This is a genomic window from Pseudomonas fluorescens, from assembly GCF_900636825.1.
GTDB lineage: Bacteria > Pseudomonadota > Gammaproteobacteria > Pseudomonadales > Pseudomonadaceae > Aquipseudomonas > Aquipseudomonas fluorescens_BG.
Map to the genome: position 1 here is coordinate 3,702,130 of NZ_LR134318.1, position 230,686 is coordinate 3,932,815.

Sequence of the window (230,686 nt, forward strand, 5' to 3'; positions counted from 1 at the left end):
GAAAGCGGCTGAAAAAACAGTGAAACCCGCCATCGACCTCAAGCAGAAAGAGAAAACCCTCATCAGCTGACACTTCAGAACCTTCAGCCAAAAAAAACCGCCCGGCTCATCCATCAGAGCCGGGCGGTTTTTTGTGTAGCTGCATTTTACATGTGCGAAATCAGCGCATCACCGAAGCCCGAAGACGACACCAGCTTCGCGCCATCCATCAGCCGCTCGAAGTCGTAGGTCACGGTCTTGGCCCCGATAGCACCGTTGGTGCCCTTGATGATCAGATCCGCCGCTTCGGTCCAGCCCATGTGGCGCAACATCATTTCTGCAGACAGAATCAGCGAACCCGGGTTGACCTGGTCCTTGCCGGCATATTTCGGCGCGGTGCCGTGGGTCGCTTCGAACATGGCCACGGTATCGGAAAGGTTGGCACCCGGCGCGATGCCGATACCGCCTACTTCCGCCGCCAGCGCGTCAGACAGGTAGTCACCGTTGAGGTTGAGGGTGGCGATCACATCGTATTCGGCCGGGCGCAACAGGATCTGCTGAAGCATGGCGTCAGCGATCGCGTCCTTGACCACAACGTTCTTGCCGGTTTTCGGGTTCTTGAACTGCATCCACGGGCCGCCGTCGAGCAGAGTCGCGCCGAATTCTTCCGCCGCCACTTCGTAGGCCCATTCCTTGAAGGCACCTTCAGTGAACTTCATGATGTTGCCTTTGTGCACGATGGTCAGCGAATCGCGGTCGTTGTCGACCACATATTGCAGAGCCTTGCGCGCCAGACGCTTGGTGCCTTCCAGCGAAACCGGCTTGACGCCGATGCCGCAGTTTTCATCGAAACGGATCTTGGTGACGCCCATTTCTTCTTTGAGGAATTTGATGACTTTGGTGGCTTCCGGCGAACCGGCTTTCCACTCGATGCCCGCATAGATGTCTTCGGAGTTCTCGCGGAAAATGGTCATGTCGACATCGCCAGGCTTCTTCACCGGGCTCGGCACGCCTTCGAACCAGCGCACCGGGCGCAGGCAGACGTACAGGTCGAGTTGCTGACGCAGGGCGACGTTCAGCGAGCGGATGCCGCCACCGACCGGGGTGGTCAGCGGGCCTTTGATGGAGACTACGTAATCCTTGACCGCGTCGAGGGTTTCCTGAGGCAGCCAGGTGTCCTGATCATAAACCTGGGTGGCCTTTTCGCCGGCGTAGACTTCCATCCAGGAAATCTTGCGCTTGCCGCCGTAGGCCTTTTCAACAGCAGCATCGACAACCTTGATCATCACCGGACTGATGTCGACACCAATACCGTCACCTTCGATGAAGGGGATGATCGGGTTATCAGGAACATTGAGAGAATGGTCTGCATTGACAGTGATTTTGTCACCGACGGCTGGAACCTGAATCTTCTTGTAACCCATGCTGAACTCCATTGTTTGGATTGAACATCTGGCTTGCTTCGAGCGTAACCCAGTTAAATCAACACGCAAACCCTATGTTCCGCCGCCGCGCACATCTCGTTTCGTACAAGCCTGAAAGCAAAGGGAAAAGCGCCAAACTCGAGCATTCGTAACGAGTCTTTGCCCATCGCTGCCCTGCGACCTTTAGACCAATGGACGAGAATCGTTGCATATGAACCATCGGCAGATTGCCAGCTACCTATGTATAATGCCGCCCGCTGACCACAGGGTCACGACGGCTGGCCTCTCTAGCACGAGACTTTCCGCCTGATTGGTCGGGTTGTTACCGCAGCCTGACTGCTTGACGCTCTACTGATGCACCCAACATCACCGCGAAGATTCTCGACATTCGGTTCATGGATGACTTTGAACGAACGCGCTTACCCGGCGCCCCTCGAGTTTCTGCGCACGCTTTAGCAAAGAAGAGAGAGTTAATCCGAATATGCCCACCCGCTCGAAGATCATCTATACCTTCACCGACGAAGCTCCTGCCCTCGCCACCTATTCCCTGCTGCCGATCATCGAGGCTTACACCGCCTCGGCCGATATCGCCGTGGAAACCCGCGATATCTCTCTTGCAGCGCGCATTCTGGCAAGCTTCCCCGAGCAACTGGGCGACAAAGCCGTAGCCGACCACCTCGCCGAACTGGGCGACCTGGCCGTTACGCCTGAAGCCAACATCATCAAGCTGCCGAACATCAGCGCTTCGGTGCCACAGCTGCAAGCCGCGATCAAAGAGCTGCAGGCGCAGGGCTACAACCTGCCGGACTACCCGGAAACCGTAACCAGCGATGCCGACAAAGACGCCAAGGCGCGTTACGACAAGGTCAAGGGCAGCGCCGTGAACCCGGTTCTGCGTGAAGGCAACTCTGACCGTCGCGCTCCGCTGTCGGTGAAAAACTACGCGCGCAAGCACCCGCACAAAATGGGCGCCTGGGCCAAAGACTCCAAGTCCCACGTCGCTCACATGAGCACCGGCGATTTCTACGGCAGCGAAAAAGCTGCCCTGATCGACGCCGCTGACGCTGTGAAGATCGAACTGATCGCCAAAGACGGTAGCGCTACCGTTCTGAAAGAAAAAACCACCGTTCAGGCCGGCGAGATCCTCGACTGCGCCGTGATGAGCAAAAACGCCCTGCGTGCGTTCATCGCTGCTGAAATCGAAAGCGCCAAGGCTCAAGGCGTGCTGCTTTCGGTTCACCTGAAAGCGACCATGATGAAGGTTTCCGACCCGATCATGTTCGGCCAGATCGTTGCCGAGTTCTATAAAGATGCGTTGACCAAGCATGCCGACGTACTGAACCAGATTGGCTTCAACCTGAACAACGGCATCGGCGATCTGTATGCGCGCATCAAGGCCCTGCCGGCCGAACAGCAAGCGCAGATCGAAGCGGATATCGCTGCGGTCTACGCCGTTCGTCCATCGCTGGCGATGGTCAACTCCGACAAAGGCATCACCAACCTGCACGTGCCGAGCGACGTCATCGTCGACGCCTCGATGCCAGCGATGATCCGTGACTCCGGCAAAATGTGGGGCACCGACGGTCAATTGCACGACACCAAGGCTGTGATCCCGGATCGTTGCTACGCGACCATCTACCAGGCCGTCATCGAAGACTGCAAAGCCAATGGCGCTTTCGATCCGACCACCATGGGCAGCGTGCCGAACGTTGGCTTGATGGCGAAGAAAGCCGAAGAGTACGGCTCGCACGACAAGACCTTCCAGATCAAGACTGACGGCGTTGTTCGCGTGACCGACAGCAAAGGCAAGCTGCTGATGGAACAGGCTGTTGAAGCCGGCGACATCTTCCGCATGTGCCAGACCAAAGACGCGCCGATCCAGGACTGGGTCAAACTGGCCGTCAACCGCGCTCGCGCCAGCAGCACGCCAGCGATCTTCTGGCTCGACCCGATGCGCGCTCACGATGGCGTGGTGATCGAGAAGGTTCAGGCTTACCTGAAGGATCACGACACCAGCGGTCTGGACATCCAGATCATGGCGCCGGTCGATGCCATGAAGTACACCCTGCAGCGTACTCGCGAAGGCAAGGACACCATTTCGGTGACCGGCAACGTACTGCGCGACTACCTGACCGACCTGTTCCCGATCATGGAACTGGGCACCAGCGCCAAGATGCTGTCGATCGTGCCGCTGATGAACGGCGGTGGCCTGTTCGAAACCGGCGCCGGCGGTTCGGCGCCGAAGCACGTGCAGCAACTGGTTGAAGAAAACTTCCTGCGCTGGGATTCGCTGGGCGAGTTCCTCGCCCTCGCCGCTTCCCTCGAGCATCTGGGCGTGAACTACAACAACCCGAAAGCGCTGGTGCTGTCGAAAACCCTGGATCAGGCCACTGGCCAGTTCCTCGACAACAACAAGTCGCCATCGCGCAAAGTCGGCAACATCGACAACCGCGGCAGCCACTTCTACCTGGCGATGTACTGGGCTCAGGCCCTGGCAGCCCAGACTGAAGACGCTGCACTGCAAGCACAGTTCGCGACTCTGGCAAAAACCCTGACCGAGAACGAGGCAACCATCGTTGCCGAGCTCAACGCCGTTCAGGGCAAGCCAGTCGACATCGGCGGTTACTACCACGCCAATGCCGAGCTGATCAGCAAGGCCATGCGCCCAAGCGCAACCTTCAACGCGGCGATCGCTGCGCTGGTTTAAGGTTGTAACGCGTCAAACAAACCCCGGCCAAGTGCCGGGGTTTGTGTTTCTGATCAAGATTAAAAGATCGCAGCCTTCGGCAGCTCCTACATTGATCCTTGTAGGAGCTGCCGAAGGCTGCGATCTTTTGATCTTCAATGCTCCGAAGACTTAGAGAGGATGATTCATGGAATGGCTCCCCCACATCACCGTCGCCACCATCGTCGAGGACAATGGCCGTTTCCTCATGGTCGAAGAACACAAGGCCGGGCGTAACGTGTTCAACCAACCCGCCGGCCATCTCGATCCGGACGAAACCCTGTTCGACGCGGCGGTGCGCGAAACCCTCGAAGAAACCGGCTGGGACGTCGAGCCCACCGGCGTTATCGGCATTTATCTGTATACCGCCCCGAGCAACGGCGTGACTTATCAGCGCGTTTGCTTCAGCGCAAAAGCCGTCCAGCACCACCCGGACTACCAACTCGATGACGGCATTCTCGGCGCCAAGTGGCTGACCCGGGACGAATTAATGGCTCAACGCGAGAACTGGCGCAGCGAGCTGATCATCCGCTGCATCGACGATTACCTGGCCGGTCATCACTTCAGCCTCGAATTGATCCGCCCTTCTCTTTAGCCTTGAGGCCGTGAGCCTGATAGAATCGCGTCCTTTTTCAAGACACTCATTGAATCCCTATGCGTGATCCAGCCCCTTCTGACACATCCAAGAAGCGCGTCATTGTCGGCATGTCCGGCGGCGTGGACTCTTCCGTTTCCGCACTCCTGCTGATCGAGCAGGGTTATGAAGTGGAAGGCCTGTTCATGAAGAACTGGGAAGAAGACGACGGAACGGAATACTGCACCGCCATGGACGACCTGGCGGATGCCCAGGCTGTCTGCGACAAGATCGGCATCAAGCTGCACACCGCCAACTTCGCCGCCGAGTACTGGGACAACGTGTTCGAGCACTTCCTCGCCGAGTACAAGGCCGGGCGTACGCCGAACCCGGACATCCTGTGCAACCGCGAGATCAAGTTCAAAGCGTTCCTCGACTACGCGATGATGCTTGGAGCCGACCTGATCGCCACCGGCCACTATGTGCGCCGCCGCGACATCGACGGCCGCACCGAACTGCTCAAGGGCCTCGATCCGAACAAGGATCAGAGCTACTTCCTGCACGCCGTCGGTGGCGAACAGATCGCCAAGACCCTGTTCCCGGTCGGTGAGCTGGAAAAGCCGCAAGTGCGCGAAATCGCCGAGAAATACGAACTGGCTACCGCCAAAAAGAAGGATTCCACCGGGATCTGCTTTATTGGCGAGCGGCGTTTCAGCGATTTCCTCAAGCAATACCTGCCAGCCCAGCCCGGCGAGATCAAAACCACCGAAGGCGAAGTCATCGGCCGCCACCACGGCTTGATGTACCACACCATCGGTCAGCGCCAGGGCCTGGGCATCGGCGGTTTGAAAGACGCTGGCGATGAGCCCTGGTATGTGCTGCGCAAGGATCTCGACACCAACGAGCTGATCGTCGGTCAGGGCAACAACCACCCGTGGCTGTTCTCCAGCGCCCTGCTCGCCTCGGAAATCTACTGGGTCAACCCGGTCGACCTGAGCCAGCCGCTGCGCCTGACGGCGAAAGTGCGTTATCGCCAGAGCGATCAAGCCTGCACCCTGGAACAAACCGCCAACGGCTACCGCGCGGTGTTCGACGAACCGCAACGCGCGGTGACGCCGGGCCAGTCCGTGGTGTTCTACGACGGTGAAATCTGCCTTGGCGGCGGCGTGATCGAAGTCGCCGAGCCGTGGAGCGGCCAGGCATGAGTCCGACCCAGGAGCAACTGACGGCCCTCGGCGGGGTGTTTCTCGCCGCCGTGCTGGTCGACCGCATCGCCAAGACCGGCCAGACCAGCGAAGCCGGCCTGAGCTGCATGCTTGGCAGCCTGCTGGTGCGCGACCCAAAGGACACGCTGGACGTCTACGGCGGCGACGACCTCAATTTGCGCGAAGGTTACCGCGCGTTGATCGGCGCTCTTGAACGCGATCCGAGCACCTTGCAGCGCGAGCCGCTGCGCTATGCCCTGTCGATGCTCGGTCTCGAGCGGCAGCTGGCCAAGCGTGACGACATGCTCGACACGATCGGCAAGCGTCTGCCGCAGATCCAATCGCAGGTCGAGCATTTCGGCCCGGCCCACGAGAATGTTGTGGCTGCCTGCGGCGCGCTGTATCAAGACACCTTGAGCACCTTGCGCCAGCGTATTCAGGTGCACGGCGACATGCGCAACCTGCAACAGCCGAGCAACGCCTCGAAGATCCGCGCCCTGCTACTCGCGGGCATCCGTTCGGCGCGCCTGTGGCGTCAGCTCGGTGGTCATCGCTGGCAGCTGGTGATCAGCCGCCGCAAGTTGCTTAAAGAGCTTTATCCGTTGATGCGCAGCGAGTAAACGCCGCGTCATGAAGGCTTTGTAGTCTGTAACGCGTAATACGCCGGTCAGTTGGCGACGGACCGGCGGATTTTTTCATGTATGATACGCGCCCCATTTCGTTGCCCGACTGTCCGAGAACACCCCATGCAGCTCTCTTCGCTCACTGCGGTTTCCCCTGTTGACGGCCGCTACGCCGGCAAAACCCAGGCCCTGCGCCCGATTTTCAGCGAGTACGGCCTGATCCGTGCGCGCGTTCTGGTTGAAGTGCGTTGGCTCCAGCGCCTGGCCGCTCACGCTGGCATCCCTGAAGTGCCGGCCTTCTCTGCCGAGGCCAACGCCGTTCTCAATGAACTGGCTGAAAACTTCTCGCTGGAGCACGCCGAGCGCGTCAAAGAGATCGAGCGCACCACCAACCACGACGTCAAAGCGATCGAATACCTGCTCAAGGAGCAGGCGGCCAAGCTGCCGGAGCTGGCCAAGGTCAGCGAGTTCATCCACTTTGCCTGCACCAGCGAAGACATCAACAACCTGTCCCACGCCCTGATGCTGCGCGAAGGCCGTGACGACGTGATGCTGCCGCTGATGCGTCAGACCGCCAACGCCATCCGCGAACTGGCCATCCGTTTCGCCAACGTGCCGATGCTGTCGCGCACTCACGGTCAGCCGGCGTCGCCGACCACGCTGGGTAAAGAACTGGCGAACGTGGTTTACCGTCTCGAGCGTCAAATCGCTCAGGTCGCCGCCGTGCCACTGCTGGGCAAGATCAACGGCGCCGTCGGCAACTACAACGCGCACCTCTCGGCCTACCCGCAGATCGACTGGGAAGCCAACGCCCGCGCCTTCATCGAAGACGAGCTGGGTCTGGGCTTCAACCCGTACACCACGCAGATCGAACCGCACGACTACATCGCCGAGCTGTTCGACGCGATCGCGCGCTTCAACACCATCCTGATCGACTTCGATCGCGACATCTGGGGCTACATCTCCCTGGGTTATTTCAAGCAGCGCACCATCGCTGGCGAAATCGGTTCGTCGACCATGCCGCACAAGGTCAACCCGATCGACTTCGAAAACTCCGAAGGCAACCTGGGCATCGCCAACGCACTGTTCCAGCACCTGGCGAGCAAATTGCCGATCTCCCGCTGGCAGCGCGACCTGACCGACTCCACCGTACTGCGCAACCTCGGTGTCGGCTTCGCTCACAGCGTGATCGCTTACGAGGCCAGCCTCAAAGGCATCAGCAAACTCGAACTCAACGAGCAGAAGATCGCCGCTGACCTCGACGCTTGCTGGGAAGTGCTGGCCGAGCCGATCCAGACCGTGATGCGCCGCTACAACATCGAAAACCCGTACGAAAAGCTGAAAGAATTGACCCGTGGCAAGGGCATCAGCCCTGAAGCGTTGCAGACTTTCATCGATGGCCTGGACATGCCAGCCGAAGCCAAAGCCGAGCTCAAGCAACTGACTCCGGCCAACTACATCGGCAACGCTGTGGCACAAGCCAAACGCATCTGATCGACCGTTTGCCCCGTTTGAGACGCCCGGCCGCGCCGGGCGTTTTTATTCCCGTCTGAAAAGTGCTTTTTTTCAATAGGTTACATATGAATTCCGATATTCCTCTTCAACTTCTGGGCGGCCTCACAGCACGCGAATTCTTGCGCGACTACTGGCAGAAAAAGCCACTGCTGATCCGTCAGGCGATTCCTGACTTCGAAAGCCCGATCGACGCCGACGAACTGGCCGGCCTGGCCCTGGAAGAAGAAGTCGAATCGCGTCTGGTCATCGAGCATGGCGAGCGCCCTTGGGAATTGCGTCGCGGCCCGTTCGCTGAAGACGAGTTCAGCAAATTGCCGGAAAAAGAGTGGACGTTGCTCGTTCAGGCAGTCGATCAATTCGTGCCGGAAGTCAGCGAGCTGCTGGAAAACTTCCGCTTCCTGCCAAGCTGGCGCGTCGATGACGTGATGATCAGCTTCGCCGCGCCGGGTGGCAGCGTCGGCCCGCATTTCGACAACTACGATGTATTCCTGCTGCAGGGCCACGGCAAGCGCAACTGGAAAATCGGCCAGATGTGCGATTCCGAAAGCCCGCTGCTGCAACACGCGGATCTGCGCATCCTTGCTGAATTCCACGAAACCGAAGAGTGGACGCTGGAACCGGGCGACATGCTCTACCTGCCGCCGCGTCTGGCCCATTGCGGCGTCGCGGTCGACAATTGCATGACTTACTCGGTCGGCTTCCGCGCGCCGAGCGCCGCTGAGGTGCTGACCCACTTCACCGACTTCCTCAGCCAGTTCCTGACTGACGAAGAGCGCTACACCGATGCCGACGCCAAGCCAGCGGCCGACCCGCATCAAATCCAGCACGATGCACTGGATCGTTTGAAGAGCCTGCTCGCCGAACACATGAGTGACGAACGTCTGTTGCTGACGTGGTTTGGCCAATACATGACCGAGCCGCGCTACCCGGAACTGGTGGTCGGCCCGGAAGACGTCGAAGAGGAAGATTTCCTCAGCGCTTTGCAAGATGGCGCCGTGCTGATCCGCAATCCAAGCGCGCGTCTGGCGTGGTCCGAAGTCGATGACGACCTGCTGTTGTTCGCCAGCGGCCAGAGCCGTTACCTGCCGGGCAAACTGCGCGAACTGCTGAAGCTGATCTGCGCCGCCGATGCCCTGCACGCCGACAATCTCGGCGAGTGGCTGAACGACGAAGACGGCCGCGGCCTGCTGTGCGAACTGGTCAAGCAAGGTAGCCTGGGGTTTGCTGATGAATAAAATTCGCGTTCGTGTCGCAGACTGGCAGAAGGATATCGCCGAGATCCGGCGCATTCGTGAAACGGTGTTCATCGCCGAACAATCGGTCCCGCCCGAGCTTGAGTGGGACGCGGATGACGCGACCGCCGTGCATTTTCTGGCGTTCGAAGGCGACTTTCCGATTGGTACTGCGCGATTGTTGCCCGATGGGCACATTGGTCGTGTTTCGGTGCTGAAAGACTGGCGCGGGATGAAGGTTGGTGATGCGCTGATGCAAGCGGTCATTGCCGAAGCCGAAGCGCGCGGCTTGCAGCAACAGATGCTCAGCGCCCAAGTGCAGGCCACGGCGTTCTATGAGCGCCTGGGCTTCAGCCTGGTCAGCGAGGAATTCCTCGAGGCCGGGATCCCGCATGTCGATATGGTTCGGCATTCGGTCTGAACCCCGCCATGATCGTTCCCACGCTCTGCGTGGGAACGATCATGTAAAACGCCCCGCCATCTCACGATGCCGGGGCGTTTTGCTGTCTACGATTCAACTTGCCCCATCCCGAGCCGACAAACTGCAACAACAGCAAACCTGTAGGAGCTGCCGCAGGCTGCGATCTTTTAGGCTTCAACACAATAAACGCGGCGTCGTTTTGATATCGTGGGCTGAGGAGCAAGGGCAAGATCCAGAAATCGCAGCCTTCGGCAGCTCCTACAGAAATCTATTCAGCGGAGATAACGGATATGTCCCTACGCACCCTGCTCACCACCTTGCTGCTCGGCTGCAGTATTTCGGTGATGGCAGCCACAGAAGTTGTCCCTCTGAAATACCACACCAGCGCCGACATGCTGCCGGTGGCGCAGGATTTTCTCGGCCAGGACGGTAAGGTCAGCGCTTACGGCAATCAACTGATCGTTAACGCCGAGCCCGGCAGGATTCAGGAACTCAAGGATCTGCTGACGCAACTCGACACCGCCCCCAAACGCCTGCTGATCACCGTCGACACCAACGAAAACAACGGGCGTGGCGATGAAGGTTATGCGATTAACGGTGGGCAGCCGAATCAGACCCGCATCATCAGCCGCAGCACGACCAGCCGTAACGGCGGCGTTCAACAGATCCAGGCCAGCGAAGGCGCGCCGGCGCTGATCCAGGTCGGGCAAAGCGTGCCGATCACCAACGTCCAGAGCGATTCCTACGGCGGCTACAACAGCGATACCCAATACCGCAACGTCACCCAGGGTTTTTACGTCACTGCCAGCGTCACTGGCGACACCGTTCATCTGGCGATCAGCACCAACCGTGACCGGATGAGCCAGGAACGTTCCGATGTAGTGAACGTGCAAAGTACCGACACAACCGTCACCGGACGCCTTGGCGAGTGGATCACCCTCGCCGGCGTCAACAGCCAGACCCAGGCTGACAAACAGGGCCTGACCCGCAGCTACTCGACTCAAGGTCGGGATGACATGACCTTGCGGGTCAAAGTCGACACCTTGGACTAAAGCACCGAAAACTGACTGATTAGTCGTATTAGACGAAAGATGTAGTGCTTCAAAAAAAGCACTACAAAACGTTTGACGAGGCAAAAAAGCGAAGGCATGATGGCCTCGCTCCCGCTAATCAGGGGCCCTGGCAAGGGCCTTCGAAGCGATGTTCGCACCTACCCCGCGAGCCGCTTCGTGTCTGTACCGCCCACAAGGTGTGTTTGACGAGGTTGCCGACTGGAACGAAGTTGTCCCGAGGGACGGAAGCGTATTTAGGTAACCCGGCTTCACGCTGTTGTTCGTATAAAGGCCCACGACGCCCGAATATGTTCTGCAGTGCGCCACTACCTGCTCACTTCCCCTCGAGCCCATCGTTCATCCCGTCGCCTTCCCCGTCAGACCCGACTTGACCACCTAAGCTTCTGGTCAGCGAGCGCAGGAATTTTCCACCGCAGAACAACTTTTCATAAAAGACGCGACGAGGTTTATCTCCATGGCACTGACACGCGAACAGCAAATTGCAGCCCTCGAAAAAGACTGGGCTGAAAACCCGCGCTGGAAAGGCGTGACACGCACTTACTCCGCTGCTGACGTGGTTCGTCTGCGTGGCTCGGTCCAGCCTGAGCACACCTTTGCGAAGATGGGCGCCGAGAAGCTGTGGAACCTGGTGACCCAGGGCGCCAAGCCGTCCTTCCGTCCTGAGAAAGATTTCGTCAACTGCATGGGCGCCCTGACCGGTGGCCAGGCTGTTCAGCAGGTCAAGGCCGGTATCCAGGCCATTTACCTGTCCGGCTGGCAGGTTGCTGCGGACAACAACTCCGCCGAATCCATGTACCCGGACCAGTCGCTGTACCCGGTGGACTCGGTACCAACCGTGGTCAAGCGCATCAACAACTCGTTCCGTCGCGCCGACCAGATCCAGTGGAAAGCCGGCAAGAACCCGGGCGATGACGGCTACATCGACTACTTCGCGCCAATCGTAGCGGACGCCGAAGCCGGTTTCGGCGGTGTACTCAACGCCTACGAGCTGATGAAAAGCATGATCGAAGCCGGCGCCGCTGGCGTTCACTTCGAAGACCAACTGGCTTCGGTAAAAAAATGCGGTCACATGGGCGGCAAGGTTCTGGTGCCAACCCAGGAAGCCGTACAGAAGCTGACCGCTGCCCGTCTGGCGGCCGACGTTGCCGGTACACCGACCATCATTCTGGCCCGTACCGACGCCAACGCTGCCGACTTGCTGACCTCCGATTGCGACCCGTACGACCAGCCGTTCGTGACTGGCGAGCGTACTCAGGAAGGTTTCTACAAAGTCCGCGCCGGTCTCGACCAAGCGATCGCCCGTGGCCTGGCTTACGCGCCGTACGCCGATCTGATCTGGTGCGAAACCGCCAAACCGGATCTGGAAGAAGCACGTCGCTTCGCTGAAGCGATCAAAAAGGAATACCCGGACCAACTGCTGTCGTACAACTGCTCGCCTTCCTTCAACTGGAAGAAAAACCTGGACGACGCGACCATCGCCAAGTTCCAGCGCGAATTGTCCGCCATGGGTTACAAGCACCAGTTCATTACCCTGGCCGGTATTCACAACATGTGGCACAGCATGTTCAACCTGGCGCACGACTACGCCCGCAACGACATGACTGCTTATGTGAAACTGCAAGAGCAGGAATTCGCTGACGCCGCCAAGGGTTACACCTTCGTTGCGCACCAGCAGGAAGTGGGCACTGGCTACTTCGACGACATGACCACCGTGATCCAGGGCGGCTCGTCCTCGGTGACTGCGCTGACCGGTTCGACCGAAGAAGAACAGTTCCACTGATACTGCTTCACTGAGCAAACGGCCTCTGCGGATCGGATACAAAGCTAACCGCAGAGCCGCAAGACTGACGCCCCGACTGGTTCGGGGCGTTTTTTTTGCCTGCAATTCAACCTCGCCCCCGGCCCTGTAGGAGCTGCCGAAGGCTGCGATCTTTTAAATCCGATTTAGAAAAGAACAAAATCAAAAGATCGCAGCCTTCGGCAGCTCCTACATAGATGGCCAATACCTGTGACGACAGTTCACACCCTCTTTGAACCGTTTGGGGCTAATACCCGATGCTCTGAGCGCTTAGGGTACGGCCATCGCCGTGTCGTTGCGGCGCTACGACAATAATAAAGACGCTCATTCGAGGTACAAGCCGATGCGTGATGACAAAGACAAGGCTAACAACGAGCTAGGGAATGGCTTGAAAGGGCGACAGGTCACGATGATTTCCATCGGCGGCGTCATTGGCGCCGGCCTGTTCGTGGGCTCGAGCAATGCCATCGCCACGGCCGGCCCGGCGGTGTTGATATCGTATGTCTGCGCCGCGATCATCGTGGTACTGGTCATGCAGATGCTCGGCGAGATGGCGACCGCGCGGCCGGACACCGGGTCGTTCTCTTCCTATGCCGATCAGGCGATCGGTCGCTGGGCCGGGTTCTCCATCGGCTGGCTGTACTGGTGGTTCTATGTTCTGGTGATCGCCATCGAAGCGATCGTCGCCGGCAACATTCTCGGCGACTGGTTGGGCATTTCCCACTGGATAGCCGCCTTCGGCGTCACGTTTGCGTTGATTCTGTGCAACAGCCTCAGCGTCGGTTCATTCGGCACACTGGAATATTGGTTGTCGCTGTTCAAAGTCGTGTCGATCGTCGGTTTCATCATTCTCGGCGTGCTGGCGATCTTCGGCATTTTGCCGGGCTCATCGACCAGCGGGATTTCCAATCTCTGGGCGAATGGCGGTTTTGCGCCCAACGGCAATGTAGCGATTGTCGCCGGCCTGCTGACAGCGATGTTCAGTTTCCAGGGCAGCGAAGTGGTAACCATCGCCGCTGCTGAATCCAAAGATCCGAAAGCCAACATCAAGAAAGCCATTCGCGCGGTGGTCTGGCGACTGGGCTTGTTCTACCTCGGTTCGATGTTTGTGGTGGTGTGCCTGATCCCCTGGAACAACCCGGATCTGGCGCAAGGTTCCTATCAGGCGGTGCTGAGCGCAATGAACATTCCGTGGGCGCCGCAGATCATGGGGATTGTCGTGCTGGTGGCAGTCACCAGTTGCCTGAACTCGGCGATCTACACCGCTTCGCGCATGGCGTACTCACTGGCACGGCGCGGCGATGCACCGAATGCAGTGTCACACACCACCCGCAACGGTGTGCCGCTGCTGGCCGTGGCACTGACATCGGTTGCTGCACTGACGGCCCTGACCGCCAACTATCTGCTGCCCAAGCAGGTATTTCAGTTTTTGCTGGCCACCAGCGGCGCGCTGGCGCTCTTGATGTATCTGGTGATCGCCGTCACGCAACTGTGCATGCGTCGCAAACTGGTGGCGCAGGGCAAAAAGCTCGAAGTGCGGATGTGGATGTTCCCCTATCTGACGATCCTCACCATCGGCTTCATCCTCGCTGTATTCGCGATCATGGCGGCCTTCCCCGGCCAGCGTGCGGAACTGCTTTCAACCCTCGGCCTGACCACAGTGCTGGTGATCATCGGCGCGTATTTGCAGAAGTCCCAGCCGGAGCTATCGGCTCGACGCAGCGCGATGTCGCCGGTTGAACCGGTCACGCCGCCAGTGCTGGCCTGAAGTCGCACGCTGCTGTGACCGAGCGTCACAGCGAGTGTGCCGGCAAGCCTCTTTTTCACCGCTGAACGCCAGCCTAATCTGCTTGAAACCCCGGCCTGCAACCGGCCGGGGCTCATCAAAACCTACAAGGAAAGCCTCATGAGTATCGCGCCAAAACCTGACGAACTGGCCATCCCTTATCAACTGCCGCAAGTGCCGTACATGCCGCCCGACATGGTGCACCCCGGCGTACTCGGCAAATGGCTGGAAGACGATCAACTGTGGGTGCCGGTGACCGATTCGGTGTCATTCAAACCGCTGCTGCTGAGTGTTTCCGGCGGCTACTACATCAACCTGCTGCGCGTGCGCAAAAGTGGCGTGCTCTCCCGTCACCGTCACACTGGCGGGGTGCACGCTTTGGTACTCAAGGGTCGCTGGTACTATCTGGAGCATGACTGGGTCGCCGAGGAAGGTTCGTTTGCATTCGAGCCACCGGGCGAGACTCACACCCTGTTCGTGCCGGAAGATGTCGAAGAAATGATTACCTGGTTTCACGTACAGGGCGGCTACACCTACGTTGACCCGCAGGGTGTAGCGGTCGGCTACGAAGACGTTTTCACCAAACTGGAAACGGCCCGCGCGCATTACCAAAAGCTCGGGCTGCCAGACGATTACATCGAACAGTTCATTCGCTGATCCGCACAGTGGCAGGCGTCTGACCGATACGGGAGGCAAGCATTGGATAACTACTCGCAGCTGCTGGCGTTTCTATGGGCCACCGAGCACGGTAATTTTTCCGCGGCCTCTCGCGCCCACGGTCTGACGCCTTCGGCCATCAGCAAGTTGATTTCGCGCCTGGAAGACCGCTTGCAAGTGCGCCTGTTTCAGCGCGGCACGCGCAGCCTGTCGCTGACCGAAGAAGGCGCCGCCTATCTGGTCAGCGCCCGCGCGGTAATCAATGCCATGGCTGAAGCCGATTCATTGGCCGAAGCATTTCCGACGCGGGTCAGCGGCACGCTGCGGATTCACACGATGTCGACCTTTGCCAAACACCAGATCATCCCATGGCTGCCGGAATTTCTCGCGGCCTACCCCGGCCTGACGATCGACATCCAGATCGGCGCGCAATTCTCCGATCAGTTCGATCAAGGCCTGGATCTGGCCATTCACAGCGGCGTGCTGCCGGACTCCACACGCATTGCCCGCAAGATTGGCCAGAGTCGCTGGATCATCTGCGCCTCGCCGCAGTATCTGGCCCGCCACGGAACGCCCGAACGCCCGCAGCAATTGCTTGATCACACCTGTTTCAGTTTTGGCTTCAACAGCGTGTGGAATGACTGGGATTTTCTCGTCGATGGCAGCCCGGCCAGCATCCCGGTGATTCCCAAAGCCACCTTCGCACAGGGCGATCTGCTTCGGGATCTGGCGCTCAGCGGCGCGGGCATTGTGCGCCTGGCCGAGTTTCACATCGGCCAGGATATCCGCGAAGGTCGCTTGATCCCACTGCTGCAAAGCTACAGCCCGGACAGCTTCGAACCGATTTACATGATCTACACCAATCGCAAGCACCTCAGCCCCAGGATCCGCGTGTTCCGCGACTTTCTTGAACAAAAACTCGCGCAGAGTCCGTGGAACACCGAGCGCGGCTGATCGCTCACCCATTAATAAGCACAGAGGCTTCTATGCGTAACCTGATTGGCGATGTTTCCAGCGCCGCGCGCATTCTTCCAGAACTCAATGGCGAAACCCTGTTTATCCGCAACGGCAAAGACGCTTTTGTGTATGACGATCAAGGTCGCCGCTATATCGACACCGCGCTTGGCTTCGGCGCTGTGCTGCTGGGGCACGCCAACAGCGACGTCAACGAACAAGTAGCGGCAGCGTTGGCCGATTCCGCCGCGCCATCATGGGCTCACGTTCGTGAACATGCGGCGGCCACTACGCTGGCGGCGCACACCGGCGCGCTAAGCAAAGTGATTTTCACCAACTCCGGCAGCGAAGCGGTGCATCTGGCCTGCCGCGCCGCCCGCGCCTATACCGGGCGCGGGCGGATCGCGAAAATGGCGGCGGGCTTCGACGGTTGGTTCGATGACGTCAGTTTTGGCAATGTGTCATCGGATGAAGCGAATTTCGCCGACGGCCAGCGCCCCGTCACGCCGCGCACCACGTTGCTGCGCTTCAATGATTTTGATGATGTCGAGCGATTGTTTGCGGAGAATTTGGACATCGCGGCAGTGATTCTCGAACCGATGCTCGCCAATGCCGGCTGCATCATGCCGGCGCCGGGCTATCTGCTGCATGTGCAGGAAGTGGCGCATCGACATGGCGCCCTGGTGATCTGTGACGAAGTGCTGATGGGGTTCCGCTTGTTCGCGGGGCTCGCGGGGTTGCAGGCAGGACTGGATCCGGACATCGCCAGCGTCGGCAAGGCGATCGGTAATGGTGTGCCGGTCTCGGCGATAGTCGGCAAGCCGCACATTCTTGCCGGTTTCGAAGAAGGTCGCGTCCTGCGTGGCGGCACGTTCAGCGGCAACCCGATGGCGTGTGCGGCAGTGACCAGCACCTTGGCGCAACTGGATGATGCGGATTATCAGCGTTTGATTGCGCGGGGTGAGGCGTTGCGTGTTTCCGTGGAGGCCTCGTTCAAGGCGCACGGGATGACAGTGAGCACCAGTGGTTACGGCAATGTTTTCGGGATCTGGCCGTCAGCGCAGGCGCCGACCAGCTATGCCGAGGCGCTGGAGTGTGGTGATGCAGAATTCAGCAAAGCGTTGCATCTGGCGTTGCGGGAACTCGGGGTGCTTGTAATGCCCTCGCCGTACGGGCGCGTTTATCTGTCGTTTGCGCATGATGATGAAGTGGTTGAAGAAATGAAGGCTGCGTTTGAGGCGGCGGCCTCTAAGCTGGCCGGGCGGTTTGGCTGAAAGAATTGGGGGGGTCAGGCCTGGCGTGCAAGGCGTCGGGTCTGGCGGTTAAGATCCACCGCTTTCGCGAGCAGGCTCGCTCCCACCGGGTTCTTTGGTGTCCACAAAATTCCGGACACATCACAAAACACTGTGGGAGCTGGCTTGCCAGCGATAGCGGTGGTTCATTCAAATCTACAGTGACTGACTGGCCGCCATCGCTGGCAAGCCAGCTCCCACAGGGTTCTCGGTTGGAGACAAGACGTCCGGCCCACCACAGCTCGCACCCACAGGGATCCGCGTCGTTCGGTCAAAACACTGATCCAGAGCGTTAGCGGCTTATGAAAATCGTGTAAAACGTCCGCCGTCGCTACATGCAGTAACGTGCAAGTAAGACAACTTCCCAACTGGCTTCCCGTTAAACAGTTACAAAACCGGCTCAAACGATATCAATTATCATTTAGCCGCAACTATGTTCGTTACATTTCAAACAAAACATATTTCGTCCAAACCCGGCTAATGCCCGCAACGCATGGGCCGCAGGGGCTCGGAGCGACGCTATGTCCTTATTCCAATAAATAATTTCGCTATAGGAATTTTACTTGCCGGGTGTTTAGCCATAAAATCAGCCCGATTGATTGCTGCGACATATCGTCACTGCCTTATTTCTTTATCAAGCTCAGAGACCTTTGCTCTCTGTTAAGGATTACCAGCATGCCCGAAGCGACAGGACTCATGGCCCACAACTGGGGCTTTGCCATTTTCCTTCTGGGTGTCGTCGGCCTGTGTGCCTTCATGCTTGGCGTCTCCAGCCTCCTTGGGTCAAAAGCCTGGGGTCGCAGCAAAAACGAACCGTTCGAGTCGGGCATGCTACCTACCGGTGGCGCCCGCTTGCGGCTCTCAGCCAAATTCTATCTGGTCGCGATGCTCTTCGTGATCTTCGATATCGAAGCCCTCTTTCTCTTTGCATGGTCTGTGTCCGTCCGCGAAAGCGGCTGGACCGGATTCGTCGAAGCTCTCGTTTTCATAGCAATTCTGTTGGCAGGTCTTGTCTACCTGTTCCGAGTGGGCGCCCTTGACTGGGCTCCGGAAGCTCGTCGCAAGCGGCAGGCGAAGCTGAAACAATGAGGCTTTGGCAATGCAATACAATCTCACCAGGATCGACCCCGATGCTCCTAACGAGCAGTATCCGATTGGCCAGCGGGAAACCGTTGCCGATCCGTTAGAAGATCAAGTCCACAAAAACATTTTCATGGGCAAGCTGGAAGACGTGCTGAGTGGCGCGGTCAACTGGGGGCGTAAAAACTCCCTGTGGCCGTACAACTTCGGCCTGTCGTGCTGCTACGTGGAAATGACCACCGCCTTCACGGCGCCCCACGACATTGCGCGCTTTGGCGCCGAAGTGATCCGGGCTTCGCCGCGTCAGGCCGACTTCATGGTTATCGCCGGGACCTGCTTCATCAAGATGGCGCCGATCATTCAGCGTCTCTACGAGCAAATGCTCGAGCCGAAATGGGTTATCTCCATGGGTTCGTGCGCCAACTCCGGTGGCATGTACGACATCTACTCCGTGGTTCAAGGGGTGGACAAGTTCTTGCCCGTGGACGTCTACGTACCTGGCTGCCCGCCCCGTCCGGAAGCATTTCTGCAAGGTTTGATGCTGTTGCAGGAATCGATTGGACAGGAGCGTCGTCCGCTTTCCTGGGTCGTTGGTGATCAAGGCGTGTACCGCGCCGACATGCCTTCGCAGAAGGAACAGCGCCGCGAACAGCGAATCGCAGTCACCAATCTGCGCAGCCCTGACGAAGTCTGATCCAGATCTGTTCTTAGTAACGAGAAGCTGGCTTCATTCTTTACGTTGACCGAAAGCGAAAAAATAACCATGACTACAGGCAGTGCTCTGTACATCCCGCCTTACAAGGCAGACGACCAGGATGTGGTCGTCGAACTGAACAACCGTTTTGGCGCCGAAGCGTTCACCGCTCAGGCAACCCGCACCGGCATGCCGGTGCTGTGGGTGGCCCGCGCCAAACTGGTTGAAGTCCTGACTTTCCTGCGCAACCTGCCCAAGCCGTACGTCATGCTCTATGACCTGCACGGCGTGGACGAGCGTCTGCGCACCAAGCGTCAAGGGCTGCCAACCGGCGCCGATTTCACCGTGTTCTATCACCTCATGTCGCTGGAGCGTAATAGTGACGTGATGATCAAGGTTGCCTTGTCCGAGGGCGACCTCAGCATGCCTTCCGTTACCAGCATCTGGCCGAACGCCAACTGGTACGAGCGCGAAGTCTGGGACATGTTCGGCATCGACTTCAAAGGCCACCCGCACCTGTCGCGCATCATGATGCCGCCGACCTGGGAAGGTCACCCGCTGCGCAAGGACTTCCCGGCGCGCGCCACCGAATTCGATCCGTACAGCCTCAACCTCGCCAAGCAGCAACTCGAGGAAGAAGCCGCACGTTTCCGTCCGGAAGACTGGGGCATGAAGCGTTCCGGTGCCAACGAGGACTACATGTTCCTCAACCTCGGCCCGAACCACCCTTCCGCGCACGGTGCGTTCCGCATCATTCTGCAGCTGGACGGTGAAGAGATCGTCGACTGCGTTCCAGACATCGGTTACCACCACCGTGGCGCCGAGAAAATGGGCGAGCGCCAGTCCTGGCACAGCTATATTCCGTACACCGACCGCATCGACTACCTCGGCGGCGTGATGAACAACCTGCCGTACGTGCTCTCGGTCGAGAAGCTGGCCGGCATCAAGGTGCCGCAGAAGGTCGACGTCATCCGCATCATGATGGCCGAGTTCTTCCGTATCACCAGTCACTTGCTCTTCCTGGGTACCTACATCCAGGACGTCGGTGCCATGACCCCGGTGTTCTTCACTTTTACCGACCGCCAGAAGGCGTACACGGTGATCGAAGCCATCACCGGTTTCCGTCTGCACCCGGCGTGGTACCGCATCGGTGGCGTTGCCCACGACCTGCCGCGTGGCTGGGAAAAACTGGTCAAGGATTTCGTCGAGTGGATGCCCAAGCGTCTGGACGAATACACCAAGGCTGCGCTGCAGAACAGCATCCTCAAGGGTCGTACCGTCGGCGTCGCGGCCTACAACACCAAAGAGGCCCTGGAATGGGGCGTCACCGGTGCCGGCCTGCGTTCGACCGGTTGCGATTTCGACCTGCGCAAGGCGCGTCCGTACTCGGGCTACGAGAACTTCGAATTCGAAGTGCCGCTGGCCGTTAACGGCGATGCCTACGACCGCTGCATGGTTCGCGTCGAAGAGATGCGCCAGAGCATCAAGATCATCGACCAGTGCATGCGCAACATGCCGGAAGGCCCGTACAAGGCGGATCACCCGCTGACCACGCCGCCGCCGAAAGAGCGCACGCTGCAGCACATCGAAACCCTGATCACGCACTTCCTGCAGGTTTCGTGGGGCCCGGTCATGCCGGCCAACGAATCCTTCCAGATGATCGAAGCGACCAAGGGCATCAACAGTTATTACCTGACGAGCGACGGCGGCACCATGAGCTACCGTACCCGGATCCGCACCCCGAGCTTCCCGCACTTGCAGCAGATCCCTTCGGTGATCAAAGGCAGCATGGTCGCGGACTTGATTGCGTACCTGGGTAGTATCGACTTCGTTATGGCCGACGTGGACCGCTAAGCATGAACAGCACGCTTATCCAGACAGACCGTTTCACCCTGAGTGAAACCGAGCGCTCGGCCATCGAGCACGAGCTGCATCACTACGAAGACCCGCGCGCGGCGTCGATCGAAGCCCTGAAGATCGTTCAGAAGGAACGCGGCTGGGTGCCGGACGGCGCCCTCTACGCGATCGGCGAGATTCTCGGCATCCCGGCCAGCGACGTTGAAGGCGTGGCGACGTTCTACAGCCAGATCTTCCGTCAGCCGGTCGGCCGCCACATCATTCGCGTCTGCGACAGCATGGTCTGCTACATCGGCGGCCACGAATCGGTGGTCAGCGAAATCCAGAACAATCTGGGCATCGGCCTGGGTCAGACCACCGCCGACGGTCGTTTCACCCTGCTGCCTGTCTGCTGCCTCGGCAACTGCGACAAGGCACCGGCATTGATGATCGACGACGACACTTTTGGCGACGTGCAGCCTGCTGGCGTGGCCAAACTGCTCGAGGGCTACGTATGACCCTGACATCTTTCGGTCCTGCCAACCGCATTCAGCGTTCGGCCGAGACTCACCCGCTGACCTGGCGTCTGCGCGATGACGGCGAAGCCGTGTGGCTCGACGAGTACCAGGCCAAGAACGGTTACGCCGCTGCACGCAAAGCCTTCGCCGACATGGATCAGGACGCCATCGTCCAGACCGTGAAAGACGCGGGCCTCAAAGGCCGCGGCGGTGCAGGCTTCCCCACCGGCGTGAAGTGGGGGCTGATGCCCAAGGACGAATCCATCAACATCCGTTACCTGCTGTGCAACGCGGATGAAATGGAGCCGAACACCTGGAAAGACCGCATGCTGATGGAGCAACTGCCCCATCTGCTGATCGAAGGCATGCTGATCAGTGCGCGCGCGCTGAAAACCTACCGTGGCTACATCTTCCTGCGTGGCGAATACACCACCGCCGCCAAGCACCTCAACCGTGCCGTGGAAGAAGCCAAGGCTGCGGGCCTGCTGGGCAAGAACATTCTGGGCAGCGGTTTTGATTTCGAACTGTTCGTCCACACCGGCGCCGGGCGTTACATCTGCGGTGAAGAAACCGCACTGATCAACTCCCTCGAAGGCCGCCGCGCCAACCCGCGCTCCAAGCCGCCCTTCCCTGCCGCCGTGGGCGTGTGGGGCAAGCCGACCTGCGTGAACAACGTCGAAACCCTGTGCAACGTGCCGGCGATCATTGCCGACGGCGTTGACTGGTACAAATCGTTGGCCCGCGAAGGCAGCGAAGACATGGGCACCAAGCTCATGGGCTTCTCCGGCAAGGTCAAGAATCCGGGCCTGTGGGAACTGCCGTTCGGCGTCACCGGTCGCGAGCTGTTCGAAGACTACGCCGGCGGCATGCGCGACGGCTTCAAGCTCAAGGCCTGGCAGCCAGGTGGCGCCGGTACCGGCTTCCTCCTGCCAGAACACCTCGACGCACAAATGTACGCCGGCGGTATCGCCAAAGTGGGCACCCGTATGGGTACCGGCTTGGCCATGGCGGTGGACGACAGCGTCAACATGGTCTCGCTGCTGCGCAACATGGAGCAGTTCTTCGCCCGTGAATCGTGCGGCTTCTGCACCCCGTGCCGTGATGGCTTGCCATGGAGCGTCAAGCTCTTGATGGCCATCGAACAAGGCCGCGGTCAGCCAGGCGACATCGAGACCCTGCTGGGTCTGGTCAACTTCCTCGGCCCGGGCAAGACCTTCTGTGCTCACGCACCGGGTGCCGTGGAGCCGTTGGGCAGTGCCATCAAATACTTCCGTCCAGAGTTCGAAGCCGGTATCGCGCCCGCAAGCGCTGCCGTCCCGCCTCTGGCAAGGCCGATCGTAGTCGGCGCGTAAACGCTTAAAAAGGTGAAGGGTCCGTGCCCTTCGCCTTTCGTCCGATGACGCCTTTCGGGGCTGACTGGATTCGGACGGATAACAAGATTCCATTAGCCACGCCCGCTGACACCGGGCCAACGAAGACCTTTGAACCATGGCCACTATCCACGTAGACGGCAAAGCGCTCGAAGTCGACGGGGCAGACAACCTGTTACAGGCATGTCTGTCGCTGGGCCTCGACATTCCATATTTCTGCTGGCACCCCGCGCTTGGTAGCGTGGGGGCTTGCCGCCAGTGCGCGGTCAAGCAGTACACCGACGAGAACGACACCCGTGGTCGCATCGTGATGTCCTGCATGACCCCGGCCACCGACAACACCTGGATCTCCATCGACGATGAAGAATCCAAGGCGTTCCGCGCCAGTGTTGTCGAATGGCTGATGACCAACCACCCGCACGACTGCCCGGTGTGCGAGGAAGGCGGTCACTGTCACTTGCAAGACATGACGGTGATGACCGGCCACAACGAGCGCCGTTATCGCTTCAGCAAACGCACGCACCAGAATCAGCAACTCGGCCCGTTCATTTCCCACGAAATGAACCGCTGCATCGCTTGCTACCGTTGCGTGCGTTTCTATAAGGACTACGCCGGCGGCACCGACCTCGGTGTGTTTGGCGCCCATGACAACGTGTATTTCGGTCGCGTTGAAGACGGCACCCTCGAAAGCGAGTTCTCCGGCAACCTCACCGAGGTCTGCCCGACCGGTGTGTTCACCGACAAGACTCACTCCGAGCGCTATAACCGCAAATGGGACATGCAGTTCGCCCCGAGCATCTGCCATAGCTGCTCGAGCGGTTGCAACATCTCCCCGGGCGAGCGCTACGGTGAACTGCGTCGCATCGAAAACCGTTTCAACGGTTCGGTGAACCAGTACTTCCTCTGCGACCGTGGCCGTTTCGGTTATGGCTACGTCAACCGCACCGACCGTCCACGTCAACCGCTGCTGGCCGACGGCACCAAGCTGAGCCTCGACGCTGCGCTGGATAAAGCCGCCGACCTGCTGCGCGGTCGCAACATCGTCGGTATCGGTTCGCCGCGTGCCAGCCTTGAAAGCAACTACGCGTTGCGCGAACTGGTCGGCGCCGAGCACTTCTACTCCGGTATCGAAGCCTCCGAATTGGAGCGCATCCGTCTGGTTCTGCAAGTGCTGAACGACAGCCCGCTGCCAGTGCCGAATATGCGCGACATCGAAGACCACGACGCGATTTTCGTACTCGGTGAAGACCTGACCCAGACCGCCGCCCGTGTCGCGCTGTCGCTGCGTCAATCGGTCAAAGGCAAGGCTGAAGACATGGCCGAAGCCATGCGCGTTCAGCCTTGGCTTGACGCTGCGGTGAAGAACATCGGTCAGCACGCACTGAACCCGCTGTTCATCGCCAGCCTCGCCGAAACCAAGCTCGACGACGTCGCGGAAGAATGTGTACACGCAGCTCCCGATGATCTGGCGCGCATCGGTTTCGCCGTTGCCCATGCACTGGATGCCAGCGCTCCGGCCGTTGAAGGTCTGGACGCTGAAGCACTGGAACTGGCTCAGCGCATCGCCGACGCCCTGCTCGCGGCCAAACGTCCGCTGATCATCGCCGGTACTTCGCTGGGCTCCAAAGCCCTGATCGAAGCCGCGGCGAACATTGCCAAGGCCTTGAAGCTGCGCGAGAAGAACGGTTCGATCAGCCTGATCGTGCCGGAAGCCAACAGCCTCGGTCTGGCAATGCTCGGTGGCGAATCGGTCGACGCCGCGCTGCAAGCGGTGATCGATGGCAAGGCCGACGCGATCGTTGTGCTGGAAAACGATCTGTACACCCGCACCGCCAAAGCCAAGGTCGATGCCGCGCTGAACGCTGCGCAAGTAGTGATCGTCGCCGATCATCAGAAAACCGCCACCACCGACCGCGCGCACCTGGTGCTGCCGGCGGCGAGCTTCGCTGAAGGTGACGGCACGCTGGTCAGCCAGGAAGGTCGCGCTCAGCGCTTCTTCCAGGTTTTCGATCCGCAATATCTGGACGCGAGCATTCTGGTTCACGAAGGCTGGCGCTGGCTGCACGCCCTGCGCGCCACTCTGCTGAACCAGCCGATCGACTGGACGCAACTCGACCACGTCACCGCTGCCGTTGCTTCGAGCACCGCGCAATTGGCACGTATTGTCGATGCTGCACCGTCGGCGGCGTTCCGCATCAAGGGTCTGAAGCTGGCGCGTGAGCCGCTGCGTTATTCCGGTCGCACCGCGATGCGCGCCGACATCAGCGTTCACGAACCACGCACCCCGCAAGACAAAGACACCGCGTTCGCCTTCTCCATGGAAGGTTACTCGGGCTCTGCCGAACCGCGTCAGCAAGTGCCGTTCGCCTGGTCGCCGGGCTGGAACTCGCCACAAGCGTGGAACAAGTTCCAGGACGAAGTCGGTGGTCACCTGCGCGCTGGCGATCCGGGCACCCGCCTGATCGAAAGCAGCGGCGACTCGCTGAACTGGTTCGCTGCCGCGCCGCGCGCGTTCAATCCGGCGCCGGGCACCTGGCAAGCCGTGCCGTTCTTCCACCTGTTCGGCAGCGAAGAAAACTCTTCGAAAGCCGCCCCGGTGCAAGAACGCATTCCGGCTGCTTATGTTGCTCTGGCCAAGTCGGAAGCAGATCGTCTGGGCGTCAACGACGGTGCCCTGCTGAGCCTGAACGTCGCCGGTCAGACCCTGCGTCTGCCGCTGCGCATCAATGAAGAGCTGGGCGCCGGTCTGGTGGCACTGCCTGCGGGCATCGCCGGCATTCCACCGGCATTCGCTGGCGTGTCCGTCGACGGTCTGCAGGAGGCAGCGCAATGACATGGTTCACCCCTGAAGTGATCGATGTGATCCTGACGGTCATCAAAGCCATCGTGATTCTGCTGGCCGTGGTGGTCGCAGGCGCCTTGCTCAGCTTTGTCGAACGTCGTCTGCTGGGCTGGTGGCAGGACCGCTACGGTCCGAACCGCGTCGGTCCGTTTGGTATGTTCCAGATCGCCGCCGACATGCTGAAGATGTTCTTCAAGGAAGACTGGACTCCACCGTTTGCCGACAAGGTGATCTTCACCCTGGCACCGGTGGTGGCCATGTCTGCCCTGCTGATCGCCTTTGCAATCATCCCGATCACCCCGACCTGGGGCGTGGCGGATCTGAACATCGGCCTGCTGTTCTTCTTCGCCATGGCCGGTCTGTCGGTGTACGCAGTGCTGTTCGCTGGCTGGTCGAGTAACAACAAGTTCGCCCTGCTGGGCAGCTTGCGTGCCTCGGCGCAGACCGTCTCCTACGAAGTGTTCATGGGCCTGGCCCTGATGGGCATCGTGGTGCAGGTCGGCTCGTTCAACATGCGCGACATCGTCGAATACCAGGCGCAGAACCTGTGGTTCATCATTCCGCAGTTCTTCGGCTTCTGTACCTTCTTCATTGCTGGCGTCGCCGTGACTCACCGTCACCCGTTCGACCAGCCGGAAGCGGAACAGGAACTGGCCGACGGTTACCACATTGAATACGCCGGTATGAAATGGGGCATGTTCTTCGTCGGTGAATACATCGGCATCATCCTGATCTCGGCGCTGCTGGTCACCCTGTTCTTCGGTGGCTGGCACGGTCCGTTCGGCATTCTGCCGCAACTGTCCTTCGTCTGGTTCGCACTGAAGACCGCGTTCTTCATCATGCTGTTCATCCTGCTGCGCGCTTCCATCCCGCGTCCGCGTTATGACCAGGTGATGGATTTCAGCTGGAAATTCTGCCTGCCACTGACCCTGATCAATTTGCTGGTGACCGCGGCGGTCGTGTTGTGGAACACGCCTGCGGTTGCGGTTCAGTGAGGATTTGACCCATGTTCAAATATATTGGCGACATCGTTAAGGGTACCGGTACCCAGTTGCGCAGCCTGGTCATGGTCTTCGGCCATGGCTTCCGCAAGCGCGACACCCTGCAATACCCGGAAGAACAGGTCTACCTGCCGCCGCGTTACCGTGGCCGCATCGTACTGACCCGCGACCCCGACGGCGAAGAACGCTGCGTAGCCTGCAACCTGTGCGCCGTGGCTTGCCCGGTGGGTTGCATCTCGCTGCAGAAAGCTGAAACCGAAGACGGTCGCTGGTACCCGGACTTCTTCCGTATCAACTTCTCGCGCTGCATTTTCTGCGGTCTCTGCGAGGAAGCCTGTCCGACCACCGCGATCCAGCTGACCCCGGATTTCGAGATGGCCGAGTTCAAACGTCAGGACCTGGTGTACGAGAAAGAAGATCTTTTGATCTCCGGCCCCGGCAAAAACCCTGATTACAACTTCTATCGTGTTGCAGGTATGGCAATCGCTGGCAAGCCGAAAGGCGCTGCGCAGAATGAAGCCGAACCGATCAACGTGAAGAGCTTGCTGCCTTAAGGAAGAACGATGGAATTCGCTTTCTATTTCGCATCGGGTATTGCGGTGGTGTCCACGCTGCGTGTGGTCACCAACACCAACCCTGTGCACGCCCTGCTCTACCTGATCATCTCGTTGATCGCCGTGGCCATGACCTTCTTCGCCCTCGGCGCACCGTTTGCCGGTGTGCTGGAAGTGATCGCCTACGCCGGCGCCATCATGGTGCTGTTCGTGTTCGTGGTGATGATGCTCAACCTGGGTCCCGCCTCGGTGCAGCAGGAACGCACCTGGCTCAAACCCGGCATCTGGGCAGGACCGGTGATTCTCGCCGGGCTGCTGCTGGCCGAACTGCTGTATGTGCTGTTCGCTCACCAGAGCGGCCAGGCCATCGGCCACACCACCGTAGACGCGAAAGCCGTGGGCGTCAGCCTGTTTGGCCCGTACCTGCTGGTGGTCGAACTCGCCTCGATGCTGCTGCTCGCCGCAGCCGTCACGGCGTTCCATTTGGGCCGTAACGAGGCGAAGGAGTAAGACATGCCTGCTATCCCTCTCGAGCATGGACTGGCGGTTGCCGGCATCCTGTTCTGCCTTGGTCTGGTCGGCCTGATGGTCCGCCGCAACATTTTGTTCGTGTTGATGAGTCTGGAAGTGATGATGAACGCCTCTGCCCTGGCCTTCATCGTTGCGGGCGCCCGCTGGGCGCAACCGGATGGACAGATCATGTTCATCCTGGTGATCAGCCTTGCAGCGGCCGAGGCCAGTATTGGCCTGGCGATCCTGCTGCAACTGTATCGCCGCTTCCACACGCTCGATATCGACGCTGCCAGTGAGATGCGCGGATGAACCTACTCTTTCTGACTTTCGTATTCCCTCTGATCGGGTTCCTGTTGCTGTCGTTCTCGCGCGGCCGCTTCTCGGAAAACCTCTCGGCGCTGATCGGTGTCGGTTCGATCGGCCTGTCGGCCATCGTCACCGCTTACGTGATCTGGCAATTCAACGTCGCACCACCGGAGGGTGGCGTTTATACCCAGGTGCTGTGGCGCTGGATGTCGGTGGAAGGTTTCCAGCCGAACTTCGCCCTGTACCTGGATGGCCTGTCGGTGACCATGCTCGGTGTGGTCGTCGGCGTTGGCTTCCTGATCCACCTGTTCGCGTCCTGGTACATGCGTGGCGAAGACGGTTACTCGCGCTTCTTCTCGTACACCAACCTGTTTATCGCCAGCATGCTGTTCCTGATCCTCGGCGATAACCTGTTGTTCATCTACTTCGGTTGGGAAGGCGTGGGCCTGTGCTCGTACCTGTTGATCGGTTTCTACTACAGCAACCGCAACAACGGTAACGCAGCGCTGAAGGCATTTATCGTGACCCGCATCGGCGACGTGTTCATGGCCATCGGCCTGTTCATCCTCTTCCAGCAACTGGGCACGCTGAATGTCCAGGAACTGCTGGTGCGTGCGCCGGAGCACTTCAAGGTCGGCGACTTCTGGATTGTTCTGGCGACCCTGATGCTGCTCGGTGGTGCTGTCGGTAAATCGGCGCAACTGCCGCTGCAAACCTGGCTCGCAGACGCGATGGCCGGCCCTACCCCGGTTTCGGCACTGATCCACGCCGCAACCATGGTGACTGCTGGTGTCTACCTGATCGCCCGTACCCACGGTCTGTTTGCGTTGGCTCCGGACATTCTGCATCTCGTAGGCATCGTCGGTGGCGTGACCCTGGTACTGGCCGGTTTCGCCGCGCTGGTGCAGACCGACATCAAACGTATCCTCGCCTACTCGACCATGAGCCAGATCGGCTACATGTTCCTGGCCCTGGGCGTGGGTGCGTGGGAAGGCGCGATCTTCCACCTGATGACCCACGCCTTCTTCAAGGCTCTGTTGTTCCTTGCTTCCGGTGCGGTGATCGTTGCCTGCCACCACGAGCAGAACATCTTCAAGATGGGCGGTCTGTGGAAGAAATTGCCATTGGCCTACGCCAGCTTCATCGTCGGTGGCGCTGCGCTGGCCGCATTGCCTCTGGTGACTGCGGGCTTCTACTCCAAGGATGAAATCCTCTGGGAAGCGTTCGCCAGCGGCAACCACGGTCTGCTTTACGCAGGTCTGGTCGGTGCGTTCATGACTTCGCTGTACACCTTCCGCCTGATCTTCATCGCGTTCCACGGTGAAGCCAAGACCGAAGCCCACGCTGGCCACGGCATCGCACACTGGCTGCCACTGTCGGTGCTGATCGTGCTGTCGACCTTCGTCGGCGCGATGATCGTGCCACCGCTGCACGGCGTGTTGCCGCAAAGCGTTGGTCATGCCGGTGGCGAAGCCAAGCACAGTCTGGAAATCGCCTCGGGCGCCATCGCCCTGGCCGGTATCCTGCTGGCAGCGCTGCTGTTCCTCGGCAAGCGTCGCTTCGTCACGGCGATCGCCAACAGCGGCATCGGCCGTTTCCTTTCGGCCTGGTGGTTCGCTGCCTGGGGCTTCGACTGGATCTACGACAAACTGTTCGTCAAGCCGTACCTTGCGATCAGCCACGTACTGCGCAAAGACCCGCTCGACCAGACCATCGGTCTGATCCCGCGTATGGCCAAGGGTGGTCACACTGCCCTGAGCCGCACCGAGACCGGTCAACTGCGTTGGTACGCTGCTTCGATGGCTGCGGGTGCCGTGCTGGTTATTGGCGCGATCGTGCTGGTAGCGGTCTGATATGAACCTTGCGAATTTGCGAAAGGAAACGAGCCCGTCATGATTCTGCCTTGGCTAATCCTGATCCCCTTCATCGGCGGCCTGCTGTGCTGGATGGGTGAGCGCTTCGGCGCTACCCTCCCGCGCTGGATTGCGCTGTTGACCATGACCCTGGAACTCGCACTCGGCCTCTGGCTGTGGGCCCACGGTGACTATTCATTTGCTCCGGCGCCTGGCGCCGATCCGACCTGGGCGCTTGAGTTCAAGCATGTCTGGATCCAGCGTTTCGGCATCAACGTGCACCTGGCCCTCGACGGCCTGTCGCTGTTGATGATCCTGCTGACCGGTCTGCTGGGTATCCTCTCGGTACTCTGCTCGTGGAAAGAAATTCAACGTCACGTTGGCTTCTTCCACCTGAACCTGATGTGGATCCTGGGCGGCGTTGTCGGCGTATTCCTCGCCCTCGACCTGTTCATGTTCTTCTTCTTCTGGGAAATGATGCTGGTGCCGATGTACTTCCTCATCGCGCTCTGGGGTCACAGTTCTTCGGACGGCAAGAAAACCCGGATCTACGCAGCGACCAAGTTCTTCATCTTCACTCAGGCGTCCGGCCTGATCATGCTGGTGGCGATCCTCGGTCTGGTGCTGGTCAACTTCAACAACACCGGCGTGATTACTTTCAACTACGCCGACCTGTTGAAAACCAAGATGTCGATGACCACCGAGTACATTCTGATGCTCGGCTTCTTCATCGCCTTCGCGGTCAAGCTGCCAGTGGTTCCGTTCCACTCCTGGCTGCCTGATGCTCACGCCCAGGCACCGACTGCCGGTTCCGTCGACCTCGCCGGTATCCTGCTGAAAACCGCGGCCTACGGTCTGCTGCGTTTCGCCCTGCCGCTGTTCCCGAATGCCTCGGCCGAGTTCGCCCCGATCGCCATGACCCTCGGTCTGATCGGGATCTTCTACGGCGCGTTCCTGGCGTTCGCCCAAACCGACATCAAGCGTCTGATCGCCTTCTCTTCCGTTTCCCACATGGGCTTCGTGTTGATCGGCATCTACTCCGGCAGCCAACTGGCGCTGCAAGGCGCAGTGATCCAGATGCTCGCGCACGGTCTGTCGGCAGCGGCGCTGTTTATCCTCAGCGGTCAGTTGTACGAGCGTCTGCACACGCGTGACATGCGTGAGATGGGCGGTCTGTGGTCGCGTATCGCTTACCTGCCGGCAATCAGCCTGTTCTTCGCCGCCGCGTCGCTGGGCTTGCCGGGCACCGGTAACTTTGTTGGCGAGTTCCTGATCCTGATCGGTTCTTTCGCCAGTGCTCCATGGGTCACCGCGATTGCTACGTCCGGTCTGGTGTTCGGTTCGGTCTACTCGCTGATCATGATCCACCGTGCCTACTTCGGCCCGTCGAAATCCGACGCGGTGCTGCACGGTATGGACGCGCGCGAACTGATCATGGTGCTCGGTCTGGCGGTGCTGCTGATTTACCTCGGCGTCTACCCGCAACCGTTCCTCGACACCTCTGCCGCCACCATGCATGGCGTGCAGCAGTGGCTCGGCACCGCCTTCTCTCAACTCGCTTCGGCCCGGTAAGAGCGCTATGGAATTCACGATTCAACACTTTATTGCGCTTGCGCCACTGTTGATCACCAGCCTCACCATTATCGTGGTGATGCTGGCAATCGCCTGGCGCCGCAACCACTCGCAGACCTTCCTGATTTCGGTGGCGGGTCTGAACCTGGCCCTGCTGTCGATCCTGCCTGCGTTGAAAGTCGCGCCTCTGGCCGTGACCCCGTTGCTGCAAATCGATGCCTTCGCCTGCCTGTACATGGCGATGATCCTGGTCGCCACCCTCGCTTGCGTCACCCTTGCCCACGCTTATCTGGGTGATGGCGGTTCGGGTTACCCGGGCAATCGCGAAGAACTGTACCTGCTGATCCTGATGGCCGCCGCCGGTGGTCTGGTTCTGGTCAGCGCGCAGCACCTGGCCGGTTTGTTCATCGGTCTGGAACTGCTTTCGGTACCGGTCTACGGTCTGGTGGCTTACGCCTTTTTCAACAAGCGTTCGCTGGAAGCCGGCATCAAGTACATGGTGCTGTCGGCCGCCGGTTCCGCGTTCCTGTTGTTCGGTATGGCGCTACTTTACGCAGACGCCGGTTCGCTGAGCTTCGTCGGCATCGGTCAGGCCCTGGCTGCAACCGGCCTGCCAAGCCCGCTGGCGCAACTGGGCCTGGGCATGATGCTGATCGGTCTGGCGTTCAAGCTGTCGCTGGTACCGTTCCACCTGTGGACGCCGGACGTGTACGAAGGTGCTCCGGCACCAGTGGCGGCGTTCCTCGCCACTGCATCGAAGGTCGCAGTGTTCGCGGTGATGGTGCGTCTGTTCCAGCTCTCCCCTGCCGCGAGCAGCGGCGTGCTGAGCGATGTACTGAGCGTCATCGCGGTCGCCTCGATCCTGTTCGGTAACCTTCTGGCCCTGACCCAGAGCAACCTCAAGCGTCTGCTCGGTTACTCGTCCATCGCGCACTTCGGCTACTTGCTGATCGCCCTGGTGGCGAGCAAGGGTCTGGCGGTGGAAGCCATCGGCGTCTACCTGGTGACTTACGTGATCACCAGCCTCGGCGCGTTCGGCGTGATCACCCTGATGTCGTCGCCTTACAACGGCCGTGACGCCGACGCCCTGTACGAATACCGCGGCCTGTTCTGGCGTCGTCCGTACCTGACCGCCGTGCTGACCGTGATGATGCTGTCCCTGGCCGGCATCCCGCTGACCGCCGGCTTCATCGGCAAGTTCTACATCATCGCCAGCGGTGTCGAAACGCGTCAGTGGTGGCTGGTCGGCGCACTGGTTCTGGGCAGCGCCATCGGCGTCTTCTACTACCTGCGCGTGATGGTCACCCTGTACCTGATCGAGCCAAACCTGCGTCGCCACGACGCCCAGCTGCACTGGGAACAGAAGGCAGGCGGCGTGATGCTGCTGGCCATCGCCCTGGTCGCATTCTTCCTGGGTGTGTACCCGCAGCCATTGCTGGTGCTGGTACAACAGGCGGGTCTGGCGGGCTGATTGCTCTGTTAGAACTGGAAACAAAAAAACGGCACCTTCGGGTGCCGTTTTTTTTGCGCGGGTTCTCCGCAGCAAACAGTACGTGGCGAGCGCCGCATCCGGTCCCGCTTACGGAGTCGAGGTCTTTTTCCGACACGCCAGTCGCGACGTCTCCCCTCCACTCTATCTCCTCTTCTCACTCCACATGTAGACGCTTCCTACAGGTATTTTTGCGAGCGGAGTCTAGCGTTGAATAAGCAGCGAAAAGGATGGCTCGGAGGCCTTGACCAATTCGCTTTTCAAGCACAACACTATACGTAGGCAGCGTACAAAACATGGATGCTCTTTTTATCGAACTCCCTGCGTTTCAGAAGCACCGCGACGATTACCTCGACGAAGACCTCTTTCTCAGCTTCCAGCTGGAATTGCTGAAAAACCCCGAAGCAGGCGATCTCATCGAAGAAACAGGAGGGCTACGAAAAATCCGCTTTTGCGATCAACGGCGGGGCAAAGGCAAGCGCAGCGGATTACGCGTCATTTACTACTGGTGGTCAGGCTTCGATCAGTTCTGGCTGTTCACCGTCTACAGCAAAAGCGATCAAAACGACCTGACGCCCGCGCAAAAGAAACTGTTCAGGCAAACGCTGGATCGAGAACTCAACACGAGAACCCACTATGAAACGTGACATTTTTTCCGAACTGATGGATGGCCTCGACGCCCTGGCCGATGAGCGCCAAGGCAAGATCACGCTGCGCACCCACAAGGTCCAGTTGCCCAAACTGGTGCCGATCACCGCCGAAGAAGTGGTCGCCATCCGTCAACAGCTCAACCTCTCCCGATCGGTGTTTGCGATGTACCTGCGCACCAACACCCGCACGCTCGAAAACTGGGAGCAGGGACGAGCCACGCCCAATGCCCAGGCGACGACATTGATTCGTCTGGTCGAGCGTTTTCCGCAGACGATCGAACAGCTGGCGGCACTGAGCTGAAAGTCAGAATCGCTGACCTGAAAAAATTGGGAGCCAGTCTGTTGGCGACTCGGTAAATCAGCCAGAAAAGAAAACGGCACCTTCCGGTGCCGTTCGCTTCCTGCATTTCCAGCTGTTACTTACGCGCATCCGCCCACGATTTAAGCAGTTCGTTGTAGTTGACCGTCTCGCCTTTCGGCTTCTCGTTGGCCAGTTTCGGCTTAGGTGCACCCGGCTGATCGAACCAGTACTGAGCATCGCGTTCCGGGTTCATTTTCGGTGCGCATACCGACTGCGCCTTGGAGCGTTCGAGGCGCGTCATGATCGCGTCCTGATCCTTGGCCAGGCCATCCAGCGCCTGTTGCGGGGTCTTCTCGCCGCTGGCCGCTTCGGCGATGTGGCTCCACCACAGTTGCGCCAGACGCGGATAGTCCGGCACGTTGGTGCCGGTCGGCGACCATTGCACGCGGGCCGGGCTGCGATAGAACTCGACCAGCCCGCCGAGTTTCGGCGCCAGATCGGTCATCGCTTGCGAGTTGATGTCCGATTCACGAATCGGCGTCAGGCCGACAATGGTTTTCTTCAGCGACACGGTTTTCGATGTTACAAACTGCGCGTACAGCCACGCCGCGAGCTTTTGTTTTTCCGGCGTGGACTTCATGAACGTCCACGAACCCACATCCTGATAGCCGAGCTTCATGCCTTCTTCCCAATACGGGCCTTTAGGCGACGGCGCCATGCGCCACTTCGGCGTGCCGTCGGCGTTGACGACTGGCAGGCCCGGTTTGGTCATGTCGGCGGTGAATGCGGTATACCAGAAGATCTGCTGGGCGATGTTGCCCTGCGACGGCACCGGGCCGGACTCGGAGAAGGTCATGCCCGCCGCTTCCGGTGGCGCATATTTCTTCAACCAGTCGACATATTTGGTGGTGGCGAACACCGCCGCCGGACCGTTGGTGTCGCCGCCACGGGTTACGCTGGAGCCGACCGGGTGGCAGTCCTCGACGCGAATCCCCCACTCGTCCACCGGCAAACCGTTGGGCAGGCCCTTGTCGCCGCCACCGGCCATGGAAAACCAGGCATCAGTGAAGCGCCAACCCAGCGACGGGTCTTTCTTGCCGTAATCCATGTGCCCGTAAACGCGTTTGCCGTCGATTTCCTTGACGTCTTCGCTGAAGAATTTGGCGATGTCTTCATAGGCCGACCAGTTCACCGGTACGCCCAACTCGTAACCGTACTTTTCCTTGAACTTGGCTTTCAGATCGGCGCGCTCGAACCAGTCGGCGCGGAACCAGTACAGGTTGGCGAATTGCTGGTCAGGCAATTGATAGATCTTGCCGTCCGGCGCGGTAGTGAAGGAGATGCCGATGAAGTCCTTGATGTCGAGGGTCGGCGAAGTGAAGTTCTTGCCTTCGTTAGCCATCAGGTCGGTGATCGATTCGGTCTTTCCATAGCGAAAGTGCGTGCCGATCAGGTCGGAGTCGTTGACCCAGCCGTCATAGATGTTCTTGTCCGACTGCATCACCGTTTGCATTTTCTCGACCACGTCGCCTTCCTGCAGCAAATCGTGGGTGAGTTTGATGCCGGTGATTTCGCTGAAGGCCTTGGCCAGCACCTTGGACTCGTATTCGTGGGTGGTCAGCGTTTCGGAAACTACCTTGATGTCCATGCCGCGAAACGGCTCGGCGGCTTTGATGAACCACTTCAATTCTTCCAGCTGCTGTTCAGCCGTCAGGGTCGAGGGCTTGAACTCGCTGCCGATCCATTTTTTTGCAGCATCTTCGTAGGCGTCGGCCCAGGCGGATGCGCTCAAACCGCTGAGTGCCAGCATGGCTGCCAATGAAATGCTATGTCGCAGCTTATTGTTTTTATCGAACATAGAGACCTCCTGTTTAAGTTGTGGAGCCGCGTTGCCGAACGATTCGACTAGCCCCAACGCATCACAGCCAACAGCCACACCAGGGACAACGCGGACGCCACCCAGATGCTCCAGTCGGTGGCGCCGATTACCAGCAGATGCAGGTAGGCGCTGCCGAGAAGACCGATAAACAAGCGATCGCCACGGGTGGTGGCAATCGGCAGAAAACCTCGCCGCAAAATGCTCGGCGAACGCAATTCCCACGTCGTCATGCCCAGCAGAATCAGGCCGATTACGATGAAGAATGCCGCTGTCGGGGTGGTCCAACTCATCCATTCCATCATCAGTTCCTCAGACTCGGCCGAGGGCGAAGCCCTTGGCCACGTGGTTGCGCACAAACCAGATCACCAGCATGCCCGGCAGGATGGTCAACACCCCCGCCGCTGCCAGCACGCCCCAATCGATCCCTGATGCCGACACCGTTCGCGTCATCACCGCCGCAATCGGTTTGGCGTTGACCGAAGTCAGCGTGCGCGCCAGCAGCAGTTCAACCCAGGAAAACATGAAGCAGAAAAACGCTGTCACACCGATGCCTGAACCAATCAGCGGGATGAAAATTTTCACGAAGAACTTGGGGAAACTGTAGCCGTCGATGTAGGCCGTTTCGTCGATCTCCTTCGGTACGCCGGACATGAAGCCTTCAAGAATCCACACCGCCAACGGCACGTTGAACAGGCAGTGCGCCAACGCCACGGCAATGTGCGTGTCAAACAGGCCAATCGACGAATACAGCTGGAAGAACGGCAGCAAAAACACCGCTGGCGGCGCCATGCGGTTAGTCAGCAGCCAGAAGAACAAATGCTTGTCGCCGAGAAAACGATAGCGTGAAAACGCATAGGCCGCCGGTAACGCCACGCTCAGCGAAATCACCGTGTTGAGGCTGACGTAGTACAGCGAGTTGAGATAACCGGTGTACCAACTCGGATCAGTGAAGATCACCTTGTAGTTCGCCAGCGTGAACTCCTGTGGGAAAAGGGTCAGGCCGCCGAGGATTTCGGTGTTGCTCTTGAAGGACATGTTCAGCAGCCAGTAAATCGGCACCAGCAGGAACAGGATGTACACCAGCAACGGAATAAGCTTTCTCTTGCTCATGGCCGGGCCTCAGCGGTTGGCGTCGGAGTGCGTCATGGCGGTATAGAACAGCCAGGACACCAACAGGATGATCAGGAAGTACACCAGCGAAAACGCCGCTGCCGGACCCAGGTCGAATTGTCCTACGGCCATCTGCGTCAGCGTCTGACTGAGGAACGTCGTGGCATTGCCCGGACCGCCGCCGGTGAGCACGAACGGCTCGGTGTAGATCATGAAACTGTCCATGAAGCGGAGCATCACTGCGATCAGCAGCACGCTTTTCAGTTTGGGCAACTGGATATGACGGAACACCGCCCACGCCGAGGCCCGATCGATACGCGCGGCTTGATAATAGACGTCGGGAATCGCCCGCAAACCGGAAAAACACAGCAGCGCCACCAGTGACGTCCAGTGCCAGACGTCCATTACCAGCACGGTCACCCAGGCGTCCATGGTATTGGCTGCGTAGTTGTAGCTGATGCCCATCGCGTTAAGGCTGGAACCAAGCAGGCCGATGTCGGCGCGGCCAAAGATCTGCCAGATGGTGCCGACAACGTTCCACGGAATCAGCAACGGAATCGCCAGGATGATCAACACCACAGAAGACCAGCGGCCCTTGGTCGGCATGGTCAGCGCGACGGCGATGCCCAGCGGGATTTCGATCAGCAGCACGCACGCCGAATAAATGAACTGACGCAGCAGCGAATCATGCAAGCGCGGGTCGAGCAGCACTTGCTTGTACCAATCGGCGCCGACGAAATAGCGGCTCGACTGGTCGAAGATGTCCTGCACCGAATAATTGACCACAGTCATCATCGGGATCACCGCACTGAACGCCACCAGCAGAAACACCGGCAACACCAGCCACCAGGCCTTGTTGTTCTGCACCTTGTTCATGGCTGCACCTCATCGTCGGCTTCGAGCAGAAATTCATCGGCATACACCATCAGCCACTGCGCCGGGAAACTGATGTACGCCGTGCCCTGCGGCACCGGTTTGTCCTCGGCCAGTCGCACCTTCAACGGCGCACCGTCAAGGTTGAGGGTCATGATCTTGTAGGTGCCGAGGTCTTCGACGTGTACGACTTTTGCCTGCATCGCGTCGTCAAACGGCTCGTCCCACACGTGAATAAACTCGGGACGGATGCCGACCTTCAGATTTTTCCACTGACCGTGTTCGATATGGCGCTGCATGGCGTCGGACAGCGGCAGGTGCGTCGAGGCGAAACCGACCCCACCGGGCTGCGGCTGCACCTCGATCAGATTCATCCCCGGGCTGCCGATGAAATAGCCGACAAAGGTGTGGCTCGGCCGCTCGAACAATTCCCGTGGCGTGCCGAACTGGACAATCTGGCCGCCGTACATCACCGCGATCTTGTCGGCGAAGGTCGAGGCTTCCAGTTGATCGTGGGTCACGTAAACCATGGTGATGTTGAATTGCTCGTGGATCTGCTTGAGCTTGCGCCGCAGTTTCCATTTCAGGTGCGGGTCGATCACCGTCAGCGGCTCGTCGAAGAGGATCGCCGAGACGTCGTCGCGCACCAGCCCCCGGCCCATGGAAACTTTCTGTTTTTCGTCGGCGGTGAGGTTGCGCGCCTTCTTGCTCAGCAGGTTTTGCAAGTCGAGGACTTCGGCGATTTCCTGCACCTTGCTGTGCACTTTCGCCTCGGCCATACCCTGATTTCGCAGCGGAAAAGCCAAATTATCGAACACCGTCATGGTGTCGTAGACCACCGGAAACTGAAAAACCTGGGCAATGTTGCGCTTCTCCGGGGTCAGGTCGTTGACCGCTTTGCCGTCGAACAACACATGACCCTGCGAAGGGCTGAGCAGGCCGGAAATGATGTTGAGCAAAGTCGACTTGCCGCAACCCGACGGACCGAGCAAGGCGTACGCGCCGCCCTGTTCCCAGACGTGATCCATCTCGCGGATCGCGTAGTCCTCAGCGCCGCTCGGGGTTTTGCTGTAGCTGTGGGCGAGATGTTGCAAACGGATTTCGGCCATCAGGCAACCCTCGCGACGCGCCGGCCCGGTGCTTGCACCAGACGGCCCTGCGCATCGAAAACGAACAGTTTGTGGGTCGGGATGTAAATGCGGATCGGCGCATCGACGTCGTATTCGTGAACCCCGGGCAAGTGCAGCACCAGCAGGAAATGCTCGTTGCGCACGTGCAGGAACGTTTCCGAGCCGCTGATTTCGGCGACCTCGACGGTCACCGCCAACTCCAGATCGTCATCGTTGCTCGGCACCAGCGAAATGTGGCTGGGACGCACGCCGAAACGAAACTCGCCCTCACCCACCGGGCGCAGATCGACGCTCAGCGGAAAGTGCACGAAATTGGCGAAACTGACTTCGTTTCCGGCGATGCGACCGGGCATCAGGTTGATTGGCGGTTCGGAGAACAGTTCGGCGGCGAGCACGGTCTGCGGCTGGTGATAAACCGAGGTCGACGGCTCGCTCTGGATCACTCGGCCTTCGTGGAGAATGGTCGTGGTGCCGCCCAGCGCCAGCGCTTCGTTGGGCTCGGTAGTGGCGTAGATGGCGATGGTATGGCGTGCCTTGAACAACTCACGCATTTCCTGACGCAGCTCTTCGCGCAGCTTGTAGTCGAGGTTGACCAAGGGCTCGTCGAACAGGATCAGTTCGGCATCCTTTACCAGTGCGCGGGCCATGGCCGTGCGTTGCTGCTGACCGCCGGACAATTCCAGCGGATAGCGCTGCAAGAATTTTTCGATACGCAGCATGCGTGCGGTTTCCTGCACCTTGCTGTGAATGATGTCCTTCGCGACACCGGCCTGACGAAGCGGCGAGGCGATGTTCTCGAACACGGTCATGGTCGGGTAATTGATGAACTGCTGATAAACCATCGACACATTGCGCAGACGCACCGGGCGCTGTGTGACGTCGACGCCGTTCATCAGGATGCGACCGCTGTCGGGCTTATCCAGCCCGGCCATCAGACGCATGAGGCTGGTTTTGCCGGAGAGGGTACGGCCGAGCAAAACGTTGAAAGATCCGGGTTCGAATTTCAGGCAGGCATCGTCGATCCAGATCTGGCCCTCGACGGTGCGGCTGACGTGCTCCAGGGTGAGTGACATGGCTCGGCCTTTTTTATTTTTGGAGTCAAGCGACCGGAGCAACAGAGCGACATTCGTGCCAGAAATGGCAAGTGATTGATTTGCCGCGAAAATCGCTGATCACGCGGGTAAGTGACGTTCACAGCTGAACACTTTTGAACAGTCGAGGCGATTGACAATGAACAATAGTGAACAACAATCTATGCACGCTTCGCGATCCCCTGTAGGAGCTGCCGCAGGCTGCGATCTTTTGATCTTGTTTTTTACAATCAAGATCAAAAGATCGCAGCCTGCGGCAGCTCCTACAGGGGATCGCGATTTCATAACAATAATAAAATCGCTGCACTCAGAGGCTCGCCCCCCATGGCCGCACCTGCTTCGCCGCTGTCCCACGATGCGATCGTCCAGACCTCCTGGCAGCGTTGCCGCGCGTTCGGTCTCGACCACCTGAGCGCGCCGGCCTTCGATCAATTGCCCGCCGCCGGCATTGCTCAACTGCTCGACAGCCATCATTCGCTGGTGCAGACCACGCACCAGGAAGTCCTACCCTATTACGAAAATATCCTCAGCAATTCCAACTGCCTGATCATGCTCGCTGACAATCAGGGCCAGGTGCTGACGTCGTGGGGCACGCAGCGGTTTATCGAGCCGAACCTGGCCCGTGGCTTTCAGGCTGGGGCGAGCTGGATGGAGCGCTGCAGCGGCACCAATGCGATCGGCACGGCGCTGGCCTGTGAGCAGGCAGTGCACATTGAGCATGATGAACACTTTCTCAAAGCCAACCGCTTCATGACCGGTTCCGCCGCGCCGATTTTCGACGCCGAGCGCAAGGTCATCGCGGTGCTCGATGTGTCCAGCGACAGCTATCTGCCGCCCTCGCACACCTTGGGCATGGTCAAGATGATGAGCCAGACGGTGGAGAACCGGCTGATCCTCAACTCGTTCCATGGCCAGCATTTTCAACTGACCTTCAACACCGGGTTGAACAACCTCGACAGCCAGTGGGCGGGTTTGTTGATTTTCGATGAGAGTGGGCAGGTACTCTCGGCCAATCGCCGGGCCGACAATTTATTAGGGGTGCGCTTGTCGCGGGTCAGTGTTGAAAGTCTGTTCCAGGTCTCGCTGCTGGAATTGATCAATCAGCCGGACGGCCTGCCGTTTGCGCTGCAGACCTCTGGCCGCAACCGTTTTCAGTGTTTGTTGAAACGGCCGAAACAAGCGCCGGTTCAGGCGCGGGTCTTTAGCGCAGAAGCGAAGCCCGCCGCGGCCAGCGCGATCAGCCTCAACAGCCTGCATTTTGGCGACAGCCGCGTAGAAAAAGCCGTGCGCCAGGCCGAGCGCTTGCTGGAGAAAGACATTCCGCTGCTGATCCACGGCGAGACCGGCGTCGGCAAAGAGGTGTTCGTCAAAGCTCTGCATCAGGCCAGCTCGCGCAATAAACAAGCATTCATCGCGGTGAACTGTGCGGCGATCCCCGCCGAACTCGTCGAGTCGGAACTGTTCGGTTATGAGAAAGGCGCGTTTACCGGAGCCAACCAGAAAGGCAGCATTGGCCTGATTCGCAAGGCGGACAAAGGCACGCTGTTTCTCGATGAGATCGGCGACATGCCGCTGCCGACTCAGGCGCGGTTGTTGCGGGTGTTGCAGGAGCGCTGCGTGCAACCGGTGGGCAGCAGCGAGTTGTTCGCGGTCGCCCTGCGGATTATTTCCGCGACCAACCGCTCGCTGCGTGAACAGGTGCAGTTGGGCCGCTTTCGCGAAGATTTGTATTACCGCATTGGCGGGCTGACCTTGGAACTGCCACCGTTGCGTGAGCGCAGTGATAAACAGGCGTTGTTTAAACGGCTGTGGGAGCAGCATCGCGAGCCGACGCAGTGGGCGGGGTTGAGCGATGAAGTGCTGGAGTTGTTTGAACGGCATCCGTGGCCGGGGAATCTGCGTCAGGTCAGCAGCGTGATGCAGGTGGCGCTGGCAATGGCCGAGGAACAGCCGGTGCGGCTGGAGCATTTGCCGGATGATTTTTTTGTTGATCTGGAAATGGAGCCGGTGGAGACTGCGCCGCCGTTGGGGCTGGATTTGAATGACGTTGAAGCGTTAAACCGCGAGTTGAAGGCGGCCGGAGGGAATATCTCGCACCTGGCGCGGCGGTTGGGGGTGAGTCGGAATACGCTTTACAAGCGGTTGCGGCAGATTGGCGACTGAGTGAAACCCTCGCCCTCACCCCAGCCCTCTCCCGCAGGAGAGGGGGCCGACCGCGGGATATTCGAGAAATACGCCGACCTGAACTTGCTTCACCGAATCCATAATCGACTTGGTCATTCGGGTCGGCGTAGATTTTCAGCATCCCACGGTCAGTCCCCTCTCCTTCGGGAGAGGGCTAGGGTGAGGGGCTTTTGGCTCTTGACTCAGTCAGCCAACCGCCAGGTCGTGCCGCCCTTGCCATCTTCCAGCACCACGCCCATCGCCGTGAGCTGATCACGAATCCGGTCCGACTCGGCCCAATCCTTCCCGGCCCGAGCCGCCAGACGCGCCGCAATCAACGCATCAACCTCAGCCGCATCGACACGCCCTTCAGCGCCCGCCTGCAGGAAGTCATCCGCTTCCAACTGCAAAACACCCAACACGCTGGCCAGTTCTTTCAAGCGTGCGGCCAGACCCGCCGCTGCGTCGAGATCGCTCTCACGCAGACGGTTGATCTCACGCACCATTTCGAACAGCACGGCGCACGCTTCCGGGGTGCCGAAGTCGTCGTTCATCACCGTGGTGAAACGCTCGACGAACGCTTCGCCGCCCGCCGGCGCCACAATCGGCAGGCCTTTCAGTGCATGGTAGAAACGCTCGAGCGCGCCTTTGGCGTCCTTGAGGTTGTCCTCCGAGTAGTTGATCGCGCTGCGGTAGTGGCTCGATACCAGCAGGTAACGCACGACTTCCGGATGGTACTTTTCCAGCACGTCGCGAATGGTGAAGAAGTTGTTCAAGGACTTGGACATCTTCTCGCCATTGATACGGATCATCCCGCAATGCATCCACGCGTTGGCGTAGGTCTTGCCGGTCGCCGCTTCGCTCTGGGCGATTTCGTTTTCGTGGTGCGGAAACTCAAGATCGCTGCCGCCGCCATGAATGTCGAAAGTCTCACCGAGGCAGCAGGTCGACATCACCGAGCACTCGATGTGCCAGCCCGGACGCCCGGCGCCCCATGGCGATTCCCAGCTCGGCTCGCCCGGCTTGGCAGCTTTCCACAGGACGAAGTCGAGCGGGTCCTGTTTCGACTCGTCGACTTCGATGCGCGCGCCGATGCGCAGGTCTTCGATCTTCTTGCGCGACAGCTTGCCATAGCCCATGAATTTGGCGACGCGGTAGTACACGTCACCGTTGCCCGGGGCGTAGGCGTAACCCTTGTCGATCAAGGTCTGGATCATCGCGTGCATGCCAGCGATGTGATCGGTGGCGCGCGGCTCCATGTCCGGCTTCTTGATGTTCAGACGCGCTTCGTCTTCGTGCATCGCGGCGATCATGCGTTCGGTCAACGCTTCGAACGACTCACCGTTCTCTTTGGCGCGATTGATGATCTTGTCGTCGATGTCGGTGATGTTGCGCACGTAGGTCAGGTCATAACCGCTGAAACGCAACCAACGCGTTACCAGGTCGAACGCGACCATGCTGCGGCCGTGGCCGAGGTGGCAGTAGTCGTACACGGTCATGCCGCAGACGTACATGCGCACCTTGTTGCCATCCAGCGGCTTGAAAACTTCTTTGCTCTTGGTGAGCGTGTTGTAGATCGTTAGCACGTTAGTTCCTTGACTCACTCACTGGCCCCACGAATCACGCAGGGTCACGGTACGGTTGAATACCGGCTGACCGGGTTTCGAGTCCTTCAAGTCGGCAACGAAGTAACCTTCGCGCTCGAACTGGAAACGGTCTTCCGGCTGGGCATTGCCGAGCGATGGCTCAGCGCGACAACCGGTCAGCACTTGCAGCGAGTCAGGGTTGATGTTGTCGAGGAAGCTGGCGCTGTCTTCGGCCTTTTCCGGGTTTGGCGAACGGAACAGGCGATCGTACAGACGCACTTCGCACTCGACGCTGGCGGCGGCCGGCACCCAGTGGATCACGCCTTTGACCTTGCGCCCTTCCGGGTTCTTGCCGAGGGTGTCCGGATCGTACGAGCAACGCAGTTCGACGATGTTGCCGTCGGCGTCCTTGATCGCTTCGTCGGCGCGGATCACGTAGCTGCCGCGCAGACGCACTTCACCGGCCGGTTCCAGGCGCTTGTAGCCCTTCGGCGGCTCTTCCATGAAGTCTTCACGGTCGATGTAGATTTCCCGGGCGAACGGCAGCGCGCGCACGCCCATGTCTTCCTTCGGGTGGCGTGGCAGTTCGAGGTTTTCGACCTGGCCTTCCGGGTAGTTGGTGATGACCACTTTCAGCGGACGCAATACGCACATGGCGCGCGGTGCGCTGTGGTCGAGGTCGTCACGGATGCTGAATTCGAGCATGCCGAAATCGACCACACCGTCGGAACGGTTGGTGCCGACCATTTCGCAGAAATTGCGAATCGATTTCGGCGTGTAGCCACGGCGGCGGAAGCCGGACAGCGTGGACATGCGCGGATCGTCCCAGCCGTTGACATGCTTCTCGTCAACCAGTTGCTTGAGCTTGCGCTTGCTGGTGATGGTGTAGTTGAGGTTCAGACGGCTGAACTCGTACTGACGCGGGTGCGCCGGCACTGGCAACGCGTCCAGGAACCACTCGTACAGCGGACGATGGCTTTCGAACTCGAGCGTGCAGATCGAATGGGTGATGCCTTCGATGGCGTCCGACTGACCGTGGGTGAAGTCGTAGTTCGGGTAGATGCACCACTTGTCACCGGTCTGGTGGTGATGCGCGTGGCGAATGCGATACATGATCGGGTCGCGCAGGTTCATGTTCGGCGAGGCCATGTCGATCTTCGCGCGCAGCACACGGGCGCCGTCCGGGAACTCACCGGCGCGCATGCGCGCGAACCAGTCGAGGTTTTCTTCCACGGAGCGGTCGCGGAACGGGCTGTTCTTGCCCGGCTCGGTCAGGCTGCCACGGTATTCCTTGGCCTGCTCGGGGGTCAGGTCGTCGACGTAGGCCTTGCCGGCCTTGATCAGCTCGACGGCCCAATCGTGCAACTGGTCGAAATACTGCGAGGCATAGCGCACTTCGCCGGACCATTCAAAGCCCAGCCACTTGACGTCGGCTTCGATCGCGTCGATGTATTCCTGGTCTTCCTTGGCCGGGTTGGTGTCGTCGAAACGCAGGTGCGTGACGCCGCCGAACTCCTGGGCCAGGCCGAAGTTCACGCAGATCGACTTGGCGTGGCCGATGTGCAGGTAGCCGTTGGGCTCAGGCGGAAAACGCGTGACGATCTGGGTGTGCTTGCCCGAGTCCAGGTCTGCCTGGATGATCGGCCGCAGGAAATTGACCGGCACGGCAGGGCCGGACTTGGCATTCGAGGTAGGGTCGACAGTGGGCTTGCTCATAGGATCCTTGACTTACATGTGCGCGGCCGCAGAGGGGGCCAGACAAAACAAAGCCGCTATCATAGCCGATGCCGTCAAGGGGCTGACAGAGCAGGCTCCATAAAGGCACGCATTTAATCGCGGTGAATTGGAAAAACAGCCTCGAAATTCGCGCCTGTCACGCTAAACTGCGCACCTTGGCCCTGGTGGGCTGAACCGGCTGCGGGGCTGCAGGTCCCACAACCACGAATTCCTATTAAAGAGTAGCGATCATGACTCAAGTCAAACTGACCACCAACCATGGCGACATCGTCATTGAACTGAACGCTGACAAGGCGCCGATCACCGTCGCCAACTTCATCGAGTACGTGAAGGCCGGCCACTACGAAAACACTGTTTTCCACCGCGTCATCGGCAACTTCATGATCCAGGGCGGCGGTTTCGAGCCTGGCATGAAAGAAAAGAAAGACAAGCGTCCAAGCATCCAGAACGAAGCGGACAACGGTCTCTCCAACGACAAATACACCGTCGCCATGGCCCGCACCATGGAGCCGCACTCGGCTTCGGCACAGTTCTTCATCAACGTTGCCGACAACACTTTCCTCAACCACAGCGGCAAGAACACCCAGGGCTGGGGCTACGCGGTTTTCGGCAAAGTGACTGCCGGCACTGACGTTGTCGACAAGATCAAAGGTGTTTCGACCACTTCCAAGTCCGGCCACCAGGACGTACCAGCAGACGACGTGATCATCGAGAAAGCCGAGATCATCGAAGCGTGATATTGCTGATTTCAGACTTGCATCTGGAAGAGGAGCGCCCGGACATAACCCGGGCGTTTCTGGATTTGCTCGCCGGACGCGCCCGCTCGGCGAGTGCGTTGTACATTCTCGGCGACTTCTTTGAAGCGTGGATTGGCGACGACGCCATGACGCCCTTCCAGCGTTCCATCTGCCAGGCCCTGCGCGATTTGAGCGACAGCGGCACGGCGATTTTTCTGATGCACGGCAATCGCGACTTCATGCTCGGCAAGGCCTTTTGCAAACAGGCCGGCTGTACGCTGTTGAAAGACCCGAGTGTCGTGCAGTTTTACGGCGAGCCGGTGCTGTTGATGCACGGCGACAGCCTGTGCACTCGTGACGTCGGCTATATGAAGCTGCGCCGCTATCTGCGCAACCCCATCACCCTGTTCATCCTCCGCAATCTGCCGCTGAGCAGCCGCCATAAATTGGCGCGCAAGCTGCGCAGCGAAAGCAAGGCCCAGACGCGGATGAAGGCCAATGACATTGTGGATGTCACGCCGGAAGAAGTTCCACGGCTGATGCAGGCCTTTGGCGTGAAGACCCTGATCCACGGGCACACCCATCGCCCGGCGATTCACAAACTGCAGCTCGGCGATGAAGCGGCGAAGCGGATTGTGCTGGGGGATTGGGATCGTCAGGGCTGGGCGTTGCAGGTGGATGAGTGCGGCTATGCGCTGGCCCCGTTCGACTTCGCCCCGCCGCCAGCCCTGCCCGCCCCCACGATTTGAAGCGAAGATCAAAAGATCGCAGCCTGCGGCAGCTCCTACATTGGAATGCATTCTCCTGTAGGAGCTGCCGAAGGCTGCGATCTTTTGATCGTTCCCACGCTCTGCCTGGGAACGATCCTGCCTGACTCAGTGACCGCTGGCAGCCGGCCCGGCCTTGGCGGCAAACGGCGGTTTCGCCAGCCATACAATCAAAATCAGCCCCATGAATCCCCACCCAAGCAACGTGAAGTAATCCACGGTCGAGAGCATGTACGCCTGACTGGTCAGCATCTGATCCATCTGCGCGTACGCCGACTGGCTCGCCCCGCCTAACGCATGCAAAGTCTGCCGCGTCGCTGGCTCGAAGGTGCTGATGCTCTCGCTCATGTAGGCATGATGCTGATCAGCCCGGCGAATCCAGATCCACGTGGTCAGCGATGCCGCAAAGCTGCCGCCCAACGTACGCAGAAACGTCGCCAGGCCCGCGCCGTCGGCAATCTGGCTCGGCGGCAGGTCCGACATCAGAATGCTCAGGGTCGGCATGAAGAACAGCGCCACGCCAATACCCATGAACAACTGCACCAGCGCGATGTGCTGGAAATCCACTTCGTTGGTGAATTCGGCACGCATGAAGCAGCTCAGGCCAATCGCCAGAAACGCAATGCCGGCGAGCAGTCGCAAGTCGAATTTGTGCGCGTATTTGCCGACAAACGGCGACAGCAGCACCGGCAGAATGCCGATCGGCGCTACCGCCAGACCTGCCCATGTTGCGGTGTAGCCCATTTGCGTCTGCAACCACTGCGGCAGGATCAGGTTGATGCCGAAGAACCCCGCGTAACCCAACACCAGCACCAATGTGCCGATGCGGAAGTTGCGGTAAGCGAACAGGCGCAGATTCACTACCGGATGCTTGTCGGTCATTTCCCAGATCACGAACACCGCCAACGCCACCGCGGAGATCGCCGCGCCGATGATGATGAAGTTCGACTCGAACCAATCCAGATCATTGCCCTTGTCGAGGATCACCTGCAACGCACCGACACCGATGATCAGCGTGATCAACCCGACGTAATCCATCGGCTGCCGACTGGTTTCCACCGGGCGCTTGGCCAGCTGCGAACGCACCACCATCACGGCAAAAATGCCGATCGGTACGTTGATGAAGAAGATCCACGGCCAGCTATAACTGTCAGTGATCCAGCCGCCGAGAATCGGCCCGGCAATTGGCGCAACCACCGTGACCATCGCCAGTAACGCCAGCGCCATGCCGCGCTTCGCGGGCGGGTAGACCGCGATCAACAGGGTTTGCGTCATCGGGTACAGCGGCCCGGCGACCAGACCTTGCAACACGCGAAAGCCAATCAGCTCCGGCATCGAGGTGGAGATACCGCAGAGAAACGAGGCCAGCACGAACAGGATGGTGGCCCAGAGAAACAGCTTCACCTCGCCGAAACGGCGACTGAGCCAACCGGTCAGCGGCAGCGCAATCGCGTTGCTCACGGCGAACGAAGTGATCACCCACGTGCCCTGCTCCGAACTCACCCCGAGGTTGCCGGAAATCGTCGGCAGCGCCACGTTGGCGATGGTCGTGTCGAGCACTTGCATGAACGTCGCCAGCGACAGACCAATGGTGCTGAGCAACAGGCTGGGCGGCGTGAAAGAAGCGTTATTGCTCATTGTGGATCCTATGAAACTTAAAGGACACCGCACCCCTGTAGGAGTGAGCCTGCTCGCGATAGCGGTGTAACAGTCGACATCATCGGTGACTGACAAACCGCTATCGCGAGCAGGCTCACTCCTACAGGGTCCGTGCGGATCAGCGCTGTGCGGTCTTGCTCGCCGCTGCGCTGTTGTCGTGGATCAGCTGCGCAATCATCGCGTCCGCTTCGGCCAGTTGGCGGTCGTAAACGCTGGTGCTGAACGAAGCCTTTTGCGGCGGTTGCTGGGCCAGCACCGGGCCGCTCTGGTCGTGAAGATTCACTTCGACATTGGTCGACAGACCGACGCGCAATGGATGCTTGGCCAGTTCTTCGGCATTGATGTGGATACGCACCGGCACCCGCTGGACGATCTTGATCCAGTTACCGGTGGCGTTCTGCGCAGGCAATAGAGCAAACGCGCTGCCGGTACCGGCACCGAGGCTGTCGACGGTGCCGCTGTATTTCACGTCGCTGCCGTAAATATCGGCTTCGATATCCACCGGCTGGCCGATGCGCATGTCTCGCAGCTGGGTTTCCTTGAAATTCGCATCGATCCACAACTGATCCAGCGGAATCACCGCCATCAGCGCGGTGCCCGGCTGCACGCGTTGACCGAGTTGCACGGTGCGCTTGGCGACATAACCGGTGACCGGCGCGATCAAGGTGCTGCGGGCATTGGTCAGGTAGGCCTGACGCAGATCGGCGGCCGCCGACATCACGTCCGGGTGCGACGAGACCACAGTGTCGTCGACCAGCGCGCTGGTGGTTTTCAGTTGCTGTTTGGCGTTGGCCAAGGCGTTTTGCGCCGAGGTCAGATCGTCGCGGGCGTGGGACAGTTCTTCCTGGGAAATCGCCCCGCCCTGGGCCAGATTTTTCCGCCGGTTGTAATTGTCCTGCGCTTTCTGCACTTCGGCTTGCTGCGCGTTGACCTGGGCTTTCATGCCGTCGACGTTGCTGTACAGACCGCGTACTTGGCGCACGGTGCGCGCCAGTTTGGCCTTGGCGCTTTGCAGGCCGACTTCGGCATCGTTGGGGTCGAAGTTGATCAAAATCTGGCCTTCATGCACCAGATCACCATCGTCGGCGCCGATGCTGACCACCGTGCCGGTCACCAGCGGGGTGATTTCCACCACGTTGCCGTTGACGTAGGCATCGTCGGTGCTTTCGTTGAAGCGGCCGATGAATTCGTGATACGCCCAGACGCCGGCAATGGCGAGCAGAACGACGACGGCAAGCCCCAGCAGCAGCACTTTGCGTTTGCGCGGGTTGCCGGTGTCTGGTGTGTTGTCTTGAGCTTGTTTGTTTTCGGCAGTGGCCATGACAAATACCTTGAATTAGTTGTGCGACGTGGCTGGGGTGGCGTTGGCTGCGGTCAGGGTTTCGCCCTGAAAGCCGCCGCCCAGCGCTTGCATCAGTTGAATCGACAGGTCGATCTGCTCGGCGTTGAGGCTTGCCAGCTGACGCTGGGCCTGGAGCAATTGCTGCTCGATGCTGAGCACGTCCAGGTAGTTGCCGATGCCGGAACCGTAACGCTGGACGACGGTGTTGTAAGAATCCTGAGCGATGTCGGTGGCGTGTTGCTGTGCGCCGATCTGCCGGCCGATATCACGCAGCTGGTTGATCGTATCGCCGACATCGCCCAGCGCCTTCACCAGGCTCTTGTTGTACTGCGCCACCGCCAGATCGTAATCGGCGTCGCGCGCATCGAGGTTGGCGCGCAGACGCCCGCCGTCGAAGATCGGCAGAGACACGGTCGGAGCAATGTTGAAGAAACGACTGGCCGAACCGAACATCGCATCGCCCAACAGCGACTCGGCGCCGGCCGAGGCCGACAGGTTGAGGTTGGGATAGAAACGGGTTTTCGCCGAGTCGATGTCCTTGCTCGCCGCTTCGACGCGCCAACGGGCGGCGACCAGATCCGGGCGCCGGCCGAGCAGTTCCGCCGGCAACACCGATGGCACCGCGACGGCGCTGGCTTGCAGCACTTTCGGCCGGGCGATTTCGTTGCCACGATCCGGGCCTTTGCCAAGTAATACGGCCAAGGCGATCTTCGCGCTGTTCAGGCGTTTTTCCGCGTCGATCAGACTGGCCTCGGAACTCGCTTCCAGGCTTTGCGTTTGTTGAAACTGGTACTGGCTGTCAATACCCGAACTCAAGCGGCGCTGGCTCAAGTCGAGCATTTGTCTGGTGCGCTTGAGGTCTTCGCTGGCCAGGTCGTAGACGATGTGCGCCTGACCGAGATCGCTGTAGGCGCGAGCGACATCAGCCGCCAACGTCAATTGCGCGGCCTGCCGATCGACTTCAGCGGCACGTGCTTCGCCGAGTGCGGCTTCCCAGGCGTCGCGCTGGCCGCCCCACAAGTCGAAGTTGTAATTGAAGCCGGCGCTGATATTGCGCACCGTCGAGTAAGCACCGCCCTGCCCCAGCGGATCCTGATCGCGGGCCAGACGCGAACGGCTGATGCCGGCGCTGGCGTCGAGGGTCGGATAACGCTCGGCATCGGCGGCATACGCGGCGGCGCTGGCCTGATGGGCACGGGCTGCAGCGATTTGCATGTCGGGGCTGTCGCGCAGGGCTTCGCGGATCAGCCCGTCGAGTTGCGGATCGCCAAGACTGGTCCACCAATCGCTCTTCGGCCACGCCGCTGGCGACAGGCTGACGCCAGTCAAAGACTGCGCTGTCTTGAGGCTCTTCGCATCGAGGCGTTGGCCTTCGGTGTCGAGGCCGCTGTAGTTGGCGCAACCGGCGAGGATCATCGCCGACAGCAGCAGCGTCAGGCTGCTGCGCAAGGTTCTACCGCTCATTGTGTTCACCTAAGCGCTGGACGGTGATCGGGTCACCGGCGGCCAGCAGGATTTTCTTCAGGATATATTCGAGGGTTTTCAGCTCTTCGCGGGAAATGGCGCCGGCCAGTTCATTCATCGCGTCGGCGCCGATGTGTGGCAGGCGATCAGCCAGTTGCTGGCCCTGCTCGGTCAGCTTCAGCTGCACCTGCCGGCGGTCGCCTTCGCTGCGCTGGCGGATCAGGAAACCTTTCTGTTCCAGACGATCGAGCATGCGCGTCATCGAACCGCTGTCCAGCGACAGATGCCGGCACAGCTCGGCCGGCGTGTCGACGCCGAACTGGGCCATGATGATCAACACCTTGAACTGCGCGGCGGTGATGCCGTGAGGTTCCATATGCGTGTCGATGATCCGGTCCTTGAGCAACGCGGCACGGCCAAGCAGCAGCCCGAGATGGCAATGTTTAAATTCGTCGGGGGTGAAATGCTTCATGTGCTCACCTAATAACTGCCTAGGCAGTGAATGTATGTCGAGATGTTACTGCTTAGGCAGCGAATGTCAACGCAATAGTTAGGTTGCTTTGTAATTAGTTGACCAGTGGAGTTGGTTTTACGGTGCCCGCGCGGACGCCATCGCCAGCAGGGCTGGCTCCCACAGGGGATCTGCGGCGAACACAACATGTGTGTAAGTCACAGATCCAAGGTGGGAGCCAGCCCTGCTGGCGATAGCAACGACTCGGTTTAAAGGAGGAAGCGCGCTCTAGAAATCCCGCTTGTAGAAAATATCCAGCGAACTCGCCACGCCACTGGCCGCTTCGACGTAGACCTTCTTGCTCAGCTTGTAGCGCAAGGCGATGGTGCTGGCCGGTTCGAACACGCCGACGCCGTAGCGCAAGCTGAGCTTCTCGGAGATGTTGCCGCTGGCGACGACGCTGGTGTCGTTGCCGCTGCCCTGGGTGTCGAGCTGGAAATCCTCGATCCCCAAATCCTTGGCCAGACCACCCGTCACGCCGGCACTGCCCATCAAGCCCAGACCCAGCGCCGCTTGCGCGAGCATGTTGTTGTCCTCGCCGCTGGTGCTCAACGGACGGCCCAGCACCAGATACGACAGTGCCTGTTCCTGACTCATGGCTGGCTCGGAGAAGATCTGCGTGGTCGGCTGCTCGGCGCTGCCGCTCAGGCGTATACCGGCGATGACGTCGTCGGTCTGGCGGATCGCTTCGATGTCCAGATACGGCTGGTCGATGGGCCCGGCGAACAACAGGCGCGCGCGGCGTACGGTCAGGCGCTGGCCATAGGCGCGATAGCGGCCGTCGTTGAGCCACAGTTCGCCGCGGGTGTCCATGTTGTCGCCGATATGCACCTGCCCCTGCAGATTGGCGGTCAGACCAAACCCGGCAAAACTCAGCTTGTCCTGGCCAACGATCACGTCGATGTCCATTTTCATCGCGATCGGTGGTTTGCCCTCTTCGGTCTGCGCGCCGACGATGATCGTGTCGTCAGAAACTTTCACGGTCGATGGCGGCAACTCCCGGACGGTGATTTCGCCTTTCGGCACCAGCACCTTGCCAGCGATCTTCAATTCATCGCCGGCCATGGAAATTTTCAGATCCGGGGCCATTTCAAGTTTGGCGTAGGGTTCGACACTGACTGGCAATTGCGTGCCCTTAAGCGCCAGATCGACCACCAGCGCCTGCCCCCACGTCACGTTGCCGTTGAGGCTGCCCTGGCCGCTCTTGCCACTTTTCCAGCCGCCGTCCAGACGCACCGACTCACCGGCGATCAGCGCGGTCAGTTGCAGGTTCTGCATTTCCATCGGCAGTTCGGCGCCTGAGACTTCGCCGTCACTCAGCTGCACCGTGCCGTTGACCAGCGGCGCGAGCAAGCCGCCGGAAAGCGTGCCGCTGCCGTTGAGGCGCCCGGTCAGTTTCTCCACCATCGGCACAAACGGCCGCGCCACCGAAAGATCCACCCCGCTAAGCCGAAACGAGCCCGTCAGCGGTTTGTTTTTCGGTAGCGGATTGAGCTGCGCCTGCACCATCAACTCGCCGAGTTTGCCGCCGACGAAGTTGAGTTCAGTGTCGACGCGTTTGGGCGTGAGTTTGCTGGTGAGTTTCAGCGTCTGGTAGGGAAAGTCCAGCCACTGCTGCTTTTCACGAATGCGCAACGTGCCGCCACTGGCATCGATACTGACCACGCCGTTCGGGCCGCTCGCAGGCAGGTCCAGTTGCAGATCGGCGTTGAGCCGGCCCTTCCAGGCGAAGTCCTTGGGTAACCATTGCGCAAGGCTTTCGATGGGGAATTGCGTGAGGTGATAGCGCAGCTTCGGCTCGGGCATCAGGCGCTGGTCTTCACCGCACAGGCTGGCGCTGCCGGACATCCAGCAATGCGCGCCGAAATTGATCTGGCCATCCGCCAGACGCTCAAGCCTGGCCGGATTCTGCAATTTCCAGTCCTGACCACCAGCCTGAATATCGCCGCTGGCCAGGCGCCCGCGCCAGTTGCCCTTGTCCAGATTGCCGTCCAGACCCAGCGCCAGTTTGAGCTGCGGCCCGATCAGGTCGAGGTTGAGTTTCTGGCTTTTGATATCGCCCTGAGCATTGGCCGTCAGGGTGCCCAGCGAGGTATCGCCGGCCTGAATGCCGCTGCCTTTCAGATTGATCCTGGCCCGCTGCGCACTGTCGAGCGTGGCGTCGAGGTTGAGGCTTTGCAGGCGGTTGTCCTGAAAGACCAGTTGCGAGCCTTGCAGATCGAGCTTGCCCTGTGGCGCCTTCAGCGTACCGGCGACATTCACCTGACCGTTGACCTGCCCGCGCAATTGCGGCCAGAGCTGGGCCAGACGCGGCAACTTGATGTCGATCTGTCCGCCGAGTTTGTCCTGCAGGCTGCCCTTGCCGCTGATGCTGTTGTCGCCAAGGCGGATTTGCAGAGCGTTGAGGTTCCACTGCTCGCCGGCGCCGTCAGCCTTGGCCTGCAAAATTGCCGGTTGGCCGCGCAGTTTGCCTTTGAGGTCGAGGTCGGCGCTGAGGCTCAGTCGCTCATCTTTCATCTCGCCTTTGCTCTTCAACGGCCCGGCCAAAGTGCCCGGCAGTTCCGCGACCCAATAAGCCGGGTTGAGCGCCGACAGATCCAGCGCGGTATCCCATGCGATACCGTCGGCGAAGCGCACATTGACGTGCCCTTCGGCTTTGCCCTGCCCGGCTTGCATGACCAGTTGCGGTAAGGCGATCTGTTCCAGACTGCCGCTGAACGGGCTGCTCAGAGTGAACGCCCCGGCCGGGCCATCCAGCGCGGCGGCAAAATTACCGAGGTAATGACCATCGGTGTAGGACACTTCGCCAGTGAACGTGCGCAAGGCGACCTGAGGTTCGTCGATTTCGTTGTACAGCCGGTGCCACGGGAAGTCCTGCCAGTTGACGTTGGCTTCGGCGCTAAGCCCCTTGCTCCAGTCGACACTGCCGGTGAGTTTGAGACTTTGTTTGTCGTTGGCTGCGAGATCGAGTCCGGCGATTTGTGCGCCGTTGGCGTCGACCTTGCCTTTAAGCAGCAACGCGACCGGGCTCTTGTCAGCGGGAAGCAAGGCGTTGCCGTTTAGCTGGTAACCGTTTTTCAGGTCGCCTTCGCCGGTCAGCACCAGCTGATTGAGTTGCAACGTGTCCGGCAGGTCCGCGCTCGGTTTGAATGCCTCGGAGGTAATGCGCACTCTGGCTGGCAGATTCTCCGTCAGCGGTTGCAGTTCGCCAGTCAATTGACCTTGGAGGTAACCCCGGCTATCAGCGTGCAGGTTGAGGGTTTTCAACAGGTCGCCATCGACCTTCAACGCCAGCGTCCACGGCTCGGTGCCCGGCGACGGCAGCGTCAGCTCACCGGCAATATTCAACGGCCAATTGCCGCTCGGTTGCAGCAGTCCGGAGAGATTCAGGCTAAGTTCGTCACGCTGCAACTTCACGCTGTCAATCTGCAGACCCTGGGCAGTCCAGTGCGCCGCCAGTTGCAGGCCCTTGAGCTGTTCACTGCCGTTGAACAACAGGCTACCGACCTCGACATCGCCCAGTTCAATGGCCAGCGGCAATTGCAGATCGGGCAGTTTGATCGGGCCACTGTCAGTGGTTTCTTCGCTCGGCGGAAATTGCAGGATGACCTGATCGGCTTTGAGCTGATCAACGCACAGCGTCATGCGTGTCAGGCACAGCGGCGACCAGGCGAAGATTGCCTTGTCCAGTTCGACCCGGCTCGTGTCCTGCTGCCACACCAGATGGTCGGCGCTCCACTGCCCACCGAGGTGACCGTGGAAATTTTCCACGCTCAAACCTGGTACACGGCCCAGCGCCCAGCGGCTGCCCGCTTGCGTGCCGAGCAGCGCAGCGAGGCTCAAGACAATCAACATCACCAGCGCCAACAGACTCAGCGCCGTAATTTTCAAACCACGCTTCACAGCTCAGGCCCCATGGAAAAGTGCAGCCGGATGCCGCCATCGTCGTCGAGCGCATGGGCCAGATCGAGGCGGATTGGCCCGACCGGCGAGACCCAGCGCACGCCGATGCCAACCCCGGTCTTGAGGTTCGGCAGTTCGAGTTTATCGAACGAGTTGCCCTGGTCGACGAACGTCGCCACGCGCCATTTCTCGGCGATCGAGTATTGATATTCGACGCTGCCGGCGATCATGTAGCGGCCACCGATGCGGTCGCCGTCGGAGTTCTCCGGCGACAGGCTCTGGTAGTCATAACCGCGCACGCTCTGATCGCCACCGGCGAAGAAACGCAGCGACGGCGGAATCGATTTGTAGCCGTTTGTGGCGCTGCCGCCCACTTGCACACGGCCGAGCAGGCGATGCTTGTCGAAGACGGTGGTCAGGCCTTTGACCAATGCAGTGCCATATAAAAGGTTGGCGTCCGAGCCGAGGCCTTCCTTGGCCACTTTGCTTTCGAAACTGAGGCGATAGCCATTGTGCGGGTCGATGCGGTTGTCGCTTTTCAGGTAGGAATAACTGATGCCGGGCATCAGCAAGGTACTCAGGCCAGAGTCGTCGCCGAGTTCGTATTCTTCACGTTGCCACTTCAACGAGATCACCCGTTGCCAGCCGCTCGGTAACTTGCTGTGCCATTCCGGGCCGAAGGTCAGCAGCTTGCTCAGGGTATCGGAGCCGTCGATGTCCTCAAATTGATAGCCACCGGCCCAGCGCAATTTGTCGGTCAGCGGCGGATCGAGCGGAATGTCATAGAACAGCCCGACGTTTTGCCGAGGCGCCGACAGCTCAGCTTCCCAGCCATAGCTGTCGCCCTGCGGATTGACCCAATGGCGCGTCCAGTTGGCCTTGATCCGTGGGCCGACGTCGGTCGAGTAACCGAGACCGAGGCCCATGGTGCGCGGCTTGCGGGTGTCGAGTTTGACGTCCACCGGAATCACGTCGTTTTTCGCCGCGGTCGGAGCGGCATCGACGCGCACGCCTTCGAAGTAGCCGCTCGATTGCAGATCGCGATTGAGCTCGGCGATCAACTCGGAATCGTACGGTTCGCCTGCCTTGAACGGCACCATGCGTTGCAGCAGGTCTTCGTCGAACGGCGTGTCGCCCTCGAACGTGACTTTGCCCAGTGCATAACGCGGGCCGCTGGCGTAGATCAATTCGATGTCGGCCACGCCCGCGCGCGGGTCGACCAGGAGTTTCTGGCTGGTGAAATGGCCGCTGAAGTAACCGAAGCGCGAGGCCTGATTCTGGATTACGCGTTTGGCATCTTCGTAACGTCCATGGTTAAGCACCGCGCCGGACTTGAGCAGGTCGCTTTTCGGCACGCGAAAGGATTTCAGCGAGGCTGCCGGGCCGTCGACGCGCACGGTAACGTTGCGCAGGCGGATCGGCTCGCCGGGATCGATGTTCAACACCAGGCGCGGTTTTTCCCCGCCCTTGACGTCACTGTCGATCTGCGGCTGGTAATAACCCAACGCCTGCGCGGCCTTGCGCGCCTGTTCTTCGGCACCGCGACTGAAGCGCAGCAAGGCTTCTTCGTCGCGATCGCCGAGGCTGCCGATATAGCCTTCTATATTGGCCTTGAGTTCATCGTTGGACGGCTTGATCCGTACATCCAATTCACTTTGCGCCAGCGCCGCGCAGCTGGATAACAGCATCAGCACGCCGCTGGTAAATCTTCGTGGAAACTTCATAGGCGCGGATGCTATCACGGGCTTGGGAGCCTGATAGAACAGGTAATTTGTGAAGAAGTTCGATCATTATCCCGTTGCTGTTTGTAACACCTGCGGGTTGGCATGGAAAAATACGTGTTCGCGCACCGGCCCGACGGCAACCTCGCCGATCTCCTGATAACCCTGCCTTTTATAGAATTCCAGATAGCGCGGGTTGCCGGTGTCGAGGACTACGCCTTGCGAGGTTTCGTCGACCGCGCACCAGTTGTGCACCGCAGTGAGCAACTGTTCGCCGTAGTGCTTGCCCTGAAACTGCGGATGTACCCCGAGCAGCGGCAGCATGTGCACCGGGTCACCGGGTACGCACGCGGCGACGGCATCGTGATATTCGAGGTATCGCCGGGTGCAGCGAAACCCCGTGCTGAGCACCATGCGCAAACGCCACGCCCAACTTTCCGTCACGCCCAGGCGCCGTTGTGGCGGCGCGATCAGGGCGATCCCGATCAAGCGGTCGTTGACCAGCAGGCCGATCGCCGGCAGATCCTGAAGGAAATGCTGTTTGACCAGTTCGCGCACCGTGGCGCGCACGCGTTGTTCGTAGCCGGGGCGTTCGGCTTCGAACAGATAACCGAAGGTTGGCTCGTGACGGTAGGCCTGATACAGCAATGAACGGGCTTCGCGGGAGTAGCCGCGGTCAAGCATGTGGATATCGGCGACGGCGGTCTGGGTTTCAGGCATGACGGTGATTCTCCCCGGGGCGCGCTCGGAGGATGGCGCGCTTGTTGGTACGAACCTTCTGCGGGTGGTGTGGTTCCCCTGACAGGTATAGACCAGCCCTGGATCTTCATCGACTGTGAGGGCCCCTTCGCTGGCAAGCCAGCTCCCACAGTGTCTGTGTTGTACACAACATTCATATGCACCACAGAAACCTGTGGGAGCTGGCTTGCCAGCGATGGGGCCGGGACAGACAACCCAAATCCCACAGACCAAAATGATTTCTCCCACGCTGGCCCATCTCCCCCATGTCAGCTAGCATCGCCCTTTTGCCAGGACTGCCGACCATGAAGATTGTTTCCTTCAACATCAACGGACTGCGCGCGCGTCCGCATCAGCTGGCAGCGCTGATCGATAAGCACCAGCCGGACGTGATCGGCCTGCAGGAAACCAAGGTTCACGACGACCAGTTCCCCCTCGAAGACATCCGCGCCCTCGGCTACCACGTTTATTTCCATGGTCAGAAAGGTCACTACGGCGTCGCCCTGCTCTCGCGCCGGGAACCGATTGCCATCCACAAAGGGTTCAGCACTGACGACGAAGACGCTCAGCGGCGCTTTATCTGGGGCACGTTCGCCGATGCCAATGGCGTGCCGGTGACGATCATGAACGGCTATTTCCCACAGGGCGAAAGCCGCGACCATCCGACCAAATTCCCAGCCAAGCAGCGTTTTTACAGCGATCTGCAAACGCTGCTGGAAAGCCAGTTCCACAACGAACAGCCGCTGGTGGTGATGGGCGATGTGAACATTTCTCCCGAAGACTGTGACATCGGCATCGGCCCGGACAACATGAAGCGCTGGCTGAAAACCGGTAAATGCAGCTTCCTGCCGGAAGAGCGCGAGTGGATGGCGCGCCTGAAAAACTGGGGTCTGACCGACAGCTATCGCCACCTCAACCCGGACGTGACCGACATGTTCAGCTGGTTCGATTACCGCAGCCGTGGCTTCGAAGATGAGCCGAAGCGCGGGCTGCGGATTGACGTGATCCTGGCATCCCACGGCTTGCTGCCACGGGTCAAGGATGCGGGCGTGGACTACGAACTGCGCGGGATGGAAAAACCGTCGGACCATGCGCCGATCTGGCTTGAGTTGAGCTAAAAGCAAAAAGATCGCAGCCTTCGGCAGCTCCTACAGGGTACATATTCCAATGTAGGAGCTGCCGCAGGCTGCGATCTTTTGATCTGTCATCTTTCGGTCATCTGCCTGTCTTAATCTCCCCGGCAATCCCCTTGGCTTGTTTCGGTGCCGGCATGACCCTGCGTGTTTTGTTCGTGTTTCTATTGAGCGCATGGCTGACGGTCAGCGCCGCTGCCCTGCCCCTTGCGCAAACCGGCCCGGTGCTGCGCATCCAGGGCTCCAACACCATCGGCGCCGAACTTGGTCCGGCGTTGGCCGAAGGCCTGTTGCGCGAAGAAGGCCTGCTGAACATCCACCGCGAAACCCCCGATACCGCCAACGAACAGCGCATCGCCGGTCAGACTGCGCAGGGCCAGCGCGTGGTGATCGAAGTCGCGGCCCACGGTTCCAGCACAGGTTTCGCCGCGCTGAAAAACGCCAGTGCCGATCTGGCTGCGTCCTCCCGTGAAATAAAGGACAGCGAGTTGCTCAGCCTGCAAGCACTCGGCGACCTGAAAAGCGCCGCCGCCGAGCAAGTCATCGCCATCGATGGCCTGGCGATCATCCTGCATCCCGACAATCCCTTGCAGCAACTGGACACCGAGCAACTGGCGCGAATCTTCGCCGGCGAGGTGAAAAGCTGGGAGGACATCGGAGGCCGTGGTGGCGCGATACATCTTTATGCGCGCGATGATCAGTCGGGCACGTACGACACTTTCAAGGAATTGGTCCTGAATCGTCGTGGGAAAAATCTGAGCAGTGCCGCAAAACGCTTCGAGTCCAGCGAACAATTGTCCGATGCGGTCAGCGCCGATCCGCACGGCATCGGCTTCATCGGTTTGCCATACGTGCGGCAGGCCAAAGCCGTGGCGATCGCCGATGGTGCATCGCAAGCGATGCCGCCACTCAACAGCCTGATCGCCACTGAGGACTACCCGTTGTCGCGGCGGTTGTTCTTTTATTTGCCGCCCGACAAGGCCAACCCTTGGGCGCAAGCGCTGGCAAGGTTTGCCCAGAGCCCAGAGGGGCAGGCGATCGTTGCGGCCAGCGGTTTTGTCAGTCAGACCGTGCAAGCCATGAGCGTAACGCCGAATGCGCTGATGCCCGAGGGTTATCAGTCCCTCAGCCGGCATGCCCAGCGTCTGACGGTGAATTTCCGTTTTGCCGAGGGCAGCGCCAGCCTCGACAACAAGGCGCGGCAGGATCTGGCGCGAGTGCTCGACTATATAAAGCGCAATGGCAAGACCGAGCGTGCGGTGACGCTGGTGGGGTTTGGCGATCTCAAGGATGACCCGGCGCGAGCCGACCTGCTGTCGAAGCTACGGGCGATGGCGGTGCGTCGCGAGCTGGTGAAGAACGGTGTGGTCATGCGCGAAGTGCGCGGATTCGGCGCGCTGATGCCGGTCGCGACCAACAGCGCGGATGAAGGCCGGATCAAAAATCGGCGGGTTGAGGTTTGGGTGTATTGAGCCTGATGTTGATGTGTTGAACCTGCTTACGTCATCGCTGGCAAGCCAGCTCCCACAGTGTCCGAGTCGTACACCAAATTCATGTACACCCAAAAAACCTGTGGGAGCTGGCTTGCCAGCTATGAACGATAACTCGGTCTAGGATCAGCGCTCGCTACGCAACATTTCTTTCGGCACATACTTGCCGATCTCGAACTTGCCGATCGCCGCGCGGTGCACTTCGTCCGGGCCATCGGCGAGGCGTAAGGTGCGTTGCATGGCGTACATGTAGGCCAGCGGGAAATCGTTCGATACCCCTGCCCCGCCGTGCATCTGGATGGCCCGATCGATCACTCGCAGCGCGACATTTGGTGCAACAACCTTGATCTGCGCAATCTCGCTCTTCGCCACTTTGTTACCGACAGTGTCCATCATGTACGCGGCTTTCAGCGTCAGCAGACGTGCCATGTCGATTTCCATCCGCGAGTCGGCAATCTTGTCGACGTTACCGCCCAGACGCGCCAGTGGTTTGCCGAACGCAGTACGGCTCACCGAACGTTTGCACATTAGTTCCAGCGCACGCTCAGCCATGCCGACCGAACGCATGCAGTGGTGAATCCGGCCCGGGCCAAGGCGACCCTGGGCGATTTCGAAGCCGCGTCCTTCACCGAGCAGGACGTTTTCGTACGGCACGCGCACGTTGTCGAACAGCACTTCGGCATGACCGTGCGGTGCGTCGTCATAGCCGAATACCGGCAACGGACGGACGATTTTCACACCCGGTGTGTCGACCGGTACGAGGATCATCGAGTGCTGAGCGTGGCGCGGTGCATCCGGATTGCTCAGGCCCATGAAGATCAGGATCTTGCAGCGTGGATCGCAGGCGCCGGAGGTCCACCATTTTTTGCCGTTGATCACCCACTGATCGCCATCACGCACGGCGCGGGCCGCCATGTTGGTGGCATCGGAAGACGCCACGTCCGGCTCGGTCATGGCGAACGCCGAACGGATCTCGCCGCGCAGCAGCGGTTCGAGCCAGCGCTGTTTCTGTTCTTCGTTGGCATAGCGCACCAGCACTTCCATGTTGCCGGTGTCTGGCGCCGAGCAGTTGAACGGCTCCGGCCCGAGCAAAGAACGGCCCATGATTTCTGCCAATGGCGCGTATTCGAGATTGGTCAGGCCGGCACCGAGTTCCGATTCAGGCAGAAACAGATTCCACAGGCCTTCGGCCTTGGCCTTGGCCTTGAGCTCTTCCATGATCGCCGTCGGCTGCCAGCGATCGCCCTCGGCGACCTGCCGCTCGAACACGGCTTCGGCCGGGTAAACGTAAGTGTCCATGAACGCGGTCACGCGCTCACGCAGTTCTTGCACCTTGGGCGAATAAGCGAAATCCATGAGCAGCTCCCGATGGTTAAGGCAGTTCTTGGGCAGAGGTTGTTCAAGTCATGCAATCGATGCTAGAACAGCACTGATAATTTACCTAGCCTATTCTCGGCGTGTATAAACATTCATCACCGATATATGATCCGCTGATCATCAGCCCAAAAACACTTGCACTTAATAACAAGAGAAGCCGCGTTATGAATCTGAGCAAGGTCGACCTCAACCTTTTCATCGTCTTCGACGCGATCTACACCGAAGCCAACCTGACCCGCGCCGGGCAGATTGTCGGCATCACCCAGCCGGCGGTGTCCAACGCGCTGGCCCGGTTGCGCGAAACCTTCAACGACCCGCTGTTTGTGCGTACCGCTCAGGGCATGGTGCCGACGCCGATGGCGCAGAACATCATCGGCCCGGTGCGTAACGCCCTATCCCTGCTGCGCGTGTCGGTGCAGGAAAGCCGCATCTTCAACCCGGCGCAGGCGGCCAAGACTTACCGCATCAGCATGACCGACCTGACCGAAGCAGTGATTTTGCCGCCGCTGTTCCAGCGCCTGCGCCGCCTCGCACCGACGGTGATCATCGAAAGCTTTCTGTCCAAGCGCCGGGAAACCACCAAGGAACTGGCGGCCGGGCGGCTGGATTTCGCCGTGGACGCGCCGCTCAACACCGACCCGCAGGTTCGTCACGTCAAGCTGATGGAAGATCGCTACGTCTGTGCGATGCGCAAGGGTCACCCGATGGCGGGCAAGGAAAAACTCTCGCTGGATGACTACCTGTCGCTAACGCACATCCACATCTCCAGCCGCCGCAGCGGTTTGGGCTATGTCGATCTGGCGCTCGGCAAAATGGGCATTCAGCGCAAGATTGCCCTGCGTTCGCAGCACTATTTGATGGCGTCGCAGGTGATGCAGCAGACGGACATGGTCATGACCGTGCCGGAGCGGTTCGCCCGTCGGCATGAATTGCAGGCGTTCAATTTGCCGGTGAACGACGTGCCGCCCGTGGAGACGCATTTGTACTGGCACGAAAGCACCGATCAGGATCCGGCGAATCGCTGGATGCGCGAGCAGATGATCGAGTTGTGCCAGCAGGTGACGGCGCAGGAGAAGAAGCTGGATAAGCAGGTGGTTTGAGGATGAATCAAAAGATCGCAGCCTGCGGCAGCTCCTGCATTTGGAATGCATTCCCTCTGTAGGAGCTGCCGCAGGCTGCGATCTTTTTTCCTTCTTGACGTAAACGTAAACCACCGATTAGCTTAGCGCCATGCCCCTATTCCGAGCGCTTTCATGAGCAGTCAGACTTACAGCATTTCCGATCTCGCCCGCGAGCTGGACATCACCACGCGGGCGATTCGTTTCTATGAAGAGCAAGGCTTGCTCAGCCCCGAGCGCCGCGGACAAGAGCGCATTTATTCCCCGCGCGACAAAGTCACGCTGAAACTGATCCTGCGCGGCAAGCGCATCGGCTTTTCGCTGGCCGAGTGCCGCGAACTGATCGAACTCTACGACCCGTCCAGCGGTAACACCAAACAGCTCAACAGCATGCTGGCGAAAATCAGCGAGCGCCGCGAGCAACTCGAGCAACAGCTGCTGGATATCGAACAGATGAAGCTCGAGCTTGATACCGCCGAAGAACGCTGCGTGCAGGCGCTGGAGCAGACGCTCAAGAGTCAGCAAATAGCCCAGTAGTCAGGCACTACACCTTTCCCTGTGGGAGCGGGCTTGCCCGCGATGGCGTCGGGTCAGTCAACATCATTGCAGGATGTTCCGGCCTCATCGCGGGCGAGCCCGCTCCCACAGGGATCACCACGAATCCACGAAGCAGGTCCGCCCATGTCCCTCCCCTCCCAAGTACGCCTGATCGAAGTCGGCCCGCGCGATGGCCTGCAGAACGAAGCCCAGCCCATCAGCGTTGCCGACAAGGTGCAACTGGTCGACGCCTTGAGCGCCGCCGGCCTTGGCTATATTGAAGTCGGCAGTTTCGTTTCGCCCAAATGGGTGCCGCAAATGGCCGGTTCCGCCGAAGTGTTTGCGCAAATCCAGCGCAAGCCCGGCGTGACCTACGGCGCGCTGGCGCCCAACCTGCGGGGGTTTGAAGATGCCATCGCCGCTGGGGTGAAGGAAGTCGCCGTGTTCGCCGCTGCCTCGGAAGCCTTTTCGCAGCGCAATATCAATTGCTCGATCAGCGAAAGTCTGGCGCGCTTTGCGCCGATCATGAACGCGGCGCAACAACACGGCGTAACCGTGCGCGGTTACGTCTCGTGCGTGCTTGGCTGCCCCTACGAAGGCACGGTCGCGCCGGAGCAAGTGGCGAGTGTCGCCCGCGAGCTGTACGCGATGGGCTGCTACGAAGTGTCGTTGGGCGACACCATCGGCACCGGTACGGCGGGCGCGACCCGGCGTTTGTTCGAGGTGGTGTCGGCTCACGTGCCACGGGAAAAACTGGCCGGGCATTTCCACGATACGTATGGCCAGGCGATGGCCAATATCTACGCCAGCTTGCTCGAAGGCATTTCAGTGTTCGACAGCTCTATCGCGGGACTCGGCGGCTGCCCATACGCCAAAGGTGCGAGCGGTAACGTCGCCACGGAAGACGTCGTGTACCTGCTCAACGGCCTCGGCATCGACAGCGGAATCGACCTGGACGCCTTGATTGCCGCGGGTCAACGGATCAGCGCGGTGCTCGGTCGCCCCAGCGGTTCGCGTGTGGCCAAGGCGCGCAGTGCGCAGTGAGGTGTTACCCCGGTCCAGAATGTGGGCAAAAGCGAGTAACACGGAAACAAATTGTCTGGCTTTGCCGAGATTGAAAATTCTCTGAATTTATAAACTGTTGATTTTAAAGGGTTTTTAAAAGTTGGCACGACACCTGCTTTCTCTATCGCATAACAAGAATAAAAAGCCGCAAACCAATAAAAACAAGACGAAACGACTCTGACATAACAAAAACAACACGGCAGAGACGCAGCTAACAGATTTTTTTGGAGAAGGTGTGCTTTTCAGGGTGCTCTCAGGAGTGACCCGCAACCGGGCAGAGAACAATAAAACTACCCTCAGGTAGCTCCCGAATCGGTTGGATCGCTTGGCGAGAAAGTAGATCAGCGCTCAAAAAAATACGTTTGCTCTTGACCCCGGATGGGGGTCGCCAAAACAGCGGTAAAGGGCCACGGTTGCCAAAAACAACAACAGACCGACCCTCAATAATAAAAAAGAGCACGCAACGACAAAATTAAAGGGGAGCCTCGGCTCCCCTTTGTGCTTTCCAGGATTTGTGTTTTAAAAGATCGCAGCCTGCGGCAGCTCCTACACCGATCCCTGTAGGAGTTGCCGCAGGCTGCGATCTTTTGGGTTTTCAAAGCACTCCTTTCAGCTCCTCAATACTGATCTCACGCATCCGAAACTTCTGAATTTTGCCCGTCACCGTCATCGGAAACGCGTCGACAAACTTGAAGTGCCGCGGCGTCTTGAAGTGGGCGATGCGCTCCTTGCACCAGGTTTGCAGCTCTTGCTCGGTGGCGCTGTGGCCGGGGTGGAATTTGATCCAGGCAACAATCTCCTCACCATAACGCGAGCAAGGAATGCCGATCACCTGCACGTCCGCCACAGCCGGATGGGTGAAGAAAAACTCTTCCAGCTCGCGCGGATAGATGTTTTCGCCACCGCGAATGATCATGTCCTTGTTGCGCCCGGCGATGTTGACGTAGCCCGCCGCGTCCATGCTCGCCAGGTCGCCGGTGTGCATCCAGCCCGCCGCATCGATGGCGTCGGCGGTAGCTTGCGGGTTGTTCCAGTAGCCGAGCATCACGCTGTAACCGCGCGTACAGAGTTCGCCGATGGTGCCACGCGGGACCAGATTGCCGGCATCATCGATGATTTTGCTTTCCAGTTGCGGCTGGGTACGGCCGACGGTCGTTACGCGCAGCTCCAGCTCGTCGTCCGGGCCGGTTTGCAAAGATACCGGGCTGGTTTCGGTCATGCCGTAGGCAATCTGCACTTCGCTCATGTGCATCTCGCTGATAACCCGGCGCATCACTTCAATCGGGCAGGTGGCGCCGGCCATGATTCCGGTGCGCAGGCTCGACAGATCGCATGCGCTGCGCTGCGGCTGGTCGAGCATGGCGATGAACATGGTCGGCACACCGTAGAGTGCGGTGGCTTTTTCTTCGGTGACGGTTTGCAGGGTCAGCCAGGGATCGAACGCGTCGTTGGGGTAAATCATCGTACTGCCGTGGGTGATGCAGCCGAGATTACCCATGACCATGCCGAAGCAATGGTAGAGCGGCACCGGGATCACCAGCCGATCAGCCGGGGTCAGCCCGATGCTTTCGCCGACCATGTAACCGTTGTTGAGAATGTTGTAATGACTGAGGATCGCGCCCTTGGGAAAACCGGTAGTGCCGGAGGTGTACTGGATGTTGACGGGTTGCTCGAAGTGCAGGCTTGCGCCCCGTTCGCTGAGTTGTTGCGGGGGAACGCTGGCGGCCATATCGGTCAGTTGCGACCACGGCAGAAACCCTGATGGCGGTTGTGGGTCGAGGCTGATAACGCCGCGCAAATCCGGCAGACGCTCGCTGCGCAATTGGCCGATGGATTGCTCGGCCAGTTCCGGCACCAACCCTTGCAACATGCTGTGGTAGTTGGAGGACTTGAACGCGCCAGCGCACACCAGCCACTGGCAGCCGGATTGTTTGAGCACGTATTCGAGTTCGGAGCTGCGGTACGCCGGATTGATGTTGACCAGGATCACGCCGATTTTCGCCGTGGCGAACTGGGTGATGCACCACTGCGCGCAATTCGGCGCCCAGATACCGAGGCGGTCGCCGGTCTGCAAACCCAGCGCGAGCAGCGCTCTGGCATGGAGATCCACCGCCGCGGTCAGTTGTCTCCAGGTGTAACGCAGTTGCTGATGACGGACGACAAGCGCTTCACCGTCGGGATATTGCGCGGCAGTTTCATCTAACTTCTGCCCGATGGTCATCGCCAGCAAGGCTTTGTCCTGAGCCCCTTGGCTGTAGCTGCGCTGCGGGTTTGCACTGGGTTGATCCATGACGACCCCTATTGTCTTTATTAGTGGGTTTCCCGGTTTCGATCCCCTTGTGGGAGCGAGCCTGCTCGCGAAGACGCCAGCATATTCAGCATGAATGTTCACTGAACTGACGCTTTCGCGAGCAGGCTCGCTCTCACAGGTTTCATTCGGCATTCAATCCTGATCTGTCCTTACTCTCGCTCAAGTTGACGTTCACGTAAAGCCGATTGACAGCCGAACGCCGGAAGCTTTACGTTAACGTAAAGCTGAACGCCGATTCATCGTGCGCTCCACCCGATAAAAAAGCCAAAAGGTGACCCATGAGCTATCCATCCCTGAACTTCGCCCTCGGTGAAACCATCGACATGCTGCGCGATCAGGTTCAGTCCTTCGTCGCCGATCAGATCGCCCCGCGTGCCGCGCAGATCGACCGCGACAACCTGTTCCCCGCCGACATGTGGCGAAAGTTCGGTGACATGGGCCTGCTCGGCATCACCGTGCCGGAAGAGTACGGCGGCGCCGGGCTGGGTTACCTCGCGCACGTCGTCGCCATGGAAGAAATCAGTCGTGGCTCGGCCTCGGTGGCGTTGTCCTACGGCGCGCATTCGAACCTCTGCGTCAACCAGATCAACCGCAACGGCAATCACGAACAAAAGACCAAGTATCTGCCGAAATTGATCAGCGGCGAGCACGTCGGCGCGCTCGCCATGAGCGAACCGAATGCCGGTTCCGACGTGGTCTCGATGAAGCTGCGCGCCGACAAACGTGGCGACCGCTTCGTGCTCAACGGCAGCAAAACCTGGATCACCAACGGCCCCGACGCCAACACCTACGTGATCTACGCCAAAACCGATCTGGAAAAAGGTCCGCACGGCATCACCGCATTCATCGTCGAGCGCGACTGGAAAGGTTTCAGCCGCAGCAACAAGTTCGACAAGCTCGGCATGCGCGGTTCCAACACTTGCGAGCTGTTTTTCGATGACGTCGAAGTGCCAGAAGAGAACATCCTCGGCGCGCTTAACGGTGGCGTGAAAGTGTTGATGAGTGGCCTCGATTACGAGCGCGTTGTGCTGTCGGGCGGACCGACCGGAATCATGCAGTCGTGCATGGACCTGATCGTGCCGTATATCCACGACCGCAAGCAGTTCGGCCAGAGCATCGGCGAATTCCAGCTGATCCAGGGCAAAGTGGCGGACATGTACACCCAGCTCAACGCCAGCCGCGCTTATCTCTACGCGGTGGCGCAGGCCTGCGAACGCGGCGAGACCACGCGCAAGGACGCGGCCGGGGTGATCCTCTACACCGCGGAGCGCGCCACACAAATGGCCCTCGACGCGATCCAGATTCTTGGCGGCAACGGCTACATCAACGAATTCCCGGCCGGTCGTCTGTTGCGCGACGCCAAGCTGTACGAAATCGGCGCCGGCACCAGCGAGATTCGTCGCATGCTCATCGGTCGCGAACTGTTTAACGAGACGAAATGAATTTCGTCAGCTGCGAGCTACAAGCTACAAGCTGCAAGAGAACAGCTGTCGCTTGCCGCTTGTAGCTTGTAGCTCGAAGCTGCTTACGGAGTAAGCCCCATGATTTTGCACACTCAGCTCAATCCGCGTTCAGCCGAGTTCGCCGCCAACAGCGCGGCGATGCTCAAACAGGTTGATGCGCTGCATACTCTGCTCGCCCAAGTGGCGCAGGGTGGTGGCGCCAAGGCCCAGGAACGGCACACCTCGCGCGGTAAATTGCTGCCGCGCGAGCGGATCAACCGCTTGCTCGATCCGGGTTCACCTTTTCTCGAGATCAGCCAACTCGCCGCCCACGCGGTGTATGGCGAAGACGTGCCAGCTGCCGGGGTGATTGCCGGGATCGGCCGGGTTGAAGGCGTCGAATGCATGATCGTCGCCAATGACGCCACGGTGAAAGGTGGCTCTTATTATCCGCTGACCGTGAAGAAACATCTGCGCGCGCAAACCATCGCTCAGCAGAACCGCCTGCCATGCATCTATCTGGTGGATTCCGGCGGCGCCAACCTGCCGCGTCAGGACGAGGTATTTCCGGATCGCGAACATTTCGGACGGATCTTTTTCAATCAGGCCAACATGAGTGCGATGGGTATTGCACAGATCGCCGTCGTCATGGGCTCATGCACCGCCGGCGGCGCGTATGTGCCGGCGATGGCCGACGAGGCGATCATGGTGCGCGATCAGGCGACGATCTTCCTCGCCGGCCCGCCACTGGTAAAAGCCGCGACCGGTGAAGTGGTCAGCGCCGAAGATCTGGGCGGTGCCGATGTGCACTGCAAGATCTCCGGAGTCGCCGACCATTACGCCGAGAATGACGAACACGCCCTCGCCCTCGCTCGCCGCAGTATTGCGAATCTCAACTGGCGCAAACTCGGTGAAGTGCAGCAGCGCACGCCGATTGCCCCGCTGTACGACAGCGAAGAGCTGTATGGCGTGGTTTCCGCCGATGCCAAGCAACCGTTCGATGTTCGCGAAGTGATTGCGCGTCTGGTCGACGGTTCGGTGTTCGATGAATTCAAAGCCTTGTTCGGCACCACGCTGGTGTGCGGTTTTGCGCACCTGCACGGCTACCCGATCGCGATTCTGGCGAACAACGGCATTCTCTTCGCCGAAGCCGCGCAGAAAGGCGCTCACTTTATTGAACTGGCCTGTCAGCGCGGTATTCCGTTGCTGTTTCTGCAAAACATCACCGGTTTCATGGTCGGGCAGAAATACGAGGCCGGCGGCATCGCCAAACATGGCGCAAAACTGGTGACGGCGGTGGCCTGCGCCAAGGTGCCGAAATTCACCGTGATCATCGGCGGCAGCTTCGGCGCCGGTAACTACGGCATGTGCGGCCGCGCTTATGACCCGCGTTTTCTGTGGATGTGGCCGAACGCGCGCATCGGCGTGATGGGCGCCGAACAGGCCGCCGGCGTACTGGTGCAGGTCAAGCGCGAACAGGCCGAACGCAGCGGACAGCCGTTCAGCGCCGCGCAGGAAGCAGAGATCAAGCAACCGATTCTCGATCAGTACGAAGAACAGGGTCACCCCTACTATTCCAGCGCACGGCTGTGGGACGACGGTGTCATCGACCCGGCGCAGACCCGCGATGTGCTGGCCCTAGCGCTGTCCGCATCGCTGAACGCGCCAATCGAACCGAGCCGCTTCGGCGTGTTCCGGATGTGATTTTTTGTGGGAGCGAGCCTGCTCGCGAAGGCTTCAGCGCGATTCATCTCAATGACCGCGCCATCGTTTTTCGCGAGCCGGCGCACTCCCACAGGAACCGTGGAGACGGAAGAATATGAGCGACTTCAATACCCTCGAACTGCAAAGCGACCCACGGGGTTTCGCGACGCTGTGGCTCAATCGCGCGGAAAAGAATAACGCGTTCAATGCCGAGATGATCCGCGAACTGATCCTCGCCCTCGACAAGGTCGCCAGCGACGCCAGCCTGCGTTTCCTGCTGGTACGCGGACGCGGCAAGCATTTCAGTGCCGGTGCCGATCTGGCCTGGATGCAGCAATCTGCCGAACTCGATTACCACACCAACCTCGACGACGCCCGTGAATTGGCGGAGCTGATGTACAACCTCGCCAAACTGAAAATTCCCACGCTGGCCGTGGTGCAAGGCGCCGCGTTCGGCGGCGCGCTCGGGTTGATCAGCTGTTGCGACATGGCCATCGGCGCCGATGACGCGCAGTTCTGTCTGTCGGAAGTGCGTATCGGACTGGCCCCGGCGGTGATCAGCCCGTTCGTGGTGCAAGCGATTGGCGAGCGTGCGGCACGGCGTTACGCCCTGACCGCGGAGCGGTTTGGTGGTCAGCGCGCGCGGGAAATAGGCTTGTTGGCCGAAAGCTATCCGAGCGCGGAGCTGGAGCAACAGGTCGAGTTGTGGACCGACAACCTGCTGCTCAACAGTCCTGCCGCCATGCGCGCCAGCAAGGACCTGCTGCGCGAAGTCGGCAACGGTGCGCTCACCCCGGCATTACGCCGCTACACCGAAAACGCCATCGCACGCATCCGTGTCAGCCCCGAAGGCCAGGAAGGTCTGCGCGCCTTCCTGCAAAAACGCACGCCCCACTGGCAAGCCGAATCCACCACCAAGGAGCCGCGTTGATGAGCGCACCCGTTCTCACCACCCTGCTGGTGGCCAACCGTGGCGAAATCGCTTGCCGGGTGATGCGCACCGCCAAAGCGCTGGGCCTGACCACCGTCGCCGTACACAGCGCCACCGATCGCGACGCACGGCACAGCCGGGAAGCGGATATCCGCGTCGACCTGGGCGGCAGCAAAGCGGCCGACAGTTATCTGCAAATCGACAAATTGATCGCGGCGGCCAAGGCCAGCGGTGCGCAGGCCATTCACCCCGGTTATGGCTTTTTGTCGGAGAACGCCGGATTTGCCCGCGAGATCGAAGCGGCCGGGCTGATTTTCCTCGGGCCGCCCGCCTCGGCTATCGACGCGATGGGCAGCAAATCCGCCGCCAAAGCGCTGATGGAAACCGCCGGTGTGCCGCTGGTGCCCGGTTATCACGGCGAAGCGCAGGATCTCGATACGTTCCGTGATGCCTGCGAGCGTATCGGCTACCCGGTGCTGCTCAAGGCCACGGCTGGCGGCGGCGGCAAAGGCATGAAAGTGGTCGAGGACGTCAGCCAGCTGGCCGAAGCCCTCGCCTCCGCCCAGCGTGAAGCGCAGTCGTCGTTCGGCGATTCGCGGATGCTGGTGGAGAAGTACCTGCTCAAGCCGCGACACGTGGAAATTCAGGTGTTCGCCGATCAGCATGGCCACTGCCTGTATCTCAATGAGCGTGATTGCTCGATTCAGCGCCGACACCAGAAGGTCGTCGAAGAAGCGCCCGCGCCCGGCCTGACCCCTGAACTTCGCCGGGCGATGGGTGAGGCCGCGGTGCGCTCGGCGCAGGCCATCGGTTATGTCGGCGCCGGCACCGTGGAATTTTTGCTTGATGCCCGTGGTGAATTCTTCTTTATGGAGATGAACACGCGACTGCAAGTCGAGCACCCGGTGACTGAAGCCATTACCGGGCTGGATCTGGTGGCCTGGCAAATCCGCGTGGCCCGTGGCGAAGCGCTGCCGATGACCCAAGAGCAAGTGCCGCTCAACGGTCATGCGATCGAGGTGCGGCTATATGCTGAAGATCCGGCGAATGATTTCCTGCCCGCCACTGGGCGCTTGCAGTTGTACCGTGAATCGGCACAAGGGCCGGGGCGTCGGGTCGATAGCGGCGTCGAAGAGGGAGACGAGATTTCGCCGTTCTATGACCCGATGCTTGGCAAGCTGATTGCCTGGGGCGAGGATCGCGAACAGGCACGGTTGCGCCTGCTGAGCATGCTCGACGAATTCGCGATTGGCGGCTTGCGAACCAACATCAATTTTCTGCGGCGAATCATCGCTCATCCGGCGTTTGCCGCAGCGCAACTGGATACCGGATTTATTCCGCGTTATCAGGACCAATTGCTGCCGGCTCCGGGCGCATTGAGCGACGAGTTCTGGGCGATGGCCGCCCAAGCCTTTGCGCTGAGCATGCCTGTCGCCGTGCGTCAGGATGATCCCGGCTCGCCGTGGGCGCGGCGGAATGGGTTGCGTGCAGGTTTGCCGCAGGAAACCACGCTGCACCTGACCTGCGAGGGACAGGATCGAGCGCTGACGCTGAGTGTTACCGGCAATGCGCAGTGGGCTGAGGATGAACTGGTCATCGATCAACAAGGGGTACGCCGCAGGTTGCGGGCGATACGTCGCGGTGATGCGTTGTATCTGCAATGGGAAGACGAGCTGCGGCGCGTCGAGATGTTCGACCCGATCAGCGCTGTCGAAGCCAGTCACAGTCATCAGGGCGGTCTGACCGCGCCGATGAACGGCAGTATTGTGCGGGTGCTGGTCGAGGCCGGGCAAAGAGTTGAAGCCGGCACGCAACTGGTGGTGCTGGAGGCCATGAAAATGGAGCACAGCATCCGCGCGCCCCACGCTGGAGTGATCAAAGCGCTGTATTGCCGGGAAGGTGAAATGGTCGGCGAAGGCAGCGCTTTGGTGGAACTGGAAGAGGCTTGAAGTGAAGATCGATCCTACAGCTGAGGAGGATCGATCTGACTAAAAACGAGCAATGGCTTGCACCACGACACCGATGATCCGACATTCGTCGGTGAACAGCATCTTCGGCCAGGTCGGGTTGAGCGGCACCAGATAACGTTGGCCGCTCTGCTCGTCGAGCTTTCTGAATACCGCTTCCGCGCTGTCGGGCCACTGGGCAATCACCAGTTTGCCCGGCACCGCTTCGGCCGCGGGGTCGACAAGGATGAGCATGCCTTCGCCAACGCTCTGGCCAGTGGGCGCCGTCATCGAATCACCCACCACCGTCAACCAGAACGCCGCGCCCTGAGCGTGATAATCCGTCAGCTCGTAACGTTGTTTGTCCGACGGCGAGGCATAGGCAGGCTGCCCACTCTCGCGCACCTCGCAGGGCGTTCGCCAGTCACACACCGGGTACCGGAAGTACGGGTTGTACTTCTGCGCCAGCGGCATTTCGTCTTCCGCAACCAACGGCGGTTCGCGGATCACCAGCACCACTTCGAGGAAATCCATCCCGAGTGCCTCCAGCACGCGGTTCATCTCCGTGATACCGGGTTCGCGACGTTTGTTCAGCCAATGACCGATCCCACCCTGGGACATGCCGACGCGCTCTCCGAGCTCTGTTTGAGTGATTTTGAGTTCACTCATCTTGGCCTTGACCAACTCAATCCATTTATCCATGTGCGGCACCTTACTCGGACGCCTTCGGCCGGCAAAACACATATTGTAGTATTTAAATTCTGGTCACAATTACGATACGTATTATGCTGAGGATTATGGATTCCGCATCGCACAAGGAGTGACCCCGCATGATGAATATCACCAGCAAAGATTTGCCCGATCTGCAGATAGACACCACCTTCACCTCGCCTCAAGGCCATGCCGCAGCGCAGCGAGCGCTGGACTACTACTTGAAACCAGCTGTGTCCGAACCGGATACGGAGGAACGTTTTTTCAACGTGAAGCGCCATCTCAGTGGCGAAGAAGCCCTGGTCCATGCCTCGGATCTGCTGCGCTGTGCAGCAGCGACCGCATTCAAATCGGCAGAAAACCTGCAAGGCGCGAGTCGCGACCTGGCGTTTTCGGTGGTGCATATGGTGGACATGGCGCGGGCGATGGTCGATCACTCGATCGATGGCGAGGAGGCTTGAGCGACGGGAGTCGGAACGGATGGGAAAGAATTTTCCCATCGCGCAGATAAAAACATTTGACTTGCAAATGATAATGATTATTATTGCAAGCAGCTGGTCGCAAGATCAGTCGATGGACCAGAGACCTTAGGTCGGTCTTCTGGACTATCTCCTCATCAGGCTAATCACGGTTTTTGACCCGGCTTTTTGCCGGGTCTTTTTTTGCCCGTTTTTCGGGCTTGTGTCTTCAGGCTAATGAAGTCTTTGGGTGCTGCAAATTCGATGGCGCGGATAATATCAAAAGAATATCCATTGGCAAGCGGAGCCCCGCCAGATCAGCACAAACTAATGGCAATCAGCACTTGAGAATCAATCGCATAATCTCTAAGCTGCATCCGCGTCACGGAGGACGCCCCCGCCACAACCCGCATTTGGTCTCGGTTTCAGCCCTTCCTGCGTGTAAAGTAACGGCCATAAAAATCAAATTCAGGAAGCGATTATGACCGTGGCCAAATCTTCGTTCGACATCAGCGCCAATTTCGACAGCGGCAATATCCAAGTCATTGACATCAGCAATCCGCTCAGTCCGGTTCTGGCCATCCGCCCGGACACCCGCAGCGCGCATTTCCAGTGGTTCCACTTCAAAGCCAGCGGTCTGCATGTTCGTCAGGAACACTGGTTTCGCCTGGTCAACGCCAGCCAGTCCTCCTACAACAAAGCCTGGACCGGTTATCAGGCGGTCGCTTCCTACGACCACGTCAACTGGTTCCGCATTCCGACCAGCTTCGAAGGTGACAGCCTGCGGTTCTGCCTCGAAGCCGAGCAGACCCATGCCTGGTTCGCTTACTTCGAACCCTACAGCCGTGGCCGTCATGACTGGCTGATCGAGCAGGCATTGAGCAAGGCTGGCACCGAATTGCTCGCGACTGGCAAAAGCGTCGAGGGCCGCGACATTCAACTGCTGCGCAAAGGTACCGGCGCTGAGGGCCAACGCAAGATCTGGATCATCGCCCAACAACACCCGGGCGAGCACATGGCTGAATGGTTCATGGAAGGCGTTATCGAGCGACTCGAAAGGCATGACGATCCGCTGTTGAACAAACTCCTGGCCAGCGCCGATCTGTACCTGGTTCCGAACATGAACCCGGACGGCGCCTTCCACGGTCACTTGCGGACCAATGCGATGGGCCAGGATTTGAACCGCGCTTGGCAGAACGCCAGTCAGGAAGTCAGTCCGGAGGTATTTTTCGTACAACAGCAAATGGAAAAGTATGGCGTGGATATGTTCCTCGACGTACACGGCGACGAAGAAATTCCTCACGTCTTCACCGCCGGTTGCGAAGGCAACCCAGGCTATACGCCACGTCTGGAAAAGCTCGAAGAGCATTTCCGCACACACCTGAAACACACCACCAAAGATTTCCAGACGCAGTATGGCTACACCCGCGATGAACCGGGCCAAGCCAACATGACGCTGGCCTGCAACAGCGTGGGCCAGAAATACGACTGCCTGTCGCTGACGCTGGAGATGCCGTTCAAGGATCACGACGACGCGCCGAATCCGCAAACCGGATGGTCGGGCAAACGCTCGAAGCAGTTGGGCAAGGACGTGCTGACCACGATCGCCGACATGGTCGATTCCCTGCGCTGATCTCTGCCACCGCACGGCCAAAAATCGCAGCTTGTCTGCGATTTTTTGTGGGCGTAATTCCTCGCTTCGAGCGAACAGGTTGCAAATAGAAACCACAATCCTTACCTTGATCTGGTTTTCATTTGCAACCCAAAAAGGAGCTCGGGTATGAAAGATTCATCGCTAAACGGCGGCGTAGTGCTGTTGTTTGCTGTCGCGTGCGGGCTGGCCGTGGGCAACGTGTATTACGCACAGCCACTGCTGGACGCCATGGCTGCCGCGTTTGCCATGTCAGCGGCGAGCATCGGCATCGTCATGACATTGACGCAGGTCGGTTACGGCATCGGTCTGGTTCTGCTGGTGCCGCTGGGCGATCTGCTCAACCGACGGCGGTTGATCGTCACGCAAACGCTATTGTCTGCCGCAGCCCTGCTGTTGATCGCGTTCGCGTCCGACAGCTTTTGGTTGCTGCTGGGCATGACGTTCACCGGTTTGCTCGCCGTCGTCACCCAAGTGCTGGTGGCCTATGCCGCGACATTGGCGGATCCGGCGCAACGCGGGCGCGTGGTCGGCGTGGTCACAAGCGGAATCGTCGTCGGAATATTGCTCGCGCGCACCGCCGCCGGGGGAATGGCTGATCTGGCAGGATGGCGATCAATTTATCTGCTCTCGGCAGGACTGACGTTGTTGATGGCGCTGCTGCTTTTTCAAGTGTTGCCGTGCAAGGAGCAGCCACGGGCCAAAACCACCTACGCAACGCTGATCGCCTCGGTGTTCACCCTGTTCAAGGAAGAGCCGCTGCTGCGCCATCGGGCCATCCTTGCTCTACTGACGTTCGCCAGCGCGATGGTGCTGTGGACGCCGCTGGTATTGCCGCTCGCCGCCCCGCCGCTGTCGCTTTCCCACAGCCAAATCGGTCTGTTCGGACTGGCCGGCGCCGCCGGTGCATTGGCCGCCGCGCGTGCCGGACATTGGGCCGACCGAGGTTTCGGTCAATGGGTCAGCGGACTGTCGTTATTGCTGATGCTCGCATCCTGGCTACCGCTCGCCCTCACCCAGTCCTCGCTGTGGGCGCTACTGCTGGGCGTGATCACCCTGGACCTGGGCCTGCAAACCGTCCATGTCGCCAGCCAAAGCATGATTTACAGCGTGCGCCCCGAAGCGCAAAGCCGTCTGACTGCCGGTTACATGTTGTTTTATTCGATCGGCAGCGCGCTGGGCTCGATCGTCTCAACAGCCATGTATGCCTGGGCCGGCTGGATCGGCGTTTGCGCGCTCGGCGCCGGCATCAACGGCCTCGCGCTGATTTACTGGTGGCTGACCTTGAAAAGTGGCGCACCGCAACGCTGCGCCACTGCGGCAGGTTAAACGCGATCGCGACCGCGCAGCATGCTGTCGAGCACTTCATCGCGGCGGACCCAGCCATGAAACAGCGCGGCTGCCAGATGCATCAGCACCGTCAGGAACAGCAGATACGCCAGATAGCCATGAGCCTTGCGCAGCAGCGCAAACAACTGCGCATCGGCAGGAACGATCGACGGCAATTGCAGCGCGCTGGCGAGCATCACCGGCTCACCCGAGGCACTGATCATCGCCCAGCCAAGCAGCGGCAAGACCAGCATCAACGCATACAGCAACACATGCGACGCCCTGGCGGCCATGACTTGCCAGCCCGGCAGATCGGCCGGCAACGGCGGCTGGCGCGTGGTCAGACGCACCAGCAAACGCACGATCACCAGCGCGAGAATGGCGATACCCAACGGTTTGTGCAGATGAATCAGCCACTCATGCCGGGATGATACCGAGGTCACCATGCCAGCACCGATGAACAACATGGCGATGATCATCAATGCCATCAGCCAATGCAGCAGGCGCGCCAGCAGCGCGAAATGAGTCGGTTGAGCGCTCATGGACGAGCCTCCTGTTTGGCAGCGGGCAATTGGCTGACTTCGCTGGTGCGACGCAGATAGGAATTGGCGTAACCGGCAGAACGCGCGGCGAGCAAGGGATCGTCGCTGCCCTGAATGCCCGCAGGCAGGACCAGCGGATCGTAGTTGATGTCGCGGCACTCACCGCTCAGCTGCGGTTGGGTTTTCTCCAGCACCAACGTGCCGGCATTCAAGGTTTTACGCCCGGCAGGCCAGATTTTACTCGCATCGTTGACCGGATCGTCGGGGTTGGCCACGGTGATGTTCAACTGAAAGCGCAGTGGCGCAGCGGCCAAGCGACGTACCAGGTCCTGTTCAAGAAAATCGCCGCCCTCAGGTGCCGTGGCACCGGCGGCATCCTGCGCCAATGGCGTCATGCTCCAACGCACTGCCTGCTTCTTGCCGCTGCCATCGACCAAATAGAACGCATTGATGCTGTTATAGGTTTCGGTGGCGTAACTGGCCGAAGGCTTTGCCGTTTTCACCCAGCCGAGAAACGCTGCGGTTTCGGGGTGCGCTGCAAAGAACGCTGGCACTTTGCTTGGATCAGGTTTGCCCGTGGCCGGATCCGGCGACTGCGCCTGCTGCAACTGATAAAACGCCTCGGGGGTACCGACCGGGAACACCGGCATGCTGTTCATCCCGGTGCGCCATTGCTGACCGTTGGCCTGGGTGAAACGCAGCGCCAGGCTGCGGATCGGCACACTGCTGTCGGGCGCATACGGATTACCCGCCGGAAGGGCAAACCGCCCGACCACCGGAGTCTGCGGTTCGTTGAATACTTGCGCGACGGAGAACGCCCGCGCCTCGCCACTGCTCTCGAAATGACCGATCACACAAACGCCTTTGGCGTGGTTGCGACGAAATCCGGCGTGCACGCCGTTGTTCTTTTCCAACACATCAACCAAGGCTTTTGGCGTCAGGCGTTGTGGGTCAAGGTTACCGTGAACGTAGGCAAAAGCCCCGGCCACCGCCGCCACGACCACGGCAATGCCACTCAGCCGCGCGATCAGGCTCGCGGCGCTCAGTGGCGGACGTTGTGGCTTGCCGGGCGGCGCTGCGTTGGGGGGTGAGCGATCTACCATGAAGGGCTCCAGGGCCATCGGCCGCAAGTAGGAAGAATCAGCAAGACGCGCCTCGCGCAGGTTTATTCCATCGTCCGATATATATTTTTCCGAACGTGGAATAACCTGCGACGACGGACGTCTTCCTAGTCCACAGCGTAGTGACTAGTAGCATTTCATGAGCGAATTCGACGAACAGTTGAGAGAAATCATTCCCAGATTGCGCCGCTTTGCCGTGTCGTTGACGCGCAACGGCAGCAGTGCTGACGATCTGGTGCAGGCGAGCCTGGAACGGGCCCTGTCGAGTTGGGGCGAGAAACGCGCCGACGGCGACCTGCGCGCCTGGCTTTTTGCGATTCTGTACCGGCAGTTTCTCGACGCCCATCGCCGCTCGCGACGCTATGCGCGGATGCTCGAATTCTTCACCGGCCGCGAAGATGCCGAATCGTCGGTGGAGCGCACGGTGATCGCGCAATCGACTCTGCAGGCCTTCGACCGTTTGCCCACCGAACAGCGTGCGCTGCTGATGATGGTCTCGGTCGAGGGCCTTTCCTACAAAGAGGTCGCCGAGATCCTCGGCGCCCCAATCGGCACCGTGATGTCGCGCCTGTCCCGCGCCCGCCAAGCCCTGCGGCAGCTCAGCGACGGCGAAATCAGCAGCCCTTCTTTGCGGATACTCAAATGATCAGCCTGCCTCCCAGCGAGCATGATTTGCATGCTTATGTCGACCATCAGCTCAGCGACGCCGACCGGCGTGTCCTGGAAACCTGGCTGGCCAGCCACCCGGAGCAGGCCGCACAGCTGCGCGCCTGGCAACAGGGCGCGCAGCAACTGCGCGCGGCACTCAGCGGCGCCTTGCAGCAACCGGCCAATCCGGCGCTGGATCCCGCGTTGATTCGCCAGCGGCGCCAGCGCCAGTCACGCCGCCGCCTGGCCAGTGCGGCGGTGCTGCTGATCGCCGTCAGCGTTGGCGGTTTCAGCGGTTGGCAGGCCCGCGAGATGACCCTCGTGCGCCCTTCCTCGTTACCGATGACCGACGCCTTGCAGGCCTATCGTCTGATTGCCCAGCAGGGACTTTTGCCAGCCGATTATAAGGTCGACACCGAGGGCAACATGCAGGATTGGCTAGATTGTTACTTCAGCCGGGCCAGTCGTTTGCCAGACCTCACGGCGGCGGGCTTCGAACCGGTCAGCGGGCGCTTGCTGAGCACCGATGAAGGCCCGGCGGCGATGGTGATGTATGAGGATCGCAGCGGGCACAAGGTCAGTTTCTATGTGCGTCCCCCGGGGCCGAAGAACACCCTGCTGCCACCCGGAAGCCGCAGCGATGGCGATTTACAGGCGCAATACTGGTCCGCTGGCGGTTACAACTACGCAATGGTCAGCCCCACGGATTCGCCCGCAGCGCAACAGCTCAAGCAATCGCTGCAATTCTGAACCACTGGACGCACCGGATACTCCTGGGGCAACTAGTCCTGCTAGCGATGGCGGTGAATCAGCCACAGCAGATGTCGCCTGAATTGGCCCCATCGCTTGCAGGGCAAGCTCCCACAGGGGATCTGTGGTGAGCCGCGATGCGGGAAACACCCGAGAAACCTGTGGGAGCTAGCCCTGCTAGCGATAGCAATCTGTCAGTCGCCATCATTGTTGATTGACCCGCAGCAATCGCTTGCAGGGCAAGCTCCCACAGGGAATCTATGGAGAGCCGCGATCCAGGAAACACCCGAGAAACCTGTGGGAGCTAGCCCTGCTAGCGATAGCAATCTGTCAGTCAACTTCATTGTTGATTGACCCGCAGCAATCGCTTGCAGGGCAAGCTCCCACAGGGATCTGTGGTGGGCCGCGATGCAGGAAACACCCGAGAAACCTGTGGGAGCTAGCCCTGCTAGCGATAGCAATCTGTCAGTCAACTTCATTGTTGATTGACCCGCAGCAATCGCTTGCAGGGCAAGCTCCCACAGGGGCTCTGTGGTGAGCCGCCGATGTGGGCAACACCCGAGAAACCTGTGGGAGCTAGCCCTGCTAGCGATAGCAATCTGTCAGTCGCCATCATTGTTGATTGACCCGCAGCAATCGCTTGCAGGGCAAGCTCTCACAGGGGATCTGTGGTGGGCCGCGATGTGGGAAACTCCCGAGAAACCTGTGGGAGCTAGCCCTGCTAGCGATAGCAATCTGTCAGTCAACTTCATTGTTGATTGACCCGCAGCAATCGCTTGCAGGGCAAGCTCCCACAGGGGATCTGTGGTGAGCCGCGATGCGGGAAACACCCGAGAAACCTGTGGGAGCTAGTCCTGCTAGCGATAGCAATCTGTCGGTCGACTTCATTGTTACTGACCCACAGCAATCGCCAGCGGGGTTAGCCCACACAGGGGAATGTGGGTGTATCTGGCGTTTTGCGCAGTGGCAATTTCGTTCAGTGACCGCCCACTCTCGCACCTTCTCGCTAGATCGTGCGCAGGCGCGCTGGTTAAACTGGCACGCCGCGCTCCCGGCAGCCGGTTTTATCCAAAACGGAGAATCTCGAAAGTGCCCGCCCGACCGCCCGCCCGATCTCGCTTGAGCCAACGCTGGTCGGCGCTGCGTCGTGTGTTCGGCAAAGGCATTCCCGCTGGCGCCGGGCATGACGCCAGCGCCCTGTCGATCCGCGAATACTTCCGGCAAAAGGCTCAGCGTCAGGGGTTCACCCTCAGCAACAGCCAGCGCGACGTGATCGACTGTATGGCGCGGCAGGCCAGTCTGCTGTTCGGGGCAACCGCGCAAACGCCACCGAGTCTGTACCTGTACGGTGGCGTCGGGCGCGGCAAGAGTTGGTTGCTCGACGGTTTCTTCGAAGCGCTGCCGACCACGCAGAAACAACGCCTGCATTTCCATGAATTCTTCGCGCGATTGCACCAAGGCATGTTCAGCCATCGCGGCGAGGACGACGCCCTCGCCAGCACCCTCGACGAACTGCTGCAGGATTGCCGGGTGCTGTGTTTCGACGAGTTTCATGTGCATGACATCGGAGATGCGATGCTCATCGGCCGGCTGTTCAAAGCACTGTTTCAGCGCCGGGTTTTGCTGCTGGTGACGTCTAATTACCCGCCGCAAGGCTTATTGCCGAATCCGCTGTATCACGCCCGTTTCAAACCGGTGATCGAGCTGATCAATGCACGCATGCACGTCATGGAAGTCCGCGGCCCGCATGACTACCGCAGTCAGGCGCGCCACCATGAACATCAAATGTTTACCCACGGCCATTACGTCTGCCCGGGCACCCCCGCTCAGCGCCAGGCACTCAACCTGCCAGCGCCTGACGCCCCCGCCGTGCCGCTGACCGTCGGCACGCGTCAGTTCCAGGCGCGACTCTGTGAAGACCGGCGCATCGGTTTCACCTTCAACGACCTGTGCGAACAACCCACGGCAGTCATGGATTATCTGGAGCTATGCCGACGTTTCGATCAGTGGGTGATTGATGATCTGCCGCTGCTGAGCGATTGCTCGATCGCCGCGCAGCAGCGTTTTATCAACCTGATCGACGTGCTTTACGATCAGGACAAGCATTTGACGTTGTTGAGCAAATTGCCGCTGTGTGAAAGTCTGGAGGGCGATGCGATTGATTTGGCGCGTACGCGGAGTCGGTTAGGGCAGTTGGTGGATATTCTAAGCACTAACCAGTAATTTTATTTTCAGGTCTGCACAATGCCATCTGGTCGATACTGGTACCAATTACACGCTCAACTCCTCCACACTTTCACGAAGTAGCGTTCGTATTCTCGCCTGAACTTCATTCATCATCAATAAACTCTTAAGAAGTCAGAGGCAGTCTTAAACATTGGACCGGCCAAACGAAACGATTCTCTACCACTTAAAATTGCCACCATCATCAGATGTCTGCCTCGCGCCAATAATCAACCTATTTAAAAGTCCAAATAATACGAAAAACTTGCCGTCCGAATGAAGCCGACGCAAATTCTGTATTTATAATAATCTAACCTGTTTGTGTATTTTGGACGACCCCCGAAAAATTTCGGAGGCACGTTCATTTTCCTGGCCAGGCGAAATTCATGCGATATTAGACTTCCGCGCCCTGATGATTTGGCACTAAATTTAAGATCACCTGTAGGTGATTTGGCATAAAACCGGCCCTAAACGCCGTCGACCACCGCAGCTTCGATATAAAATCTTACCCATCGTATATCTCTAGTTTGTAATTGCCGATATCATCGGCCCCCACAAAAATACACTCTCGAACATTTTTTCAGAGTCATTAAGCACATACGGACCTAGATACAGAGAATCAACCAATGAACTTTGACTGCTGTAATGAAGGGATTTTTGCATTTTTGCACCCTCCGCATTATATATATGTGACGGAAATCTCGTCATCGATTGAGTACCCAGAAATTTCCGAAATGAAAAAATAATGTAAACAGTTACTCTGCCTTCTGTTGTGGAGTACCTACTCAATCGGCGCTGCTTTCAGCCCGGCCATAGCGGATCCCCGTCCTACACCACCTTTACAAACGCACTAGCATTATTCGCGATCTCTTCGTAGTTCAACCACATCGACTGCCCTGTCTCCGACTCTGTCCACGGCGCAATCCTCAACTAACGCGCTTCAAGCCGAAAACATCCAGCATCGCCCCTCTGTTCGGCAATAAACGACATCGGCCGCCGCAGGTAGACAATTAGGTAAACATATATATCTTTACTTTAGCGCCCTTAGCTGACATAAAAAGGAGCGGAGTACGTACCAAATGTCGGATCAGCCAATCGCAGCTCCGTTGAACCGCCCCCTAGACTATTCCCTTCATACGAAGTCTGCCCAGCGGGAATAAAAACCGGCCCATTTAAGGAATTGAAGTAGTACATAAAAACCTGCCGTTCGAATGGCGCCGAGGGGAAGTAACCTATTACGATTTTCCAACCCCACTGGGTCGGGTGAGGACGAGTTGCTATAAATCTAGGAGGCTCATTCATCGTCCTTGTAAGACGATATTCCTCCGATATTGGATTTCCACTTCCTGAAGATCTGGCTATGAACTTATGATCGCCCGGTGGGATTTTGGTATAGACCGGCCCCCAGGCGCCGCCAACTACCTCCACTATCGACACTAATTCTTCTCCGTCGTATATTTCGATAGATTTATTTACTAGCTCATCCGTTCCTGACAACAATACCCCCTCGAACATAGTCACAGAATCATGGGGCACATCCGGCCCTGGGCTCAAATAATTAACCAAGTGACCTTTGACAACTGTGATGACGGGCTTTTCTGCTCTGGTAGCCTCTGCATTATATGAGCGTGTCGGAAAATTAACCTTTGATTGACTAGCAACGACACCGGTAAAGTTGACACCGAAAACGATACTCAATTTGGACTCGTTTTTCAGTGCACATAGCCACTCCACCTCCGCCGCAATCTCCACCCCGGACGACGACGTCAACGGTTCGCCATCCCAAACAACCTTCTCAACCGGCTTACCATCCTTCCCGACCCCTTCATACCTCAACGAAGCTAACTGCCCCACCTCCTGCCCAATCCACGGCGCAACCGTCAACTTATCCCCCTCCCTCAAAGCCGAAACATCCAGCACCGGCCCCGTCTCCCCGGCAATCACCGGCATCGGCAATCGCGTGTCCCCGTCATCAATCTTCTTCACCTCAAACTCAAGCACCGGTGAGCGGCCAACTTGTTTGCCATCACGATTGAGATTCCAGCGTACCTGCACATCCTTGCGCCCCTGGCGCGCAGTCAAAAACGCAGGCGTCAGCACGGTATTAGTGCGTTTGTTCTCGTTGAATTCCTTTAATTCAAATGCCGGCGCACCGGCCGGGGCTTTGACTTCCACCAGTCGTGCGCGGTCTCCGGCCAATGCGGCAAGGTGTTCGACACGCATGATTACGCCGTTGGGGTGCGCCAGCGAGTCGATCGGGCTGGCGACGGGTTTGACGAAGAATGGGGGCACCAGCTCGATCGTTGCCGCAGTCACGTTCACCAGCCAAGGCGTCGATGCCGTGCCGGACGAGGTTTTCGCCGTGAAGCGATGCTCGCCCTCCGCCAAGTCCAATGCCTGCCAGCGCCACTGACCATTGGCATCGACCGTAGCCTGTCCTAGCCGCGCAGTGCCGTCGTAAATCTCAACGATCTGCCCCGCTGCGCCGCTACCGACCAGTTCGACGGTAGTCTCGCTGGTCGAGCCGCCATTGCTGATATCTGCACCGCTGGGCAATCCCTTCACCGAGGAAATGACCGGCGCCACGTCGGCGACGGCGTTGATCGTGTAGCGCCGCAGGGGGAACACCACCGCATTCGCTTCACTGTTGCTCTTGTCCAGGGAAGCCTTGAACTTGAGAGTCAGCGTGGTGCCGGTGCCGAGCTCCTTCAAATATTTGAGCAGAATCGGTTTAGGCCAAAAACCTTCCGCGACCCAAGTAGCGTTGACCTTATGCGTGCCGCCACTCCAGAACCGCAAATTGTGCGCGCTGCCGTCGGCCTTCGTTCCTTCGAGATCCAGGAATACCTGCTGCCCGGCGTCAATCAACGGCCAGCTCCTGCCATGCAGAGTGGCGTCTTTGCTGCCCAGCGCCGTGATATCTATCACGTTGTTGTCGTTGGCCTCGACGACGATCGGCGCAATCAACACCGCGTCCGGCAGGGTCAGAATATTCAGCTTGAGGATTTGCGAGGGCGATGACTTGCCGTCGCGCTCGATGACATAACTAACGGTTACCGCCTGGCCTAGATTGAAGGCCAGCACCGACCGAGGCACGGCGACTTCCAGGCCGGCGCTGACCAGCCGCTGCGGGCTGGTGTACGAGCCCGCCGCATTGGCCGTCGCACCCTTCCAGACCACGCTGACCTTGTCAGTCGGCATCAACGAGCCCTGCGGCACCAGCACGCGTACTTCCGGCTGGGTCGGACTGAAACTGTCGCCAGTCATGCCCTTGACCGTCGGCGCCGCCAGGTCGAAGCGTCGCACATGGATGTCGAGGCGCTGCACCGCCGATGTGCTGCGGTTGCCCAACTGGTCGATGACCGTATAACTGACGGCCGTTGCCGGGTTATCGCCGGCTTGTAAAAAGGTGTCAGTGAGCAGCGTACGAGTGATCGGCGCGCCGTCGTCCGCTACCGTCCACTCTACCCGCGCAAGCCCGACGTCCAGCCGCACCCGGTCATAAGCTCGACGGTTGTAATAGATGAAACCAACCTCGACACCCTGCGCGGCACGCTCGGCACTGACGCCGTTCTGCAGCACATCCGCGGGTATCACCAGGTCGAGCGTTTCGGCGGGGGCGCGGTGATAAAGCACCGTCAAATCCCGTGAATCATCACTATTGCCGCTGGGCCGCACGACTTTGTAATGCAAGCGGTTCACACCATCGCGCAGCTCACCGTGGGGCACATACAAACGGATGCGCTGCTGTTCCTCGCCAGAAGCAATGGTCTTGACATCAACCGGTATCGTGGAATCATTCACATACAGACTGACCCGGTCATCAACGGCCATGACCTGAATTTCGGCCCAAGGATCGACCAGGCACTCCAGCCCTTTGGGTTCACCATCGTAAAGCTGTCTCGCAATACCGCCATGTGCGGTGCCAGCAGGCAGTACCGGGGTGACCCAGCCAGGGATGATGATCGGGACCAGATCGAACAGCTCGTTCAATTCCACAGACTGGATGTCCATCACACGCTCCGGGCCGCCGTTGGGCGATAGGGTTTGAAGTGGTCTCCATCAAACCGCCGTACGCAACATTTGCCTACTGTCATATCTGACAGGTGCAGACGGTTTTGCGACGAGCGGTCATTCTTCAGGGTCAGCGCCGGTAACGCTGTTTCGCTATATCATGTCGCCCCCTCGCGCCCCTGCCCGGCGCTCTTCGATTGATGGCGAAAGACCTCATGCACACCCTTGCTCAACTATGCGCCGGCGAGTTGTCCGGCATCACACGGCTGGATCTGTCTTGCGGGCTGACCGAGTTTCCGCCGCAGATTTTCGATCTGGCGGACACGCTGGAGGTGCTCAACCTCAGTGGCAACGCCTTGCGCCAATTGCCGGATGACCTGCACCGCTTGACCCGTTTGCGCGTGCTGTTTTGCTCGGACAATCAATTCAGCGAGCTGCCGGCCTGCCTCGGTCAGTGCGCGGCGTTGACGATGGTGGGTTTCAAGGCCAACCGCATTGTCGAGGTGCCCGGCGCCGCGCTGCCGCCGCTGTTGCGCTGGCTGATCCTGACCGACAACCGGATCGAGAGCCTGCCCAGCGAGCTGGGCGAACGACCGCATCTGCAAAAACTCATGCTGGCGGGAAATCGTCTGCAATCGCTGCCTGAATCCATCAGCCAATGTCACCGACTGGAGCTGATCCGCATCGCGGCCAACCAATTGACCGAACTGCCGCAGTGGCTGTTGACCTTGCCGAGCCTGACGTGGCTGGCCTATGCCGGTAATCCGCTGGAAACCGAGGCCGATGCCGCCGCGTTGCAGGGCACGCCGTTGATCAACTGGTCGGCGCTGCGCCTGGAACACCAATTGGGTGAAGGCGCGTCCGGGGTGATTTCCCGGGCGACCTGGCAGCGCGAAGACGGGGCCGTGCAACCGGTGGCGGTGAAATTGTACAAAGGCGAAATGACCAGCGACGGCTCACCGCTGCACGAGATGAATGCCTGCATTACCGCTGGTTTGCACCCGAATCTGATTGGCGTCTTGGGGCGTATTCATGGGCATCCCGACGGGCAGCAAGGGCTGGTGATGCAATTGATCGACCCGAGCTTTTACAACCTCGCCGGTCTGCCCAGCCTCGCCTCCTGTTCGCGGGATGTTTACCCCGAGGACTGCCGGTTCAGCGCGGACGTGGCTTTGAATATCGCCAAAGGCATCGCTTCAGCCGCCGCGCATTTGCACGGGCAAGGGATTACTCATGGCGATCTCTACGGACACAACATTCTGGTGAACGCTCGCGGTGAGTGCTTGTTGGGGGATTTCGGTGCGGCATCGTTTCGCGCCACAACCGACAGTGAGGAAACACGGGCGCTGCAGCGCATTGAAGTGCGCGCGTTCGGGGTTTTGCTGGGGGAATTGCTGGCGCGTGTCGACCCGGGTTTGAGTACGGAGCGGCGTCAGGCGCTGGAGGATCTCGAGCAGCGTTGCTGCCAGCCAGATGTGCTGGCGCGGCCGGGGTTCAGGGAAGTCATTGAGGCACTGAAAAACCTGTGACCGCTACGCGGTCAATCGCTAGCAGGGCTGGCATCCACAGCACAAAATCTGTGGGAGCCAGCCCTGCTGGCGATGGGGCCATCACTGTTGCGGATGTCAGCCAGCCAGGCCGACAAACATATCCTGCACATCATCATGGTTGTCGAGGCCTTCGAGGAAGGCTTCAACTTCAGCCATCTGCTCGTCGGTCAAACCGCTGACCGGGTTTTTCGGCTGGTAACCGAGCTTGGCCGAAAGCACCGTAAAGCCCTGCTCCGGCAGAGCTTTCTGCACGGCGTCGAGGTCGGTCGGGTCGGTCAGGAACAGGGTCGCACCGTCTTCACCCGGTTCAAAATCCTGTGCGCCGGCTTCGATGGCGGCCATTTCCGGATCGGCGTCCGAGGTGTCCGGCGACGCTTCGATCATACCGACGTGGTTGAAGTCCCAAGCCACCGAACCGGAAGCGCCCAGTTGGCCCTTGCGGAACGCCACGCGGATTTCCGCGACGGTGCGGTTGATGTTGTCGGTGACGCACTCGACGATCAGCGGCACCTGATGCGGGGCGAAACCTTCGTAGGTCACGCGATGATATTGCACGGTTTCGCCCAACAGGCCCGCGCCTTTCTTGATCGCGCGATCCAGGGTTTCCTTCGGCATCGAGGCTTTCTTGGCCTGTTCGACCACCAGACGCAGGTGTGCGTTGGTGGCGGTATCGGCACCGTTGCGCGCAGCAATGGTGATTTCCTTCACCAGTTTGCCGAAGATCTTGCCCTTGGCGTTGGCTGCCGCTTCTTTGTGTTTAACCTTCCACTGTGCGCCCATTACTCACTCTCTTGATCTGTGGCGCCGAGACATCTATTGGCCGACGCGTGGCGCCAAGTTTATACGGCCTAAAGTCGCCAATCGACCAAAAAATTCCGAGCAAAATCGACATCTTCGCCGTCGCTTGTAGGGCGATTCTGAAAACACGCTTTGCGGTGACTATTCAGCGCTAGGGTTTCGTACCCTCTGAAGCCCGTATTGCCTGACAGAGCCCGCTCGAATGCTCAATGACAAGGAAAGTCCATTCACCCTGACCCTCACCGACAGCGGGTTGCGCCTGCCAGTGGTGCGCTTTGACGGTGAGGAAGGGCTCAACCGGCCGTTCCGTTTCAACATCGAGTTGATCGGACTGGCGCCAGCAGTAACGCCAGCAACGTGGTTGGGTCAATCGGCCTATCTGCGCCTGAATGACCAGCATGGCATTCACGGCATCATCGACAGCAGCCGTTGCGAGCATCGCGGCACACACCGCATCGGTTATCGCGTGGTGCTGGTGCCATACCTGCAAACATTGGCGCAACCGCTCAAACGCCGCGTTTTCGTCCAACGTAGCGTGCCGCAGATACTGCATCAATTGCTCAACGAAAATGCGCTGGCGCCGGAGCGTTATCGACTTGAAATGACGGTGGGCGTTTATCCGCAACGGCCGTTTTGCATTCAATACGAAGAAAGCGATCTGGCGCTGTTGCAGCGATTATGCGAGGAAGAAGGCATTCACTATCACTTCGAACATCAGCCCGGCGGCCATGTTGTGGTATTCGCCGATGACAGCCTGAGTCTGCCACAAGTGTCGACATCGCTTGCCTTCCAGGGCGACGACCAGACGCCCTCGCCTTCAATCTGCGCGCTATATCAACACCACCATGCAACCCCCATCGCGACGTTACCGGCCATTCGCAATCGCGGCCAGCGAACGTTCAACGAAGCGGCGGCGAATCAGGCGCCGCTGCATCCGGCGACGTCTGCAGTCAGTAGCCTTGATCAACGCCATGCGCAACAGCGCAGCCGCCGCCACCTTGAGCGACAACGCTGCCAGCATCGCTCCATTCAGGGCCGCAGTGACGCGATGGGTTTGTTCAGCGGACGCCTGCTGCAAGTGACCGAGCATCCCATCAGCCAGTTCAACGAACAGTGGCTGATCACCGAAATGCGCCATCACGGCCAGCATCCGTCGATTCTCGATCCGACCCCCGCGCCGCATCGCTACCACAACGACTTCACCGCTCAGCCGTGGTCGACCGACTTCCGCCCGCCGCTCAAACAGCCACGGCCCAGGATCGGCGGTTACCACTTGGCGCAAGTACTTGGACCTCCAGGTCAACCATCGCCACCGGATGAACAGGGGCGCATCGCCGTCCGGCTTTGGCCCGCGGAGCACGTTTCGAGCACCGATGCAGGCGTTGACGCCGAGGCGATCTGGCTGGCAATTGCCATGCCCCGCGCCTCTGCTCGGATCACGCTGGATGAATTGCCCTGTGCCGGCAGCGAAGTGTGGGTGAGTTTCCTCGACAGCGACCCGGACCGCCCGATCCTCTGCCTGAACAACCCACGACGCAGCGAACCCCGAGCAACGCTGCCCACGGGTGACAGCAGTTTGCTGCTCGACTGGCTCGTAAAAGGCGCCGGCGGTTAGCGTCTCAGCCCTTGTCGGCCTTGCCGGCGGCAGCCGCGAATTTCGCTAGACGCACGTCGAGATGCCGTGGTCGATGACCATGATCTTCGGCGCGCTCCTTGCGGCGAATGGCGTTGCGCACCAGCAGCGAGCCCAGGTAACGCACCGGCTCTGGCGGAAAGTAGCCCAGCGGTCCGTTGACCAGCGGCGAACGTGTCCACGGGTTATCCAGGCCTTGCACCAGCGCGGCCAGAATCTGCCCGCCCATGTGACACGGGCCGACCCCGCTGCCCGAATAGCCAAAGCCGTAAAACACATTGCCGCTGTCGCTCATCTGCCCGAAGAACGGCAACCCGGTTACCGAGCGATCCGACGGGCCGTTCCAGGTAGCGTCGATCCTGACGTCGGCGAACGCCGGAAAAAAGTCTTCCAGACCGCGTTTGAGCAGCGCCGCATAAGGCGACGGCTGATCGAACACCGGTGACATGCGCCCGCCGTAGGCGAAGGTGTTACCGCCCTTGCCGAGCATGATCCGACCGTCCGGAGTGTTGTGGTAGTAGTGCACGAAAATTCGCGAGTCGAGCACGGTAACGCCGCTGGTCAAACCGATCTGCTGGAGCAATTCCGGGCGCGGTTCGGTGATCAGCATGTCGCTGGAGACGATTGCCACGCTGCGTTCGAACTGCGGGAAGGCGCGGGCCATCCAGGCGTTCATCGCCAGCACCACCCGATCGGCGATCACCGTGCCATTGGCGGTGTGAATCCGCGCCGGACGCCCCTGTTCCAGACCGGTCATCGCCGTGCTTTCGTGGATCTTCACCCCCAATTGCAATGCGACCCGGCGCAAGCCGCGCACCAGTTTGCCCGGTTGCACGCTCGCCGCTGCCGGTGAAAACCAGCCTTCCAGATGTTTACGCGAACCGGCCATGCGCTGCACATCTGCCAGTGGTCGCTGGGTGAACGAGTTGATGCCGTTGCGTTCCAGCGCGGCGATCACGGCGTCGGTCGAACCGACCTGCGCACGGTTGGTCGCGGTGTACAGCGTGCCGTCGAGCCGGTAATCGGCATCGACGCCAAACTGCTCACAGAATTCGCCGATCGCGTGGATGCTGCGCTCCGACTCCTTGACCAGCCGCACCGCTTCTTCAACGCCGAACAGACGTTCGAGGGTGAAGTATTTGGCCGACCACGACAGCGCGCAGCCGCCGTTGCGACCACTGGCGCCAGCGCCACAAACATCCGCTTCGATCAACAGCACATCGAGTTCAGGGTTTTGCTGTTTAAGCATGATCGCCGTCCACAAACCGGTGTAACCGCCGCCGACGATGCACACATCGGTGCGCACTTCGCCGTGCAACGGCGGGCAGGTCGGGGATGTATCAGCCTGCAGGGCCTGCTCCAGCCAAAACGGTCTCATGGGATTCTCCAGTCAAATGGCCACGACACAGCCTGCCGCGAACGCCGCAGCAGGCCGCGAGGCAAAAGGTGTCAGGAACGCAGGGGTTTGACGGTCAACGGGCGATTGGGGATCGATGCGCGCGGCTCCATCACGCCGACGGGGCGGCTGTTCCAGTGCGGAATCAGCACCAGCGCCGAGAACAGGGCGCAACCGGCGAAGACGATGAACACCGTCACCGTATCGAAGTATCCTGGCAACAAACCGCCAAGCACCGCACCGACCGAGCCGCAGCCGTTGACGAAACCGGCCGCCGTGGCGCCGGCCTTGGCCTTGCCGAAGTCGATGGCGGCCGCGCCGCTGATCATCGAGTCCGGGCCGTACAGAGTCAGGCCCATGACGAACAGCAGTGCTACCACCAACAGCACGCTGCCGGTCTGCAACGCGGCCATGAACAGCGCCAAGGTCACGGTCAACGCCAGCAGGCTCAAAACACAGGCAGGCATGCGGCGGGCACCGAACAACTTGTCCGAGGCCAGGCCGATCATGATTGGCCCGAGCAATCCGGCCAGCTCGAACGCCGTAGGAATGATCGCCGCGCCGACCTTGCCAACGCTGGGCATCTGTTCGAAGACGATCACCGGCCCCCACAATAAAATCGCGTAGCGCGCCGGTTTCAACATGAAATACGCCAGGCCCAACACCAGCACCGTACGGTTGCGCAGTATTTCCTTCAACGGTTCCCAGACGCTGAGCTTGCTGTTGGCTTCCACCTCTTCGGCGCTCAGCAGCGGCTCTGGTTCAACCGCCGGCAAGCCGACGTCTTCCGGTTTGTTGCGCTGGAAAATGAAGAACAGCACGGCGGCTGCCGCGACGACGACGGCGCTGGAGATGAACGCGGCGTGCCAGGTGCCGATCAGCGTGTACGCCCACCAGCCCGCGAACGGCGAAGCCACCAGCCCCCCGAACGCGTAGCAGGAACTCCACAACCCAAGCACGCGTCCGCGCTGTTGTGCGGGAAAGAAACTGCCAAGGTTTTTACACAACCCCGACCATCCGGTTGATTGCGCCAGACCTTGGACCAACATACAGGTGGCGAAAATCGGCAGCGTCGCGAAACTGCCCATGACCAGCGCCGCCGCAGCGGAAATCAGCAAACCGCCGAGCACCACGACGCGCGGGCCAAAGCGGTCGGCGAGCATGCCCCACGTGAATTGACCAATGGCGTACGCCGCCAGATAGATTGCGTCAAGATTGGCCATGGCCATCTTGTCGAGCATGAACTCGGGGTCTTCGGCGATGCCGAGCTTGGCCACCGAAAACGCTTTGCGGGTGAAGTAGAAAGCGGCGTACGCCAACCAGGTAATCGCGAAAATCTGCACGCGCCAACGCGCAATGGTGCCGATGTGCTTGTTCATGGTGGTTCTGACCTCAGGGTGTGAGTGTGCCGGCAGAATCGATAAGAAAAACGCCTGTGTTTTTATTGTTGTGCACTGCGATATCAGCCCTTCCCTACGGCGATACCGGTCAGATGAGTCCTGCTGTTGCACGCACAGGCTCATCGCCATTTCTGCTGCCCGACCGAGCAGTCAGCGATGGCGTGGGCCGATCAAAGCAATTACTGTTTAATAAATAAAATCGATTTATCGTATTTCACACATAAGCTCAGCTTGTTACCGCGCAGCGCTGGTCACCAGGAATCCACCATGTCCGTGTCCCACGCCCAACTCAAAGCCTTCCACGCTGTTGCCGTGCATGGCAGCTTCACTCGCGCCGCCGAGCGCCTGTTTCTGACGCAACCGGCGATTTCCGATCAGGTGCGCAAACTGGAAGAGCGTTTCGGCGTGCTGCTGTTTCACCGCAATAAACGTTCCGTGCGCCTGACCGATCTCGGCGAGCGCCTGCTGGCGGTCACCCAACGGCTGTTCGTGATCGAAGCAGAAGCGCAGGAGTTGCTGCAGGAATCCCAGGCTTTGCAGACCGGCAGCCTGATTCTGGCTGTGGACGCGCCTGTCCATGTGCTGCCGCAGATCGCGCGGTTCTGCGAACGCTATCCGGGCATCAGCGTAAAAATCGAAACCGGCAATACCGACGAGTCATTGTTTCGCCTGTTCAATTACCAGGCCGACCTGGCGTTGTTGGGCCGCGATGTCAATGACGAGCGCTTGCTGTGTGTGGCATTGCGTAACGATCCGATGGTGGCGTTCGTGTCGCGCAATCACCCGTGGGCCGAGCGTGAATCGATCTGCCTGGCGGATCTCGATGACACACCGTTGGTACTGCGTGAACACGGTTCGGTGACGCGGCAGACACTGGAAGAGGAAATGGCCCGCGCCGGGTTTCGCATTCGCCCGGCGATCCAGGTCGAAGGCCGCGAAGCCGCGCGCGAGGCGGTGGTGGTGGGGATCGGCGTGGGGGTGGTTTCAGCGGCGGAATTTGGCGCGGACGCGCGGGTTTGCGCCTTGCCGATCACCGACTGCACCCGCCGCCTGACCGAAACGCTGGTGTGTTTGCGTGAGCAGAGTTCGCGGCGCGTGGTGGCGACGTTCCTCGACATGGTTCGCGAGAGCCTTGTGTAAACAGTGATGGCCCTTTCGCGAGCAGGCTCGCTCCCACAGGGGTTATGCATTCCATGTGGGAGCGAGCTTGCTCGCGAAGGGGGACTCGGTGTATCAGGCTGGCGCCAGGCCAAAGAACGCCTGAATCAAGCGCAACTCCCGCCGCCGCTCCATGCAGCCGATCATGTGCCGATTGAGCAACCCTTCGCCGACAACCGGAATCGCTACAACCCGCGGGTCGTGACTGATCTCTACCGAAGACACGACCCCTACCCCCAGTTCGGCGGCGACGGCCTCGGTCACGGCCTCACGACTGTCCAGTTCGAGCAATACGCGCGGCTGGATCGATGCCTGCGCACAGGCCTGATCGAACGTGCGCCGGGTGATTGAACTCGGCTCGCGCAGCACCATGATCACCTGATCCAGTTCACTGAGTTTCAATTCATCGGTTCGCATCGCCCACGGATGTCCCGCGGGCACCAGCGCGCAGATCCGCGACTCGCTCAACGCCTGCAAATGCAGGCCTTTGCGCGGTTCGACTTCGGTCAGCACCGCGACATCCGCATGCTCGGAGAGCAACGCCGCCAGGGTTTCCTGGGCATTGCCCAACCGCAGATTAACGGTGATCCCCGGATACCGCGCACGCAAGCTGGCGAGCATCGGCATGACCATGTGCGGGCCGTCCGCTGCCACCTCCAGCCGGCCGGTGAGCAATTGCCGGTTTGCCTCGAGCATCGCTTGCGCTTCCTCGGCCAGACCGAACATCGCCCGAGTGATCGCCGCCAGTTTGGTGCCCTCTTCCGTCAGTTCCACTCGTCGGGCGGTGCGTCGCAGCAAGGTGATCTGATAGTGCTCCTCCAGCGCCTTGATGTGTCCGGTGACCGCCGGTTGGCTGATGAACAAACGCGCAGCGGCGCGGGTGAAGCTGCCTTCGCGGGCGACGGCGTCGAAGGCGCGCAGCTGGAACAGATTCATTAATAAGCCTCACTGATGATTGGCATAACAACAAACAATTTGATTGATACAACGGCGAATTGCAACGTAGGCCCCGTAGCTTCATCCCATCGCGCAATCCGAGGACACACGAATGAGTATCGCCGAACCCATCCTGCTTACTCCCGGCCCGTTGACCACTTCGGCCCGCACCCGCCAGGCGATGATGGTCGACTGGGGGTCGTGGGATGACCGCTTCAACCAATTGACCGCCAGCCTTTGCGAGCAACTGCTCGCAATCCTCAACGGCGGTGCCACTCATCATTGCGTGCCGTTGCAGGGCAGCGGCACGTTCGCGGTTGAGGCGGCCATCGGCACGCTGGTGCCGCGTGACGGCAAAATACTGGTGCTGATCAACGGCGCCTACGGCAGACGCCTGGCGAAAATCTGTGAAGTGCTCGGCCGCTCCTTCAGCACGTTCGAAACCGCCGAGGACGAGCCAACCACCGCCGCTGACGTCGATCGTCTGTTGCGCGCCGACCGCGATATCACCCACGTCGCGCTGATTCATTGCGAAACCAGCACCGGGATTCTCAACCCGCTGCAGGAGATCGCCGAGGTGGTCGCGCAACATGGCAAACGCCTGATCATTGATGCCATGAGTTCCTTCGGCGCGCTGCCGGTGGATGCGCAGAAAGTGCCGTTCGATGCGCTGATCGCCGCGTCAGGCAAGTGCCTGGAGGGCGTGCCGGGGATGGGGTTTGTCTTCGCGCGCAAAGAATCGCTGGCCGCTGCCGCCGGCAACTCGCCTTCACTGGCGATGGATTTGTACGACCAGCACGCCTACATGCAAAAGACCGGGCAATGGCGCTTTACCCCGCCGACCCATGTGGTCGCCGCGCTGCACGAAGCCTTGCTGCAATACAACGAAGAAGGTGGCTTGCCGGCGCGGCATGCGCGTTACGCGGCGAACTGCCAGGCGCTGATGGAAGAGATGGCCAGGCTGGGCCTGCGCAGTTTCCTGCCGGCGGCGATTCAGGCGCCGATCATCGCCACGTTCCATGCGCCGAGTGATCCGCGTTACCAGTTCAAGGATTTCTACGAGCGGGTCAAAGCCAAGGGTTACATCCTTTATCCGGGCAAATTGACCCAGGTCGAAACCTTCCGCGTCGGCTGCATCGGCCACGTCACCCCGGACCAAATGCGCCAGGCCGTCGCGGCGGTCGGCGAAGTGTTGCGCGAGATGGAAGTGCTCGACATCTAAACCACCCAACAAATCCCCTGTGGGAGCGAGCCTGCTCGCGAAAGCGGTTGCATGAACAACATAGATGTCGCCTGACACGACGCTATCGCGAGCAGGCTCGCTCCCACATTTGAATTGCATTGCCAAATCAGGAATCCATTGCCATGAACTACACCAATCCAAGCAAGCTGCAAGCCGCGATCCTCGACTGGGCCGGCACTGTGGTCGATTTCGGTTCTTTCGCTCCCACGCAGATCTTCGTCGAAGCGTTTGCCGAGTTCGATGTGCAGGTTTCCATCGAAGAAGCCCGCGGTCCGATGGGCATGGGCAAGTGGGATCACATCCGCACCCTGTGCGATCAACCCGCAGTGGCCGAGCGTTACCGCAAGGTGTTCGGCCGCACGCCGACCGATGACGACGTTACCGCTATCTACAACCGTTTCATGCCGCTGCAGATCGAGAAGATCGCCGAGCACTCCGCGCTGATTCCCGGTGCGCTGGAAACCATTGCCAAGCTGCGCGAGCAAGGCATCAAGATCGGCTCCTGCTCCGGGTATCCGAAACCGGTGATGGACAAAGTCGTCGAACTCGCCGCCACCAACGGCTACATCGCGGACCACGTAGTGGCGACCGATGAAGTGCCGAACGGTCGTCCATGGCCGGCGCAGGCATTGGCTAATGTGATTGCCTTGGGCATCGACGACGTCGGCGCCTGCGTGAAAATCGACGACACCGTACCGGGCATCCTCGAAGGGCGCCGCGCCGGCATGTGGACAGTGGCGCTGATTTGCTCGGGCAACGCGCTGGGTCTGGACTACGAAGGTTTTCGCGCTTTGGGCAGCGATGAACTGGCGAGCGAACGCAAGCGCATCCACGCGCTGTTCGAAAGTTCGCGCCCGCATTACATGATCGACACCATTAGCGATTTGCCGGAAGTCATCGCCGACATCAATCGACGTCTGGCCAACGGTGAGATGCCGCAAAGCGCCTGAGTACTGAAAACGAAAACACCGCTGATCATGACAATCAGCGGTGTTTTTACGCACTGTTAAAAAATCGAAACCATGTTGGGTGGTTATTCAATTCGAAACAAGATTGCCTTCTGCATCGTAGACCTGACCATCTGCATACTTGATGCTTCCATGCGGAAGCTGCTCAGTTCCATCATCCCAAACAATACGACCGTCCGGATATTCAACGGTATTATCTGGCCAGACAATCCGCCCGTCCGGATATTCAACTCTGCCGTCTGCATATTGAATGATGCCATCGGGACGTTTGATCAAAGTTTGATCGACGTCAATTATGCTACCGTCAGGCAATGTGGTAGAACCGTCGACGTTCGGTGTTCCGCCGAGAGTCTGGATCAGTGCTATCAGCGCCATCGGATCGACATTGATATTCAAAGTCGGCCATGGCATTGGAGGTCGCTTGGTGTCGACCGGCTTGGTTGGCGCCACGGGTTTGGTCGGTACCACTGGTTTAGTCGGTGCTACTGGTTTAGTCGGTGCTACTGGTTTAGTCGGCGCTACTGGTTTGGTCGGTGCTACTGGTTTAGTCGGTGTTACTGGTTTAGTCGGCGCTACTGGTTTGGTCGGTGTTACTGGTTTGGTCGGTGTTACTGGCTTCGGCTTCGTGATAGCAGGACGAGGCGTTGAGATTGGACGTTTCATATTCATACTCTAATCAATAAAAGGAGATTTAAATCTTTAAACCAAAGACTCACCCAAACGATAATGACCAAAAACCAACTTATCAAACCAAAATAAAACACAGGATATAAACAACATAAAGTTACGCGATGCATTGCAAGTTGCAGCACAACTTTCCAGCAACAGCAAACAAAACAAAACAAAACAAAACAAAACACTGAACATTATTCCCCATTACAAAAAACATAATATGTTCCAGGCAAAAGCCTCGCGACAGGTTTATAGTGAAAGACTGCCGTCGCCGGCATGATTGCGCTCTGATACAGAGGAAACTTCGTATGCCGTGGACAAGCTCGGAATCGCGTTACAGCACCGTTTCGGTGTTGCTGCACTGGCTGATGCTGGTGTTACTGGTGCTGGTATACGCCAGCATGGAATTGCGCGGTTTCTTTCCCAAGGGCAGCGGCGGCCGCGCGTTGATTCGCGAAATGCACTACTTGCTGGGCCTCAACGTATTCGTGCTGGTGTGGTTTCGCTTGCTCGCGCGCAGCCTTGGCCCGGCGCCGAAGATTTTCCCCGCTTCACCGGCCTGGCAAACCGTCGTGGCGCGGCTGATGCATTGGGCGTTGTACCTGTTCATGATCAGCATGCCGATATTGGGCTGGCTGATCACCAGCGCCGAGGGCCATCAAGTCATGTTCTACGGTTTCGATTTGCCGCTGCTGGTGGCTGAAGACAAACCGTTTGCCAAGCAAGTCGAAGGCTGGCACGTGCTGATCGCCACGATCGGCTATTGGCTTATCGGGCTGCACGCGCTGGCGGGGCTTTATCACCATTACGTGGTGCGCGACAACACCCTCCTGCGGATGATGCCCAAGCGCGCCTAGCAGAACCCTGCATACCAACTGTGGCGAGGGAGCTTGCACCCGCTCGGCGGCGCCGCCGTCGTAAACCTGGCTTCGCGATGATGCTGGCTCGTCGCAAGCACAGGGTTTGGGGCTGCTGCGCAACCCAGCGGGAGCGAGCTCCCTCGCCACAGAATCTGATTGAAGCAGTTAATCCGCGTCGAATCCTCTGCGCCCCTGCAAACCGCCGGTATGCACGAAGACGAGCCGCGCGCCTCTGGCCAATTCGCCCGACTCGACGTGTTGCTTGAGCGCCAGTAACGCTTTGCCGGTGTACACGGGCTCCAACGGAACGCCGCTGACCTGCTCGGTGTGCTCGATAAAGGCCAGCAATGGCGGATCAACCTTGGCGAAACCGCCACGGCTGGCGTCGATCAGTCGATAGTCCGCCGCAGGTCCAGCGGCTTGTTCAAGGATTGCCTGGATGTTCGGCGCTACGCCGTGATCGTCCGGCACCGCCAGCGCGCCGTACACCAAGCGCCTGCCATTTTCAGCGAGCGCCAGCCCGGCCAATGTCGTGCCGGTGCCACACGCCAGCCACCAGGCATCGAAATTCCCCCAACCCAGATCTGCCAACTGCGTATCGACCTGCTGCTTGATCGCGGCGCAACCCAAAGCGCCGGTCAGTCCACCACCACCCTCGGGCACTGCGTGCAAATCGGGATACTGTGCCTGCCATGGCGTCCAGAATCCCGGCTCATGGCGCGCCCGGTATCCGCCGTAACCCAGCCAGTGCAGGTGCATGCCGCAAGCCTGCAGATCCCTGACCGTCGGCGTGTCCTGCGCATGCCCGCGCAACAAGCCCACGGTTTTCAAGCCCAGACGTTTACCCGCTGCCGCCAATGCATGCAAATGATTGGAATGAGCGCCGCCGAGGCTGATGATGCCTTCAGCGCCAGCACGTTCGGCTGCCTTGAGGTGTTCGACGAGTTTGAACCATTTATTGCCGCTGATCAGCGGATCAATCTGGTCGAGGCGCAGGATCGCCACTTCGATGCCGGCGCTGGTCAGCCAGTCCAGATGAAGCAGTTCGAGGGGGGCTGGGGGGAACATGAGCACAGCACGATCTGAAAAAAACCCATACTAGTAGGAGCTGCCGCAGGCTGCGATCTTTTGATTTTGTTTTAAACACAAGATCAAAAGATCGCAGCCTGCGGCAGCTCCTACATCTACACCTTCACAATCAAGATCAAAAGATCGCAGCCTGCGGCAGCTCCTACAGGGGCTTTACAGCTCGGCCGCGAGGCGCGAGCCTTGGTTGATTGCGCGTTTGGCGTCCAGCTCTGCGGCGACGTCGGCGCCACCGATCAGGTGCACGTTTTGCCCCGCTGCCACCAGACCGTCCTGCAATTCGCGCAGCGGATCCTGCCCCGCGCAGATCACGATATTGTCCACCGCCAGCACTTGCGGCTCGCCGCTTTCACCGATGCGGATGTGCAGGCCCTGATCGTCGATGCCCAGGTATTCAACGCTGTTGAGCATCTGCACCTGCTTGTTCTTCAGACCTGTGCGGTGAATCCAGCCAGTGGTCTTGCCCAGACCATCGCCGACCTTGGTTTTCTTGCGTTGCAGCAGGAACACTTCCCGCGCCGGTGCGTGCGGCGCCGCTTGGATTCCAGCCACGCCACCACGGGCCTCCAGTTGCGTATCGATGCCCCACTCTTTCCAGAACGCCGCGCGATCGAGACTGGTGGCCACGCCTTGATGAACGAGGAATTCCGACACGTCGAAACCGATGCCGCCAGCGCCGATCACTGCCACGCGTTTGCCAACCGGTTTGCGCTCCAGAATCACATCCAGATAACTGAGCACCTTGGCATTCTCGACGCCCGGAATCGCCGGCACACGCGGCGCAATACCGGTGGCGAGGATGATTTCGTCATACCCGCCTTCGACCAGTTTCGCCACATCGACGCGGGTGTTCAGGCACACCTCGACATTCGTGGTTTGCAACTTGCGCTTGAAGTAACGCAGGGTTTCGAAGAATTCTTCTTTGCCCGGCACGCGCTTGGCAATGTTGAACTGACCGCCAATTTCACTGGCCGAGTCAAACAGCGTGACCTGATGACCACGCTCGGCGGCCACGGTCGCGGCGGACAACCCGGCAGGGCCAGCGCCAACGACGGCAATTTTCTTGATCTGCTGTACCGGCAAGTAATTGAGTTCGGTTTCGTGGCAGGCACGCGGGTTGACCAGGCAACTGGTGAGCTTGCCGCCGAAGGTGTGGTCGAGGCAGGCCTGATTGCAGCCGATGCAGGTGTTGATTTCATCGGCACGACCTTCGGCGGCCTTGTTGACGAAATCCGGGTCGGCGAGGAACGGCCGCGCCATCGAAACCATGTCGGCATCGCCTTCGGCAAGAATCTGCTCGGCGATCTCCGGGGTATTGATGCGGTTGGTGGTGATCAGCGGAATGCTTACCGAGCCGCGCAGCTTGGCCGTGACCTTGCTGAACGCCGCACGCGGGACTTTGGTGGCGATGGTCGGAATCCGTGCTTCGTGCCAACCGATGCCGGTGTTGATGATCGTCGCACCGGCCTGTTCGATGGCTTTGGCCAGCGTGACGATTTCGTCCCAGGTACTGCCACCCTCGACCAGATCAAGCATCGACAGACGGAAAATAATAATAAAATTCGGGCCGACCGCTTCGCGCACGCGCCGCACGATTTCCACCGGCAGGCGCATACGGTTTTCGTAGCTGCCACCCCAACGGTCAGTGCGGTGGTTGGTGTGTGCGGCGAGGAACTGATTGATGAAATAACCTTCCGAACCCATGATCTCGACGCCGTCGTACTCGGCGGTTTGCGCCAGAACGGAACAGGTGACGAAATCGCTGATCTGCTTTTCGATGCCCTCTTCGTCGAGTTCTTTGGGCTTGAACGGATTGATCGGCGCCTGAATCGCACTCGGCGCGACTTGTTTCGGGCTATAGGCATAACGGCCGGCATGCAGGATCTGCATGCAGATCTTGCCGCCCGCATCGTGAACGGCGCGGGTGACGATGCGGTGCTTGAGGGCTTCTTCCTCGGTGGTCAGTTTGGCCGCGCCGGAATACACCCCGCCCTCGTCGTTCGGGCCAATGCCGCCAGTGACCATCAGGCCAACGCCACCCCGGGCCCGCTCGGCGAAATACGCTGCCATGCGCTCGAAACCGCCCGGTTTTTCTTCCAGGCCAGTGTGCATCGAACCCATCAGGGTACGGTTGCGCAGCGTGGTGAATCCCAGATCCAGCGGGGCCAACAGGTGCGGGTAATGAGCGGCGGTCATCGGTAACTCCACAACGAGCAATCACGGAAGGTTGCGGGAGCTCTGCGTCCCCCGTCATTCATGTTCGACAGACTAAGAGGCGCACCGCTGCCACTCAATGACCGTAACTGACAAGTTATTGATCCAAATGTGCAGCGCCCCTTGGCAACCGGCGCCATGGGCCCTACCCTAGTCGCCACACCCTGTACCCGGCTGTTGTTGGTTTTCATGCGCAAACTTTTGTACCTGACGTTTTCCATGGCCCTTGTGGCTGCCCTTGCTTCCTACGCCATGTGGGCGGCAGACCGGCCGACGGGACATTACCTGTCGGACCTGCGTATCAAACTCGCGGTCGATCAAGGCACGCCGTCCGGTCGCGGCAATCTGCTGGGCATCCAGCCCGAACTGTTCCCTACCGATTATCAAAGCCCGGCGCGCCTGCATCGCAAACTCGCGGCGTATCTGCAGCAAGCGCGGGACCAGGGCTTGTTGAATGACAAAACCGTTGTGGTGTTGCCCGAGCATGTCGGCACCTGGCTGATGATCAGCGGCGAAAAGGATGAGCTGTATCAGGCGCCAACGCTCGGCGAAGCAATGAACTGGCTGGCGGCGAGCAATCCGTTGCTCTTCGCCCGCGCCTGGCTCAGCGCCAAGGGCAGTCGTCGCCTGGACGACACGCATTTGCGCATGAAGTCCAAGGCGATGGCCCGCGACTATCAGGCGCTGTTCGGCGGGTTGGCCAACGAGTTCAACGTCACGCTGGTGGCAGGCTCGATCGTACTGCCCGAGCCCGGTGTGCGCGATGGCCAGCTCGAACCGGGCAGCGGCGCCCTGTTCAATAGCAGCGTGGTGTTTGGCCGAGACGGCGTACCGCTGGGCCAACCGCAACGGCAGATGCACCCGATCTTCGAGCAGAGCGAAACCCTCGCGGCCGAAGACAAACACGCGATCAATGTGGTCGACACCCCGGCCGGACGCCTCGGCGTTCTGATCGGCAGCGACAGCTGGTACCCGGACAACTATCGCAAGCTCGATGAACAAGGCGCGCAACTGATCGCGGTGCCGGCGTTCGTGGTCGGTCACAATGTCTGGGATCAACCGTGGGCCGGCTACAAGGGTTCAAGTACGCCGGGCTCGATCAGCCTCAAGCCCGGCGAAGTCAGCGAAGGTCAGGCCTGGCATCGGCTCACCTTGACCGCGCAACCGCCGAGCAGCAAAGCGATCGCCGGCGTCAGCGTGTTCCTGCGCGGGCAGTTTTGGGACAAGCTGACATCGGGCCAGAGCTTTCTCAGTAGCAACGGCCAGCAGTTCGCCGATGGCGAGGCCCGTGGCGCGCGTTTGCTGAATATCTGGTTGTAAATCATGAAGCCTGCGCCGATGCGTCTCGGTGATTTGTCGGTGGGCTTCGTCCACAGCCTGGCCGATGCGGTGCGCAGCCATGACGCCGATCCACAGCCGCTGCTTGAACAGTACGGACTGGACGCGGCGCGCCTGGCCGAGGCCGGGGCTCGATTATCTATTCCACGTTATATGCGCTTGGGCCACAGCGCGATTCAGTTGACCGGTGATCCGGCGCTGGGTTTGCGCATGGGCCGCCTCATACGCCTTAGCCAGGCCGGGCTGGCCGGCGTCACCGCCGCTCAGGCGCCCACCGTACGAGAAGCGGCGCGTTGTCTGATCCGCTTTGAACCGCTGTACGGTTCCAACTATCGCGGGCAATCGAGTTTTCACGAAGACGCCAAGGGCGCCTGGCTACGGTTCTACTCGATCAGCCCGTACAACGCTTACAACCGTTTTGTAGTGGATTCGATCTTCGCCGGCTGGCTGCATCAGTTGTCGGCGGTCAGCCGCGAACCGTTGCGGGCCGAGCGGATCGATATCGAATTTGATGAGCCCGATTACCGTGAGGCCTACGGTGTGCTAGGCGACTGCCCGATTCAGTTCGGTGCCGAGCGCAATCAACTGCGCCTGGGCCTCGACTGCCTCGCTCAACGCAATCCCGAGCATTGCCCAAGTACCTGGCGGCACCTGCTGCAACTGTGTGAACGGGAACTGGAACAATTGACCCGCACCCGCAGCCTGCGCGAACGCATTACCCAATTGCTGGGGCCGTTGCTCAACGGCGGCCGGGAACCCGATCTGGAAGAAGTCGCGGCACGCTTGAAGCTGCCGACATGGACATTGCGGCGCAAACTCGCTGAGGAAGGCACGCAGTTTCGCGCGATCCTCAATGACACCCGCCGTGACTTGGCCATGACCTACATCCGCGACACCGAACTGGCATTCGGTGAAATTGCCTACCTGCTCGGATTTGCATCAGCCGAAGCCTTTCAGCGCGCGTTCAAACGCTGGAGCGGACAGACCCCCGGCGAGTTCCGCCGTAGCCATCGCAAAATGGCTTGACGGCAGCTGCAAGTTACAAGCTACAAGCGAAGAACTAGAGCTCGGTGGCGTCTTCGGCGGGTTCTGGCTGGTCCAGTTCGAAGGCCTGGAATTCGAGCAACTCTTCTTGATAATCGTCCATTACGTACTCCCCTGCTGCTCGCTGAAAAATGACCTGATCAATCGACCTGTGCCCCGAGCATAAAGTGCCCGTGTGAAGGAAAAATGAAGCGTGCCCTTCATTAATAAAACGTAGCAGGTGGTTGGGGATTTATCGCGGGGATGTCGTCAGGGGAATGTAACCGGATCTTAAAATGACCCTGAAACAAAGTAGGAGTGAGCCTGCTCGCAATCAAGGTAGAACAGTCACACTATCTTTGACTGATTTACCGCCGTCGCGAGCAGGCTCACTCCTACAGTTTTAACCCGGTGTTACTGGCCTGAAGCCGGCATTGCCGGAATCGGCTCGGTCGGCGGCGGGATATCCGGATTGGCGGGCGGCGTGATGGTTTCCGTTTCGGTGGCCGGTGCAGGTTCCGCAACGGGTGCAGGCGCCGGCGTGATCGGCGCGGACTCGGCTGGCGGCACCACTGGCTCCGAGGTAACTGGCGCAGCTTCTGCCGGCGCGGGCGCCGGTTCCGCTGCAGGCGCAGGCGTCGCCGCGGGCTCCGATGTCGGGGTTGCGGCTGGAGCCAATGCAGCCGGCGCAGCTTTGACTTCAGGCATGCCCAGATCCGCTTTCGGCTTCTCTTCGATATGCGCCGCCTTCTTCGCATCGGCCGGCAGGAACTGCTCCACCAGCGTAAAGAACCGCTCGTAGAACTTCTGCGCAGTCACCGTTTCGCTGGCGACCTTGACCATCGAATCGTCCGATGAACCGATCGGCATCGACACCGAGCCCAACACACCCACACCGAGGCTGGCAGAGTTGTTGGTTTTCTTCAGCGCATAACGATCCTGCAAAGCGTTGGCAAACATCGTGGCATGGTGCCCGGCGCTACCGTCATCGGCGCAGACCACATTGAAGCTGATCTCCATATGGGTATCGCCGGTTTGCTGGAAACTCTTGTGGCCGCTGACCAGTTTCGGGTCGCTGCTGGTAATGATATAGCCCTGACTGAGCAGCGCCCGACGGGCCGCCTCGCAGCTGGTCACGTCAGTGACGGGATAATTACGCGAGAACGTGCCGGAATCATCGAAGTTCTCATGCTCATACATCGGCTTGTCCTTCGAACAGCCGGCAACAGCAGCCAACAACAACGCCAACCCGAAAACACGCATGGGAGTGGAAATCAACATTGAACATCCTGAGGGAAAACAGTCCGGGGCGTATTGTGCAACAGAACGCAGCCCCATGGCGCATGGAATAGTGTCAAGAATCGGTTACAACTTAACCGATCATGCCCGCCAAGAAAAAGCCGCGCCGACAAATGATTGATGTTCTCGCGCAAATTTACCTCGTGTGTACCTGCAATGAGGGATGAGGTAACTGACATGCCGCCATCGCTTGCAGGCAAGCTCCCACATTGGCACCTCGTACATCTGGGAAATATTGAGCGGCTGTGACGCCGTCATCGCTTGCAGGCAAGCTCCCACATTGGCATTCGGTGAATCCGGGAAATATTGGCCGGCTATCAGGCCGCCATCGCTTGCAGGCAAGCCCCCACAGTGGCACCTCGGTGAATTTGGGAAATATTGGACGACTGTCAGGCCGCCATCGCTTGCAGGCAAGCTCCCACATTGACATTCGGTGAATCTGCGAAATATTGGCCGGCTGTCAGGCCGCCATCGCTTGCAGGCAAGCTCCAACAGTGACACTCGGTGAATCCGGGAAATTCGGGTGGCTATCACCCCACCCCATCCCAACGCGGCAAAGCCGCCCCACTCAACACAATGAGCGCAAGCTCGAGTGCAGCTCTTGATCCTGGAGCCCGTCGGCAGGCTGAGTGGAGGGATTGATCCGGGCGTGGGAGCGCAGCGACCGTTTGACGAAGTCGAACACATCGAGAGGAGGTGCAGCGAAGCAAACCGGAGGCGATGCGCCCGGATCGATCCCGCAGCGAAGGAACCCCGAGCCCCAGCGAGCGGGCCGAACGTCAGGGCAAAGCCTTTTTGGTTACTTTTTCGGCGTCTGGAAAAAGTGACTCGCCGTAAGGGCGAAACCGCCAGCCGCAACACCCATGGAAACGGATATTCACCCCATCAACCCAAAGCCTGGTCGGCCCAAAGGCCGCCAAGACCAAAACCCAACCCCAAAACGCAAAACCCAAAAAAAAGCCCCGACCAATCAGGCCAGGGCTTCCTCAGAACACCTCAATCAAAGATCAAAACCGCTCGATCTTCGCCTCAGCCTCCAACTGCTTACGATACGCCGCAAAATCCTGCTGCCCCTCACGGGAAGCCAGGAACCGACGATATTGCGCCTTCTCTTCCTCAGTCGGCGCCGCTGCCTCATTGACACCATTGAGGCGCACAATCATCAGACTGCCGTCCGGCAATGTCACGCTAGTGAACGTCGGCTTGTCCTTCGCAGCCGGCTTCGGCATGCGGAACAACGCTTGCAGCACCGCCGGCTCCACGCCTTCCTGCGCACGAGTGGCCGCTTCGGTCGCCTTCCAGCTCTGACCATCAACCGCCTTGTCCTGCGGCGCCTTGCCTTCACGCAAATCAGCGATCAGCTTCTCGGCCTTGGTCTTGGCAGCAGCGCTGGCATGCTCCTTGGTCAGTTGCGCGCGGATGGCCGCATCCACATTTTCCAGAGGCAGTTGCGCAGGCTTTAGATGTTCCTTGGCGCGCAATACGATCACGGTTTCCGGATCCAGCTCGATGGCCGTGCTGTTGGCACCCTCATCAATCACTTCAGTGCTGAATGCTGCGGTCACCACGGCGCGGTTGGCCGCAACGCCTTCGCCACCTTCACGACCAAACGGCTTGGAGGTGTGCACGGTCAGTTTCAGGTCCGCCGCAGGCTGGGCCAGGTCGGATGCTTCGAACGCGGAGTCTTCCAGTTGCTTGGTCGCTTCGACGAAACGCTGCTCGACCTGCGCGGCCTTCAGCTCGCGGGTCAGCTTGTCTTTCAGACTGGCCAGCGTCGGCACTTCAGGCGCTTCGACGCCCAGCAGCTTGATCAGGTGGTAACCGAAGTCGGTGCGAATCGGCTCGGACACCTGGTCTTTGGACAAGGCGTACAAGGCTTTTTCGAACGCTGGATCGTAAACCCCAGGACCTGCGTAACCGAGGTCACCGCCATTGTTGGCCGAGCCCGGATCTTGCGAGAATTCTTTAGCCAGCGCTTCGAATTTCTCGCCCTTGGCCAGACGCGCCTGGACTTCGTCGATCTTCGCCTTGGCCTGAGCTTCGGTGGTCTTGTCGTTCACTTCGATCAGGATGTGCGCGGCACGACGCTGTTCCGACAGGTTGGCGATCTCTTTCTGATACGCCGCCTGCAGGTCTTCGTCCTTGACGGCAACCTGATCGAAAAACGACGACTTCTTCAGCTCCAGGTAATCGATGACCACTTGATCCGGGGTCATGAATTCCTTGGCATGTTCGTCGTAGTAAGCCTTGACCTCTTCGTCGGTCAGCTTGACCGCCGCAGGATCAGCTTTGACATTCAGGGTCGCGAAGTCGCGGGTCTGCTTTTCCAGACGGGCGAATGCCTGCACTTCGGCATCGGTGACGAAGCCGCTACCCGCCACACCGGCGCGCAGTTGGCCGATCAGCATTTCCTGAGCCAGCATCTGGCGGAACTGCATACGGCTGTAACCCAGCTGACGGATTACCTGGTCGAAGCGCTCGGAGCTGAACTTGCCGTCCACCTGGAATTCAGGCGTCTGCAGGATCACCTGATCCAGCGCGGCTTCGGAGAAAGAGAACTTGGCCTGTTCAGCGCCCTGCAACAGCAGCTTGCGATCAATCAGACCCTTGAGGGCCGAATCGCGCAGCATTTTTTCATCGAGCAAGGAAGCATCAAAATCCTTGCCCAGTTGTTGCATCAGCTGACGGCGTTGCATATCAACGGCCTGGCTCAGTTCGTTCTGGCTGATCTCGTCACCGTTAACCTTGGCCGCCTCATTCTTGTGAGTCGTGGCCTGGAAAATGGCGTCGAAACCGGTCAAGGCCATCAGTGCAACGATGACCCCGATAATGGTCTTGGCAATCCAGCCTTGTGAATTGTCCCTGATATTCTGCAGCATGCGTCCCCCAGAAACGGTTGAACTTCAAATTAGGCAACCGTGGAGCGTGGGTAGAATCCGGATAGAAGAAAGGCGCATCCGAGGATGCGCCTTCTCGTAACTGGCGGAGCGGACAGGGCTCGAACCCTCGATCCCGGCGTTACAGGCGTCTGTTTCAGCTACCTGCTCTACCGCTCCGCTGCCAAGTCAGGCTTGACCCCGACCCGGATGGGTAAAAACCTGAAAACTTAGTTAACAGCTTCTTTCAGTGCTTTACCGGCTTTGAAACCTGGCTTCTTGGCAGCCGGGATTTCCAGAGTCTTGCCGGTCTGAGGGTTACGACCGGTACGAGCCGGACGGTCAGTCACGGAGAAAGTACCGAAACCCACCAGAACAACGGAGTCGCCAGCCTTGAGAGCGCCAGTGACGGATTCGATTACAGCGTCCAGCGCACGGCCAGCAGCAGCTTTCGGGATATCAGCGGATGCAGCGATAGCATCAATCAGTTCCGACTTGTTCACTCTAAGTCCCCTTATATCTATTTTGAGATGATTCTAAGTTTTTTTGGTGAAAGCAAAACGAGTGCTGAATGGCCTACAGACACTTAAGAGCCGCTTTATAACAAGGGCTCTAAAAAGCTGTCAAGGAAGCCACCCAGGCAAAAACGTATTAATGCGTGCTAATTCTTTCCTTAGAGTCAGACTCGCGCTTTTCGTCCTTCGCGACTATCTCCGGAGCCACATCCGGCAAGGGCTCCGGCGCGTATTGCAGCGCAATTTGCAGGACCTCGTCAATCCATTTAACCGGTTTGATCTGCAGATCCTGCTTGATATTGTCAGGAATCTCCTTCAAATCGCGAACGTTCTCTTCCGGAATAATCACAATCTTGATTCCGCCGCGATGTGCCGCCAGCAGTTTCTCTTTCAGGCCGCCAATCGCCAGTACCTGGCCGCGCAAAGTTATTTCACCGGTCATGGCTACATCGGCACGCACCGGAATGCCGGTCAATGCGGAGACCAGCGCCGTGCACATGCCTACACCGGCGCTAGGACCGTCTTTCGGCGTCGCCCCTTCCGGCATGTGAATATGGGTGTCGCGCTTCTCATGGAAGTCCAGCGGGATCCCGAGGCTTTTCGCACGGCTGCGCACTACGGTGAGTGCGGCAGTGATCGATTCGACCATTACGTCGCCCAGGGAACCGGTCTTGATCAACTGACCTTTGCCCGGTACCACAGCGGCTTCGATGGTCAGCAATTCGCCACCCACCTGAGTCCACGCAAGGCCGGTGACCTGACCGATCTGATCCTGCTGCTCGGCCAGACCGTAACGGAATTTGCGCACGCCCAAGAAATGCTCGAGCAGATCAGCTGTCACTTTCACCGAGAAGCGTTTTTCCAGAGCATGCTCTTTCACCGCTTTGCGGCAGACCTTGGCGATCTGACGTTCGAGGCCACGCACACCGGCTTCACGGGTGTAGTAACGAATGATGTCGCGGATCGCTTCCTCGTCGAATTCCAGTTCGCCCTTTTTCAGGCCATTGGCGGCGATCTGCTTCGGCGAGAGGTATTTGACGGCAATGTTGATTTTCTCGTCTTCGGTGTAACCCGGCAGACGGATCACTTCCATCCGGTCCAGCAGTGCTGGCGGGATGTTCATCGAGTTCGAGGTGCACAGGAACATCACATCGGAAAGATCATAATCGACTTCCAGATAGTGATCGTTGAAGTTGTGGTTTTGCTCCGGATCGAGCACTTCCAGCAACGCCGATGCCGGATCGCCACGCATGTCGCTGCCCATTTTGTCGATTTCATCGAGCAGGAACAGCGGGTTGCGCACGCCCACCTTTGTCATTTTTTGAATCAATCTTCCCGGCATCGAACCGATGTAAGTCCGGCGATGACCGCGAATTTCCGCTTCGTCACGCACGCCACCCAAGGCCATACGCACGAATTTGCGGTTGGTCGCGTGGGCGATCGACTCCGCCAGCGAGGTTTTACCAACGCCAGGAGGGCCGACCAGACACAGCACTGGGCCGCGAATTTTCTTCACACGTTTTTGCACGGCGAGGTATTCAAGGATGCGTTCCTTGACCTCTTCGAGACCGTAGTGATCGGCATCGAGAATGTCTTCAGCGCGGGCCAGATCCAGGCGCACCTTGCTTTGCGCCTTCCACGGCACTTGCACCAGCCAGTCGATGTACGAACGGACCACGGTGGCTTCAGCCGACATTGGCGACATCTGCTTGAGCTTGTTCAGCTCGGCAGTGGCTTTGGTCAGGGCGTCTTTGGGCAGACCGGCTGCATCGATACGCTTTTTCAGCTCTTCGATTTCATTGTGACCTTCATCACCGTCGCCGAGCTCTTTCTGAATGGCCTTCATCTGCTCATTCAGGTAGTACTCGCGCTGGCTGCGTTCCATTTGCTTTTTGACGCGACCGCGAATGCGCTTTTCGACTTGCAGCAGATCGATCTCGGCATCCAGCAGCGCGAGAACATGCTCGACCCGGGCCGACAAATCGATGATTTCGAGAATTTCCTGCTTCTGCTCGATTTTCAGCGCCATGTGCGCCGCCATGGTGTCGACCAGACGACCCGGCTCATCGATGCTGTTGAGTGACGACAGGACTTCAGCCGGGACTTTCTTGCCCAACTGCACATATTGCTCGAACTGCGAAAGCAGCGTGCGCACGAACACTTCGGATTCGCGCTCGGCAGCGTCGACTTCTTCGATCAGGGATACTTCGGCACGGCAGTGCCCATCGACTTCGCTGAAGCGCTCAACGGTGCCGCGTTGCTCACCCTCGACCAGAACCTTGACGGTGCCATCAGGCAATTTCAGGAGCTGCAGGACAGTAGCGATCGTACCTACGCGATAGAGAGCGTCTTCACCGGGATCATCATCGGCCGGGTTTCTTTGGGCCAGCAGCAGGATCTGCTTGTCCCCCGTCATCGCGGCCTCGAGGGCTTCGATGGATTTCTCGCGCCCCACGAACAGCGGGATAACCATGTGCGGATAAACCACGACATCACGCAATGGCAGGAGAGGCAATTCGATGGTTGTCTTCATGATTTCGCCTCTACGGCGGCCGTATGGCCGTAATCAGATGGAATTGAGCTTGAAACCAAGATGGGGGCTGCCTCGAAAAAAAACAAGCGCAAAGCGGATGTAAAAAATGACATAAAAAAAAAGAGGCCCGAAGGCCCCTTCTTTGTTGCAGCGCGGTGGACGCTTACGCGTCCGGCGCTGCCTTGGCCGCCGGCTCACTGTTTTCATAGATATACAGTGGCTTGGACTTGCCTTCGATCACGCTTTCGTCGATCACGACTTTGCTCACCTCGGACTGCGAGGGGATTTCATACATCGTGTCGAGCAGTACACCTTCGAGAATCGAGCGCAGGCCACGGGCACCGGTTTTACGTTCCAGGGCACGTTTGGCGACCGATTTCAGCGCGTCGGAACGGAATTCCAGATCCACGCCTTCCATCTCGAACAGCTTGGCATACTGTTTGGTCAGAGCATTTTTCGGCTCGGTAAGAATCTGCATCAACGCAGCTTCGTCGAGCTCATCCAGCGTCGCCAGGACCGGCAGACGACCGACGAATTCCGGGATCAGACCGAACTTGACCAGATCGTCAGGCTCGACTTCACGCAGGGATTCACCGACTTTCTTGCCTTCTTCCTTGCTGCGCACTTCTGCGTTGAAACCGATGCCGCCCTTGGTGGAACGGTTTTGAATAACCTTTTCCAGACCCGAGAATGCACCACCGCAGATGAACAGGATGTTACGAGTGTCGACCTGCAGGAATTCCTGCTGCGGGTGCTTGCGGCCACCTTGCGGCGGCACGGAAGCGACCGTGCCTTCAATCAACTTGAGCAAGGCCTGCTGCACGCCTTCACCGGAAACATCGCGGGTGATCGACGGGTTGTCGGACTTGCGGGAAATCTTGTCGATTTCGTCGATGTAGACGATACCCATCTGGGCCTTCTCTACGTCGTAATCGCACTTCTGCAACAGCTTCTGAATGATGTTTTCGACATCTTCACCCACATAACCGGCCTCGGTGAGAGTGGTTGCGTCGGCGATGGTGAACGGAACGTTCAGCAAGCGGGCCAAAGTTTCGGCCAGCAGGGTTTTACCGGAGCCTGTCGGGCCGATCAGCAGGATGTTGCTCTTGCCGAGTTCGACGTCGTCAGCCTTCTTGTCACGCTGGTTCAGACGTTTGTAGTGGTTGTACACCGCTACGGCCAGAACCTTCTTTGCACGCTCCTGACCAATGACGTACTGGTCAAGGATGCCGCTGATTTCTTTAGGCGAAGGCAATTTATGCGCGCTGCTTTCGGCCTGGGCTTCCTGCACCTCCTCGCGGATGATGTCATTGCACAGGTCGACGCACTCGTCGCAGATAAAGACCGAGGGGCCGGCAATCAATTTGCGCACTTCATGCTGGCTTTTGCCACAGAAGGAGCAATAGAGCAGCTTGCCGTTGTCCTCGCCGTTGCGGGTGTCAGTCATTCGTTCGATCCAAATCCGATAGGCTTGCAACACAAGATGAAGGCTATTGCGGGCTTTTTCAAGCCCGCCGCTGATCGGACTTGCCGATCAGGCCTGTTTTGCGCTGCTTAATTTAAGCTGGACGCTGGTTGATCACTTCATCGATCAGGCCGTATTCCTTCGCAGCTTCGGCGCTCATGAAGTTGTCGCGATTGGTATCGCGCTCGATTTCTTCAAGAGTGCGGCCGCTGTGCTTGGCCATCAGCATGTTCAGGCGCTCGCGAATGAAGAGGATTTCCTTGGCGTGGATTTCGATGTCCGACGCCTGGCCCTGGAAACCGCCCAGTGGCTGGTGAATCATCACGCGCGAGTTTGGCAGGCAGAAACGCTTGCCCGGGGCACCTGCGGTCAGCAGGAATGCGCCCATGCTGCAGGCCTGGCCGATGCAGGTGGTCGATACGTTTGGCTTGATGAACTGCATGGTGTCGTAGATCGACATGCCCGCTGTCACCGAACCGCCCGGGGAGTTGATGTACAGATGGATGTCCTTGTCCGGGTTTTCCGCTTCAAGGAACAGCAGTTGCGCACAGATCAGGTTGGCCATGTAGTCCTCTACCGGGCCCACCAGAAAGATCACTCGCTCCTTGAGCAGGCGCGAGTAGATGTCGTAGGCGCGTTCGCCACGAGCGGACTGCTCGACAACCATCGGGACCAGGCCGCCGGCGGCCTGGATATCAGAGTTCTGCTGAATATAAGAATTACGGAACATGCTCTGCAGTCGCTCCCAAATAGTTATGTCTTGAATACGCATAAGCCAGCTCGAGAGCTGGCTTATGGTGTGCACTTCTAACGCAAAATCAATCAGTCGGCTGCTGGAGCTTCTACCGGCTTGACTGCTTCTTCGTAGGAGACCGATTTGTCGGTCACACTAGCTTTCTGCAGAACAGTATCCACAACTTGTTCTTCCAGCACAACCGAACGCACTTCGTTCAGTTGCTGCTCGTTTTTGTAGTACCACGATACAACCTGCTCTGGCTCCTGGTAAGCGGAAGCCATTTCCTGAATCATTTCGCGAACGCGAGCTTCGTCAGGCTTGAGGTCGAACTGCTTGACCACTTCAGCGACGATCAGGCCCAGCACGACGCGGCGCTTGGCTTGCTCTTCGAACAGCTCGGCCGGCAGTTGATCAGGTTTGATGTTGCCACCGAACTGCTGAACAGCCTGCACGCGCAGACGATCAACTTCGCTGGACAGCAGGGCTTTTGGCACTTCGATCGGGTTGGTGGCCAGCAGACCGTCCATTACCTGATTCTTGACCTTGGATTTGATCGCCTGACGCAGTTCACGCTCCATGTTCTTGCGAACTTCGGTGCGGAAACCGTCGATGCCGCTTTCCTTGATGCCGAATTGAGCGAAGAACTCTTCGTTCAGCTCAGGCAGTTTAGGCTCGGAGACAGTGTTGACAGTCACGGTGAACTCGGCGGTTTTACCAGCCAGGTCCAGGTTCTGATAGTCCTCTGGGAAGGTCAGGTTCAGAACGCGCTCTTCGCCGGCTTTAGCGCCAACCAGGCCGTCTTCGAAGCCCGGGATCATGCGGCCGGAACCCAGTACCAACTGAGTGCCTTTAGCGGAACCGCCAGCGAACACTTCGCCATCAACCTTGCCAACGAAGTCGATGTTCAGCTGGTCTTCGTTCTGGGCAGCACGGTCGGCCACTTCAAAACGGGTGTTCTGCTTGCGCAGGATGTCGAGCATTTTGTCCAGATCAGCGTCAGCCACTTCAGCGCTCAGGCGCTCAACGGTGATGCCGTCGAAACCGGCAACGGTGAATTCAGGAAACACTTCGAACACAGCAACGTATTCCAGGTCTTTGCCTGCTTCGAGCGACTTCGGCTCGATCGATGGCGAACCAGCCGGGTTCAGCTTCTGCTCAACCACAGCTTCGTAGAAGGAGGACTGGATCACGTCGCCTACCGCTTCCTGGCGCGCATCAGCACCGAAACGGCGCTTGATTTCGCTCATTGGCACTTTGCCTGGACGGAAGCCAGCAATCTTGGCCTTTTGGGCAGTCTGCTGCAGACGCTTGTTGACCTGAGTCTCGATGCGCTCAGCCGGCACGGTGACGCTCATGCGGCGCTCGAGAGCAGTAGTATTTTCAACAGAAACTTGCATGGATATTCCTCGTTGCACAGACGTTAGCCGGCCGTTTCCGACCCCAGAATCAAGGGCATGCATTCTAGTGGGTCAAACTCAAGAAGTCACCCTACTGAAAACGGGTAAAAACACAGCAGGCAATTTAACGGAGCCGCTGCACGAAGGCGGCGTGCTCCACAGGCGAATACAACCAATCTCGCCAGGGCTCTGCGACAACCGCTTCTATATATAGAAGAGGCCATCAATCATCCCTGGCGACCGACCCAGGGCTCGAAAACCGGCCATCGCCGGATTTCAAAACCACTAAAACAAAAAAGGCGCCAGACTGTTAAATCTGGCGCCTTTCGAAATATGGGGTGGACGATGGGGATCGAACCCACGACAACGGGAGTCACAATCCCGTGCTCTACCAACTGAGCTACGCCCACCATATTGCGTAACAAAAAAGCCAAATAACTTCTTTGTCGAACCTCACCAGCCCAAGGGCCCGAATGAAGCTTTAATTGGTGCGGATGAAGAGACTCGAACTCTTACGCCTTGCGGCGCTGGAACCTAAATCCAGTGTGTCTACCAATTCCACCACATCCGCAGATGAAGCTTTAAAACAAAAACGCCAGACCGTTAAATCTGGCGCTTTTCGAAATATGGGGTGGACGATGGGGATCGAACCCACGACAACGGGAGTCACAATCCCGTGCTCTACCAACTGAGCTACGCCCACCATATCGCGTTACTTGTGCCAAAGCTGCCTAATGGCGCACCCGGCAGGACTCGAACCTGCGACCATCCGCTTAGAAGGCGGATGCTCTATCCAGCTGAGCTACGGGCGCCTTATTAATCTGTACTCTTAAAGGACTACAAACTAAATGCTTTCCAGTGTCGCAGAACCTTGATTCCGCTTCACCTTCTTAACCAGTGCTAGGCTGTGCCCGACAAGTGCGACGAATAGTATAGAGGGCTCCAAAGGTCGTCAAATCCTTTTTTGAAAAAAATTCATTTAATTAAAGGAGTTAGAGGAATTTGCTGACCAAGCGCCTTTGCCCTCACCGCGCGACATGCGAGAATGCGTTCTCTTTTTTTCCCCTCTCGATGGTTAATCACGCGCAATGACTGCACAATTAATCGACGGCAAATCGATCGCCGCCAGCCTGCGCCAGCAGATCGCCCAACGAGTTGCCGAGCGTCGCCAGCAAGGCCTGCGCACCCCCGGCCTCGCGGTGATCCTGGTCGGCAGCGATCCTGCCTCTCAGGTTTATGTCTCGCACAAGCGTAAAGACTGTGAAGAGGTTGGCTTCCTCTCTCAAGCCTACGACCTGCCCGCCGACACCATGCAGCAAGCGCTGACCGATCTGATCGATCGCCTCAACGACGATCCTGCGATCGACGGTGTTCTGCTCCAGTTGCCGCTTCCCGAGCACCTCGATGCTTCCAAATTGCTCGAGCGCATCCGCCCGGACAAAGACGTGGATGGTTTCCATCCTTATAACGTCGGCCGTCTCGCCCAGCGCATCCCGCTGCTTCGCCCATGCACGCCGAAAGGCATCATGACCTTGCTGGAAAGCACCGGCGTCGATCTTTACGGTCTGGACGCAGTGGTCGTCGGCGCTTCCAACATCGTCGGTCGCCCGATGGCGATGGAACTGTTGCTCGCCGGCTGCACCGTCACCGTGACGCACCGCTTCACCAAGGATCTGGCCGGACATGTCGGCCGTGCCGATCTGGTCGTCGTGGCTGCCGGCAAGCCGGGTCTGGTCAAGGGCGAGTGGATCAAGGAAGGCGCGATCGTGATCGACGTCGGTATCAATCGCCAGGACGACGGCAAACTGGTCGGTGACGTTATTTACGAAACCGCCCTGCCCCGCGCTGGCTGGATCACGCCGGTCCCTGGCGGCGTAGGCCCGATGACCCGCGCCTGCCTGCTGGAAAACACGCTTTACGCAGCAGAAACCTTGCACGTCTGAAGTGCTTTTTTCGGATCAAAAGAACCCCGCCTCGCGCGGGGTTTTTCGTGGGTGAGAAAAAACTGTAACCGTTCGCCGGAAACCCCTCTTTTCACAGGCCTTTTCACGAGATTTTCAGGTCTCTCAAACAACCATCGACAGATCTTCAGCCATACTTCTAGAATGCGACGTTTTGAAGAAATAACCCGTTACAAACTAACGGAATATCCAACCTTTATGAGTTCGCCCGCGTGAAAATTCGTCTTTCGATTCTGAGCCTGTTTTTTGCTTTCACAGGCACATTCATCACGCCAACGATCAACGCTGCGGAAACCACCGCTGCCCCGCGCGACGCTTCGACACTGAAAATCGCCTCCGGTAGCGCCCTGCTCATGGATATGCAGACCAACAAAGTCATTTATTCCAGCAACCCTGACGTGATCGTGCCGATCGCATCCGTCAGCAAGCTGATGACTGGCCTGGTGGTGGTTGAAGCCCGGCAGAACATGGACGAATGGATCAATGTCGATATCAGCAACACGCCAGAAATGAAGGGTGTGTTTTCCCGGGTCAAACTCAAGAGTGAACTGCCGCGCCGCGAGATGCTGCTGATCGCTTTGATGTCCTCGGAAAACCGTGCCGCCGCCAGTCTCGCGCACCATTATCCGGGCGGTTACGCAGCATTCATCGCGGCAATGAACGCCAAGGCCAAGACACTGGGCATGACCAGCACGCACTTTGTTGAGCCGACTGGTCTGTCCGAGCGCAACGTTTCCACCGCCCGCGACCTGAGCAAACTGCTGGTGGCCGCGCACAAGCACCCGCTTCTCATCGAACTGACCACCACCAAGGAAAAAACCGTGGCGTTTCGCAAGCCCAATTACACCTTGGGTTTCCGCAACACCGATCATTTGGTCAACAAGGCCGACTGGGACATCAAAATTACCAAAACCGGTTTCACCAACCCGGCCGGGCATTGCCTGGTGCTGGTGACCAAGATGGGTAACCGTCCGGTCGCCCTGGTGATTCTCGACGCGTTCGGCAAATACACCCATTTTGCCGATGCCAGCCGCATTCGCAGCTGGGTGGAAACCGGGCGCAGCGCCAGTGTTCCGGCCGTGGCGCAGCAATACAAGGCTGACAAGAATCTCAAGAGTCGCCAGAGCGGCGTGGTCGAAGCCGCGAAGTAAATATCGCGACATGAAAAAGCCCCGAATCTTCGGGGCTTTTTTTCGTCTGCGCTCAGTCGTTGGGCAGCGGCATCTTGTCGTCATCGGGGATGCCATCGCCGGCGCTTGGATCCCGATCAGGCGCTGGCGTCAGCACGTTCGGCCGAGCCATCGGATCACGAAGCGGGCTGTCCGGATCCAGTACCGGATCCACGTCCGGTTCCGGAGTGGTCGGCACGCTGTCGGGTTTGTGGTCATCGAAGCTTGAATCGGTACTCATACGCACCTCACATCAAGGTTTCAGATCGGCTAACGGATCGTAGGGCTTGGCCGGTTTTTTCGAATCTTCACCGGGCTCGACATCTTGCGGTGCCTTCGCAGGACCGACCGGATCGACTTGCGGATCGTCGAGGTCCGGCGAATCCGGATCGAATCCCAGATCATCGCCAGACGAATGCTCGGACGAGTGCGGACCTTTCGGTGTTGAGGAATCTGCCATGTTGCCTCCTTGATTCACCCGTAAAGCACGGGTACTAGTCTTCAGAGGCGTGCCGGGCGCAGACGTGCCCGGCAAATGACGAACGGAGACTTCACTGCGCGGCTAAAGCCTTGCGTGCCTGCGCTGCTTCGTTCTCCTGACCCGCCTGAGCCAGTTCATCCGCAGCCTTGAGCCAGCGCTGGCGGTCCACCTCGGCAGGCACCTGGGTGGGCTTCTGGATCAATACTGCCCAGCCACCGGATTTTTCCAGTGCCGACTCAAACGCGCTGAAACTCATCAACTCGCGGCGATTCATCCCTGCGCGCAGCAGAACCTTCTGTTTATTGCGATCGTAACCGGAAAGAATCGCGTAGCGCGGCTCGGCCCAAAACGCCGCCCCTTCACTGAATCGCACCATGACCGGATAGCCCGCTGCGACCTGGGTCAACAGCGCCGGCAACGTGCTCTCTACCGGGTAGACCACCATGCCGTACTGCCGAGCCAGGTTTTGCAGATTCTGTTGCAACTGACTCTCGGCACCCGGCAGATGCAATGGTTTTTCCAGCAAGCCCGGCGTGATCACGATGCCCTGCTGCGACAACAAGCTCGCCAACACCTGCGGCCCGCTCTGATTGGCTTCGCCGCGATAAAACGTTCCACTGAGTTCAACTCGCTCCGGCAAACGCTTGATTTGCGGCGCCACCGTGCCCGCGCATCCGGCCAGCGCGACCACGCAACCGACCGCCATCAGGGCAAGACGAATTGGAGAAAATACCTGCACCATTGTCACTCTCTGTTCGGACGCCGGTCATCGTGTTCCGGCAACGCCAGCGATCATAGAGCCGCACCCGCCCGCGGTATAGCCTTTAACAGCAGACGCTGCGGTTATATAGAGCGAACTGATTGGTCACCAGCGACCTTTGGTCAATAGCTTGAAACACCGCATTGGCTAGACTGTCAGTGAAATAGACCGAATTGAATAAGTGGGCGCCCGATGCAGGGCGAAGAGGAGGCACAGATGAGCCTGACCATGACCATCGTAATGTTGATTTCCGGCTGGCTGGCCGTGGCTTCCGCCATGCTGTGGGGCGTGCTGCGCATCTCCCGGCGCCATCACCACCAGCCGACTCAACCTGCAGCGGCGGAGAAGCCCGAAAAGCACCAGGCCCGTCACGCTACCGCGCACTGAACCCGTTACACCCATAGGCGGGACCGCTCGTATGTGAGGACAAACAAAAAGGCCCGCTGAATTCGATCAATTCAGGGGGCCTTTTGCCTCATCGGACATTACGCCTGCTGAGCGACTTTCTTCTGCTTCGCTCGCCGTGACAGCATGTTCAGCACTTCAATACCTGCCGAGAACGCCATCGCTGCATACACGTAGCCTTTCGGTACGTGGGCGCCGAAACCTTCGGCGATCAGGGTCATGCCGATCATGATCAGGAAGCCCAGGGCCAGCATCACCACGGTCGGGTTATCGTTGATGAACTTGGCCAGCGGTTCAGCTGCAAACAACATCACCAGCACCGACGCCACGACGGCGATAATCATGATCGGCAAGTGCTCGGTCATGCCAACAGCGGTGATGATGCTGTCGATCGAGAAGACCATGTCGAGCATCAGAATCTGACCAATCGCCGCGGCAAAGCCCAGGGTCACGGTCGATGTCGCCGTTTTTGGATCTTCCGGTGCCGGATCCATGCTGTGATGGATTTCGGTCGTCGCCTTCCAGACCAGGAACAGACCACCGGCGATCAGGATCATGTCCTTCCACGAGAACGCGTGACCAAGAATCTCGATGACCGGCTCGGTCAGTTGCACGATGAAAGCGATGGTGCTCAACAACGCCAGACGCAGGATCAACGCCATGCCGATACCGATACGACGGGCCTTCTGCTGATACTGCTTGGGCAGTTTGTTGGTCAGGATCGAAATAAAGATGAGGTTATCGATGCCGAGCACGATTTCCATGACCACCAGTGTGGCCAAGGCAATCCATGCGGTGGGGCTGACGGCGAGTTGTAACAGATATTCCATGGCTCAATCCTGACTCTGTGTAAGACGACTTAGATGGTTTTGGAGGAAGACTCGGAATGTTCCGCATCTTTTTCCGGGGTTTCTTTTTTCTGAATCAGTCCGCCAGTGGCATCGCTCAACGCTTGCTCCGCGGCCTTATGGGTATTGTCAATTGCTTGCTTGGCGCTTTCAGCCGCTTTGCCCATCAACTGCTGGGCGCTTTTTTCGGCCTGATCACAACCGGCCATAAGCAGTAAAGACGTAAACATCAACGCGGGAATGGTGAATTTCATGAGACTTCCTTCGAATGAACAGACAGGGTCACGGACCGACCGTCGATGGACGGGCATTCTAGGGATGCAAACACTTCAGGAAAATTCGTATTTTTAGCGGCTATACTTCGGCTTACACGAACTATCACACACATCAAACGTAGGAGCTGCCGAAGGCTGCGATCTTTTGATTTGCGCTTTTGCAAAGATCGCAGCCTTCGGCAGCTCCTGCACGGGGCGCGGCGGATGCTTAATTATCGACAACTGCATTATTTCTGGGTGGTGGCCAAGACCGGCAGCATCGTGCGCGCGTGCGAGCAATTGAACCTGACGCCACAGACCATCAGCGGGCAAATTTCCTTGCTCGAACAAACCTACGGCATTGAGCTGTTTCGCCGAGTGGGGCGGCAGCTTGAATTGACCGAAGCCGGGCGTCAGACCCTGCCCTACGCCGAGCAAATGTTTCAGCTGGGCGGCGAACTGGAGTTGATGCTGCGCGCCCAACCCAACGAGCAGCAGATCCTGTTCCGGGTTGGCGTGGCGGACGTGGTGCCCAAGTCCATCGTGTATCGCCTGATCGCACCGACCATGGAATTGAACGAGCCGCTGCGCATCACCTGCCGCGAAGACAAACTCGAGCGCCTGCTGGCCGATCTGGCTATCCAGCGTCTGGATCTGGTGATCTCCGACAGCCCGATGCCCTCCCACCTCGACATCAAGGGTTACAGTCAGAAGCTCGGCGAATGCGGTATCAGTTTCTTCGCCACCGCCGAACTGGCGCAAAAGTATGGGCAGAATTTTCCGCGCAGCCTGCACGGCGCGCCGCTGCTGATTCCCGGCGCGGAAACCGTGGTGCGCAGCCGCTTGCAGCGCTGGTTTGCCGAGCAGCAGATCCAGCCGCAGATTGTCGGCGAGTTCGATGACAGCGCCTTGATGCAGGCATTCGGCCAATCCGGCAGCGGGATTTTTATTGGCCCGAGCGTGATCGCCGATGAAGTAAAGCGCCAGTACGGCGTGCAATTGATCGGCCAGACTGACGCCGTGACCGAGTCGTTCTATGCCATTTCGGTGGAGCGCAAAGTCAAGCACCCCGGCATCGTTGCGATTACCGAAGGTGCCCGACGTGAGCTGTTTACCGCGTTATGAGGCCCCGGCGCAGGTTTCGCGCGGCTTGAGCGTCATCAGCACCATGGCGAGAAACACCGACAGCAAAATGAACCCGGCGGCGGCGAAACCGAGAAAGCCCAGCCCTGCGCTGTCGATGACCCGACCGCCGACGATCGCGCCGAGGCCGATCCCCAGATTGGCCCCGGCGATATTCAGCGAGGCCGCAAAGGCCGGCGCTTCCGGCGCGGCTTTCATCAGGCGCACATGACTGACCAGAAACAACGCGGCCTGGGTCACGCCCCAGATGCCCATCGCCACCGTCAGGCCCAGCGGCGAATGAATGTTCGGCACCAGCGACACCATGCCGGCGATCATGAACGCGCAGAACAATACCGATGCCCCGAGCGGATGCCGGTCCACCGCACGGCCGCCCAGGGAATTGCCGATCAGACCGACCGCACCGAAGCCCATCAGGCACCAACCGACAACAGTGCCGTTGAAACCGGCGAGACGCTCAAGAATGTCGGCCAGATACGTGTAAGCGGTAAACATGCCGCTAAACACCAGAATTGATAGCAGGATGTGGCCAATCATCAACGGACTGCGCAGGATCTTGAACTGCGAGGCGAAACTGACCTGGTGCTGATGCAGACTGGTTTTCGGCAGGTAAACAAACAGCAGCAAGGCTTTGGCGAAAGCGATCACCGCCAGAATGGCAAAGGCGCTGCGCCAGCCGAAAGCATCGGAAATCAGCGTGCCGACCGGAATGCCGAACACCGTGGCGCAGACGATGCCGAAGCCGATCTTGGCGATGGCGCGACCGGCGAAGTCCGGGCCGACGATGTCCACGGCCGTCTCACTGGCCAGGGCCCAGAACACCGGCAGGCCGAGCGCCGGGATCAACCGGGCAATGGCCATCACCCAGATATTCGGCGCCAGCGCGGCGACAGTGTTGGCCAAGCCAAACATGATCAGGATGCTGATAAACAATTTGCGCCGCTCGAAGCGGGCGAAATATGCGGTCAAGAAAGGCCCGAACATTGCCACGGTAAAAGCGAATAGAGTGACCAGCAATCCGGCCTGCGGAATGGTCACTTCAAGGTCTCGGGCAATCGCCGGCAGGAGGCCGACAATGACGAATTCCGTGGTCAGCACCGTAAAACCGGCGGCGGACAACAGAAGAATGGGCAACAGCATGCGCAACTCCAGCAAAACGACGACACCAGCGTTGACCCGGAGGCCCGCTGGCATGACTTGAAAATAAGGATGCGCAAGCTTAACAGAGTGTGCGCGCACTGACTTGCCCAAACCTGCCCGTCCGGCCAATGAATCGGGTGGCAGATCGTCACATGCCTGAAGGATGACGCCTACGCTGTGATAAAGTCCGCGCCCTGAAAATCGTACAGCTGTTCAACGCTTCTTTTTGCGGCGTTGATGTCACTTCGACAGGCGTTTCGTGACTGCCCACGACGCTTCGCAACCTATAAAAATAGAGATGCCGTTATGACCGCTTCATCCCCCTCTTTATTGCAACGCCTGAAAAACCTGAGTCTGGTCAGCCAGATCGTCATCGGTCTGATTGCCGGGATCGCCCTGGCCCTGATTGCACCGGAGCTGGCGAAGTCCACCGCATTTATCGGCAAGGTGTTTGTCTCTGCATTGAAAGCCGTCGCGCCGATTCTGGTATTCGTGCTGGTAATGGCTTCGATTGCCAACCATAAGCACGGCCAGGAAACCCACATTCGGCCGATACTGTTCCTTTATCTGCTGGGCACTTTCAGTGCTGCAGTGGTGGCGGTGGTTGCCAGCATGACGTTCCCGTCGCATCTGGTGCTGTCCACGGAAAACGTCGCGGTCACGGCGCCGGGCGGCATAGGTGAAGTTCTGCAAAGCCTGCTGTTGAGCGTGGTAGATAACCCGGTCAACGCGCTGATCAATGCCAATTTCATCGGCATACTGGCCTGGGCAATCGGCATGGGCGTGGCGATTCGGCATGCCGGCGACACCACGCGCGAGGTGCTGGGTGATCTTTCCAACGGTGTGACCTTGATCGTGCGTGTGGTGATTCGCTTTGCCCCGCTGGGTATTTTCGGTCTGGTGGCTTCGACGCTGGCCACTTCCGGTTTCAGCGCACTGCTCGGCTATGCGCACCTGCTGGCGGTGCTACTCGGTTGCATGCTGTTCGTGGCGCTGGTGATGAACCCGCTGATCGTGTTCTGGAAGCTGCGCCGCAACCCGTACCCACTGACGCTCATGTGCCTGCGCGAGAGCGGCATCACGGCGTTTTTCACCCGCAGCTCGGCAGCGAATATTCCGGTCAATCTGGAATTGAGCAAGCGTCTGGGCCTGCATGAGGACACGTATTCGGTATCGATCCCGCTCGGCGCAACGATCAACATGGCCGGTGCGGCGATCACGATTACCGTACTGGCCCTGGCGGCCGTGCATACGCTGGGGATTATCGTGGACATTCCGACGGCGATTCTGCTCAGTGTGGTTGCTGCGATCTGCGCCTGTGGCGCTTCGGGCGTGGCCGGTGGCTCGCTGCTGCTGATTCCGCTGGCGTGCAGCCTGTTTGGTATCCCGAGCGAAATCGCCATGCAGGTGGTGGCTGTCGGGTTCATCATCGGTGTGCTGCAGGATTCGGCGGAGACCGCGTTGAATTCTTCGACAGACGTGCTGTTTACCGCGGCGGCTTGCCTGGGTGAGGAAGAGAAAGCCCAACGCACCGCATGAAGATCAACAGATCGCTGCCTTCAGCTCCTGCATTTGAAATGCGCCCCCTGTAGGAGCTGCCGCAGGCTGCGATCTTTTGCCTTTACCTCATTAAAAAGCCCGCCAAGGCGCAAACCTTGGCGGGCTTTTGTGTATCTGGGTGTTTAGAACGCGCCCATGTAATCGCGTTTGCCGACTTCAACACCGTTATGACGCAGCAGCGCATAGGTAGTGGTGACGTGGAAGAAGAACTGCGGCAGACCATAGGTCAGCAGATACGACTGACCGCTGAAGCGCTTCTCTTTCGGCGTACCCGGACGGGTGACGATTTCGATCCGTTCCTTGCCATCGATCTGCTCGGGCTTGATCTCGCCAATGAAGGCCAGCACTTTGGCGATCAGGGCTTGCAGCTCGGCAAAGGTGGTTTCGCTGTCCTCATACTTCGGCACTTCTACTTCCGCCAGACGCGCAGAAACGCCTTTGGCGAAGTCTACGGCGATCTGAACCTGGCGGGTCAGCGGGAACATGTCGGGGAACAGACGCGCTTGCAGGAATGCGTTCGGGTCGATGTTTTTCTCGGTGGCGTGGACTTCAGCCTTTTTCAGCACATCGCTCAAAGCGTTGAGCATTTGTTGAAAAACCGGGACAGATGCGGCGTACAGGGAAATGGTCATGGCAGTCTCGTGTGATGGCTGGGTGGAACAAGGAGGCGATTATAGCCATGCTTGATGACCACACGGCTTGCCTTTTGTTTGGCAAGGATTAGGCTAGGCGCCTCGACTGCAGAGGGAAACGCGCGATGACCACCGAACCAGAATCCACCTTCGAAGAGCCACGCCTCAACGCCACGGAAATCCGCATCCTCGGATCGTTGATCGAAAAGCAGGCCACCAGCCCGGAAACCTATCCGCTGACCCTCAACGCGCTGGTCACAGCGTGCAATCAGAAAACCAGCCGCGAGCCGGTGATGAATCTGACCCAAGGCCAGGTCGGCCAGAGTCTGCGCGCCCTCGAGGGCCGCGGCTTCGCCAAGCTGGTGATGGGCAGTCGCGCCGATCGCTGGGAGCACAAGGTCGACAAGGCGCTGGAGCTGGTGCCGGCGCAGGTGATTCTGAGCGGCCTGATGTTTCTGCGCGGCCCGCAAACTGTCAGCGAACTGCTGACCCGCAGCGGTCGCATGCATGATTTCGAAGATGTCGAACAGGTGTTGCATCAACTTGAGCGTCTGATTGCGCGCGGCTTGGCAGTGCTGATTCCACGTCAGGCGGGACAGCGCGAGGATCGCTACACCCATGCGCTGGGTGACCCAGCGGATATCGAGGCGATTATCGCCGCGCGACAAAGTACCGGTGAGCGGTCGGGCGGCGGCGTGTCCGTAGAACGCATCGAAGAACTAGAGGCGCGGATCGCTGCGCTGGAAGAACGCCTGGCCCGCCTCGAATAACAACTCCGTGTTTCCTGTGGGAGCAGCTAGCCCTGCTAGCGATGGCGTCAGGTCAGCCGGCTAACCCGCAACTGACACACCGAAATCGCCAGCAGGGCTGGATCCCACATTGAGTTTTGCGGGCTTGCACGATTCCGCCCGCCCGGCAAACCCTTCGGGACTGGCAAGCCAGCGATCAGGCCAGGCAATTCAACTCGGAATCAACTCCGGGCAAACGCTACAGCCGCCGCAAATTGTTCCTCGTTCGGCCGCACGCCGGTGTACAGCACAAACTGCTCCAGCGCTTGAATCGCAATGACTTCGAGACCGGTGATGACCTTTTTACCCTCGGCCCGGCCGCGCACGATCAGCGGCGTTTCCGACGGGATCGCCACCACATCGAATACAGTATCCGCCGCTTGAATGACTTCAGGCTCGAACGCTAGTTGCCCGGCCTCGGGTCCGCCATCCATCCCCACCGGCGTGACATTGATCAGCATCTGCGGGCGCTCATCGCCTAGTTCGGCTTGCCAGCGATACCCCAACGTCTGCGCCAGCGCACGACCGGCGCGCTCATTGCGCGCCACGATCAAGCCGTTTTTATAGCCACCGTCACGCAAGGCACTGGCCACAGCTTTAGCCATGCCGCCGCTGCCGCGCAGGGCGAAGGTCGATTCTTTCGGCACTTCATGGGCCTTTAGCAACTGCTCGATGGCGATGTAATCGGTGTTGTAAGCCTTTAAGTGTCCGTTGGTGTTGACGATGGTATTGATCGACTGGATCGCCGCCGCGGATGCATCCAGTTCATCGACCAGCGCAATGCAAGCCTCTTTGAACGGCATCGACACGCCGCAGCCACGAATGCCGAGTGCGCGGATTCCACCGACGGCACCGGTCAGATCCTTACTGCTGAATGCCTTGTAGTAAAAATTCAGGCCCAGTTGCTCATACAAATGATTGTGAAAACGCAGACCGAAGTTCCCCGGCCGCCCGGAAAGGGACATGCACAGCTGGGTGTCTTTGTTCGGGTTCATCTGCATGAAATTTCTCCTTCAAACGCACTTTCGGATGGACGGGATTAGCCAGCCCATCGAGTTCTGAACGATCATAAAGCCGGGGCCAAGCGTATCGCGCGGCCTCGCATGGACGGGTAAATAAACCGGTACAGACCTTACACAAAATTTACCCAGAAGCTGTGCTGAATTTTGCAATTTCGCTGTCTTAGAAGTATCCCCGCGACAACTGTGGGCCTGGTGCAGGCCCTGCCGCCGGGTCGAAGAACCGAGGAACTATCATGATTCGTAAACTCCCCATTCTGGCCCTGTTGATCGGCGCACTCGCTGTCACAGGTCAGGCAGAAGCCGGTGGTGGCCATGGCTGGCAGGGCCCTGCGGTGTTTGGCGCGATCGTCGGCTCGGCCATCATCGGCTCGGCGTTGATTAACCAGGATCGGCCGGTGTATGTGCAGCAACAACCGGTTTATGTTCAGCCCCAACCGGTTTACGTGCAGCAACCGCCGCCACCGGCCTACTACCAGCCAGCGCCGGTGTATGTGCAACAGCCAGTGTATGTGCAGCAACCGGTGTACGTTCAGCCGGCCCCCGTCTATTACGGTCCGCCGCGCGGCTACTACGGCCGCCCGCACGGCTACTACGGCGGTCCCCGCTGGTGACCGACATACGAAGCCCCGCTTTTGAAGCGGGGCTTTTTATGACCGCTGGTCGGCAAGCGTCTGAAAAAATCGTATCAAGGTCGCTATGGGGACAGTTTCAGCAACTAAAGTCGGCATGATGGAATTGACTGTTACAGGCGCTACGCACGGCGGTCATATATTTGTCATGACGGAACCGCACTCTGAATCCGTCCGTAAACAACAGCGTGATAACAACAAGGACGACCGCATGCCCACACAAAATCCGCACCGCATCGTCGGCTTGTGCACCTCAAGCAAAGTGTATGGCGCACTGACCGAGCTCAAGCATCTGGAAGGCCATCGCTGCGCGAAATTTCTTTCGCTGCTGGCGGAAAACCTGGTGCACAAGGGCCTACTCAATGAGCGAGAAGTGCTGCACATGCTCGATCAAGTGGTGGATTGAGCCAAGACCTCACTGGCATCAATGACCACTATCGAAACGGTTGATTGTCGTCCCGGCCGATAAATCCCTAAGGTAACTCCACAGATTGATGGAGGTACTTCTCATGGCTCAGGTTCAAATCATGTCGGTCATTGGCAGCGCGGTTCCCGCCTCGCTCAGAGCGTCGGGGTTGCTTGCCTGCTGGTATCTGGTGCGAGATGGCGAACCGATCAGCGGCCCGCTCACTTCATTGCCCGCCGCGCAGGCCTTGTCGGAACAAATGCTCGGCGCGGCGTTTCACGCCTAAGGCAGTTGCACTTTCGGCTTGGTCTCGACGAACAGTGCCCAGCTCGAAATGAACAGCGCGGCGATCAGCGGCCCGATCACGAAACCGTTGAGACCGAACACCGCCAGGCCGCCGAGGGTCGAGATCAGAATCAGGTAATCCGGCATCTTGGTGTCCTTACCCACAAGGATCGGGCGCAGTACGTTGTCCACCAGACCGATCACGAACACCCCGAACAACCCCAGCACCACGCCCTGCCAGATCATCCCGCTGAACAGGAAGTAGACCGCCACGGGCGCCCAGACAATCCCCGCGCCCACCGCTGGCAACAGTGACAGAAACGCCATCAATACTGCCCAGAGCAAAGAGCTGGGAATGTCGAGAAACCAGAAAATCGCCCCGCCCAGTGCCCCTTGAGTGATTGCCACCACCAGGTTGCCCTTGACTGTCGCACGCACCACTCGATTGAACTTCAACTGCAGACGGCGCTTGTGGTTTTCCTCCAGCGGTACGGCGGTGCGCATCTTGCGGGCCAGTTCGGGACCGTCCCGCAGGAAGAAAAACAGCAAATACAGCATGATGAAAAAGCTCACCACAAACTCGAATGTGCCCTGACCAAAGCTGAACGCCTGAGTGGCCAGCACCTGGCTGCCCTGCATCGCCGATTTGACGATTTTCTCGCGCAGGGCATTGAGTTCGCCCATGCCGAAGCGGTCGAGCAGATGCTGAAAATACGGCGGCAGGCTGTGCTTGAACTGCGCCAGATAGGCCGCGATATCCAGCTCGCCGCTTTCGATGTTTTTATAAACCGTCGCCCCTTCCTGCACCAGCAGCACGCTGATGATGATCACCGGCAAAATCGCGATCAACAGGCAGACACTCAGCGTACACAGTGACGTCAGGTTGCGCTGCCAGCCAAATTTCATCTGCAAATGACGTTGCATCGGCGCAAACAGAATGCCGAGGATAACCGCCCAGAACACCGCCCCGTAGAACGGCAGCAAAATCCAGATAAAGGCCACCGTGACCAGCACCAGCAGCACTGTCAGGGATTTGAATTGAAGACTCTTTTCGTTCATGTCCAGTCCATGTCAGTCAGGCGCCATGCGCGCCCCGAACCTTAGTCCGCCATTGCGTGCGCGAGTGCCATCTTTATTCATGGAGCATAGATGCGGATCGGCAGGTCATCCGGGCTGTTTTTCGTGTCTGATCGCCGCTGGGCGCGTTAGACCGATAGACCGCCCCCTGTAGGAGCTGCCGAAGGCTGCGATCTTTTGATGTTGATCTTTGGAAAATCAAGATCAAAAGATCGCAGCCTTCGGCAGCTCCTACAGGGGCGATCAGTGCAACGTTGCGCCAGCAAATGCTCGCGAGAAGGCCGGCAAATACAACGCGACCTCAGCGCAGATCATCCGACAACGGCGTCGGCTCGTCTGCTGGCGGCATATCTTCATCCGCCGGCGGGTCTTTCCAGTCGTCCGGCCGGTCGGCATCGCTCAAGGGGTCTTGCCCCGGATTCATCCCCGGTGGCGAGTCATGATCGCTGAGGGTCGGTTCTTCGGTTCCAGACAGGGGGCGGGTCTGGTCGGTTGGCGCAATGCCGCCCGGAAACAACGAGTCGTCAGCCATGCTGCACCTCTCATCAACAGGCCCGGAATATCCGGGGGTTAATGATTGGAAGTCCGGCCGGGGAACGTGTGCGATCGAACAGACCAGCGGCAATCAACCCTGCGCCGAAAACCGGTCACGGCTGTTGGTCAGGTGCAGCCACATCGCCGCCCGCGCGGCATCAGGATCCTGACGCTTGATCGCGTTCCAGATCGCCTCGTGTTCGAGATTTGCCAGTTGCCCGAGTTTGCTCAAATCCGCCGCGCCGCGTTCGGCGGCGTTGAGCCGGGTACGCGGGATCATCGCACTGCCCAAGTGCTGCATTATCTCGCTGAAGCAGACGTTGCCGGTGGCTTCGGCAATCAACAGGTGGAAGCGCCGATCGGCCTCGACACAGCTGTCGTTGTTGGCCAGCAGGCGCTGATAATCATCAAGCGCCTGACGCATCTGCAACAGTTGTTGCTCGCTGCGCCGCTGCGCCGCCAACGCCGCAGCCTGCGTCTCCAGGCCGAGGCGCAACTCCAACATGCTGCGCACGCCTAGCGCCGTGTCGACATTGAGCCGCAAGCCCTGCTCCGCCGCCCGCTCGATGACGAAGGTGCCGATGCCGTGCCGCGTTTCGACCCATCCCGATGCCTGCAATTTCGAGATCGCCTCACGCACCACGGTGCGGCTGACACCATGCTCCTGAACGATGGCGTTCTCTGATGGCAGCTTGTCGCCGGGCGCCATCTGGCCGTGAAGGATGCTTTGGGTGAGCTTTTCAACCAGGTCGTGCGCCAGGTTGTGCGCACGTTTGCGGGCGGGGGCGTCGAGATCTTCTTGCATGGTCGGTTCCGATGATCGGGGCCTGCCGATCGTAGCACTGGCGCAGCGGCTGATGAGATCGATTTCTACGTAGCGCGCATCAACTTGTATGACAACACTCAGGACGCCGACGCTATGTGTTGCCAGCCTTTGTCGCAACACTCGCGCAGCTTCTAATCTGCATCGTCCTGGCAACTGCATTAATCGCCAATAAATACTGGACTAATAAACCAAAAGGCATAAAAAAACGACTTCCGGAGAGAAAATAATCAGCTCTACCCCTTGTAGGACAAAAAATCTGAGTTGTATGATGTCTAGCAGCAACGCAGCACCCTGCCCGTCCCCGCATAAAAATAATCAGTGGGAGAAAACCTAGTGAAAACCTCCGTCTCCGGGATGAACGAGGGCGTCGATTCGACACTCGCCTCTGCCATCTCGAAAGTGAAACGCCACGTTCTGCCGCTATTCGTCATCATGTTCATCGTCAATTACATTGACCGGGTGAACATCGGTTTCGTCCGTACCCATATGGAACACGACCTCGGTATCGGTGCCGCCGCCTACGGCTTCGGCGCCGGGTTGTTCTTCATCGGCTATGCGCTGTTCGAAGTCCCGTCCAACATGCTGTTGCAGAAGGTCGGCGCACGCATCTGGCTGACCCGGATCATGTTCACTTGGGGCCTGGTCGCTGCCGGCATGGCCTTCATCCAGAACGAAACCCACTTCTACATCCTGCGTTTTCTGCTCGGCGTCGCCGAGGCTGGATTCTTCCCCGGCGTGATTTATTACTTCACCCGTTGGTTGCCGGGCGCCGAGCGCGGCAAGGCGATTGCGATCTTCCTCAGCGGCTCCGCTGTCGCCTCGCTGATCTCCGGCCCGCTGTCCGGTCTGCTCCTGCAAATCAATGGACTGGGCATGCACGGCTGGCAATGGATGTATTTCATCGAAGGGATGTTTTCGGTCTGCCTGTGCGTGTTCGTCTGGTTCTGGCTGGACGCCAAGCCCCACGACGCGAAATGGCTGACCCGCGCCGAACAGGACACGCTGGTCACCGCCATCGACGATGAACAGAAGGCCCGCGAAGCCGCAACGCCGATCCGGCCATCGCTGGGCAAGCTGCTCAAGGATCGCCAGATCATTCTGTTCTGCCTGATCTACTTCTTCATCCAGTTGACCATCTACGCCGCGACCTTCTGGCTGCCGAGCATCATCAAGAAAATGGGTGAACTCAGCGATGTGCAGGTTGGCCTGTTCAATTCGATTCCGTGGTTGCTGTCGATCGTCGGCATGTACGCCTTCGCCTCGCTGTCGGCGAAGTGGAAACACCAGCAGGCATGGGTCGCCACCGCGCTGATGATTGCCGCTGCGGGGATGTTCATGTCGACCACCGGCGGGCCGATCTTTGCTTTCGTCGCGATCTGTTTTGCAGCGCTGGGTTTCAAATCTGCCTCGTCGCTGTTCTGGCCGATTCCGCAGGCCTATCTGGATGCGCGCATCGCTGCGGCAGTGATTGCCCTGATCAACTCGGTGGGCAACCTCGGCGGCTTCGTTGCGCCGACCACATTCGGTTTGCTTGAAGAACACACCGGCTCGATTCAGGGCGGCCTCTATGGTTTGGCCGCGACGTCGATCATCGCTGCGATCATCGTCTTCTTCGCGCGCACCACGCCGAAACCTGCTGCTGAAATTTCCGCGGCCGATGCCGCGCCGAAACACGCCTGACTTCGTCTCGACAAGGAAAACAACAATGACTGTTCACGACACCGCCAAAGCCCCGATCATCACTGACATGCAGGTCATTCCAGTGGCCGGCCACGACGGCATGCTGCTCAACCTGAGCGGCGCCCACGGGCCGTTTTTCACGCGCAACATCGTCATTCTCAAAGACAATGCAGGCCACACTGGCGTCGGCGAAGTACCGGGTGGCGAGCGGATCCGGCAGACGCTGGAAGACGCGCGCGATCTGGTGGTCGGCAGCCCGATCGGCACGTATCAGAAGATCCTCAACCAGGTGCGCCAAACGTTCGCCGACCGCGATGCCGGCGGTCGTGGCCTGCAGACATTTGACCTGCGCATCACCATCCACGCGGTCACCGGCCTGGAAGCCGCCCTGCTCGATCTGCTCGGTCAGCACCTTGATGTGCCGGTTGCGGCGCTGCTCGGTGAAGGCCAACAACGCGACGAAGTGAAGATGCTCGGCTACCTGTTTTACGTCGGCGATCAGCGCGAAACCGACCTCGCCTATCGCAGCGAACCGGACGCCGACAACGACTGGTTCCGCGTACGTCATGAGAAAGCCATGACAGCCGAAGCGGTGGTGCGTCTGGCCGAGGCGGCGCACGCGAAGTACGGCTTCAAGGATTTCAAACTCAAGGGCGGCGTGCTCAGCGGCGATGCCGAGATCGAAGCGGTCACGGCACTGGCCGAGCGCTTCCCCGATGCACGGATCACCCTCGATCCAAACGGCGCCTGGTCGTTGAAGGAGGCGATCCGTTTGTGCCGCGATCAGCATCATGTGCTCGCTTACGCTGAAGATCCGTGCGGTGCGGAGAATGGCTATTCCGGCCGCGAAGTCATGGCTGAATTTCGCCGCGCCACCGGCCTGAAAACCGCAACCAACATGATCGCCACTGACTGGCGCGAAATGGGTCACGCGATTCAGTTGCAGTCGGTGGACATTCCGCTGGCCGACCCACATTTCTGGACCATGCAGGGTTCGGTGCGGGTAGCGCAGATGTGCCATGAATGGGGCCTGACCTGGGGCTCGCATTCCAACAACCACTTCGATATTTCGCTGGCGATGTTCACCCACGTCGCTGCTGCCGCACCGGGCGATATCACCGCCATCGACACTCACTGGATTTGGCAGGACGGCCAGCGCCTGACCAAGGCACCGCTGCAAATCATCGATGGGCTCGTGCAAGTGCCGAAAAAACCGGGGCTGGGCGTGGAGCTGGACATGGATCAAGTGGCCAAGGCCCACGAACTGTACAAAGGCATGGGTCTGGGCGCGCGGGACGACAGCGTGGCGATGCAGTTTCTGATTCCGGGGTGGAAGTTCGATAACAAGCGGCCGTGTCTGGTGCGGTGATAGCTCACTGATATATGCAGGAACTGCCGAAGGCTGCGATTTTTTTGATTCCGTTCTGGAGATCAAAAGATCGCAGCCTCGTTGCACTCGATAGCTCCTACAGGGCCTGCCCGCGCTCAAATTCCTGTAGGAGCTGCGGCACGCTGCGATCTTTTGATTCTGTTTTGGAGATCAAAAGATCGCAGCCTCGTTGCACTCGACAGCTCCTACAGAGCCTGCTCGCGCTCAAATTCCTGTAGGAGCTGCGGCACGCTGCGATCTTTTGATTCCGTTTTAGAGATCAAAAGATCGCAGCCTCGTTTCACTCGACAGCTCCTACAGAGTCCTGCTCGCGCTCAAATTCCTGTAGGAGCTGCGGCACGCTGCGATCTTTTGATTCTGTTTTGGAGATCAAAAGATCGCAGCCTCGTTGCACTCGACAGCTCCTACAGAGTCCTGTTTGAGCTAATTTGCGATGCAAACCCTTGTAGGAGCTGCGGCACGCTGCGATCTTTGGCGGATTATCTGGTTACCACTCTGGAGAGTGATCCACCCATGCCTGCCATGCCTTCGAGAAACGTCATTTCCTGCGCAGCGTTCAGCCTGTTGTTCAGCGCCGCTTCCTGCCTGGCCGCCGTACCGAACGATGCGCAACTGCAAGCGCTGGTCGATGCGGCGGTGACCCCGGTGATGCAACAACAGAACATCCCCGGTCTGACCGTGGCGCTGACCGTCAACGGCCACGCCCACTATTTCAATTATGGTCTCGGCGCCAAAGACACTGGGCAGAAAGTCAGCGAAAACACGCTTTTCGAAATCGGCTCGGTGAGCAAAACCTTCACTGCTACCCTCGCCGGTTACGCCCAGGCCACGGGTAAACTCGACCTGTCGAGCAAGGCCAGCCAACTCTGGCCCGAGCTCAAAGGCAGCGCATTCGACAACATCAGCGTGCTGCAACTGGGCACCTACAGCGCTGGCGGTCTTGCGCTGCAATTTCCTGCTGACGCGGATTCTTCCGACAAGATGCTCGGCTATTTCCAGCAGTGGAAACCGAAGTTTCCCGCTGGCAGCCATCGCCAGTATTCCAACCCGAGCCTGGGTCTGTTCGGCTACCTCGCGGCGAAAAGTCTCGGCCAGCCGTTCGACACGGCAATGACGCAAACCCTGCTGCCGAAACTCGATCTGCAGCACACCTACCTCAGCGTGCCTGCCGCGCAAATGGGACTTTATGCGCAGGGCTATGACAAGAACGGCAAACCGGTACGGGTCACTCCCGGTGCGCTGGACGCGCAAGCCTACGGCGTGAAAACCAGCGCGGTGGACATGCTGCGTTACGTGCAGGCCAACCTGAAGCCTGAAACGCTCGAAGCGTCTCTGCAAAGAACCATCGCCAACACCCACACCGGCTACTACACGGTGGGCGACATGATCCAAGGCTTGGGTTGGGAAATGTACCGCTATCCAATCAGCCTCGAGCGCTTGCTCGCGGGTAATTCAACGGAAATGGCCATGGAGGCGCACAAAGTGCAGTGGCTGAATCCACCGCAACCGCAGCCCCACGACGTGCTGATCAACAAGACCGGCTCTACAGGTGGTTTCGGAACCTATGTAGCGTTTGTGCCGAGCAGGAACATTGGCATTGTCATCATGGCCAACAAGAACTTCCCGATTCCTGAGCGGGTGAAAATCGCCTATACAGTTCTCAGCGCTGCGATCTTTTGTCTTTAAAGCTGCGCCGTCCTCACAAAAAAATTGTGGGAGCTGGTCTGCCAGCTCCCACAGGGATTTTGCTTCATTCAGTCAACGCGCGATCAATCATCCGGCATTTCCGGCGGCTTGCTCGGTTTCGCTGGTTTACTCGGCTTGGCGCCTTTCGCGCCTTTGGCCGGTTCCGGCTCGGTGGCGGCAGGAGCTTGTGCGGCGGCGGCAGCGGCGGCCTCTTTTTCGGCCATCGGCATGGCGTCGATGGTCTCGAAGATTTTCGCCAGGCTCAAAGCCTTGGCTTCGTCGCCCGAAGCGGAGAGCTTGGTTTCGCCGTCCTTGCCCACCAGAAACACTTTCGGATAAGCCCCGGCGCCCAGTTTCAGCGAGCGCAACAGCGCCATGGTGTCCTGCTGGCCCATGTCCTTGCCGTCAAGCTGGCCGGACATGCTGAGGATGGTGTAGACCTTGATATTGCGGTCGGTGACGCCCTTTTTGTTGGCCGGATCTTCCAGCGATTTTTTCAGGCTCAGCCACACCGGGTCGACGGTGCTTTGCGCAATCACGATCAGCGGGCGGGCCCGACCGACGTCCCCGGCCAAAGGTGAATCGCTGTCGGCGGCAAACAAGGGGCCGGCGATCGCCAGCAAGAGTGTCAGGGTCAGTGACCTGATGAGCATGCGCATCTCCTTTTGATATCCACGCACTACTGATTGCGCATCGTGGCGATTGTTCCGGGGGCGTGCGGCAAAAAGGTATTGCCCTGTCAGAAGCTTAGGTCAGGGAGAACTTTGCGCAACATGCCTGAAGTCATCGCAGCGCAGAAATTGTCAGGTGGTGTGCAGGAGCTGCGGCAGGCTGACTCAGAACGCCAGTTTGTAACCAATCAGCACCAGCATCGTCGCCAGGCACGGGCGCAGCACTTCGTCGGAGATGCGTCCGGTCAGGTGGCTACCCAGCCAGATGCCTGGCAACGAACCGACCAACAGGAAACCCAGCACACCCCAATCCATATTGCCCATGCTCGCATGCCCCAGGCCGGCGACGAGTGTCAGCGGTACGGCGTGAGCGATTTCGGTGCCGACCAAGCGACGGGTTGGCAGCAGCGGATAAAGAATGAACAGCGCGACGGTGCCCAGCGCCCCCGCGCCGATCGAGGTCAGGGCGACCATGGTGCCGAGGACCAGACCGGTGATTACGGTCATCAGGTTCAGCCGCGAGCCGCTTGGGTTGTAGTTGCCGCCAGCGCGTTTGTGGGCGAATTCGAGCAAGCGTTTCTTGAAGAAGATCGCCAGCGCCGTGGCGAACAGCACAAAACCGAGGGCCTGTTTGATGATGGCGTTCATCGCGTCCGGCGCGGTGTGCAGGGTGCTGAGAAACCACAGCGTCATCGCGACAGCCGGGACGCTGCCGAGGGTCAGCCAACCGGTGATGGCCCAATCGATGTTCTTGTTCTTCCTGTGAACGAGCACGCCGCTGGATTTGGTGATGGCAGCGTACAGCAGATCAGTACCCACGGCCGTCGCCGGGTTGATGCCGAACCACAGCAGAATCGGCGTCATCAACGAACCACCGCCGACACCGGTCATGCCGACAATAAACCCCACTACCAGCCCGGCAATCACCAGGCCGAAATTTGCCAATTCCATTAAGACGTCCAGAAAAACGACAGGAAAAATCTGGCCCGCAGCATAGCGATTTTTCTTATAACCACATATATCGATGCGGTCTATCCTTATACTCCAACACCCCACTCCCCCCTAGGAGCTGCCGCAGGCTGCGATCTTTTGATCTTTAAAAAAACAGAGATCGCAACCTGCGGAAGATCCTACAGAGGTGCGTAGTCAGTGCTGGCGGCGGCCGGGTTTGAAGCTGTGCTGGCTGTTGATCCACACGGTGGCCAAGGCGATCAGGGAAAGGATCAGCAGCGCCCACGGAAATGACATTGCCCCCGCGCGATCCAGCAGCAAGCCGCCAAACAGACCGCCGCCGGCAATCGCCACGTTCCACGATGTGGTCAGCATCGCCTGCACCACATCGACATGCTCACCGGCCGAGTCCGCCGCCGAGGTCAGCAACAGCGTTGCCGAGCCGCCGAACGACAGGCCCCACACCGCCATGCAGGCGTAGATGATCAACGGCGAGGGCGCCGCGAGCGCCAACACCAACGCTGTAACGGCGAACACTGCGAGGCTGATCAACGTCAGCCAGCGCAACCAGCGATCCACCAGCAAACCAATGATCCAGATCCCCAGCAACGAGCACAGGCCGAACACCAGTAGCACCAGATCGACGCGGTCGGCCAGCCCGGCCTGCATCAGAAACGGCGCGATGTAGGTGTAGAGAATGTTGTGCCCGAGCATCCACGTCAGCACCACGAACAGCACCGGCCGCACTCCCGGCAAGCGCAATGATTCGAGCAATGGCAGACGCGCTTCGCTGCTCTGGCCCGGACGATCCGGCACAGCGATGACGATCCACGCCGCGAGGACCAGCGCCAGCGCCGACATGATCCCGAACGAGGCGCGCCAGCCGATCAACTGGCCCAGCCAGGTTCCGGCCGGCGTGCCTAGCGATAACGCGACCGGCGTGCCGAGCATGGCAATCGCCAGTGCGCGCCCCTGCTGATGCACGGGGACAATGCCACGCGCGTAACCGGCCATGATCCCCCACGACAGCCCCGCCGCCATTCCGGCGAGAAACCGCGAAGCCAAGGTCAGGCCGTAATGGCTGGAGAATGTGGTGATGGTGTTGAACAACAGGAAGCCGCCGACCGTCATCAACAACACGCGTCGTCGTGGCCAGCGCCGGGTGGCAACGGTCAGCGGGATCGCCGCGACAATCGAGCCCAACGCATACAGGGTCACCAACTGCCCGGCGAGTACTTCGCTGACGTTGAGGCCTGCGCCGATTTGCGGCAATAGCCCGGCCGGCAGCGTTTCGGTAAGGATGGCGATGAAGCCGGTCATGGCGAACGCGAGCAGCGCGGCGTAGGGCAATTTATCGGTGCGGGCGCTGGTGTCGATGCGCGTGAAATCGGCGCTTGCGGGGTCGGTCATGACAGGTGCAGCTCCTTTTGCATCTAACTTTACAGAAGATTGTATACAAATTTATCGACCGCAACTCTAACCTGTAGGAGTTGCCGCAGGCTGCGATCTTTTGACGTTGATCGTAAAAAAGATCAAAAGATCGCAGCCTGCGGCAGCTCCTACAGGGGTTCATTGCACCGGCAGGAAATTCAGAAACAGCAGACTCTGCGCGTAATTCAGGCCAATCCGGCGGTAGCGCTCATCGAACATCTGCGTGATCAAATCCAGCCGCGCGACGATTTTGCCGAACTCGGTGGCGAAACTCAGGTTACTGCCCTCCTCCGAGATTTCGTTGGAAAACAGCAGCGGCTGGCCTTCCTTGTTCTGGCGTTGCGAAAGAATCCACGTAGCTTTTTCGATATTGCGCGCGGCGTTGTGCACGAACGTCGGATTGATCGCATCTGTCATGTAGAACTCGGTGCGATTGCCATGTGCAGTGACGAGCATGCTGCCGATGGCATAGATGAAGGCACCGACGCGATCACCGAGAAACTCCGGGCTCATGGCGTAGCTGAGCGCTGCCAAGTCCTTGCGCCCGCCGAGCACCGGTAGCGGCTGTTGCTGCTCGATGGCTTGGCGCACCTGCTTAACCGCAGCATGAATGTTAAGAAATCCTGACTTGCGCAACTCGTCCGGGTTGCGCAGGTACAGCTTGGCCTGCAGACGGTAGAGACTGTTGAGGTTGTCGCGCATCGCTAGAGTGGCCATGCGGTCGACGCTGGTCTGCAGGAATTCCTGGGGCTTGCCCTCACGCATCTGGTTGAAGAAGCCATTGCCGTCCTGGTGGCTGCAACCGCTGAAAAACAGCGACGACAAACAGACCCCCAGCAGGCACGGGCGACGAAAAAAAGCAGCAATCAGGTCAAAAGCTCTCGGCATGAATTCTCGAACAGGCACGTTCCTGTGCGGCGGGAGTCACCGCATCCTGGCCATGGATAGAGCGACTGATTGCAAAAAAGTGCAGTGGTGCGCCAGCCGAACCGACCTCCGGTGAATACCCTTTGCGCAATTAGTCTGTCTTTATTGTTGAAATAAACGATTAATCAACTATAAATCCTCTTCACGCACACAAATAGCATGACTAGTACCCATGTAGGAGCTGCCGCAGGCTGCGATCTTTTGATTTTGACTCTGAAAATTACAGTCAAAAGATCGTCCGATCACGGCCCGAGCCTGCGGCAGCTCCTACAAAGGACTGCGGTGTTTAAAACAACAACAAGAAGGAAGGTCAACATGCTTCAATCCCGTCACCTGCTCACCGGCCTCGGACTGTCTTTGATGATCGCTACCCAATCCGCCAACGCGGCGGGCCTGACCGCCGAACATAAAGCCTTTGGCAAAACCAACGACGGCACGCCCGTCGAGCAATACATCCTGCGCAACAGCCACGGCATGCAAGCCACCGTCATTACTTATGGCGCGACCCTGCAAGCGCTGAAAGTCGCCGACAAGCACGGCAAGTTCGACGATGTGGTGCTCGGTTTCGACGATGTGCAGGGTTATCACAAAGGCACTGCGTACTTCGGCGCGACCATCGGCCGCTTCGGCAATCGCCTGGCCGAGGGCGCTTTCGAACTCGACGGCAAACGTTATCAAGTGCCGCAGAACGACAAGTCCAATGCCTTGCACGGCGGTCCCCAGGGCTTTGACAAAAAAGTCTGGAAGGCCAAGGAAACCAAGGACAAGGATTCGGTCGGCGTGACCCTGACCTATCTGTCGGCGGACGGCGAGATGGGCTTTCCCGGCAACCTGACCACCGAAGTCACCTATCGCCTGACCGACGACAACGAGCTGCGCATCGACTACAAAGCCAGCACGGATAAACCCACCGTGCTCAACCTGACCAACCACAGTTACTTCAACCTCGCCGGCGCCGGCAATGGCGACATCCTCAAGCAGGTCGCCACGCTCAACGCCAGTCATTACACGCCGGTCACGGCCAAGCTGATTCCGACCGGTGAACTGGCACCCGTTGCGGGCACGCCGATGGATTTCACGAAACCGACGGCGATTGGTACGCATATCAAGGCTGACCATCCGCAGCTGAAGTTTGCCGAGGCAAAACAGGGCGGCTTTGATTTCAACTGGGCGCTGGACACCAAGGGCGACGTCAGCAAGGTCGCCACTGAGGTCAGCGATCCGCAATCCGGGCGCGTTCTGCAGCTGTTCACCACCGAGCCGGGCGTGCAGTTCTACACCAGCAACTTCCTCGACGGCACGGTCAAGGGCAAGGGCGGCAAGGTCTATCCGCATTGGGGCGCGTTTACTCTGGAGACCCAGCACTATCCGGATTCGCCAAACCAACCGGACTTCCCGAGCACGCGGCTTGACCCGGGGCAGACTTACAGCCACAGCGTGGTTTTGAAGTTTTCCACCAAGTAAACCTTCGAAGATCAAAAGATCGCAGCGTGCCGCAGCTCCTACAGAGGAATACGTTCCCATGTAGGAGCTGCGGAAGTTCTCCGTCAAGTAACCTTCGAAGATCAAAGATCGCAGCGTGCCGCAGCTCCTACAGAGGAATACGTTCCCATGTAGGAGCTGCGGCACGCTGCGATCTTTTTTGCTTTTGGAACCCCGAGGCTATTCTGCTGCCCACTAAAGACACTGATTCTTCAGCCAGGAGGTTTGAATGCGTACCCTTGAGTTGGCCGGCGTGCAGGTTCCGGTGATTGGCCAAGGCACTTGGCGCATGGGCGAAGATGCCTCGGCGCACAAGCGTGAAGTGGCCGCCCTGCGTACGGGGATTGAACTGGGCATGACGCTGATCGACAGCGCTGAAATGTACGCCGAGGGCGGTGCCGAGAAGCTGGTCGGCGAAGCGATCGCCGGTCAACGTGACAACGTGTTTCTGGTCAGCAAGGTCTACCCGCACAACGCCAGCACAAAAGGCATCCCGCAAGCCTGCGAGCGCAGCCTGCGCAGGCTCGATACCGATTACATCGATTTGTACCTGCTGCACTGGCGCGGCCAGTACCCGCTGGATGAAACCGTCGAGGCTTTCGAACGCTTGCGCGAAGACGGCAAGATCGGCCGTTGGGGTGTGTCGAATTTCGACGTTGATGATCTGGAAGAACTGTCCAGCTCGGTCTGCGCCACCAACCAGGTGCTCTACAACCTCGAAGAGCGCGGTATCGAATTCGATCTGTTGCCGTGGTGCCAGCACCAGCGCATGCCACTGATGGCTTACTGCCCGATCGGCCAGGGCGGTGCCATGCTTGCCGAGCCGGTACTCAAACAGATTGCCGCTCGTCACAACGTGACCCCGGCACAGGTTTCGCTGGCGTGGATTCTGCGTCAGGATGGTGTGATTGCGATTCCCAAGGCTGTGCGGCCCGAACACGTGCAACTCAATGCACAGGCGGCACAGTTGCAACTGGACGCCGGGGATCTGGCGGCGCTGGACCAGGTTTTTCGAGCGCCACAACGCAAGCAGCGGCTGGCCATGGTCTGAGCCACCGCCGACTGGCGAGGCGTCGCGATGAGAAGCACTGATCAGTACGACCCGTTCAACCTGCAACGTTTTGTGCAGGCGCAGGACCCAGTGTTCGAGCGCGTGCAGCGTGAGCTGGATGACGGCCGCAAACGCAGCCACTGGATGTGGTTCATTTTTCCGCAATTTGCCGGACTGGGCGGCAGTGAAATGTCGCGCCGGTTCGCCATCGGCTCGGCCGAGGAAGCCCAAGCCTATCTGGCCCACGAGCTGCTCGGCGCGCGTCTGCGCACTTGCACCCAGCTGGTGCTCAATGTGCAACATCGTTCGATTGCGCAGATTTTCGGCCATCCCGATGACCTGAAATTTCATTCCTCGATGACTCTGTTCGCACAATTTGCCGCCGATGACAGCCTGTTTCAGCAGGCGCTGGATCGCTATTTCCACGGCATTCTCGATGAATGGACGCTGCAGCTCCTCGACTCAAAACAGGCCCAATTGCCCGCCGATCAAGGTTGAGAAATCGTCATCAACAAACGGCAGAATTGCATCCGCCACCGGTTGCAGCTGACGGCTGATGTAGTGGTCGTAATCAATGGCGGCGCGGCGCACTTCCAGCGGTTCCGGGCCGGCCAGGGTGATGACGTAGCTGATCCAGCCACCGTTCTGGTATTGCCGCGGCCGCCCCTGCTGCGCGTTGTATTCATCGGCGAGCCGAGCGGCGCGCACATGCGGTGGCACGTTGCGTTCGTAATCGTCGAGCGTGCGGCGCAGGCGTTTGCGATAGATCAACCGGTCATCGAACTCTCCGGCGAGGGTTTTGCGCACGTAGTCGCGGACATAATCCTGATAGGGCTCGCGCTGGAAGATCCGCTCATACAGTTCCTGCTGAAACTGCCGGGCCAGCAACGACCAGTCGGTGCGCACGGTTTCCAGGCCTTTGTAGACCATTTCGTCGCTGCCATCGGCGCGAGTAACGAGGCCGGCGTAACGCTTTTTGCTGCCCTCCTCGGCACCGCGAATCGTCGGCATGAGAAAGCGCTTGTAGTGAATTTCGAACTGCAGCTCCAGTGCGCTTTCCAGCCCGTATTCGTCCCGCACATGGGCGCGCCACCAATCGTTGACGTGTTTGACCAACGCGTGGCCGATGCGCGCCGCGTCTTCTTGATCATGCAAGCGGCGTAGCCAGACAAAGGTTGAATCGGTGTCGCCATAAATCACCGCATGGCCCTGTTCTTCGATCAACTGGCGGGTGCGCAACATGATTTCGTGGCCGCGCAAGGTGATCGATGAGGCCAGTCGCGTATCGAAGAAACGGCAGCCGCTGGAGCCGAGCACGCCGTAGAAAGCGTTCATGATGATTTTCAATGCTTGCGACAGCGGCGCGTTGTGCTCGCGTTTGGCGGTCTCGCGACCCTCGGCAACGCGCGCGACGATCGCCGGCAGACAATGCCTGGTTCGCGAAAAGCGTGCGCCGCGAAAACCCGCAACCGAGTCGGCGTCATCGGGATGCTGCAAACCTTCGATCAGACCCACCGGGTCGATCAGAAAGGTACGGATGATCGACGGATAGAGGCTTTTGTAGTCGAGCACCAGCACCGACTCGTAAAGCCCCGGTCGGGAATCCATGACAAAGCCGCCCGGGCTGGCCTGCGGTGGATTGGTGCCCAGATTCGGCGCGACGAAACCCTGACGATGCATCAACGGCATGTACAGGTGCGTGAACGCCGCCACCGAGCCGCCGCTGCGGTCGGCGGGCAGACCGGTGACGCTGGCGCGTTCGAGCAAGAACGTCAGCAGTTCGATTTTTGGCGAATATCCGCGTGACCAGTTCGCAGTCCTTGAGGTTGTATTTGGCCAGCGCCGGCTTGTCCTCGGCGAACATGCGGTTGATCTCGTCCATGCGCTGGTACGGGTTGTTGATCGCCTTGCCTTCACCGAGCAGCGTCTGCGCGACGTTTTCCAGGCTGAACGACGGAAAACTCCAGGTCGCCGAACGCAGAGACTCGATGCCATCGATGATCAACCGCCCCGCCGCCGAGGCGAAATAATGGTTACGGCTGCCGTGTTCGCGCCACTGCATTTCTTCGCCGCCACGACCGATTTTCAGCGGTACGCCAAGGCGTCGCGCGTGCTCGTGGAGGATGCGCAGGTCGAATTGCACGACGTTCCAGCCAATGATCGCGTCGGGATCGTGGCGGGCGAACCATTCGTTGAGTTTCTTCAGAATCAGCGTGCGCGAGTCGCAGTATTCGAGATCGAAATCGACAATGCTGTCGTCGCCATTCGGTGCGCCGAGCATGTACACCTGGCGTTGGCCGCAGCCTTCAAGGGCAATGGAATACAGATCACCGGTTTCTGTGGTTTCGATGTCCAGCGAGACCAGCCGCAGTTTCGGCCGATAACCGGGGTCGGGCTTGAGCTGCGCGTTGATCAGCACGCCGTCGGCATCAGGCGTTCCGCTGAACAGCACCGGTGCGGTGATGAAACGCTCCATCAGATAGCGTTCCGGCGGGCGCACGTCGGCTTCATAGATGTCGAGGCCGGCGCGATTGAACGCGGTTTCCAGGCGCATCAATTGGCCGTGCTGCTGGCAATACAGGCCCAGAACTGGCCGATGCGCAAAATCCTGCAGGGCCAGCGGGCGGAGCTCGACGTTGTTTTCGTCATGCAACAGACGCTCGGCGGCCTCACGCTGGATGGCGGGAATGAATGCCACTGATGGCTGATGCGCCAGACGCACACAGCGCGGCCCGGCGTCAGTCGCCAGCCAGAATTCGACTTCGGTGCCGGCCGGCGTATCGCGCCAATGCCGGGTCAGGACGAAGCCTTGCTGTAAATCCACCACTGCGACCTCGGAAATTGAAACTGATGGGCATTCTACGCTGCCCTTGCATCGCCCGCGTTTTCAGTGGGAATTACTTTGTGGCGAGGGGATTTATCCGGCAAATGGCGTTTTTTGTACGCTATCTGCCGCTTTGCCACCTTGCCCTGCGCCGCTGCGTCTACGATGCTTGATTAACAACGACAACACCTGAGTAACCGCCATGAAGACCGTCGCCCAACTGCTCAAGCTCAAAGATCAGAAAAATCAGGAAGTGCATCAGATCAAACCCGATCACATGGTGCTCGAAGCGCTGATGAAGATGGCCGAGAAAAACGTCGGCGCCTTGCTGGTGGTGGAAGACGACAAAGTGGTCGGCATCATCAGTGAGCGCGACTATGCGCGCAAACTGGTGTTGCATGGCCGCTCCTCGGTAGGCACGCCGGTGCGCGACATCATGGTCAAGGACGTGATCACCGTCGACACCCGACAAACCGTCGACACGTGCCTGGGCATCATGTCCGACAAACGCCTGCGCCACTTGCCGGTGGTCGAGGAGGGTCAGTTGATCGGTTTGCTGTCGATTGGCGACCTGGTCAAGGAAGCGATTGCCGAACAGGCAGAGCTGATCAAGCAGCTCGAGCAGTACATTCGCGGGGAGTGATGCCCCCATAACGCCTCACAATCCGGAGCGAACCCCGTGGCGAGGGGATTTATCCCCGATGGGTGCGAAGCGCCCCGATACCGTAGGGCCTGCTACGCAGTCCATCGTGGATAAATCCCCTCGCCACAGGGCTCGCTCCCACATTGGGTTATTGGTCAGGCTTCAGAGGGCCAATGCCGTTCGAACACCGGCGCCAGCACCGGATGGCGGTCGATTCTCTGCAGCCAGGCATAAAAGCCTGGCCGCGTCTGGCGCAGATGCTCGCGGCTGCCGGCCCAGCGGCTCACCACCGCCGCCAGCACGTCCAGCGCCCCCGGCGTTTCGTCATCCAGATACAGCTCGGCGGAAAACTGGTCGGCGAACACCTCCCAACTGAAATGCAGGCGCTGACGTGCGCCGGCGATCAGGTTCTGTCGCGCGGCTTCATCAGGTGTGATCAGCCAGCGCTCGGGGTAATCGATGATGCCGATGGCCGCGTAGCAGTTGCTGACGATGTACGCCAGACCGCGAATGGCCTGATCACGGTCTGCAGCCTCGGTCGGCAACAGGCCGGACTTGGGGAACGTCAGCCCCAGATGAATCAGGATCGCCGCACTTTCGGTCAGGGCGCTGCCATCGGGCAGTTGCAAGGTCGGGATCTGTTTCAGCGGATTGAGTTTGGCCAGCGCGTCGGCAGCGTCCGCGCCGGCTTCGGTGTCGATGAAGCGGTAGGCGATCTGGCACAACTCCAATGCCGCTTCGATGGCGGCCGCGCCGGAGTTCTTTTGCCCGTAGAGTTGATACATATCTGTTCCCCCGATAAGGCCGTTGCAACAGGGTAGATGGCTGGCTGGCCTGCTGTAGAAAATTCTGCCGATGAATCGTTCCAACTCGATGCAAAACCTGTGGGAGCGAGCCTGCTCGCGAATCCGGTGGGTCAGTCAAAGCAATGTTGTCTGGGCCGGCGCCTTCGCGAGCAGGCTCGCTCCCACAGGTTTGATCGCTGGTGTCTGAAAATTTATTTGTCCGGCACTGCATCCAATCCGCTTCGCCGTGGGTAGTCCTTGTAACAGCCACCCTTCGGCTGCCAGCGGTCTACCCTTTCTGGAGATACAACGGATGAACATCACCCAGCTGATTGGCCTCACCGGTTTACTCGCTTTCACCTCGACTTCCTTTGCGCAAAGCAGTTATCCCGACGCAATCAAAGTGCCGGATGGGCACAAGATCGCGCTGGAAACCACTGGCGTCGGCGAGATCACTTACGAATGCCGTGACAAGCCCAACGCCGCCGGGCAGACCGAGTGGACCTTTGTCGGCCCGAAAGCGGTGCTCAATGATCGCAGCGGTAAACAGGTCGGCACCTATTTCGGCCCGCCCGCCACGTGGCAGGCAAAGGACGGTTCAAAAATCACCGGCACGCAATTGGCCGTGGCACCGTCGAGCGCGGGCAACCTGCCCTATCAACTGGTCAAGGCAAATCCTGCCGAGGGCAAAGGCGCGATGAGCGGCGTGAGTTATGTCCAGCGCGTGGCGCTCAAGGGCGGCGTGGCGCCGGGCAGCGAATGCACGATGGAGAACAAGGGCAAACAGGAAGTGGTGAAATACCAGGCGGATTATATTTTCTGGGCGGCGAAATAATTTCAGGCACGTCGCAACCCCCTGTAGGAGCTGCGGCACGCTGCGATCTTTTGATTCACGATCGCAGCGTGCCGCAGCTCCTACAAGGGAATCTGTGTTGTTTTGGGGAATGTGAGCTAGATTGCACGGCATGCCTTTAGCCGAATCCACGTTCGATTACGAAGCCCGTCTCGCTGCCTGTGCCCGCGGCGAGCGTGCGGCCCTGCGCGATTTGTATGTGCAGGAGAGCCCGCGCCTGCTCGGCGTGGCCAAGCGCCTGGTGCGTGACACGGCGCTGGCGGAGGACATTGTTCATGAGGCATTCATCAAGATCTGGAACGGTGCGGCGGGTTTTGACCCGGCGCGTGGTTCGGCGCGAGGCTGGATGTTCAGCGTGACCCGGCACCTGGCCTTGAATCAGCTGCGCCGTCAGGGCCGCGAAACGCCGTTCAGCGCCGAACACGAAGCGGCGGCGCCAGATGAGGCCTTCGATGCTCACTCGGCGCGCATCCACCGCTGTCTGGAACAACTGGAGCCGCAACGTCGCCACTGCATCCTCCACGCTTATGTCGACGGCTACAGCCATGCGCAGATTTCCGCGCGGCTCGACACGCCGCTGGGCACTGTCAAAGCGTGGATCAAGCGCAGCCTCAACGCTTTGCGGGAGTGCATGGGATGAGCGGCGAATCAGCACAGGAACGCGATGAACTGGCCGGCGAATACGTGCTCGGCACGCTGTCGTTCGAACAGCGGATCGAGGTGCAACGACGCTTGGCACATGACTCCGAATTGCGTGCGGCCGTGGATGCCTGGGAGCGGCGTCTGCTGGGTCTGACCGATTTCGCCGAGCCGCAACAACCATCGGCGCAGTTGTGGCCACGAATTGAGCGCAGTCTCGGAGGGCGGAAGGACAAGAAGGCCCTCGCGTCGTGGTGGAATCTGCTGCCGCTGTGGCGCGGTTTGAGTGCCGCCGGACTGGCTGCAACCTTGATACTCGGCACGATCCTGCTGACCCAGACCACGCCGAAACCGAGTTATCTGGTGGTGTTGGTGGCGCCGCAGGACAAGGCCCCCGGCTGGGTGATCCAGGCGAGCGATTCACGGGAGATTCAGTTGATTCCGCTGGGTGTGGTCGAAGTGCCGGCGGACAAGGCGCTGGAGTTCTGGACCAAGGCCGATGGCTGGCAGGGGCCGGTGTCGTTGGGTCTGGTCAAGCCGGGGCAGGCCTTGTCGGTGCCGCTGGACAAGCTGCCGCCGCTGCAACCGAACCAGTTGTTCGAGCTGACGCTGGAAGGCGCCAATGGCTCGCCGATAGGTAAACCGACCGGGCCGATTCAAGCCATCGGCCGCGCAGTCAAAGTCCTCTGACCGAAGATCAAAAGATCGCAGCCTTCGGCAGCTCCTACAAGGGAATCGCATTCCAATTGCAGGAGCTGCCGAAGGCTGCGATCTTTTGCTTTTGGGTAATCATCATCGACATCGATGTTCACCATCACGGCAATGAAGTTCTCATAAAAAATTCCGGGCGTAACATCAGCTCCATACCAACCAACAACACCCCGGAGCACACCATCATGAAACGCCAGACTCTTCTCGGTATCGCTTTTTCGGTCTTCGCTATCAACGCTTTCGCCGCTACCCCGGTTCACACCCTGATCGCTGAAGGCGGTTCGGACAAACTGATCGAAAGCCGTTTGGCTGAAGGCGGCTCGGATCGACTGATCGAACGCCGCGTTGCTGAAGGTGGTTCGGATCGTCTGATCGAACGTCGCGTTGCTGAAGGTGGTTCGGATCGTCTGATTGAACGCCGTGTGGCTGAAGGTGGTTCGGATCGTCTGATCGAACGTCGCGTTGCTGAAGGTGGTTCGGATCGTCTGATCGAACGTCGCGTTGCTGAAGGCGGTTCGGATCGTCTGATCGAACGTCGCGTTGCTGAAGGTGGTTCGGATCGTCTGATCGAACGCCGCGTTGCTGAAGGCGGCTCGGATCGTCTGATCGAACGTCGCGTTGCTGAAGGTGGTTCGGATCGTCTGATCGAACGCCGCGTTGCTGAAGGCGGCTCGGATCGTCTGATCGAACGTCGCGTTGCCTGAATGAACGGCTGTACGCGCAACACTCCAGAGAAACCCGGCTCCCTTGGCCGGGTTTTTTATGTCTGCGCAATCAACCGGCCTTGGCCATGCAGCGCTTGTAGCGTTCGTCCACGCGTTTGGCGAACCACGCCGTGGTCAGTTTGCGCGTGATTTTCGGGCTCTGCAGGACGATCCCCGGCAACAGCGCACGCGGCAATGACTTGCCCTCCGCCTGCTCCGCCAGCTCGAATACGCGCTGATAGAGTTTGGTCTCTTCGAAATCCAGGGTTTTGCCCTTCTCCAATTGATCGCGAATGGTCGGATTGCGCATGCCCAGCGACTTGCCGAGGGTACGCACCGCCAGTTCGGTGCTACCGGGCATGATCGAGTCGTAGCGAATCAGGTCACCGTCCAGGGTCAGCGGAATACCGGAAGCGCGACTGACCGCATTTTGAAAGGCGGCATTGCGGCTGGCGTACCAACCGGCGTTGAAATCGGCGAAACGATAGAGCGGCTCGCGATAATTCACCGGGTAACCGAGCAAATGCGCGATGCCGAAATACATGCCGCCGCGCCGGCTGAACACTTCACGGCGGATCGTGCCGTCCACCGGGTACGGGTAATCCTTGGCGTGTTCCTCGGCGAATTCGATGCTGACCTGCATCGGCCCGCCGGTGTGAACCGGATTGAAGCCGCCGAACAGCGTGCGACCCATGGGCACCCTGCCGATGAAATCATCGAAGATTGCGCTGAGTTCTTTCTCGCTGCGCGCTGCGTTCAAGCGTTCGCTGTAGGTCTTGCCATTGGTTGAGCGCACTTGCAGCGCACCACTGACCAACAGGCTGGGGATATGCACCTTGGCCGCGCGGCGGTCAATTTCGTCGCGGGCAATCTTGCCCAGTCCCGGCACTGTCGGGTCGGCCTGAAAAGTCGATTCCTGCTCGGCCACGGCCAACACCGAACACAGATTTTGCGTGGTGGTGTCGATGCCTTGCGCGGCGAACGCGGCGTAGATGTCCGTGGCCCAGCCTTCGCGGTCAGCGGTTTTCGCCGGCAGCAGACGAACGATTTCAGCCTTCACTTCGGCGGGCGGACGCGGCACTGGTTCGTTGCTGCGCTGGCTGGCGCAACCGGCGAGCAGCAGCAAGGCGCCGAGGGCGATGATCAATCTTGAGGTGTGCATGCACTTTTCCAATCCGTGAACCTGCGGCCACGATACACAATCCCTGTAGGAGCTGCCGGAGGCTCGGGCCGCGATCGGACGATCTTTTGATCTTGTTTTTAAATGATAAAAATCAAAAGATCGTCCGATCGCGGCCCGAACCTCCGGCAGCTCCTACAGACGATGACAAACTGATTGCAATACGTGACTGCGAAAACCTATCATTTGCGCCTGGAGTCGCATTAGCGCAAGGAGTTCCGCGCCGCCCTTATTTTATTCATTGGCCGCCCGCCTCCAGGTAACCGACATGCCCGCTTCTGCTCGACTCGGCGTTCCTTTCCGTCCGACATTGCTTGCCCTGCTGTGCTCCCTGACCGTCACCGCTCACGCCGCTGAAGAAAACAGCAAAGCGCTGGTCCTGGACGACGTCAACGTCAATGCCCAAGCCCCGACTCCCAATGCCCTGCCCCCGGTTTACGCCGGCGGTCAGGTCGCACGCGGCGGCCAATTGGGCGTACTCGGCAATCAGGACATGATGGACGTGCCATTCAGCGCAGCGTCTTACACCGAACAACTGATCCAGGACCAGCAAGCCGAAAACGTTGCAGACGTGCTGCTCAACGATTCGTCGGTGCGTCAGGCGTCGGGCTTCTCCAACCAGGCGCAGGTCTTCATGATTCGCGGCTTGCCACTCAATGGCGATGACATTTCCTATAACGGCCTGTACGGCGTGTTGCCCCGGCAGATCATTTCCACTGACGCCCTCGAGCGCGTGGAAGTTTTCAAAGGCCCGAACGCCTTTATCAACGGCGTGACCCCGACCGGTTCGGGCATCGGTGGCGGCGTCAATCTGCAACCGAAACGCGCTGACGACGTGCCGCTGCGCCGCTTCACCACCGATATCAGCAGCGAGGGGCGCGTCGGTCAGCATTTCGACATCGGTCAGCGCTTCGGTGAAGACAACCGCTTCGGCGCGCGGATCAACCTGTCGCAGCGCGAAGGCGACACCGCCATCGATCATGAGAATCAGCGTTCCAAGCTGTTCGCGATCGGTCTGGATTATCGCGGCGATGCGCTGCGGGTTTCCGGTGACTTTGCTTATCAGAAAGAGCGGGTCAACGGGGGCCGCAGCTCGGTCAACCTTGGCACCGCCACGCATATTCCCGATGCGCCATCGGCCGACACCAACTACGCGCCGAAGTGGGGCTACACCGACATCGAAGACACTTTCGGCATGCTCCGCGCCGAGTACGATCTGAATGACAACTGGACCGCTTACGCGGCTGGCGGCGCCAAGCACACTCGCGAAGTCGGCCGCTACAACTCGACCACGCTGGTCGGCAATAACGGCGGCTCATTTACCACCGGTTCGTTCGTACCGCATGACGAAGACAACACTAGCGTCATGGCTGGCCTCAACGGCAAATTCAACACCGGCCCGGTCAGCCACAAGCTGAATTTCGGTCTGACCGGCATCTGGGCCGAGCAACGCAGCGCTTATGACTTCGACCTGACCCGTTACGCCAACAACATCTATCACCCGGTCACCACGCCAGCGCCGGTGGGCAACTTCACCGGTGGCGACAATAGCGATCCAGGCATCGTCGGCAAGACCTTCAACCGCAGCGTGGCGATTTCCGACACCCTCGGTTTCTTCGATGATCGGCTGTTGGTTACCGCCGGTTTGCGTCGCCAGCAACTGGTCGTGCAAGGTTACAGCTACGCCAGCTACGGCAGCGGCCCGCGCTCGTCGAGTTACGACGAATCGATCACCACGCCGGTGTACGGCCTTGTGTTCAAACCGTGGGAACACGTGTCGTTCTACGCCAATCACATCGAAGGTCTGGCGCAAGGTCCGACTTCGCCGACCAGCTCCGGTGGCTTCCGCGTGACCAACGGCAACGAAGTTTATGCGCCGGCTCGCTCCAAGCAGACCGAACTCGGGGTCAAGGTCGACATGGGCACTTACGGCGCGAGCCTGGGCGTTTATCGCATTGAGCAGCCAAGCGACGGCTACTGTGAAATCGACAGCGCCGCCACCTGCACCTACGTGCGCGAAGGCGAGCAAATCAACAAAGGCGTAGAAATGAATGTGTTCGGCGAGCCGATCGATGGCCTGCGCCTGATCAGCGGCCTGACGCTGATGGACACCGAGCTGAAAAACACCCTCAATGGCGCCAACGACGGCAACCACGCGATTGGCGTGCCGACCTTCCAGTTCAACGCTGGCGTCGACTGGGATGTGCCCGGCCTGCAAGGCGTAGCGCTGAATGCGCGGATGCTGCGCACCGGCGGCCAATACGCCGACGCGGCGAACAACCTCAGCCTGCCGACCTGGAACCGCTTCGACGCCGGTGCGCGTTATGCCTTCAAGGTTTCGGAGAAAGACGTGACCGTGCGTTTGGGCGTCGAAAACCTGGCGAACAAGAAGTACTGGGAATCGGCTCAGGGCGGGTATCTGACCCAAGGCGAACCGCGCGTGGCGAAGTTGTCGGGCACTATCGACTTCTAAACGTTATCCCGCATGTAAAAAGGCCCTGCAGCTTCTTGGTTGCAGGGCCTTTTTGGGTTTTGTGGTGGTTGAACCGGCGTCTTCGCGAGCAGGCTCGCTCCCACAGGGAAACGCACTCCTACAGGGGATTTGTGCTGGGTTTAAATTCCGGCCAGTGCCAGGTCCATCGCAAAATAAGTAAAGATCAAATCTGCGCCCGCGCGCTTGATAGCGCCGAGGCTTTCGCGCACTACGCGGTCCTCATCGATTGCGCCGGCTTGCGCGCCGAACTTGATCATCGCGTACTCGCCGCTGACCTGATATGCCGCCAGCGGCAGGTTCGAGGCCTGACGAATGTCGCGGATGATATCGAGGTACGCACCGGCCGGCTTGACCATCAGCGCGTCGGCGCCTTCCTGCTCGTCGAGCAACGATTCGCGCAGGGCTTCACGGCGGTTCATCGGGTTCATCTGATAGCTTTTGCGATCACCCTTCAGCGCGCTGCCACCGGCCTCGCGGAACGGGCCGTAGAGCGCCGAGGCGAACTTGGTCGAATACGCCATGATCGGAATCTGGGTGAACCCGGCTGCGTCCAGCGCCTGGCGAATCGCCCGCACCTGGCCGTCCATCGCCGCCGATGGTGCAATCACATCGGCACCGGCGCGAGCCGCGGCTACAGCTTGTCTGCCGAGGTTGATCAAGGTCTGGTCGTTGTCGACCTCGTGGTTGTGCATCACGCCGCAATGGCCGTGATCGGTGTATTCGCAGAAGCAGGTGTCGGACATCACGATCATTTCCGGCACGGCGTCTTTGGCGATGCGCGACATGCGCGAGACCAGGCCGTCTTCGCGCCAGGTGTCGCTGCCGTTGGCGTCGAGATGATGGGACACTCCGAAAGTCATTACCGACTTGATGCCCGCCCGGGCGTAGCGCTCGATTTCGCTGGCCAGTTTGCGCTCCGGAATACGCTGCACGCCGGGCATGCTGGTGATCGGCACGAAGTCGTCGATCTCTTCTTCGACGAAGATCGGCAGCACCAGATCGTTCAGGCTGAATTCGGTTTCTTGGAACAGGCTGCGCAGGCTCGCATTGCGGCGCAGACGGCGGGGACGTGCTTCGGGGAACTGACTGGACATGGGGCCTTTCCTGAAAACGGCGGACGAGACGAAAGTCGTAGGGGGCGAAGCTTATGCCTTGCGGCGGTTGGCGTACAAACCTGGATCAATCAAGAGAGCGTTACCCAGCCTGCAATAATCCTCCGGTTCAATGTAGGAGCTGCCGAAGGCTGCGATCTTTTGATCTTGTTTTTAACCAACAAAGTCAAAGGATCGCAGCCTGCGGCAGCTCCTACAGGGGGATTTTGTGAGTCAGGAAGGAATAGTAAGTCCGCGGATGACGGCCGGGCGTGCGAGGAATTTTTCCAGCACACGGGTGACATTGGGGAAATTCTGAATACCCACCAGATCCCCGGCTTCGTAAAAGCCGATCAGGTTTCGCACCCACGGAAACGTGGCGATATCGGCGATGGTGTAACGCTCGCCCATGATCCAGTCGCGGCCTTCCAGACGAGTGTTGAGGACGTTCAGCAGGCGTTTGCTTTCATCGACATACCGGTCGCGTGGGCGCTTGTCTTCATAATCCTTGCCGGCGAATTTGTTGAAGAACCCGAGCTGGCCAAACATCGGGCCGATACCGCCCATCTGCCACATCAGCCACTGGATGGTTTCATAGCGCAGCGCGCCGTCCTGGGCCAGCAACTGGCCGCTCTTGTCGGCCAGATAGATCAGAATCGCCCCGGATTCGAACAACGGCAGCGGCTGGTTTTCCGGGCCGTGGGGATCAAGGATCGCCGGGATTTTGTTGTTCGGGTTCAGCGAGAGAAATTCGGCCGAGGTCTGATCGTTGATGTCGAAACCAACGCGATGCGGCTCATACGGCAGGCCGATCTCTTCGAGCATGATCGACACTTTGACGCCGTTGGGTGTCGGCATGGAGTAGAGCTGAATCCAGTCTGGGTACTGCGCCGGCCATTTTTGCGTGATGGGGAAAGCGGACAGATCGGTCATGGGAAGCATCCAGTCACAAATTGAACCCCGATCATAATGTAGGCGCTGCGCAGCCTGCGATCTTTTGATCTGAAGCCTTAGACCGGGGGCGACAGATCGCAGCCAGCGGCAGCTCTTCGACAAACCGTAACATCCTGTCGCTAACCTGCGGCCAAGCTCTGGGACATTGCCGTTAAAGTGCGACGCACTTGTCCGAATCGAACCAAACGGCCTCAGAGGACTCTGAGCTATGACTTTTTCGCAGAGGAAGCTGTTCACGACAGGGAAAACACCCGGCGCTGGGAGCCCGCGGTGTAAAGGTTTGTCAGCCTTAACCGAATTTGCTGAAGAACCTCTTATTACATGACGAATCTTTTGAGTTTCGCCAAACGCTTCAAACATCGCGCCTACGTAGCCCTGCCTTCCCTGCTGGCGGTCAGTGCGTTGTTCCTGTCCCTCGAGTCCAGTGAAAGCCGCGCGCAACCGGCCGACGGCACGCAAACGCTGGTGTTTCTGCGCCATGCGGAAAAACCCGAGGGCGGTCTCGGTCAGCTCAACTGTCAGGGCTTGAATCGGGCGATCGATCTGTCGACGTTGCTGCCGGAGAAATTCGGCAAGGCCGATTACGTGTTTGCCGCCAACCCGACGCGCAATGTCGAGGAAGGCGAACTGGATAATTCCTACAGCTACATTCGCCCGCTGATGACCATCAGCCCGGCGGCGATCAAGCTGGGCCTGCCAGTCAACATCGAGTTTTCCGCCAACGACACCAGCGATTTGGCGCGCGAACTGCTCGCGGACAAATATCACAACTCGACGATCTACACCGCATGGTCGCATGGCTATCTGCCGGAACTGATCAACAAGGTCGCCGGCAAAGCGGTCGGCGAGGCGCAGGAGATCACCGACGACTGGTCCGGCGACGATTTTGACTCGCTGTACGTGCTGACCCTCACCTGGCACAACGGCAAGGCCAGCCTGCAAAGCCACAGCTACAAGCAGGGGCTGGATCATGGCAACGAGTCTTGCCCGACCTGAGTTTTGTGGGGGCCGGGCCGGCCTAATCGCCAGCAGAGCTGGCTCCCACGGGTTTGTGTACACAGCAAATCACTGTGGGGGCCAGCAAAAAACCTCAAACCCTCTGATTCACCCGCTGGCGCAGATACTCGATCACCGCCCCGCGCTCGCCGGCGAATTCGATCCGCCCGCCCTTCTTCTCGCGCTGAAACACATACATCGGGTCGTAATACTCGCGCAGCAAGCCCTCGATCCAGCCGCGATGCAGATCCACCGCACCGCTGCGTGCCTGCTCGATCAACGCCTGTTCCATCAACAGCAACATCCGCTGATGACGCTCGCCACCCAGGCGTTTCTGCACATTGTTCAGGCTTTCCAGCAAACGCTCCGAGAACAGCGTGAAGCCTTCCTCGCCATGCACCGCGCAAAACTCAGCCGATAAATCCACCACGTAATCACGCAGGATCCGCTCGACGCGATCTTCAAACCGATCTTCCAGCCAGACCATCGGGTATTGCTGCATGCCCTGATACAACGGCAGCGGCAAAGCACAACTGCCGACCACACGGCTCTCATCCTCCAGCACGAACTGTTCGATGCCCGCATCGCGCTTCTTCAGAACGTCGATGGCCAGCCGGTTTTCGAAATCGATGTTCGACGGCTGTGCCGTGGCGCGTTTGCCGAAACTGGAACCGCGATGATTGGCGTGGCCCTCTAGATCCACACCGTTGCGCAACTGCACCAGCACTTCAGTTTTGCCGGTGCCGGTCATGCCGCCGAGCAAGACGAAATCGCATTGCGCGATGGCTTGCTCAAGGGTGTCGATGAGGAAGTTGCGCATTGCCTTATAGCCACCAGCGACCCGGGGAAAGTCGATGCCCGCCTCGTCACGTAACCACTGTTGGGTGATCTGCGAACGCAAGCCGCCGCGAAAACAATAGAGGTAACCGTCCGGATGAGCGCGGGCGAAATCGGCCCACGCCTGGATCCGCTCGGCCTTGACCGCACCGGACACCAATTGATGGCCCAATTCGATGGCGGCCTGCTGACCATGTTGCTTGTAGCAGGTGCCGATTTTCTGCCGTTCGAGGTCGTTCATTAGCGGCAGGTTGATCACACTGGGAAACGCGCCTTTGTGAAACTCGATCGGCGCGCGGGCGTCCATCAGCGGTCGGTCGTGGAGAAAAATATCACGGTAGTCGTTGCAGTCGCGGAGCATCACAGCACCTCGACTGCGGTCGTCTGTCGCTCAACCAGCTCGCCGATAGGCGTCAGATTCAAACCCAGCTGCGCCGCAACGCTGAGAAATTCGTCGTTGCCTTCCGGGGTGACGGCGATCAGCAAACCGCCGCTGGTCTGCGGATCGCACAAGACCCGCTTATGCAGCTCTTGCACACGCCCGACCTTGCTCGAATAGCTGTCGAAATTGCGCAGCGTGCCGCCGGGAACACAACCCTGATCAAGGTAATACTCGACGCTGTCCAGGCGGGGCACACGGTCGTAAGCGATGCGCGCGGTCAGATTGCTGCCATCCGCCATTTCCACCAGATGCCCGAGCAGGCCAAAACCGGTGACGTCGGTCATCGCCGTAACCCCGGCGAGTTTGCCGAAACGGCTGCCGGGCTTGTTGAGGGTGCACATCCAGTCACGGGCCACGCCGACGTCTGAAGCACGCAATTTGCCTTTCTTTTCAGCAGTAGTAAGGATGCCGATGCCCAGCGGTTTGGTCAGGTACAGCAAGCAACCGGCGGTGGCGGTGTCGTTGCGCTTCATGTGGCGCTTTTCCACGAGGCCGGTGACGGCAAGACCGAAAATCGGTTCAGGCGCGTCGATCGAATGCCCGCCCGCCAAGGTAATGCCCGCCTCATCACACACCGCGCGGCCGCCACGGATCACTTCGCGGGCGACTTCCGGGGCCAGCACATTGACTGGCCAACCCAGAATCGCAATCGCCATCAGCGGATCGCCGCCCATGGCGTAGATGTCGCTGATGGCGTTGGTCGCGGCAATGCGGCCGAAGTCGAACGGGTCATCGACAATCGGCATGAAAAAGTCAGTGGTCGACACCACACCGCGCTCGGCATCGATCTCGTACACCGCTGCGTCATCGCGCGAGGCATTGCCCACCCACAATTTCGGATCGAGATTCTGGGCGCCGCTGCCGGCCAGAATCACTTCCAGCACCTGCGGGGAAATCTTGCAGCCGCAACCGGCGCCGTGGCTGTATTGGGTCAGACGAATCGGCTCACTCATGGGGGAGTCTCTGGCTGGAAATGACGCCGATTCTAGCAGAGCGCAGGATTGCAGATTTTGCTGACTGTCAGGGCCCCTTCGCGAGCAGGCTCGCTCCCACAGTGTTTTGTGTCAGGCACAGTCAGTCAGTCTGCTGGCGATAGCGATCGCCTGATTGGCGGGAAACCCACTGCTTCACACAGGAACCACCCTGATCAAAGCCTTGCCTCGCTACGCCCGGCCGCGCTGCACCTCGGCAAAAATTTCGGTAATCGGCCGTCGCGGCTGACGCCTCTGCATCTGCCGCACCTGCTCGCTCAATCGCAGCAATTCTTCGCTGGGCTTGGCCCACTGCTCTTTCGGCAATGGCTCAGACCATTCGCGCATGACCTCGGGCAACGCCTGCTTGCCGATTCTTTCGAGGCGGCGCACTTCCCATTCGACGAGGCGGTTGGGAATCGTCCATAGCGTCATGACGTGATAGAGGTACCAGAAAAACCCCGAGAGCCTTGTCCGTGTCCCTTCGCGAATTTGCCGGTGCATGCGCGCGCGGGCGTTGCGGAAGTTGTGCAGGCCTTCGTGAGGAGGGTCGTCGGGGCCTTGCAGATCTTGCAGGTCTTGAATGGATTTGAGGTCGTTGACTTCGTACTCCATGTAGCCGCGAATTGCTTCCCAGTGGCTGATCGCGAGCTCCAGGCTGGCGCATTGGAATTCGAGGCTGGTGAGAGTTTCGCCGTGATGGAAACCGATGCCCATGCCGTATTGGCGATGGATGCCGAATTGGGTGGCGCCTTGGGCTTCGATGACCCATGCGGACAGCGATTCCCATGGGACGAAGACTGGTTCGGTGGCGCCCTCGGGCATGAAGCAGACTTCGCGGCGTTGGCGGTTGAAGCGGGTTGGGATGAGGGAGAGGCGTTTTTTGTGGACGTGGTGCCAGACGCCTAGGCCGATAAGTAAAATCAAAGGGCTGCTGATCAATTCATTCTCATAGGCCACTTCGAATACACCAACCATTGACTCCCAAATCGCCTCGTTTCCATAGCCGAAAATAATGCCCAGCAAACCGGTAAACAAAGGGAATAAAACGAGGACTATAAAAGTACCTGCAGTCGTCCCGCCGATAATTAGCTGCCACGGAAATACCTCTAAAGAACCGAGACCAAAGTCCATGTATCCGTCATTGAAAGTTCCAATGTAAGGCCCGTAAGGTGGCATCAATGTCGGCAATGGCAATGGTGCGAGATAGGTAATTTTTCCGCTTGGGAACGGCTGACTATCACCCGCTTTTTTAACCCCCTTATATTCCGAAGTATAAAGAGGATTATTGTAATTGTTCAGCATGGTCAGCCCAGTCGAGATATTGAGTTTCTACCAGCAAAACCGGTGGATTTTTCTTAACCGAGCCGGGAATAACTACAGCAAAATGGCCGGTATCCCGAGGGTCGATATGAATGACGCGAGTTCGTGACTCTGCCTTGCCTTCGCCATTGACGGTTTGAATACATACGGCAAGTTCGAGCGTTTCCTTTGCAGGTGAGTATTCAGAATCGGAACGGATGGGGTATTGAAGGCAGAGCACCAAACCATCCGGCGAAGATTTCACGATTCGCAGACTGCTCAATATTTCCTCACTGATGACTTCCTTGTGCTCTTGCGGCAAACCGCGACCGTGTAGCGGCATGAGAAGCCGATGGGCGCCGATTCCCAAACGATGGCTCGGTTTACCGTTCAACGGCGGCGTAAGATCATTTAGCGCCAGCCTCGGCAAAACCAAATGAATATCCGCCGCGCCAAAAGCGAGAAAGGCCGGACGATGCAGGAAGGATTCGAGATCCAGGTCGTGGCGCTCGCTGACCACTTCGATCTCGACCGCATAGGTTTGATTAAGCGCTTCCGTGGCGCGGAATTCGGCGACTTGCAGATCGTGCGCAACGCCTTCGATCTCGAGAGTGAAAACCGCGGATTTGCCATGGGTGAGCATCCAGCTGTCCCTGTGTCAGGTTGAAACAGCGGACTTTGAACAGGGTTATCGAATCCGTGGAGTCAGACGGCTCGATGTTTTACGTAGGACGCAGGCGATCAGGAAACGACTGACAGCCAATCCGCATAAGTCCTACGGAAACGTCTGGCAATAGCGTTGTTTCCAGGAAAAAATCCGATTTTTCGGGCAGCGAAAAGTCCTTCAGCCTCAGGCCGTAACTGACCGCTCGTCGAAAAAGCGTTCTCACCTGTCAGATCTGACAGGTGACGCGAGTCGTCGCTTGGCATTAGCTATCGCCATGGCAACCTGCCTTCTGGAGATGGCGATGAACACCAAAGCCCGTACGATCGAAACGTTTGACCTCGGCGTGCCCTATGCCCCTGAAATGGTTGAGCTGGAGCCTGCCGACGCCATATTCCACGGCGGTGTTTCAATTGAAGATGCTACGGCTTCCAGCGGTTTTCTGGTGCTGTCTCTGGCATATCGCGAGCAGTCCGCTAACGACAGGATCACGCTATATCTGAATGACGAAAATGTTGCCGATACCACCGTTGCCATAGGCAAGGAGGCCGACAACATCCCTTTGCTCATTCCGGCGGGACTTTTCCAGAAAGGCGAAAACCGCATCAAGTTCGGCGTCAAACGGACGTCCAGCAATGAAAGCTTCAGCAAAGAATTGATTCTGCTGCACCGCAACTCACCGCCAGGCGACAATCCTGCGGTGCTCGACATCAAGATCAGCCACACCAGCATTGGCCCAAGTGAAGCGGAGAAAGTATCCGTGACCGTTAGCTACAAAAACATGCAGTGGTATGACCGCATAGTTGTCGACTGCAACGGCGTACAAGTGCCTCATCAGCTGCTGCCTGACAGCACCTCGCCTCTGCCAGCGGTACCGAAGAGCGTGCAGATCCCGATTCCGAAATCGGTGCTGGAACAGAGCGGCGACGATTCCGACTTCGAATTCAAATACCGCGTCACCGACTACCTGAGCAATGCCTCGCAGTGGTCGAGGATTGTCACCGTCGATGTTCATCTGGATCGCTTCGAATTGCCGATGGCAACGCTTCGCGAAATTGCCACCGACGATAGCGATGACCCGAGCGTTGTTGATCTGGAAAAAATGAAGGGTGGGCCGCTTTGGGTATTGGTTCATTTGGTGGACACGGTATGGCGATCAGGGGATACGATTCGCCTGGCATTTACCGCTGAACTGGACGGCAAAGTGGTAGCTTTTCATGAAGAAAAGTTGGCTTTGAACAAAGTGCCAAATCAACTGGCGAGAGAGATTCCCAATGCGAAAGTTGTGGCTGACAGCAATGTCAGCCTGATTTATCAAATGATCCGTGGCGAAGAAGTCATTGCCACTTCCACGCCTGCCCTTGCACAAGTCATAGGTGCCAATGCCATAAAATTACCGCCCCCTATTTTACGGGCACCAGCGGTGAATCCTATCGATGTTATCGCCCATCCACACGGCATAAAACTTCGAATCAAATATCCGGAAGCGCAGAGTGGCGACCGCGCACGCTTGGTGGAAGTGCGTGCGCCAGCGGGCACGCCCCAGTTCCCGTTGAAGTCGTTCGGTATTCAGAATGTGGTGGATTTCGAACTCGGACCCGCGTTCTTGGCAGCCAGAATGGACAAGGAGTTGGAGTTCAGATGGAATTTGAATCGGGGGGGACATCAGATTGCGAAATCCGCGCTGCTAAAATTAAAGGTGCAAACGGTTGCAGACGCAGACATCAGACTTCCTGAACCACTTATTTTGGAAAAAAAAGGTGAGGAACTCGCACTGATCGATTTTGAAGGCGACGCAACATTCCGCCTTGCAAGATGGACCTTTATCGGACTCGGCCAAATGGTTTCAGCCACATTGACAAGTAAAAATATTACTTCACTTCCGATCCTGACGAATTACAAAGTAACGGACATGGACCTGTTAAACGGCTTGGAGAAGCCTGTCTCTCGCGAATGGCTTGCGCGATTATCTGACGGAGTGCCAATCACACTTGAAAGCGAAATTTCGACCACACAGGACAACGCTATAAAATTGAAAGAAAACACAGCCGTTATTAGAAACATTAAACTCTCTTCCGGAATCGAAAAGTGGGATTCCCCACCTATCTCCTATCAACTTCAGCTTAATACACCAATGCCGTTGAACAGCGGAATCATCATCGAACTACTTAGCACGCTGTCCAACGTCCATATCGGGTATTATGATGGATACCGAAGTCTATATTATAAAAACAATACTAAAGCAAAATTTTCTTGGAACTCAGTGACAAAGCAAACAAGAATTTCGACAATGTCGACTCATTCACCCAATCACAAAATAACTTTTTATGACAGATTAGATTTAGTCATAGAGACTCTGAACATACCAACGAGCATTGTAAACGTGACGACTTTGGATTACAAAGCTCCCACAGGGCGTCTTATCTCCTACTTTATTATTGAATCGCTTCAGGAAACCCCTGATCCAAACAGAGATTCAGGCTTCCTGATAACTTCTATCGAATGGTTGAGCTGACACCAGCAAGGGGCTCAAAAAAACAAGCCGTTCCGTATTAAAATTACCTTTTATCTTGGAAAAGCTAGTTCCGGCGCAGCGGTTTTTTCCAGCGGATGTTACGCTGCATTGCTGTCAAGCTGGAACAAGTCTTTTAGTCGTGCGCACACTGAGTTCTGCGCGTTTGATAATCCGGTAAAAGCTGCGGCATGCTGCGGTCTTTTAACCTCACTGTCTGAAGAACAAGAGCAAAAGATCGCAGCGTGCCGCAGCTCCTACAGTTGGGGTTCGGGTGGATCAGGGAATGAGGATGATCTTGTCACCAGCGCCTTGATTCACCTCGGCATAACGCGCAACACCTTCCGCCAGTGGCGATTCCACCAATCCCTGCGGCAGCGGCAACGATCCCTCGTCGAAGAAGCGTCCAAACTGTTCCAGCATCGCCGCGCACGCTTGAACGCCGTACAGCAGCGAATTGATGCCGACCACCGAACCGCCCTTGCGATACAACGCCAGGGCCGGCAATTGCACGTGGCCGTCGACGGGCGCGGCGATGATTGCGATGCGGCCGAAAGTGGCGAGTGCCGCCACTGACGCCGGCAGCCAGAAGCCGGTGGTGTCGAAGATCACATCGGCGCCGCCGCGATACACCGCGTTGACTTGCGCGCCGAGGTCTTCGGGTTGATCCAGTTGCAAGGTTTGATAACCCTGTGCCTGCAAGTCCTTGACCTGCTCGGGCCGTCGCGCCGCTGCCAACGACTGCGCGCCGCGCACTTTGGCTAATGCCAGGGCCGCTGTGGCGACCGCCCCGCCGCCGATGACCAGCAACCGGGTTTCGGCGGTTACGAGGCTGCGTTCCAGCGCGTCCCATGCCGTGGTGTAGGGCACGCCAAGGCTGGCGGCCTGGGTGAAACTCAAGTGCGACGGTTTATGCGCCACGCCATTGGCCGGGAGTTTGACGAATGCTGCGTGGGAGCCGTCGGCAAAAAAGCCCAGCTCGCGACCGGTGCCCCAGACTTCCTGGCCGATCAACGCCTGAGAGCCCTCGACCACCACGCCGGCGAAATCGCGGCCGGGGATGCGTGGCAACGTCGTGTAGGGAAAGCGACCAAGCACGTTCTTCACGTCGCTGGGGTTCAGGCCGGCAGCCTTGATCTGGACCAGCACTTCATCAGGGCCGGGCACCGGAGTCGGCACGTCGACATAGCGCAGGGAAGACAGGTCGCCGGTTGTATCGAATTGCAGGGCTTTCATAAGCATTTTCACCGAAGAGAAAAAGGATAGTCAGGACAGCCAACCGGCGACCAGTTGCCGCCCCATCGGCCACAACTGCTCACCGGCCAACATGCCGAGCAAGCCCACCAGAGCGATGGCTGGCGGCGCGGGAGAACGGAAGTCGAGCGCGCCGTAGAGCAGGCCCACGCCCAGGCCGATGGCCAGCGAGATCAGGTAATTCATGGAGAGCAACTCCGCCGTTGCAAAGGAATGAGCGAAGTTTAAGGAGGCGTGGCGAAGATCATCGGTCAACGACTTCTGAATTTCGGCCAAATCCAAAAGGTCACCACAGGTCCCTGTAGGAGTGAGCCTGCTCGCGATAGCAGAATGTCAGTTAACTAATCAACATCTGAAAGACCGCTATCGCGAGCAGGCTCACTCCTACAGAGGTTGCGTTCAGGCCGGAATAAATTGCGAGGGCGCAATACCGAGTTCGCGGCGGAACATGTCGCTGAAGCTGCTGGGGGAGTAGCCGAGGTCGCGAGCGATTGCACTCACCGCTACGCCTTGGATCAACGCCGCCACGGCCGTCGCCAGTTGCACCTGACGCCGCCATTCGGCGAAGCCCATGCCGAGGCTGTCCTTGAACAGCCGCGCCAACGTACGCACGCTGGCCCCGGCGTTTTCAGCATGCTGCTCGAAAGGGATGTCGAGCGACGGCGCAGCCATCACCGCCTGACACACGTTCAGCAAGCGCCGATCAGAAGCATCCGGCATCGGGATCCGCAGCGGTGAACGCCTGGCGCGGTTCAGTTCCAGCAGTGCCAAGCCGACCAAGGCCTCGTAATAGGCGGGCTCAGCGCTGTCGCCCTGCGCAACCAGCGTGACGATCAACTCGCGCAGCAGCCCGCCCACTTCAATCACCTGCACGGTTTTATCCAGCGTCGCCGCCAACGCCGGCCGCAGGTAGATATTGCGCATCTGCAGATCCGACACCACGCGGATCCCGTGTGGCACACCGGGCGGCAACCACACCGCGCGCTGCGGTGGCACCACCAACGCCTCGTTCGGCGTCTCGACCCACATCACTCCGCTCATCGCATACAGCAACTGGCCCCAGACATGCTCATGCGGCTCGATGAACAAGCCACGCGGATAGGTGCGCGCCAGCGGTTGCACCGGCACATCGGTATCAGTCAGGTCGGGCGGTGCGGCGAGAGCCATGGGCGAGCATTCATTGGGGTTGACGGGGAAGCCATGGTAACCAGCGCGCCCATGCGTCGCCAACGATAGATACCGTCGGACAATCCAACTGAATTTTCCGCTCCCAGCGCGATCCGTTTAATACCACAGGGAGGAATACGGGCTTTATGAACAACGCAAAACTCTTCGTCATCGACTACACACTGCATGGCACGCCCAAGTCGTTCATTATCCGCTCGGACAAAATGGACAACGCTGAAGCGTGGCACTGGGCAAGCTGCGACGCCGGGGTCGGGCGTATCCCGCGTTTCGGTCGTGAAAAGGTGCAGAAAACCAGCAAGCCGATGGCGGAAAAGTTCGGGGTGGAAAACGTCATTTGGCGCCAGACCAACTGAACGCATTATCGTGACCGGAAGAAGGGGAACCGCTTGATGACCGATACCTATCACCCGGCCCGACTGGACTACGGCCTGACCACGTTCTTCGGCCAGATCAGCAAGACGGTCGATTGCGAAGTCGCGCTGGAGACAGTGGCGGACAATCCTTACCGCTTCACCTTATGCGTCAAGGCGCCGGTGCCGGATGATCTCGACCAAGCGAAAATCGTTGTCGTCAAAGTCGAGGGCCGAACGCTGCAAGGGACGGTGCGGCACGTCGAGCGCCTCGATGACGAAAGTCTGAAACTGCAAGTGGAGCCTGATTAGGCTCCATTTTTTTTGCACTGCCCCCTGTAGGAGCTGCCGCAGGCTCGGGCCGCGTTCGGACGATCTTTTGATCTTTTTTTTTCAAAAAACCAAGATCAAAAGATCGCAGCCTGCGGCAGCTCCTACAGGGGCATGTGGCGGACCGGTTTAATCAGCGGCGCGGGAGCTGCTGCGATACATGAACACCAACGCCGCCGCCAGACACACCATCGCCAGAATCCGGCTCGAAGACAGCTCAATCGCCGGATTGCCCAGCCAGCCGAAATTATCGATCAGCATGCCCATGCCCAGCTGCCCGACAATCACCGCCACCGTCGCCACGGCCGTTCCGACGACCGGCACCGCCCCGACCATTACCATCATGTAAACCACGCCGAACAAGGCGCCTGTCAGTTGCCACTTTGGCACTTGTAGCAGACTCATCGACTGCGCCGGCTCGAAAAACAGAATCAACAAACCGGTCACCACCGCACCCACGGCGAAAGTCAGGAAACTGCTGCGCAACACGCCAACGGTTTCGCCCAAGCGCCCATTGATCGCCGCCTGCACGCTCAATACCGCGCCCGCCAACACCACCACAGCCAACAAAATAATCAGACCCATCACTCACCCCCGCGCAATCAGAACCAACGCCACCACAATCAAGCCCAATGCCAGCCAGCGCTCAGCATTGACCTTCTTGCGCGCCGCGCCGAACCAGCCGAAGTGGTCGATCAACACGCTTTTGCCGACCTGGCCGGACAAAATCGCGATCATCGTCATGGCGATGCCGATATGCGGCGTCGCCAGCGTCAGGACCACCACATAGATCGGCCCGAGAAAGCCGCCGATCAATTGCCAGCGCGGCAGCTGGGTCAGTGCGGGCCCTTTTTGCGGACCAGCAAACAGCAGCAGCAAAAACAGAATCGCCGCGCCTACGCCAAAGATGCTCAAGGTCGCCCACAAATGCCCGACCTGTTCGCCCAGCGGCCCGAGCAATCCGGCTTCCACCGACAAACCCATGCCAGCGAGAATCACCAGCGGCAGCAACAACAAGCGCAACACCGACTGCTTCACCGGCGCGGCGACAGCGCCTTCTTCCAACGTCTGCATAACAATCTTCCACACTGATAAACGATGGCGCGGATTATCGGCTGGCGCAGCTTTGCGATAAATGGGAGCATCCTGACAACACTTTTGCGCAATTCGCACAGCAGGCTGACCATGCACGGGCTCAACGAATTAGGATTCAAGGCACTTCGGCTGTTTGTGGCTGTGCTCGACCAAGGCAGTTTTTCCGAAGTTGCCCGCCGCGAAGGCGTGGCGCCCTCCTCTATTTCCCGGCAGATCCAGTTGATGGAGCAGGCGCTGAATCAGCAATTGCTTTACCGCCACACCCGCGCCGTCACCCCGACCGAGGCCGGGCGCATGCTCGGCCATCATGCGCGGCTGGTGCTCGTGCAACTGGAAGAGGCCGAACAAGCCTTGCAGGAGCAGCAAAGCGAACCCACTGGCCTGGTGCGCATCAACGCCCCGGTGGTATTCGGCCAGCGACATCTGACGCCGTGGCTGGGCCAGCTGTGCGCGCGCTATCCGAAGCTGCAGCTGGATATCCAGCAGACCGACCACTATGTCGACCCGATGCAGGAAGGCGCAGACCTGCTGTTCCGCATTGGCGCATTGCATGACTCAAGCATGCAGGCGCGAATCATCGCACCGCATCGCTTTCAGATTGCCGCGAGCCCGGCCTATCTCAAACGTCACGGCACCCCGCAGCATCCCGAAGAACTCGCGCGACACCAATGCCTGGCCTACAAAGGCGCCGCCGGCCAGCAGCGCTGGTTTTTCCGGAGCGAGGGCGAGGACTGGACGCCGTATGCGGTGAAAGGGCCGATCACCGGCAACCACGCCGACACCCTGACGCAAGCCGCCGAACAGGGTTTGGGGCTGGTGATGTTCCCGTCATGGCTGATTGGTGAAGCGGTGCGCGCCGGCACGCTGGTGCCGGTGCTGAGGGACTATCAGGTCTCGAACAGTCCGGAGCCGCAGCAGATTGCCGTGCTGTGGCCGGGAAGTCGGCGGTTGTCGGTGAAGGTGAGGACGGTGATTGATTTTTTTGTCGAGTGCTTTGGCGAGATTCCCTATTGGGACAGAGCCTGAAGATCAAGAGCCCCTCACCCTAGCCCTCTCCCGGAGGGAGAGGGGACCGACCGAGGTGTCCTACCTCCTGGCACCGACCTGAAAAATCGCGTCGATTATGGATTCAAAGCAGGACTTTCAGGTCGGCGTAATCCCGCAATATCCCCCAATCGGTCCCTCTCCCGCAGAGAGAGGGAGCGACCGAAATGTCCTACCTCCTGGCACCGACCTGAAAAATCGCGTCGATTATGAATTCAAAGCAGGACTTACAGGTCGGCGTAATCCCGCAATATCCCCCAATCGGTCCCTCTCCCGGAGGGAGAGGGGACCGACCGAGGTGTCCCATCTCCTGGCACCGACCTGAAAAATCGCGTCGATTATGGATTCAAAGCAGGACTTTCAGGTCGGCGTAATCCCGCAATATCCCCCAATCGGTCCCCTCTCCCTCTGGGAGAGGGCTAGGGTGAGGGGCTTTTCACGTCTTCAAATACGGAACTGGCCGACCAGTTTACCCAGGCGCTGACCAAGTTCTGCCAGACTGCGCGAAGTCTGCGCGCCCAATTGCGTTTCATCGGCGACGCTGTCCACCGCCACCGCGATCTGATGCACGCTGCGGTTGATTTCCTCGGCCACCGCCGTTTGCTCTTCCGCCGCGCTGGCGATTTGCGCGTTCATTGAGTTGATCGTCGCAATCAATTGCGCCATCGCATCCAGCGAGGCGCCGGCCTGGTTGGCCTGTTGTGAAGTACCGTCACCTGCCTCACTGGAACGGCGCATTGCTTCCACCGCCGACTGCGTGCCGGCCTGCAAGCGGTCGATCATGCCCTGAATTTCCTGGGTGCTGATCTGCGTACGGCTGGCCAGAGCCCGCACTTCATCCGCCACCACCGCGAAGCCGCGTCCAGCCTCACCGGCGCGCGCCGCTTCAATCGCCGCGTTTAGTGCAAGCAGATTGGTCTGCTCGGCAATCGAGCGGATCACTCCGAGCACGCCGACGATCGACGTCACGTCCTGCTGCAGACTGTCCAGCGACACGCCGCTGCTGCGGATGTCGTCGACCAGCGCGTGAATCTGTTTGATGCTGCCGGCCACCACGCGTTTGGCGCTCTGGCCTTCTTCGTCGGTTTGCTGGGCGGCAACGGCGGCGTTCTGCGCGCTCTTGGCGACTTCCTGAGCGGCGGCGGACATTTCATTGATCGCCGTGGCGACCTGATCGGTCTCGTGGCGCTGACGCTCCATGGCCTGATCCGAGCGCTGGGCCTGTTCCGAGACCTGCGTGACCAGCCCGGTCAGTTGCGTGGTCATCTCGGTAATCTGCCGCACCAGCCCGTGGATCTTGTCGACGAAACGGTTGAACGAGCCGGCCAGTTCGCCGAGTTCGTCCTGGCTGGTGATGTTCAGCCGGCGGGTCAAATCGCCCTCCCCCGCGGCAATGTCGTCGAGGTTGGCTTTCATCAGGGTCAACGGCCGCAGGATGGTATTGGCCAGCAGCATGCCCGCCGCCGCGATCACCAGCAGCACCAGCGCCGCAACCCCGACGATGCTCAGCACCACGCCTTGCACGCGCTCCTGCACCTGCGCTTCGACCTGCGCCACTTGCGCTTCGATGCCATCGAGATTGACCGAAGTACCGACCGCCATGTCCCACTTCGCCAGGTATTCGGTGTAACCCAGTTTGGGCACCAGCACTTTGGCGTTGCCCGGCAGCGGCGAGCTGTATTGCAGATAATGAGTGCCGTCCTTCGCCACTTTGACCAGGCCGAGATTGACGTAGACGCCGTTGGGGTCGCGGTTGTCCTTGAAACTTTTGCCCACGCCGTCGGGATCGTTGGCCTTGAACAGGCGCACGGTCTCGGAGTCGTAGCCGAAGAAATAGCCGTCCTTGCCGTAGCGAATGCCCGAAAGCAACTTGATCGCCTGCGCCCGCGCCTCGTTATCCCCGGGCGCGGCCGCGTCGTACAGCGGTTTGATCGTGGTCATGGCCACGGCGACGTAACTTTGCAGGGTGGCCTTGGCGTCGCTGAGCAGACGCTCGCGGGTTTGTTCGACTTCCTTGCGCGCTTGTTCCTGAAGGATCAACAGCGTGGTCACGCTGATCACCAGCGCGAAGAGCAACACCGGGAAAACCGCGAGGGACAGGACTTTAGCCTTGAGACTCAGGCGCATTGTAGGGGCTCACTCTTTTGATTTTATTGGCGTGGTTAAAGGCTTTAACGGCACGCCGAAGCAAAAGTTGAACGCGCAAAAAAAGATCGCAGCCTGCGGCAGTTCCTACACCGATCTCTGTAGGAGCTGCCGCAGGCTGCGATCTTTTGATCTTCCCAGGGTAATCAGAGAACCATCGCGGCCACCCAGCCGAACACCAGCAGCGGCAGGTTGTAATGCAGGAATGTCGGCACCACGGTGTCCCAGATATGGTGATGCTGGCCGTCGATGTTCAGGCCGGAGGTCGGGCCGAGGGTCGAGTCCGAGGCTGGCGAACCGGCATCGCCCAGCGCACCGGCGGTGCCGACGATGCAGACAATCGCAAGCGGGCTGAAGCCCAGTTGCACGCACAGCGGCACGAAAATCGCCGCCAGGATCGGCACCGTCGAGAACGAAGAGCCGATGCCCATGGTCACCAGCAAGCCCACCAGCAGCATCAACAACGCACCGATAGCCTTGCTGTGATTGATCCACGCCGCCGACGATTCGACGAGCGTCTGCACTTCGCCGGTGGCTTTCATCACTTCGGCAAAGCCCGAGGCCGCGATCATGATGAAGCCGATCATCGCCATCATCTTCATGCCTTCGGTGAACAGATCATCGGTCTCGCGCCATTTGACGATGCCCGACACCGAGAAGATCAGGAAGCCGACCAGTGCGCCGATAATCATCGAGTCCAAGAGCAACTGCACGACGAACGCTGACGCGATGGCCACGCCGGCAATCAACAGGCTCAGCGGGTTGTACTGCACCGCCGTCTGCTCTACCTGTTCGATTTTGGCCAAGTCATAAACGCGCTTTTTGCGATAGCTGACGAACGCCATCGCCAGTCCGAAGACCATGCCCAGCGCCGGAATGCCCATGGCGTGGGTGACATTGATACCGCTGATGTCGACACCGCTGCGCGCAACGTTGGCCAGCAGGATTTCATTGAGAAAGATGTTGCCGAAACCCACCGGCAGGAACATGTACGGAGTGATCAGACCGAAGGTCATGACGCACGCGATCAGCCGGCGGTCGAGTTGCAGCTTGGTCAGCACATATAAAAGCGGCGGGACCAGCAGCGGGATGAAGGCAATGTGGATCGGCAAGATGTTCTGCGAAGCGATGGCGACCACCCACAACAGGCCGATCAGCAGCCATTTGACGCTGCCGCCGCCGGTCGCATGTTGGCGATCGACCATCGCCAGCGCCTTGTCGGCCAGTGCATGGGCGAGGCCGGACTTGGCAATCGCCACGGCGAAAGCGCCAAGCAACGCGTAAGACAACGCCACCGTCGCCCCGCCGCCTAGGCCGCTGTTGAACGCCTTGAGCGTGGCGTCGATGCCCAGACCACCGGTCAGGCCGCCGACCAGCGCGCCGACGATCAAAGCGATCACCACATGCACGCGCGACAGGCTGAGGATCAGCATGACGCCGACGGCTGCTATGACTGCATTCATTTCGTTACCTCAAAAAACATTGCGGTTCAAAACACACCGCCAGACAGGATGAGTCCGCAGGGGCTGGCCGGCGGATTTGCGCAGAGGGTCTTATTAGAGGGCGCGCACTGTGCCGCAGCGAACAGTGCTTGTCAAAGCCACACGGTCCCGTAGGAGCTGCCGAAGGCTGCGATCTTTTGCTCGTCTTCCAAAGCAAGAGCAAAAGATCGCAGCCTTCGGCAGCTCCTACAGGGAACGATCGGGGTGGCTTGCAGCTTGCAGCTCAAGAAAGCCGTTTTTAGGCCGTTACAGTGCAAAGTCTCAGATATTTATCGAATAAGGACGTCTCCATGTCGCTCGGACAACTTTCCATCCAATGGAAAATCACCCTGCTCGCCGGGCTTTGCCTGGCCGGTATCGTGACCCTGTTGGTGGGTCTTTCGCTGTATCGCATGGAGCACAGTTCCGAACTGGTTAAAGCGTCCAGTATGGAGATGCTCACCGAGTCCGCTCAAGCGCGCATCGAGTCGCAAGGTGAAGTGCAGGCCGCCGGCATTCGCCAACAGTTCATGGACGCCTATCAATATGGCCACGGCTTCTCGCGTCAGGTGTTGTTTCTGCGCGAGCAGGCTGAAAAGCGTTTCCTCGATGCCTTCGACCTGCGTGAAGACATGACCCGCCAGGTAAAATCCGCGCTGCAAGCCAACCCGGATCTGCTCGGCCTGTCGCTGGTGTTCGAAGCCAACGCGCTGGACGGCAAAGACGAACTGTTCGCTGAACAGGCCGAATTGGGCAGCAACGACAAGGGCCGCTTCGCCCTGTACTGGTCGCAGCCTGTGCCCGGCAAAGTCACCTCGATGGCGCTGCCGGAAAGTGACATGACCGACACCAGCACCGGCCCCAGCGGTCAGGCTGCCAACGCGTGGTTCACCTGCCCGCGTACCACGCTCAAGCCGTGCGTGATCGAACCGTATTTCTATGTGATCGACGGCCACAAGGTGCTGATGACCAGCATCGTTTTTCCGTTGATGGTCAACGGCAAAGTCATCGCCTCGCTGTCGGTGGACATCAACCTGAACAGTCTGCAGACGATCAGCCAGGGTGCGAGCAAAAAGCTCTATGACGGCCAGACCGCAGTGAGCATCATCAGCCCCGCGGGCCTGCTCGCCGGTTACAGCCCGGACGCCGGCAAACTCAGCCAGCGTCTGGATGCCGTCGATAAGGCCAGCGGCAGTGAACTGCTGCGCATGCTTGCGGCTAGCAGCAATGTCAGCAGTCTGCACAGCGACGGCCAATTGAAAGTGCTGTCGCCGTTCCAGCCGATCCCGGGCGGGCCGGCATGGGGCGTGTTGCTCGACGTTCAGGAAAAAGTCCTGGTCAGCCGCGCCGAAGCGCTCAAGCAACAACTGGATGCTAGCAACACCTCAGGCACACTGATCGAGCTGAGCCTGGGCGTGCTGGCCGCGCTGATCGGCCTGCTGCTGGTGTGGCTGATGGCGCGCAGCGTGACCAAACCGATTCTCGGCGTCGCCCACATGCTTGAAGACATCGCCAGCGGCGAAGGCGATCTGACCCGACGTCTGGCCTATGACAAAAAGGACGAACTCGGTCAACTGGCCGGCTGGTTCAACCGTTTTCTCGACAAGTTGCAGCCGATCATCGCCGACGTGAAACGCTCGGTTCAGGATGCACGCGACACCGCCGACCAATCGGCGGCCATTGCCACCCAGACCAGCGCCGGCATGGAACAGCAATACCGTCAGGTCGATCAGGTGGCCACCGCGTCCCACGAAATGAGCGCCACCGCGCAAGACGTCGCACGCAGCGCCGCGCAAGCGGCTGAAGCGGCCAAGGATGCCGATCGCGCTACCCGCCAGGGCCTGACCGTGATCGACCGCACCACTGCCAGCATCGACACCCTTGCCGCGGATATGAGCGCGGCGATGGTGCAGGTCGAAGGCCTGGCGGCCAACAGCGAGAAGATCGGCACGGTGCTGGAAACCATCCGCGCCATCGCCGAACAGACCAACTTGCTGGCCCTGAATGCGGCAATCGAAGCGGCCCGCGCCGGCGAGGCTGGTCGCGGTTTTGCCGTGGTCGCCGACGAAGTCCGCAACCTCGCCCGCCGCACGCAAGAGTCGGTGGAAGAAACCCGTCAGGTTATCGAGCAATTGCAGAGCGGTACGCAGGACGTGGTCGGCTCAATGGGCAACAGCCATCGTCAGGCGCAAGGCAGTGTCGAACAGGTAAGCCAGGCCGTGACGGCGCTGCGGCAGATTGGCGAGGCGGTGACGGTGATCAGCGACATGAACCTGCAGATCGCCAGCGCGGCGGAAGAACAGAGCGCGGTGGCTGAAGAGATCAACAACAACGTGGCGACGATTCGCGACGTCACGGAGTCGTTGTCCGGGCAGGCGAACGAATCGGCGCGGGTCAGCCAGTCGCTCAACAGCCTGGCCAATCAGCAGCAAAGTCTGATGGATCAGTTCCGCGTTTGACCGTAGCGACGTGTAGGAGCTGACGAGTGCAACGAGGCTGCGATCTTTTGATTTTGTTCCAAGATCAGGATCAAAAGATCGCAGCCTGCGGCAGCTCCTACGGGGTTTGCGCAAGGCCTGTAGGAGCTGACGAGTGCAACGTGGCTGCGATCTTTTGACTTTGTTTCAAGATCAAGATCAAAAGATCGCAGCCTGCGGCAGCTCCTACAGGGTTTGCGCAAGACCTGTAGGAGCTGACGAGTGCAACGATGCTGCGATCTTTTGACTTTGTTTCAAGATCAAGATCAAAGATCGCAGCCTGCGGCAGCTCCTACAGGGTTTGCGCAAGGCCTGTAGGAGCTGACGAGTGCAACGAGGCTGCGATCTTTTGATTTCGTTTCAAGATCAAGATCAAAAGATCGCAGCCTGCGGCAGCTCCTACAAGGTTTGCGCAAGGCCTGTAGGAGCTGACGAGTGAAACGAGGCTGCGATCTTTTGATTTCGTTTCAAGATCAAGATCAAAAGATCGCAGCCTGCGGCAGCTCCTACAGGGTTTGCGCAAGACCGGGATCAGCGTTTAGGCAGTTCGATCAGGACTTTCAGGCCGCCCCACTCACTCTCGTGCAACGACAATGTCCCGCCCCAGGTGTCGACGATGTCGCGCACGATCCCCAGCCCCAGGCCATGCCCATGGGTCTGTTCATCCAGCCGTGTGCCGCGGCTGAACACCTGAGCCCGCTGATCTTCGGGAATCCCCGGCCCGTCATCTTCAACACTCAAGGCAAACCCTAGAGCCGTCTCGATCACGCTCAAGCGCACCTCGGCGTCGGCCCATTTACAGGCGTTGTCGAGCAGATTGCCGAGCAATTCCAGCAAGTCCTCACGATCCCACGGCAATTGCAGACCCGCTGGCGCGACATAACTCAGCGCCAGATGCTCGCCATGGATCATGTTCAGCGTCGCCAGCAGCCCCGGCAACTCCGCATCGCAATCGAACAGCGCACCGGGCAGCGCGTCGCCGGACAGTCGCGCACGGTTGAGTTCGCGATTGAGCCGCTGCTGCACCTGCTCCAGTTGTTCGGTAAGGATCTTGCGCAGTTCGGGATGGGCATCGAGCTTCTCGCTCGACGCCACGCTCAACAGCACCGCCAACGGCGTCTTCAGCGCATGACCAAGGTTGCCGAGGGCATTGCGTGAGCGCTTGAGGCTGTCTTCGGTGTGCGCGAGCAAATGGTTGATCTGCGCCACCAGCGGCTCGAGTTCAACCGGCACCTGATCATCCAGTTGCGAGCGCTGGCCCTGTTGCAGCTGCGCGATCTGCTCACGCGCGCGCTCCAGCGGTTTGAGCGCGCGGCGCACGGTCAAACGCTGCAGGAGCAAAATCAGCAACAACGCCGCCAGGCCAACGCCGAGGCCGATCTGGCGCATGCGTTGAAAGCTGTCGCTGACCGGCGTGTAATCCTGCGCCACGCTGATCGAGATCGATTGGCCAAGGCGCCGGTAGTCAGAGCGCAGCACCAGCAACTGCTGGCCGTCCGGGCCCAACTGCAGATTGCTGTGCAGGCCGGGATGAGAGAGCAAGGGTATTTCCTGATCCCACAGCGAGCGCGAACGCCAGTGGCTGTCGGCAAAATCGATGCGGAAATAATGCCCGGAAAACGGCCGCTGATAGGCTGGCGACAAATGCCGCTCATCCAGTTGCAGACCGTTTGGGCCGCGCACCAGCGCCACCAGCAGACTTTCACTGTCGTTGCGCAGGCCCGCTTCGAGATAACGCTGCAAACCGACTTCGAATAACCACAGACTGGTTTGCGCCAGCACCACGCCGACGATCACCATGACGCTGATCAACCCCAGGCTCAAGCGGCGCTGGATCGACCTCACGAAGTCTGTCCGCCGAACAGGTAACCCTGACCGCGACGGGTTTCGATCACGCTTTTGCCGAGTTTGCGCCGCAGATGATTGACGTGCACTTCGAGCACGTTGGAATCGCGCTCGGTTTCACCGTCGTAAAGATGCTCGGCGAGGTGGCTTTTGGAAAGGATCTGCTCGGGGTGCAGCATGAAATAGCGCAGCAGACGGAATTCGGCCGCTGTCAGTTGAATGTCGGCGCCATCGCGCACCACGCACTGCCGGCCCTCGTCCAGATGCAGACCGGCAGCCTGCAAGGTCGGTTGATTGGCCTGGCCCTTGGAGCGGCGCAACAACGATTGAATGCGCAGCTGCAACTCTTCGGGGTGAAACGGTTTGGTCAGGTAATCATCGGCACCGGCCTTGAGGCCCTCGATGCGCTCAGCCCAGGAATCACGCGCGGTGAGAATCAGCACGGGAATCGCCAGACCGCCGGCGCGCCATTGCGCCAACACCTCGAGCCCCGGCACGCCCGGCAGGCCAAGATCCAGAATGATCAGGTCATAGGGCTCGCTGCTGCCCTGATACAGCGCATCGCGACCGTCCGCCAGCCAATCGACCGCGTATCCCTGCCGTTGCAGGCTGGCGAGCAATTCGTCGGCCAGCGGTACGTGGTCTTCTACCAAGAGCAAACGCATCGATCAATCTTCCTTGTCTTTCACCAGTTCGCCGGTATCGGCCTTCAAGTGCAGCTCACGGGCAACACCTTCGGCGGTCAGCAGCTCGACTTCATAAATGTAGATGTCGTGTTTTTCTTCCAGCTCGACTTCGAGCAATTTCGCCCCGGGGTAGCGATCCATGGCCTGCTGCAGCACTTGCTCCAGCGGCAGGATCACGCCCTCGCGGCGCAGGGTCAGCGCCTCGTCCTGGTCGAGGTCGCGGGCCATGGCAGTGGTGCAAAAAACCACCAGCGCCAGCGTCGTCAGGCGAGTGGCGCGCATATTAAGCTTCATTACGTATCCTGATGATCCCTGAGCACTTCACCATCGACGGCGTTCAATTCCAGATCCCACTTCAGCCCTTTCGGGTCGCGCAGTTCGATCTGATAAATGAACTTGCCGTACTCTTCCTCCAGCTCGGTTTCGGTGATTTCCGATCCAGGGTGTTTTTCAAGTGCGATGGCGTTGAGCTTCTCGAAGGAGACGATAGTACCAGCGTCGCGCAAACGAAGCGCTTCGTCAGGTCCCAGATCCCGCGCTTGAGCGCTATTGACGGTCAAGCCGATGATCGAGGCAGTGGTCAGGGCAGTCAGGGTATTCATGGGTGTCTCCGAATTCTTATATGTTGCTTACGGTGGGCACCTTAGCGGGATCAACTTAATTGAAACTGAATGGCCATCATTGTGCCCCAGCTCAACACATGCCCCGTGTAGGAGCTGCCGCAGGCTACGATCTTTTGATCTTGTCTTTTCAAAACAAAATCAAAAGATCGCAGCCTGCGGCAGCTCCTACAGGATTTCGCAACATGTGCTTATAATTGTTTGCTTGCTAACGATCGAGACCGGTATGACCGCCATCCACATCAAGTTCCCCGCCCTCACCCTGAAGGCTGGCCCCCGCGCCATGGCGCGGATCCGCGCGCAGGGCCTGAACGCCGCTGACGTTGGCACCCTGCCCGGCGCGGCCGGTGGACCGAAAGCGCTGGGGATTCAGGGGCTGGATCTGGCGTTGTTCGGCGAATGGCTGCCGAGTGCGCCGCGCGAACGCTCGCTGATTGGCGCGTCGGTGGGTTCCTGGCGCTTCGCCAGCGCCTGTCTGCCGGACGCCGCCGAAGGCATTCGCCGCCTCGGTGAGCTGTATGCCGAGCAGAATTTCAACAAAGGCGTGACCATGGCCGAGATCAGCCAGAGCTCGCAGCGCATGCTCAATGACCTGCTCGACGGCCGCGACGCCAGCATCCTCGACAACGCCCATTACCGTTTGAACATCATGGTGGTGAAAAGCCAGGGCCGCTTGGCCGACGACCATCGCGGGCGCCTCGGTCTGGCGCTGGGCTCGGTGATCGCCGATAACCTGCGCGGTCGCGCACGGCTGTCACGGCACTTCGAACGGCTGATCATCCACGATCCGCGTCTGGCGCCGCCGCTTGATGCGTTGACCGACTTCCCGTCGCGTTTCGTCGCCCTCAATACCGGCAACTTGCGTCAGGCGTTGCTCGCTTCGGGGTCGATTCCGCTGATCATGGAAGGCGTGCGTGATTTGCCCGGTGCGGGCGCCGGGACTTTTCGTGACGGCGGCCTGCTCGATTATCACCTCGACCTGCCCTACAGCGGCGACGGCATCGTCCTCTATCCGCACTTCACCGATCGGGTGATTCCCGGCTGGTTCGACAAGACGTTGCCGTGGCGTCGCGCTTCGGTCGAGCGCTTGCAGGACGTCGTGCTGATCGCGCCATCCAGGGAATACCTGGCGCGTCTGCCCTACGGCAAACTGCCCGACCGCAATGATTTCAAACGCTTCATGGGCGATGCGCCGGGCCGGCAGAAATACTGGCATCAGGCGATGGACGAGAGCCGGCGCCTGGGCGACGAATTCCTCGAACTAACGGCCAACGGTCGCCTCGCCGACCGGTTGCTGACCCTTTAGTCAGCACGTCGAAACACAAGCTGATAAACTCGCCGCCTGCCCGAATCGCTGCGGCGAACGCCATCTGAACAGAGCCGAAAATACCGTGGAAATCTTCAAAGAGTTTACTTTCGAATCCGCCCACCGCCTGCCGCACGTCCCGGACGGCCACAAGTGCGGACGTCTGCACGGTCACTCGTTCAAAGTGGCGATTCACCTGAGCGGCGACCTCGATCCGCACACTGGCTGGATCCGTGACTTCTCGGAAATCAAGGCGATCTTCAAGCCGTTGTACGAGCGTCTGGATCACAACTACCTCAACGACATTCCAGGCCTGGAAAATCCCACCAGCGAAGTGCTGGCCAAATTCATCTGGAATGAAATGAAGCCATTGCTGCCGGAATTGAGCGCGATCCGCATCCATGAGACCTGCACCAGCGGCTGCATCTACCGCGGCGAATAAACAAAAAGGCTCGTGAGCAGACAATGCTCACGAGCCTTTCTTGTATCGACTACGCGTTCAGCCGTTTCAGCCGCTGAGCAGGTTGATCACCGTCTTCAAATCAATGCTGCTTTGCTTCTGCGCCCCTAGCCCGTCTCGCAACTGTTCGATACTGAATGTGTAATCACGTCCCGCAAGGCTGAAGGCCAGGTAGAGCGGCACGGAGCCTCCCGCATCCTCGGGGTCCGGATTCAGCACAATCAGGGTGTGCGCACTGTCCGGATCAATCAGCAACAGATTTGCGCCGGCCTCGGACAACATCAACCGATCAAGGCCAGCCATCTCCAGCACCAGCGTGTGTTCGATCGATAGGGTCTGCTCAACCGAATGGCGACGATCGATGACCAGACAATCCAGTCGTTGCCAGACCTCGTTCGAAACGCGGCAACGCTGCGTCAACCGTCCGAACGCGAGGATCAATTTGTCGACTCCATCGACCATCAACGGCATCAAGTCAGTGACTTCGGACTGGCTCTCCAGCGTGAGCACATCGCCTTCACGCTGGGCATGACTGTCCGTGAGCCAGATCGCGTTTTTCGAGCCACGATTCAACACCAGGCCGTCCACGGGATCGAACAATAACGACTCTTTCGGGTGCTGCACGCCGAGCAATACGGCCCACTGGCCGTCTTGTCGCACATTGACCGAAAACAGATGGTCCTGTTCCGGCACATAGTAGGTGTAGCTGTCGCCCTGATTTTCGATGGTGAGCACAGGCGCATAAACCTGCGCCGACAGCAGATTTTGCAACCGTTCTTTCAGGGCGATGCCTGACTGTTCAGCCCGCGCCCAGTGATTCTCGACACCGACAATCCTGGCTGGCTGCTGATCCACCATTTGCAGATTGACGCCGTCGCGCGTCTGGCCCAGCAACCCCTGGCCGCTGATTTCCACCTTGGCAAACGACCACTCTGACCAGACCCTTTGTGCCACCGGCAGAGACTGCGGGTTCACCAGTCTTGCTCCGCCAGCGAATGCACCACGGGCAGATTCCGCCGTCATCAACGGCTGGCGATAGAGCTGCCCGGCATCGACGTTGAACAACCACGCGGCCTGGCCATCCGGTGTCATGCCCAGCAGTTGCAACTCTTCGCCAAGCCCCAGTTGGCTTACGAGCAAGCGGTTGTCACAACTCCACGCTGCAAGCGAAGCGTTTTGCCTGCAGTCAGCCAATCCGATCACAGGAAACGGTGCTCGCCCCCGCTCCGCGACCAGTGCGGGCAATGCACCGAGCCAGTCAGGATGTCGGTCGAGCCAGCGCTTGCCCACGCCGATGAACGCCAGCGCACCGTCCTTGGCCAATTCGAACATTTGTCCATCGGCCTTGGTCACGATGTACCGACCTTGAGCCAAGCTGACGTCGGCGATTTCGTTCCCGAGAATTTCATCCGGCCGGTATTCACCTTGCTGGGGCGAGGTGAACCCGCGAACGAGCGACGTGTTCGCCACGTCGTAAACCATCACCGCTTCGGCATCTGACTGACCGCAGGCCAACAGGATCCTTTGCACCGGTTCGTCCTGTCCGGGATCGTCATTGAAGTAGAACCTGTAGTCACTCAAACGCGTCCACCCCGAAATCGCCACGCTGTCCTGATGATGGCCACGAAGACCTACGAAATCCGCAGACGTCCAGTGGCTCATGGGGACGTTCGCAAGGTTGATTTCATCCAGTTTGGTGTCCGGCAATCTGAAACGCTGCAGCGGTTCTTTCCAATAATCGATATCCAGCATGTCATCACGCCAGACAGTCTCGAACGCGTTGCAATGGACGAACGTCACCGTATCTTCAGCAATCAGATACTCCAGCGTGAATCGGGTCTGTTCACCGCTGGTCTTTTCCTGCACCACGCGCAATTGACCGTGCGCGGTCAGCTCAGCCGCAACGATCTTTGCCCCCCTGCGCGGGCTCATCAAGCGATAGGCATGCCTGACCTGCCCCGTGGTCGCGTCGACTCGCCATACCGTTGCGGCATCAGGATGGTAGAACCATGCCTTGTCACCGGAAACAGCCGCCAGGACCGCACCTTGCGCCAACGACTCGGGAAGATCGCGGACATACAGGATCCGCTGCTCAGCGACCACGTAATAACCGGTGCCGTATTGGACCGTCGCAGCCAATTCGAAAGGTATGGCGAAGTTGTAGATGGGTACAAATCCACTGGCGGTCCGCTTGGTTTCGGCTAATGAGCGCAGACGTTCAAGCATGGGCGCCCTGTCTGCCATCAACGAACCGGACGGCGGACTTTTATCCATGGTGATGGACAGCAGCAGCCAGGCATTTTTTTCTCGGTTGAACTGGAATAACTCGCCGTCCTTGAGCTGAATCAACCCGGTGAAGCCGATCACCCGGATTCCATCAACGATCAGGTCGTCGCGATCAAATTCGACTTTTTGATCGCTGACCCAAGGCGCCCGGATCAACCAGCTGACAGTGTCTTTCCACCCTTCAAGAGATTCGCTGCCGACCGGCAACGACTGACGCAATCGCACAGAGCTGACACCGGGCGTAAGCGTCAGCTGAGACAACCCGCTATCGGCACTGATGTCGTAGCTCAACAAGTGATGCCACTCTTTCGGTAGTTCCGGAATCAGCAGATACCGCGCATGTGCATCCAGCTGCACCGTAATCGTGGTGGGCTTGTTGACGGGGAGCAGCTTGTAAAGGATGTGCGGAAACGGCGCGGTGGAAAACAACTGCAAGCGTTGTTCGCCATGGGAAAACTCGAGTTGCTCTTTCCAGACATCCAGAATGTTCGGATAAGACGTGCGCAAGCTGCCGTCCGTTTCTCCTGGCGGCAGAGGTTCGTAAATGCCCCAGCTCTCGCTCAAGCGTTGCAGAAGGTCGTCGTCCGGCGCAAATCCGGAGCTCCCCAGCTGATATTCATAACCGTAATAACAAAGCGGCGTGCACGGCAATACGACGACCTGGATGTCAGCTTTACCGAACTCGAGCGTGTCCTCTCTGGACAACGCCTGGCGAATATTGACGGCGTGATGCAGGTCGGCGGGGTTGGTGTTGTAGCTCGGCAAGCCAACGGTGGCGAACTGCGTCGGGAAGAACTTCTGGCTATCGAACCGCACCCGACGCGCCTTCAGATCAAGGTGGGTAATGATCGCTTCGCCAGCGAACGTCAACGCCCCGTCTTTGATTTGGCAGCCATCGGGCCCGTAAGCCGTATGAATCATCAACAAATGCCGTCCCACCGCACGGGCCTTGTCGCTGATAGCCCCCAGATTGCTGGCGATCGCCGTGACACCGATGCCCACGCCGAGTAGCGGCACAGACAGAATCGAGGCTGCCGCACCGACCGTTCCGCCTACCGCGAGCGCGGTGATATCGAGTGCCAGTGCTGCTACGTTGAAAACCAGCTGCGTAGCAAGACGCGAGCGCTGCTCCTGATTGGTTGCCACCGTCAGGCCATGGATATCGAATCCGATATTGACCAGTGAAAAACCAATCCCGACCGGCGCGGCCACGCGTCCGACAACGCGTCCGGACAACGACGCCTGTTGCTTGACCAGTGCCCGTTCGCTGGCAGCCACCTGGCGTACCAGATTGATCACCTGCACCGCGTCCGTCACCACGCCGTAGCTCAACTGCGCGTAACTCACATAGACCTGAACCTGCAGGGCGACGGACAGCGCCGGGACCGGATCATCGGCGGCTTGGTATTCGCGGCTGCGCATTTCCGTCACCAGCGTTTGGATGGCAAATGCGAAACTCAGGCGGCTGCCGCCATCACTCTCGCCAGGCGCACCGTGTTTGCCAACGACGGCCTCAACGGCACGCTGGATGCGTCGCCTGATTTTAAGGAATCGCGCATCAGTGGTTTTGACGGTAACGGTCGTGTCGGGGCGGAGCGCGTCCACGACGGTCAGGCTGTACTGATCGTCAGCGGTGGCTTTGACGGTGTTCAACAGTGGCAAATATTCGCCGCCCAATGAATATTCGCTGCGCAGTTGCCGGGTTGCGAGCTCGAATTCCTGCGCCAGATGACGAGCCTCCAAAAGTGTCAGGCTGTCGCCCATACGGGAGTTTTCCGACAGCAAGCGGGTGCGCAGCGCGGATTGCTTCTCCCACACCGTGATCGACTCCGCCCCAGTGATCGGTGTGTTCTCCAACAGCTTGCTGACCTTCACGCTCGAAGGCAGCACCTGATCCGCGATGGCTGCCGTGTTCAGTTGGAGAACGTTGAATTTCGAATTGCTGGCCTCCGCCAGGCCATACACCTTCGCCAACTCACCGTCGTCGCCATTCAGGTAACCCTCGATGGCGTGTTGCAACGAAGGTTGCTCGGCAAAACCGTACGCCGCAACGTTCGGCTCGAAGAAGCGGAAGGTTGTTGTAGCACCGGTCACGATCTTGGCCACCAACAGCGCATGGTTACCGGTATCCAGCAGCAAGACGCTGGAAGCCGTACTCGCCAGCAGCGTTTGCATGATCATCGGTAGCGTCTGCGCGCCCAGCGGCTTGCCAATGCTGGCCATGGGTACACCGCGCAACTCGTCCAACGCCAGAAGCAACGCTCGTGATTCGGGTTCCTGCGGCGCCAGGCTGGCATTGGCGACGCGCCCGATCAATGCACGCTCGGCACTTTCGCCGCGCGTCATCGCTGCCGCCATCAGCAGTGCCAGCGGATAGCAGCGTCGTCCGGGATCGCCCGGCGTTTGCAGCAATGCCTGGGGAATCTGCCGCGCGGAGATCGCGCCAGCCCTGAAAAACTGCTCACGCACGCCACCGGCGCGGTTGAGTATTCGCGTGCGATATTCCCATTGTGCGGTGCGATGAACTTGCGCAACGCGCTGCCGCCACTGACTCAGCGTCATCAGCTCGGTCAATGCCAGTGCCTTGAGCTCACGGCTACTGTGACCGGGTGTGGTGATTGTTTCGGCCACAGCGGTATTGGAGACCGGCATTTGCCGCTGATGAAGGAGGTCTTCAATCGCAGCAAAACGGCCGAACACGCCGCCCTCGTCAGTGTCCCTGGCGAGTTTTCGTGCCGCATCCCATGCCTTGGCGAACCCAACGCTGTCCACACTTTCAGCACCGAACAGCCCACCGAGTACGGTCCGCTGCAACGGGCTCAATTGTTCGATGGGCAACGTGTTGCGGGCCAGATGAACCAACAACTCGTTGAGGTTGCCCGCGCGCTGAGCGCCGACAGAATCCGGAAGATCGGTAACGGTTTGATTGTCGACCTGTCGGCGCTCCTGGTAAGTCAGTTCGGCGCTCCTGTCGAACACCACCTCGCCGCTGAGCTTGTCGGTCATGGCGCGAACGAACGGCTCGCCCAAGTCGTCAATCAGCCGTTGCAGGATGGCGGTCACCAGCACCGGCTTGCCCGCGACCACGGGCCAGCCGCGCTTGAACGTCAGGGTGTTTGCAGGCTTGAGCAACTCTGCCAGGTTGCCGGCATAACGTGCCTTGAACTTGCCATCGCGCCAGGCTTGCATTTCGTCCTGCACCCATTTGCCGTCCGCATCATCGCGCTCCGTCCATCCGCTGATCGCATCTTCCTCGGTGGCCGCGTTGTAGCCCGACCTGAGGTATTGCCGGTTTTTAGCTTCCGCCACCCCGCGCTCGGTGTATTGCAGCGCGGTAAACAGCTCCGATCCCGCCGTCAGGGCTCCCGGCCCGGTCAGCGCAATCGTGCCTTGCGCACCCGGCACGACACCATCGTGGTGATAAGTGAAAATGGCAGTGACGATCTTTGTTTCATAGTTACGCCAGATCTGTTTGAGCGATTCACTGCCGGCAAAAGGTGACCGGGTTTCTCGTAACTTTCGTTGAATGATCTCGATGTTCCGGTCATCACTCCACGCAATGCCTTTTTGATTCAGCTCCTTTTCCACCGCCTCGATGACATCGTAGTAATAACGGATGATTTCCATCGTTGTGGTTGTCATGCCAGCGTGCGGATGCGCAGCGATAAACGCGTTCATCAACGAAGGTGCGCTGCCATTATCATCAAAGGGTGAGCCCAGACCCACTATGTCCAGTGGCGTAGCTTGTGCGACGACCGGCGCAAATATCTGACTGAAAGACGGCTTGGATTTGGCGAAGTTTTCCAGCGCCACGTAGTGCTCTTTCGGAATATATTTCAAATAATCCTGATATCGACTGGCGCTGCGCCCCGGCATCAATGTTTCATTGTGGTTAAGCAATAACTGCAATACGCCAACGCGCGCGTTCTTGCCCAAACCTGCCACATCGACACCTGCCATTTCCTTTGCGAGCGGAGGCAAATAGTCCAGGTCGCTGTAGACGCCGCCCTCCAGACTTTCAACCTGCAGCCGGACAATATCGGACGCTGCGGCAAAGTTGCCTCTCAAAGAAATCTCACGGTCGTAGGCGGACCAGAGAAAGTGCGATTGAAATGCCTCTCGGGCATTTCTCAGTTGGACCTGCTCGGCGACCATGTCCAGATGGCTCTGCAGATAACGCGCTCTGGCGGCCTGTAGTTGCGGCCGATCCTGGCCGAACGCTTCGACCAGAAATTCGATGCGCGCTTCATCCGGGCTGAAGCCGCGTCGTTGGGCCTCCTCGGTAAATCGAGTCACCTCACGACGCAAGGCGAACAGGCGCGATTCGTAGGCATCACGAAGTTGGCGCTGCGACAGCACCTTGTCACCCGCCGATACCATGGCGTCCGCCTTTGCCGCCTGAATGATCGTGCGGCTGACATCGAAAGCCATCAATGCCTCGGGGTCATACCAGATGTTGAACGTGAAGTCCTTGGGCGCCTGGGCTTTCCATATATTGAAATAGTCGCGTTGATTGGCGCCGAACGCCGCACCGCCCACCCAGACGAAGTGCATATGATTGGGCACATCTTTGCTGACGATCATGAGCGTGTTCTGTAATCGGCGATGATAGTCTTCAACTGTGTTGATCAGGTCGGCTGATTCCCCAGCGTGATTATTTCCGGTCAATACGTTCAGCGCGTCCTTGAGCAGACTGATGACCACGAACATATCGCTGGAGGTGTTCTGCAACGCGGCGAGTTCACGATATTCGAGTACAGTTTCGTAGAGTTTGGTGCCCTTGTACTTTGCCAATGCACTTTCAAACTCAGCAACACTGGCCAAGGCTTCAAATTCCAGACCTTCGTTGTACTTCGTCAATTTTTCAGACAAAACCCGATTTCCTTATCAGCAATAAAATTCGGCAAGCAAACTTGAACCAGCGAGCTGAATTCATATTTGCCAGATGTAGTTCAACACCGGCGAAGACTACTTCAACAAGAAAACGTACAAGAGCAAACTTTCACAACAAACGATTACGGAAATATAAACACATCAAATCGCTGACGCTTCATCACCAGCACAGTCGTTGATATATCCAGCATCAACAACAGCGCACATAAAATTGTCGGCTTATCAAAACACTCGCCCCGCTATTGAGCTTGAGTTGCTCGGATGCACCGTTTTCGCGCCGGGACGACCGACGCATTTATCGGTCCGCCGCGTTCTGCGGCAATTGGCACGACCACTGCAACCAATCCCGCGCCTCCTCTTTCCTCCAAGGAATGTCCCCATGACGCAGACCGCTCCCGGCAACGATTACCCGCTCAGCGAAGTTCCCATGCACGCGCGCAAAGGCCTGGCCTCAACGGCGATGGTGTTACTCGGCTTCACGTTTTTCACCGCGACCATGTTTGCCGGCGGCAAGCTCGGTGTCGCGTTCGGTTTCGCCGAGATGATGGCGGTGATCATTGTCGGCAATCTGCTGCTCGGTTTGTACGCGGCGGGGCTGGGCTACATTGCCTTCAAGAGCGGGCTCAACTCGGTGCTGATGGGCCGTTTCTGTTTCGGCGAAGTCGGCAGCAAACTCAGCGACCTGATTCTCGGCTTCACCCAAATTGGCTGGTACGCGTGGGGCACCGCGACGGCGGCGGTGGTGATCGGCAAGTATTTCAATCTCGACGAAGCCACGGTGCTGGGGCTGATGGTGCTGTTCGGCCTGGGCTTTTGCGCTACCGCGTATATCGGCTATCGCGGGCTGGAAATTCTGTCCTACGTCGCGGTGCCGGCGATGCTGTTGCTGCTGATGCTGTCGATGTGGGTCGCGACTTTGAAAGTCGGCGGTTTCGAGGGCTTGCTCAGCGTCGTACCGAGCGGTTCGCTGGACTGGTCGACCGCAATCACGCTGGTCTTCGGCACCTTCGTCAGCGGCGCGACCCAGGCCACCAACTGGACGCGATTTTCGCGCTCGGCGCGCGTCGCCGTGTTCGCCAGCCTGATCGGCTTTTTCATCGGCAACGGCTTGATGGTCTTGATCGGTGCGTACGGCGCGATCGTCTATCAGCAGCCAGACGTCGTGGAAGTGCTGCTGTTGCAGGGTTTCGCCATGGCCGCGATGGCGATGTTGTTGCTGAACATCTGGAGCACTCAGGACAACACCATTTACAACTTCGCCGTCGCCGGCTGCAACCTGCTGCGCACCGGCCGACGCAAAACCGTGACCCTGGGCGGCGCGGTGATCGGCACCCTGCTCGCTCTGTTGGGCATGTACGACATGCTGGTGCCTTATCTGATTCTGCTCGGCACGGTGATCCCGCCGATCGGCGGAGTGATCATGGCCGACTTCTTCTATCGCTGGCGTGGGCATTACCCGCGTCTGGCCGACGCACGGTTGCCCGCCTTCAACTGGCCGGGACTCGGGGCCTACGGCGTCGGCACCCTTGCCGCGTTCAGTTCGCCATGGGTCGCGCCGCTGGTAGGGATCGCCGCTGCCGCGCTAACGTATGTCATCGTCACCGGTCTGCTCGGCGCCCGTCGCGTCAGCGCACCACTACAAGATCTATAAAAGGATTCGCCTGATGCACATCATCAACGCCCGCCTGCGCAACCAGGAAGGCCTGCACGAACTGCACCTGGAAGACGGCCTGATCCACAGCATCGCCCGTCAGACCGAAGCGCCGACGCTCGGCCCGAATGACCTCGACGCTGGCGGCAATCTGGTCGTGCCGCCCTTCGTCGAGCCGCACATTCACCTCGACGCCACCCTCACCGCCGGCGAGCCGCGCTGGAACATGAGCGGCACGTTGTTCGAAGGCATCGAATGCTGGGGCGAACGCAAGGTCACCATTACCGAAGAAGACACCAAGACCCGCGCCAAAAAGACCATTCAAACCCTGGCGGCCCACGGCATTCAACACGTGCGCACCCACGTCGACGTCACCGACCCGCAACTCACCGCGCTCAAAGCGATGCTCGAAGTGCGCGAGGAAACACGTCACCTGATCGATCTGCAAATCGTCGCGTTCCCGCAGGAAGGCATCGAGTCGTTCCGCAATGGTCGCGAGCTGATGGAAGAAGCGATCCGCATGGGCGCCGATGTGGTCGGCGGCATTCCGCACTTCGAGTACACACGCGATCAAGGCGTCAGTTCGGTGAAATTTCTGATGGACCTGGCCGAGCGCACCGGTTGCCTGGTCGACGTGCATTGCGACGAAACCGACGACCCGCATTCGCGCTTTCTCGAAGTGCTCGCCGAAGAAGCGCGCAGCCGCGACATGGGTGCTCGCGTTACCGCCAGCCACACCACGGCGATGGGCTCCTACGACAACGCCTACTGCGCGAAGCTGTTCCGTTTGCTCGGGCATTCCGGGATCAGTTTTGTGTCCTGCCCGACCGAAAGCATCCACCTGCAGGGCCGCTTCGACAACTTCCCGAAACGCCGCGGCGTGACCCGCGTGAACGAGTTGCTCGAAGCCGGGATGAACGTGTGTTTCGGCCAGGATTCCATCGTCGATCCGTGGTATCCGCTGGGCAACGGCAACATTCTGCGCGTGCTCGAAGCCGGCTTGCACATCTGCCACATGCTCGGTTATCGCAACCTGCAAAGTGCGCTGGATCTGGTCACCGACAACAGCGCCAAAGCCATGCACCTGGGTGAGCGTTATGGTTTGGAACAGGGGCGCCCGGCGAATCTGCTGATCCTGTCCGCGGACAGCGATTACGAAGTGATCCGCAGTCAGGGCCTGCCGTTGTATTCGATTCGCGGCGGCAAGGTGTTGATGAAGCGGACGATGCCAGTGGTGGAGTTCAGCACTGACCTGAGAGGCGCACCGTAAATCCAATGTGGGAGCGAGCCTGCTCGCGAAGAGGTTGGCACATCCGCCATCATCGCCTCAGACATACCGCTTTCGCGAGCAGGCTCGCTCCCACAGGTTCGGTGTTCGAACATGCTATTTGTGTTCGCACAAAACCCTGTGGGAGCCTGGCTTGCCAGCGATGGCGGGGTTGAATTCAGCCGATCAATTGCGCCGTGCCAAACAGCCTGACCCGCACCAGTTCTCCGTCATCCGTCTCCAGCAAAATCGGCGCCGTGCCGCCGGGCATGAGCACTTGCACCTCACCCGCCACGACCCAACCCGCTCGCCACGCCGCACAGGCCACCGCACTGGCGCTGGTGCCGGATGAAGCCGTCGGCCCTTCGCCACGTTCAAAGACTCGCGCAACGACGCGCTGCGCTGACTGAAGTACCGCCCATTGTAGATTGACGCCCGTCGGGCAGGTTCTCCGGCGCCCGACGGCATGGCGTAGGCGATTTCTGTCAGGCCTTCGCACGGTGGTGATTCGCGCATTTGTTCGTTGCCCGGCAAAGCTGCCGCGTCAGCGAGCAGCGTCACGGAGAGAAACTCGTCAGGCCGTTGCCACTGCGCTCGGCAAGGGAGCCGTCGGTGTTGACGATCAGCACATCGAACGGTGGCGAGGTCTGGAACGGGCCGATCAGCAGGCCGTCGCTGCGGTGGGATTTGCTGTTCGGTGGACGCTGGCCATCAGGCCAGTCGCAGCAGAGCTTGATGGCCGCCTCGCTCCAAGACTGGCGGGAGGACGCAAATTCGGCAGCGCTGGCAGGCAAATCAATGCCCGCCTCGCGCAAGGCTTGCGGCCGAACCACACCATAAACATTGCCCCGCGCGTCATATAACTGCGTCATCACTCATAATCTTTGCAACCGAAAAAAACCACTGTAAACCGCAATCCACTGTAGGAGCTGCGGCACGCTGCGATCTTTTGACTCTGATCCTGAAAACACAGATCAAAAGATCGCAGCGTGCCGCAGCTCCTACAGGAGAAGGTAGGATGTCGCCAGTACTTCCTCGAATGACTGGCGATCGAACCTCAACGCCGAATCAATGTCCTTCGGGGACGCGAAGTTTTTGCCAAGGATCGATATGACCAGCCTCAACGCCCAAGCCACCTTCGTCCCCGGACGCCTGCAGCAGATGTCCACGCGCATCGCTTTTTTCATCGCCGGGCTCGGCATTGCCGCGTGGGCGCCGTTGGTGCCATATGCCAAGGCGCGCGCCGGGTTGGATGAAGGTACGTTGGGCCTGTTGCTGTTGTGTCTCGGGGTCGGTTCGATTCTGGCGATGCCGCTGGCGGGGATTCTGGCCACGCGGTTCGGTTGCCGGCGCGTTGCCACGGGCGGCACGCTGCTGATCTGCGCGGCATTGCCTTTGCTGGCAACGGTGTCATCGATACCAGCGCTGATCGCCACGCTGTTCATGTTCGGTGCCGGGCTCGGCACGGTGGACTCGACGGTGAACCTGCAAGCGGTGATCGTCGAACGCGCCAGCGGCAAGAACATGATGTCGGGCTTTCACGGCTTGTTCAGCCTCGGCGGGATTGTCGGCGCGGCGGGCGTCAGCGCCCTGCTCGGCCTCGGATTGACGCCGCTGGCCGCGATGCTGGTGGTGGTCGTGGTGCTAATCGCGGCGCTGTTCAAATGCGTGCCGCACATGTTGCCTTACGGCAGTGAAAGCTCGGGCCCGGCATTCGCCATCCCCCACGGCATCGTGCTGTTTATCGGCGGGATGTGCTTCATCGTATTTCTCACCGAGGGCGCGGCGCTGGACTGGAGTGCAGTGTTCCTGGCGCAGGAGCGAGGTATCGACACGGCGTACGCAGGGTTGGGTTACGCGGCGTTTGCCCTGACCATGACCGCCGGACGTTTGATGGGCGACCGCATCGTGCGGATGGTCGGTGCGACGCGAATCATTTTGTTTGGCGGTCTGTTGGCGGCGGCCGGGCTGTTTCTCGCTACGTTCGCGCCGAGCTGGCAAGCGGCGCTGGTCGGCTATGCGCTGGTTGGCGCTGGCTGCTCGAACATTGTGCCGGTGCTGTACACGGCGGTGGGCAAGCAGACGGTGATGCCGGAAAGCATTGCGGTGCCGGCGATTACCACGCTGGGTTATGCGGGGATTCTGGCGGGGCCGGCGGTGATCGGCTTTGTCGCGCATGCCAGCAGTTTGAGTTTTGCCTTTGGCTTGATGGCGTTGCTGTTAGTGGCCGTGGCCATCGGCGGGAAAGTATTGAAAGTCTGAAGCAAAAGATCGGAGCCTGCGGCAGCTCCTACAGGGAACGCATTCCAATGTAGGAGCTGCCGCAGGCTCGGGCCGCGATCGGACGATCTTTTGATCTTCGGCAAAGAAACACCAGTCACACAACGACTTTGGCGCCTCCACATCCCCGTCTAACCCGCAATCTGACGATTAACCAAAAAAACCAATTGCCACGAAATATTACTAGCGTCATATTACACGCGTAATAACCAGCCCTTCCCCGCAGGTATACGCGATGACCAGCATGCCCATCCCCGAACCCGATCTCACGGTCGTGACCCAGCGCAAACCGTCACTGCTCAAACGCCTGCTCATCCCCGCCACCGGGTTGATCGCGCTGGTTTTCGCTGGGCTGTACGCCGTGCATTGGTGGGGTGCCGGGCGCTTTTTGGAAGAAACCGACGATGCCTATATCGGCGGCGACGTCACGGTGATTGGGCCCAAGGTCTCCGGTTACATTGATGAAGTGCTGGTCAGCGACAACCAGCACGTGAAGGCCGGCGACGTGTTGATCCGGCTCGACGCCCGCGATTACCGGGCCAATCTGGCCAAGGCCGAAGGCGCTGTGGCTGCCGAGCAAGCGCTGCTGGCCAACCTCGACGCCACCGAACAATTGCAACACGCGGTGATCGGCCAGGCCCGCGCCGGCATCGATGCCGCCGCTGCGGAAACCGCGCGTTCGCGCGATGACAACCTGCGCTACAAACGTTTGGTGAGCACCAACGCCGTGTCAGTGGAAAGTGCGCAGCGCGCCGACGCCACCTTCAAAACCGCACACGCTCTCAGTGCCCGCGCCCAGGCCGAACTGCTTGCCGCGCAACGCCAACTGGCGGTCATCGAAACGCAAAAACAACAGGCCCGCGCCGCCCTGCAACAAGCCCGCGCCGAGCGTGACCTGGCACAACTGAACCTCGACTACACCGAACTGCGCGCACCGGTCGACGGCGTGATTGGCAATCGCCGCGCGCGGGTTGGCGCTTACGCGCAGGCCGGCTCGCAGCAATTGTCGGTGGTGCCGGCCAGCGGTTTGTGGGTCGACGCCAATTTCAAGGAAGACCAATTGGCGCGGATGAAGCCCGGCCAGCGCGTCAGCATCCGCGCCGATGTGCTGTCCGGGCAGGAATTCCACGGACGCCTCGACAGCCTCGCCCCTGCGACCGGTTCGCAGTTCAGCGTGTTGCCGCCGGAAAACGCCACCGGCAATTTCACCAAAATCGTCCAGCGCGTGCCGGTGCGCGTCCTTCTTGACCCGGCCGACGGCGTGCTCGGCCATTTGCGTCCGGGACTGTCGGTGACGGCTGAAGTCGACACCCGCGCCGAGCCTGAGGCCGCCGCCGTGGCTGCTGCGCCATGAGCGCTACCCGCGCCGCGCCTGCGCAACCGTTCAACGCAGCGGACATGGCGACCGCGACCAAAGTGTTCGCCTTTGCCACGATGTGCATGGGCATGTTCATCGCCCTGCTGGACATCCAGATCGTCTCGGCGTCGTTGCGCGACATTGGCGGCGGACTGTCCGCCGGCACCGACGAAACGGCCTGGGTGCAGACCAGTTACCTGATCGCCGAAATCATCGTGATTCCGCTGTCCGGATGGCTGTCGCGAGTGTTTTCCACACGCTGGCTGTTCTGCGCTTCGGCGGTCGGTTTCACCTTCGCCAGTTTGCTCTGCGGCATGGCCTGGAACATCCAGAGCATGATCGCATTCCGCGCGCTGCAAGGCTTTCTCGGTGGCTCGATGATTCCGCTGGTGTTCACCACCGCGTTTTTTTTCTTCACCGGCAAACAACGGGTGATTGCCGCCGCCACCATCGGCGCCGTCGCCTCGCTGGCACCGACGATGGGCCCAGTGATCGGCGGTTGGATCACGGACATTTCCTCTTGGCACTGGTTGTTCTACATCAATCTGGTGCCGGGGATTTTTGTCGCGGTGGCCGTGCCGATGCTGGTCAAGATCGACCAACCGGAACTGTCGCTGCTCAAAGGTGCCGATTATCTGAGCATGGTGTTCCTGGCGCTGTTTCTCGGCTGCCTGGAATACACGCTCGAAGAAGGTCCACGCTGGAATTGGTTCAGCGATCAAACCATCCTCACCACCGCGTGGATCAGTGGCTTGGCCGGCCTGGCGTTCATCGGTCGCACGTTGCATGTGGGCAATCCGATCGTCGATCTGCGCGCGCTCAAGGATCGCAACTTCGCGCTCGGCTGCTTCTTTTCGTTTGTCACTGGCATCGGTCTGTTCGCAACGATTTACCTGACGCCGCTGTTCCTCGGCCGGGTGCGCGGCTACAGCGCGCTGGACATTGGTCTGGCGGTTTTCTCCACGGGGGTGTTCCAGATCATGGCGATTCCGCTGTATGCCTTTCTGGCAAACCGCGTGGATTTGCGCTGGATCATGATGTTCGGCCTGGGCTTGTTTGCGCTGTCGATGTGGGAATTCAGCCCGATCACCCATGATTGGGGCGCGGGACAATTGATGTTGCCGCAAGCCTTGCGCGGCATCGCCCAGCAACTGGCGGTGCCACCCGCGGTGACGCTGACCCTGGGTGGGCTGGCGCCCGCCCGCCTGAAGCATGCGTCGGGGCTGTTCAACTTGATGCGCAATCTCGGTGGCGCGATTGGCATTGCCGCGTGCGCGACCATTCTCAATGACCGCACCAACCTGCATTTCACGCGGTTGGCCGAGCACTTGAACAGCAGCAATGAGGCGATGAATCAATGGCTGTCACAAGTCGGCGGCAACCTTGCGACGCTGGGTCAGAGTGGCGATGCAGGCGTCACGGCGAGCCTGCGACAGTTGTGGCTGCTGACTTACCGCGAGGCGCAAACGCAGACTTACGGCGATACGTTTTTGCTGATTGGCGCATGCTTCGTCATCGCCACGGCGATGGTGCCGCTGATGCGCAAAGTGCAACCACCGGCGGCGCCAAGTGCGGACGGGCATTGATGCCACTGTCTGATCGCGCACCTGTAGGAGCTGCCGCAGGCTGCGATCTTTAATTTATTTCAAGACCAAAAGATCGCAGCCTGCGGCAGCTCCTACGGGAGCACGGTGTTGCGGTTTAGGCTTGTGGGATTTTGCGGAAGCCTACGGCCAGACGATTCCAGCTGTTGATGGTGCTGATCGCCACGCTCAGATCAACCATTTCCTTGGGCGAGAACTGCGCCGCAACCACGTCGTAGTCTTCGTCTGGCGCGTGGGTCAGGCTCAGTTGAGTCAACGATTCAGTCCACAACAACGCAGCGCGTTCGCGGTCGCTGAAGAATGGCGCTTCCCGCCAGGCCGTTACTGCGAACAGACGACGTGGGGTTTCGCCACCCTTGATGGCGTCGGCGGTGTGCATGTCGATGCAGAACGCGCAGCCATTGATTTGCGAAGCGCGCAGCTTGACCAGTTCGATCAGGGTTTTTTCCAGCGGCAGTTTGGACACCGCTGTTTCGAGGGCCATCATCGCTTTCAACGCATCAGGGGAAGCAGTGTAGAAATCGGCACGAGGTTGCATGGTGGCTCCGGGTAGCAAGTGAATGTGTGACTACGTTAGTCCTGCGCACCGGTTCGACAAATAGCCAATATTCCAGAAGATCAGGAGGCCACTGGCCGGAAGAAGAAATTTGCTCAGGGCAATTGCCAGCCCCTGATCGGTGCCACTAGAATGCGATCAATTCTTAATTGCACTTCAGGCAATGGATGCCAGAATCGAGTATCAGCCCGTCATGTCGTCCACTCACTCGCCTTCGACTTCGCCAGACGCCCGCTTTTACAGCGCGCATAAACAAACGCTCAGCCGTCGGCAGACCCTTGCCCGTCTCGGCTTGTTGTTCATGGCCGGACCACTTGGCATTACTGCGCAGCATGTGGACTGGAAACCCTGGAACGCCGAGCAACGCCCCGTGGTCGCGATGCAGACCAACAGCGCGATCAGCCCGGCGCAACGGCGGATAACGTCGTTGAACGGTGAAGCATGGGTCAGCCGTACGCGCGATGCCGCGGCGACGCCACAGGGCTGCGGATGTCCCGAGAGTCTTGCCTGCACGACGGCGCCCGCCTGCGTTTGCCAGGCGACCCCTTGCCGCTGACCGCTCGTCAGTCGATGGGCACCAAGGGTTCTGCGCGTCTGACCAATATCAGGTACATCCCCACATCTGGAGACGGATCATGATGACGCGCAAACTCACCTCGTTATTCCTCGCCGGCCTGCTCGCCACGGCTTCAGCGGCCAGCTTCGCCGCCAACGACAGCACCGATGCGACCGGCACCAAATCCGGAGGCGCAAGCAGCTCGACCATGCCGCCGGACAACACGCCGGGCGCACCTTCGGGCGGTAGCGGTGGCGGTTCTGGCGGCACCGGTTCGGGCACTGGCACCGGTTCTGGCATGGGCTCGGGGTCCGGTTCAGGCATGGGCACCGGCACCGGCACTGGAACGGGCACCAACGGCGGCGCCAGTGGTTCGGGTTCGGGCGCTGGCGGCGGCACCGGTGCAGCAGGCGGTGGCACTGGCGGCGCGGGCGGTGGCTCAGGCAGCTGAACGAACAAGAGCCACCCCAGATAACCACGGTGGCTGCCCTGCTTGAACACGCTGTGGGAGCGAGCCTGCTCCCACAGGTTTTATGCCAGTTTGATGATCAGCGGTCGGAGCGCATCAGCTCGGCCAGACCGCTCTCCAGCGACAATACCGCTGCACGGTTGCGACCGGCGTTTTTAGCCTGATACAACGCCGCATCCGCACGCTGGATAAATACTTGCGGATCGTCTTTGCCCGAAGGAATAAACGAATAGCATCCGAGACTCACGGTGAGATATTCCGTCGGCGAGCCGCTGTGGGTGATGTGTTTGTCGATGACGCTGCGGCGGATCTGCCCAGCGATCGCCAGCGCCCCATTGATGTCGGTATCCGGCAGCAATACGGCAAACTCTTCGCCACCGTAACGCACCGCCAGATCGGATTTGCGCTGACAGCAGGCTCTCAACACCTGAGCCACTTGCGCCAGACACTGATCCCCCGCGACATGCCCGTAGGCATCGTTGTAGCGTTTGAAAAAGTCGATATCGAGCATGATCAGACTCACCGGGCTGACCTGCCGCGCACCCCGGGCAAACTCGATTTCCAGCGATCGCTCGAACAACCGCCGATTGGCCAATCCGGTCAGGCTGTCGTGCGTGGCGATCTGCTCCAGCGTGCGCTGCGCCTTGCGCAGATTCTTTTCGATGCGCTCGCCATCGCGCACCTGATGAATGAACACCCAGCCAAACAGCCCGACGCCGAGGATCAGCAACGCAACAATCACGCTGGACTGAAACGCCCGCTCCGACCAGCCCTTGAGAATCGTGTCGCGCGAGGTCGCTGCGGAAACCACCAGCGGATACGACGCCAACTGCCGGTAGCCATACAAACGAGTCGTGCCATCGACCACCGATTCGAGCATCGCGGTGCCGGCAGCGGCGTTGGGCAGCAGCGTCTGATAGATCTCACCTTTGGCCAGCGAAGTGCCGATCCGCGACTCATCGAACGGCCGGCGCGCGAGCAACGTGCCGTCCGTGAGCCCTAGAAACATGATGCCTTGGTCGTCGAGGCTGAAACTTTTGAAGAACTGATCGAAGTACGACATCTTGATGCCGGCCATCAGCACACCCTGAAACTGGCCGGCATGGTCGTTCACACGTTTGGAAATCGGGATGATCCACTCGCCGTTCTCGCGACTGCGAATCGCCGGGCCGATGTGGGCCACCGTCGAGACGTTCTGCTGATGAAATTTGAAATACTCACGATCGGCCACGCCGTCACCGCGCGGCAGATCGGGAAATGACGTGATCACCCATTGCCCGTCACGGTCGAACAGAAACATGCCATGCAATTGGTTGAGTTGCTGCACGCGGCGTGCAAAGGCTTTTTGTAAACGCGGTTTTTGTAGCGCGCCGTAACCGTCGTCCTGAAGCCAGTCGACCAGACTCGTCAACACCAGATCCGCCGCCAGAAACGTGTCTTCAGCCTGCTGCGCCATCGCCCGGGTCAGGTTGCCCGAAGCCATTTGCGCCACCGCCAGATCCTGACGCCGCGACTGCTCCAGTTGCAGATACAACAAGCCGCACAGGCACAAGCACACCGCAACCGTAAACAGCAGCGCCGCTTTGCGAAGAGGCAAACGCTTGAGCGCGCCGGAGGTCTGTTGAGGATCGTGAATAGGGATAGGCAAAAGCGTGTCCTGGGCAGGTACGACAAAGGCCTCTGCTGGAAAACCCTTGTTTCTCAGCCTAGCCCACCGGGATGCATGGGGCAAACCACACCCTCCCGCCTGCTATATCGGCGCGCAATGCGATTGGATGATTGCCGTTCGCCGGATTATTTTCGCTGTCCTCACGCCGTAACCGGCAACGAGCGAATTTCAAACAGTTACAAGCTGATTCCGTGGGTGAATTTCTACCGGCCGTCAGCGCGATCAGCGGCGAAATTGTAAACAGCTTTTTCATCGACCCGCCCTTGGGACGCCTGCGTCCGTGGTTTTCGATCCTGACCAACCAGGCAAACGGCGGTTTCGACACGCTTTCATAGCAAGCGCATGACGCAAGGCAAGGCCGTGCGCGGTTGAACGGTCTACGATTAACAGGCAGACCTCCAACCAAGGGATCCGAAATGAGTAAAGCAGACGAACTCGCCGCCAGACTCAAGCAAACCCGACACGTCCAGGCGGATGCGACACTGGAAATCGATTGCTGGCCGGCGCAGGTCTATGACCTGTACCACCGCATCGAGGCTTGGCTGCAACCGGTCACCGAGGTCGGCCTGAAAATTCGCCGTAACCCGACCCACGTTTGCGAAACCTCGCCCGACGGCGAAAGCCATGATTACGCGATCGATCAACTGGTGATTGAAGCCAATCATCAAACGCTGACATTCGATCCCATCGCACGGTTTACCGAGGATGGCGCCGGTCGGGTGCAGATCAACCCGTCTGCCACGGATACTTATTTGCTGCGCACCGTGGATGAACACGGTGAAAGTCACTGGTGGATGCAGTCGATTGAAACCGGGCAGCAATTGGACGCGATCGCGCTGACGGAAAATAATCTTTTGTCGGCGGTGCAGGAAGGTTTGGGCCTGTAATCATCCCCTGCCAATAGGGATCTGCCTCGAGAACGTGGTTAACTTCTCGATCCGATCCCTGTGAAGCCCGACAACATGACAAAAAACACAATCTTGTTCGGTACATTGTTCGCCCTGACCTTGAACGCTCAGGCCGCAGAACAGACCACCCACCTCGACACCATCCAGCAACAAGGCCAATTGCGCGTCTGCACCACCGGCGACTATAAGCCTTACACCTTCAAACGCACCGACGGCGACTTCGAAGGCATCGACATTGCCATGGCCCGCTCATTGGCGGACAGCCTCGGCGTCAAAGTCGAATGGGTGCAAACCACTTGGAAAACGTTGATGCCGGACATGCAGGCCGGCAAGTGCGACATCGGCATGGGCGGTATTTCGGTGACCCTGGAACGGCAGAAAAAAGCCTACTTCAGCAACACCCTCGACACCGACGGCAAGATCCCGCTAGTGCGTTGCGCCGATGTCAGCAAGTACCAGACTGTCGAGCAAATCAACCAGCCCAACGTGCGTCTGGTCGAACCCGCCGGCGGCACCAACGAAGCCTTCGTCCACGCCTTCCTGCCCAAGGCGCAACTGGCGTTGCACGACAACGTGACAATCTTCCAGCAACTGCTCGACAACAAGGCCGACGTGATGATCACCGACGCCTCGGAAGCGCTGTATCAGCAAAAACTCAAACCGGGCCTGTGCGCGGTGAATCCGCATCAGTACATGCAGTACGGCGAGAAGGCTTACTTGCTGCCGCGTGATGACATCAGCTGGAAACTGTATGTCGATCAGTGGCTGCATTTGAGCAAAGTGACGGGTAAGTATCAGAAGACGTTGAGCGAATGGATTGCGGTGCCGCAGTAAGAAGTAAAGCCGGACTCCGGTTTTGTGGCGAGGGAGCTTGCTCCCGCTGGGGCGCGAAGCGGCCCTATGTCTCTCTTGAAGAGATAGGGCCTGCTGCGCAGTCCAGCGGGAGCAAGCTCCTTCGCCACAGGGTATGGGTCACTTTAATCATAAAACGCTGACGATGAACTCGGCAGTGTGATGGCGACGCGCGATCTTCACCATCCCATTCCTGTTAAACTCCCCACCCTTCGCCCTCCTGATTCAGATTTCAAAATGCCCCTACAACCCACCCCACTGTCCCGCCGCTTCTCCGTCGCCCCGATGATGGATTGGATCGCCAAAGCCTAAATCCATTGGCCATTCCCGTAGTCGTGTGCATCCTGTGTGCAGGTATTGATACCGCCCTCATACCCTGACACCGAAAATATTGGACAGACCGATTGGACTCCACTCTGATCTCTGACCTTCCGATCCTGGCATTACCGACTAGCACTACCTGCCTTTCCATTATTGCCGGGGTGAGCAGCGACCTAAATCCATGGTATGAATAGTGGCACTCTGACCACTCTAGGCATCAGGAAGAAGCCATGCTATTAAACTTAGCACCCTATTTAAGTAGGTCGCACATATCTATGACTTATTGGGAATGGTGCCTTCTATACGCCTCGACTTCAGGATCAGGGTGTGAACCAGCTCTCCAACCAATATTCATATACAGGTATGCAGATACAATATGACTCTAATTATCGCAGGATATGAACACACAAAATCATTTGACTACACGCAATATTCGGATGACAAAAATTCAACATATATCCCTGAGATGGAAGCAGGTGGACTTTTTGTTATTGCTGATAGCGCTATCACGAACCCCGCGAATGGCCGAACGATCCTCAATGGTTTCAGAAAAACGCACATCGTTGAAGTGAAACTATGGAAACCATACTTTATGCCAGACGGATCGTTCAGAGACTACAAAGAGGTCTACGAAACAAACAACACGTTTGTAAGCTTTGCCGGTAGCACTCTGATAGCGCAACACATCATAAATAGCATCACTACTCACCTGCAAAGCCTTAGAATAAGTTTTAAGCGTCACGAGCAAGATCGCTCTATCATCTACACTGTAATCAGACACTGCCAACCGAACCCTCTAAACAGCCCAAATCAGGTGTCATACTGGGACGATGATACATTTCTGAATAAAGATTTCGAGGGTCTGCTCACTGGCGAGTTAATTGCTGACACTATCGAATACTCAATGAATGACGCCTTGAAGTCTGCCTCCAAGTACAAGCTCGACATTGAAGAATTTCAGGCAATGCATACCGAAATCGTGGCGGGCGTATGGTGTCCTGTGCGGAAGCGTCATGAGTTATATGTTTACCGCATGAACAGCAAGCGCGATCAAGATGGTGTTCTAATACCCTATACCGAAAAATCATTAGTACCCACCAATGAAGTAGTCGTATTGGGAATGAGGAAAGAATTTGAGGCAGATGCAAAACTGAGGTTTTCAAACTCTATATCTTCATTCGTTTCGCCCTCAAACACCATGCTAGAGTTTCTGCGAGAAGCAATCCGATCCGTCGAGGCTCAAGGCAAAAAAGGAATTGCGTTTCCGGTATCGACGACAACAATGGATCGCTACAGCACGTCAAAAAGCGTTTATCCGGAATAACCAAAAGAGCCTGTCAACGTCCTCGCACGCACAACTAGCGAAATCGCACTAGCTCAATGTGATTTCGCTAGCCCCTTATGCAAGATAGCACTTTCCGATTGCGAATTCGTTTTAATGTTCCGTGATCTCGCATTACCAGAGAGCGATTTCGCATTCACACCTTGCGAAAGTTTAGGTATACAAACAATTAACTCAAAATAAACAGCAAAAGCACTAGAATCACCCAAAGCTCCTTTTGCATAATAAGTCTAGAGCTTGTATATAGCCAGTTGTGTCTATGTCAGACAATAAGCGACTAGATACTCACACCCCTTCGGGTGTTGCGTTAAGAGGCTCGATAACTAGAATAATAAAGGTGGGTCAAGATGAAAACTATTGAGAGGCAAAACAAAGAATCCCGCATTACTCTGCGCCTGAATAAAACTGAGCTCGACACCCTGAATGCAAAGATGGTTGAAGCTGGCTACAAGTCCGCTGGAGCCTTTATCCGTGACTACGTAGCCAATGGACAAGTGAAGCCCAAAGTCACCCAGGATGTCGTCCAGATCGCTAGGGAGCTCATGAATCTCGCATCGATGATCAACGCCGTCCGCCCTGATTCCGAACTGCTGGAAAAGGTTAAGTACATCGCCCAAGTGAATCTTGGAGGTGTGAAATGATTGGCAAGATCTTTCCCAAGTCTGCAGGGTCTTTCAAGAACCGCATCAGGTACATTTTCGGCTGCACAAAGCACGACCACTCGATCTCCGGAATCCGGACGATCAGCTTCAACACTATGAGCACAGACCCACTGCCAGGCGTGCTGCAGGGCAACGAGTCAGACCTTTCGGAGATGATCCGAGAATTCGACCAGGTTGAGACTCTCAGACGCTTCGCTATCGACTCAGAGAAGGCCATCAAACCCGTCTTTCACGCGATGCTATCCCTGAGGCCCGGAGAGTCCCTGACAACCCCGCAATGGCGTCAGGCGGTCACGAAGTACATGACAGACCTAGGCTTCGATGAGAGCAATCAATACGTCGCCGTGATGCACCAGGATAAGGATCATCAACACGTCCACATCGTCGCGAATCGCATTCGGCTCAACGACGACTTCAGTATGGTCAAAGACAGCAATGAGCGAAGCGTCAGCCTCGATTCAGTTTCCGGCATCGAAGACCGCTTCGGCCTCACCAAAGCACCGAAGCCCAAAGACACATGGGGCGTATCGATCACTCACGCAGAGCTCCAGGCATCGATCAGGGACTGCGACCTCCCACTCAAGCACAAGATGATTGCGAAGATCGCCGGAGCTATCGAAGCCACCAATGCGGTCGACGGCGACATGTTCACGTTCACAAGGTTACTCAGGAAGCAAGGGGTCTACATCAACTTGACGCTCAACGACGAGGGACACCCCAAAGGCATTAGCTTTGAGCTTGACGGCAAACAGATAAGTGGCAGACAGCTCAAGCGCTCAAGACTCACATGGCACAAACTAACTACGCAGGAAGGAATAAGTTATGACCCCGAAACCATTCGTGAACTTCAGAATGAAATTGCTCGCAGAGATAGCGAAGAACAAGAAAGAGCTCGAATCTATTTCTACGAATTCATCGCAGTCAGTGGGCGCAGAAGAAGGCCTATCTACGTCAAGTTCACAGCGCGAGACTATGAAGTCCAGAAGATGATACAAGAGATTCTTGAGTTGCTGGATGCAATATTCGATGCGCTGTTCAAGCCAAAGAAATGCAGGCTGAAGCGCAACTACATTGAGTTTATTTCCGGCACTCCGCTCAACATTCTAGAGGAAGATGAGCTTACGCCTTGAGATACCTCTAGTAGTAATGCATTAACAACCTGGCGTCGAGCAACGCATGATGTGTAAGCTCGGGCGCTTCGACTAGGGATCTGGGCAGCTACCTCACGAAAGACTGGTACGAGCCAGAGAGCGCTGTCGGGGCATTGGCCGAAAACAGTGAAATTTTGATTGAAGGCCAGCAACGCCTTCACAGCCTGGAAGAGTATTCCTAGCTTGGACATTCCTTGCAGCTACCACATACTAGCCTCATCCACTCAGAAGCGAGGCTCTGCAAATGGCATGGTCATTTTGGAAGGACAAACGCCCAGAGTGGGTTCAAGCAGAGGAGCGAGCATTCATCAAGGCTGCGAACCGCTTAAAGACGCTTCAGGTCACGCCTCGCGGTGGCATGAGGATTGACCCCGAAGAACTAAGAGATCAAATCCTTGCCGCACGAGAACTGTACAAAGATTTGGTTGAGAAATAGTGATGCTGGATGTCCTGCCTACGCTGTAGCTAAATCCGGCCCGTGTCGCGAGACACGTGCTGACCTAACGAACAAGGTTCGGCAGGAATTGAATGGTGACGTTTACGACACCGGGCACCTGCGCCACTACTGCCCCCCGCTAGGCCCACAATGGTGAATATCCTATTCACCAGTCATGTACGTCGCAAATCCTTAGGGTTTCCAGGCGCTATATCCTGCCTCGAGCAAGCGTACTCGGGGGTGCTGCTTTGGAAGCTGCTGGCTAACTTCAAGGAGCTTCTCTTGCAACCAGAGTGCATCCTGCGCAGAAAACGAGTAGCCCATCTCTTCAAGTTCTAGTTCGAAGCCACCCTCCTCTATGGTTCGAACAGCAACAAGGGTGCCTGCGCCATGTGTACCCTCAACAAGCTCGGGACTAGCATTCTCAATGTGTAATACCCCCGTAGCGGTGAACTGCCATGCGCCACGCGATAATCGATACTTTCTTTTGAGCGTGCCCTCGTAACGTAGTGCTGCCGTCGCGCTTTCAACATCCGTTTGTTCCGTGATGGCCAGAGCTTCGGAAAGGCAAAAAGCAATATCTGCCGCTACATCAGCGTCGACATCGATCCCTTCGAATTCAAACTCAATACTCGCGCCCCCTCCCTCAATGCCTGCAACGCGGCATTCATAGCGCTCATCGAGCTCCCGACCTCGCCTGCACAGGAAGTGGCGTTTGAAATCTAGTACAACAGCGGGATCTACATTTGATGAGCTCATTGATAATTCCTTCCGTTCTTCTTAAATTCTTTTTCTGTTTGTTCTATCTGTGCAAGCAGATAGCCTCCAACGCATATCTGCTCGATTAGCCAGGACGCATCGTCAAAGCTGAAGGTGTACACCCAGTCCTCGATACCCAAAAATGGAAGGAAAGCTCATCATTGAACCCTACGAACAGCTTGTAGGAATCACGCGTACCGGGATGTCGGAACGATCCAGAGGCACCAAATAGCACACTGTCTGAGTCGGAATCATAGCCGTACAGTCGATCGCATCCGCTCACCGGACTTCTCGATAAAATCAACTGGTAAAAAACCTTACAAAAGTCCAGCTTCAGCGGACGCTCCACCCTCACTTGGTTGGCAGCGAGCCCAGTGCTGGTTTTCAATAAGGTAGCGAGGCTGTCCGCCAGCTCTCCGCATTGTTGAGCTGTGAAGCGATATTCAGAGTCGTCTAAAACGCAAGCCACAACGTTCCCGGTTAACACTACCGAGGCAGAGAACACCCTTTCCTCATCGAGGAAAGCACGACACGTCATCGAACGCTCAGCCTTGAATTGAGTGCTCAACGCAGCGATTTTCTTCACCATCTGTACTTACCTTTTCAGCTAAATACAAAAGTAAACGGTTTGTCGTTGAACGAACTTGAGCGGAAACACAAAATATTTATAACGACGTTATCGCGCAGGCCGGAATGCTCAGAGAGTTGTCTGTGCGCGCCCTTTGGGACGGCTGTCGTGAACCGAGCCGCTCACCGCGTCTCGGCCCGGTGGGCTTCCATCCTCGCGCCTCGGCTTCTCGGCCTGCGCGCTCCGCTTGCCAGTTCGATCTAACTTCAGCATTAGAAGGTTTCGACTTAGAGGCGTCAGTGTGGCCGCCGGCGGAATCCGCCATCACCACGGAGTTGCTCCTCGACGAATTCTATCGACGAGTCCAACTCGTGCTGTATCTCTTCAAAAACTGCGTTTAGTCCAGGATGGCTGCCTGACGCTCGTAGCACAGCCACTAATCGGGAGAGCTCCCGCCCCGTCGCTATAGGCATCTGAACGTTGCAGTAAACAGTGTCCTTGGTGTCTCGAGTCATGGAGCCTCCTGTTTGCTCCCGATGATACGGCAGCCGTTACGCTCCAGCTACGAGAGCTGGAGGCTCCTCGGTGACGCTATTCTTGAACCCGGAGGAATCGAAAGCACCACCAGAAACGAGCCGTGGAGACCGTACGAAATCCCCCGCACTGAGCTCTTTGTTGACCGTAATTCGGTAGAGGCCAATGACAAAGCCACTCTCGGAGGTGAGGTGGTGTTCAAAGTTGTAAATCTCTCGAAACCCGGTGCGATCAACGCTCATCCATCCCCCTTGGTTATCGCAGTGTAATCTGCAGACCTTGCCACCCAGCCAAGTGGCCAATGCTAGAGCCGCACCCAAGCTAGCACACTCGCGGTGACAAAAAGATGCACAACAGGCAGCCCGGCGAAACCATGTGAAAACATTTTGATCGCCCCAGCTCCCGTGTACTCGATAATCTGAAAAGCGAAGAATTCGGCAGCTGGGACGATGTTTACTTACTTCCGAAAATCGCAGAAGTAGGGTTGGCGCTCGTCAATCTTTTCCGACGCTTTCGGGAAGCTCTTCGCACCGCCCTTCGACTCATCTAGGAACCAGTAGCAGTGGAGCTTCGCCCTGGTGATAGCCACATACGCCAGCCTCATCACCTCTTCTCCTTGTGCCAGATCGTAGGCCCTCGCCTCGCCATTCATCTCGAGCTTGGCTAAGGCATACGCTTGATTGCGCCAATCGGACGAGGTCAGTTGCTCACAGTCGCCTAACATGAACACGGCGTCGGCCTCCAACCCCTTGGAGCCATGGTAGGTCAGGAGTCGAATTTGGTCGGGGTGCTTGTCTTCCCTCGCCCGCTGCTTGAGATGACTAATCAGTTGACCCGCTTCTTTCAGCGTACTTCTGGATCGAGACAACACCATAATCTCGTCGCCCTGCTCGTAATGCTGCTCGACCAGATTCACAAGCTGTTCGTCATCCTTGTCCCATAGCTGGACTGGATGATTTAAATCCTTCACATCAGGATGCGCCGCTTCGCCATGCTTACCAGAGATACCGCGCGTGTGCTTCACGATGCTTTCAGCAGCATCGATGACCATCTGCTGAGACCTGAAATTCTGCTGCAGCTTGAGATCCAGAGTTCTAGGGGAGGGAAAGTATTGCTTGAAGTGCTGGAAGAACTTAGGCGAGCTTCCTCTCCATCCGTAGATGCTCTGCCAATCATCTCCAACCGCCATGAGAGATGGAAAGATCAGGCCCTCAGGAGAATGGAATTTTAAACCACGATGCCGAAGCTCTCCCAAGACGCCACGCAGCCAACTAATGGTATTCGCACCACAGTCTTGGAACTCATCCACGAGAGTGACCATCTGAGCGTCCAACACGGCATTTGGAATTCTTTCGAAATTATCTTCCGCATGCTCATTAAACATCGAAAACATCTTGTTAAACGTAAAAACTGGCGGATTCTGATCAGACAGGAAGGCTTCAAATGCCGGCCAGAAAATACCAAGCGCTTCAAAAAACTTTCCCTCAATGGCTTTTTTCTTGAAGTCCATACCTTTGGTGGCGATAGGCACATCCAACCCGAGATTCTCTAAGAAAGAAGCACAGCTGTGAAACGCTTCCATGATCGGGGCTGGTTTGATATCCCCTCCGACCTGATAGCTAAACTTAGGGACACCCGAGACTTTACCTCGCAACGTCTCAAGAGAATGCAACGCATCGGCATAACTGGTGAAGTAGAGAATTCGCTTCGAGAAGAAGAGCTGGAAGAAAATTCTCCGCATGTGGAGTGCCTGGGAAAGCTTGACCAGCTTTTTTCCATCCTTAATTTTGATGATATCTGGCTCATTTGCATCAAGCTCCAGAACTACATAAGCATTCAAGTTTGCAGCATAGCCATGGGCATGGAATGTCTTACCGCAGAGGGTGACCGGTTCAAGTTCCTCACTGATCCCTAGTAGAGGCCAGTGACCGGCCTTCTGCCATAGCGCTTTCACTGCCAAGCAAGCTTCCTTATCTCGATCCGAGCAAGCCTTGATCGCAGAAATGCGTTTAGCGTTCTCTTGTAGTGGTCAACTGATCCCGGACACTGAATTGAGTTTTTCCTCAGCGACCGCAGGCGCTAGCCCTTCGTTGAACTGATGCGGTCGCCGCCAGTTGTATCGCTCCATCAGGAACCGGCCGATATCCTGTTGCGCTAGCGCAGCGCTCATGTAGCCCACCGTCGGTATCCATTCACTTTTTAGGCTGCGAAATAGTCGTTCCATCGGCGCATTATCATGGCAGTTGCCGCGACGACTCATGCTCTGCGTGAAGCGGTATCGCCACAGTCTCTGGCGGAAACTCCGGCTGCCGTATTGACTGCCTTGATCACTGTGAAACAGCACATTTTGAGGCCGGCCACGCTGCTCATAGGCCATGTCCAGCGCTTTGATCACCAGGTCGGCGTCGGGCTTGGCCGAGAACGCCCAGCCCACAACCCGGCGCGCATAAAGATCGATTACCGCCGCTAGATAGTGCCACCGACCTTCGGCCCAAACGTACGTGATGTCACCGCACCAAACCTTGTCGGGGGACGCCACGCTGAACCCTCGATCAAGCACGTTCGGGATATCAGGCCGCTCCACGGTCGCCTTTTTATAGGCATGGGAACCCGGCTGTTTGCTGATCAAGTTCATCTCGCGCATCAACTTGCGTACCTTGAATCGCCCGATTCGCATACCGTCCTCTTTCATCATCAGCATGATGCTCCGGCTGCCCGCAGCGCTTCGGCTTTGCGTAAACAGCTCGTTCACACGGCTGCGCAAAACCACCCGTTCGGCATCCGGATACCGACGTTTCCGGCAGTAGGCGTAGTAGCAAGATCGGGTTACTTCAAATACCGAGCACAACAGATCAATCGGCTCTTGAGCCCGAAGTTGATCGATTAACGCGAACGCTCGTGTTCCTCGGCCATCAAGAGCGCGGTGGCCTTTTTTAAGATCGATTTTTCCCGTTCGAGCCGATTGATACGAGCTTCGAGTTCCTGGATTTTTTGCTGCTCAGGCGTCAGGGCTTTGCTGGTTGGAGTAACACCGCCACGTTCTTGCTGGAGCTGGTTCACCCAACGACGCAAGGCCGACTCAACCAGCCCAAGCGAACGGGCTGCTTCGGTATGGGTGTAGCCTTGGTCGAGCACCAGGCACGCCGCCTCGCGCTTGAACTCAGGGGTAAAGGTACGACGTTGCTTGGTCATCAGACACCTCTCTGTGGCGAGCATTCTCGCCTAAATGGGTGTCCGGTTTCATTAGACCACTACACGCTTCCAGATTCACATCATGAGGCGCCAGCACATAGGCGGCGTAATAACCGGAGTGGTAATTGCGCCTAATACCAGGTGCTCCGTTGTCTTGTCCGCCAGCGGCTATACCTGCTGCATAGAAAGCGTCCACCGCCTCACGACTCGTCGCGATCAACGCAATATGCGCTCCCTGACTTGGAACGGGCGCTTCATGCACCCAAAAGAATGGCTTTCCCCCAGAGCCAAACCCCAACCGTCGAGGCTTGGCGCATGGAGGTTCGTTCGCAATGCTCATCACCAAGGTGATCCCTAGTGGCCTGAGCACTGATTCGTAGAACACCTGAGCGTGAGAGATATCCGAAACACCGATGCCAACATGATCTATTGCCGAACCCGCGAAACTGTTCATGAGATAACTCCGTAAACGCCAATTAATCGGCTGCCACAGCTTGTTGCCGACAGCGCATGGCGGCCCAATACTCGTCAGACTTGGGAGGCGCCACCGTCGGCGAACAGCTCGGTGCCGTTGATGTAACTCGACGCATCGCTTGCCAGGAAGATCGCGGCCTGGCCAATCTCATACGCCTCGCCGATTCGACCGAGCGTGCTCTTTTCGCTGAGGACATCAATCACCTGCTGCGAGTTTTCTCCGAGCACATCGCGCAGGGACTGGGTCTTCACGGGGCCTGGACTAAGCAGGTTGATGCGAACGCCGGAACCTTTGATATCCAAAATCCAACTGCGCACCAGCGCCCTTAGCGCTGCTTTGGAAGCTCCGTAAACGCTTAAACCTGGGCCGGGGTTGATCGAGGCGGTCGATCCGATGATGACAATGCTGCTTCCCTCGCCCATCAACGGCAGCGCACCCTGCACCGTGAAGGTCGTGCCTTTGACGTTGGTCGTGAAAACCTTATCGAAGCCTGCTTCGGTAATTGCCCCCAGAGGCTCTATTGCACCAATCCCGGCGTTGGCAATCAGCACATCGATATGGCCATGAACCGCCTGTACGTGGCTGAACAGCCCGGCAAGGTCGATGGGGTTCGAGATATCGGCGCATACGGCGGACGAGTTCCCACCGAGGCGACTCACGGCTTCATCGAGCTGAGGCTGCCGACGCCCTGTGATGATCAGAGTAGCGCCCTTGAGCGCGAACGCTTCGGCAATGGCGAAGCCGAGGCCTGAAGAGCCTCCGGTGACCAGAACAACCTTGTTTCTAAATTCCATGGGACATGCCTCAGCGAATAAACATGTAGTGAACACTACATAGACGAACATCCATTCACAACCTCTTTTTAGCAATCACTAAATAAATTGTGTGTCGTGATTGATATGGGTTGGAGCGGTCGCTACAGTTGTGGTCTCGCCTGAATGAGACAGCCATGAACGTAAATACCCGCCAGCGCCGCCCCGCTTTCGACCGCGAGCAAGGGATAGCCATTGCTCAGGCGTTGTTTCATCACCGGGGGTACGATGCAGTCAGCCTGTCCGACCTGACGGAGGCCATGAATATCAAGCCCCCGAGCTTCTATGCCGCCTATGGCAGCAAGGCCGAGCTGTTCGAGCGGGCCATGCGTCGCTACGCTGGCGAAAAAGCGTTACCTCTGGACAAGCTGCTAACGCCGGATTTACCACCCGCAGCAGCACTGACGTCGCTGCTTGTAGCTGCCGCGAAGCAGTACGGAGATACCGATTTGCGTGGTTGCCTAGTCACTGAGGGCTTGCGCGCAGATGACCCAGTGGCCCGAAACATGGCCGAGAAGCTGGGCGAAGCCGCAATTCAGACGATCCGCCATTACCTTGACCAGGTTTGTCCAGGAGGCGCGCAAGCGCTGACTGACTACATAGTGATCACTTTGCGTGGGCTCTCGGCTGCGGCATGCAGCGGCATGTCCCGTGAGCGGTTGATAGAGGTCGCGCAAATTGCGGGCAAAGCGATATCTGGAGAGTTAGAGGCAAACGGCACCGCTGCTGACTCTTAAGCAAACCAGCAGTGATTTTACCTCCTGATAATTTTATAGATCCGTGATGATCGTACCCGCGATGCTCTCGGCGAACTCTGGGCTGGGATTTCCCATGTTTAGCCGCGAAATCTACCACCAACCCTGATTACGCGTCTGTTTACGAGTGGAAGTTTTTAGCCCATCTGTCTCGACGCTGGTTTGATGAATCGGGAAGGGATAGCCGCCCTTTTCCCATGGTGATCATCCGCGACTTACCAAGCGCTTACCGATACGCAGAGATAATCTTTTCCTAAAGTGGAGACTATGTATGGCAGACGAAAGCATGGCTGGATCAAGCAAGTGGGAACGCTGCGACGTTGCCTGCAGCAGGTTGAGCTTAACGATTGGCCATTACTCCGAACTGATTCATCGCGAGGAGATCAGTTCAAAGCCGGACACCCTAAAATTAATGCATGGGTGGGGTTGCAGGATGAGCTTTCCGACCGCGCAACGTTGCTTTCTGTGGGTGACCTTGACGCAGTCGAACAAATAAACGTCACCTATTGCCCAACGGTCAGGGCCATTATGAAATGGTAACACCTGAAAAAGTGATTGGCGCATCTGGGCAATTGGTCAGGTGGTCGACACAGAGCAGCCCAACTGATAATACTTTCTGAGGACGAAGCCGGAGCTGCACGATCAGCGCAAATACAAAAGCCGCCCTCAGGCGGCCTTAGCAATCATACAATTTTCAGATCACTTACTAAGCCAGGACTCTACAACGTCAGAGCCATGTTCATTTTTCCAAGCTTTGAGCAGCTTGTGATTTCCACCCTTCGTTTCAACAATCTCGCCGCTATACGGATTCTTGTAGATCTTCAACGAACGCGCCTTCCGGGTGCCCTTCTCCGGAGTTGTCAAAGGAGCCGATTTGCCGCGCTTAGCAGCATTGGGATCCAGCAAGCTGATGACGTCACGCAAGCTGTAGCCGTATTCAGCCAGCAGCGCGCGGAGTTTGCTTTCAAATTGCATCTCGGCTTGAAGGCCGGAATCAGATTTCATGGACTCCAGTTCTGCGAGCTGGGCTGCGAGTTGTTGTTCAAGCTTGCGGTATTCGGCGAGACGAGACATGTTGATTCCTTCGTGATTAAAGCGGTATCTAATAGCCCTCATATTAGGTGATGCGCATAGATTATTCACCGCGCCATATAATCCAGGATGTCCTGAAAAGCGCAGCAGGCAATGCTTCAAGTACATCGTTTCTTCGCATGCCTAGCTGGCTCGGTGGCAATAATGCAGTGTTGCACCTACCACGCTGCGATGTTTGCTAATGTGTTTTCTCCTGCTCCTGCCCCCTAAAGAAACGACGTATTGGTTTCGCCCAGCTGGCGTGCCACATCATCGCTCTGATTCCCCATCTAGTGTCCTCAGATGCGTCCGCCTCTCGTTGTTGAGCACCAGCTGGATTCAAGATTTTCGCAAAGGCTCCTAAACGTCCAGATTCTCATCGCCAGTTACTCCGTCAACGTATGACGGGAATTCCGGGCGTTCTCACAGCCTGCCCTGTCGCAATATCGATATCTGAATTCTGAATCCTCTCTGGCTCATCTAGCTCTGGCATCCGTTTTAGCATATGGCCCCTACTCCAACAACTTCTGCAAGCAGTCACTGGAAACCTCAGCAGCTCTGCGAAAAGTACGTGGTTCGGAATCAAGCCCACACATTCCTGACCCCTCAGGCTTGGCGTTCATCTGGCTTTTGTCCCCTCGTCTCTCGACTAGCGGCATGCAGCGGGCGCTACCGCTGGCGGGCGCATACGCTTGGCAGTTGCTGGTAAAGGACAGAATAATTGAATAGGGTCAAAAGGTTTGGATCCATAGGGGGTAGCGGTGGTGTTGGTCTTTTTGCGCTGCAGTTCGTACGCATCGAAGGTGCTAAGGTTTTCGTCACGGCTTCGGCCGATCGAATTCCTTTCCTTAAAAGGAAATCGGTGTAGATCGAGCCGTCGATGTACAAGACATAAGCATTGATACATTTTCCGTGATTTCGACTTGGTGACCTAATTGAGCGTCGGTGAGACACAATCCTCGCCTCTGAAAGCTTTTAGCTAAAGGGGCCGACGGGTCTCGACGATTGAAATACCTGACGCCCAGCACCCCCTGCTAAAGGTAAAACTGGAATTAGTTTCACCGCGCCCGCCATGGGCAAGAGCTAGCTGACTTTGTAGGCCTGATCAAAGCCCTTTAGGGGAAGGTAATCATCGTGCGCATTATGAGGTAAAAGACTCCGCCTAGGCCCCTCGATGCGGTCGCTAAGTAACAGGTGCATTGGGGTAGTACTGCGGGTGAATCAGCATTAAAGCCGGAGGCCAAGTACGGATAAGCACGCACCGATTTATCGCATGGTCATGAAAGACCATCTCTGCCCTTTTGGGTTGAATGCACGGGATTTGCTGATTAGGGAAGGCTTCGATGTCGACGACAGATGGCTGCGTACTCGTGTACAAACCGATGCGTTCATGAAGGAACAAGGCGTTGAGACGACACCGCAAGTGTTTATCAACGGAACACTATTGGTGGCAATGATGATGTGCGACGCTATCTCGGCAAACCGGTAACCAACCCTGACGCTGTGACCTACCAGCCCGTTATTGCGGTATTTGCAGTTGCCGCGCTCATGGCTTTGGCGGCCCAGTGGGGAACAGTTGACAGTCTGTTTACCTCTTCAGTCATCCAAAGGTTCATCGCCTTCAGTGTGCATCCTTGCCATTCTCAAGCTCCGGAATCTCGAGAGTTTTAGCAACATGTTTCTGGGATACGACTTGCTCGCGCGCCGCGTCGTGCGCTACGCCTATGTTTACCCGTTAGCTTAAGCCCTCGCGGGAGTTCTCATGATCGCCAATGCCCTCACATGGCTGTCGGTGCCTGTCGCTCTGTTCATCGGCAGCGTCGGGGCGTACTCGGTTTTCAAGGCAGTGTATGTTGAAAAAAGAGACCTGAAATGCGCCTGCGTGGGTGGTGATAGCAACGTCCCGCTGGGCTTTATATCGATGACAGAGAATTTGATGATGGTGGGTATGGCGCTTTGGATGGGGGCGTCAAGTTTGTTGTAATGCCTGCACGGAAGAGCGAATTCTAGGCATCACCGAGCATAGTCAGCGCCTGCCGATGGCAGGCGCATCAATCTCACGTCAAGGCTGTCCCTTCCCCCCTGATGCTCCGTATACCTGTCCTGTCACATAACTGGACTTGGGCGAGGCCAACTGGACATACACCGGGGCGATTTCCGCAGGTTGTCCAGGCCTCTTCATCGGGGTGTCGCTTCCAAATTGTTTAAGTTTAGCCATAGTTTGCCCTCCGCTGACTTGCAGAGGCGTCCAAAAAGGCCCTGGTGCGACCGCATTCACCCGAATACCTTTGTCGGCCAGTTGCTTGGCCAAGCCCTTGCTGAAATTGGCGATACCGGCCTTCGTCATCGCATAGTCCAGCAGATTCTCCGAAGGATCATATGCATTGACTGACGCAGTATTAATGATCGCCGATCCTTCCGGCATAACGGCAACCGCCGCCTTAGTTATCCAGAATAAAGCATACAGATTAGTCTTGAGCGTCCAATCGAAATGTTCGTCAGAGATATCGAGAATCGAATCGTAACTGTGCTGCCGCCCGGCGTTGTTGACCAGAATGTCAAGTCCACCGAGCGCTTGGGCGGCATCTTTAACCAAACGTCGGCAGAATTCAGCGCTTCTTATATCGCCAGGAATGGTCACGGCCTTGCGACCTGCTTGACGTATCAACTGCGCGACTTCCTGAGCATCGGCCTCCTCGTCAGGCAAGTAGTTGATTGCCACGTCCGCTCCTTCTCGCGCAAATGCGATGGCGACCGCGCGACCAATGCCCGAGTCACCACCGGTGATCAGAGCACGCCTCCCCGCAAGTTGCTGGCTACCCTGGTAACTGCTTTCGCCATGATCAGGACGTGGATCCATCTTGCCGGCAAGTCCCGGCCAAGGCTGCGATTGCTCCGCGAAAGGCGGCTTCGGATAACTGAGTTGCGGATTGCGCAGCGGCTTGGGAGCGTCTGAAGGAACCGTTGCAGCTTGGGCAGCAAGCGGTGCAACAAGACCGACTGCGGCAGTCATCGCAGCCCCCTGAAGCACAAGTCGGCGAGAAGGTTTGAAATCGGATGAATCCATGATGTCTTCCTCTTCATTATGATGATCGGGCCATGCGGCCGCTCGTGGCGTTGATCAAGGCTCACCGACGCTAGACGATGACCATCGCACCGGAGTTCAACGATTGGGACGGTCGGTTTGGAACAAACACTAACTTGGCAGAGCACTCCGTCTATTACCAAGAACCTACGGCAACATCATCGGTCTTCAATACAGATCGCTAAATGGAGCTGAGATCCAATGGCAGCCGTTCTGATTTCGTTGGGCAGCATCAATGCCGACTTCCAAGTGAAGGTTGATCACGAACCTGGAAGCGCAGAAACGCTACTAGCGCATGATTTCTTGCGCCTTTGCGGGGGAAAGGCAGCCAACACGGCTTATCTGGGTTCGCTGTTCGGTCTGAACAGTCATCTCCTGGGCAGGGTTGGCGATGACGACCTAGCGACCCAGGTGCTCCAATCCCTTGGTCAGGCCGGGGTGAACATCGATGGTGTTTCCCGGGCGACAGATAGCTCGACCGCTGTGTCGATGATCATCGTGCCTCCTGAAGGTAAAAAGCAGATAGTACTGGCGGCGAACGCCAACGATAGCTGGAACGAAACGTCGATCAAACAGGTATTGACGTGTATAGATAACTCGCCGCGCCCCGCATGTTTGGTTATTGATGCTGAGATTGACCCCATGGTTACGAGTCAGGCTATTGCTCGCGCCAAGGTTCTCGGTATTCCTGTGGTACTCGACCCTTCCTTTCCCGAGCGTGTCGACCCTGCTTGGCTCGACGAACTGACTGCAATCACGCCAAATAGCGAGGAAGCTTCCATTCTGTTGGGCGCCAAGGCTGATTCGCTGGAGGAAGCGACTCAAGCCGCCTCGCAGCTTTTCGCTCGAGGTGTACGCATCGCCTGCATCAAGCTCAGAAATGGTGGCGCGGTTATGGCCCATGCGGAAGGTACGTATCAGATTCCCTCCGGCAATGTTCCCGTCGTTGACAGCACTGGCGCAGGAGACGCCTTTACCGGTGTGCTGGCGATTTCGCTGCTCCAAGGCTTCGCCCCCTTACAGGCAGCCTGTCGGGCCGTTGCTGCGTCCGATATCGCCGTTACCAGATACGGCTCGCAGCCATCCTACGCTGCTGCCGATCGCGTCGATGAACACGCCCGTGCTATTGAGCCTCGAGTGAGACGGCTTCATGGTTGAGATCGTCTTTGATCATTATGATGCTGGGGATGAGCGCCGCCGCGAAGCGTTACTGACCCTCGGCAATGGCGTGGTGGCCTGGCGCGCTAGTGCTCCTGAAGCAGCGTTCATAGGCGCAGAAACCAAGCATTACGCGGGTCTATATAGGGCGGGTTGGTATGATAATGCGCAACGTATGGTCAACGGCCGAATGGTACGAATCGATTCACTGGTTAACCTTCCCGATCCATCCGGTCTCATTTTCTCCGCTGATGGCGAGCAATGGGTTGAAGGATCAGTAACGAGCTATCGGCAGTATCTGGATCTGGAGACCTCTGTTCTGAGACGAGATCTACAGCTGCGACTCGGCGACAATCGCTTGGAACTAAAAGAGGAGCGCTTCGTAAGTCTGGCCGATCCAACCCTCACAATTCTACGCTGGGAGATCCAATCGGACGATGCACTGGATCAGTTCGTCGTGCACTCATTGCTGGACGGGGACACCACTAACCGTCTGATCGAGCGTGATCAGGCCTATGAAGGCAAACGTCTTGAAATAGAAAATGTCGTTCATAATGAGGATGGCTTCGCAGCGCTGCTCGCTCGTCTACCCGAGTCCGGCGAGCAAGTAGCGGTAGCTTGTCAGTTGATCGCTCATCCATCCATGCATTGGTCAACCGCAGTGTCGCAGAAGCGACTGACTCAACAGGCCTGCTCGTCGGCTGGCCATTCATGTTGGGTCATTGAAAAACGTGTTCGAGTCCTCCTGAACAGGGAAATACCGCAACCGTTCGCCTCGATCACACAGCTTCTACCTAAGATTACTTACGCTGTTTTGCGTGGTGAACATGAGCAACGATGGAAAGCGATCTGGGCCCATATCGGCCTCAAACTGAACGATGCCTCGTTATCCATGCCGCTTCGCCTGGGGATGTGGCACGTGCTGCAAAACAGCCCTATCGCGCAGGACAATGCCGATCAGGGATTTCCTTCGCGGGGTTGGCAGGAGGGTTATTTCGCCCAGATTTTCTGGGATGAAATGTTTGCGTTTCCCTTTCTTGCCAGCCAATTCAGCAAGGTTAGCGAGCGGCTGCTTGATTACCGCTATCGCCGCCTCGGCGCAGCGAAACGAAGCGCTAATGAAGCAGGTTTTGAGGGCGCGATGTTCCCTTGGCGCAGCGCTCGCGACGGAACCGAGCAAACGCCTCCGTTTCGCCTGAATCCGCTTTCCGGCCGCTGGATGAAAGATCCCACATGTCTGCAGCGTCACATCGGCAGCGCTGTAGTCTATGACGTCTGGCAGCACTTTCAAATTACCGGAAATTTGGACTGGTTCGCGCGCGTGGGAGCCGAACTGATGATCGAAGTAGCGCGATTTTGGGCGAGCAGGGTCGCTGAAGACCTAGTAACCGGCCGCTACATGATTCGTGGCGTCATCGGGCCGGATGAATACCACAACAGCTATCCCGGCAATCCGCAACCCGGACTAGACAATAACGCTTACACCAACATGATGGCCGCATGGGTATTGTTCCAGACTCATTGCATGCTTGAGTACCTGCCCAGAGATCAACGAACGACTCTGATGCAGCGCCTGCAGGTTGATAGAGCCGAGCCCGAGGCTTGGAGCCGGATCGCCCAACGGATATATCTGCCCTTCCTGCCCGATGGCGTGCTGAATCAGTTCGACGGTTATGAGCAATTGCTTGCCTCAGTACCTAATTGGGAGAAGGGAAGTGATCCGCGTCTGGACTGGTTGCTGGAGGCGCGCGATGACTCTACCGATCGTTATGGACTGACCAAACAGGCCGATGTGCTGACATTGTTCTACCTGTTCCCTGCCCCAGAGCTAAAACGACTGTGCGAAGCGATGGGCTATCCGTTCGATGAGTCTGAAATGCAGCGCACCGTGGAATTTCATCTGGCGCGAATCACCCATGAATCCAGCCTGTCGAAAGTCATTTGCGCCGGCGCGCTTGCACAGTTACAACCCGAAACCTCATGGAAATTCTTTCGGGATTGCCTGCGCACCGACCTTGATGCGCCATCCGATAGCGGAACGCTTGAGGGCGTGCATCTGGCAGCTATGGGCGGAGCCATCGACGTGCTGCAGCGGCACTATCTGGGCATATTTCCGATGCCGGACACCCTTCACCTGCGCCCTTCCATCCCTGCGGCCCTAGACGGCGTGACCCTGGGATTCCGCTTTCGCGGCCAACATATGCAGGTTTCTCTTCAATCCCGTCGACTGACGCTTAAGCTCGCGGAAGAAGCCAGCCCTGTTGACATTTTCTGCGCCGGCCGCCGCCTGACCCTTGCCCCTGGAAAAAGCCTAAGTTTGAACTGTTCTAATGCAATGATAACGAACGATAAGGAGGATCCATGAGCCCTACCGCAAGTCCAGCGTTTGTTAACCGAGCGCTTTGGGGATTCAGCCTTGTGTTCGTGGCAATGGGTATCGCCCCCCTCGACCGCAAAACCTGGCTCGCGGAAAATCTTTTGGTGGTGCTGCTTATAGGCTTGCTGTGGTACAAGCGCCGCCGGCCAGAGCTTTCGCGCGGAGCTTGGTGGGCAATGATGTTGTTTTTGATCATTCACCAAGCGGGAACTCATTACAGTTACCCAGAGGTGCCTTATAATCTCTGGCTCATTAATATCTTTAACCTCAATCTTGACGGGCTCATGGGATGGCAGCGCAATCAATTTGATCACTTTGCCCACCTGAGTTACGGATTACTGATGATCCTGCCCTTGTGGGAAATAACGAAAAAGATGGGCCTGACACCTGGTTACATCTCCTTTATCGCTTGGAATTTGATCATAAGTTCGTCGGCTGTTTATGAATTGCTGGAATGGATTGGCGGCGCATATCTAGGCAACAACCAAACCGGTCTCGTCGGTTCCCAAAACGATTTCTGGGACGCGCAAAAAGATGTAGCACTCGCGGGCCTCGGCGCGGGACTGACTTTGCTAACTATGAAATATATGAAATGGGATAGATCAACGTAAATTAACTATGGCAGCTGCCTGTCTAATCACCAGAAATGGAAGTACGTTAACTTCTCTTGGAGTTTTGAACAGAAATTATCAGGGCTTCGCTACCCGTGTCTTTCAGTTATCTAATCTGACTTATACGTGTCCGAAAAAACGACGCTCGGTCGATATAGGTTACTGATCCTCGAACCGGGCAATACACGGCTTCTTAGCGTTGCTCGTCCGGATTACCCGGTTGATGTGCAAATGTCGGCCAACGATCACGTATCCAAAAATATTCAGCCGGTGGCCTAGTCGTGACCAGATAAACTCGTTGCTCGAAGTCCTCAGTCACCACCACGCATTTGAGTGATCGTCCAGGCCCGACATAAAACCAATGCGGCGCACGGTCAATATCATATGCCATGTAACGATCTACCAATCCTATTGCCGGCTGGTAGCGTGGGACGTCACTACAATTATGTTTGAGCTCTCGTTCGTCAATCCAACCACCCTCCGGGCTACGGCCAGACTGATCGCTCCGTCGCCCCCATGCTACCCACCCCAAATCTGTCCCGTCCTCTAACACCACCGGCAAAGCTGACCCTGGATCGGAAAAATAGGCTTTCACGTTTTTGGGGTCACCACTGATGACTTTGATCTCTACTCCCTCACACATAGCCACTTCCTCACTTGTCAATGTCAGAACAATTGACTACAAATGCGGCTAAAAATTTACCGCATTACAGTCAGGCTGGGAATTGTCGGTAAGTCTCGGAATCGGCCAACGTCGTGTGTCTTCTTGTCTCAGTACCATGCAATGTGCCTGCGTAGCCACGCTCCGGACATTTCATCTGTCGCGAGTCACCTATGATCCAGCCTGTCCAACGCCCTATGCGCCGAAGCGGGCACCCACAAACAGCCAAAAACTGATGTCAATCCTATAGCGATGGCATACGCTCCCTATCTCGACGCGCCGGTTCGGAATGCAAGCATCGGCCGGCCATGGCTTGATCCGGCGACGCGCTTCAGCGCCGCTATCTGGGCATATATCCGACGCAGAATGCCCTACGCCCTCCTATCGCCTAAGGCCTAGGCGCCGTGACCATGGGACTCTCCCTCATCAACAGCACGAAGGTATGTGTTTAATCCCATCGAATGACGCTTGAATATGCGAAAGAAGCCATTACCCTAGACGTTTGCAACAACGGCCGCCGTTTGAAACTTAGCTCTTAGAAAGCCTGCATCGCGACGGGCCTAACACAACGATCCCGAACAATACAATAAGGATACGAGACCTGCAGCAGCGTCTATGGAGTGCTCGGGCGGAGTTTTTCCGGAAGCTCACCCTCAGAGTTGCAAAGGACTTAAAGCGAATTCAAGCGCCTGATTCCGGATTGTCGGATGGAACTCCGCGATGCTCCTTATCACCCTCTACGAGATCGTTCATCTTGGGGTCAACATCGGGATCATCGATTCGGCTTGGCCTTTCGGACGCCTGTCGCTGCGTCGCCACAGAGGTGCAGGCCTCCACTTCGGTCGTATCCACCTCTATAGGAGCTTGGTCGTTGGGGATTGGTGGGACATTTGGGGAACCATTGTTGACCCCTTTTCCGGCTTTGCTGTCGTTTAAGTTGGCTCCGCACTTTTGTGACTCGGCGGCGGGTAATTTGTCATTCATTTCATACTCTCCTTTGCCATAGGCCTCTGGCGTAAGATTAAAGCACCGAATTCAAGTGCCACCGTTTTGACGAACGGCAGTTTCCCGCCGTTGGTCAGTGCAATTGTGCATTCATTAAACGATCTCGCTGAGCTGATCCTCGAAAACTCTACCTATAAACAAAACGAGGATATTCGCCATGAAAGCTGTTGTTTTCCACGGTGTGGGTGATATCCGGCTTGAGGATGTCCCAGACCCTGTCATCGAATCACCGACGGACGCCATCGTGCGAATCACCACGTCGGCCATATGCGGTACCGATCTTCACTTCATCAGAGGCAGCTTCCCGGACATGCAACCTGGAACAATACTGGGCCATGAAGGGGTGGGTATTGTGGAGGCCCTGGGTGACGACGTACGCAACCTTGAGGTGGGTGATCGGGTAATCATTCCTTCCACCATCGCATGTGGTAACTGCTCATATTGCAGGGCGGGTATTACTCGCAATGCGATACGGCCAACCCCAACGGCAAAACCGCAGGTACAGCCTTTTTCGGCGGCCCCAAATCGACAGGGCCATTCAATGGCTTAGCCGAAAAGGCACGTATTCCCTACGCCAATATCGGCCTGATAAGGCTGCCCCAAGCAGTTACGGATGATCAAGCGATTGCTATGTCGGATATCTCCCAACGGCCTGGTTCGGGGCTGAAATGGCAGAAATCAAGGATGGGTCAACGGTCGCCGTCTTCGGTTGCGGCCCCGTCGGATTGTTCGCGATCATCAACGCTCGACTAATGGGCGCATCGCGCGTGTTCGCGATCGATGGGCTGACGGATCGACTCGAACGCGCGAGACATTTGGGTGCGGAATGTATCAATTTTGAAAAAGAGGATCCCATTCAAGTCTTGTCTCGCCAGACAGGCGAGATCGGAGTGAATTGCGCGATCGACGCCGTGGGAATTGACGCAAATCACAGTCATTGCGGACACTCTCATAGCGAAGTGCAGTGGCAACCAGGAGATGCTCCCGCGCAGGCATTGCAATTGGGGCGTTCAAGGCTTGGCAAAGGCTGGTGTGCTATCGATTATCGGTGTCTACCCGCCGATTTTTGATAGCTTCCCAATATGCGCGGCGATGAACAAGAACATCCGCATAAACATGGGCAATTGTCATCATCGCAAGTACATTCCAAAGCTGATTCAGCTGACATTGGCAGGTAAGTTCGATCCCGCCAAGATACTCACCCATGATGAACCGGTTAGGGATGCAGTCAGCGCTTTTGAAGCTTTCGAACCGACACAAACAAGGCTGGATCAAAGTCAAGTTGCAGGCGGGCTAAAGTCATAATGCTTGAGCCATCACTATGTGGCTAGGGAGCCTCGATTAACATCGAAGCATGTACTTTGTTAAGCGATCGAAAATACTCCACATAAGTCTGGCCCGTTCAGCGGGCCTTTTCGCATTTTCTGTAATGGTTCAGCTGTCCGGCTAAAGGGGCAAGTCGCTGCCAACCCTCTGGCAAAACAAGGCTCAGGGAAAAGCGGATCAACATGGCCTAATCGGACTACGCATTGCCAGGTTAGCGATCCGCGATTTAGTTGGCATTACGATTGTTATTCGCCCCGTTGAAATGCTGCCTGTAGCTCCTCTCTAGCCTGATACCAAAAATCATCTTCGGAGCCTGCTCGCCTACCGCTTGACTCCCACAATTCGTAGGCACGCTGGCGAATATCGTTTTCGCTTATGGCAGTCGGAGCGTTGGGCGCACCTATCATCTCACTATCATCGTCGACCAAGTCCCCCTCAGTCGCCGACTGAAATGGTGAGCCCGTGGTGTCAGGTAGAGCTTGTTTCAACTCACTCTCTACCGGAGCGCTTGCGGCAGGATTTTTTCTAACCGTAGCCATGTTCGTGTACCTCACTTAGTCAATGCACCCTAGAGTGCGTCTTAATTCGAGAAAGATCGGGGACGCGAGTTTCATCATCTTATACGTGGTGCGACAGAAGGGGATCCGAAGTATGAGAGCGCCACCCGATCGCAGGGTAAAAGAGAGAGTTACGGGATGACTTACAGCGTCCGGCGGCGATCAAATTCGAACCAGTCTGCAAGCATGAACGTGCACGATCAGTAGTAAGTGTTCGGCAAAGTCACCTTCCAGACCCCATCAATAAGCGGGATGGTGTCCAACATTTCGGCGTCGGACACCTCGCAATCCTCTGTTATTTTAAGCGGCCATTTTTTCACACGCGCCCGCGCACGCTATGCAAGCCTTTGAGCAGTTATGGCAATGATCCGCGTCATGCTTGCCGCACTCATCAGCGCAGGCGCGACAGACTTTTGCGCATAGCTCACAAAACTCAGCTGCAAATGGACTTCCACGTGCCATCAACGCGGCGGCAAGCCTGCACATATCCGCGCAGTCCCTATCCAGCTGAATACATTTTGCCATCATTTGGACGTCCTGCTCGTCCAGACAGGCAGAGGCACAGGCCTCACAGGTTAGAGCACACTTCGTGCATTCTGAGATGCATGCTTCAAAGTTGGCGTTCATAAAAATCTCCAATATCGTTGGTCGATTCTGAAGTCCCATCGGGCCTTTTTACTCGAAGAGACCTAAAATTGACCTGCTATGGAAGGCCGCCGTTGCAAGAAAATAATTACATTTCTGTCAGCAGCGATCAGCGAAGATGCGGGCACAGTCAGGCTGGCATCCATTGCTGTGGAACCAGTGCCTCAATCTCACTGGCCCGCTGCGTCGGCAGCCGCGTGAGCGCGTCCTTGAGATAAGCATACGGATAATGCCGGTTGATGCGCGCTGGCTGGATCAGGCCCATGATCGCCGCCGCCCGCTTGCCGCTGCGCAGCGACCCGGCAAACAATCAGTTCGATCGCCCAAGCGCCCACGGCCGGATCAAGTTCTTGAGCTGGTTGTTGTCGATGTGCACAGCACCATCTTCCAGGTAGCGCGTGAGCGCTGCCCAGCGTTTATGGCTGTATCCAGGGTCTTGGCCGCGAACCCTCGGGCACAAGTTCGCGTTGAGCCAATCCACCCATGCAATTTCTCAGCGATGGAGACCTGTGGTTCCTGTCGTAGTCGCCAGCGATCTTCATCGCCCATTTCCGGGGCGTGTCGCTCGACCTCGTACAGGCCACCGATTGAGTGCAAGGCCTGCTCCGCCAACTGGCTTTTGTTCGCCGCGTGCAGGTCGAAGAATTTGCGGCGGGCGTGGGCCATGCAGCCGATTTCTGTGATACCCAACTGGAAGCTGGCCTTGTACCCGGCGAAGCCGTCACAGACCAACTTGCCTTTCCACGGGCCCAGGAAGTTACGAGTGTGTTCGCCGGCACGGCTGGGGCTGAAGTCGTAGACCACTGCCGTGAGCTCGGAAAATGGCGTGGTGCTGTAAGCCCAGACATAAGCGCGGTGAGTATTCTTCTCGCCTGGAGCCAGCATTTGTACCGGCGTTTCATCGGCGTGGACTACGCGCTGGGCCAGCACTGTTTCGCGCAGCGCATCGACCAGTGGCTGAAGCTGCATGCCGGTCTGTCCGACCCACTGCGCCAGTGTCGAGCGCGGGATGGCCAGGCCTGTACGGCCGAAGATATTTTCCTGTCGATAGAGCGGCAAGTGGTCGGCGAACTTGCCCACCATCACGTGCGCCAGCGGGCCGGCAGTGGGGGATACCCTTTTCGATCACCTGCGGCGGTACTTGGGCCTGGATCAGTGTTTCGCACTGCCGGCAGCCCATACCCCACGCACATGTTGCTCGACGTTAAGTACGCCAGGCGTGTATCCAGCTTCGCAATATACGTATCCTTGAATCCTGCTGCCGTTAGGTGGTTTAACGCTTATTGAACGATGATTGTCACTTCGTGATAATCGAAATCTGACCGTTACGCTCGATGATGGCGAACTTGATTTGATCCACAGTTTCGATGCATTGAGAGAGGCGAGCAGCTTGCATGATGTCATCTTCCTCGATTCTTGCTTCATGCATACCGGTACGGAGGTACAGACCGTTTTCTACGACGATAGTGGGGCCGCCGTCGATGAGTTTTTCAAATCGCCTAGCTAGGTTTGTGCCAGATGCCTGGTGCTGGGGCTCCGACGTCGCTTCGACCACAATTCGGACAAGGCAAAGGAACAATCAAGTCATCGTTACAGATGCAGCAGACTTATGAGAAGGATCGATCGGCTTGGCTCGGGAAGAGATTCAGCTTTAAACGTGCCCCATACCGTCCGTCAGCTGGGCATCAAACCCGCTAAACCAAATGCAGCACAAACTCCTCCATCTAAGAATCAATAGGTTTGTGAGGCAGACCATGATAGCAGTAGCGTTTCAGGGTGGTGGCAACAGGAGGCTCAACGATTCTTCCACGACGAAGATTCAGCGGCTGACAGACGCTCTGTGTGCGCATTTCCACGTCAACAAGTTATGCACGGACTTGCAATCTATTCGCGGCAGGACGCCGTGCATAGAGCATTGGTCGATGCACGTCCATAGGGGCGTTGCTAGCGTCGTCAAGCCCCAGAGCGCCACATTGAACGAGCTGACTCTTGCGGGGAAAGTCGACCCGGCAAAACTTTTGACTCTGCGAGAACCACTATCGGACGCGATCAGCGCCTTCGCCGCGTTCGACTGCATGAAGCAGGACGGATCAAAGGCAAACTCAAACGCGATGAATGAAGCATCAACAGGAGTTCTCCCATGAAAGCCATACGAATCGAAACTTTTGGCGGCCCGGAAGTCATGGTCGTAAGAGACGTCGACATCCCCAACCCCGCCCCCAATGAAGTACTGGTAAGAAACATGGCGGCTGGCGTCAATCCCGTCGACTTCAAAATCAGGCAAGGCGAGTATCCCGAGGTCAAGCAAGACAAACTTCCTCTTACGATGGGCCGTGAAGTCGCGGGCGTGGTTGAATCAGTAGGCCGGGATGTGGATGAGTTTCGCCCAGGTGATCGAGTATTTGCAATGATCGGTGCGGACGGCGGATATGCTCAATACACCCGAGTTCCGGCAGCGCACTTGGCAATCGTCCCCACCTCACTGGATTGGCGGCCTGCGGCGGGCATTCCATTGGCAGCCCACACGGCGTGGCAAGCGCTAGTCGAACATGGACAATTGGAACAGGGCCAAAAAGTACTCATCCATGGGGGTACGGGAGGTGTCGGTCACTTCGCTGTGCAGTTCGCTCGGGTGAAAGGCGCGCAAGTGTATGCGACAGCGTCTACAGAAAGCCTGCCGTTTCTTGAACAATTGGGCGTAGACCGAGCAATCGACTACAAGAAAGAAAAATTCGAGGATATTTGCAGTGACTTTGATCTGGTTATCGATCTTATCGGCGGCGACACCCAGACCCGGTCATGGCAAGTGCTGGGCGATGGCGGACGGTTAGTATCTACCCTCACAATGCCTGATGCGCATCATCCCCAAGCCAAGGGAAAAACCGGCACGCGGTTCACGGCCCGTCCTGATGGTAAAGAACTCGCTGAAATAGCCGGGCTGATCGAGGCGAGTCAGGTCATCGTACGGATTCAAAAGGTCTTTGATCTAACCGAAGCCGCCGATGCTCTGGATTTCATAGCCAATGAGCATGTTCACGGCAAAGTCGTGCTCCGGGTCGCATAGCGTTGGTTTTTCTTTTTGGGCGGACTTACGGAGCACTGGCTATGAGTGATCGGCTTACTTCACCCGCTCCGATTTTGAATGTCGGTGAGACCGTCGTACTGTTCGACGGCACCTGCAAACTGTGCAACGGCTGGGCGAGATTTATCATCCGCCATGACCGTCTACATCACATTCGCCTAGCGACGGTGCAATCTTCTCAGGGACAGCAGTTGCTGGAGGGGCAGGACTACCCACCGATCGCTTTAAAACCATCGTACTGATCGCCAATGACCGAATTTTCATACGTTCAGACGCGATGTTTGAGATTATGAATCGCCTTCCAACTCCGTGGCCGTGGCTCAGCTTGGCTCGATTCGTACCGGGTATATTTCGTGACTGGGCTTACGACAGGATTGCGCTGAACCGCTACAAATTGTTTGGGAGGTACGACAGCAGCAAAGCGCCCCTGGCAGATCACCCACAGCGGTTTTTAGATCCTGCGCGTTAGCTCTGGTTTGCGACTTTACGCAGAAACTCCAGTACGTGCCGCTCACCACCACCCTCCCAAACGCCGACATGTCCTATTCCTGGGATCAGGATGACTTCGGAATGGCTATTTGCTGCAGCATGAAGTTGCCCGAAATGAGCGGGTGGAATCACCAAGTCTTCATCTCCGCCGTAAATCAGTAACGGTGCACGAACTCGACCAATCTTCGACAGGTTATCGTAACGATCGCGGGTCAGCCGCTCTGCGGGCAACCAGAAAAGACGTGCTTTAGCAACAGCTACGATGGAGGTGAACGGTGCTTCCAAGATAAGGCCAGCGCATTGTGTTTCAGTAGCCAGCTGCACCGCCACCCCACTGCCGAGGGAGTAGCCATGAATTACGACGGGCCGTCCTGTGCTTTCCAGTAACTTCAACGCTGCTCTGCCGTCGGAGTAAAGGCCTTGCTCACTCGGCCGACCAGGGTTACCTGCGAATCCACGGTACTCAACCTGCAGAACCCCGTAGCCTTCGTCGGCGAGCCGTTCCGCGATTGCTGACCGCTTACGCAAATCCTCTCCATTGCCATGTAGCAGCAAAATGCATAGCTGCGAGTCGGGTACCGGAGGACAATATCTGCACGCAAGCCCGAGACCATCGGCAGTAACCACAGACGCCCAGACAAAGCGCGGATCGAAATCGAGCGGGTGAGCCCGAGTTGTTCCTTCCCCCGGATAAATCAGCCGTCCTTGCAACCAATAAATCGCCATGAGGCCCGAAAGGTACAGTAGCAGGATCGCGGCGCCTGCAAAGGTAAGCAGGTACACCATCCAGATCACGGCTCGTTACCACTAAGCGTCTGAAGCTTGATCCCCCATGCCTCACCGTGACGCTGCAGTGCCTGCTCGAAAAAATCGAGGTTCATCGGTGGAGGCGGATCAAAACGGGGCTTCAGCCGCTGTAGATCCTTAGCGAAACGAGTGAAGGTGGCGAAGTCCCGAGGATAGCGTCGAGGGTCAACGCCTATAAGCCGAGCCTGTGCTTTTGCTCGACCTAGCGCCTGCCGCCAGCGCTCCATTGTGGCTAAACCCACCCCTTCAGTGCCATGCGAAAACAACATCAAATCGACCTCCTCGAGCCCTGCTGCTTGCGCAAGGTAGCGCTCAAGTAGCTCAGCGGAGGGCTCTACGCCGAAAAGCAGCCATAGCGGGATGGCTCTGAGGCTCAAGGTCGTATGAGGGTCACAGAGCAAAAAGCTGCCGACCAGCAGACGCTTGGCCTCAACACCTTGCTCGCCATACCATTGCCGGTAAATTTCGGCCGTCGGAATGCTTAAAGCCTCAGGTTCTACATAGCTGATTTCTACAAGATGCCATTGACGTTGCTCAGCCAGCTCTTTGAGATCTTCGAGCAACGCAGGGTCGAAACCCCACTCTGCCTCAGGCGCAAGTTCGGTCGTCTTCGGAGGTTCCCAATGTGTGCGAGGTATGTTGTACCGCGCCAAATAGTCGGCGATGCGAAGTGAGCCACTAAAGTATTCCGCCTCGGTCGCGCCGCCTGTGGCCCCAAACTGAAAGATTGAGCGCTTGCCCGTACGCGTCACTGGCCATTGTCGATTGCAACGGTTCACATAGAGCGTGGCGCCTTGCGGCAGATTGCGCAAAAGGAATTCCCGGTAAGCAAGCGGCAAACGCTGCAACTTGATTCGAAAGTACGTCATTTGTTGGAGCATCAGACGATCCTGATTCGGATCATGCATGTGATGCACTGCAATTCGCGCATCCGCCTCGAGTAAGTTGGCCACGGTGCCCAGTCCTTCTTGGAAAGCTCGCTGGGCGTCGTCTGGATCGTTCCCGAATGCTCGTACAGGGCATAAGAAGGTCTGCGGCAGCCAAGGGACTTTCATTGCAGCTGCCAGATGAATCATGGCGCCGTTCGAGGAACCAATAAACGCAGCGGGGTACTGTCGATCAGGGTATTGCCCGGCTACCCACTCGCTGACGGCCTCGATATCCAATCGTCGCGCCTGTCCTTCCCCTATGCCTTCAGCCATTCCACCGAAAGCATAAATCAACTCTCGGGATTTGCTTGGCAATGCATTGAGGATAAGCATCAACCTGTCCATAACAGTTGACTGGCTCGGGCTGGTGAAGGCCTTATCATGCAGCGCAGCCGCCAAGGCCTGAACCATCGCCGCAGCGGAATCAAAACGGGCGATACCCCGTGGGGGCCGACTCATTTATCGATTCTCCCGGAATGATTTTCTTCGCCCAAAAAGTCTGCCACTGCTTGGGCGAAACTGAAGGGGTACACGTAGTTCATGGTGTGAGTGGCGCCCTCAAGCAGCCGAAATTGGCCGTTTGGCAACAAATCGCATGCTCGTTGCGCCCACGGAGTTGGAACTACCGGATCGCGAGTGCCTTGCAGGATCAGACACGGTGACTGGATTGAGGGCAGACGGGTTTCGACTCTGTCTCGAATCAGTCTGTACATGCTGGTCAAAGCGCGCCAAGGGCCGGCTTTGGCATAATCGACACGGCCGATGTCTGCACTCGATCTCTGGCGCTCGCGACGGCCGTTGAGAACGGCGCGGCTTATCTGAGTGAAGAGATTTCGCGCATCCGGATTGACAGTTAGCCCCTGCAATACAAGACGATCAACGACTGCAGGATGGCGCACCGCGAGCATAGTCAACACTTGGCAGCCGAAGGAATTACCGATAAAGGAAGCCTTGCCAACATTCATCGCGGTCAGCCACATAAACAGTGCGTCACTGAGGCTTTCGATACTCAGGGAGCTGCGAGGTGATCCGACGACGCTCTCGCCATACCCGGGCATATCGGGGGCCAGCACACGATAACCATTTCCCGCCAATGCCAACGCCAAAGGCTCCATATAACGACTGGAAATGACCAAACCGTGTACCAATACCACGACTGGCGAACCTATATCGCCAACGCTGCGGGTAAACATACGCCAAGGCCCAGCCTGTATGTACTGGCCGTTTATGCCGAGCTGCAGGCTTTTTTCACTCAGCGCCGGCGTACGAGCCAAGCGGCGATAACTTCGATAACCGGCAACTGTACATAGGCCTGCGGCGCCGACCAAAACCCAAGTTAGATTTTTACGGTGAGATTGCTTCATCGCTTTTTTCCCACGGTGTTGATTTAATGTCCCTAAAGGAACAGTGATCTGATCTTCAAAATCCGCCTGTTTTCACTGGCTTCAAGAATGTTCGTGATCCTCCCACGGGCTCCTCATCCAATTTTTACTCAGGTTCAGCAGACGCTGCGCAGTGGATTCGTCATAACGGGCATACCCGCCCTCGCCCAGCATTTTTTCTGGCTCCCCAGCCAGAGACCATCGACAAAGAGAGTTAAGCCAACGGGCA

General features: G+C 58.5%; 192 protein-coding genes, 4 tRNA genes and 8 pseudogenes (1 of these 204 cut by a window edge). 106 read left to right on the forward strand and 98 right to left on the reverse strand.

The features are described 5' to 3' along the window. Positions 1 to 70 carry the end of a cold shock domain-containing protein gene (locus tag EL257_RS28215; RefSeq protein WP_269471989.1) on the forward strand. Its footprint begins 245 nt before the window's first position, so only the last 70 of its 315 coding nucleotides appear in the window; its start codon lies off the left edge, out of view; it ends in the stop codon at positions 68 to 70. 76 nt (positions 71 to 146) lie between these two features. Here EL257_RS28215 and icd read toward each other — a convergent pair whose 3' ends face one another. Continuing rightward, positions 147 to 1,403, reverse strand: a complete 1,257-nt coding sequence (gene icd, locus EL257_RS16715) for an NADP-dependent isocitrate dehydrogenase (RefSeq protein ID WP_126364475.1) — start codon at positions 1,401 to 1,403, stop codon at positions 147 to 149. A gap of 481 nt (positions 1,404 to 1,884) precedes the next feature. Between icd and EL257_RS16720 the strand changes: the two genes are divergently transcribed. From EL257_RS16720 to EL257_RS16855, 28 genes are all read left to right on the forward strand, one after another. Further along, complete coding sequence (locus EL257_RS16720; protein ID WP_126364477.1) at positions 1,885 to 4,110, forward strand: NADP-dependent isocitrate dehydrogenase; 2,226 nt, start codon at positions 1,885 to 1,887, stop codon at positions 4,108 to 4,110. A gap of 166 nt (positions 4,111 to 4,276) precedes the next feature. Then, positions 4,277 to 4,723 (forward strand): NUDIX hydrolase, encoded by a 447-nt coding sequence (locus EL257_RS16725; RefSeq protein ID WP_126364479.1) that lies wholly within the window; start codon positions 4,277 to 4,279, stop codon positions 4,721 to 4,723. A gap of 59 nt (positions 4,724 to 4,782) precedes the next feature. After that, a complete protein-coding gene (mnmA, locus tag EL257_RS16730) occupies positions 4,783 to 5,907 on the forward strand; it encodes a tRNA 2-thiouridine(34) synthase MnmA (protein WP_126364481.1) in 1,125 nt (374 codons plus the stop codon). After that, on the forward strand, positions 5,904 to 6,527 hold the full coding sequence (hflD, locus tag EL257_RS16735; RefSeq protein ID WP_122854414.1) for a high frequency lysogenization protein HflD: 624 nt from the start codon (positions 5,904 to 5,906) through the stop codon (positions 6,525 to 6,527). The genes mnmA and hflD overlap by 4 nt, the downstream gene beginning before the upstream one ends. 126 nt (positions 6,528 to 6,653) lie before the next feature. Beyond that, complete coding sequence (gene purB, locus EL257_RS16740) at positions 6,654 to 8,024, forward strand: adenylosuccinate lyase (protein ID WP_126364483.1); 1,371 nt, start codon at positions 6,654 to 6,656, stop codon at positions 8,022 to 8,024. A gap of 86 nt (positions 8,025 to 8,110) precedes the next feature. Then, entirely contained in the window at positions 8,111 to 9,280 is a 1,170-nt protein-coding gene (locus tag EL257_RS16745) for a cupin domain-containing protein (protein WP_126364485.1), read from the forward strand. Next, positions 9,273 to 9,698 carry a GNAT family N-acetyltransferase gene (locus tag EL257_RS16750; protein ID WP_126364487.1) on the forward strand — a complete coding sequence of 142 codons (426 nt, stop codon included), beginning with the start codon at positions 9,273 to 9,275 and terminating at the stop codon, positions 9,696 to 9,698. The genes EL257_RS16745 and EL257_RS16750 overlap by 8 nt, the downstream gene beginning before the upstream one ends. Positions 9,699 to 9,988: 290 nt before the next feature. Continuing rightward, entirely contained in the window at positions 9,989 to 10,750 is a 762-nt protein-coding gene (locus tag EL257_RS16755) for a secretin N-terminal domain-containing protein (RefSeq protein WP_126364489.1), read from the forward strand. Between the two features lie 475 nt (positions 10,751 to 11,225). Continuing rightward, positions 11,226 to 12,551 carry an isocitrate lyase gene (gene aceA, locus EL257_RS16760; RefSeq protein WP_016775277.1) on the forward strand — a complete coding sequence of 442 codons (1,326 nt, stop codon included), beginning with the start codon at positions 11,226 to 11,228 and terminating at the stop codon, positions 12,549 to 12,551. Between the two features lie 361 nt (positions 12,552 to 12,912). After that, the gene (locus EL257_RS16765; protein ID WP_126364491.1) at positions 12,913 to 14,337 is read left to right on the forward strand and encodes an amino acid permease; all 1,425 of its coding nucleotides are present in this window, start codon (positions 12,913 to 12,915) and stop codon (positions 14,335 to 14,337) included. A gap of 138 nt (positions 14,338 to 14,475) precedes the next feature. Beyond that, positions 14,476 to 15,012, forward strand: a complete 537-nt coding sequence (locus EL257_RS16770; RefSeq protein ID WP_126364493.1) for a 2,4'-dihydroxyacetophenone dioxygenase family protein — start codon at positions 14,476 to 14,478, stop codon at positions 15,010 to 15,012. A gap of 42 nt (positions 15,013 to 15,054) precedes the next feature. Further along, entirely contained in the window at positions 15,055 to 15,966 is a 912-nt protein-coding gene (locus tag EL257_RS16775) for a LysR family transcriptional regulator (RefSeq protein ID WP_126364495.1), read from the forward strand. Positions 15,967 to 15,998: 32 nt separating this feature from the next. Next, positions 15,999 to 17,240, forward strand: a complete 1,242-nt coding sequence (locus EL257_RS16780) for an aspartate aminotransferase family protein (protein WP_126364497.1) — start codon at positions 15,999 to 16,001, stop codon at positions 17,238 to 17,240. Between the two features lie 693 nt (positions 17,241 to 17,933). Further along, positions 17,934 to 18,347 carry an NADH-quinone oxidoreductase subunit A gene (locus EL257_RS16785; RefSeq protein ID WP_003223812.1) on the forward strand — a complete coding sequence of 138 codons (414 nt, stop codon included), beginning with the start codon at positions 17,934 to 17,936 and terminating at the stop codon, positions 18,345 to 18,347. 10 nt (positions 18,348 to 18,357) lie between these two features. After that, a complete protein-coding gene (locus EL257_RS16790) occupies positions 18,358 to 19,032 on the forward strand; it encodes a NuoB/complex I 20 kDa subunit family protein (RefSeq protein WP_016775278.1) in 675 nt (224 codons plus the stop codon). 69 nt (positions 19,033 to 19,101) lie between these two features. Beyond that, positions 19,102 to 20,886, forward strand: a complete 1,785-nt coding sequence (nuoC, locus tag EL257_RS16795; protein ID WP_041477079.1) for an NADH-quinone oxidoreductase subunit C/D — start codon at positions 19,102 to 19,104, stop codon at positions 20,884 to 20,886. A gap of 2 nt (positions 20,887 to 20,888) precedes the next feature. After that, entirely contained in the window at positions 20,889 to 21,386 is a 498-nt protein-coding gene (gene nuoE, locus EL257_RS16800) for an NADH-quinone oxidoreductase subunit NuoE (RefSeq protein ID WP_003223804.1), read from the forward strand. Beyond that, positions 21,383 to 22,738, forward strand: a complete 1,356-nt coding sequence (gene nuoF / locus EL257_RS16805; RefSeq protein WP_025108993.1) for an NADH-quinone oxidoreductase subunit NuoF — start codon at positions 21,383 to 21,385, stop codon at positions 22,736 to 22,738. The genes nuoE and nuoF overlap by 4 nt, the downstream gene beginning before the upstream one ends. A 136-nt stretch (positions 22,739 to 22,874) precedes the next feature. Further along, the gene (gene nuoG / locus EL257_RS16810; protein WP_126364499.1) at positions 22,875 to 25,589 is read left to right on the forward strand and encodes an NADH-quinone oxidoreductase subunit NuoG; all 2,715 of its coding nucleotides are present in this window, start codon (positions 22,875 to 22,877) and stop codon (positions 25,587 to 25,589) included. After that, positions 25,586 to 26,593: an NADH-quinone oxidoreductase subunit NuoH gene (gene nuoH / locus EL257_RS16815; RefSeq protein WP_126364501.1), complete on the forward strand. Its 1,008-nt coding sequence runs from the start codon at positions 25,586 to 25,588 to the stop codon at positions 26,591 to 26,593. The genes nuoG and nuoH overlap by 4 nt, the downstream gene beginning before the upstream one ends. A gap of 11 nt (positions 26,594 to 26,604) precedes the next feature. Further along, positions 26,605 to 27,153, forward strand: a complete 549-nt coding sequence (gene nuoI / locus EL257_RS16820; protein WP_016775283.1) for an NADH-quinone oxidoreductase subunit NuoI — start codon at positions 26,605 to 26,607, stop codon at positions 27,151 to 27,153. Between the two features lie 9 nt (positions 27,154 to 27,162). Continuing rightward, positions 27,163 to 27,663 (forward strand): NADH-quinone oxidoreductase subunit J, encoded by a 501-nt coding sequence (nuoJ, locus tag EL257_RS16825; protein WP_126364503.1) that lies wholly within the window; start codon positions 27,163 to 27,165, stop codon positions 27,661 to 27,663. A gap of 3 nt (positions 27,664 to 27,666) precedes the next feature. After that, complete coding sequence (gene nuoK, locus EL257_RS16830) at positions 27,667 to 27,975, forward strand: NADH-quinone oxidoreductase subunit NuoK (protein WP_003180046.1); 309 nt, start codon at positions 27,667 to 27,669, stop codon at positions 27,973 to 27,975. After that, positions 27,972 to 29,825, forward strand: a complete 1,854-nt coding sequence (nuoL, locus tag EL257_RS16835) for an NADH-quinone oxidoreductase subunit L (protein WP_126364506.1) — start codon at positions 27,972 to 27,974, stop codon at positions 29,823 to 29,825. The genes nuoK and nuoL overlap by 4 nt, the downstream gene beginning before the upstream one ends. Positions 29,826 to 29,864: 39 nt before the next feature. Continuing rightward, on the forward strand, positions 29,865 to 31,397 hold the full coding sequence (gene nuoM / locus EL257_RS16840) for an NADH-quinone oxidoreductase subunit M (RefSeq protein WP_016775285.1): 1,533 nt from the start codon (positions 29,865 to 29,867) through the stop codon (positions 31,395 to 31,397). A 7-nt stretch (positions 31,398 to 31,404) separates the two neighbouring features. Continuing rightward, the gene (gene nuoN / locus EL257_RS16845; protein ID WP_024013420.1) at positions 31,405 to 32,868 is read left to right on the forward strand and encodes an NADH-quinone oxidoreductase subunit NuoN; all 1,464 of its coding nucleotides are present in this window, start codon (positions 31,405 to 31,407) and stop codon (positions 32,866 to 32,868) included. A 314-nt stretch (positions 32,869 to 33,182) separates the two neighbouring features. Then, the gene (locus EL257_RS16850) at positions 33,183 to 33,533 is read left to right on the forward strand and encodes a toxin (RefSeq protein ID WP_126364509.1); all 351 of its coding nucleotides are present in this window, start codon (positions 33,183 to 33,185) and stop codon (positions 33,531 to 33,533) included. Then, positions 33,523 to 33,837 (forward strand): helix-turn-helix domain-containing protein, encoded by a 315-nt coding sequence (locus EL257_RS16855; protein ID WP_126364511.1) that lies wholly within the window; start codon positions 33,523 to 33,525, stop codon positions 33,835 to 33,837. The genes EL257_RS16850 and EL257_RS16855 overlap by 11 nt, the downstream gene beginning before the upstream one ends. A gap of 115 nt (positions 33,838 to 33,952) precedes the next feature. Here EL257_RS16855 and EL257_RS16860 read toward each other — a convergent pair whose 3' ends face one another. Genes EL257_RS16860 through EL257_RS16885 form a run of 6 tightly spaced genes read right to left on the reverse strand, consistent with a single transcriptional unit; the run spans position 33,953 to position 39,902 of the window. Beyond that, the gene (locus EL257_RS16860; RefSeq protein WP_126364513.1) at positions 33,953 to 35,695 is read right to left on the reverse strand and encodes an ABC transporter substrate-binding protein; all 1,743 of its coding nucleotides are present in this window, start codon (positions 35,693 to 35,695) and stop codon (positions 33,953 to 33,955) included. A 47-nt stretch (positions 35,696 to 35,742) separates the two neighbouring features. Continuing rightward, positions 35,743 to 36,015: a DUF2160 domain-containing protein gene (locus EL257_RS16865; RefSeq protein ID WP_126364515.1), complete on the reverse strand. Its 273-nt coding sequence runs from the start codon at positions 36,013 to 36,015 to the stop codon at positions 35,743 to 35,745. 10 nt (positions 36,016 to 36,025) lie between these two features. Beyond that, positions 36,026 to 36,826, reverse strand: a complete 801-nt coding sequence (locus EL257_RS16870) for a carbohydrate ABC transporter permease (protein WP_041477086.1) — start codon at positions 36,824 to 36,826, stop codon at positions 36,026 to 36,028. A 9-nt stretch (positions 36,827 to 36,835) separates the two neighbouring features. After that, entirely contained in the window at positions 36,836 to 37,702 is an 867-nt protein-coding gene (locus EL257_RS16875; RefSeq protein ID WP_007912484.1) for a carbohydrate ABC transporter permease, read from the reverse strand. Continuing rightward, a complete protein-coding gene (locus tag EL257_RS16880) occupies positions 37,699 to 38,808 on the reverse strand; it encodes an ABC transporter ATP-binding protein (protein ID WP_126364517.1) in 1,110 nt (369 codons plus the stop codon). Before EL257_RS16880 ends, EL257_RS16875 begins: the two co-directional genes overlap by 4 nt. Continuing rightward, the gene (locus EL257_RS16885; protein WP_126364519.1) at positions 38,808 to 39,902 is read right to left on the reverse strand and encodes an ABC transporter ATP-binding protein; all 1,095 of its coding nucleotides are present in this window, start codon (positions 39,900 to 39,902) and stop codon (positions 38,808 to 38,810) included. The genes EL257_RS16880 and EL257_RS16885 overlap by 1 nt, the downstream gene beginning before the upstream one ends. A 342-nt stretch (positions 39,903 to 40,244) precedes the next feature. Between EL257_RS16885 and EL257_RS16895 the strand changes: the two genes are divergently transcribed. Beyond that, complete coding sequence (locus EL257_RS16895) at positions 40,245 to 42,083, forward strand: sigma-54-dependent Fis family transcriptional regulator (RefSeq protein WP_126364521.1); 1,839 nt, start codon at positions 40,245 to 40,247, stop codon at positions 42,081 to 42,083. Between the two features lie 203 nt (positions 42,084 to 42,286). Here EL257_RS16895 and cysS read toward each other — a convergent pair whose 3' ends face one another. Together cysS and EL257_RS16905 are read right to left on the reverse strand one after the other, a co-directional pair. Then, positions 42,287 to 43,669, reverse strand: coding sequence for a cysteine--tRNA ligase (gene cysS / locus EL257_RS16900; RefSeq protein ID WP_126364523.1), 1,383 nt, complete (start codon positions 43,667 to 43,669; stop codon positions 42,287 to 42,289). 18 nt (positions 43,670 to 43,687) lie between these two features. Continuing rightward, positions 43,688 to 45,385, reverse strand: a complete 1,698-nt coding sequence (locus EL257_RS16905) for a glutamine--tRNA ligase/YqeY domain fusion protein (RefSeq protein ID WP_126364525.1) — start codon at positions 45,383 to 45,385, stop codon at positions 43,688 to 43,690. Positions 45,386 to 45,636: 251 nt separating this feature from the next. Here EL257_RS16905 and EL257_RS16910 point away from each other — a divergent pair, with 251 nt between their 5' ends. Both EL257_RS16910 and lpxH read left to right on the forward strand, forming a co-directional pair. Beyond that, complete coding sequence (locus EL257_RS16910) at positions 45,637 to 46,143, forward strand: peptidylprolyl isomerase (protein WP_126364527.1); 507 nt, start codon at positions 45,637 to 45,639, stop codon at positions 46,141 to 46,143. Next, positions 46,140 to 46,892 (forward strand): UDP-2,3-diacylglucosamine diphosphatase, encoded by a 753-nt coding sequence (gene lpxH, locus EL257_RS16915; RefSeq protein WP_126364529.1) that lies wholly within the window; start codon positions 46,140 to 46,142, stop codon positions 46,890 to 46,892. The genes EL257_RS16910 and lpxH overlap by 4 nt, the downstream gene beginning before the upstream one ends. 126 nt (positions 46,893 to 47,018) lie before the next feature. On the opposite strand, the gene EL257_RS16920 is transcribed toward lpxH, so the two are convergent. The 7 genes from EL257_RS16920 to EL257_RS16950 form a co-directional block, all read right to left on the reverse strand. After that, complete coding sequence (locus EL257_RS16920; protein ID WP_126364531.1) at positions 47,019 to 48,548, reverse strand: DHA2 family efflux MFS transporter permease subunit; 1,530 nt, start codon at positions 48,546 to 48,548, stop codon at positions 47,019 to 47,021. Positions 48,549 to 48,687: 139 nt separating this feature from the next. Next, on the reverse strand, positions 48,688 to 49,890 hold the full coding sequence (locus EL257_RS16925; RefSeq protein WP_126364533.1) for an efflux RND transporter periplasmic adaptor subunit: 1,203 nt from the start codon (positions 49,888 to 49,890) through the stop codon (positions 48,688 to 48,690). Between the two features lie 15 nt (positions 49,891 to 49,905). Continuing rightward, positions 49,906 to 51,375 carry an efflux transporter outer membrane subunit gene (locus tag EL257_RS16930; protein WP_126364535.1) on the reverse strand — a complete coding sequence of 490 codons (1,470 nt, stop codon included), beginning with the start codon at positions 51,373 to 51,375 and terminating at the stop codon, positions 49,906 to 49,908. Beyond that, complete coding sequence (locus EL257_RS16935) at positions 51,365 to 51,847, reverse strand: MarR family winged helix-turn-helix transcriptional regulator (RefSeq protein WP_126364537.1); 483 nt, start codon at positions 51,845 to 51,847, stop codon at positions 51,365 to 51,367. Before EL257_RS16935 ends, EL257_RS16930 begins: the two co-directional genes overlap by 11 nt. Before the next feature lie 267 nt (positions 51,848 to 52,114). After that, positions 52,115 to 55,789: a translocation/assembly module TamB domain-containing protein gene (locus EL257_RS16940; RefSeq protein ID WP_126364539.1), complete on the reverse strand. Its 3,675-nt coding sequence runs from the start codon at positions 55,787 to 55,789 to the stop codon at positions 52,115 to 52,117. After that, positions 55,786 to 57,513: an autotransporter assembly complex protein TamA gene (locus EL257_RS16945; protein ID WP_126364541.1), complete on the reverse strand. Its 1,728-nt coding sequence runs from the start codon at positions 57,511 to 57,513 to the stop codon at positions 55,786 to 55,788. The genes EL257_RS16940 and EL257_RS16945 overlap by 4 nt, the downstream gene beginning before the upstream one ends. A 66-nt stretch (positions 57,514 to 57,579) precedes the next feature. Further along, positions 57,580 to 58,230, reverse strand: a complete 651-nt coding sequence (locus tag EL257_RS16950) for a GNAT family N-acetyltransferase (RefSeq protein ID WP_126364543.1) — start codon at positions 58,228 to 58,230, stop codon at positions 57,580 to 57,582. Positions 58,231 to 58,553: 323 nt separating this feature from the next. On the opposite strand from EL257_RS16950, the gene xthA reads away from it, so the two are divergent. Further along, positions 58,554 to 59,366, forward strand: a complete 813-nt coding sequence (gene xthA / locus EL257_RS16955; protein ID WP_126364545.1) for an exodeoxyribonuclease III — start codon at positions 58,554 to 58,556, stop codon at positions 59,364 to 59,366. Positions 59,367 to 59,518: 152 nt separating this feature from the next. Continuing rightward, on the forward strand, positions 59,519 to 60,853 hold the full coding sequence (locus EL257_RS16960; protein WP_126364547.1) for a substrate-binding domain-containing protein: 1,335 nt from the start codon (positions 59,519 to 59,521) through the stop codon (positions 60,851 to 60,853). A gap of 144 nt (positions 60,854 to 60,997) precedes the next feature. Here EL257_RS16960 and EL257_RS16965 read toward each other — a convergent pair whose 3' ends face one another. Continuing rightward, complete coding sequence (locus tag EL257_RS16965; protein ID WP_126364549.1) at positions 60,998 to 62,227, reverse strand: acyl-CoA dehydrogenase; 1,230 nt, start codon at positions 62,225 to 62,227, stop codon at positions 60,998 to 61,000. 185 nt (positions 62,228 to 62,412) lie between these two features. Here EL257_RS16965 and EL257_RS16970 point away from each other — a divergent pair, with 185 nt between their 5' ends. From EL257_RS16970 to EL257_RS16980, 3 genes are all read left to right on the forward strand, one after another. Then, entirely contained in the window at positions 62,413 to 63,348 is a 936-nt protein-coding gene (locus tag EL257_RS16970; RefSeq protein WP_126364551.1) for a LysR family transcriptional regulator, read from the forward strand. 153 nt (positions 63,349 to 63,501) lie between these two features. Beyond that, positions 63,502 to 63,903 (forward strand): MerR family transcriptional regulator, encoded by a 402-nt coding sequence (locus tag EL257_RS16975; protein WP_126364553.1) that lies wholly within the window; start codon positions 63,502 to 63,504, stop codon positions 63,901 to 63,903. 144 nt (positions 63,904 to 64,047) lie between these two features. Then, positions 64,048 to 64,947 carry a hydroxymethylglutaryl-CoA lyase gene (locus tag EL257_RS16980; RefSeq protein ID WP_126364555.1) on the forward strand — a complete coding sequence of 300 codons (900 nt, stop codon included), beginning with the start codon at positions 64,048 to 64,050 and terminating at the stop codon, positions 64,945 to 64,947. Between the two features lie 616 nt (positions 64,948 to 65,563). On the opposite strand, the gene EL257_RS16990 is transcribed toward EL257_RS16980, so the two are convergent. Continuing rightward, the gene (locus EL257_RS16990) at positions 65,564 to 67,258 is read right to left on the reverse strand and encodes an AMP-binding protein (protein ID WP_126364559.1); all 1,695 of its coding nucleotides are present in this window, start codon (positions 67,256 to 67,258) and stop codon (positions 65,564 to 65,566) included. Positions 67,259 to 67,557: 299 nt separating this feature from the next. Here EL257_RS16990 and EL257_RS16995 point away from each other — a divergent pair, with 299 nt between their 5' ends. The 4 genes from EL257_RS16995 to EL257_RS17010 all read left to right on the forward strand — a co-directional run bounded on the left by EL257_RS16995 (position 67,558) and on the right by EL257_RS17010 (position 73,305). Continuing rightward, positions 67,558 to 68,721: an isovaleryl-CoA dehydrogenase gene (locus EL257_RS16995; RefSeq protein ID WP_126364561.1), complete on the forward strand. Its 1,164-nt coding sequence runs from the start codon at positions 67,558 to 67,560 to the stop codon at positions 68,719 to 68,721. Positions 68,722 to 68,820: 99 nt separating this feature from the next. Then, positions 68,821 to 70,425: a carboxyl transferase domain-containing protein gene (locus EL257_RS17000; protein WP_126364563.1), complete on the forward strand. Its 1,605-nt coding sequence runs from the start codon at positions 68,821 to 68,823 to the stop codon at positions 70,423 to 70,425. Between the two features lie 115 nt (positions 70,426 to 70,540). Further along, positions 70,541 to 71,356 carry a gamma-carboxygeranoyl-CoA hydratase gene (locus tag EL257_RS17005; RefSeq protein WP_126364565.1) on the forward strand — a complete coding sequence of 272 codons (816 nt, stop codon included), beginning with the start codon at positions 70,541 to 70,543 and terminating at the stop codon, positions 71,354 to 71,356. Next, positions 71,356 to 73,305 (forward strand): acetyl/propionyl/methylcrotonyl-CoA carboxylase subunit alpha, encoded by a 1,950-nt coding sequence (locus EL257_RS17010; protein ID WP_126364567.1) that lies wholly within the window; start codon positions 71,356 to 71,358, stop codon positions 73,303 to 73,305. The genes EL257_RS17005 and EL257_RS17010 overlap by 1 nt, the downstream gene beginning before the upstream one ends. A gap of 39 nt (positions 73,306 to 73,344) precedes the next feature. On the opposite strand, the gene EL257_RS17015 is transcribed toward EL257_RS17010, so the two are convergent. Beyond that, positions 73,345 to 74,004 carry a LexA family protein gene (locus tag EL257_RS17015; RefSeq protein WP_126364569.1) on the reverse strand — a complete coding sequence of 220 codons (660 nt, stop codon included), beginning with the start codon at positions 74,002 to 74,004 and terminating at the stop codon, positions 73,345 to 73,347. A 131-nt stretch (positions 74,005 to 74,135) separates the two neighbouring features. Here EL257_RS17015 and EL257_RS17020 point away from each other — a divergent pair, with 131 nt between their 5' ends. The 3 genes from EL257_RS17020 (at position 74,136) to EL257_RS17030 (ending at position 77,451) form a co-directional block, all read left to right on the forward strand. Then, positions 74,136 to 74,474: a DUF6124 family protein gene (locus tag EL257_RS17020; RefSeq protein ID WP_126368166.1), complete on the forward strand. Its 339-nt coding sequence runs from the start codon at positions 74,136 to 74,138 to the stop codon at positions 74,472 to 74,474. A 478-nt stretch (positions 74,475 to 74,952) separates the two neighbouring features. Next, a complete protein-coding gene (locus EL257_RS17025) occupies positions 74,953 to 76,104 on the forward strand; it encodes a M14 family metallopeptidase (protein WP_126364571.1) in 1,152 nt (383 codons plus the stop codon). 147 nt (positions 76,105 to 76,251) lie between these two features. Then, on the forward strand, positions 76,252 to 77,451 hold the full coding sequence (locus EL257_RS17030; RefSeq protein WP_126364573.1) for an MFS transporter: 1,200 nt from the start codon (positions 76,252 to 76,254) through the stop codon (positions 77,449 to 77,451). On the opposite strand, the gene EL257_RS17035 is transcribed toward EL257_RS17030, so the two are convergent. After that, positions 77,448 to 77,993: a cytochrome b gene (locus tag EL257_RS17035; protein ID WP_126364575.1), complete on the reverse strand. Its 546-nt coding sequence runs from the start codon at positions 77,991 to 77,993 to the stop codon at positions 77,448 to 77,450. The genes EL257_RS17030 and EL257_RS17035 overlap by 4 nt on opposite strands. Continuing rightward, entirely contained in the window at positions 77,990 to 79,096 is a 1,107-nt protein-coding gene (locus EL257_RS17040; RefSeq protein ID WP_126364577.1) for a catalase family peroxidase, read from the reverse strand. Before EL257_RS17040 ends, EL257_RS17035 begins: the two co-directional genes overlap by 4 nt. A gap of 157 nt (positions 79,097 to 79,253) precedes the next feature. On the opposite strand from EL257_RS17040, the gene EL257_RS17045 reads away from it, so the two are divergent. The 3 genes from EL257_RS17045 (at position 79,254) to zapE (ending at position 82,735) form a co-directional block, all read left to right on the forward strand. Further along, positions 79,254 to 79,760, forward strand: coding sequence for an RNA polymerase sigma factor (locus tag EL257_RS17045; protein ID WP_126364580.1), 507 nt, complete (start codon positions 79,254 to 79,256; stop codon positions 79,758 to 79,760). After that, entirely contained in the window at positions 79,757 to 80,512 is a 756-nt protein-coding gene (locus EL257_RS17050) for an anti-sigma factor family protein (protein ID WP_126364582.1), read from the forward strand. The genes EL257_RS17045 and EL257_RS17050 overlap by 4 nt, the downstream gene beginning before the upstream one ends. 1,089 nt (positions 80,513 to 81,601) lie before the next feature. Further along, a complete protein-coding gene (gene zapE / locus EL257_RS17055; protein WP_126364584.1) occupies positions 81,602 to 82,735 on the forward strand; it encodes a cell division protein ZapE in 1,134 nt (377 codons plus the stop codon). Positions 82,736 to 83,779: 1,044 nt separating this feature from the next. On the opposite strand, the gene EL257_RS17060 is transcribed toward zapE, so the two are convergent. Then, complete coding sequence (locus tag EL257_RS17060) at positions 83,780 to 86,749, reverse strand: Ig-like domain-containing protein (RefSeq protein ID WP_126364586.1); 2,970 nt, start codon at positions 86,747 to 86,749, stop codon at positions 83,780 to 83,782. A 215-nt stretch (positions 86,750 to 86,964) separates the two neighbouring features. Between EL257_RS17060 and EL257_RS17065 the strand changes: the two genes are divergently transcribed. Next, positions 86,965 to 88,278, forward strand: coding sequence for a leucine-rich repeat-containing protein kinase family protein (locus EL257_RS17065; protein WP_126364588.1), 1,314 nt, complete (start codon positions 86,965 to 86,967; stop codon positions 88,276 to 88,278). A gap of 96 nt (positions 88,279 to 88,374) precedes the next feature. Here EL257_RS17065 and EL257_RS17070 read toward each other — a convergent pair whose 3' ends face one another. Next, positions 88,375 to 89,079, reverse strand: coding sequence for a YebC/PmpR family DNA-binding transcriptional regulator (locus EL257_RS17070; RefSeq protein ID WP_126364590.1), 705 nt, complete (start codon positions 89,077 to 89,079; stop codon positions 88,375 to 88,377). Positions 89,080 to 89,299: 220 nt separating this feature from the next. Between EL257_RS17070 and EL257_RS17075 the strand changes: the two genes are divergently transcribed. Then, positions 89,300 to 90,712, forward strand: coding sequence for a type VI secretion system Vgr family protein (locus tag EL257_RS17075; RefSeq protein WP_126364592.1), 1,413 nt, complete (start codon positions 89,300 to 89,302; stop codon positions 90,710 to 90,712). A 4-nt stretch (positions 90,713 to 90,716) separates the two neighbouring features. On the opposite strand, the gene EL257_RS17080 is transcribed toward EL257_RS17075, so the two are convergent. Both EL257_RS17080 and EL257_RS17085 read right to left on the reverse strand, forming a co-directional pair. Further along, positions 90,717 to 92,108: an FAD-dependent oxidoreductase gene (locus EL257_RS17080; protein WP_126364594.1), complete on the reverse strand. Its 1,392-nt coding sequence runs from the start codon at positions 92,106 to 92,108 to the stop codon at positions 90,717 to 90,719. Positions 92,109 to 92,179: 71 nt separating this feature from the next. Further along, positions 92,180 to 93,505 carry an MFS transporter gene (locus tag EL257_RS17085; RefSeq protein ID WP_126364596.1) on the reverse strand — a complete coding sequence of 442 codons (1,326 nt, stop codon included), beginning with the start codon at positions 93,503 to 93,505 and terminating at the stop codon, positions 92,180 to 92,182. A 288-nt stretch (positions 93,506 to 93,793) separates the two neighbouring features. Here EL257_RS17085 and EL257_RS17090 point away from each other — a divergent pair, with 288 nt between their 5' ends. Beyond that, positions 93,794 to 94,666 carry a LysR family transcriptional regulator gene (locus tag EL257_RS17090; RefSeq protein ID WP_126364598.1) on the forward strand — a complete coding sequence of 291 codons (873 nt, stop codon included), beginning with the start codon at positions 93,794 to 93,796 and terminating at the stop codon, positions 94,664 to 94,666. A gap of 93 nt (positions 94,667 to 94,759) precedes the next feature. On the opposite strand, the gene EL257_RS17095 is transcribed toward EL257_RS17090, so the two are convergent. Then, positions 94,760 to 95,620, reverse strand: a complete 861-nt coding sequence (locus EL257_RS17095; RefSeq protein ID WP_126364600.1) for a LysR substrate-binding domain-containing protein — start codon at positions 95,618 to 95,620, stop codon at positions 94,760 to 94,762. A gap of 112 nt (positions 95,621 to 95,732) precedes the next feature. Here EL257_RS17095 and EL257_RS17100 point away from each other — a divergent pair, with 112 nt between their 5' ends. Both EL257_RS17100 and phnX read left to right on the forward strand, forming a co-directional pair. Beyond that, positions 95,733 to 96,842: a 2-aminoethylphosphonate--pyruvate transaminase gene (locus EL257_RS17100; protein WP_126364602.1), complete on the forward strand. Its 1,110-nt coding sequence runs from the start codon at positions 95,733 to 95,735 to the stop codon at positions 96,840 to 96,842. Positions 96,843 to 96,985: 143 nt separating this feature from the next. Further along, entirely contained in the window at positions 96,986 to 97,813 is an 828-nt protein-coding gene (gene phnX / locus EL257_RS17105; RefSeq protein WP_126364604.1) for a phosphonoacetaldehyde hydrolase, read from the forward strand. 87 nt (positions 97,814 to 97,900) lie between these two features. On the opposite strand, the gene EL257_RS28055 is transcribed toward phnX, so the two are convergent. Further along, positions 97,901 to 98,500, reverse strand: a complete 600-nt coding sequence (locus tag EL257_RS28055; protein WP_232013026.1) for a hypothetical protein — start codon at positions 98,498 to 98,500, stop codon at positions 97,901 to 97,903. A 311-nt stretch (positions 98,501 to 98,811) separates the two neighbouring features. Here EL257_RS28055 and EL257_RS17120 point away from each other — a divergent pair, with 311 nt between their 5' ends. Beyond that, positions 98,812 to 99,360, forward strand: coding sequence for a cytochrome b (locus EL257_RS17120; RefSeq protein ID WP_126364608.1), 549 nt, complete (start codon positions 98,812 to 98,814; stop codon positions 99,358 to 99,360). Between the two features lie 168 nt (positions 99,361 to 99,528). On the opposite strand, the gene EL257_RS17125 is transcribed toward EL257_RS17120, so the two are convergent. Both EL257_RS17125 and EL257_RS17130 read right to left on the reverse strand, forming a co-directional pair. Further along, a complete protein-coding gene (locus tag EL257_RS17125; protein ID WP_126364610.1) occupies positions 99,529 to 100,431 on the reverse strand; it encodes a 1-aminocyclopropane-1-carboxylate deaminase/D-cysteine desulfhydrase in 903 nt (300 codons plus the stop codon). Between the two features lie 174 nt (positions 100,432 to 100,605). Next, positions 100,606 to 102,645, reverse strand: coding sequence for an NADPH-dependent 2,4-dienoyl-CoA reductase (locus tag EL257_RS17130; protein ID WP_126364612.1), 2,040 nt, complete (start codon positions 102,643 to 102,645; stop codon positions 100,606 to 100,608). Positions 102,646 to 102,852: 207 nt separating this feature from the next. Here EL257_RS17130 and EL257_RS17135 point away from each other — a divergent pair, with 207 nt between their 5' ends. Together EL257_RS17135 and EL257_RS17140 are read left to right on the forward strand one after the other, a co-directional pair. Beyond that, the gene (locus tag EL257_RS17135) at positions 102,853 to 103,983 is read left to right on the forward strand and encodes a carbon-nitrogen hydrolase family protein (RefSeq protein ID WP_126364614.1); all 1,131 of its coding nucleotides are present in this window, start codon (positions 102,853 to 102,855) and stop codon (positions 103,981 to 103,983) included. A 3-nt stretch (positions 103,984 to 103,986) separates the two neighbouring features. After that, positions 103,987 to 105,027: an AraC family transcriptional regulator gene (locus EL257_RS17140; RefSeq protein ID WP_126364616.1), complete on the forward strand. Its 1,041-nt coding sequence runs from the start codon at positions 103,987 to 103,989 to the stop codon at positions 105,025 to 105,027. A gap of 411 nt (positions 105,028 to 105,438) precedes the next feature. Here the strand turns inward: EL257_RS17140 and EL257_RS17145 are convergent, their stop codons facing one another. The 11 genes from EL257_RS17145 to EL257_RS17195 all read right to left on the reverse strand — a co-directional run bounded on the left by EL257_RS17145 (position 105,439) and on the right by EL257_RS17195 (position 116,657). After that, positions 105,439 to 106,305, reverse strand: a complete 867-nt coding sequence (locus EL257_RS17145; RefSeq protein ID WP_126364618.1) for a DUF2242 domain-containing protein — start codon at positions 106,303 to 106,305, stop codon at positions 105,439 to 105,441. Positions 106,306 to 107,330: 1,025 nt separating this feature from the next. Then, on the reverse strand, positions 107,331 to 109,202 hold the full coding sequence (locus EL257_RS17150) for a SurA N-terminal domain-containing protein (RefSeq protein ID WP_126364620.1): 1,872 nt from the start codon (positions 109,200 to 109,202) through the stop codon (positions 107,331 to 107,333). A 227-nt stretch (positions 109,203 to 109,429) separates the two neighbouring features. After that, complete coding sequence (locus tag EL257_RS17155; RefSeq protein ID WP_003183171.1) at positions 109,430 to 109,702, reverse strand: HU family DNA-binding protein; 273 nt, start codon at positions 109,700 to 109,702, stop codon at positions 109,430 to 109,432. 148 nt (positions 109,703 to 109,850) lie between these two features. Then, entirely contained in the window at positions 109,851 to 112,247 is a 2,397-nt protein-coding gene (gene lon, locus EL257_RS17160; RefSeq protein ID WP_100845674.1) for an endopeptidase La, read from the reverse strand. A 163-nt stretch (positions 112,248 to 112,410) separates the two neighbouring features. Continuing rightward, positions 112,411 to 113,694, reverse strand: a complete 1,284-nt coding sequence (gene clpX, locus EL257_RS17165) for an ATP-dependent Clp protease ATP-binding subunit ClpX (RefSeq protein WP_007951558.1) — start codon at positions 113,692 to 113,694, stop codon at positions 112,411 to 112,413. Between the two features lie 112 nt (positions 113,695 to 113,806). Continuing rightward, entirely contained in the window at positions 113,807 to 114,442 is a 636-nt protein-coding gene (gene clpP, locus EL257_RS17170) for an ATP-dependent Clp endopeptidase proteolytic subunit ClpP (RefSeq protein ID WP_016775336.1), read from the reverse strand. 92 nt (positions 114,443 to 114,534) lie between these two features. Further along, positions 114,535 to 115,845, reverse strand: a complete 1,311-nt coding sequence (gene tig / locus EL257_RS17175) for a trigger factor (RefSeq protein WP_126364622.1) — start codon at positions 115,843 to 115,845, stop codon at positions 114,535 to 114,537. A 334-nt stretch (positions 115,846 to 116,179) separates the two neighbouring features. Then, positions 116,180 to 116,255: transfer RNA gene (locus EL257_RS17180), tRNA-His, on the reverse strand. A 76-nt stretch (positions 116,256 to 116,331) separates the two neighbouring features. Continuing rightward, positions 116,332 to 116,416: transfer RNA gene (locus EL257_RS17185), tRNA-Leu, on the reverse strand. Between the two features lie 56 nt (positions 116,417 to 116,472). Continuing rightward, positions 116,473 to 116,548: transfer RNA gene (locus EL257_RS17190), tRNA-His, on the reverse strand. A 32-nt stretch (positions 116,549 to 116,580) separates the two neighbouring features. Then, positions 116,581 to 116,657, reverse strand: a tRNA-Arg gene (locus EL257_RS17195). A 276-nt stretch (positions 116,658 to 116,933) separates the two neighbouring features. Between EL257_RS17195 and folD the strand changes: the two genes are divergently transcribed. Together folD and pbpG are read left to right on the forward strand one after the other, a co-directional pair. Beyond that, positions 116,934 to 117,788 (forward strand): bifunctional methylenetetrahydrofolate dehydrogenase/methenyltetrahydrofolate cyclohydrolase FolD, encoded by an 855-nt coding sequence (gene folD, locus EL257_RS17200; RefSeq protein WP_126364624.1) that lies wholly within the window; start codon positions 116,934 to 116,936, stop codon positions 117,786 to 117,788. A gap of 230 nt (positions 117,789 to 118,018) precedes the next feature. After that, on the forward strand, positions 118,019 to 118,957 hold the full coding sequence (gene pbpG / locus EL257_RS17205; protein WP_126364626.1) for a D-alanyl-D-alanine endopeptidase: 939 nt from the start codon (positions 118,019 to 118,021) through the stop codon (positions 118,955 to 118,957). Between the two features lie 52 nt (positions 118,958 to 119,009). Here the strand turns inward: pbpG and EL257_RS17210 are convergent, their stop codons facing one another. The 3 genes from EL257_RS17210 to EL257_RS17220 form a co-directional block, all read right to left on the reverse strand. After that, positions 119,010 to 119,216: a hypothetical protein gene (locus EL257_RS17210; RefSeq protein ID WP_126364628.1), complete on the reverse strand. Its 207-nt coding sequence runs from the start codon at positions 119,214 to 119,216 to the stop codon at positions 119,010 to 119,012. A gap of 12 nt (positions 119,217 to 119,228) precedes the next feature. Then, a complete protein-coding gene (locus EL257_RS17215) occupies positions 119,229 to 119,435 on the reverse strand; it encodes a DUF6021 family protein (RefSeq protein WP_126364630.1) in 207 nt (68 codons plus the stop codon). A gap of 91 nt (positions 119,436 to 119,526) precedes the next feature. Then, entirely contained in the window at positions 119,527 to 120,198 is a 672-nt protein-coding gene (locus EL257_RS17220; protein WP_126364632.1) for a peptidase C39 family protein, read from the reverse strand. 234 nt (positions 120,199 to 120,432) lie between these two features. On the opposite strand from EL257_RS17220, the gene EL257_RS27790 reads away from it, so the two are divergent. Further along, a complete protein-coding gene (locus tag EL257_RS27790) occupies positions 120,433 to 120,603 on the forward strand; it encodes a hypothetical protein (protein WP_172604494.1) in 171 nt (56 codons plus the stop codon). A 98-nt stretch (positions 120,604 to 120,701) separates the two neighbouring features. On the opposite strand, the gene EL257_RS17225 is transcribed toward EL257_RS27790, so the two are convergent. Together EL257_RS17225 and EL257_RS17230 are read right to left on the reverse strand one after the other, a co-directional pair. Further along, positions 120,702 to 121,451 carry a TerC family protein gene (locus EL257_RS17225; RefSeq protein ID WP_126364634.1) on the reverse strand — a complete coding sequence of 250 codons (750 nt, stop codon included), beginning with the start codon at positions 121,449 to 121,451 and terminating at the stop codon, positions 120,702 to 120,704. A 29-nt stretch (positions 121,452 to 121,480) separates the two neighbouring features. After that, the gene (locus tag EL257_RS17230; RefSeq protein WP_126364636.1) at positions 121,481 to 121,723 is read right to left on the reverse strand and encodes a hypothetical protein; all 243 of its coding nucleotides are present in this window, start codon (positions 121,721 to 121,723) and stop codon (positions 121,481 to 121,483) included. Positions 121,724 to 121,948: 225 nt separating this feature from the next. On the opposite strand from EL257_RS17230, the gene nhaR reads away from it, so the two are divergent. Further along, on the forward strand, positions 121,949 to 122,848 hold the full coding sequence (gene nhaR / locus EL257_RS17235) for a transcriptional activator NhaR (protein ID WP_126364638.1): 900 nt from the start codon (positions 121,949 to 121,951) through the stop codon (positions 122,846 to 122,848). On the opposite strand, the gene EL257_RS17240 is transcribed toward nhaR, so the two are convergent. Then, positions 122,843 to 124,006, reverse strand: a complete 1,164-nt coding sequence (locus EL257_RS17240; protein WP_126364640.1) for an MFS transporter — start codon at positions 124,004 to 124,006, stop codon at positions 122,843 to 122,845. The genes nhaR and EL257_RS17240 overlap by 6 nt on opposite strands. Positions 124,007 to 124,312: 306 nt before the next feature. Between EL257_RS17240 and sstT the strand changes: the two genes are divergently transcribed. Further along, positions 124,313 to 125,545, forward strand: coding sequence for a serine/threonine transporter SstT (sstT, locus tag EL257_RS17245; protein WP_126364642.1), 1,233 nt, complete (start codon positions 124,313 to 124,315; stop codon positions 125,543 to 125,545). Between the two features lie 143 nt (positions 125,546 to 125,688). On the opposite strand, the gene EL257_RS17250 is transcribed toward sstT, so the two are convergent. Next, positions 125,689 to 126,198 carry a DUF1993 domain-containing protein gene (locus EL257_RS17250; RefSeq protein ID WP_126364643.1) on the reverse strand — a complete coding sequence of 170 codons (510 nt, stop codon included), beginning with the start codon at positions 126,196 to 126,198 and terminating at the stop codon, positions 125,689 to 125,691. A gap of 125 nt (positions 126,199 to 126,323) precedes the next feature. Between EL257_RS17250 and EL257_RS17255 the strand changes: the two genes are divergently transcribed. Beyond that, positions 126,324 to 126,968 carry a YceH family protein gene (locus tag EL257_RS17255; RefSeq protein WP_126364645.1) on the forward strand — a complete coding sequence of 215 codons (645 nt, stop codon included), beginning with the start codon at positions 126,324 to 126,326 and terminating at the stop codon, positions 126,966 to 126,968. 200 nt (positions 126,969 to 127,168) lie between these two features. On the opposite strand, the gene EL257_RS17260 is transcribed toward EL257_RS17255, so the two are convergent. Further along, the gene (locus EL257_RS17260; protein ID WP_126364646.1) at positions 127,169 to 127,987 is read right to left on the reverse strand and encodes a shikimate 5-dehydrogenase; all 819 of its coding nucleotides are present in this window, start codon (positions 127,985 to 127,987) and stop codon (positions 127,169 to 127,171) included. Positions 127,988 to 128,241: 254 nt separating this feature from the next. Here EL257_RS17260 and EL257_RS17265 point away from each other — a divergent pair, with 254 nt between their 5' ends. From EL257_RS17265 to EL257_RS17275, 3 genes are all read left to right on the forward strand, one after another. Further along, the gene (locus EL257_RS17265; RefSeq protein ID WP_126364649.1) at positions 128,242 to 128,619 is read left to right on the forward strand and encodes a hypothetical protein; all 378 of its coding nucleotides are present in this window, start codon (positions 128,242 to 128,244) and stop codon (positions 128,617 to 128,619) included. A gap of 229 nt (positions 128,620 to 128,848) precedes the next feature. Then, a complete protein-coding gene (locus EL257_RS17270; RefSeq protein WP_126364651.1) occupies positions 128,849 to 129,043 on the forward strand; it encodes a hypothetical protein in 195 nt (64 codons plus the stop codon). A gap of 103 nt (positions 129,044 to 129,146) precedes the next feature. Beyond that, the gene (locus tag EL257_RS17275) at positions 129,147 to 129,329 is read left to right on the forward strand and encodes a hypothetical protein (RefSeq protein ID WP_126364653.1); all 183 of its coding nucleotides are present in this window, start codon (positions 129,147 to 129,149) and stop codon (positions 129,327 to 129,329) included. Here EL257_RS17275 and EL257_RS17280 read toward each other — a convergent pair. The 3 genes from EL257_RS17280 to EL257_RS17290 form a co-directional block, all read right to left on the reverse strand. After that, positions 129,326 to 130,387, reverse strand: coding sequence for an AI-2E family transporter (locus EL257_RS17280; protein WP_126364655.1), 1,062 nt, complete (start codon positions 130,385 to 130,387; stop codon positions 129,326 to 129,328). The two genes, EL257_RS17275 and EL257_RS17280, sit on opposite strands and share 4 nt — an antisense overlap. A gap of 319 nt (positions 130,388 to 130,706) precedes the next feature. Next, a complete protein-coding gene (locus tag EL257_RS17285; protein ID WP_126364657.1) occupies positions 130,707 to 130,937 on the reverse strand; it encodes a hypothetical protein in 231 nt (76 codons plus the stop codon). Positions 130,938 to 131,030: 93 nt separating this feature from the next. Further along, positions 131,031 to 131,744 (reverse strand): FadR/GntR family transcriptional regulator, encoded by a 714-nt coding sequence (locus EL257_RS17290; RefSeq protein WP_126364659.1) that lies wholly within the window; start codon positions 131,742 to 131,744, stop codon positions 131,031 to 131,033. A gap of 354 nt (positions 131,745 to 132,098) precedes the next feature. Here EL257_RS17290 and EL257_RS17295 point away from each other — a divergent pair, with 354 nt between their 5' ends. The 3 genes from EL257_RS17295 to ampC all read left to right on the forward strand — a co-directional run bounded on the left by EL257_RS17295 (position 132,099) and on the right by ampC (position 136,521). Then, positions 132,099 to 133,445, forward strand: coding sequence for an MFS transporter (locus EL257_RS17295; RefSeq protein ID WP_126364661.1), 1,347 nt, complete (start codon positions 132,099 to 132,101; stop codon positions 133,443 to 133,445). 25 nt (positions 133,446 to 133,470) lie between these two features. Further along, positions 133,471 to 134,814, forward strand: a complete 1,344-nt coding sequence (gene gudD, locus EL257_RS17300) for a glucarate dehydratase (RefSeq protein WP_126364663.1) — start codon at positions 133,471 to 133,473, stop codon at positions 134,812 to 134,814. A 543-nt stretch (positions 134,815 to 135,357) separates the two neighbouring features. Then, a complete protein-coding gene (gene ampC / locus EL257_RS17305; protein ID WP_419866627.1) occupies positions 135,358 to 136,521 on the forward strand; it encodes a class C beta-lactamase in 1,164 nt (387 codons plus the stop codon). An 83-nt stretch (positions 136,522 to 136,604) separates the two neighbouring features. Here ampC and EL257_RS17310 read toward each other — a convergent pair whose 3' ends face one another. The 4 genes from EL257_RS17310 to EL257_RS17325 form a co-directional block, all read right to left on the reverse strand. Continuing rightward, positions 136,605 to 137,174, reverse strand: a complete 570-nt coding sequence (locus EL257_RS17310; RefSeq protein WP_126364668.1) for a DUF4174 domain-containing protein — start codon at positions 137,172 to 137,174, stop codon at positions 136,605 to 136,607. Between the two features lie 183 nt (positions 137,175 to 137,357). Continuing rightward, entirely contained in the window at positions 137,358 to 138,143 is a 786-nt protein-coding gene (locus EL257_RS17315; protein WP_126364671.1) for a sulfite exporter TauE/SafE family protein, read from the reverse strand. Positions 138,144 to 138,338: 195 nt separating this feature from the next. Further along, positions 138,339 to 139,553 (reverse strand): MFS transporter, encoded by a 1,215-nt coding sequence (locus tag EL257_RS17320; RefSeq protein WP_126364673.1) that lies wholly within the window; start codon positions 139,551 to 139,553, stop codon positions 138,339 to 138,341. A 159-nt stretch (positions 139,554 to 139,712) separates the two neighbouring features. After that, the gene (locus tag EL257_RS17325) at positions 139,713 to 140,462 is read right to left on the reverse strand and encodes a hypothetical protein (RefSeq protein WP_126364675.1); all 750 of its coding nucleotides are present in this window, start codon (positions 140,460 to 140,462) and stop codon (positions 139,713 to 139,715) included. Positions 140,463 to 140,816: 354 nt separating this feature from the next. Here EL257_RS17325 and EL257_RS17330 point away from each other — a divergent pair, with 354 nt between their 5' ends. The 3 genes from EL257_RS17330 (at position 140,817) to EL257_RS17340 (ending at position 143,532) form a co-directional block, all read left to right on the forward strand. Then, on the forward strand, positions 140,817 to 141,965 hold the full coding sequence (locus EL257_RS17330; protein WP_126364677.1) for an aldose epimerase family protein: 1,149 nt from the start codon (positions 140,817 to 140,819) through the stop codon (positions 141,963 to 141,965). 247 nt (positions 141,966 to 142,212) lie between these two features. Then, entirely contained in the window at positions 142,213 to 143,034 is an 822-nt protein-coding gene (locus EL257_RS17335) for an aldo/keto reductase (protein WP_126364680.1), read from the forward strand. Positions 143,035 to 143,061: 27 nt separating this feature from the next. Further along, a complete protein-coding gene (locus tag EL257_RS17340) occupies positions 143,062 to 143,532 on the forward strand; it encodes a DUF1810 domain-containing protein (RefSeq protein ID WP_126364682.1) in 471 nt (156 codons plus the stop codon). Here the strand turns inward: EL257_RS17340 and EL257_RS17345 are convergent. After that, positions 143,497 to 145,858: pseudogene (locus EL257_RS17345) on the reverse strand (DNA polymerase II). The gene EL257_RS17340 and the pseudogene EL257_RS17345 overlap by 36 nt on opposite strands. 202 nt (positions 145,859 to 146,060) lie before the next feature. On the opposite strand from EL257_RS17345, the gene EL257_RS17350 reads away from it, so the two are divergent. Further along, complete coding sequence (locus EL257_RS17350) at positions 146,061 to 146,501, forward strand: CBS domain-containing protein (protein ID WP_126364684.1); 441 nt, start codon at positions 146,061 to 146,063, stop codon at positions 146,499 to 146,501. A gap of 155 nt (positions 146,502 to 146,656) precedes the next feature. On the opposite strand, the gene EL257_RS17355 is transcribed toward EL257_RS17350, so the two are convergent. Next, positions 146,657 to 147,286 (reverse strand): glutathione S-transferase N-terminal domain-containing protein, encoded by a 630-nt coding sequence (locus EL257_RS17355; RefSeq protein ID WP_126364686.1) that lies wholly within the window; start codon positions 147,284 to 147,286, stop codon positions 146,657 to 146,659. A 313-nt stretch (positions 147,287 to 147,599) separates the two neighbouring features. On the opposite strand from EL257_RS17355, the gene EL257_RS17360 reads away from it, so the two are divergent. The 4 genes from EL257_RS17360 (at position 147,600) to EL257_RS17375 (ending at position 150,193) form a co-directional block, all read left to right on the forward strand. After that, positions 147,600 to 148,121, forward strand: coding sequence for a DUF3455 domain-containing protein (locus tag EL257_RS17360; RefSeq protein ID WP_126364688.1), 522 nt, complete (start codon positions 147,600 to 147,602; stop codon positions 148,119 to 148,121). 130 nt (positions 148,122 to 148,251) lie between these two features. After that, on the forward strand, positions 148,252 to 148,779 hold the full coding sequence (locus EL257_RS17365) for a sigma-70 family RNA polymerase sigma factor (RefSeq protein ID WP_126364691.1): 528 nt from the start codon (positions 148,252 to 148,254) through the stop codon (positions 148,777 to 148,779). Further along, the gene (locus tag EL257_RS17370; RefSeq protein ID WP_126364693.1) at positions 148,776 to 149,468 is read left to right on the forward strand and encodes an anti-sigma factor; all 693 of its coding nucleotides are present in this window, start codon (positions 148,776 to 148,778) and stop codon (positions 149,466 to 149,468) included. Before EL257_RS17365 ends, EL257_RS17370 begins: the two co-directional genes overlap by 4 nt. A 206-nt stretch (positions 149,469 to 149,674) precedes the next feature. After that, the gene (locus EL257_RS17375) at positions 149,675 to 150,193 is read left to right on the forward strand and encodes a phage infection protein (RefSeq protein ID WP_126364694.1); all 519 of its coding nucleotides are present in this window, start codon (positions 149,675 to 149,677) and stop codon (positions 150,191 to 150,193) included. Positions 150,194 to 150,263: 70 nt separating this feature from the next. Here EL257_RS17375 and EL257_RS17380 read toward each other — a convergent pair whose 3' ends face one another. Then, positions 150,264 to 151,355, reverse strand: a complete 1,092-nt coding sequence (locus tag EL257_RS17380; RefSeq protein ID WP_126364696.1) for a DUF1615 domain-containing protein — start codon at positions 151,353 to 151,355, stop codon at positions 150,264 to 150,266. 286 nt (positions 151,356 to 151,641) lie between these two features. On the opposite strand from EL257_RS17380, the gene EL257_RS17385 reads away from it, so the two are divergent. Next, positions 151,642 to 153,846: a TonB-dependent receptor gene (locus EL257_RS17385; RefSeq protein WP_126364698.1), complete on the forward strand. Its 2,205-nt coding sequence runs from the start codon at positions 151,642 to 151,644 to the stop codon at positions 153,844 to 153,846. Positions 153,847 to 153,986: 140 nt separating this feature from the next. Here the strand turns inward: EL257_RS17385 and hemB are convergent, their stop codons facing one another. After that, a complete protein-coding gene (gene hemB, locus EL257_RS17390) occupies positions 153,987 to 154,961 on the reverse strand; it encodes a porphobilinogen synthase (RefSeq protein WP_126364700.1) in 975 nt (324 codons plus the stop codon). A 231-nt stretch (positions 154,962 to 155,192) separates the two neighbouring features. Continuing rightward, entirely contained in the window at positions 155,193 to 155,891 is a 699-nt protein-coding gene (locus tag EL257_RS17400; protein ID WP_126364702.1) for a glutathione binding-like protein, read from the reverse strand. 342 nt (positions 155,892 to 156,233) lie between these two features. On the opposite strand from EL257_RS17400, the gene EL257_RS17405 reads away from it, so the two are divergent. Further along, positions 156,234 to 156,908, forward strand: a complete 675-nt coding sequence (locus EL257_RS17405) for a histidine phosphatase family protein (RefSeq protein ID WP_126364704.1) — start codon at positions 156,234 to 156,236, stop codon at positions 156,906 to 156,908. 94 nt (positions 156,909 to 157,002) lie between these two features. Here EL257_RS17405 and mnmH read toward each other — a convergent pair whose 3' ends face one another. The 4 genes from mnmH to EL257_RS17425 all read right to left on the reverse strand — a co-directional run bounded on the left by mnmH (position 157,003) and on the right by EL257_RS17425 (position 161,103). Continuing rightward, positions 157,003 to 158,106: a tRNA 2-selenouridine(34) synthase MnmH gene (gene mnmH / locus EL257_RS17410; protein WP_126364706.1), complete on the reverse strand. Its 1,104-nt coding sequence runs from the start codon at positions 158,104 to 158,106 to the stop codon at positions 157,003 to 157,005. Further along, complete coding sequence (gene selD, locus EL257_RS17415; RefSeq protein ID WP_126364708.1) at positions 158,106 to 159,140, reverse strand: selenide, water dikinase SelD; 1,035 nt, start codon at positions 159,138 to 159,140, stop codon at positions 158,106 to 158,108. The genes mnmH and selD overlap by 1 nt, the downstream gene beginning before the upstream one ends. 210 nt (positions 159,141 to 159,350) lie before the next feature. Beyond that, a complete protein-coding gene (locus EL257_RS17420) occupies positions 159,351 to 160,463 on the reverse strand; it encodes a hypothetical protein (RefSeq protein ID WP_232013027.1) in 1,113 nt (370 codons plus the stop codon). Continuing rightward, positions 160,444 to 161,103: a hypothetical protein gene (locus tag EL257_RS17425; RefSeq protein WP_126364709.1), complete on the reverse strand. Its 660-nt coding sequence runs from the start codon at positions 161,101 to 161,103 to the stop codon at positions 160,444 to 160,446. Before EL257_RS17425 ends, EL257_RS17420 begins: the two co-directional genes overlap by 20 nt. 325 nt (positions 161,104 to 161,428) lie before the next feature. Between EL257_RS17425 and EL257_RS17430 the strand changes: the two genes are divergently transcribed. Continuing rightward, entirely contained in the window at positions 161,429 to 163,639 is a 2,211-nt protein-coding gene (locus EL257_RS17430; protein ID WP_126364711.1) for a hypothetical protein, read from the forward strand. 276 nt (positions 163,640 to 163,915) lie between these two features. On the opposite strand, the gene EL257_RS17435 is transcribed toward EL257_RS17430, so the two are convergent. From EL257_RS17435 to EL257_RS17445, 3 genes are all read right to left on the reverse strand, one after another. Beyond that, positions 163,916 to 164,872, reverse strand: a complete 957-nt coding sequence (locus tag EL257_RS17435; protein ID WP_126364713.1) for a quinone oxidoreductase family protein — start codon at positions 164,870 to 164,872, stop codon at positions 163,916 to 163,918. A 30-nt stretch (positions 164,873 to 164,902) separates the two neighbouring features. Beyond that, a complete protein-coding gene (locus tag EL257_RS17440; protein WP_007969534.1) occupies positions 164,903 to 165,076 on the reverse strand; it encodes a DUF1427 family protein in 174 nt (57 codons plus the stop codon). Positions 165,077 to 165,289: 213 nt separating this feature from the next. Next, on the reverse strand, positions 165,290 to 166,057 hold the full coding sequence (locus EL257_RS17445) for an AraC family transcriptional regulator (protein WP_126364715.1): 768 nt from the start codon (positions 166,055 to 166,057) through the stop codon (positions 165,290 to 165,292). Between the two features lie 146 nt (positions 166,058 to 166,203). Between EL257_RS17445 and EL257_RS17450 the strand changes: the two genes are divergently transcribed. Together EL257_RS17450 and EL257_RS17455 are read left to right on the forward strand one after the other, a co-directional pair. Further along, on the forward strand, positions 166,204 to 166,431 hold the full coding sequence (locus EL257_RS17450) for a DUF6555 family protein (RefSeq protein WP_126364717.1): 228 nt from the start codon (positions 166,204 to 166,206) through the stop codon (positions 166,429 to 166,431). A 36-nt stretch (positions 166,432 to 166,467) separates the two neighbouring features. Next, a complete protein-coding gene (locus EL257_RS17455; protein WP_126364719.1) occupies positions 166,468 to 166,740 on the forward strand; it encodes a hypothetical protein in 273 nt (90 codons plus the stop codon). A 147-nt stretch (positions 166,741 to 166,887) separates the two neighbouring features. Here EL257_RS17455 and EL257_RS17460 read toward each other — a convergent pair whose 3' ends face one another. After that, positions 166,888 to 167,343, reverse strand: a complete 456-nt coding sequence (locus tag EL257_RS17460; RefSeq protein WP_126364721.1) for a DMT family transporter — start codon at positions 167,341 to 167,343, stop codon at positions 166,888 to 166,890. A 3-nt stretch (positions 167,344 to 167,346) separates the two neighbouring features. After that, a complete protein-coding gene (locus EL257_RS17465) occupies positions 167,347 to 167,832 on the reverse strand; it encodes a DMT family transporter (RefSeq protein WP_126364723.1) in 486 nt (161 codons plus the stop codon). Between the two features lie 111 nt (positions 167,833 to 167,943). On the opposite strand from EL257_RS17465, the gene EL257_RS17470 reads away from it, so the two are divergent. After that, the gene (locus EL257_RS17470) at positions 167,944 to 168,879 is read left to right on the forward strand and encodes a LysR family transcriptional regulator (protein ID WP_126364725.1); all 936 of its coding nucleotides are present in this window, start codon (positions 167,944 to 167,946) and stop codon (positions 168,877 to 168,879) included. Between the two features lie 462 nt (positions 168,880 to 169,341). Here the strand turns inward: EL257_RS17470 and EL257_RS28445 are convergent, their stop codons facing one another. The 3 genes and pseudogenes from EL257_RS28445 to EL257_RS17480 form a co-directional block, all read right to left on the reverse strand. Continuing rightward, entirely contained in the window at positions 169,342 to 170,163 is an 822-nt protein-coding gene (locus EL257_RS28445; protein WP_419866628.1) for a methyl-accepting chemotaxis protein, read from the reverse strand. A gap of 84 nt (positions 170,164 to 170,247) precedes the next feature. Continuing rightward, positions 170,248 to 171,024: pseudogene (locus EL257_RS28450) on the reverse strand (cache domain-containing protein); the annotation flags it as partial. Between the two features lie 164 nt (positions 171,025 to 171,188). After that, positions 171,189 to 172,505 (reverse strand): Na+/H+ antiporter family protein, encoded by a 1,317-nt coding sequence (locus EL257_RS17480; protein ID WP_126364729.1) that lies wholly within the window; start codon positions 172,503 to 172,505, stop codon positions 171,189 to 171,191. A 1,514-nt stretch (positions 172,506 to 174,019) separates the two neighbouring features. Between EL257_RS17480 and EL257_RS28455 the strand changes: the two are divergent. Together EL257_RS28455 and EL257_RS28460 are read left to right on the forward strand one after the other, a co-directional pair. Then, a pseudogene (locus EL257_RS28455) lies at positions 174,020 to 174,076 on the forward strand (hypothetical protein); the annotation flags it as partial. Positions 174,077 to 174,277: 201 nt separating this feature from the next. Continuing rightward, positions 174,278 to 174,982 (forward strand): methyl-accepting chemotaxis protein, encoded by a 705-nt coding sequence (locus EL257_RS28460; protein ID WP_419866629.1) that lies wholly within the window; start codon positions 174,278 to 174,280, stop codon positions 174,980 to 174,982. A gap of 549 nt (positions 174,983 to 175,531) precedes the next feature. Here EL257_RS28460 and EL257_RS17495 read toward each other — a convergent pair. From EL257_RS17495 to EL257_RS17510, 4 genes are read right to left on the reverse strand one after another with little or no spacing between them, the layout of a single operon-like run. Further along, entirely contained in the window at positions 175,532 to 176,845 is a 1,314-nt protein-coding gene (locus EL257_RS17495; protein WP_126364732.1) for a sensor histidine kinase, read from the reverse strand. Further along, positions 176,842 to 177,510: a response regulator transcription factor gene (locus tag EL257_RS17500; RefSeq protein ID WP_126364734.1), complete on the reverse strand. Its 669-nt coding sequence runs from the start codon at positions 177,508 to 177,510 to the stop codon at positions 176,842 to 176,844. Before EL257_RS17500 ends, EL257_RS17495 begins: the two co-directional genes overlap by 4 nt. A 3-nt stretch (positions 177,511 to 177,513) precedes the next feature. Beyond that, positions 177,514 to 177,825 (reverse strand): PepSY domain-containing protein, encoded by a 312-nt coding sequence (locus tag EL257_RS17505; RefSeq protein WP_126364736.1) that lies wholly within the window; start codon positions 177,823 to 177,825, stop codon positions 177,514 to 177,516. After that, on the reverse strand, positions 177,825 to 178,133 hold the full coding sequence (locus EL257_RS17510; RefSeq protein WP_126364738.1) for a PepSY domain-containing protein: 309 nt from the start codon (positions 178,131 to 178,133) through the stop codon (positions 177,825 to 177,827). The genes EL257_RS17505 and EL257_RS17510 overlap by 1 nt, the downstream gene beginning before the upstream one ends. 244 nt (positions 178,134 to 178,377) lie before the next feature. Here EL257_RS17510 and EL257_RS17515 point away from each other — a divergent pair, with 244 nt between their 5' ends. Together EL257_RS17515 and queD are read left to right on the forward strand one after the other, a co-directional pair. Then, positions 178,378 to 179,457: a patatin-like phospholipase family protein gene (locus tag EL257_RS17515; RefSeq protein WP_126364740.1), complete on the forward strand. Its 1,080-nt coding sequence runs from the start codon at positions 178,378 to 178,380 to the stop codon at positions 179,455 to 179,457. Between the two features lie 85 nt (positions 179,458 to 179,542). Beyond that, complete coding sequence (queD, locus tag EL257_RS17520; protein ID WP_003223505.1) at positions 179,543 to 179,899, forward strand: 6-carboxytetrahydropterin synthase QueD; 357 nt, start codon at positions 179,543 to 179,545, stop codon at positions 179,897 to 179,899. Positions 179,900 to 179,965: 66 nt separating this feature from the next. Here queD and EL257_RS17525 read toward each other — a convergent pair whose 3' ends face one another. Beyond that, the gene (locus EL257_RS17525; RefSeq protein WP_126364742.1) at positions 179,966 to 187,075 is read right to left on the reverse strand and encodes a TcdA/TcdB pore-forming domain-containing protein; all 7,110 of its coding nucleotides are present in this window, start codon (positions 187,073 to 187,075) and stop codon (positions 179,966 to 179,968) included. Between the two features lie 400 nt (positions 187,076 to 187,475). On the opposite strand from EL257_RS17525, the gene codB reads away from it, so the two are divergent. Beyond that, on the forward strand, positions 187,476 to 188,747 hold the full coding sequence (gene codB / locus EL257_RS17530; RefSeq protein ID WP_126364743.1) for a cytosine permease: 1,272 nt from the start codon (positions 187,476 to 187,478) through the stop codon (positions 188,745 to 188,747). Between the two features lie 13 nt (positions 188,748 to 188,760). Next, positions 188,761 to 190,017 (forward strand): cytosine deaminase, encoded by a 1,257-nt coding sequence (gene codA, locus EL257_RS17535; RefSeq protein ID WP_126364745.1) that lies wholly within the window; start codon positions 188,761 to 188,763, stop codon positions 190,015 to 190,017. A 175-nt stretch (positions 190,018 to 190,192) separates the two neighbouring features. On the opposite strand, the pseudogene EL257_RS17540 reads toward codA, so the two are convergent. Continuing rightward, positions 190,193 to 190,886, reverse strand: a pseudogene (locus EL257_RS17540) (hypothetical protein). A gap of 238 nt (positions 190,887 to 191,124) precedes the next feature. Here EL257_RS17540 and EL257_RS17545 point away from each other — a divergent pair. The 3 genes from EL257_RS17545 (at position 191,125) to EL257_RS17555 (ending at position 195,237) form a co-directional block, all read left to right on the forward strand. Then, complete coding sequence (locus tag EL257_RS17545) at positions 191,125 to 192,276, forward strand: MFS transporter (protein ID WP_126364747.1); 1,152 nt, start codon at positions 191,125 to 191,127, stop codon at positions 192,274 to 192,276. 253 nt (positions 192,277 to 192,529) lie between these two features. After that, positions 192,530 to 193,648 (forward strand): HlyD family secretion protein, encoded by a 1,119-nt coding sequence (locus EL257_RS17550; RefSeq protein ID WP_126364749.1) that lies wholly within the window; start codon positions 192,530 to 192,532, stop codon positions 193,646 to 193,648. After that, positions 193,645 to 195,237: a DHA2 family efflux MFS transporter permease subunit gene (locus EL257_RS17555; protein WP_126364751.1), complete on the forward strand. Its 1,593-nt coding sequence runs from the start codon at positions 193,645 to 193,647 to the stop codon at positions 195,235 to 195,237. Before EL257_RS17550 ends, EL257_RS17555 begins: the two co-directional genes overlap by 4 nt. A 115-nt stretch (positions 195,238 to 195,352) precedes the next feature. Here the strand turns inward: EL257_RS17555 and EL257_RS17560 are convergent, their stop codons facing one another. Then, positions 195,353 to 195,793, reverse strand: a complete 441-nt coding sequence (locus tag EL257_RS17560; RefSeq protein ID WP_126364753.1) for a carboxymuconolactone decarboxylase family protein — start codon at positions 195,791 to 195,793, stop codon at positions 195,353 to 195,355. Positions 195,794 to 196,004: 211 nt separating this feature from the next. On the opposite strand from EL257_RS17560, the gene EL257_RS17565 reads away from it, so the two are divergent. Together EL257_RS17565 and EL257_RS17570 are read left to right on the forward strand one after the other, a co-directional pair. Then, positions 196,005 to 196,367: a hypothetical protein gene (locus EL257_RS17565; protein ID WP_126364755.1), complete on the forward strand. Its 363-nt coding sequence runs from the start codon at positions 196,005 to 196,007 to the stop codon at positions 196,365 to 196,367. A gap of 79 nt (positions 196,368 to 196,446) precedes the next feature. Next, complete coding sequence (locus EL257_RS17570) at positions 196,447 to 196,818, forward strand: hypothetical protein (protein WP_126364757.1); 372 nt, start codon at positions 196,447 to 196,449, stop codon at positions 196,816 to 196,818. 97 nt (positions 196,819 to 196,915) lie between these two features. Here EL257_RS17570 and EL257_RS17575 read toward each other — a convergent pair whose 3' ends face one another. Then, positions 196,916 to 198,484 carry a sensor domain-containing diguanylate cyclase gene (locus tag EL257_RS17575; RefSeq protein ID WP_126364759.1) on the reverse strand — a complete coding sequence of 523 codons (1,569 nt, stop codon included), beginning with the start codon at positions 198,482 to 198,484 and terminating at the stop codon, positions 196,916 to 196,918. Between the two features lie 131 nt (positions 198,485 to 198,615). Here EL257_RS17575 and EL257_RS17580 point away from each other — a divergent pair, with 131 nt between their 5' ends. The 6 genes from EL257_RS17580 to EL257_RS17605 all read left to right on the forward strand — a co-directional run bounded on the left by EL257_RS17580 (position 198,616) and on the right by EL257_RS17605 (position 203,720). Next, positions 198,616 to 198,840, forward strand: a complete 225-nt coding sequence (locus EL257_RS17580; protein WP_126364761.1) for a hypothetical protein — start codon at positions 198,616 to 198,618, stop codon at positions 198,838 to 198,840. Between the two features lie 81 nt (positions 198,841 to 198,921). Continuing rightward, a complete protein-coding gene (locus EL257_RS17585; protein ID WP_126364763.1) occupies positions 198,922 to 199,392 on the forward strand; it encodes a hypothetical protein in 471 nt (156 codons plus the stop codon). Between the two features lie 75 nt (positions 199,393 to 199,467). Then, positions 199,468 to 200,247, forward strand: a complete 780-nt coding sequence (locus EL257_RS17590; RefSeq protein WP_172604495.1) for a transporter substrate-binding domain-containing protein — start codon at positions 199,468 to 199,470, stop codon at positions 200,245 to 200,247. A gap of 715 nt (positions 200,248 to 200,962) precedes the next feature. Beyond that, on the forward strand, positions 200,963 to 201,910 hold the full coding sequence (locus tag EL257_RS17595) for a hypothetical protein (protein ID WP_126364767.1): 948 nt from the start codon (positions 200,963 to 200,965) through the stop codon (positions 201,908 to 201,910). Positions 201,911 to 202,275: 365 nt separating this feature from the next. Next, complete coding sequence (locus EL257_RS17600) at positions 202,276 to 202,569, forward strand: plasmid mobilization protein (RefSeq protein ID WP_126364769.1); 294 nt, start codon at positions 202,276 to 202,278, stop codon at positions 202,567 to 202,569. Next, on the forward strand, positions 202,566 to 203,720 hold the full coding sequence (locus tag EL257_RS17605) for a relaxase/mobilization nuclease domain-containing protein (protein ID WP_126364771.1): 1,155 nt from the start codon (positions 202,566 to 202,568) through the stop codon (positions 203,718 to 203,720). The genes EL257_RS17600 and EL257_RS17605 overlap by 4 nt, the downstream gene beginning before the upstream one ends. A gap of 649 nt (positions 203,721 to 204,369) precedes the next feature. Here the strand turns inward: EL257_RS17605 and EL257_RS17615 are convergent. The 7 genes from EL257_RS17615 to EL257_RS17645 form a co-directional block, all read right to left on the reverse strand. Continuing rightward, entirely contained in the window at positions 204,370 to 204,936 is a 567-nt protein-coding gene (locus EL257_RS17615) for a hypothetical protein (protein ID WP_126364773.1), read from the reverse strand. Positions 204,937 to 205,021: 85 nt separating this feature from the next. Next, positions 205,022 to 205,525, reverse strand: a complete 504-nt coding sequence (locus EL257_RS17620) for a hypothetical protein (RefSeq protein WP_232013028.1) — start codon at positions 205,523 to 205,525, stop codon at positions 205,022 to 205,024. 275 nt (positions 205,526 to 205,800) lie between these two features. After that, positions 205,801 to 206,019, reverse strand: a complete 219-nt coding sequence (locus tag EL257_RS28060; protein ID WP_126364775.1) for a hypothetical protein — start codon at positions 206,017 to 206,019, stop codon at positions 205,801 to 205,803. Between the two features lie 476 nt (positions 206,020 to 206,495). Further along, positions 206,496 to 207,992 carry a 3'-5' exonuclease gene (locus EL257_RS17630; protein ID WP_232013114.1) on the reverse strand — a complete coding sequence of 499 codons (1,497 nt, stop codon included), beginning with the start codon at positions 207,990 to 207,992 and terminating at the stop codon, positions 206,496 to 206,498. Between the two features lie 75 nt (positions 207,993 to 208,067). Then, a protein-coding gene (locus tag EL257_RS17635) for an IS3 family transposase (protein WP_126364779.1) occupies positions 208,068 to 209,230 on the reverse strand; the annotation gives its coding sequence in 2 pieces (ribosomal slippage) (positions 208,068 to 208,978 and positions 208,978 to 209,230; 1,164 coding nt in all). Beyond that, on the reverse strand, positions 209,199 to 209,684 hold the full coding sequence (locus EL257_RS17640; RefSeq protein WP_126364780.1) for a VOC family protein: 486 nt from the start codon (positions 209,682 to 209,684) through the stop codon (positions 209,199 to 209,201). Before EL257_RS17640 ends, EL257_RS17635 begins: the two co-directional genes overlap by 32 nt. Before the next feature lie 74 nt (positions 209,685 to 209,758). Beyond that, a complete protein-coding gene (locus EL257_RS17645; RefSeq protein ID WP_126364782.1) occupies positions 209,759 to 210,499 on the reverse strand; it encodes an SDR family NAD(P)-dependent oxidoreductase in 741 nt (246 codons plus the stop codon). 155 nt (positions 210,500 to 210,654) lie between these two features. Between EL257_RS17645 and EL257_RS17650 the strand changes: the two genes are divergently transcribed. Then, complete coding sequence (locus EL257_RS17650; RefSeq protein WP_126364784.1) at positions 210,655 to 211,254, forward strand: TetR/AcrR family transcriptional regulator; 600 nt, start codon at positions 210,655 to 210,657, stop codon at positions 211,252 to 211,254. A 717-nt stretch (positions 211,255 to 211,971) separates the two neighbouring features. Here the strand turns inward: EL257_RS17650 and EL257_RS17655 are convergent. Then, the gene (locus EL257_RS17655) at positions 211,972 to 212,346 is read right to left on the reverse strand and encodes a histone-like nucleoid-structuring protein, MvaT/MvaU family (protein WP_126364786.1); all 375 of its coding nucleotides are present in this window, start codon (positions 212,344 to 212,346) and stop codon (positions 211,972 to 211,974) included. A 1,270-nt stretch (positions 212,347 to 213,616) separates the two neighbouring features. On the opposite strand from EL257_RS17655, the pseudogene EL257_RS28465 reads away from it, so the two are divergent. Then, positions 213,617 to 214,327 (forward strand): annotated as a pseudogene (locus EL257_RS28465) (MauE/DoxX family redox-associated membrane protein). Between the two features lie 78 nt (positions 214,328 to 214,405). Here the strand turns inward: EL257_RS28465 and EL257_RS17665 are convergent. Beyond that, positions 214,406 to 215,410: an SDR family oxidoreductase gene (locus EL257_RS17665; RefSeq protein WP_126364788.1), complete on the reverse strand. Its 1,005-nt coding sequence runs from the start codon at positions 215,408 to 215,410 to the stop codon at positions 214,406 to 214,408. A gap of 219 nt (positions 215,411 to 215,629) precedes the next feature. Between EL257_RS17665 and EL257_RS17670 the strand changes: the two genes are divergently transcribed. The 3 genes from EL257_RS17670 to EL257_RS17680 are packed head-to-tail and all read left to right on the forward strand — an operon-like array spanning position 215,630 to position 219,574. Next, positions 215,630 to 216,586, forward strand: coding sequence for a PfkB family carbohydrate kinase (locus EL257_RS17670; protein ID WP_126364790.1), 957 nt, complete (start codon positions 215,630 to 215,632; stop codon positions 216,584 to 216,586). Next, positions 216,579 to 218,951: a glycosyl hydrolase family 65 protein gene (locus EL257_RS17675; RefSeq protein WP_126364792.1), complete on the forward strand. Its 2,373-nt coding sequence runs from the start codon at positions 216,579 to 216,581 to the stop codon at positions 218,949 to 218,951. The genes EL257_RS17670 and EL257_RS17675 overlap by 8 nt, the downstream gene beginning before the upstream one ends. Next, positions 218,948 to 219,574, forward strand: a complete 627-nt coding sequence (locus tag EL257_RS17680) for a DUF2238 domain-containing protein (protein ID WP_126364794.1) — start codon at positions 218,948 to 218,950, stop codon at positions 219,572 to 219,574. Before EL257_RS17675 ends, EL257_RS17680 begins: the two co-directional genes overlap by 4 nt. A 1,342-nt stretch (positions 219,575 to 220,916) precedes the next feature. On the opposite strand, the gene EL257_RS17685 is transcribed toward EL257_RS17680, so the two are convergent. Continuing rightward, positions 220,917 to 221,219, reverse strand: a complete 303-nt coding sequence (locus tag EL257_RS17685; RefSeq protein ID WP_126364796.1) for a hypothetical protein — start codon at positions 221,217 to 221,219, stop codon at positions 220,917 to 220,919. Between the two features lie 178 nt (positions 221,220 to 221,397). On the opposite strand from EL257_RS17685, the pseudogene EL257_RS17690 reads away from it, so the two are divergent. Further along, positions 221,398 to 222,537, forward strand: a pseudogene (locus EL257_RS17690) (zinc-dependent alcohol dehydrogenase). Between the two features lie 274 nt (positions 222,538 to 222,811). Here EL257_RS17690 and EL257_RS28470 read toward each other — a convergent pair. The 5 genes and pseudogenes from EL257_RS28470 to EL257_RS28285 form a co-directional block, all read right to left on the reverse strand. After that, positions 222,812 to 223,105, reverse strand: coding sequence for a DUF2934 domain-containing protein (locus EL257_RS28470; protein WP_197722573.1), 294 nt, complete (start codon positions 223,103 to 223,105; stop codon positions 222,812 to 222,814). Positions 223,106 to 223,423: 318 nt separating this feature from the next. Further along, positions 223,424 to 223,750, reverse strand: a complete 327-nt coding sequence (locus tag EL257_RS17700) for a four-helix bundle copper-binding protein (RefSeq protein WP_126364798.1) — start codon at positions 223,748 to 223,750, stop codon at positions 223,424 to 223,426. 148 nt (positions 223,751 to 223,898) lie between these two features. Continuing rightward, on the reverse strand, positions 223,899 to 224,078 hold the full coding sequence (locus EL257_RS28075) for a transposase domain-containing protein (protein ID WP_232013031.1): 180 nt from the start codon (positions 224,076 to 224,078) through the stop codon (positions 223,899 to 223,901). Continuing rightward, positions 224,079 to 224,851: pseudogene (tnpC, locus tag EL257_RS17705) on the reverse strand (IS66 family transposase). Positions 224,852 to 225,065: 214 nt separating this feature from the next. Continuing rightward, positions 225,066 to 225,323 (reverse strand): YetF domain-containing protein, encoded by a 258-nt coding sequence (locus EL257_RS28285; protein ID WP_331852549.1) that lies wholly within the window; start codon positions 225,321 to 225,323, stop codon positions 225,066 to 225,068. Between the two features lie 585 nt (positions 225,324 to 225,908). Here EL257_RS28285 and EL257_RS17715 point away from each other — a divergent pair. Together EL257_RS17715 and EL257_RS17720 are read left to right on the forward strand one after the other, a co-directional pair. Beyond that, positions 225,909 to 226,832: an NADP-dependent oxidoreductase gene (locus EL257_RS17715; protein ID WP_126364802.1), complete on the forward strand. Its 924-nt coding sequence runs from the start codon at positions 225,909 to 225,911 to the stop codon at positions 226,830 to 226,832. A gap of 41 nt (positions 226,833 to 226,873) precedes the next feature. After that, positions 226,874 to 227,319 (forward strand): annotated as a pseudogene (locus tag EL257_RS17720) (thiol-disulfide oxidoreductase DCC family protein). Here EL257_RS17720 and EL257_RS17725 read toward each other — a convergent pair. Genes EL257_RS17725 through EL257_RS17735 form a run of 3 tightly spaced genes read right to left on the reverse strand, consistent with a single transcriptional unit; the run spans position 227,316 to position 230,439 of the window. Further along, the gene (locus tag EL257_RS17725; protein WP_126368172.1) at positions 227,316 to 228,125 is read right to left on the reverse strand and encodes an alpha/beta hydrolase; all 810 of its coding nucleotides are present in this window, start codon (positions 228,123 to 228,125) and stop codon (positions 227,316 to 227,318) included. The pseudogene EL257_RS17720 and the gene EL257_RS17725 sit on opposite strands and share 4 nt — an antisense overlap. 5 nt (positions 228,126 to 228,130) lie before the next feature. After that, positions 228,131 to 229,534 (reverse strand): hypothetical protein, encoded by a 1,404-nt coding sequence (locus EL257_RS17730; protein ID WP_126364804.1) that lies wholly within the window; start codon positions 229,532 to 229,534, stop codon positions 228,131 to 228,133. Then, positions 229,531 to 230,439, reverse strand: coding sequence for an alpha/beta fold hydrolase (locus EL257_RS17735; protein WP_126364806.1), 909 nt, complete (start codon positions 230,437 to 230,439; stop codon positions 229,531 to 229,533). Before EL257_RS17735 ends, EL257_RS17730 begins: the two co-directional genes overlap by 4 nt. Positions 230,440 to 230,686 lie beyond the last annotated feature (247 nt).

Coding starts and splice junctions, on each gene's coding strand:
- icd (WP_126364475.1), bottom strand. CDS start 1,403: ATGGGTTACAAGAAGATTCAGGTTCCAGCCGTCGGTGACAAAATCACT.
- EL257_RS16720 (WP_126364477.1), top strand. CDS start 1,885: ATGCCCACCCGCTCGAAGATCATCTATACCTTCACCGACGAAGCTCCT.
- EL257_RS16725 (WP_126364479.1), top strand. CDS start 4,277: ATGGAATGGCTCCCCCACATCACCGTCGCCACCATCGTCGAGGACAAT.
- mnmA (WP_126364481.1), top strand. CDS start 4,783: ATGCGTGATCCAGCCCCTTCTGACACATCCAAGAAGCGCGTCATTGTC.
- hflD (WP_122854414.1), top strand. CDS start 5,904: ATGAGTCCGACCCAGGAGCAACTGACGGCCCTCGGCGGGGTGTTTCTC.
- purB (WP_126364483.1), top strand. CDS start 6,654: ATGCAGCTCTCTTCGCTCACTGCGGTTTCCCCTGTTGACGGCCGCTAC.
- EL257_RS16745 (WP_126364485.1), top strand. CDS start 8,111: ATGAATTCCGATATTCCTCTTCAACTTCTGGGCGGCCTCACAGCACGC.
- EL257_RS16750 (WP_126364487.1), top strand. CDS start 9,273: ATGAATAAAATTCGCGTTCGTGTCGCAGACTGGCAGAAGGATATCGCC.
- EL257_RS16755 (WP_126364489.1), top strand. CDS start 9,989: ATGTCCCTACGCACCCTGCTCACCACCTTGCTGCTCGGCTGCAGTATT.
- aceA (WP_016775277.1), top strand. CDS start 11,226: ATGGCACTGACACGCGAACAGCAAATTGCAGCCCTCGAAAAAGACTGG.
- EL257_RS16765 (WP_126364491.1), top strand. CDS start 12,913: ATGCGTGATGACAAAGACAAGGCTAACAACGAGCTAGGGAATGGCTTG.
- EL257_RS16770 (WP_126364493.1), top strand. CDS start 14,476: ATGAGTATCGCGCCAAAACCTGACGAACTGGCCATCCCTTATCAACTG.
- EL257_RS16780 (WP_126364497.1), top strand. CDS start 15,999: ATGCGTAACCTGATTGGCGATGTTTCCAGCGCCGCGCGCATTCTTCCA.
- EL257_RS16785 (WP_003223812.1), top strand. CDS start 17,934: ATGCCCGAAGCGACAGGACTCATGGCCCACAACTGGGGCTTTGCCATT.
- EL257_RS16790 (WP_016775278.1), top strand. CDS start 18,358: ATGCAATACAATCTCACCAGGATCGACCCCGATGCTCCTAACGAGCAG.
- nuoC (WP_041477079.1), top strand. CDS start 19,102: ATGACTACAGGCAGTGCTCTGTACATCCCGCCTTACAAGGCAGACGAC.
- nuoE (WP_003223804.1), top strand. CDS start 20,889: ATGAACAGCACGCTTATCCAGACAGACCGTTTCACCCTGAGTGAAACC.
- nuoF (WP_025108993.1), top strand. CDS start 21,383: ATGACCCTGACATCTTTCGGTCCTGCCAACCGCATTCAGCGTTCGGCC.
- nuoG (WP_126364499.1), top strand. CDS start 22,875: ATGGCCACTATCCACGTAGACGGCAAAGCGCTCGAAGTCGACGGGGCA.
- nuoH (WP_126364501.1), top strand. CDS start 25,586: ATGACATGGTTCACCCCTGAAGTGATCGATGTGATCCTGACGGTCATC.
- nuoI (WP_016775283.1), top strand. CDS start 26,605: ATGTTCAAATATATTGGCGACATCGTTAAGGGTACCGGTACCCAGTTG.
- nuoJ (WP_126364503.1), top strand. CDS start 27,163: ATGGAATTCGCTTTCTATTTCGCATCGGGTATTGCGGTGGTGTCCACG.
- nuoK (WP_003180046.1), top strand. CDS start 27,667: ATGCCTGCTATCCCTCTCGAGCATGGACTGGCGGTTGCCGGCATCCTG.
- nuoL (WP_126364506.1), top strand. CDS start 27,972: ATGAACCTACTCTTTCTGACTTTCGTATTCCCTCTGATCGGGTTCCTG.
- nuoM (WP_016775285.1), top strand. CDS start 29,865: ATGATTCTGCCTTGGCTAATCCTGATCCCCTTCATCGGCGGCCTGCTG.
- nuoN (WP_024013420.1), top strand. CDS start 31,405: ATGGAATTCACGATTCAACACTTTATTGCGCTTGCGCCACTGTTGATC.
- EL257_RS16850 (WP_126364509.1), top strand. CDS start 33,183: ATGGATGCTCTTTTTATCGAACTCCCTGCGTTTCAGAAGCACCGCGAC.
- EL257_RS16855 (WP_126364511.1), top strand. CDS start 33,523: ATGAAACGTGACATTTTTTCCGAACTGATGGATGGCCTCGACGCCCTG.
- EL257_RS16860 (WP_126364513.1), bottom strand. CDS start 35,695: ATGTTCGATAAAAACAATAAGCTGCGACATAGCATTTCATTGGCAGCC.
- EL257_RS16865 (WP_126364515.1), bottom strand. CDS start 36,015: ATGGAATGGATGAGTTGGACCACCCCGACAGCGGCATTCTTCATCGTA.
- EL257_RS16870 (WP_041477086.1), bottom strand. CDS start 36,826: ATGAGCAAGAGAAAGCTTATTCCGTTGCTGGTGTACATCCTGTTCCTG.
- EL257_RS16875 (WP_007912484.1), bottom strand. CDS start 37,702: ATGAACAAGGTGCAGAACAACAAGGCCTGGTGGCTGGTGTTGCCGGTG.
- EL257_RS16880 (WP_126364517.1), bottom strand. CDS start 38,808: ATGGCCGAAATCCGTTTGCAACATCTCGCCCACAGCTACAGCAAAACC.
- EL257_RS16885 (WP_126364519.1), bottom strand. CDS start 39,902: ATGTCACTCACCCTGGAGCACGTCAGCCGCACCGTCGAGGGCCAGATC.
- EL257_RS16895 (WP_126364521.1), top strand. CDS start 40,245: ATGGCCGCACCTGCTTCGCCGCTGTCCCACGATGCGATCGTCCAGACC.
- EL257_RS16905 (WP_126364525.1), bottom strand. CDS start 45,385: ATGAGCAAGCCCACTGTCGACCCTACCTCGAATGCCAAGTCCGGCCCT.
- EL257_RS16910 (WP_126364527.1), top strand. CDS start 45,637: ATGACTCAAGTCAAACTGACCACCAACCATGGCGACATCGTCATTGAA.
- EL257_RS16920 (WP_126364531.1), bottom strand. CDS start 48,548: ATGAGCAATAACGCTTCTTTCACGCCGCCCAGCCTGTTGCTCAGCACC.
- EL257_RS16925 (WP_126364533.1), bottom strand. CDS start 49,890: ATGGCCACTGCCGAAAACAAACAAGCTCAAGACAACACACCAGACACC.
- EL257_RS16930 (WP_126364535.1), bottom strand. CDS start 51,375: ATGAGCGGTAGAACCTTGCGCAGCAGCCTGACGCTGCTGCTGTCGGCG.
- EL257_RS16935 (WP_126364537.1), bottom strand. CDS start 51,847: ATGAAGCATTTCACCCCCGACGAATTTAAACATTGCCATCTCGGGCTG.
- EL257_RS16945 (WP_126364541.1), bottom strand. CDS start 57,513: ATGAAGTTTCCACGAAGATTTACCAGCGGCGTGCTGATGCTGTTATCC.
- EL257_RS16950 (WP_126364543.1), bottom strand. CDS start 58,230: ATGCCTGAAACCCAGACCGCCGTCGCCGATATCCACATGCTTGACCGC.
- xthA (WP_126364545.1), top strand. CDS start 58,554: ATGAAGATTGTTTCCTTCAACATCAACGGACTGCGCGCGCGTCCGCAT.
- EL257_RS16960 (WP_126364547.1), top strand. CDS start 59,519: ATGACCCTGCGTGTTTTGTTCGTGTTTCTATTGAGCGCATGGCTGACG.
- EL257_RS16965 (WP_126364549.1), bottom strand. CDS start 62,227: ATGGATTTCGCTTATTCGCCCAAGGTGCAAGAACTGCGTGAGCGCGTG.
- EL257_RS16970 (WP_126364551.1), top strand. CDS start 62,413: ATGAATCTGAGCAAGGTCGACCTCAACCTTTTCATCGTCTTCGACGCG.
- EL257_RS16975 (WP_126364553.1), top strand. CDS start 63,502: ATGAGCAGTCAGACTTACAGCATTTCCGATCTCGCCCGCGAGCTGGAC.
- EL257_RS16980 (WP_126364555.1), top strand. CDS start 64,048: ATGTCCCTCCCCTCCCAAGTACGCCTGATCGAAGTCGGCCCGCGCGAT.
- EL257_RS16990 (WP_126364559.1), bottom strand. CDS start 67,258: ATGGATCAACCCAGTGCAAACCCGCAGCGCAGCTACAGCCAAGGGGCT.
- EL257_RS16995 (WP_126364561.1), top strand. CDS start 67,558: ATGAGCTATCCATCCCTGAACTTCGCCCTCGGTGAAACCATCGACATG.
- EL257_RS17000 (WP_126364563.1), top strand. CDS start 68,821: ATGATTTTGCACACTCAGCTCAATCCGCGTTCAGCCGAGTTCGCCGCC.
- EL257_RS17005 (WP_126364565.1), top strand. CDS start 70,541: ATGAGCGACTTCAATACCCTCGAACTGCAAAGCGACCCACGGGGTTTC.
- EL257_RS17010 (WP_126364567.1), top strand. CDS start 71,356: ATGAGCGCACCCGTTCTCACCACCCTGCTGGTGGCCAACCGTGGCGAA.
- EL257_RS17015 (WP_126364569.1), bottom strand. CDS start 74,004: ATGGATAAATGGATTGAGTTGGTCAAGGCCAAGATGAGTGAACTCAAA.
- EL257_RS17020 (WP_126368166.1), top strand. CDS start 74,136: ATGAATATCACCAGCAAAGATTTGCCCGATCTGCAGATAGACACCACC.
- EL257_RS17025 (WP_126364571.1), top strand. CDS start 74,953: ATGACCGTGGCCAAATCTTCGTTCGACATCAGCGCCAATTTCGACAGC.
- EL257_RS17030 (WP_126364573.1), top strand. CDS start 76,252: ATGAAAGATTCATCGCTAAACGGCGGCGTAGTGCTGTTGTTTGCTGTC.
- EL257_RS17035 (WP_126364575.1), bottom strand. CDS start 77,993: ATGAGCGCTCAACCGACTCATTTCGCGCTGCTGGCGCGCCTGCTGCAT.
- EL257_RS17040 (WP_126364577.1), bottom strand. CDS start 79,096: ATGGTAGATCGCTCACCCCCCAACGCAGCGCCGCCCGGCAAGCCACAA.
- EL257_RS17045 (WP_126364580.1), top strand. CDS start 79,254: ATGAGCGAATTCGACGAACAGTTGAGAGAAATCATTCCCAGATTGCGC.
- EL257_RS17050 (WP_126364582.1), top strand. CDS start 79,757: ATGATCAGCCTGCCTCCCAGCGAGCATGATTTGCATGCTTATGTCGAC.
- EL257_RS17060 (WP_126364586.1), bottom strand. CDS start 86,749: ATGGACATCCAGTCTGTGGAATTGAACGAGCTGTTCGATCTGGTCCCG.
- EL257_RS17065 (WP_126364588.1), top strand. CDS start 86,965: ATGCACACCCTTGCTCAACTATGCGCCGGCGAGTTGTCCGGCATCACA.
- EL257_RS17070 (WP_126364590.1), bottom strand. CDS start 89,079: ATGGGCGCACAGTGGAAGGTTAAACACAAAGAAGCGGCAGCCAACGCC.
- EL257_RS17075 (WP_126364592.1), top strand. CDS start 89,300: ATGCTCAATGACAAGGAAAGTCCATTCACCCTGACCCTCACCGACAGC.
- EL257_RS17080 (WP_126364594.1), bottom strand. CDS start 92,108: ATGAGACCGTTTTGGCTGGAGCAGGCCCTGCAGGCTGATACATCCCCG.
- EL257_RS17085 (WP_126364596.1), bottom strand. CDS start 93,505: ATGAACAAGCACATCGGCACCATTGCGCGTTGGCGCGTGCAGATTTTC.
- EL257_RS17090 (WP_126364598.1), top strand. CDS start 93,794: ATGTCCGTGTCCCACGCCCAACTCAAAGCCTTCCACGCTGTTGCCGTG.
- EL257_RS17095 (WP_126364600.1), bottom strand. CDS start 95,620: ATGAATCTGTTCCAGCTGCGCGCCTTCGACGCCGTCGCCCGCGAAGGC.
- EL257_RS17100 (WP_126364602.1), top strand. CDS start 95,733: ATGAGTATCGCCGAACCCATCCTGCTTACTCCCGGCCCGTTGACCACT.
- phnX (WP_126364604.1), top strand. CDS start 96,986: ATGAACTACACCAATCCAAGCAAGCTGCAAGCCGCGATCCTCGACTGG.
- EL257_RS28055 (WP_232013026.1), bottom strand. CDS start 98,500: ATGAATATGAAACGTCCAATCTCAACGCCTCGTCCTGCTATCACGAAG.
- EL257_RS17120 (WP_126364608.1), top strand. CDS start 98,812: ATGCCGTGGACAAGCTCGGAATCGCGTTACAGCACCGTTTCGGTGTTG.
- EL257_RS17125 (WP_126364610.1), bottom strand. CDS start 100,431: ATGTTCCCCCCAGCCCCCCTCGAACTGCTTCATCTGGACTGGCTGACC.
- EL257_RS17130 (WP_126364612.1), bottom strand. CDS start 102,645: ATGACCGCCGCTCATTACCCGCACCTGTTGGCCCCGCTGGATCTGGGA.
- EL257_RS17135 (WP_126364614.1), top strand. CDS start 102,853: ATGCGCAAACTTTTGTACCTGACGTTTTCCATGGCCCTTGTGGCTGCC.
- EL257_RS17140 (WP_126364616.1), top strand. CDS start 103,987: ATGAAGCCTGCGCCGATGCGTCTCGGTGATTTGTCGGTGGGCTTCGTC.
- EL257_RS17145 (WP_126364618.1), bottom strand. CDS start 106,305: ATGTTGATTTCCACTCCCATGCGTGTTTTCGGGTTGGCGTTGTTGTTG.
- EL257_RS17150 (WP_126364620.1), bottom strand. CDS start 109,202: ATGCTGCAGAATATCAGGGACAATTCACAAGGCTGGATTGCCAAGACC.
- lon (WP_100845674.1), bottom strand. CDS start 112,247: ATGAAGACAACCATCGAATTGCCTCTCCTGCCATTGCGTGATGTCGTG.
- clpX (WP_007951558.1), bottom strand. CDS start 113,694: ATGACTGACACCCGCAACGGCGAGGACAACGGCAAGCTGCTCTATTGC.
- clpP (WP_016775336.1), bottom strand. CDS start 114,442: ATGTTCCGTAATTCTTATATTCAGCAGAACTCTGATATCCAGGCCGCC.
- tig (WP_126364622.1), bottom strand. CDS start 115,845: ATGCAAGTTTCTGTTGAAAATACTACTGCTCTCGAGCGCCGCATGAGC.
- folD (WP_126364624.1), top strand. CDS start 116,934: ATGACTGCACAATTAATCGACGGCAAATCGATCGCCGCCAGCCTGCGC.
- EL257_RS17210 (WP_126364628.1), bottom strand. CDS start 119,216: ATGAGTACCGATTCAAGCTTCGATGACCACAAACCCGACAGCGTGCCG.
- EL257_RS17215 (WP_126364630.1), bottom strand. CDS start 119,435: ATGGCAGATTCCTCAACACCGAAAGGTCCGCACTCGTCCGAGCATTCG.
- EL257_RS17220 (WP_126364632.1), bottom strand. CDS start 120,198: ATGGTGCAGGTATTTTCTCCAATTCGTCTTGCCCTGATGGCGGTCGGT.
- EL257_RS27790 (WP_172604494.1), top strand. CDS start 120,433: ATGAGCCTGACCATGACCATCGTAATGTTGATTTCCGGCTGGCTGGCC.
- EL257_RS17225 (WP_126364634.1), bottom strand. CDS start 121,451: ATGGAATATCTGTTACAACTCGCCGTCAGCCCCACCGCATGGATTGCC.
- EL257_RS17230 (WP_126364636.1), bottom strand. CDS start 121,723: ATGAAATTCACCATTCCCGCGTTGATGTTTACGTCTTTACTGCTTATG.
- nhaR (WP_126364638.1), top strand. CDS start 121,949: ATGCTTAATTATCGACAACTGCATTATTTCTGGGTGGTGGCCAAGACC.
- EL257_RS17240 (WP_126364640.1), bottom strand. CDS start 124,006: ATGCTGTTGCCCATTCTTCTGTTGTCCGCCGCCGGTTTTACGGTGCTG.
- sstT (WP_126364642.1), top strand. CDS start 124,313: ATGACCGCTTCATCCCCCTCTTTATTGCAACGCCTGAAAAACCTGAGT.
- EL257_RS17250 (WP_126364643.1), bottom strand. CDS start 126,198: ATGACCATTTCCCTGTACGCCGCATCTGTCCCGGTTTTTCAACAAATG.
- EL257_RS17255 (WP_126364645.1), top strand. CDS start 126,324: ATGACCACCGAACCAGAATCCACCTTCGAAGAGCCACGCCTCAACGCC.
- EL257_RS17260 (WP_126364646.1), bottom strand. CDS start 127,987: ATGCAGATGAACCCGAACAAAGACACCCAGCTGTGCATGTCCCTTTCC.
- EL257_RS17265 (WP_126364649.1), top strand. CDS start 128,242: ATGATTCGTAAACTCCCCATTCTGGCCCTGTTGATCGGCGCACTCGCT.
- EL257_RS17270 (WP_126364651.1), top strand. CDS start 128,849: ATGCCCACACAAAATCCGCACCGCATCGTCGGCTTGTGCACCTCAAGC.
- EL257_RS17275 (WP_126364653.1), top strand. CDS start 129,147: ATGGCTCAGGTTCAAATCATGTCGGTCATTGGCAGCGCGGTTCCCGCC.
- EL257_RS17280 (WP_126364655.1), bottom strand. CDS start 130,387: ATGAACGAAAAGAGTCTTCAATTCAAATCCCTGACAGTGCTGCTGGTG.
- EL257_RS17285 (WP_126364657.1), bottom strand. CDS start 130,937: ATGGCTGACGACTCGTTGTTTCCGGGCGGCATTGCGCCAACCGACCAG.
- EL257_RS17290 (WP_126364659.1), bottom strand. CDS start 131,744: ATGCAAGAAGATCTCGACGCCCCCGCCCGCAAACGTGCGCACAACCTG.
- gudD (WP_126364663.1), top strand. CDS start 133,471: ATGACTGTTCACGACACCGCCAAAGCCCCGATCATCACTGACATGCAG.
- ampC (WP_419866627.1), top strand. CDS start 135,358: ATGCCTTCGAGAAACGTCATTTCCTGCGCAGCGTTCAGCCTGTTGTTC.
- EL257_RS17310 (WP_126364668.1), bottom strand. CDS start 137,174: ATGCTCATCAGGTCACTGACCCTGACACTCTTGCTGGCGATCGCCGGC.
- EL257_RS17315 (WP_126364671.1), bottom strand. CDS start 138,143: ATGGAATTGGCAAATTTCGGCCTGGTGATTGCCGGGCTGGTAGTGGGG.
- EL257_RS17320 (WP_126364673.1), bottom strand. CDS start 139,553: ATGACCGACCCCGCAAGCGCCGATTTCACGCGCATCGACACCAGCGCC.
- EL257_RS17325 (WP_126364675.1), bottom strand. CDS start 140,462: ATGCCGAGAGCTTTTGACCTGATTGCTGCTTTTTTTCGTCGCCCGTGC.
- EL257_RS17330 (WP_126364677.1), top strand. CDS start 140,817: ATGCTTCAATCCCGTCACCTGCTCACCGGCCTCGGACTGTCTTTGATG.
- EL257_RS17335 (WP_126364680.1), top strand. CDS start 142,213: ATGCGTACCCTTGAGTTGGCCGGCGTGCAGGTTCCGGTGATTGGCCAA.
- EL257_RS17340 (WP_126364682.1), top strand. CDS start 143,062: ATGAGAAGCACTGATCAGTACGACCCGTTCAACCTGCAACGTTTTGTG.
- EL257_RS17350 (WP_126364684.1), top strand. CDS start 146,061: ATGAAGACCGTCGCCCAACTGCTCAAGCTCAAAGATCAGAAAAATCAG.
- EL257_RS17355 (WP_126364686.1), bottom strand. CDS start 147,286: ATGTATCAACTCTACGGGCAAAAGAACTCCGGCGCGGCCGCCATCGAA.
- EL257_RS17360 (WP_126364688.1), top strand. CDS start 147,600: ATGAACATCACCCAGCTGATTGGCCTCACCGGTTTACTCGCTTTCACC.
- EL257_RS17365 (WP_126364691.1), top strand. CDS start 148,252: ATGCCTTTAGCCGAATCCACGTTCGATTACGAAGCCCGTCTCGCTGCC.
- EL257_RS17370 (WP_126364693.1), top strand. CDS start 148,776: ATGAGCGGCGAATCAGCACAGGAACGCGATGAACTGGCCGGCGAATAC.
- EL257_RS17375 (WP_126364694.1), top strand. CDS start 149,675: ATGAAACGCCAGACTCTTCTCGGTATCGCTTTTTCGGTCTTCGCTATC.
- EL257_RS17380 (WP_126364696.1), bottom strand. CDS start 151,355: ATGCACACCTCAAGATTGATCATCGCCCTCGGCGCCTTGCTGCTGCTC.
- EL257_RS17385 (WP_126364698.1), top strand. CDS start 151,642: ATGCCCGCTTCTGCTCGACTCGGCGTTCCTTTCCGTCCGACATTGCTT.
- hemB (WP_126364700.1), bottom strand. CDS start 154,961: ATGTCCAGTCAGTTCCCCGAAGCACGTCCCCGCCGTCTGCGCCGCAAT.
- EL257_RS17400 (WP_126364702.1), bottom strand. CDS start 155,891: ATGACCGATCTGTCCGCTTTCCCCATCACGCAAAAATGGCCGGCGCAG.
- EL257_RS17405 (WP_126364704.1), top strand. CDS start 156,234: ATGACGAATCTTTTGAGTTTCGCCAAACGCTTCAAACATCGCGCCTAC.
- mnmH (WP_126364706.1), bottom strand. CDS start 158,106: ATGCTCCGCGACTGCAACGACTACCGTGATATTTTTCTCCACGACCGA.
- selD (WP_126364708.1), bottom strand. CDS start 159,140: ATGAGTGAGCCGATTCGTCTGACCCAATACAGCCACGGCGCCGGTTGC.
- EL257_RS17420 (WP_232013027.1), bottom strand. CDS start 160,463: ATGCTGAACAATTACAATAATCCTCTTTATACTTCGGAATATAAGGGG.
- EL257_RS17425 (WP_126364709.1), bottom strand. CDS start 161,103: ATGCTCACCCATGGCAAATCCGCGGTTTTCACTCTCGAGATCGAAGGC.
- EL257_RS17430 (WP_126364711.1), top strand. CDS start 161,429: ATGAACACCAAAGCCCGTACGATCGAAACGTTTGACCTCGGCGTGCCC.
- EL257_RS17435 (WP_126364713.1), bottom strand. CDS start 164,872: ATGAAAGCCCTGCAATTCGATACAACCGGCGACCTGTCTTCCCTGCGC.
- EL257_RS17440 (WP_007969534.1), bottom strand. CDS start 165,076: ATGAATTACCTGATCTCGCTGGCCATCGGCCTGGGCGTGGGCCTGCTC.
- EL257_RS17445 (WP_126364715.1), bottom strand. CDS start 166,057: ATGGCTCTCGCCGCACCGCCCGACCTGACTGATACCGATGTGCCGGTG.
- EL257_RS17450 (WP_126364717.1), top strand. CDS start 166,204: ATGAACAACGCAAAACTCTTCGTCATCGACTACACACTGCATGGCACG.
- EL257_RS17455 (WP_126364719.1), top strand. CDS start 166,468: ATGACCGATACCTATCACCCGGCCCGACTGGACTACGGCCTGACCACG.
- EL257_RS17460 (WP_126364721.1), bottom strand. CDS start 167,343: ATGGGTCTGATTATTTTGTTGGCTGTGGTGGTGTTGGCGGGCGCGGTA.
- EL257_RS17465 (WP_126364723.1), bottom strand. CDS start 167,832: ATGCAGACGTTGGAAGAAGGCGCTGTCGCCGCGCCGGTGAAGCAGTCG.
- EL257_RS17470 (WP_126364725.1), top strand. CDS start 167,944: ATGCACGGGCTCAACGAATTAGGATTCAAGGCACTTCGGCTGTTTGTG.
- EL257_RS28445 (WP_419866628.1), bottom strand. CDS start 170,163: ATGACCACGCAACTGACCGGGCTGGTCACGCAGGTCTCGGAACAGGCC.
- EL257_RS17480 (WP_126364729.1), bottom strand. CDS start 172,505: ATGAATGCAGTCATAGCAGCCGTCGGCGTCATGCTGATCCTCAGCCTG.
- EL257_RS28460 (WP_419866629.1), top strand. CDS start 174,278: ATGAGCGCCACCGCGCAAGACGTCGCACGCAGCGCCGCGCAAGCGGCT.
- EL257_RS17500 (WP_126364734.1), bottom strand. CDS start 177,510: ATGCGTTTGCTCTTGGTAGAAGACCACGTACCGCTGGCCGACGAATTG.
- EL257_RS17505 (WP_126364736.1), bottom strand. CDS start 177,825: ATGAAGCTTAATATGCGCGCCACTCGCCTGACGACGCTGGCGCTGGTG.
- EL257_RS17510 (WP_126364738.1), bottom strand. CDS start 178,133: ATGAATACCCTGACTGCCCTGACCACTGCCTCGATCATCGGCTTGACC.
- EL257_RS17515 (WP_126364740.1), top strand. CDS start 178,378: ATGACCGCCATCCACATCAAGTTCCCCGCCCTCACCCTGAAGGCTGGC.
- codB (WP_126364743.1), top strand. CDS start 187,476: ATGACGCAGACCGCTCCCGGCAACGATTACCCGCTCAGCGAAGTTCCC.
- codA (WP_126364745.1), top strand. CDS start 188,761: ATGCACATCATCAACGCCCGCCTGCGCAACCAGGAAGGCCTGCACGAA.
- EL257_RS17545 (WP_126364747.1), top strand. CDS start 191,125: ATGACCAGCCTCAACGCCCAAGCCACCTTCGTCCCCGGACGCCTGCAG.
- EL257_RS17550 (WP_126364749.1), top strand. CDS start 192,530: ATGACCAGCATGCCCATCCCCGAACCCGATCTCACGGTCGTGACCCAG.
- EL257_RS17555 (WP_126364751.1), top strand. CDS start 193,645: ATGAGCGCTACCCGCGCCGCGCCTGCGCAACCGTTCAACGCAGCGGAC.
- EL257_RS17560 (WP_126364753.1), bottom strand. CDS start 195,793: ATGCAACCTCGTGCCGATTTCTACACTGCTTCCCCTGATGCGTTGAAA.
- EL257_RS17565 (WP_126364755.1), top strand. CDS start 196,005: ATGTCGTCCACTCACTCGCCTTCGACTTCGCCAGACGCCCGCTTTTAC.
- EL257_RS17570 (WP_126364757.1), top strand. CDS start 196,447: ATGATGACGCGCAAACTCACCTCGTTATTCCTCGCCGGCCTGCTCGCC.
- EL257_RS17585 (WP_126364763.1), top strand. CDS start 198,922: ATGAGTAAAGCAGACGAACTCGCCGCCAGACTCAAGCAAACCCGACAC.
- EL257_RS17590 (WP_172604495.1), top strand. CDS start 199,468: ATGACAAAAAACACAATCTTGTTCGGTACATTGTTCGCCCTGACCTTG.
- EL257_RS17595 (WP_126364767.1), top strand. CDS start 200,963: ATGACTCTAATTATCGCAGGATATGAACACACAAAATCATTTGACTAC.
- EL257_RS17600 (WP_126364769.1), top strand. CDS start 202,276: ATGAAAACTATTGAGAGGCAAAACAAAGAATCCCGCATTACTCTGCGC.
- EL257_RS17605 (WP_126364771.1), top strand. CDS start 202,566: ATGATTGGCAAGATCTTTCCCAAGTCTGCAGGGTCTTTCAAGAACCGC.
- EL257_RS17615 (WP_126364773.1), bottom strand. CDS start 204,936: ATGAGCTCATCAAATGTAGATCCCGCTGTTGTACTAGATTTCAAACGC.
- EL257_RS17620 (WP_232013028.1), bottom strand. CDS start 205,525: ATGGTGAAGAAAATCGCTGCGTTGAGCACTCAATTCAAGGCTGAGCGT.
- EL257_RS28060 (WP_126364775.1), bottom strand. CDS start 206,019: ATGACTCGAGACACCAAGGACACTGTTTACTGCAACGTTCAGATGCCT.
- EL257_RS17640 (WP_126364780.1), bottom strand. CDS start 209,684: ATGAACAGTTTCGCGGGTTCGGCAATAGATCATGTTGGCATCGGTGTT.
- EL257_RS17645 (WP_126364782.1), bottom strand. CDS start 210,499: ATGGAATTTAGAAACAAGGTTGTTCTGGTCACCGGAGGCTCTTCAGGC.
- EL257_RS17650 (WP_126364784.1), top strand. CDS start 210,655: ATGAACGTAAATACCCGCCAGCGCCGCCCCGCTTTCGACCGCGAGCAA.
- EL257_RS17655 (WP_126364786.1), bottom strand. CDS start 212,346: ATGTCTCGTCTCGCCGAATACCGCAAGCTTGAACAACAACTCGCAGCC.
- EL257_RS17665 (WP_126364788.1), bottom strand. CDS start 215,410: ATGGATTCATCCGATTTCAAACCTTCTCGCCGACTTGTGCTTCAGGGG.
- EL257_RS17670 (WP_126364790.1), top strand. CDS start 215,630: ATGGCAGCCGTTCTGATTTCGTTGGGCAGCATCAATGCCGACTTCCAA.
- EL257_RS17675 (WP_126364792.1), top strand. CDS start 216,579: ATGGTTGAGATCGTCTTTGATCATTATGATGCTGGGGATGAGCGCCGC.
- EL257_RS17680 (WP_126364794.1), top strand. CDS start 218,948: ATGAGCCCTACCGCAAGTCCAGCGTTTGTTAACCGAGCGCTTTGGGGA.
- EL257_RS17685 (WP_126364796.1), bottom strand. CDS start 221,219: ATGAATGACAAATTACCCGCCGCCGAGTCACAAAAGTGCGGAGCCAAC.
- EL257_RS28470 (WP_197722573.1), bottom strand. CDS start 223,105: ATGGCTACGGTTAGAAAAAATCCTGCCGCAAGCGCTCCGGTAGAGAGT.
- EL257_RS17700 (WP_126364798.1), bottom strand. CDS start 223,750: ATGAACGCCAACTTTGAAGCATGCATCTCAGAATGCACGAAGTGTGCT.
- EL257_RS17715 (WP_126364802.1), top strand. CDS start 225,909: ATGAAAGCCATACGAATCGAAACTTTTGGCGGCCCGGAAGTCATGGTC.
- EL257_RS17725 (WP_126368172.1), bottom strand. CDS start 228,125: ATGGTGTACCTGCTTACCTTTGCAGGCGCCGCGATCCTGCTACTGTAC.
- EL257_RS17730 (WP_126364804.1), bottom strand. CDS start 229,534: ATGAGTCGGCCCCCACGGGGTATCGCCCGTTTTGATTCCGCTGCGGCG.
- EL257_RS17735 (WP_126364806.1), bottom strand. CDS start 230,439: ATGAAGCAATCTCACCGTAAAAATCTAACTTGGGTTTTGGTCGGCGCC.